Source organism: Pseudomonas sp. 273, assembly GCF_029201425.1.
GTDB lineage: Bacteria > Pseudomonadota > Gammaproteobacteria > Pseudomonadales > Pseudomonadaceae > Pseudomonas > Pseudomonas delhiensis.
Genome location: NZ_CP116775.1, coordinates 3,255,352 through 3,486,037 on the forward strand (window position 1 = coordinate 3,255,352; position 230,686 = coordinate 3,486,037).

Annotated in this window: 154 protein-coding genes and 12 pseudogenes (2 of these 166 running past the window's edge); 66 read left to right on the forward strand and 100 right to left on the reverse strand. The window is 69.4% G+C overall.

Going from position 1 to position 230,686, the window contains the following annotated elements:
* Nucleotides 1–665 carry the 3' portion of a 1,4-alpha-glucan branching protein GlgB gene (glgB, locus tag PKO50_RS15260; RefSeq protein ID WP_275630205.1) on the forward strand. Its footprint begins 1,528 nt before the window's first position, so only the last 665 of its 2,193 coding nucleotides appear in the window; its start codon lies off the left edge, out of view; the stop codon is at nucleotides 663–665.
* Nucleotides 666–985: 320 nt separating this feature from the next.
* On the opposite strand, the pseudogene PKO50_RS15265 reads toward glgB, so the two are convergent.
* From PKO50_RS15265 to PKO50_RS34125, 13 genes and pseudogenes are all read right to left on the reverse strand, one after another.
* Nucleotides 986–1,977, reverse strand: a pseudogene (locus tag PKO50_RS15265) (lysylphosphatidylglycerol synthase domain-containing protein).
* Nucleotides 1,974–3,182 carry a cardiolipin synthase ClsB gene (gene clsB / locus PKO50_RS15270; RefSeq protein WP_275630206.1) on the reverse strand — a complete coding sequence of 403 codons (1,209 nt, stop codon included), beginning with the start codon at nucleotides 3,180–3,182 and terminating at the stop codon, nucleotides 1,974–1,976. The pseudogene PKO50_RS15265 and the gene clsB overlap by 4 nt, the downstream one beginning before the upstream one ends.
* Nucleotides 3,179–3,958, reverse strand: coding sequence for an endonuclease/exonuclease/phosphatase family protein (locus tag PKO50_RS15275; RefSeq protein ID WP_109936042.1), 780 nt, complete (start codon nucleotides 3,956–3,958; stop codon nucleotides 3,179–3,181). The genes clsB and PKO50_RS15275 overlap by 4 nt, the downstream gene beginning before the upstream one ends.
* Nucleotides 3,955–4,878 (reverse strand): DUF72 domain-containing protein, encoded by a 924-nt coding sequence (locus PKO50_RS15280; RefSeq protein ID WP_109936041.1) that lies wholly within the window; start codon nucleotides 4,876–4,878, stop codon nucleotides 3,955–3,957. Before PKO50_RS15280 ends, PKO50_RS15275 begins: the two co-directional genes overlap by 4 nt.
* Nucleotides 4,879–4,882: 4 nt before the next feature.
* Entirely contained in the window at nucleotides 4,883–6,103 is a 1,221-nt protein-coding gene (locus PKO50_RS15285) for a zinc-dependent alcohol dehydrogenase (protein WP_275630207.1), read from the reverse strand.
* Nucleotides 6,104–6,162: 59 nt separating this feature from the next.
* Nucleotides 6,163–6,576 carry a CBS domain-containing protein gene (locus PKO50_RS15290; protein ID WP_275630208.1) on the reverse strand — a complete coding sequence of 138 codons (414 nt, stop codon included), beginning with the start codon at nucleotides 6,574–6,576 and terminating at the stop codon, nucleotides 6,163–6,165.
* Nucleotides 6,577–6,845: 269 nt separating this feature from the next.
* Nucleotides 6,846–8,984 carry a glycogen debranching protein GlgX gene (gene glgX / locus PKO50_RS15295; RefSeq protein ID WP_109936039.1) on the reverse strand — a complete coding sequence of 713 codons (2,139 nt, stop codon included), beginning with the start codon at nucleotides 8,982–8,984 and terminating at the stop codon, nucleotides 6,846–6,848.
* A gap of 44 nt (nucleotides 8,985–9,028) precedes the next feature.
* On the reverse strand, nucleotides 9,029–9,274 hold the full coding sequence (locus PKO50_RS15300) for a DUF2934 domain-containing protein (RefSeq protein WP_089393176.1): 246 nt from the start codon (nucleotides 9,272–9,274) through the stop codon (nucleotides 9,029–9,031).
* Nucleotides 9,271–12,021 (reverse strand): malto-oligosyltrehalose synthase, encoded by a 2,751-nt coding sequence (gene treY / locus PKO50_RS15305; protein WP_275630209.1) that lies wholly within the window; start codon nucleotides 12,019–12,021, stop codon nucleotides 9,271–9,273. The genes PKO50_RS15300 and treY overlap by 4 nt, the downstream gene beginning before the upstream one ends.
* The gene (gene malQ, locus PKO50_RS15310; protein WP_275630210.1) at nucleotides 12,018–14,054 is read right to left on the reverse strand and encodes a 4-alpha-glucanotransferase; all 2,037 of its coding nucleotides are present in this window, start codon (nucleotides 14,052–14,054) and stop codon (nucleotides 12,018–12,020) included. The genes treY and malQ overlap by 4 nt, the downstream gene beginning before the upstream one ends.
* Nucleotides 14,051–15,784 carry a malto-oligosyltrehalose trehalohydrolase gene (gene treZ / locus PKO50_RS15315; RefSeq protein ID WP_275630211.1) on the reverse strand — a complete coding sequence of 578 codons (1,734 nt, stop codon included), beginning with the start codon at nucleotides 15,782–15,784 and terminating at the stop codon, nucleotides 14,051–14,053. The genes malQ and treZ overlap by 4 nt, the downstream gene beginning before the upstream one ends.
* Nucleotides 15,781–17,313: a glycogen synthase GlgA gene (gene glgA / locus PKO50_RS15320; RefSeq protein ID WP_109936035.1), complete on the reverse strand. Its 1,533-nt coding sequence runs from the start codon at nucleotides 17,311–17,313 to the stop codon at nucleotides 15,781–15,783. Before glgA ends, treZ begins: the two co-directional genes overlap by 4 nt.
* Nucleotides 17,314–17,887: 574 nt before the next feature.
* Nucleotides 17,888–17,992: pseudogene (locus PKO50_RS34125) on the reverse strand (DUF2934 domain-containing protein); the annotation flags it as partial.
* Nucleotides 17,993–18,081: 89 nt separating this feature from the next.
* On the opposite strand from PKO50_RS34125, the gene PKO50_RS15330 reads away from it, so the two are divergent.
* Nucleotides 18,082–19,182 (forward strand): DUF3182 family protein, encoded by a 1,101-nt coding sequence (locus PKO50_RS15330; RefSeq protein ID WP_275630212.1) that lies wholly within the window; start codon nucleotides 18,082–18,084, stop codon nucleotides 19,180–19,182.
* The gene (locus tag PKO50_RS15335) at nucleotides 19,179–19,934 is read left to right on the forward strand and encodes an alpha/beta fold hydrolase (protein ID WP_275630213.1); all 756 of its coding nucleotides are present in this window, start codon (nucleotides 19,179–19,181) and stop codon (nucleotides 19,932–19,934) included. The genes PKO50_RS15330 and PKO50_RS15335 overlap by 4 nt, the downstream gene beginning before the upstream one ends.
* 35 nt (nucleotides 19,935–19,969) lie before the next feature.
* Here PKO50_RS15335 and PKO50_RS15340 read toward each other — a convergent pair whose 3' ends face one another.
* Nucleotides 19,970–20,488, reverse strand: coding sequence for a DUF4142 domain-containing protein (locus PKO50_RS15340; RefSeq protein WP_109933587.1), 519 nt, complete (start codon nucleotides 20,486–20,488; stop codon nucleotides 19,970–19,972).
* 169 nt (nucleotides 20,489–20,657) lie between these two features.
* Here PKO50_RS15340 and PKO50_RS15345 point away from each other — a divergent pair, with 169 nt between their 5' ends.
* Nucleotides 20,658–22,625 carry a PAS domain-containing sensor histidine kinase gene (locus PKO50_RS15345; RefSeq protein ID WP_109935374.1) on the forward strand — a complete coding sequence of 656 codons (1,968 nt, stop codon included), beginning with the start codon at nucleotides 20,658–20,660 and terminating at the stop codon, nucleotides 22,623–22,625.
* A gap of 194 nt (nucleotides 22,626–22,819) precedes the next feature.
* Here the strand turns inward: PKO50_RS15345 and PKO50_RS15350 are convergent, their stop codons facing one another.
* Nucleotides 22,820–23,428 (reverse strand): Yip1 family protein, encoded by a 609-nt coding sequence (locus PKO50_RS15350; RefSeq protein WP_089393167.1) that lies wholly within the window; start codon nucleotides 23,426–23,428, stop codon nucleotides 22,820–22,822.
* Nucleotides 23,429–23,458: 30 nt separating this feature from the next.
* Nucleotides 23,459–23,797: a hypothetical protein gene (locus PKO50_RS15355; RefSeq protein WP_089393166.1), complete on the reverse strand. Its 339-nt coding sequence runs from the start codon at nucleotides 23,795–23,797 to the stop codon at nucleotides 23,459–23,461.
* Between the two features lie 192 nt (nucleotides 23,798–23,989).
* Here PKO50_RS15355 and PKO50_RS15360 point away from each other — a divergent pair, with 192 nt between their 5' ends.
* A complete protein-coding gene (locus PKO50_RS15360) occupies nucleotides 23,990–24,214 on the forward strand; it encodes a PLD nuclease N-terminal domain-containing protein (protein WP_089393165.1) in 225 nt (74 codons plus the stop codon).
* Nucleotides 24,215–24,229: 15 nt separating this feature from the next.
* On the opposite strand, the gene PKO50_RS15365 is transcribed toward PKO50_RS15360, so the two are convergent.
* Nucleotides 24,230–24,502: a hypothetical protein gene (locus tag PKO50_RS15365; RefSeq protein WP_109935372.1), complete on the reverse strand. Its 273-nt coding sequence runs from the start codon at nucleotides 24,500–24,502 to the stop codon at nucleotides 24,230–24,232.
* 598 nt (nucleotides 24,503–25,100) lie between these two features.
* The gene (locus PKO50_RS15370; protein ID WP_109935371.1) at nucleotides 25,101–25,661 is read right to left on the reverse strand and encodes a type 1 glutamine amidotransferase domain-containing protein; all 561 of its coding nucleotides are present in this window, start codon (nucleotides 25,659–25,661) and stop codon (nucleotides 25,101–25,103) included.
* Between the two features lie 231 nt (nucleotides 25,662–25,892).
* Between PKO50_RS15370 and PKO50_RS15375 the strand changes: the two genes are divergently transcribed.
* A complete protein-coding gene (locus PKO50_RS15375) occupies nucleotides 25,893–26,312 on the forward strand; it encodes a transcriptional regulator (protein WP_275630214.1) in 420 nt (139 codons plus the stop codon).
* A 135-nt stretch (nucleotides 26,313–26,447) separates the two neighbouring features.
* Here the strand turns inward: PKO50_RS15375 and PKO50_RS15380 are convergent.
* Nucleotides 26,448–26,760 (reverse strand): annotated as a pseudogene (locus PKO50_RS15380) (hypothetical protein); the annotation flags it as partial.
* Between the two features lie 537 nt (nucleotides 26,761–27,297).
* Between PKO50_RS15380 and PKO50_RS15385 the strand changes: the two are divergent.
* The gene (locus PKO50_RS15385; RefSeq protein WP_275630215.1) at nucleotides 27,298–27,672 is read left to right on the forward strand and encodes a histone-like nucleoid-structuring protein, MvaT/MvaU family; all 375 of its coding nucleotides are present in this window, start codon (nucleotides 27,298–27,300) and stop codon (nucleotides 27,670–27,672) included.
* Nucleotides 27,673–27,886: 214 nt separating this feature from the next.
* Entirely contained in the window at nucleotides 27,887–28,681 is a 795-nt protein-coding gene (locus PKO50_RS15390; protein ID WP_275630216.1) for a GGDEF domain-containing protein, read from the forward strand.
* Nucleotides 28,682–28,724: 43 nt separating this feature from the next.
* Here PKO50_RS15390 and cydB (PKO50_RS15395) read toward each other — a convergent pair whose 3' ends face one another.
* Nucleotides 28,725–29,735, reverse strand: a complete 1,011-nt coding sequence (gene cydB, locus PKO50_RS15395; protein ID WP_109935367.1) for a cytochrome d ubiquinol oxidase subunit II — start codon at nucleotides 29,733–29,735, stop codon at nucleotides 28,725–28,727.
* Between the two features lie 34 nt (nucleotides 29,736–29,769).
* Nucleotides 29,770–31,176, reverse strand: coding sequence for a cytochrome ubiquinol oxidase subunit I (locus PKO50_RS15400; protein ID WP_109935366.1), 1,407 nt, complete (start codon nucleotides 31,174–31,176; stop codon nucleotides 29,770–29,772).
* Nucleotides 31,177–31,578: 402 nt separating this feature from the next.
* Here PKO50_RS15400 and PKO50_RS15405 point away from each other — a divergent pair, with 402 nt between their 5' ends.
* From PKO50_RS15405 to PKO50_RS15415, 3 genes are all read left to right on the forward strand, one after another.
* A complete protein-coding gene (locus tag PKO50_RS15405) occupies nucleotides 31,579–33,852 on the forward strand; it encodes an FdhF/YdeP family oxidoreductase (RefSeq protein ID WP_275630217.1) in 2,274 nt (757 codons plus the stop codon).
* Between the two features lie 154 nt (nucleotides 33,853–34,006).
* A complete protein-coding gene (locus PKO50_RS15410) occupies nucleotides 34,007–34,945 on the forward strand; it encodes a Dyp-type peroxidase (protein WP_275630218.1) in 939 nt (312 codons plus the stop codon).
* Between the two features lie 430 nt (nucleotides 34,946–35,375).
* On the forward strand, nucleotides 35,376–38,120 hold the full coding sequence (locus PKO50_RS15415) for an AAA family ATPase (RefSeq protein ID WP_109935363.1): 2,745 nt from the start codon (nucleotides 35,376–35,378) through the stop codon (nucleotides 38,118–38,120).
* Between the two features lie 52 nt (nucleotides 38,121–38,172).
* On the opposite strand, the gene PKO50_RS15420 is transcribed toward PKO50_RS15415, so the two are convergent.
* Genes PKO50_RS15420 through fdhD form a run of 3 tightly spaced genes read right to left on the reverse strand, consistent with a single transcriptional unit; the run spans nucleotide 38,173 to nucleotide 39,776 of the window.
* On the reverse strand, nucleotides 38,173–38,424 hold the full coding sequence (locus PKO50_RS15420; RefSeq protein WP_109935362.1) for a MoaD/ThiS family protein: 252 nt from the start codon (nucleotides 38,422–38,424) through the stop codon (nucleotides 38,173–38,175).
* Nucleotides 38,421–38,924 carry a cyclic pyranopterin monophosphate synthase MoaC gene (moaC, locus tag PKO50_RS15425; protein WP_109935361.1) on the reverse strand — a complete coding sequence of 168 codons (504 nt, stop codon included), beginning with the start codon at nucleotides 38,922–38,924 and terminating at the stop codon, nucleotides 38,421–38,423. The genes PKO50_RS15420 and moaC overlap by 4 nt, the downstream gene beginning before the upstream one ends.
* A 21-nt stretch (nucleotides 38,925–38,945) precedes the next feature.
* On the reverse strand, nucleotides 38,946–39,776 hold the full coding sequence (gene fdhD, locus PKO50_RS15430; protein ID WP_109935360.1) for a formate dehydrogenase accessory sulfurtransferase FdhD: 831 nt from the start codon (nucleotides 39,774–39,776) through the stop codon (nucleotides 38,946–38,948).
* Between the two features lie 255 nt (nucleotides 39,777–40,031).
* Between fdhD and moaB the strand changes: the two genes are divergently transcribed.
* From moaB to modA, 4 genes are all read left to right on the forward strand, one after another.
* Entirely contained in the window at nucleotides 40,032–40,571 is a 540-nt protein-coding gene (gene moaB / locus PKO50_RS15435; protein WP_109935359.1) for a molybdenum cofactor biosynthesis protein B, read from the forward strand.
* Entirely contained in the window at nucleotides 40,568–41,791 is a 1,224-nt protein-coding gene (gene glp / locus PKO50_RS15440) for a gephyrin-like molybdotransferase Glp (protein WP_275630219.1), read from the forward strand. The genes moaB and glp overlap by 4 nt, the downstream gene beginning before the upstream one ends.
* Nucleotides 41,778–42,236, forward strand: a complete 459-nt coding sequence (locus PKO50_RS15445) for an NAD-binding protein (protein WP_109935357.1) — start codon at nucleotides 41,778–41,780, stop codon at nucleotides 42,234–42,236. The genes glp and PKO50_RS15445 overlap by 14 nt, the downstream gene beginning before the upstream one ends.
* Before the next feature lie 153 nt (nucleotides 42,237–42,389).
* On the forward strand, nucleotides 42,390–43,145 hold the full coding sequence (gene modA, locus PKO50_RS15450) for a molybdate ABC transporter substrate-binding protein (protein ID WP_275630220.1): 756 nt from the start codon (nucleotides 42,390–42,392) through the stop codon (nucleotides 43,143–43,145).
* 503 nt (nucleotides 43,146–43,648) lie between these two features.
* Here the strand turns inward: modA and PKO50_RS15455 are convergent.
* The 3 genes from PKO50_RS15455 to PKO50_RS15465 form a co-directional block, all read right to left on the reverse strand.
* On the reverse strand, nucleotides 43,649–45,025 hold the full coding sequence (locus PKO50_RS15455; protein WP_275630481.1) for an OprD family porin: 1,377 nt from the start codon (nucleotides 45,023–45,025) through the stop codon (nucleotides 43,649–43,651).
* Nucleotides 45,026–45,492: 467 nt separating this feature from the next.
* Nucleotides 45,493–46,674, reverse strand: a complete 1,182-nt coding sequence (locus PKO50_RS15460) for an alkane 1-monooxygenase (protein WP_275630221.1) — start codon at nucleotides 46,672–46,674, stop codon at nucleotides 45,493–45,495.
* 31 nt (nucleotides 46,675–46,705) lie between these two features.
* Entirely contained in the window at nucleotides 46,706–47,749 is a 1,044-nt protein-coding gene (locus PKO50_RS15465) for a 2Fe-2S iron-sulfur cluster binding domain-containing protein (protein WP_275630222.1), read from the reverse strand.
* Nucleotides 47,750–47,910: 161 nt separating this feature from the next.
* Between PKO50_RS15465 and PKO50_RS15470 the strand changes: the two genes are divergently transcribed.
* Nucleotides 47,911–48,909 (forward strand): AraC family transcriptional regulator, encoded by a 999-nt coding sequence (locus tag PKO50_RS15470; protein WP_109936647.1) that lies wholly within the window; start codon nucleotides 47,911–47,913, stop codon nucleotides 48,907–48,909.
* Here the strand turns inward: PKO50_RS15470 and PKO50_RS15475 are convergent.
* Both PKO50_RS15475 and moaA read right to left on the reverse strand, forming a co-directional pair.
* A complete protein-coding gene (locus PKO50_RS15475) occupies nucleotides 48,902–49,801 on the reverse strand; it encodes a bestrophin family protein (RefSeq protein WP_109936648.1) in 900 nt (299 codons plus the stop codon). The genes PKO50_RS15470 and PKO50_RS15475 overlap by 8 nt on opposite strands.
* 20 nt (nucleotides 49,802–49,821) lie before the next feature.
* The gene (gene moaA, locus PKO50_RS15480; protein WP_109936649.1) at nucleotides 49,822–50,826 is read right to left on the reverse strand and encodes a GTP 3',8-cyclase MoaA; all 1,005 of its coding nucleotides are present in this window, start codon (nucleotides 50,824–50,826) and stop codon (nucleotides 49,822–49,824) included.
* Nucleotides 50,827–51,299: 473 nt separating this feature from the next.
* Between moaA and PKO50_RS15485 the strand changes: the two are divergent.
* The 4 genes and pseudogenes from PKO50_RS15485 to PKO50_RS15500 all read left to right on the forward strand — a co-directional run bounded on the left by PKO50_RS15485 (nucleotide 51,300) and on the right by PKO50_RS15500 (nucleotide 56,587).
* A pseudogene (locus PKO50_RS15485) lies at nucleotides 51,300–53,622 on the forward strand (FdhF/YdeP family oxidoreductase).
* A 69-nt stretch (nucleotides 53,623–53,691) separates the two neighbouring features.
* On the forward strand, nucleotides 53,692–55,086 hold the full coding sequence (locus PKO50_RS15490; RefSeq protein ID WP_109936651.1) for a cytochrome ubiquinol oxidase subunit I: 1,395 nt from the start codon (nucleotides 53,692–53,694) through the stop codon (nucleotides 55,084–55,086).
* Between the two features lie 14 nt (nucleotides 55,087–55,100).
* Nucleotides 55,101–56,117 (forward strand): cytochrome d ubiquinol oxidase subunit II, encoded by a 1,017-nt coding sequence (gene cydB, locus PKO50_RS15495; protein ID WP_109936652.1) that lies wholly within the window; start codon nucleotides 55,101–55,103, stop codon nucleotides 56,115–56,117.
* Nucleotides 56,118–56,251: 134 nt separating this feature from the next.
* Complete coding sequence (locus PKO50_RS15500) at nucleotides 56,252–56,587, forward strand: histone-like nucleoid-structuring protein, MvaT/MvaU family (protein WP_109936653.1); 336 nt, start codon at nucleotides 56,252–56,254, stop codon at nucleotides 56,585–56,587.
* A 331-nt stretch (nucleotides 56,588–56,918) separates the two neighbouring features.
* Here PKO50_RS15500 and PKO50_RS15505 read toward each other — a convergent pair whose 3' ends face one another.
* Genes PKO50_RS15505 through PKO50_RS15515 form a run of 3 tightly spaced genes read right to left on the reverse strand, consistent with a single transcriptional unit; the run spans nucleotide 56,919 to nucleotide 59,936 of the window.
* Entirely contained in the window at nucleotides 56,919–57,725 is an 807-nt protein-coding gene (locus PKO50_RS15505; RefSeq protein ID WP_109936654.1) for a family 1 encapsulin nanocompartment shell protein, read from the reverse strand.
* On the reverse strand, nucleotides 57,718–58,779 hold the full coding sequence (locus tag PKO50_RS15510) for a Dyp-type peroxidase (RefSeq protein ID WP_275630223.1): 1,062 nt from the start codon (nucleotides 58,777–58,779) through the stop codon (nucleotides 57,718–57,720). The genes PKO50_RS15505 and PKO50_RS15510 overlap by 8 nt, the downstream gene beginning before the upstream one ends.
* Entirely contained in the window at nucleotides 58,776–59,936 is a 1,161-nt protein-coding gene (locus tag PKO50_RS15515; RefSeq protein ID WP_109935479.1) for an NAD-dependent formate dehydrogenase, read from the reverse strand. Before PKO50_RS15515 ends, PKO50_RS15510 begins: the two co-directional genes overlap by 4 nt.
* A 487-nt stretch (nucleotides 59,937–60,423) precedes the next feature.
* On the opposite strand from PKO50_RS15515, the gene PKO50_RS15520 reads away from it, so the two are divergent.
* On the forward strand, nucleotides 60,424–60,870 hold the full coding sequence (locus PKO50_RS15520; RefSeq protein WP_109935480.1) for a MerR family transcriptional regulator: 447 nt from the start codon (nucleotides 60,424–60,426) through the stop codon (nucleotides 60,868–60,870).
* Nucleotides 60,871–60,900: 30 nt separating this feature from the next.
* Here the strand turns inward: PKO50_RS15520 and PKO50_RS15525 are convergent.
* Nucleotides 60,901–61,704 (reverse strand): annotated as a pseudogene (locus PKO50_RS15525) (acetoacetate decarboxylase (ADC)); the annotation flags it as partial.
* A 321-nt stretch (nucleotides 61,705–62,025) separates the two neighbouring features.
* Here PKO50_RS15525 and PKO50_RS15530 point away from each other — a divergent pair.
* Nucleotides 62,026–63,258, forward strand: coding sequence for an NADH:flavin oxidoreductase/NADH oxidase family protein (locus PKO50_RS15530; RefSeq protein WP_275630224.1), 1,233 nt, complete (start codon nucleotides 62,026–62,028; stop codon nucleotides 63,256–63,258).
* A 43-nt stretch (nucleotides 63,259–63,301) separates the two neighbouring features.
* On the opposite strand, the gene PKO50_RS15535 is transcribed toward PKO50_RS15530, so the two are convergent.
* Both PKO50_RS15535 and PKO50_RS15540 read right to left on the reverse strand, forming a co-directional pair.
* Nucleotides 63,302–64,432 (reverse strand): MFS transporter, encoded by a 1,131-nt coding sequence (locus tag PKO50_RS15535; RefSeq protein ID WP_275630482.1) that lies wholly within the window; start codon nucleotides 64,430–64,432, stop codon nucleotides 63,302–63,304.
* 262 nt (nucleotides 64,433–64,694) lie between these two features.
* Nucleotides 64,695–65,600, reverse strand: a complete 906-nt coding sequence (locus PKO50_RS15540) for a LysR family transcriptional regulator (protein ID WP_109935483.1) — start codon at nucleotides 65,598–65,600, stop codon at nucleotides 64,695–64,697.
* Nucleotides 65,601–65,764: 164 nt separating this feature from the next.
* On the opposite strand from PKO50_RS15540, the gene PKO50_RS15545 reads away from it, so the two are divergent.
* The 3 genes from PKO50_RS15545 to PKO50_RS15555 all read left to right on the forward strand — a co-directional run bounded on the left by PKO50_RS15545 (nucleotide 65,765) and on the right by PKO50_RS15555 (nucleotide 69,036).
* Nucleotides 65,765–66,793 (forward strand): alpha/beta hydrolase, encoded by a 1,029-nt coding sequence (locus tag PKO50_RS15545; protein ID WP_275630225.1) that lies wholly within the window; start codon nucleotides 65,765–65,767, stop codon nucleotides 66,791–66,793.
* 111 nt (nucleotides 66,794–66,904) lie between these two features.
* Nucleotides 66,905–67,954, forward strand: a complete 1,050-nt coding sequence (locus PKO50_RS15550) for an NAD(P)-dependent alcohol dehydrogenase (RefSeq protein WP_275630226.1) — start codon at nucleotides 66,905–66,907, stop codon at nucleotides 67,952–67,954.
* Between the two features lie 17 nt (nucleotides 67,955–67,971).
* Entirely contained in the window at nucleotides 67,972–69,036 is a 1,065-nt protein-coding gene (locus tag PKO50_RS15555) for an XdhC family protein (RefSeq protein WP_275630227.1), read from the forward strand.
* Nucleotides 69,037–69,764: 728 nt separating this feature from the next.
* Here PKO50_RS15555 and PKO50_RS15560 read toward each other — a convergent pair.
* Nucleotides 69,765–70,175 (reverse strand): cupin domain-containing protein, encoded by a 411-nt coding sequence (locus tag PKO50_RS15560; protein WP_089393151.1) that lies wholly within the window; start codon nucleotides 70,173–70,175, stop codon nucleotides 69,765–69,767.
* Nucleotides 70,176–70,301: 126 nt separating this feature from the next.
* Here PKO50_RS15560 and PKO50_RS15565 point away from each other — a divergent pair, with 126 nt between their 5' ends.
* From PKO50_RS15565 to PKO50_RS15600, 8 genes and pseudogenes are all read left to right on the forward strand, one after another.
* Nucleotides 70,302–71,192, forward strand: coding sequence for a LysR family transcriptional regulator (locus tag PKO50_RS15565; RefSeq protein ID WP_275630228.1), 891 nt, complete (start codon nucleotides 70,302–70,304; stop codon nucleotides 71,190–71,192).
* A gap of 276 nt (nucleotides 71,193–71,468) precedes the next feature.
* Complete coding sequence (locus tag PKO50_RS15570; protein ID WP_109931985.1) at nucleotides 71,469–71,765, forward strand: helix-turn-helix transcriptional regulator; 297 nt, start codon at nucleotides 71,469–71,471, stop codon at nucleotides 71,763–71,765.
* The gene (locus tag PKO50_RS15575; RefSeq protein ID WP_275630229.1) at nucleotides 71,762–71,893 is read left to right on the forward strand and encodes a HipA N-terminal domain-containing protein; all 132 of its coding nucleotides are present in this window, start codon (nucleotides 71,762–71,764) and stop codon (nucleotides 71,891–71,893) included. Before PKO50_RS15570 ends, PKO50_RS15575 begins: the two co-directional genes overlap by 4 nt.
* A gap of 2 nt (nucleotides 71,894–71,895) precedes the next feature.
* On the forward strand, nucleotides 71,896–73,002 hold the full coding sequence (locus tag PKO50_RS15580; protein ID WP_275630230.1) for a type II toxin-antitoxin system HipA family toxin: 1,107 nt from the start codon (nucleotides 71,896–71,898) through the stop codon (nucleotides 73,000–73,002).
* 1,414 nt (nucleotides 73,003–74,416) lie between these two features.
* The gene (locus tag PKO50_RS15585; protein ID WP_177412009.1) at nucleotides 74,417–75,709 is read left to right on the forward strand and encodes a site-specific integrase; all 1,293 of its coding nucleotides are present in this window, start codon (nucleotides 74,417–74,419) and stop codon (nucleotides 75,707–75,709) included.
* A 155-nt stretch (nucleotides 75,710–75,864) separates the two neighbouring features.
* Nucleotides 75,865–76,353, forward strand: a complete 489-nt coding sequence (locus tag PKO50_RS15590; protein ID WP_275630231.1) for a sigma-70 family RNA polymerase sigma factor — start codon at nucleotides 75,865–75,867, stop codon at nucleotides 76,351–76,353.
* A 3-nt stretch (nucleotides 76,354–76,356) separates the two neighbouring features.
* Nucleotides 76,357–77,297, forward strand: a pseudogene (locus PKO50_RS15595) (FecR domain-containing protein).
* Between the two features lie 118 nt (nucleotides 77,298–77,415).
* Nucleotides 77,416–79,875: a TonB-dependent siderophore receptor gene (locus tag PKO50_RS15600; RefSeq protein ID WP_275630232.1), complete on the forward strand. Its 2,460-nt coding sequence runs from the start codon at nucleotides 77,416–77,418 to the stop codon at nucleotides 79,873–79,875.
* A gap of 114 nt (nucleotides 79,876–79,989) precedes the next feature.
* On the opposite strand, the gene PKO50_RS15605 is transcribed toward PKO50_RS15600, so the two are convergent.
* From PKO50_RS15605 to PKO50_RS15615, 3 genes are all read right to left on the reverse strand, one after another.
* Nucleotides 79,990–81,321, reverse strand: a complete 1,332-nt coding sequence (locus PKO50_RS15605; protein ID WP_275630233.1) for a SidA/IucD/PvdA family monooxygenase — start codon at nucleotides 81,319–81,321, stop codon at nucleotides 79,990–79,992.
* Between the two features lie 200 nt (nucleotides 81,322–81,521).
* Nucleotides 81,522–81,824: a transcriptional repressor gene (locus tag PKO50_RS15610; RefSeq protein WP_275630234.1), complete on the reverse strand. Its 303-nt coding sequence runs from the start codon at nucleotides 81,822–81,824 to the stop codon at nucleotides 81,522–81,524.
* A 132-nt stretch (nucleotides 81,825–81,956) separates the two neighbouring features.
* Nucleotides 81,957–84,239 carry an acylase gene (locus tag PKO50_RS15615; RefSeq protein ID WP_275630235.1) on the reverse strand — a complete coding sequence of 761 codons (2,283 nt, stop codon included), beginning with the start codon at nucleotides 84,237–84,239 and terminating at the stop codon, nucleotides 81,957–81,959.
* Between the two features lie 298 nt (nucleotides 84,240–84,537).
* On the opposite strand from PKO50_RS15615, the gene PKO50_RS15620 reads away from it, so the two are divergent.
* The 4 genes and pseudogenes from PKO50_RS15620 to PKO50_RS15635 all read left to right on the forward strand — a co-directional run bounded on the left by PKO50_RS15620 (nucleotide 84,538) and on the right by PKO50_RS15635 (nucleotide 90,258).
* Nucleotides 84,538–85,551 carry a FecR family protein gene (locus tag PKO50_RS15620; RefSeq protein ID WP_275630236.1) on the forward strand — a complete coding sequence of 338 codons (1,014 nt, stop codon included), beginning with the start codon at nucleotides 84,538–84,540 and terminating at the stop codon, nucleotides 85,549–85,551.
* Between the two features lie 131 nt (nucleotides 85,552–85,682).
* Nucleotides 85,683–86,851, forward strand: a pseudogene (locus PKO50_RS15625) (efflux RND transporter periplasmic adaptor subunit).
* The gene (locus PKO50_RS15630; RefSeq protein ID WP_275630237.1) at nucleotides 86,852–88,831 is read left to right on the forward strand and encodes a MacB family efflux pump subunit; all 1,980 of its coding nucleotides are present in this window, start codon (nucleotides 86,852–86,854) and stop codon (nucleotides 88,829–88,831) included.
* Nucleotides 88,832–88,842: 11 nt separating this feature from the next.
* The gene (locus PKO50_RS15635) at nucleotides 88,843–90,258 is read left to right on the forward strand and encodes an efflux transporter outer membrane subunit (RefSeq protein WP_275630238.1); all 1,416 of its coding nucleotides are present in this window, start codon (nucleotides 88,843–88,845) and stop codon (nucleotides 90,256–90,258) included.
* 311 nt (nucleotides 90,259–90,569) lie between these two features.
* Here the strand turns inward: PKO50_RS15635 and PKO50_RS15640 are convergent, their stop codons facing one another.
* Nucleotides 90,570–92,198: a twin-arginine translocation signal domain-containing protein gene (locus PKO50_RS15640; RefSeq protein ID WP_275630239.1), complete on the reverse strand. Its 1,629-nt coding sequence runs from the start codon at nucleotides 92,196–92,198 to the stop codon at nucleotides 90,570–90,572.
* Between the two features lie 172 nt (nucleotides 92,199–92,370).
* Here PKO50_RS15640 and pvdM point away from each other — a divergent pair, with 172 nt between their 5' ends.
* From pvdM to PKO50_RS15655, 3 genes are read left to right on the forward strand one after another with little or no spacing between them, the layout of a single operon-like run.
* Nucleotides 92,371–93,717 (forward strand): pyoverdine-tailoring dipeptidase-like protein PvdM, encoded by a 1,347-nt coding sequence (gene pvdM, locus PKO50_RS15645; protein ID WP_089394675.1) that lies wholly within the window; start codon nucleotides 92,371–92,373, stop codon nucleotides 93,715–93,717.
* Between the two features lie 19 nt (nucleotides 93,718–93,736).
* Nucleotides 93,737–95,017, forward strand: coding sequence for a pyoverdine-tailoring periplasmic protein PvdN (gene pvdN, locus PKO50_RS15650; RefSeq protein ID WP_275630240.1), 1,281 nt, complete (start codon nucleotides 93,737–93,739; stop codon nucleotides 95,015–95,017).
* 28 nt (nucleotides 95,018–95,045) lie between these two features.
* Nucleotides 95,046–95,900 (forward strand): formylglycine-generating enzyme family protein, encoded by an 855-nt coding sequence (locus PKO50_RS15655; protein WP_275630241.1) that lies wholly within the window; start codon nucleotides 95,046–95,048, stop codon nucleotides 95,898–95,900.
* A 53-nt stretch (nucleotides 95,901–95,953) separates the two neighbouring features.
* Here PKO50_RS15655 and PKO50_RS15660 read toward each other — a convergent pair whose 3' ends face one another.
* Entirely contained in the window at nucleotides 95,954–96,787 is an 834-nt protein-coding gene (locus PKO50_RS15660) for a N(5)-hydroxyornithine transformylase PvdF (RefSeq protein WP_275630242.1), read from the reverse strand.
* A gap of 307 nt (nucleotides 96,788–97,094) precedes the next feature.
* Between PKO50_RS15660 and PKO50_RS15665 the strand changes: the two genes are divergently transcribed.
* On the forward strand, nucleotides 97,095–98,753 hold the full coding sequence (locus PKO50_RS15665) for a cyclic peptide export ABC transporter (protein WP_275630243.1): 1,659 nt from the start codon (nucleotides 97,095–97,097) through the stop codon (nucleotides 98,751–98,753).
* A 129-nt stretch (nucleotides 98,754–98,882) separates the two neighbouring features.
* Nucleotides 98,883–101,300: a ferric-rhodotorulic acid/ferric-coprogen receptor FhuE gene (gene fhuE, locus PKO50_RS15670; protein ID WP_275630244.1), complete on the forward strand. Its 2,418-nt coding sequence runs from the start codon at nucleotides 98,883–98,885 to the stop codon at nucleotides 101,298–101,300.
* A gap of 598 nt (nucleotides 101,301–101,898) precedes the next feature.
* Here fhuE and PKO50_RS15675 read toward each other — a convergent pair.
* The 8 genes and pseudogenes from PKO50_RS15675 to PKO50_RS15710 all read right to left on the reverse strand — a co-directional run bounded on the left by PKO50_RS15675 (nucleotide 101,899) and on the right by PKO50_RS15710 (nucleotide 136,310).
* A complete protein-coding gene (locus PKO50_RS15675) occupies nucleotides 101,899–107,679 on the reverse strand; it encodes an amino acid adenylation domain-containing protein (protein ID WP_346770517.1) in 5,781 nt (1,926 codons plus the stop codon).
* 105 nt (nucleotides 107,680–107,784) lie between these two features.
* Nucleotides 107,785–109,061 (reverse strand): annotated as a pseudogene (locus PKO50_RS34130) (condensation domain-containing protein); the annotation flags it as partial.
* A complete protein-coding gene (locus PKO50_RS15685; protein WP_275630246.1) occupies nucleotides 108,947–112,276 on the reverse strand; it encodes an amino acid adenylation domain-containing protein in 3,330 nt (1,109 codons plus the stop codon). The pseudogene PKO50_RS34130 and the gene PKO50_RS15685, both read right to left, overlap by 115 nt.
* Before the next feature lie 84 nt (nucleotides 112,277–112,360).
* Nucleotides 112,361–120,183: pseudogene (locus PKO50_RS15690) on the reverse strand (amino acid adenylation domain-containing protein).
* A 211-nt stretch (nucleotides 120,184–120,394) separates the two neighbouring features.
* Entirely contained in the window at nucleotides 120,395–121,147 is a 753-nt protein-coding gene (locus tag PKO50_RS15695; protein WP_275630247.1) for an alpha/beta fold hydrolase, read from the reverse strand.
* Nucleotides 121,148–121,366: an MbtH family protein gene (locus PKO50_RS15700; protein WP_089392195.1), complete on the reverse strand. Its 219-nt coding sequence runs from the start codon at nucleotides 121,364–121,366 to the stop codon at nucleotides 121,148–121,150.
* A gap of 326 nt (nucleotides 121,367–121,692) precedes the next feature.
* Nucleotides 121,693–123,111 (reverse strand): aspartate aminotransferase family protein, encoded by a 1,419-nt coding sequence (locus PKO50_RS15705; RefSeq protein WP_275630248.1) that lies wholly within the window; start codon nucleotides 123,109–123,111, stop codon nucleotides 121,693–121,695.
* Between the two features lie 231 nt (nucleotides 123,112–123,342).
* A pseudogene (locus PKO50_RS15710) lies at nucleotides 123,343–136,310 on the reverse strand (non-ribosomal peptide synthase/polyketide synthase).
* 301 nt (nucleotides 136,311–136,611) lie between these two features.
* Here PKO50_RS15710 and PKO50_RS15715 point away from each other — a divergent pair.
* From PKO50_RS15715 to PKO50_RS15725, 3 genes are all read left to right on the forward strand, one after another.
* A complete protein-coding gene (locus tag PKO50_RS15715; protein ID WP_109933914.1) occupies nucleotides 136,612–137,163 on the forward strand; it encodes an RNA polymerase factor sigma-70 in 552 nt (183 codons plus the stop codon).
* A gap of 296 nt (nucleotides 137,164–137,459) precedes the next feature.
* A complete protein-coding gene (locus tag PKO50_RS15720; RefSeq protein WP_275630249.1) occupies nucleotides 137,460–139,043 on the forward strand; it encodes a sensor domain-containing diguanylate cyclase in 1,584 nt (527 codons plus the stop codon).
* A gap of 600 nt (nucleotides 139,044–139,643) precedes the next feature.
* Nucleotides 139,644–140,816, forward strand: coding sequence for an IS4 family transposase (locus tag PKO50_RS15725; RefSeq protein ID WP_275627213.1), 1,173 nt, complete (start codon nucleotides 139,644–139,646; stop codon nucleotides 140,814–140,816).
* Between the two features lie 156 nt (nucleotides 140,817–140,972).
* Here PKO50_RS15725 and PKO50_RS15730 read toward each other — a convergent pair whose 3' ends face one another.
* Nucleotides 140,973–141,479 (reverse strand): DUF3015 domain-containing protein, encoded by a 507-nt coding sequence (locus tag PKO50_RS15730; RefSeq protein ID WP_109933566.1) that lies wholly within the window; start codon nucleotides 141,477–141,479, stop codon nucleotides 140,973–140,975.
* 293 nt (nucleotides 141,480–141,772) lie between these two features.
* On the opposite strand from PKO50_RS15730, the gene PKO50_RS15735 reads away from it, so the two are divergent.
* Nucleotides 141,773–142,117: a cupin domain-containing protein gene (locus PKO50_RS15735; RefSeq protein ID WP_009622067.1), complete on the forward strand. Its 345-nt coding sequence runs from the start codon at nucleotides 141,773–141,775 to the stop codon at nucleotides 142,115–142,117.
* 216 nt (nucleotides 142,118–142,333) lie between these two features.
* Here the strand turns inward: PKO50_RS15735 and PKO50_RS15740 are convergent, their stop codons facing one another.
* From PKO50_RS15740 to PKO50_RS15760, 5 genes are all read right to left on the reverse strand, one after another.
* Complete coding sequence (locus PKO50_RS15740) at nucleotides 142,334–143,152, reverse strand: CoA ester lyase (protein ID WP_275630250.1); 819 nt, start codon at nucleotides 143,150–143,152, stop codon at nucleotides 142,334–142,336.
* Between the two features lie 23 nt (nucleotides 143,153–143,175).
* Entirely contained in the window at nucleotides 143,176–144,366 is a 1,191-nt protein-coding gene (locus PKO50_RS15745; RefSeq protein ID WP_275630251.1) for a CaiB/BaiF CoA-transferase family protein, read from the reverse strand.
* A gap of 138 nt (nucleotides 144,367–144,504) precedes the next feature.
* Nucleotides 144,505–145,854 carry an MmgE/PrpD family protein gene (locus PKO50_RS15750; RefSeq protein ID WP_275630252.1) on the reverse strand — a complete coding sequence of 450 codons (1,350 nt, stop codon included), beginning with the start codon at nucleotides 145,852–145,854 and terminating at the stop codon, nucleotides 144,505–144,507.
* Between the two features lie 23 nt (nucleotides 145,855–145,877).
* The gene (locus PKO50_RS15755) at nucleotides 145,878–147,038 is read right to left on the reverse strand and encodes an acyl-CoA dehydrogenase family protein (protein ID WP_275630253.1); all 1,161 of its coding nucleotides are present in this window, start codon (nucleotides 147,036–147,038) and stop codon (nucleotides 145,878–145,880) included.
* 19 nt (nucleotides 147,039–147,057) lie between these two features.
* Nucleotides 147,058–147,885 carry a MaoC family dehydratase N-terminal domain-containing protein gene (locus PKO50_RS15760; RefSeq protein WP_275630254.1) on the reverse strand — a complete coding sequence of 276 codons (828 nt, stop codon included), beginning with the start codon at nucleotides 147,883–147,885 and terminating at the stop codon, nucleotides 147,058–147,060.
* A gap of 118 nt (nucleotides 147,886–148,003) precedes the next feature.
* Here PKO50_RS15760 and PKO50_RS15765 point away from each other — a divergent pair, with 118 nt between their 5' ends.
* Nucleotides 148,004–148,930: a LysR substrate-binding domain-containing protein gene (locus PKO50_RS15765; protein WP_275630255.1), complete on the forward strand. Its 927-nt coding sequence runs from the start codon at nucleotides 148,004–148,006 to the stop codon at nucleotides 148,928–148,930.
* Nucleotides 148,931–149,231: 301 nt separating this feature from the next.
* Here PKO50_RS15765 and ycaC read toward each other — a convergent pair whose 3' ends face one another.
* The 3 genes from ycaC to PKO50_RS15780 all read right to left on the reverse strand — a co-directional run bounded on the left by ycaC (nucleotide 149,232) and on the right by PKO50_RS15780 (nucleotide 151,566).
* Nucleotides 149,232–149,858, reverse strand: coding sequence for an isochorismate family cysteine hydrolase YcaC (gene ycaC / locus PKO50_RS15770; RefSeq protein ID WP_275630256.1), 627 nt, complete (start codon nucleotides 149,856–149,858; stop codon nucleotides 149,232–149,234).
* Nucleotides 149,859–149,912: 54 nt separating this feature from the next.
* Complete coding sequence (locus tag PKO50_RS15775) at nucleotides 149,913–150,599, reverse strand: hydrolase (RefSeq protein ID WP_275630257.1); 687 nt, start codon at nucleotides 150,597–150,599, stop codon at nucleotides 149,913–149,915.
* A gap of 100 nt (nucleotides 150,600–150,699) precedes the next feature.
* A complete protein-coding gene (locus PKO50_RS15780) occupies nucleotides 150,700–151,566 on the reverse strand; it encodes a pirin family protein (protein ID WP_275630258.1) in 867 nt (288 codons plus the stop codon).
* A gap of 100 nt (nucleotides 151,567–151,666) precedes the next feature.
* Between PKO50_RS15780 and PKO50_RS15785 the strand changes: the two genes are divergently transcribed.
* A complete protein-coding gene (locus PKO50_RS15785) occupies nucleotides 151,667–152,572 on the forward strand; it encodes a LysR family transcriptional regulator (RefSeq protein ID WP_109934102.1) in 906 nt (301 codons plus the stop codon).
* Nucleotides 152,573–152,621: 49 nt separating this feature from the next.
* On the opposite strand, the gene PKO50_RS15790 is transcribed toward PKO50_RS15785, so the two are convergent.
* From PKO50_RS15790 to PKO50_RS15815, 6 genes are all read right to left on the reverse strand, one after another.
* The gene (locus tag PKO50_RS15790; RefSeq protein ID WP_109934103.1) at nucleotides 152,622–153,089 is read right to left on the reverse strand and encodes a YbaK/EbsC family protein; all 468 of its coding nucleotides are present in this window, start codon (nucleotides 153,087–153,089) and stop codon (nucleotides 152,622–152,624) included.
* Between the two features lie 137 nt (nucleotides 153,090–153,226).
* Entirely contained in the window at nucleotides 153,227–154,471 is a 1,245-nt protein-coding gene (locus tag PKO50_RS15795; protein ID WP_275630483.1) for an OprD family porin, read from the reverse strand.
* A 119-nt stretch (nucleotides 154,472–154,590) separates the two neighbouring features.
* The gene (locus tag PKO50_RS15800; RefSeq protein WP_275630259.1) at nucleotides 154,591–155,973 is read right to left on the reverse strand and encodes a tripartite tricarboxylate transporter permease; all 1,383 of its coding nucleotides are present in this window, start codon (nucleotides 155,971–155,973) and stop codon (nucleotides 154,591–154,593) included.
* A complete protein-coding gene (locus tag PKO50_RS15805; RefSeq protein WP_109934105.1) occupies nucleotides 155,973–156,464 on the reverse strand; it encodes a hypothetical protein in 492 nt (163 codons plus the stop codon). Before PKO50_RS15805 ends, PKO50_RS15800 begins: the two co-directional genes overlap by 1 nt.
* Before the next feature lie 53 nt (nucleotides 156,465–156,517).
* Nucleotides 156,518–157,429 (reverse strand): hydroxymethylglutaryl-CoA lyase, encoded by a 912-nt coding sequence (locus PKO50_RS15810; protein WP_109934106.1) that lies wholly within the window; start codon nucleotides 157,427–157,429, stop codon nucleotides 156,518–156,520.
* Nucleotides 157,426–158,706, reverse strand: a complete 1,281-nt coding sequence (locus tag PKO50_RS15815) for a hydroxymethylglutaryl-CoA reductase, degradative (RefSeq protein ID WP_275630260.1) — start codon at nucleotides 158,704–158,706, stop codon at nucleotides 157,426–157,428. The genes PKO50_RS15810 and PKO50_RS15815 overlap by 4 nt, the downstream gene beginning before the upstream one ends.
* 146 nt (nucleotides 158,707–158,852) lie before the next feature.
* Here PKO50_RS15815 and PKO50_RS15820 point away from each other — a divergent pair, with 146 nt between their 5' ends.
* On the forward strand, nucleotides 158,853–160,241 hold the full coding sequence (locus PKO50_RS15820; RefSeq protein WP_275630261.1) for a PLP-dependent aminotransferase family protein: 1,389 nt from the start codon (nucleotides 158,853–158,855) through the stop codon (nucleotides 160,239–160,241).
* Here the strand turns inward: PKO50_RS15820 and PKO50_RS15825 are convergent.
* On the reverse strand, nucleotides 160,217–160,774 hold the full coding sequence (locus PKO50_RS15825) for a GNAT family protein (protein ID WP_109934109.1): 558 nt from the start codon (nucleotides 160,772–160,774) through the stop codon (nucleotides 160,217–160,219). The two genes, PKO50_RS15820 and PKO50_RS15825, sit on opposite strands and share 25 nt — an antisense overlap.
* A 150-nt stretch (nucleotides 160,775–160,924) precedes the next feature.
* On the opposite strand from PKO50_RS15825, the gene PKO50_RS15830 reads away from it, so the two are divergent.
* Together PKO50_RS15830 and PKO50_RS15835 are read left to right on the forward strand one after the other, a co-directional pair.
* Entirely contained in the window at nucleotides 160,925–163,633 is a 2,709-nt protein-coding gene (locus PKO50_RS15830; RefSeq protein WP_275630262.1) for a hypothetical protein, read from the forward strand.
* 55 nt (nucleotides 163,634–163,688) lie between these two features.
* A complete protein-coding gene (locus PKO50_RS15835) occupies nucleotides 163,689–164,075 on the forward strand; it encodes a hypothetical protein (RefSeq protein ID WP_275630263.1) in 387 nt (128 codons plus the stop codon).
* A gap of 807 nt (nucleotides 164,076–164,882) precedes the next feature.
* Here PKO50_RS15835 and PKO50_RS15840 read toward each other — a convergent pair.
* The 3 genes from PKO50_RS15840 to PKO50_RS15850 all read right to left on the reverse strand — a co-directional run bounded on the left by PKO50_RS15840 (nucleotide 164,883) and on the right by PKO50_RS15850 (nucleotide 168,933).
* Nucleotides 164,883–167,291, reverse strand: a complete 2,409-nt coding sequence (locus PKO50_RS15840) for a TonB-dependent siderophore receptor (RefSeq protein ID WP_275630484.1) — start codon at nucleotides 167,289–167,291, stop codon at nucleotides 164,883–164,885.
* Between the two features lie 119 nt (nucleotides 167,292–167,410).
* Nucleotides 167,411–168,373 (reverse strand): FecR family protein, encoded by a 963-nt coding sequence (locus tag PKO50_RS15845; RefSeq protein WP_275630264.1) that lies wholly within the window; start codon nucleotides 168,371–168,373, stop codon nucleotides 167,411–167,413.
* Between the two features lie 62 nt (nucleotides 168,374–168,435).
* Nucleotides 168,436–168,933, reverse strand: coding sequence for a sigma-70 family RNA polymerase sigma factor (locus PKO50_RS15850; RefSeq protein ID WP_109934114.1), 498 nt, complete (start codon nucleotides 168,931–168,933; stop codon nucleotides 168,436–168,438).
* Between the two features lie 164 nt (nucleotides 168,934–169,097).
* Here PKO50_RS15850 and PKO50_RS15855 point away from each other — a divergent pair, with 164 nt between their 5' ends.
* The 8 genes from PKO50_RS15855 to PKO50_RS15890 all read left to right on the forward strand — a co-directional run bounded on the left by PKO50_RS15855 (nucleotide 169,098) and on the right by PKO50_RS15890 (nucleotide 179,153).
* Complete coding sequence (locus PKO50_RS15855) at nucleotides 169,098–169,607, forward strand: DUF4142 domain-containing protein (RefSeq protein ID WP_275630265.1); 510 nt, start codon at nucleotides 169,098–169,100, stop codon at nucleotides 169,605–169,607.
* Between the two features lie 157 nt (nucleotides 169,608–169,764).
* A complete protein-coding gene (locus PKO50_RS15860) occupies nucleotides 169,765–170,079 on the forward strand; it encodes a hypothetical protein (RefSeq protein ID WP_109934116.1) in 315 nt (104 codons plus the stop codon).
* Nucleotides 170,080–170,234: 155 nt separating this feature from the next.
* Nucleotides 170,235–171,200, forward strand: a complete 966-nt coding sequence (locus tag PKO50_RS15865) for a DNA-binding protein (RefSeq protein ID WP_275630266.1) — start codon at nucleotides 170,235–170,237, stop codon at nucleotides 171,198–171,200.
* Nucleotides 171,201–171,449: 249 nt separating this feature from the next.
* Entirely contained in the window at nucleotides 171,450–174,122 is a 2,673-nt protein-coding gene (gene aceE / locus PKO50_RS15870) for a pyruvate dehydrogenase (acetyl-transferring), homodimeric type (RefSeq protein WP_275630267.1), read from the forward strand.
* On the forward strand, nucleotides 174,076–175,704 hold the full coding sequence (aceF, locus tag PKO50_RS15875) for a dihydrolipoyllysine-residue acetyltransferase (RefSeq protein ID WP_275630268.1): 1,629 nt from the start codon (nucleotides 174,076–174,078) through the stop codon (nucleotides 175,702–175,704). Before aceE ends, aceF begins: the two co-directional genes overlap by 47 nt.
* Before the next feature lie 370 nt (nucleotides 175,705–176,074).
* Nucleotides 176,075–178,072, forward strand: coding sequence for an FUSC family protein (locus tag PKO50_RS15880; protein WP_275630269.1), 1,998 nt, complete (start codon nucleotides 176,075–176,077; stop codon nucleotides 178,070–178,072).
* On the forward strand, nucleotides 178,059–178,271 hold the full coding sequence (locus PKO50_RS15885) for a DUF1656 domain-containing protein (protein WP_109934897.1): 213 nt from the start codon (nucleotides 178,059–178,061) through the stop codon (nucleotides 178,269–178,271). The genes PKO50_RS15880 and PKO50_RS15885 overlap by 14 nt, the downstream gene beginning before the upstream one ends.
* Before the next feature lie 15 nt (nucleotides 178,272–178,286).
* On the forward strand, nucleotides 178,287–179,153 hold the full coding sequence (locus PKO50_RS15890; protein WP_275630270.1) for an HlyD family secretion protein: 867 nt from the start codon (nucleotides 178,287–178,289) through the stop codon (nucleotides 179,151–179,153).
* 6 nt (nucleotides 179,154–179,159) lie between these two features.
* On the opposite strand, the gene PKO50_RS15895 is transcribed toward PKO50_RS15890, so the two are convergent.
* The 8 genes and pseudogenes from PKO50_RS15895 to PKO50_RS15930 form a co-directional block, all read right to left on the reverse strand.
* Nucleotides 179,160–180,431, reverse strand: coding sequence for an OprD family porin (locus tag PKO50_RS15895; protein WP_275630271.1), 1,272 nt, complete (start codon nucleotides 180,429–180,431; stop codon nucleotides 179,160–179,162).
* A gap of 70 nt (nucleotides 180,432–180,501) precedes the next feature.
* Entirely contained in the window at nucleotides 180,502–181,707 is a 1,206-nt protein-coding gene (gene mhpT / locus PKO50_RS15900) for a 3-(3-hydroxy-phenyl)propionate transporter MhpT (RefSeq protein WP_275630272.1), read from the reverse strand.
* A gap of 530 nt (nucleotides 181,708–182,237) precedes the next feature.
* Nucleotides 182,238–183,251: a 4-hydroxy-2-oxovalerate aldolase gene (gene mhpE / locus PKO50_RS15905; protein ID WP_275630273.1), complete on the reverse strand. Its 1,014-nt coding sequence runs from the start codon at nucleotides 183,249–183,251 to the stop codon at nucleotides 182,238–182,240.
* Nucleotides 183,252–183,261: 10 nt separating this feature from the next.
* Nucleotides 183,262–184,176: pseudogene (locus PKO50_RS15910) on the reverse strand (acetaldehyde dehydrogenase (acetylating)); the annotation flags it as partial.
* 14 nt (nucleotides 184,177–184,190) lie between these two features.
* A complete protein-coding gene (mhpD, locus tag PKO50_RS15915; RefSeq protein ID WP_275630274.1) occupies nucleotides 184,191–184,985 on the reverse strand; it encodes a 2-keto-4-pentenoate hydratase in 795 nt (264 codons plus the stop codon).
* Nucleotides 184,986–184,999: 14 nt separating this feature from the next.
* Nucleotides 185,000–185,860: an alpha/beta fold hydrolase gene (locus tag PKO50_RS15920; protein WP_275630275.1), complete on the reverse strand. Its 861-nt coding sequence runs from the start codon at nucleotides 185,858–185,860 to the stop codon at nucleotides 185,000–185,002.
* A gap of 16 nt (nucleotides 185,861–185,876) precedes the next feature.
* Nucleotides 185,877–186,821, reverse strand: coding sequence for a 3-carboxyethylcatechol 2,3-dioxygenase (gene mhpB / locus PKO50_RS15925; protein ID WP_275630276.1), 945 nt, complete (start codon nucleotides 186,819–186,821; stop codon nucleotides 185,877–185,879).
* Nucleotide 186,822: 1 nt separating this feature from the next.
* Nucleotides 186,823–188,487, reverse strand: a complete 1,665-nt coding sequence (locus PKO50_RS15930; RefSeq protein ID WP_275630277.1) for a bifunctional 3-(3-hydroxy-phenyl)propionate/3-hydroxycinnamic acid hydroxylase — start codon at nucleotides 188,485–188,487, stop codon at nucleotides 186,823–186,825.
* 385 nt (nucleotides 188,488–188,872) lie between these two features.
* Between PKO50_RS15930 and PKO50_RS15935 the strand changes: the two genes are divergently transcribed.
* Entirely contained in the window at nucleotides 188,873–189,694 is an 822-nt protein-coding gene (locus tag PKO50_RS15935; protein ID WP_275630278.1) for a DNA-binding transcriptional regulator, read from the forward strand.
* A 603-nt stretch (nucleotides 189,695–190,297) separates the two neighbouring features.
* On the opposite strand, the gene PKO50_RS15940 is transcribed toward PKO50_RS15935, so the two are convergent.
* The 14 genes from PKO50_RS15940 to PKO50_RS16005 all read right to left on the reverse strand — a co-directional run bounded on the left by PKO50_RS15940 (nucleotide 190,298) and on the right by PKO50_RS16005 (nucleotide 205,800).
* Nucleotides 190,298–191,428 (reverse strand): MFS transporter, encoded by a 1,131-nt coding sequence (locus PKO50_RS15940; protein ID WP_275630279.1) that lies wholly within the window; start codon nucleotides 191,426–191,428, stop codon nucleotides 190,298–190,300.
* 75 nt (nucleotides 191,429–191,503) lie between these two features.
* Entirely contained in the window at nucleotides 191,504–193,060 is a 1,557-nt protein-coding gene (locus PKO50_RS15945) for an amino acid ABC transporter permease/ATP-binding protein (RefSeq protein WP_275630280.1), read from the reverse strand.
* A gap of 58 nt (nucleotides 193,061–193,118) precedes the next feature.
* Nucleotides 193,119–193,922, reverse strand: a complete 804-nt coding sequence (locus PKO50_RS15950) for an ABC transporter substrate-binding protein (RefSeq protein ID WP_109937008.1) — start codon at nucleotides 193,920–193,922, stop codon at nucleotides 193,119–193,121.
* Nucleotides 193,923–193,956: 34 nt separating this feature from the next.
* The gene (locus PKO50_RS15955) at nucleotides 193,957–195,000 is read right to left on the reverse strand and encodes a 2-oxoglutarate and iron-dependent oxygenase domain-containing protein (RefSeq protein WP_275630281.1); all 1,044 of its coding nucleotides are present in this window, start codon (nucleotides 194,998–195,000) and stop codon (nucleotides 193,957–193,959) included.
* Nucleotides 195,001–195,015: 15 nt separating this feature from the next.
* Nucleotides 195,016–195,858 (reverse strand): TIM barrel protein, encoded by an 843-nt coding sequence (locus PKO50_RS15960; protein ID WP_275630282.1) that lies wholly within the window; start codon nucleotides 195,856–195,858, stop codon nucleotides 195,016–195,018.
* A gap of 437 nt (nucleotides 195,859–196,295) precedes the next feature.
* Nucleotides 196,296–198,677 (reverse strand): TonB-dependent siderophore receptor, encoded by a 2,382-nt coding sequence (locus tag PKO50_RS15965; RefSeq protein ID WP_275630283.1) that lies wholly within the window; start codon nucleotides 198,675–198,677, stop codon nucleotides 196,296–196,298.
* A 110-nt stretch (nucleotides 198,678–198,787) separates the two neighbouring features.
* Nucleotides 198,788–199,738, reverse strand: a complete 951-nt coding sequence (locus PKO50_RS15970) for a FecR domain-containing protein (protein WP_275630284.1) — start codon at nucleotides 199,736–199,738, stop codon at nucleotides 198,788–198,790.
* Nucleotides 199,738–200,259: a sigma-70 family RNA polymerase sigma factor gene (locus tag PKO50_RS15975; protein WP_275630285.1), complete on the reverse strand. Its 522-nt coding sequence runs from the start codon at nucleotides 200,257–200,259 to the stop codon at nucleotides 199,738–199,740. The genes PKO50_RS15970 and PKO50_RS15975 overlap by 1 nt, the downstream gene beginning before the upstream one ends.
* A gap of 112 nt (nucleotides 200,260–200,371) precedes the next feature.
* A complete protein-coding gene (gene panE, locus PKO50_RS15980; RefSeq protein ID WP_275630286.1) occupies nucleotides 200,372–201,289 on the reverse strand; it encodes a 2-dehydropantoate 2-reductase in 918 nt (305 codons plus the stop codon).
* An 81-nt stretch (nucleotides 201,290–201,370) separates the two neighbouring features.
* Entirely contained in the window at nucleotides 201,371–202,117 is a 747-nt protein-coding gene (locus tag PKO50_RS15985; protein WP_275630485.1) for an ABC transporter permease, read from the reverse strand.
* A gap of 11 nt (nucleotides 202,118–202,128) precedes the next feature.
* Nucleotides 202,129–203,328 carry an ABC transporter substrate-binding protein gene (locus PKO50_RS15990; RefSeq protein WP_275630287.1) on the reverse strand — a complete coding sequence of 400 codons (1,200 nt, stop codon included), beginning with the start codon at nucleotides 203,326–203,328 and terminating at the stop codon, nucleotides 202,129–202,131.
* Nucleotides 203,294–204,130, reverse strand: coding sequence for an ABC transporter ATP-binding protein (locus tag PKO50_RS15995; protein ID WP_089393673.1), 837 nt, complete (start codon nucleotides 204,128–204,130; stop codon nucleotides 203,294–203,296). The genes PKO50_RS15990 and PKO50_RS15995 overlap by 35 nt, the downstream gene beginning before the upstream one ends.
* Nucleotides 204,127–205,191 (reverse strand): acyl-CoA dehydrogenase family protein, encoded by a 1,065-nt coding sequence (locus PKO50_RS16000; protein WP_275630288.1) that lies wholly within the window; start codon nucleotides 205,189–205,191, stop codon nucleotides 204,127–204,129. The genes PKO50_RS15995 and PKO50_RS16000 overlap by 4 nt, the downstream gene beginning before the upstream one ends.
* Nucleotides 205,192–205,245: 54 nt before the next feature.
* The gene (locus PKO50_RS16005) at nucleotides 205,246–205,800 is read right to left on the reverse strand and encodes a carboxymuconolactone decarboxylase family protein (RefSeq protein WP_275630289.1); all 555 of its coding nucleotides are present in this window, start codon (nucleotides 205,798–205,800) and stop codon (nucleotides 205,246–205,248) included.
* Nucleotides 205,801–205,904: 104 nt separating this feature from the next.
* Here PKO50_RS16005 and PKO50_RS16010 point away from each other — a divergent pair, with 104 nt between their 5' ends.
* The gene (locus PKO50_RS16010) at nucleotides 205,905–206,822 is read left to right on the forward strand and encodes an AraC family transcriptional regulator (RefSeq protein WP_109937016.1); all 918 of its coding nucleotides are present in this window, start codon (nucleotides 205,905–205,907) and stop codon (nucleotides 206,820–206,822) included.
* Here PKO50_RS16010 and PKO50_RS16015 read toward each other — a convergent pair.
* The 10 genes and pseudogenes from PKO50_RS16015 to PKO50_RS16060 all read right to left on the reverse strand — a co-directional run bounded on the left by PKO50_RS16015 (nucleotide 206,804) and on the right by PKO50_RS16060 (nucleotide 224,456).
* A complete protein-coding gene (locus tag PKO50_RS16015; RefSeq protein WP_275630486.1) occupies nucleotides 206,804–207,265 on the reverse strand; it encodes a chorismate-binding protein in 462 nt (153 codons plus the stop codon). The genes PKO50_RS16010 and PKO50_RS16015 overlap by 19 nt on opposite strands.
* Nucleotides 207,208–208,218: pseudogene (locus tag PKO50_RS16020) on the reverse strand (chorismate-binding protein); the annotation flags it as partial. The pseudogene PKO50_RS16020 and the gene PKO50_RS16015, both read right to left, overlap by 58 nt.
* Complete coding sequence (locus PKO50_RS16025; protein ID WP_089393678.1) at nucleotides 208,215–208,535, reverse strand: isochorismate lyase; 321 nt, start codon at nucleotides 208,533–208,535, stop codon at nucleotides 208,215–208,217. The pseudogene PKO50_RS16020 and the gene PKO50_RS16025, both read right to left, overlap by 4 nt.
* Nucleotides 208,536–208,558: 23 nt before the next feature.
* Nucleotides 208,559–209,332 (reverse strand): alpha/beta fold hydrolase, encoded by a 774-nt coding sequence (locus PKO50_RS16030; RefSeq protein WP_275630290.1) that lies wholly within the window; start codon nucleotides 209,330–209,332, stop codon nucleotides 208,559–208,561.
* A complete protein-coding gene (locus PKO50_RS16035; RefSeq protein WP_275630291.1) occupies nucleotides 209,329–210,444 on the reverse strand; it encodes a saccharopine dehydrogenase NADP-binding domain-containing protein in 1,116 nt (371 codons plus the stop codon). The genes PKO50_RS16030 and PKO50_RS16035 overlap by 4 nt, the downstream gene beginning before the upstream one ends.
* Nucleotides 210,441–215,855 (reverse strand): non-ribosomal peptide synthetase, encoded by a 5,415-nt coding sequence (locus PKO50_RS16040; protein ID WP_275630292.1) that lies wholly within the window; start codon nucleotides 215,853–215,855, stop codon nucleotides 210,441–210,443. Before PKO50_RS16040 ends, PKO50_RS16035 begins: the two co-directional genes overlap by 4 nt.
* Nucleotides 215,852–219,343 carry an amino acid adenylation domain-containing protein gene (locus PKO50_RS16045; RefSeq protein ID WP_275630293.1) on the reverse strand — a complete coding sequence of 1,164 codons (3,492 nt, stop codon included), beginning with the start codon at nucleotides 219,341–219,343 and terminating at the stop codon, nucleotides 215,852–215,854. The genes PKO50_RS16040 and PKO50_RS16045 overlap by 4 nt, the downstream gene beginning before the upstream one ends.
* Entirely contained in the window at nucleotides 219,333–221,093 is a 1,761-nt protein-coding gene (locus PKO50_RS16050; protein WP_275630294.1) for an ABC transporter ATP-binding protein, read from the reverse strand. Before PKO50_RS16050 ends, PKO50_RS16045 begins: the two co-directional genes overlap by 11 nt.
* A complete protein-coding gene (locus PKO50_RS16055; RefSeq protein ID WP_275630295.1) occupies nucleotides 221,090–222,820 on the reverse strand; it encodes an ABC transporter ATP-binding protein in 1,731 nt (576 codons plus the stop codon). The genes PKO50_RS16050 and PKO50_RS16055 overlap by 4 nt, the downstream gene beginning before the upstream one ends.
* Nucleotides 222,813–224,456: an AMP-binding protein gene (locus tag PKO50_RS16060; protein WP_275630296.1), complete on the reverse strand. Its 1,644-nt coding sequence runs from the start codon at nucleotides 224,454–224,456 to the stop codon at nucleotides 222,813–222,815. Before PKO50_RS16060 ends, PKO50_RS16055 begins: the two co-directional genes overlap by 8 nt.
* A 382-nt stretch (nucleotides 224,457–224,838) precedes the next feature.
* Between PKO50_RS16060 and PKO50_RS16065 the strand changes: the two genes are divergently transcribed.
* The 5 genes from PKO50_RS16065 to PKO50_RS16085 form a co-directional block, all read left to right on the forward strand.
* Nucleotides 224,839–225,738 carry an AraC family transcriptional regulator gene (locus PKO50_RS16065; protein WP_109937025.1) on the forward strand — a complete coding sequence of 300 codons (900 nt, stop codon included), beginning with the start codon at nucleotides 224,839–224,841 and terminating at the stop codon, nucleotides 225,736–225,738.
* Between the two features lie 145 nt (nucleotides 225,739–225,883).
* Nucleotides 225,884–228,106 carry a TonB-dependent siderophore receptor gene (locus PKO50_RS16070; protein WP_275630297.1) on the forward strand — a complete coding sequence of 741 codons (2,223 nt, stop codon included), beginning with the start codon at nucleotides 225,884–225,886 and terminating at the stop codon, nucleotides 228,104–228,106.
* Between the two features lie 7 nt (nucleotides 228,107–228,113).
* Nucleotides 228,114–229,007: a PepSY-associated TM helix domain-containing protein gene (locus PKO50_RS16075; RefSeq protein WP_275630298.1), complete on the forward strand. Its 894-nt coding sequence runs from the start codon at nucleotides 228,114–228,116 to the stop codon at nucleotides 229,005–229,007.
* On the forward strand, nucleotides 229,000–230,118 hold the full coding sequence (locus tag PKO50_RS16080) for an ABC transporter substrate-binding protein (protein ID WP_275630299.1): 1,119 nt from the start codon (nucleotides 229,000–229,002) through the stop codon (nucleotides 230,116–230,118). Before PKO50_RS16075 ends, PKO50_RS16080 begins: the two co-directional genes overlap by 8 nt.
* Nucleotides 230,115–230,686 carry the 5' portion of an iron ABC transporter permease gene (locus tag PKO50_RS16085; protein WP_275630300.1) on the forward strand. 487 nt of this gene lie beyond the right edge of the window, so only the first 572 of its 1,059 coding nucleotides appear in the window; its start codon is at nucleotides 230,115–230,117; its stop codon lies off the right edge, out of view. Before PKO50_RS16080 ends, PKO50_RS16085 begins: the two co-directional genes overlap by 4 nt.

A 230,686-nucleotide genomic window follows, 5' to 3' on the forward strand; every position in this document is an offset into this window, starting at 1 on the left:
TCGGCCTGCTGTACGCCTTCACCGAGCGCTTCATCCTGCCCATCTCCCACGACGAGGTGGTGCACGGCAAGGGCTCGCTGCTGGCCAAGATGCCCGGCGACCGCTGGCGCCAGTTCGCCAACCTGCGCCTGTACCTGAGCCTGATGTGGACGCACCCGGGGCGCAAGCTGCTGTTCATGGGTTGCGAGTTCGGCCAGTGGCGCGAATGGGACCACGACGACCAGCTGGACTGGTACCTGCTGCGCTACGCCGAGCACCTGGGGGTGCAGGCGCTGGTGCGCGACCTCAACGGCCTGTACCGCGGGCTGCCGGCGCTGCACCAGCTGGACGACGGCCCCGAGGGCTTCCACTGGCTGATCGGCGACGACCAGCGCAACAGCGTCTACGCTTGGCTGCGCCTGGACCGCGAGCGTTCGCCGCTGCTGGTGGTGCACAACTTCACCCCCCAGCCGCGCGAGGGCTACCGGGTGGGGGTGCCGCTGCAGGGCGCCTGGCGCGTGCGCCTGAACTCCGACGGCGCCGCCTACGCCGGCTCCGACGCCGGCAGCCGCGAGCGCTGCGAGACGCTCCCGGAACCCTCCCATGGCCAGCCGTATTCGCTGCTGCTGGACCTGCCGCCGCTGGGCAGCCTGATCCTGGAACCGGCTCCCGATGCGGGGCTGTAGCCACGGGAGCGCGGGCCAACGGCGGATAACCGCGAACGGTTATTCGTCCTACAGGCCAGGGAGGCATGGATTCATCTGCGATTTCGCAACGGGGCTCGGCCTATCGCGGACGGAGTCCGCTCCTACGATTCCAGGAAGCATGGATGTAGGAGCGTGCCCTGCCCGCGATTCGCGCGCAGGGCACGCTCCTACAGGGGAATGGCATGGCTCGGGCGTAGGAGCGGACTCCGTCCGCGATTGGACTCGCCGGCCATGCCGGACGCCCCGGTGGCACGGATGACGGCGGATAACCATAACCGGTCCGAAGCACGACCCCCATCCTACGGCGCATTCTCCGCCGCCCGCGCCAGGCGTCGCTGGCGGCGGCGCAGGCGGCGGGCCCGGCGTTCCAGCCAGAGGTAGACCAGGCAGGCGAGAAACAGCGGCACCAGGAAGTACAGCACCCGGTAGCCGATCAGCGCCGCCAGCAGGGGGCCGCGGCCCAGGTGGTCGTGGAGGATGGCGATGAACACCGCCTCCAGCACCCCCAGCCCGGCGGGCACGTGCAGCACCACCCCGGCGATGCTGCTGATCAGCAGGGTCGCCAGCACTTCCGTGTAGCTGGCCCTGTCCGGCAGCAGCACGCTCACCAGCAGCGCCATCAGCGACCAGTTGGCCGCCCCATGGCGCCCTGCAGCAGCGCCAGGCGCCAGCTCGGCAGGGCCAGGCTGTACTGCCGCCAGCCCCAGGCGCGGCGCCGGGCGAAGCGGCAGGCCAGGGGGTAGGCCACGCCCAGGGCCAGCAGCAGAGCGCCGATCAGCCGCAGGCCGTTGCGGCCCACCGACCAGTCGTCCGGCAGGTCGGGGTAGCCGGTGACGAACAGCGCGCCGGCCAGCAGCAGGTAGCCGTACCAGTTGGTCACCAGGCTGAAGCTGAGGATGCGGGTGATGTCCGCCGCGCTCATGCCCAGGCGGCCGTACAGGCGGTAGCGCAGGGCCACGCCGCCGACCCAGGAGCTGAGGTTGAGGTTGAAGGCGTTGCACACGAAGGCCACGGTGAACACCCGCCGCACCGGCAGCGGGTGGCCGATGTAGTAGCGGCTGAGCACGTCGAAGCTGCTGAACACCGCGTAGCTGGCCAGGCTGATGGCCAGCCCCAGGAGCAGGGTGGTGGCGCGGTACTCGCGCAGCAGGTGGAACACCTCCTGCCAGTCGGTGGCGCGGATCAGCAGGAACAGCAGCACCGGCAGCAGCACCAGCAGGGCGATGGAGAACCCGCGCCGGGCCAGCTTCCAGGCCTGCTTGTGCCGCTCCCGCGGCGCGGCGGCGTTCATGGCCGCACCCGCGGGGCGTCCGCCGCCGGCTCGCCGTCCAGCCCCCGTGGCGAGCGCAGCTTCTGCCGGTGCGCCGGCAACTGCCCGGCGATGGCCGGGAAATGGCGCAGGAAGTGGAAGCTCAGGAACACCAGGGGCGCGCGCCACCAGTAGCCGCGGCGCGCCACCTTGCGGCTGATGCGCCGGCAGTTGTCGCGGGCCAGGGCGTCCAGGTGCGCTTCCAGCGCCTGGGCGAAACCTGCGTCGTCGATCATCAGGTTGCCCTCCAGGTTCAGCGACAGGCTCAGCGGGTCCAGGTTGCTCGAACCCACCGTGGCCCAGCGGCCGTCGGCCACCGCCACCTTGCCGTGCAGCGGGCGGTCGCAGTACTCGTAGATCCGTACGCCATCGCGCAGCAGGGTGTCGTAGAGCAGCTTGCTGCACAGGCGCACCAGCGGCATGTCCGGCAGGCCCTGGAGGATCAGGCGCACCTCCACTCCGCGCTGCGCGGCCTGGCGCAGCGCCCGCAGCAGGCGGTAGCCGGGGAAGAAATAGGCATTGGCGATGGTCAGCCGCCGGCGCGCGCGCTGGATCGCCGCCAGGTAGTGCCGCTCGATGGCCGTGCTGCGCGGGCCGTTGTCGCGCAGCACCAGGCAGGCGCGGGTCTCGCCGGCCAGGCTCGGCAGGCCGGGCGGCAGCCGCTCGGGGGTGCTGCCGTACTCCTCCAGCAGGGCCAGGCTGGCCTGGCGGATATCCTGGGCCACCGGGCCCTGCACCAGCACCGCGTAGTCCTGCTTGGCCATGGTGCCGAAGTCGGCCAGGTGGTCGGCGCTGAAGTTGATGCCGCCGACGAAGGCGGTGCTGCCGTCCACCACCAGCAGCTTGCGGTGCAGGCGGCGGAACAGGTTGGTGCGCAGGCCCAGCAGCCGCGGGCGCGGGTCGAACAGGTGCAGGCGCACCCCGGCCTCCAGCAGGCTGCCGATGTAGTCCGTGCCCAGGTCGGCGGTGCCGTAGCCGTCGACGATCAGCTCGACCCGCACGCCGCGCCGGGCCGCCGCCAGCAGTGCCTTGCGCAAGGCCAGGCCGACCTTGTCCTCGTAGATGATGAAGGTCTCCAGCAGCACCTCGCGGCGGGCCCTGGCGATGGCCTCGAACACCCGCGGGTAGAAGGCCTCGCCGTTGACCAGCAGTTCGACACGGTTGCCCGCGTGCCAGCGCTCGTTCATGGGCTCACCTCGGCGAGCAGGGGAAGATGGTCGGACAGGTGCGGCCAGGGCCGGCCGCCCAGCACCTGGCTGGCGTGCACCCGCAGGTTGCGCAGGTAGATGCGGTCCAGGCGCAGCAGCGGCCAGCGCGCCGGGAAGCTGCGCGGGGCGCCCGCCTTGTGGGCGAAGGCCGGCGCCAGGCCGCAGCCGGCGAGCAGGGCGCCGGCCTGGCAGCGCCAGTCGTTGAAGTCGCCGGCGACGATCAGCGGCGCCTGGGCGGGGAGGCTTTCCACCAGGCGGCAGAGCAGCGCCAGTTGCTGCCGCCGCTGCGCCTCGCGCAGCCCCAGGTGCACGCACACGGCATGCAGCGGGGCGCTGCCGGGCAGGTCGATGCAGGCGTGCAGCAGGCCGCGCTGCTCGTTGCCGGCGATGGAGATGTCGTGGTTGTCGTGGCTGAGGATCGGGTAGCGCGAGAGCAGGGCGTTGCCGTGGTGGCCCTCGGGGTAGACGGCGTTGCGGCCGTAGGCGAAGGCCGGCCACATGCTGTCGGCGAGGAACTCGTAGTGCGGCGTGGCCGGCCAGCCGGGGTGGCGCCCGGCGTGCAGCTGGTGCTCGCCGTGCACTTCCTGGAGGAACACCAGGTCCGCCGCGGTGGCGCGCACCGCCTCGCGCAGCTCGTGGAGGATGAAGCGGCGGTTGAAGGCGTTGAAGCCCTTGTGGGTGTTCACCGTCAGTACCCGCAGCGAAAGGCCGCTGGCCATCGCCTGGCCGGCGCCGGTGCGGGCCGGCTGGTTCATGCCCAGCCCTCCACCGCGGCGCCCGGCACCTGCTGCTGCGGCAGGTGGACGTCGAGCAGCTGCATCAGGCGGAAGGCATCGAAGGGCGCGCGCACCTTGATGTCGTTGTCGAAGTAGCAGTACAGCTCGCGGTGCCGGCGGTCGCCGCGCCTGTCCGCGTCGATCAGCTCGGCATCCGCGGGCTGCAGGCCGTTGCGCCACAGGCGGATGCGCTCGCACCAGCGGCGCAGGGCCTTCTCGCCGTAGCCGCTGGCATAGAGTTCCTCGGCGCCGTGCAGGCGCAGGTAGGTGAAGTCCGGGGCGGTGAGGTCCTCGGCGTAGGGCCACTTCGACGGCGCGTCGGCCATTACCAGGGCCACGCCGTGCCGGCGCAGCTGGTCGGTGAAGCCGGGGGTGCAGAAGCTCTTGTGGCGCACCTCCAGGGCATGGCGCAAAGGGAAGCGCCTGCCCGGCGGGCGCTGCCCGTGGCGCAGGCGCTCGTCCGCGGAGCCCGCCAGTTCGGCCGCCGCATGGCTGTCGCGTGGCAGCAGGGCGAGGAACTCCTCCAGCAGTTCGCCGCTGTAGGCCAGGCTGGGCGGCAGCTGCCAGAGGAAGGCGCCGAGCTTCTCGTCCAGCTCCAGGGGGCCGGAGGCGAAGAAGTTGGCCAGGCCCTGTTCCGGCTCGCGCAGGCGCCGCAGGTGGGTGACGAAGCGCGGGCCCTTGACGCTGAAGCGGAAGCCCTCGGGGGTCTGCGCCTTCCATTGACGGTAGCGCTCGGGCGTCTGCAGGCCGTAGAAGGAACCGTTCAGCTCGATGCTGGCGAAGGCATGGGAGGCATAGCGCAGCTCCTCGCGCTGGGGCAGGCCCTTGGGGTAGAACTCGCCGCGCCAGGGGGCGTAGCGCCAGCCGGAAATGCCGATGTGCAGGCCGTCCGTTCCCATGGCGTCACTCCGTGGCGGGCGGCGCCGGCTGGCGGACGCGTTCCTCGTCGCCCGCGGCGGCGTGCCGGCGCTGCGGTTGCAGTTCCACCTTCACCCAGCCGGTCTGGCGCTGGTCGAACGCCTCGAAGGCGGCGATGGCGTCGCTGATGGGCTTGACCTGGGTGAGCACCTTGGCCGGGTCGATGCGCCCGCTCAGCACCAGTTCGATCAGCCGCGGGATGTACTTGCGGTGGTGGCAGTTGCCCATCTTCAGCGTCAGGTTGCGGTTCATCGCGATGCCGATGGGGAAGGTCCGCGAGTCCGGCCCGTACACGCCGATGATGCCGAGGGTGCCGGCCTTGGCCAGGCCGGCCACCGCCCAGTCGAGCACCTGGGCCGGCGCGTTGCCCGGCGTCCAGGGCGACTCGTGGCCTTCACTGGGCGCCGGGGTGACCTCGCCGTGGCTGCGCTCGGCATCCACCCCGACGGCGTCGATGGCGCGGTCCACGCCGATGCCGTCGGTAAGCCAGAGCAGCGCCTGCAGCGGGTCCTCGCGCTCGAAGTCGATCACCTCCGCGCCCTGCTGGCGGGCCATGTGCAGGCGGTCGGGGTGGCGGTCGATGGCGAACACCCGCGAGGCGCCCTTCAGCAGCGCGCTGGCGACGGCGAACTGGCCCACCGGGCCGCAACCGAACACCGCCACCGTGTCGCCGCTGCCCACCTCGGCCAGCTCGGCGCCGAACCAGCCGGTGGGGAAGATGTCGGACAGCAGGATCGCCTGGTCGTCGCTGATCTGCGAGGGCAGGCGGATGAGCCCGATGTTGGCGTAGGGGATGCGCGCCTTCTCGGCCTGCAGCCCGTGGAACGCGCCGTTGGCCTCGGGCCCGCCGAAGAAGGCGGTGCCGGCGCGCTGGCCGCCGGGGTTGGCGACGTCGCACTGGGCGTAGTAGCCGGCGCGGCAGTACACGCAGTTGCCGCAGGCGATGGTGGAGGGGACCACCACCCGGTCGCCCACCTGCAGGTTGCGCACCTCGTCGCCCAGTTCCTCGACTATGCCCACGCCTTCGTGGCCGAGGATGGTGCCGGGCTTCATGCCGCCCACGCTGCCGCGCACGAAGTGCAGGTCGGTGCCGCAGATCGCCGAGGCGGTGAGGCGCACGATGGCGTCGTTGGGCTGGCGCAGCGTCGGCTCCGGGACCTCGTCCAGGCGGATGTCGCCGACGTCGTGGAATACCACAGCTTTCATGTCGTTCTCCCGCTGTGCGGCCGGCCACGGCCCGGGCGGCGCCGTGGCCAGGGGGCTGGTCAGTGGGCCTGGGCCACGCCGCGCAGCACGGTGTCGCTGGCCTGGGCGTCGCGGCAGGCGGCGATGTTGCCGAGGGAGACCACGCCCACCAGGCGCTTCTCGCGGGTCAGCACCGGCAGCCGGCGCATCTTCACCTGCGCCATGTTGCGGGCCACGTGCTGCACTTCTTCGTCCTCGAAGCAGTAGTGGATGTCGCCGCTCATCACCCGCGACACCGGGGTATCCACCCCCAGCCCGGCGGCCACCGCGCGGACGACGATGTCGCGGTCGGTGACCATGCCCACCAGGCGGTCGCCGTCGTTGACCAGCAAGGCGCCACTGTCGATCCGTGCCATGGCCGCGGCGGCCTCTTGCAGCGAGGTGTCGGGGGCGGTGGTCTGGACGTTGCGCGTCATGACTTCGCTGATTTTCATGCTGTCCTCCATAGCGGTTGCGGTTGGGGACGCCTTCGCGGGCGCCTATAGCTTCCGACTGGGCGCCGGGGGCACCGTTCAGGCGGATTTCATCCGATTGTCCGGGGGAGGGTGTGCTGGCGCCGAACGCGGATAACACAGCGTCAGCCGGCAGGTTCGTAGGGCGAATAACCGTTCGCGGTTATCCGCCGTCGTTCCATGCACCCGGGCCCGACGCAAACGGCGGATAACGCCGTAGGCGTTATGCGCCCTACGGGAAACCACGCCCGTCACCCATCCCCCTCCTTGCGCAACACGAACAACGCCAGCGCCCGCGGGCCCAGTTCGAAGGCGGCGTCGAAGCCGTGCACCAGGCCGTCGTCCAGGGCCGGCGGCTCGGCCATGGTGTCCAGCAGGCATTGCCAGTCGCGGCCCTGGGCCACGCCGGGGAGCTGGAACTGCAGCGGCTCGTGGTGAGCATTGAGCAACAGCAGCAGGGTGGCGTCGGCGCCGCTGCGGCGGATGCCGGTGGGTTGCGCGCGGCCGTCCAGGAGCATTCCCAGGCAGCGGGCCTGGGGCGTTTCCCAGTCTTCCTGGGTCATCTCGCGGCCGTCGGGGGCCAGCCAGGTCACGTCCTTCACCCCCAGCTCGGCGTTGTACTCGCCGACCAGGAAGCGCCCGCGGCGCAGGATCGGGTAGCGCCGCCGCAGGCGGATCAGGTAGCGGGTGAAGGCCTGCAGCTGGCGGCCCTCGTCGTCGAGGTTCCAGTCGATCCAGCCCAGTTCGTTGTCCTGGCAGTAGACGTTGTTGTTGCCCTGCTGGGTGCGGCTGAACTCGTCGCCGGCCAGCAGCATGGGGGTGCCCTGGGCCAGCAGCAGGGTGGCCATCAGGTTGCACATCTGCCGCAGGCGCAGCTGGCGGATCGCCGGGTCGCCCGTGGGGCCTTCCTCGCCGTGGTTCCAGGAGCGGTTGTCGTCGTGGCCGTCGCGGTTGTCCTCGCCGTTGGCCTCGTTGTGCTTGTGGTCGTAGGACACCACGTCGCGCAGGGTGAAGCCGTCGTGGGCGGTGATGAAGTTGACCGAGGCGTAGGGCCGGCGGCCGCGATGGTTGTACAGGTCGCCGGAGGCGGTGAGGCGCCGCGCCAGGTCCGGCAGCTGGCCCTCGTCGCCGCGCCAGTAGCTGCGCAGGGTGTCGCGGAAGCGGTCGTTCCATTCCACCCAGCCGGGCGGGAAGCGGCCCACCTGGTAGCCGCCGGGGCCGCAGTCCCAGGGTTCGGCGATCAGCTTGCGGTGGCTGAGCAGCGGGTCCTGGCGGCAGGCCACCAGGAAGCTGTGGCGCTCGTCGAAGCCTTCGGCGTAGCGGCCGAGGATGGAGGCGAGGTCGAAGCGGAAGCCGTCCACGCGCATCTCGGTGGCCCAGTAGCGCAGCGAGTCGGTGACCATCTGCAGCACGCAGGGGTGGCTGAGGTCCAGGGTGTTGCCGGTGCCGGAGTCGTTCACGTAGTAGCGCCGGTCGTCGGCCTGCAGGCGGTAGTAGGAGACGTTGTCGATGCCGCGCATGCTCAGCGTCGGGCCCAGCTCGTTGCCCTCGGCGGTGTGGTTGTAGACCACGTCGAGGATCAGCTCGATGCCGGCGTCGTGCAGGTGCGCCACCATTTCCTTGAACTCGTTGACCTGGCCGCTGGCCAGGTAGCGGGCGTGGGGGGCGAAGAAGGCGATGCTGTTGTAGCCCCAGTAGTTGCTCATGCCCTTTTCCAGCAGGTGCTTGTCGTCGACGAAGCCGTGCACCGGCAGCAGCTCCAGGCTGGTGATGCCCAGGTGGCGCAGGTGCTTGATCAGCTCGGCGTTCATCAACCCCGCGCAGGTGCCGCGCAGGCGCTCGGGCACCGTCGGGTGGCGCATGCTGATGCCGCGCAGGTGCGCCTCGTAGAGCAGCGTCTCGTCCCAGGGGATGCGGGTGAACTGCTGCTCGCCCCAGGTGAAGGCCGGGTCGATGACCTTGCACCTGGGCACGAAAGGCGCGCTGTCGCGCGTGTCGAAGCTCAGGTCCGCGTCGGGCGAGCCGATGGTGTAGCCGAACAGCGCCTCGGACCAGCGCAGCTGGCCCACCAGCTGGCGGGCGTAGGGGTCGATCAGCAGCTTGTTGGGGTTGAAGCGGTGCCCGGCGTCCGGCTCGAAGGGGCCGTGCACGCGGTAGCCGTAGATCTGCCCGGGGTGGGCGTCGGGCAGGTAGCCGTGCCAGATCTCGTCGCTGTATTCGGGCAGCTCGATGCGTTCCAGCTCGCGCTTGCCGCTGGCGTCGAACAGGCATAGTTCGACGCGGGTGGCGTGGGCCGAGAACAGCGCGAAGTTGACGCCCAGGCCGTCCCAGGTGGCACCCAGGGGGAAGGGGCGGCCTTCGGTGACTCGCGAGTGCGAGCGTTTGCTCATGAGGGGGTCCTCTGCTTGCCGATGGGGCGGGGAAGGCGCCGGGCTCAGCCCTCGTCAGGGCGCTCGGGGTCGGCGGCGGGCAGCTTGCCCTTGCGCCGCGGCGGTTTCTGCAGCAGGGCCGGCTTCTCCGGCGCCTCGCCGGGGGCCTCGCGCTGGGCGATCTGTTCCTGCTCGGCCTCGGCCAGGCTGCGGGCCATCCGCCAGTGGCGTTCGGCCTGGCCCTCGGGGCGGCCTTCGGATTCCCAGATCTGGTGGGCCAGTTCGCGTACCCGGCGTTCGTCGATGTTCATGGGCTTGCCTCCTCGTCGGCGCAGGTCAGCAGGTTGGCCGGCAACTCGCCCAGCAGGGCGGCCACCGCCAGTTCGGCGTCGTCGTCGCGGTGCCCGCCGGCCAGGCCCTGCCAGTGGCGGCCGGCCAGCCCGGCCGGCAGGCGCACGCGGGTGTCGCCCCAGCGCTCGGCGCCCACCCGCGGCAGCGGCGTGTCTTCCAGCAGGCCCGCGCACAGCCGCGGCACCAGCACCAGCAGGTGCCGGCCGGCATGGCTGCGCAGGAAGGCGAGCAGGCAGCCGGCGTGCTCGCCGTGCAGGTCGAGGGGCTGGTAGCCGCCGTGCTCGAAGAGTTGCGGCCAGCGCCGGCGCAGCTGCAGCGCCTGGTGCAGCAGGGCCTGCTTGATGCGCCCGTCGCGCCAGTGCTCCAGCAGCTGCGGCCAGTCGGGGTTCGCTTGCAGGGTGGCCTGGCGCCGGGCGTAGTCCGGGGTGCGGCGGTTGTCCGGGTCCACCAGGCTGAAGTCCCAGAACTCGCAGCCCTGGTACAGGTCCGGCACCCCGGGGGCGGTGCAGCGCAGCAGGCACTGGGCCAGGCCGTTGAGGGCGCCGGCGGGCATCAGAGCCCGGGCCGCCGCGGCCACGGCGCCGCGCAGTTCCCGGCCGGCGGGTTGCAGGAGCAGGGCGTCGAGGAAGTCCGCGCAGGCATTTTCATAGGCCTGCACGGGGGCGCTCCAGTCGGTTTCCAGCTTGGCTTCGCGCAGCGCCTTGAGCTGCCACCGGGCAATGCGCCGGTGGTAGGCGCGCAGCCCTTCGGCGTCGTCTTCGCCCAGCTCGTGGGGCCAGCTGGCCAGCAGGCACTGGTAGAGGATCAGCTCGTCGCCGCCGCTGGGCGCATGGGGCGTCCCGGGGTGGCGCAGGGCCGCGGCCAGGGGGCGCCACTGCGCGACCTGCTCGGCGAACCAGGGGGCGCGTTCGCTCAACGCGGCCAGGCGGGCGCGGCAGTCCTCGCCGCGCTTGTGGTCGTGGGTGGCGGTGGCCAGCAGGGCGCGGGGGAATTCGGCCAGGCGCGCCTGGCAGGCGGCGTGGAATTCCGCGGGTGGCGCCGCCAGGCGCTGCGGGTCGAAGCCCACGTCGTTGCGTCCCAGGGCGGCGGCGTGGCGGTAGCAGGCGGTGTCTTCCAGGGCCTTGGCGGCGATGGGCGGAGTCAGTTGCTGGAAGCGCGCCAGCACCTGCCGGCGCTTCTGCCGCAGCGGCCCGGGCGGCACAGCGCGCAGGGGCTCGCCGCCCAGCACCCGGCCGAGCCAGGCCAGGGTGCGCCGGTCATGCTCGTCCAGGCGTTCCTCCGCGGCGCCGCGGGCCTGTTCGAAATAGCGCCGGTCCTGGGCCGAACGGCCGCAGGCGCCGGCGTAGGTGCGGTACACCGGGAAGGCCCGCAGCAGCTGGAACAGCGCGCGGCGGATGGAGCCCAGGGGCAGGTCGCGGCTGGCCAGGTCGGTGCGCGCCAGTTGCCAGAGCTCCTGGGCCATGCCTTCCAGGTCGCCGGCGAAGGCGCCGCCCAGCACCCATTCGCGGGCCGCCAGGCGTTCGTCATCGAAGCCCTGGCGGCGGCCGCTGGTCTGCTCCCAAAGTGCCCGCAGGGGGATTTCGCCGCGCGGGTCGTGCTGCAGCAGCGACACCTGGTTCATGAAGTCGTAGCCGCTGCTGCCGTCCACCCGCCAGTCGGCCGGCAGCCGTTCGCCGACGGCGAGGATCTTCTCCACGTACAGTGGCGCCGTCCCGTCGCGGAACGCCCGGCGCAGGCGCCGGCAGTAGCCGCGCGGGTCGGCCAGGCCGTCGACGTGGTCGATGCGCAGGCCGTCCACCAGGCCTTCCTGCATCAGTTGCAGGAGGTAGGCGTGGCAGGCGCCGAACACATCCGGCAGCTCCACGCGCAGGCCGACCAGTTCGTTGATGTCGAAGAAGCGCCGCCAGTTGATGTCGTCGGCCGCCACCCGCCAGTTGGCCAGGCGGTAGTGCTGGTTCTCCAGCAGGCGGTGCAGGGGCCGCCAGTCCCGGCCCTCGGCCACCTGGTAGAAGCCCAGCAGGCGTTCGCACAGCGCTCCGTCGCCCAGCCGCGCCGCCAGGCGCCGGCACAGGGCGGTGGCCAGCACGCGGGCCTGGGGGTGGCCGCGCAGTTCGGCGAAACGCGGCGCCAGTTCGTACAGCGGGCCTTCGCCGGCGTGCACCAGGATCATCCCGTAGGTGGCCGGGCACACCGGGAAGCACTGCTCGCCGTAGTGCAGCTGGAAGCAGCCGGCGTGCTCGGCGAAGCCCAGGCGGATGCGCCCGGCCCGCAGTTCGTCGAAGTAGTCGCCGCCCAGGCAGGGCAGCAGCACCTGGCGGTCCAGCAGCGGGTCGTCGCTGCGCCAGTGGATGTCGAAGAAGTGCGCGTAGGGGCTGGCCAGGCCCCAGCGCAGCACGTCCTGCCACCAGGGGTTGGCCTGGCCGATGCGCATGTGGTTGGCCACGGTGTCGACGATCAGCCCCATGCCGCGCGGGCGCAGGCCGCCGACCAGCCGGCGCAGGGCCGCCTCGCCGCCCAGCTCGGGGTTGATGCGGGTGGGGTCGACCACGTCGTAGCCGTGGCCGGAGCCGGGCTGGGCGGTGAGCAGCGGCGAGGCGTAGAGGTGGCTGATGCCCAGTTCGGCGAAGTAGTCCAGCCAGGGCAGGGCGTCGTCCAGGGTGAAGTCGCGGTTGAACTGCAGGCGCAGGGTGGCGCGGATGGCGTTCATGAGTCGTGCCCCCGGCGCGCCTGGTCCAGGCGTTCCAGGCGCGCGTTCACCGCGGGGATGTCGAGCATCTGAGCGGCCCGGGCCGGGTAGCGCCGGCGCCAGTTCGGGTGTTCGTCGCCGGGGCCGGGCAGATTGGGCTGCTCGACGCTGCCCAGGGCGTCTTCCAGGGGCAGCAGCACCAGCGGCGCCGGGGTGCGGCCGACGAACTCGATGGCGCCGTCCAGCGGTTCGCGGGCGATGCCGTTCCCGGCCAGCGCCCGGGCCAGGCTCTGGACGTCCCGCTGGCGTTCCTCGCGGTCGTGCCGTGCCTGTTCCTCGCTACGCTGGCCCAGGCGCTCGCGCCAGTCGATGTCGTGGCCCTGGCGCCAGCCCTCCAGGCTCGGCAGGTCGTGGGTGGTGGTGGTGGCCAGGGCCGCGTCCGGCCAGTGCGCCAGGGCGTGGAAGTGGCCGCCGGCCTGCTCGAACAGCAGCACCCGCATGCCCAGGATGCCGTGCTCGGCGAGCCGCTCGCGCAGGCCCCCGGGGATGGTGCCGAGGTCTTCGCCGATGATCAGCGCCCGGGCTCGCCGCGCCTCCAGGCAGATGAGCCGGAGCAGGTCGTCCAGCGGGTATTCCAGGTAGGCGCCGGTTTCCGGCGGCGCGCCCTCGGGGATCACCCACAGGCGGCGCAGCCCCAGCACATGGTCGATGCGCAGGCCGCCGGGGTAGCGCAGGTTGGCCCGCAGCATCTCGATGAAGGCACGGTAGCCGTGCAGGCGCAGGCCGTGGGGCGAGAAGGCGCAGATGCCCCAGTTCTGCCCGGCGCGGTTGAGCACGTCGGGCGGGGCGCCGACGCTGACCCCGGCCAGCAGTTCGTCCTGCCGCATCCAGGCCTGGCTGCCGCGCGGGTCGGCGCCCACCGCGAGGTCGGCGATCAGGCCGATGCCCATGCCGGCGTCGCGCGCCGCCTGCTGGGTGTGTTGCAGGCAGCGCGCCAGCAGCCATTGGCAGAACTGCTGGAAGTCGATTTCCTCCGGCTGTTCGAGCATGAACTGGCGCACGCCTTCGGCCTCCGGGCGGAGGAAGGCCGCCGGCCAGTGGCGCCAGTCCAGGCCGTCGCCGGCCTCGCCGCGGCGGCGTTGCAGGGCCTGGAAGCAGCAGTGCTGCAGCAGGGCCTCGCCACCCTCGTGGCGGAAGCGCTGGAAGTCACGCTGCAGGCCGGCGTCGGCCCGGGCGAAGCCGCCATGCAGTTGCCGCAGCAGGCGCTCGCGGGCCCGGGCGCTGCCTGGCCAGTCCACCAGGGGCAGGCTTTCCAGCTCGTGCAGTTCCTCGCCCAGCCCGGCCTCGGCGATGGCCCGCTCCACCGCGGCCTGGCCGAAGACCTGGCGCGGCGCGGCGTGCAGTTCGTTGAAGAACAGCCGGCTGGAGGGCGAGTAGGGGCTGTAGGCCTGGCGGGCGGCGGCGAACATGGCATGCAGCGGGCTGATGGCCAGGGCGTCGGCGCCCTTGGCGGCGGCGCTGCGGGCCAGGGCCTCCAGCGCCGCCAGGTCGCCCAGGCCACCGTCGCCGGGCTCGCGCAGGGCATACAGCTGCGCCGCCAGGCCCCAGGCGTGGCGGCGCCCGTCGCAGAGTTCCGGCACCTGGGGGCAGCGAGGCGGGGCGACGGCCAGGCTCAGCTCCCGCTCGGCCAGTTGCAGGCGGTAGTAGCCGCATTGGGCCACGGGGGGCAGGGCGCTGGCCTCGTCCAGGCGCCCCTCGATGTCCTCGCCGTGCTCGGGGACCAGCCGGAACGACTCGTTGGGCCTGGCCAGGGGGCCCAGTTGCAGCGGCCGGCCCTGGTCCAGGGTCAGTAGCGAGGGCGGCGCGGCGCGCTCCTGGCGCACCTGGCCGAGGCTCTGGCGTAGCTGCCCGGGACTCTGCGCCGGCAACCCCAGGGCCTCCAGCACCTGGCGCAACACCTCGGGGCTGGCCTGCTGCGGGCGGTTGTCGGCATCCACCCAGTCGAGCTTCAGGCCCGCCTCGCCGGCCAGTTCGCGCAGCAGCGCATCGCTCATGGGCTGTCCTCCAGGCTCAGGGCCAGGCTGCCGGGGGCGAGCCGGCCGGCGCGGTAGTCGGCGACTTCCTGGCCTTCGCAGAAGAGGATCTGCGTCTGCGCCGCCGGCGCCTCGACGAAGACTTCCTCGCTGCCCAGGTTGAGCTCGATGCGCCACAGACTGCCATCGCCCAGGCGCCAGCGCGCGCTCACCGCCGCCTCGCCCAGGGGCACCGCGCCCAGGGCGCGGGTGCCGTCCAGGCGTGGGATGAGCCAGGCATGGCGCAGCTCCAGCAGGCGCCGGTAATGGGCGCGCCAGGCGCTGTCGGCGTGTTCCGGGCGCGGCCGCGAGGCGACGAAGGTCTCGTAGTCGTTGGGCTCGGGGAGGGCGCCGGAGAAGCGGCCGAAGGCGGCGAACTCCTGGCTCCGCCCGTCGCTGACCGCCTTGGCCAGGTCGCCCTGGTAGTCGGTGAAATAGAGGAAGGGGTTGCGCTCGCCCCATTCCTCGCCCATGAACAGCATCGGCACCATGGGCGCCAGCAGCACCAGGGCCACCGCCACGCGCAGGCGCTCGGGACGGCTCAGGGCGATCAGGCGCTCGCCCAGGGCGCGGTTGCCGACCTGGTCGTGGTTCTGCAGGAAGGCCACGAAGGCCAGCGGCGACAGCTCGGCGCTGGGTTCGCCGCGCACCCGCCCGCGGTAGTCGCGCTGGCCCTGGAAGACCAAGCCCTCGGCCAGGCAGGCGCACAGCTTGGCGGTGGTGGCCCCGGCGTAGTCGGCGTAGTAGCCCTCGCGCTCGCCGGTCAGCAGGTGGTGCAGCACGTGGTGCAGGTCGTCGTTCCACTGCGCGTCGAAGCCCTGGCGCAGCAGGCTCGCCTGGTTGTCCTCGTTCTCCAGCACCAGGTGCAGGTGGCGGCCCTGGGCGGCGCTGCGGGCGCGCCCGGCCAACTCGACCAGGAAGGCCTTGTCGGCGATGGCGTGCACGGCGTCCAGGCGCAGGCCGTCGACGCGGTAGTCGCGCACCCACATCTCGGCGTTGCCGATGAAGAACTCGCGCACCGCCGGGCGGGCGAAGTCGATGGCGTGGCCCCAGGGCGTGGGCTGCTCGCCGAAGAAGCCCGAGGCGTATTCGCCCAGGTAGTTGCCCTGGGGGCCGAAGTGGTTGTAGACCACGTCGACGAAGACCATCAGGCCCAGCAGGTGGGCCTGGTCGATCAGCCGCCTGAGGTTCTCCGGGGTGCCATAGGCCGAGGCGGGGGCGTAGGGCAGCACGCCGTCGTAGCCCCAGTTGCGGCGCCCGGGGAAGGCGTTGAGCGGCATCAGCTCGATGGCGGTGACGCCCAGTTCGACCAGCCCCGGGAGGAAGTCGAGCAGGGCGCCGAAGCCGTCGAACAGGCCCACGTGCAGTTCGTAGAGCACCGTCTCGTGCCAGGGCCGGCCGCGCCACTCGCGGCTCTGCCAGGCGTAGGCGGTGGGGTCCTGCACCAGGCTGTCGGCCTCCACGCCGCCGGCCTGGGCCCGCGAGGCCGGGTCGGCCACCGACAGCCGGTCGTCGATGCAGAAGCGGTAGGCGCTGCCGGCCGCGCAGGGGATTTCCAGGCTGTACCAGCCGTCGTCCAGGGCCTGCATGGGCAGGCGGCTGCCGTCGCCCAGCTGCAGGTCCACCCGCCGCGCGTCCGGCGCCCAGATGGCGAAGCGCGTCAGCCCGTCGGGCTGCGGCAGGGCTCCGGCCCGGGGCAGCTGGCGGCTCATCGGCGCACGCTCACGGGCAGTTCCGCGAGCAGGTCGCGGTACAGCCGGGTATAGGGGCGCACCGCCTTGCTCCAGTACGGTGGGGCTTCCATGGCCTTGCAGCGCATGGCGTTGAGCAGCTCGGGGTAGCGGTGGATGTTCAGCGCGCGCTGCACCGCTTCGAAGTAGCTGTCCGGGTCGCCCTCGCGGAACAGCAGGCCGGTGACGCCGTCGACGATGGTGTCGGCCAGGCCGCCGGTGCAGCGGGCGATGGGCAGCGAGCCGAGGCGCTGGGCGTACATCTGGCTCAGCCCGCAGGGTTCGTAGCGCGAGGGCATCAGCAGGAAGTCGCTGGCGGCGTAGATGCGCCGCGCCTCGGTCTCGTCGAAGCCGATGCGCACGCCGACGCGCCCCGGGTAGCGCTCGGCCAGTTGCGCCATGGCCCGCTCCAGCGGCGGCTCGCCGCGGCCGATCGCCACCAGGCGGCCGCCGGCCTCGACCATGCGGTCGGCGATGGCCAGGGTCAGGTCGATGCCTTTCTGCTGCACCAGGCGCGAGACCACGGCGAACAGCGGGCCGCGCCCGGGCAGCAGGCCGAAGCTGCGCTCCACGTACTCGGCATTGCGCCGCTTGCCTTGCAGGCGGCGGGCGTCGAAGCGCGCCACCAGGTGCGGGTCGCTGCGCGCGTCCCAGCTGGCGTCGATGCCATGGGTGATGCCGCTTAGGCGGCCTTCCCGGCGGCGCTGCGCGAGCACGCCCTGCAGGCCGCAGCCGAAGGCCTCGCCGGTGATCTCGCGGGCGTAGGTCTCGCTGACGGTGGTGATGTGGCTGGCATGGTTGATGCCCGCCTTGAGGAACGACAGCTTGCCGTAGAACTCCATGCTCTCCGGCAGCCCGGCGTGCTCGGGCAGGCCCAGCTCGGCGCAGCTGCCCAGGGGGCAGGCGCCCTGGTAGCCGAGGTTGTGGATGGTTAGCACGCTGGGCGTGGCCTGCCCGCGCCAGGCCATGTAGGCCGGGGCCAGGGCGCTGGGCCAGTCGTTGACGTGGAGCAGGTCGGGGCACCAGCCGGGGGTGGCCAGGCCGGCGGCCATGTCGGCGGCGGCCAGGCTCAGGCGGGCGAAGCGGATGTGGTTGTCCGGCCATTCGTTGCCGGCGTCGTCGCCATAGGGCGTACCCTCGCGGTCGTAGAGTTCGGGGCAGATGACCACGTAGACGCGCAGGCCGTCGGCCAGTTGCAGCTCGCCGATGTCGCAGGGCGGCAGCGCGGCCAGGCCCGGCAGGTGGCCGACCACCCGGCAGGCGACCGCGCCCTTGAGCACCTGGCGGTAGCCGGGCAGCAGCACGCGGATGTCGTGCTCGGCCAGCAGCGCCCGCGGTAGGGCGGCGGAGACGTCGCCCAGGCCGCCGGCCTTGACGAAGTCGGTGAGCTCCGATGTGACGAAGAGGATCCGCCTGCGCCGCACGGGGGTGACTTCCGCCGTCAGGGAAAACGGCGGCAGCGTGGGTGGGCAGGGGTCTTCCAGGCGGGCATCGGCCAGCAGGTTTCGCATCTTCCACTTCCTCTTTGCAGTGGGCCGGACAATCCTGCCGGCCTTCGTTGGGAGTCTCCGCTTCGCCGGCGACCTCTTCAGGGGGACCGGGCCGCGCGGTGCGAAGTTTCGATTTTCTGCCGGGCCGGGCCGGCGTTTGCCGCTGCGGAACGCACTGCGGGGCAGGCGCCCCGGGCTCAGTACGCAAAGCAGGCTCCGTACCAGGCGGTGCGCTTGTTTCAGGCCGTTGATTCAGAAGGGGAAATGGTGAGTCTGATGGCGTTGTGATGCGGGCGCGTTGCACGACCGGGATGGAGGTGCCGCGCATTTTGCAGGGGTGGGTGGGGAGGCGAGGTGGGGGCGAATATCCGTGGTTTTGCCTGATGATTCGTGCGGCCGCTGGGCCATCGCGGACTCCGTCCGTGATTGGATTCACCGGCCGCGCCGGACACCCTGGTGGCACGAATGACGGCGGATAACCGCAAACGGTCATTCGGCGCCGACGGCATCACCCGCCCCGGCGATGCTTCCGCGCCTTGCCCGCCGGGGGCGCGTCGCGGGCGGCTTCCACCGGGAGGATTTCGCCCAGGTGTTCCCGGGCCATTCGCCAGTGGCGTTCGGCCTGGCCGCTGGGGCGGCCTTCGGCTTCCCAGATTTCGTGGGCCTTCTGGCGTATCTGCGCCTCGCGGTCCTGGTCCATCGTCCTGTCCTCGCTTCATCGACTCCGTAGAACCACTGACTGCGGGCACAGTCGAGTGTTCATACGCCACGCACGAAGGGAGCGGCCGCATGATCCACGCCGAGAATCGACGTATCGTCATCGCCACCTCGCCGCAGGCCGACCCTGCGCCCGAGGACGCCTGCAGCAACCGCGAGCTGGCCCGCTGGCTGGCGGAAATCCAGGGGCTGGAGTTCTTCGACGGCCCGCCCGCGGCACGGGACCCGCAGCGACACTACTACTGGGTGCCCAGCGACACCCTGGTGGGCCGCGAGCAGGCCCGCCGGCTGGGTGTGCAGGGGCCGCTGGACCTGTTCGGCGGCTATGTCGAGCAGGCCCACCAGGCCGGCAAGGCGATCGTCCACCCGCTGATCGAGCACGCCGCGCTCACCCCGCGGGGCTGGACGGCCGGCTTCGCCGAGCGGGTGGCGTCGGTGGTGCTGGATGGCCACAGCGCGTTCTGCCGCCAGGACGCCTGGCGCTGCGCCAGCGCGCGCCTGCCGCGTGGCCCGCAGCGGCTCAAGCCGGCGGGCGCGCGCGGCGGCCTGGGGCAGCGGGTGGTAGTCGACGTGGACGAACTGGAGGCGGCGCTGGCCGGCTACGACGAGGCGGACTTCCTGGCCGGCCTGGCCATCGAGGACGACCTCGCCGAGGTGCGCACCCTCAGCGTCGGCCAGGCCCAGGTCAGCGGCGTGCTGCTGTCCTACCATGGCTTCCAGCAGCAGAACCGCAACGCCCGCGGCGAGCTGGTCTACGGCGGCTCCGACCTGCTGGTGGTACGCGGCGACTTCGACGCCCTGCTGGGGCTGGACCTGGCCGCCGAGGTTCGCCTGGCGATCCAGCAGGGCCGGGCCTTCGACCGCGCCGCCAGCCAGTGCCTGCCGCACTTCTTCGCCTCGCGGCGCAACTACGACATCGCCCAGGGCGTGGATGCCCGGGGCCGGCAGCGCAGCGGCGTGCTGGAGCAGTCCTGGCGCGTGGGCGGTGCCACCGGCGCCGAGCTGGCCGCCCTGCAGGCCTTGGTGGCGGACCCGGCGCTGCAGGCGGTGCGCGCCTCGTCCTTCGAGATCTTCGAGGACAAGGCGCTGCCGGCCAACGCCCGGGTGATCTACCGCGGCCCCGACCGGCGTGGCGACTTCCTGCTGAAATACGCAATGGTGGAGGACCTATGACGCCTTATGACGAGCGCATCGACATCAACGTCGACTCCCTGCGCCTGCAGGGCAACTTCCTCAGCCCGCGTACCCATGTGCCCGGCGTGCTCTTCGTGCACGGCTGGGGCGGCAGCCAGCAGCGCGACCTCAGGCGCGCCCGCGGCATCGCCGGCCTGGGCTGCGTGTGCCTGACCTTCGACCTGCGCGGGCACGGCGCCGAGGAGCGCCAGCGCGAGTGGATCACCCGCGAGCACAACCTGCGCGACCTGCTGGCCGCCTACGACCGCCTGGCCGCGCACCCGCAGATCGACCCCGGGGCCATCGCCGTGGTCGGCACCAGCTATGGCGGCTACCTCGCCTGCATCCTCAGCGAGCTGCGCAAGATCCGCTGGCTGGCCCTGCGCGTGCCGGCACTGTACCGCGACGAGGACTGGGACCGGCCCAAGCGCGAGCTGCCGCGGGACGACCTGATGGCCTACCGCTCCAGCCGCGTGCCGGCGGCGAGCAACCGCGCCCTGCGCGCCTGCGCCGCCTTCACCGGCGACGTGCTGCTGGTGCAGTCGGAGCACGACGACTTCATCCCCCGCGCGACCATCCTCAGCTACCGGGCCGCCTTCCAGCAGACCCACTCGCTGACGCACCGGATCATCGACGAGGCCGATCATGCGCTGAGCACCGAGCTGGCCCAGGACGCCTATACCGACATCCTGGTGCGCTGGATCACCGAGATGGTGGTGGGCGAGCGCGCCAACCGCCTGGTGCTGGGCTGACGCGGGCCGGGGCGGGGCCGCCCCGGCGGCCGCCGTCACCTGGAGGGATGCGCCTTGGCCAGGTCCTGGGCCATCTGCAGGTGCTGCTTGAGCACCGGCAGGGTCACCCGGGCGAACTGCTGCAGGTCGGGATCGCTGGCGCTGTCGGCCGCTTCGGTGAACAGTTGCACGGCCTTCTCGTGGGCCGCGACCTGGTTGTCGGCGTAGGCGGCGTCGAAGGACTCGTCGCGCATGTCCAGCGCCTTCGCCTTGGCCCTGTCGGCCATGCCCGGCTGGTCGGACAGCTCGAGGTGCTTCCGGGTGGCCAGGGCCTGCAGTTCGGTGTTGGCCTTGGTGTGGTCGTCGATGATGTGCTGGGCGAAGGTCTTCACGTCGGCCGCCTGGCTCTTCTGCAGGGCCAGCTTGGCCGCGTCGATCTCGGCCTGGCCGGCGGCGGAGGCCTCGCTGGCGAAGGCCTGGTCGCGGGCGGCGGGCTCCGCGGCGAAGAGGGGTGCGGCGGCGCCCAGCAGGGTGGCCGACAACAGGGTGCCGCGCAGTAGGGCGGGGATGTTCATGGCAGTTCTCCATCGGTCTGTGGGATGGCCCCGGGGCATGGGGCCCACAGGGTTGACGGGGCCTGGCGGGGCGGGTTCAGACTTTCCACCCGGCGGGCCCCTTTTGGCGGCCGATGAGGTACGCCCTGCGAAGCTGTGCTTTGCTGAAGCGATTCGGTGGAGGAACGCCATGTCAGGAACGATCGCCAGCAACGCGCAACTGGTGGAGGACGCCCGCTATCGGTTGCTGATGGAGGCGGTGACGGACTACGCCATCTACATGCTCGACCCCAACGGCCTGGTCGGTAGCTGGAGTTCCGGGGCACAACGGCTCAAGGGCTACGAGGCCCGCGAGATCATCGGCCGGCATTTCTCCTGTTTCTACCCGCCCGCCGACCGCAAGGCGGGGCTGCCCGAGCGGGCGCTGGCCACCGCGGCGCGCGAGGGGCGCTACGAAAGCGAGGGCTGGCGGCTGCACCGCGATGGCTCGACCTTCTGGGCCCACGTGGTGATGGACGCGGTGCGCGACGACAGCGGCGAGCTGCTGGGCTACGTGAAGATCACCCGTGACCGCACCGCCCAGCACGAGACCGAGCAGGCGCTGCGCCGCAGCGAGGAACAGTTCCGCCTGCTGGTCAACGGCGTGTCCGACTACGCGCTGTACATGCTTGAACCGGACGGCCGGGTGGCCAGCTGGAACTCCGGGGCGCAGCGGATCAAGGGCTACCGTCCGGAGGAGATCATCGGCCGGCATTTCTCCTGCTTCTACACCGCCGAGGATTGCAACGACGGCGTACCCGAGCGCAGCCTGAACATCGCCCTGGCCGAGGGACGCTACGAGGAGGAAGGGCTGCAGGTGCGCAAGGACGGCAGCCGCTTCTGGGCCAACCTGGTGATCGACCCGGTCCACGACGACGCCGGTACCCTGCTGGGCTTCGCCAAGATCACCCGCGACATCACCGACAAGCGCTATGCCCAGGAGGAGCTGGAGCGGGCGCGCAACGAGCTGATCCAGTCGCAGAAGATGGAGTCCCTGGGGCAGCTCACCGGCGGCGTCGCCCACGACTTCAACAACCTGCTCACGGTGATCATCGGCGGCCTGCAACTGCTGCACCGGCACCTGCCGGCCGACGCCGAGCGCGTCCAGGACATCTGGCGCAACGCCCTGGAGGCCACCCGCCGTGGCGCCCAGCTGACGCAGCGGATGCTCGCCTTCGCCCGCAAGCAACGGCTGTTCCCGCAGCCGATCGAGCTGCCGACGCTGCTGCAGGACATGAGCGAGCTGCTGCTCAGTTCGCTGGGGCCGACCATCACCATCGAGACGCGTTTCCCCCTGCACCTGAACCGGATGATGAGCGACCAGAACCAGCTGGAGCTGTCGATCATCAACCTGGCGACCAACGCCCGCGACGCCATGCCCCAGGGCGGAGCCATCACCATCTCGGCGCGCAACGAGACGCTGCTGGACGGCCAGCGCACCAACCTGGCCGGCGGCGACTACGTGTGCCTGGCGATCTCCGACACGGGGCAGGGCATGGATGCCGAGACCCTGCGCCGGGCGGCGGAGCCCTTCTACACCACCAAGGCCACTGGCAAGGGCACCGGCCTGGGCTTGTCCATCGTCCATGGCATAGCCCAGCAGCAGGGCGGCGCGCTGATGCTGCACAGCGCGCCGGGGCAGGGCACCACCGCGGAAATCTGGCTGCCGGCGGTGCTCCCCGCGGCGGACGGCGAAGAGGACGCCCAGGAAACTGCGGCCCAGGCGGCTATGCCGGAAAGGGTGGAACTGAGCGTGCTCATCGTCGACGACGACCCGCTGGTGCTGACCGGCACCGCGGCCCTGCTGCTGGAGCTGGGCTGCGAAGTGCGCCGCGCCGACTCCTCGCAGCATGCGCTGGAGCTGCTGGCGAAGGAGGGAGAGGCGTTCGACCTGCTGCTGACCGACTACGCGATGCCCGACCTGGACGGCATGCAGTTGATCCAGCGCGCCCGGCAGGCGCTCCCGACGCTGTGCTGCGTGCTGATGACCGGCTACCCGGCACGCCTGGAAGGCTGCCCCGCGTCACTGCGGCGCCTGGCCAAGCCCTTCGACCGCGAGCAGTTGCTGGCGCTGCTGGTGGAGGTGCAGGCCGAGGCCGGAAAAACCGAACCAAACTGACGCGGCGCGTCCAAAGCAAGGGTGACAGCCACCCTTGCCCAAGGAGGTACGCCATGGTCCCTTTCATACAGCTCCAGCGGCCCCAGCCCGAGCAGCCGCCGACGTTTCCCGACCGGGAAAGCCAGGTGCCCGAGGAGTTCCCCGAGGAAGTGCCCATGCAGCAACCCCCGGAGGAGCCGCTGCCGCCGCCGCACTCACTGCTCCAGGTATTCGCCGCTGCCGGCCATGCTCTGCCCCCAGAGTTCCAGGAAGGCGAAGGCCGTGGTCAGTAGCGCCAGGAAGCCGAAGCCGAGGATGCACGAAGCGTAGAACACCGCCGAGCGTCGACGCAGGTGCATGAACACCGGCAGCCCGCTGAACAGCAGGAAGGCCGAGCAGGCCGTGGCCAGCGCCGCGGCGAGCAGCATCACCCAGCGGTAGGGCACCAGCGCCACCACCCCGGCCAGCATCAGCGGCACGGCGATGGTGGTGGTGAAGGCCATGCTGCGGCCGATGTCCGGCCGGCTCTCGGTGCGGAACAGCACCCAGCGCACCAGGTAGGCCATGATCACCACCCCGCAGAGAAAGCCCAGGTAGCACCACAGCGCCAGTAGCGCCCCGCTGCTGGCGCTCAGGTATTGCACCTGGTCGTTGCCCGGCAGTTGCCAGCCCACCTGGGTGGTGCCGATGAACAGGCAGACCGCCGGGATCAGCGGCAGGGCCAGCCACAGCGGCACGAAGGCCCGCGGGTGGCGGTCGACGCTGGCGCTGAGGTCGCCCCAGGCATGTTTCGGTTGGGTCAGCAGGGTCGTGAACGGGATCATCGATGAGCCTCCTTCCGTTGCGGCGGGCCGTCAGCGGGAATGTTTGGTGGGGTCGTCCGGCCGTTCGCTTTCCAGCAGCGAGCCGGGGTCCTCGTTGCCCGGGTCGTTGATGCCGCCGGCGGGCGGCGGCGTGGTTTCCTGCAGGGGGATGTCCATCGGCAGGACGGTGGCCCCGGACACCTCCTTGAGCCGCGGCAGCAGCTCGTCGCGGAAGCGTTGCTGCTGCTCCTCGGACAGCGCGGCGAAACCGTGTTCGAGGATGTAGCGGGCGAGTATCTCCTCGCGGCTGTCCGGCTCCAGGCTGCCCTGGGCGAACAGCTGCCGCAGCGCAGCCGTGAACGCGGCGTCCCGATGGTCGTTCCAACCCATGTGCCAGTCCTCCTGTCGGTCGGTGGATGCCCGCGGGCATGCGGCCGGCGGTCTCTCGGAGGACTGGGGGGCGGTGGCCACGTTCAGCCACCGGGACGAACGGTAGGTCGCCGCGGCGCCGGTCCAGGCGATGGAACCTTGGCCGCGCGGGCCGGCCCACCGCAGACATCGAACGAGCCGAGGAGGTGCGCCATGACCACGTTCGTATCCCTGATGCTGATCGCCGCCGCGGTGATCATCGTGCTGCTGGACCTGTGGGCCATCGTCAGCGTGTTCCGCAGCGACAAGGGCGTGAATGCCAAGGCCCTGTGGGCTCTGCTGATCGCCATTTTCCCGGTGCTGGGCCTGGCCATCTGGGGCATCGCCGGGCCCCGCGGCCTGGCCCAGCCGCCCGGCTCGACGGAACAGGGCGAGTGAGCGGGAGCGGCCGGTTCAGTCGGGCAGTAGCGGGTTGTGCGAAGTCTTCAGGCGCTCTATCTGCTCGGCCGGTGTGCCGATCAGCAGGTGGGCGAACAGCCAGGGCTCCATGCCCATGCAGCGGGCGTGGATGCACAGCTCGGCCCAGCCCTTGCGCAGGCGGTAGGCCTGTTCGTCCTCGTTTTCCTCGAGGCGGGAGCGCTTGATCTCCCGCGCCAGGGCGGGAACGCGGAGAAGAAACTCCGCCACCGCAGCCTGCTGCTGCGCGGGACTCAATAGGGTTCGCATGGAGGGGGGAACAACCTGACAGGAGGGAAGGCCCCGAAGACAGCCGGGGAAGAGTGCTGCGGAAGAACTGGAAAAGTAATCCTCTGACCACGATGACTCAAGCGAAAAAAGGAATCGGTTGAAATTATGAATACGAGGCAGAGCAGGGAAATCGGGGGATTATCCGTAGGCCGCGTATTCAGCGGGTTTCGGGATGAGTGGCATTACCTTGATATCAGCATGATGCGGCCTGCCGCTGCGCCTTCTTCATGCAATATGCAGGAATCGACTTTATAGGCTCGATATTTCGAACATGGCTTGCGCAGCCCCTGGCGCTCTGCCTGAATGATTCGGGCGAACTCCCCTTACTTATGGCCCCAGGGACGGGGCGCTTCTTTTTGTCCTTTTGCATCGCCTGCCCGCGCATTTCGCCGCATTCTTCCTTCCCATGGGGCACCTGCAACGAGGGCCGCGCGCAGTCGCCGGCGCGGCACGGCCGCCGCGACGGAAACCGTTGCGCACGCCGGCCAGGCCCAGGGCCACCGAGAACAGCCGCTCCCAGCGGCCCAGGTTCTGTGTACTCATCTGCTGTCCCTCCGTCTGCTTCGGTGAATGGGCGTCAGGCCGCCTGCAGGGCCTTGCCGATGGCCTCGTCGAAGGCCGGCAGGTCGTTGGGGTTGCGCGAGGTGACCAGGGTCCAGCCCTGGGCCGGGCAGACCATGGCCTCGGCGTCCACCCAGTCGGCCCCGGCGTTGACCAGGTCGGTGCGCACGCTGGAATAGGAGGTCAGCGTCTTGCCGGAAACCACGCCGGCGTCGATCAGCAGCCAGGGCCCATGGCAGATGGCCGCGACCGTCTTGCCGGCTTCGGAGAACTCGCGGACCAGGCGCTGCGCATCGGCATCCTGGCGCAGGGTGTCGGCGTTCACCGTGCCGCCGGGAATCACCAGGGCATCGTAGTCCGCGGCGCTCAGGCCCTGGAGACGGGCATCGGAGGTCACCTTCAGGTCCTTCTCGCTGTCCTTGAGCCAGGTCTGGGCCTCGCCGCCCTTGACGCTGCCATGGGTGACGCTGGCGCCTTGCTCCTTCAGGGCCTGCAATGGGCGCAGCAGTTCGTCGCGCTCGATGCCGGCGTTGGCGGTGATGATCAGGACCTTCTTGCCTTGCAGGTTCGTACTCATGGTCGGGCTCCTTCGCGGAAGCGCCACGCGGGCGCGGTGGCTGGCCACGCTTCGCGGCGCGGCACTCACCAGGGTTTGGAACCCCTGGCGGCGACGAGTTCGAAAGAATTGCCCAACGGAAAAGGCGCGCCGTTGCTCGGTGCGTTCGAACTCCCGGCCGGCCCGGCAGTCGCAACAGGCAGGACCGGCGGCGAACGCCGGCAAGCCATCGACCCACGCGGGAGACACGCCATGAGCTACGACTGGGACCTGATCGAACAATTGCTGCTGCACGCCCAGCAATGCGCCGACGAACCCTACAAGGCCCGCGAGTACGGCGAGGAAGTGGCCGAGGAACGCATCGCCCGGGGCGAGCCCCTGGAAGGCAGCGTCGACCACGTCAAGCGCGTGGCGGGCGACCTGGAAGGCGTGCTGTTCGATGGCGGCTTCATCCAGGACCGGCCGCGCGACCACGGCGGCACCGGCAACAACTTCGAGCTGACCGACCGCGGCCTGCGCCTGCTGACGCTGATCGGCCGCAGCTTCCCGGAGCACCTGGTGTTCCGCCGGCTGCTCGACGAGCAGGGCGAGGAGGCACTGACGGCGGGCACCTTCGACGCCCTGGCCGCCCGCGCCTCCCGGGACCGCGTCGACGACAAGCCGATGGCGTGAGGCGAGGGCAGGGCGGCGCTGCCCGGTCAGACCGCGGGTAGCTGTGCGCTCACCCGACCTCCCGCTTGTTGCAGGTCAGCCATTGCGCCATGGACGAGTCTTCCAGGGCGTATTCACCCCGGCTGGCCTTCCACTCTTCTCGATGCCGGCCTTGCGGACCGCCTTGGTGAAGGTATTTTCGTGCTCGGCCAGCACCTTGGCGATGGCACCCGCTATCAGGTCGGCGGGGTCACTCTCGCGGTCCACCCACAGGTCGACGTAGATGGGTTGCCAGCCCGACGCTCACACGCGGGCACGAGGTCGTTGCGCAGGAAGTGCTCTTGCCGGTGCGCCGCGGAGCGGCCAGGAACATGCCGGAGCCATAGTCGGCCAGGGATTCGCCGGCCAGGTCGCGGACAAGGTTCTCGGCCAGGGCCTGGCGGCTGAAGATCGGTAGCGTCGGACTCACGCTCCAATTATCTCAATAGCTACAGATTATAGTTGCCAGGTATAGATTGACTATACAGCTTGGCGGCCAGCCGAGCGAACGACCGCCAGCCACAGGGGAAACGGGCATCGCATGGAACCGGCAGGTCAGGGTGGGGGATGGCTGCGGATCGTTCCATGTTGCAACGCAACCGTGAACATTCCGGTCGATAGCCGGATAGAACTTGCTTCAAGTATTCCGCTTATACCTGACACTACGAAAATGCAGTTTCCACCCGCTTGCAGAGAACAAGATCGTATCGGCAGGTATGTTCACAAGGCCCCAGGCCAGGGACGCGTAGTTTGAGCCGGATGGGGCTGCCAGCGGATATGCGATATCGCCGTATCGAATGAGCGTGCCTGGAATGAAGATTGAAAACGAGGTGATTTCCCTGTAGGCCTGCCTTATGGTTCGGCAGGCATATCCGAATGTATGGTTTCAGCACTTCAGGTGTTTGGATTCGCAGAGTTTGTCCGGTATATTCTTCGATTGGAAAAACTTTTGTTGAAGAGGTTTCCCATGTCCAAGCTGGCAGAATTTCGCGCTGTAGAGAAAGCGCTCGCTGAACAGATCGCCCATCTGGAGTCGCTGAAGAACGATGTCAATCTTCAGAAGGAAATCGAGTTCGAGCGGAAACTGAATGAACTGATGGCGGCATATGGCAAGTCGCTGTACGACGTGACCGCCATCCTCGACCCACAGGCGCTCGGCGAAGCGGGCCCGCGCGGCGGCCGGGGCGCGCGGCCCAAGCGTCGCGCCCGGGCGGTCAAGGTCTACCGGAACCCGCACAGCGGGGAAGTCGTGGAGACCAAGGGTGGCAACCATAAAGTTCTGAAGGCCTGGAAGGCGGAATATGGCGGCGATGTCGTCGACGGCTGGCTGCAGAAGAAGTAACCGCTTTGCGGGGAATTAGCCAAAGAGCCTTGCTCGACCTCTGGATTCAGTGGCCCCACTGAGTCTTCGCACGCTTTTCTTCCAGGGCTTTCGTAGATGTTTCGTCGCCATGCGGATAGTGCGCGGGCCATGTGCCGCCGTTCGTCCGCATGATTCAAGTATTTCAATTGGTTGACGATCAATTGCGCTAGAGATTCTTACCAGGGGTTGTGTCTTGCAGGTTAGTCAGGAAAGTCTGGTCCGCCATCTTCGTCATCAGTTCAATGCACTTCTGGGGGTGTCGCTGTTCTCCTGGGCGACCATGGCCGGGCTTCTGATATTCATCTGGCTACATGGCCAGGCCCTGGGCATCAAGTCCTTTGCATGTTTTGTTCTGGGCGCCTGCCTGAGTTCGCTTCAGTTGTTCTTTCTGGTGCTGGTCGCCGTGCGCATGCACCGCACCATGAAGACCCGTTCGAAGTTGTTGTCGAGCCTTGAATACGCGTCCGGCCACGACGTGCTGACCGGGCTGCTCAACCGGCGCGGTTTCGACCTGTCGCTGCGCGAGGCGCTGTCGGCGGCGGGGCACCAGAAGAAGTCGCTGACCCTGCTCTACCTGGACCTGGACGGCTTCAAGCAGGTGAACGACCTGCACAGCCACGCCGTGGGTGACCGCCTGTTGCAGGGGGTCGCCAACCGATGGAGCCGGACGGTGAGGAACGGGGACCTTCTCGCGCGGCTGGGCGGGGATGAGTTCGCGCTGATCACCGGCGCCACGGGCACGGAAGTCGAAGCGCTGTGCGAACGGCTGCTGGGGGTGGCGAAAACCAGCCTGCTGGAGGAGTTCCCGGACCTGCAGATCGGCGTCAGCATCGGTGTCGCCGAATTCCCCCGCGATGGCCAGCAGGCCGACGGGCTGGTCCTGGCCGCGGATTCGGCCATGCTGGTGGCGAAGGCCCTGGGCAAATCGTGCTTCCAGTGGGCGCTGCCGTCCACGGGGCAGGGGGCGGGGGCCCGCGCACGGGCCTAGCCTGGGCCGGCAGCGAGTGGCTGCCGGCGCCGGGCCCGGGGCATCAGTGGTGGTAGCCCTCGCCGACCTTCACCTTGCCCCGGAACACGTAGTAGCTCCAGGACGTGTACATCAGGATGAAGGGCAGGATGAACAGGGCGCCGATCAGGGCGAACAGTTGGCTCTGCACCGGCGACGCCGCCTGCCAGATGGAGACCGCCGGCGGGATGATGTTCGGCCAGACGCTGATGCCCAGCCCGCTGTAGCCCAGGAAGATGACCAGCAGCGTGAGCATGAAGGGCGTCACCGTCGCCCGGTGGGCGAGGGTGATCAGGGTGGCGAAGAAGCTGAAGAGCAGCAGCGCCGGCACCGGCAGGAAGTAGATCAGGTTCGGCAGGCTGAACCAGCGCTGGGCGATCTGCGGGTGCGACAGGGGCGTCCAGACGCTGATGATGGCGATGGCGAACAGCAGTATCCAGATGAAGTAGGACGAGTAGCGGTACATCTCCGCCTGCAGCTGCCCCTCGGTCTTCATGATCAGCCAGGTGCTGCCCAGCTGCGCGTAGGCGACCAGCAAGGCGAAGCCGCAGAAGATCGGGAAGGGCGCCAGCCAGTCCAGGCTGCCGCCGGCGTAGGCGTTGTCGGCCACCGGTATGCCGTCGATGAAGGCGCCCAGGGCCACGCCCTGGGCGAAGGTGGCCACGATGGAGCCGCCGATGAACGCCTTGTCCCACCAGTGGCGGTTCCGGTCGCTGGCCTTGAAGCGGAACTCGAAGGCCACGCCGCGGAATATCAACCCCAGCAACATGAGCACCAGGGGAAGATAGAGCGCGCTGAGCAATACCGAGTAGGCCAATGGGAAGGCACCGAACAAGCCCGCGCCGCCCAATACCAGCCATGTTTCGTTGCCGTCCCATACGGGGGCGACGGTATTCATCATGACGTCGCGTTCTTCCTTGTTCTTTATCGCCAGGAAGAGAATGCCGATGCCCAGGTCGAAACCGTCCATGATGACGTACATCATGATGCCGAAGATGATGATCAATGCCCAGATCAGTGTGAGATCGACGCCCATGTTATTCGCTCCTCAAGTTTGAAATGCTTGCGGGTCAACGGTCGTCGGATGCCGACAATGGACGTGCAGGCGTACGCATCTGGCCCGCACCGCCTTCGATGGGATGTTCCGCATCGTGGGGCTGCGGCCCTTTATGTACGAGTTTCAGCATATAGGCGATGCCGGTGCCGAACAGCACGAAATAGATGAGCACGAAAAGTACCAGGCTGATGGTCATTTGCGCGGTGGTTTGCGCCGAGGCGGCATCGACGGTGCGCATGTAGCCGTAGACCACCCAGGGTTGGCGGCCCATTTCGGTAGTTACCCAGCCGGCCAGCAGCGCGATCAGTCCCGAGGGGCCCATGCAGAGCACGAACTTCAGGAACAGCGGGGAATCGTAGAGTTTCCCGCGCCATCTCAAATACAAACTCCAGAACCCTGTAAGTATCATCAGAAGTCCCATGGCGACCATTATCCGGAAGGTCCAGAAAATGACCGTGGAATTGGGTCTGTCTTCCGGTGGGAATGATTTCAATGCGGGAATCTGGCGATCGAGACTGTGGGTGAGAATAAGGCTGCCGAGCATTGGAACTTCTATGGCGAAGTGGGTCTTTTCCGCCTTCATGTCGGGCCAGCCGGCCAATATCAGGGGCGAGGGCTCGCCGGGAACGTTCTCCCAGTGGCCCTCGATCGCCGCGATCTTCGCCGGCTGGTGTTCGAGGGTATTGAGCCCGTGGGCATCGCCGACCACCGCCTGGATGGGCGCGACCAGCAACGCCATCCAGGCCGCCATGGAGAGCATGGTGCGGGCGGCCGGGTCGGTGCTGCGGCGCAGCAGGTGCCAGGCCCCGGAGGCCCCGACGAAGAAGGCGGTGGCGAGGAACGCGGCAATGGCCATGTGCGCGAGCCGGAAGGGGAACGAGGGGTTGAAGATGACCGCCAGCCAGTCGACCGGCACCGCCCGCCCATCGACGATCTCGAAACCCTGCGGCGTATGCATCCAACTGTTGGAGGACAATATCCAGAAGGTGGAAATCAATGTGCCCAGCGCGACCATGGCGGTGGCGAAGAAGTGCAGGCCGCGGCCGACGCGCTCCCAGCCGAAGAGCATCACGCCGAGAAAGCCCGCTTCGAGAAAGAAGGCGGTCAGAACTTCATAAGTCAGCAATGGCCCGGTAATACCGCCGGCGAAATATGAAAAGCGACTCCAGTTGGTGCCGAACTGATAGGCCATCACCAATCCGGAAACGACGCCCATGCCGAAGTTGATCGCGAAGATCTTTACCCAAAAGCTGTAAAGATCCCGGTAGACATCTCTTCCGGTTCTAAGCCAAAGCCCTTCGAGTACTGTCAGGAAACTGGCGAGGCCAATGGTGATGGCCGGGAAGACGATATGGACGCCAACGGTGAAGGCAAACTGCAGACGGGCCAGATCAATTGCGGTCGAACTGTATGTGTCCATGCTTTCTCTGCCTCGCGGAGTGGAGGGAAAGTTCGACGAAGAGTGTCGGGCACAAAGCAAGCTAACTAAGTGCCCGCCTGCGCCTGTGCAACTCTCGTTGTTTGCCTTGACATCTCGGAAGTGCGCCGCTTAGATTCTAGAGCACGATCCCGCGGCATGGGCAAGCTATTTTTTCTCGCAACTTCTTGTTGATCCCGCTCGGCAAGTCATGTAACAGGCGCCAGTTTTTCGTTGACTGGCGGCGATGGTTTCTTCTTGAAAGAAAGAAGTTTTGTTTTCTCGGGAGGGTAGCGCGCAAGGCAATATCGCTATAGCGCGGAAAGATAATCGCTATAGCGGCTGAACATATACAACCATCGATCCATGCCCAACTACCGGCATGCTCGTATATATGGAGCGATCATGACTATTCGACGCAAGGTACCTGGTGTTCGTAAATACGATGGTCCCGCTGGTGGTTGGGGCGCTCTCAAGGCGACGGCCACGGCCGTCCGGGAACAGATGGATACCCTCAAGGCGCCCATCACCCTGATGCGCACCAACCAGCCCGCCGGGTTCGACTGCCCCGGCTGCGCCTGGCCGGACAAGGAACACCGGTCCACCTTCCAGTTCTGCGAGAACGGCGCCAAGGCGGTGACCTGGGAGGCCACCAGCAAGCGCGTCACCCCCGAGTTCTTCGCCAACCACCCGGTCGCTTCCCTGCTGCACCGCACCGACTACGAACTGGAGGACCTCGGGCGCATCACCCACCCACTGGTGTACGACCGGGCCTCGGACACCTACCGGCCCATCGAATGGGAAACCGCCTTCGCCCGCATCGGCGAGATACTCCGCGGGCTGCAGCCCGACGAAGTCGAGTTCTACACCTCGGGCAGGGCCTCCAACGAGGCGGCCTATCTCTACCAGCTGTTCGCCCGGGAATACGGCACGAACAACTTCCCGGATTGCTCGAACATGTGCCACGAGCCGACCAGCGTCGGCCTGCCGCGCTCGATCGGCATCGGCAAGGGCACCGTTTCGCTGGATGACTTCGACACCTGCGAACTCATCATCTCCATCGGCCACAACCCCGGGACCAACCACCCGCGGATGATGGGCACGCTGCACGAGGCGTCGCGGCGCAAGGTGCCGATCATGGTCTTCAACCCGCTGCGCGAGCGCGCGCTGGAGCGGTTCGCCGACCCGCAGGACATGATCGAGATGGCCACCTACGGCTCCACGCGCATCGCGTCCTCCTACTTCATGGTCAAGGCGGGGGGCGATGCGGCGGCGATCAAGGGGATCATGAAGGCGCTGCTGGAGATCGAGGAGAACCTGGGCGGCGCGCTCGACCATGAATTCATCAAGGACCACACCGTCGGCTTCGACGCGCTGGTGGCCGACCTGCACGCGACCCAGTGGCCGGACATCGAAGCCGCCAGCGGCCTGAAGAAGTCCGACCTGGAAATGGTCGCGGCGGCCTACGCCAAGTCCAACGCCACTATCGTGACCTACGGGATGGGGATCACCCAGCACAACGAAGGCACCGCCAACGTCAGGCTCATCTGCGACCTGCTGATGCTGCGCGGCAACTTCGGCAAGCCCGGGGCCGGCATCTGCCCGCTGCGCGGCCACTCCAACGTCCAGGGCAACCGCACGGTGGGCATCACCGAGAAGCCATCGGGCGCCTTCCTGGGCAGGATCGAGCAGGTGCTGGGCTTCAAGCCGCCGGCGGAGCACGGCCACGATGCCGTGCAGGCGATGCAGGCGATGATCGACGGCAGCGCCAAGGCCCTCATCTGCCTGGGCGGCAACTTCGCGGTGGCGCTGCCCGACCCCGGGCAGTGCTTCCCGGCCATGGGCAAGCTGGAGCTGAGCGTGCACATCGGCACCAAGCTGAACCGCACGCACCTGCTGGTGGGCAAGCACAGCTTCCTGTTCCCCTGCCTGGGGCGGACCGAACTCGACGTGCAGGAGGGCGGGCCGCAATCGGTGACCGTGGAAGACTCCATGTCGATGGTCCACGCCTCGGCCGGCAAGCTCAAGCCCGCCTCCGACGTGCTGCGCTCCGAGCCGGCCATCGTCGCCGGCATGGCCAACGCCACGCTGCCGGACAGCAAGGTGCCCTGGCTGGAGCTGGTCGCCGACTACGACCGGATCCGCGAGCTGATCGAGAAGACCGTGCCCGGCTTCGACGACTACAACGCCCGCATACGCATCCCGGGCGGTTTCCGCATGCCGCTGCCGCCGACCGAGCGCAAGTGGGATACGCCCTCGGGCAAGGCCGAGTTCTTCGTCTTCCCCGGCCTGCACGAAGACAAGGTGGTGGAGGGCGAGGACGTGTTGCGCCTGGTGACCATCCGCAGCCACGACCAGTACAACACCACCATCTATGCGATGGACGATCGCTACCGCGGCGTCTTCGGGCGGCGCGACGTGCTCTTCATGAACCCGGACGACCTGGCGGCCAGGGGGCTGGAACATGGCGACCTGGTGGATATAGAAACCATCACCGCGGGGCGCAAACTTCGTTACGAGAAGATTACCGCCATCGAGTACAAGATCGCCGCCGGCTCGGTCGCCGCGTACTATCCCGAAGCCAATAGACTGGTGCCGCTGGACTACATCGACGTGGACAGCGGAACACCTTCCTATAAATCCGTTCCGGTGCGGGTGATGCGCTCCGAAGTCAACTGAGACAGTTGGCCAACAGATACTCGGGGGTGCGGACGGCACCCCCTTTCTTTGTTCCCGGGTGAAATCAATTCGACACTTCGATGGCGCATTATCATGCGCCCGGTAATATCTGGTAGTCTCGATCGCCCAACCGTGATGGTAGTTGCCAAGCAAAATGACAGAAGAACTCCCCATTCCCCAGGCAGTCGATAGTCCAATCACCAGTAGTGCGATCTTTCTCGTGGCGACACTGGTTTCCGGCGAGGAAAACCATGCTGCCGTGCGCGCCTTGTGCGGGGATATCGCCGCCCTGGTGCGCTCGGTTGGAAAGCGGGCGCCGGCGGGCAATCTTTCCTGCGTCATGGGCTTTGGTTCCGACGCCTGGGACAGGCTGTTCGGCGCGCCCCGCCCGGCGGCGCTGCACAGCTTCCGCGCAATAGGCTCCGGCGAGCGCGTCGCCGTCTCGACGCCGGGCGACATCCTGCTGCATATCCGCGCGGACCAGATGGATCTGTGCTTCGAGCTGGCGACGCAGATGGCCACGCGCCTGGGCGGGGCGGTGGAGGTGGTCGACGAAGTCCAGGGCTTCCGCTATTTCGACATGCGCAGCATGGTCGGCTTCGTCGACGGCACCGAGAACCCGGCGGGCCGCGAGGCGGCCCACTTCACCCTGATCGGCGACGAGGACCCCGGCTTCGCCGGCGGCAGCTACGTCCTGGTGCAGAAGTACCTGCATGACATGGCCGGCTGGAACCAGCTGTCCGTCGAGGCCCAGGAGCGCATCATCGGGCGCACCAAGCTGTCCGACATCGAGCTGGACGAGGCGGTCAAGCCGAGCTGCTCGCACAGCTCCCTCACCACCCTGGTCAAGGACGGCAAGGAAGTGAAGATCCTGCGCGACAACATGCCCTTCGGCCGGCCGGGGGCAGGGGAGTTCGGCACCTATTTCATCGGCTATGCCCGCTCGCCCGAGCCCATCGAGGAAATGCTGCAGAACATGTTCGTCGGTCGCCCGGCGGGCAACTACGACCGCCTGCTGGATTACAGCCGCGCAGTGACCGGCAGCCTGTTCTTCGTGCCCTCCGCGGACCTGCTGGAGTCACTCGCCGAATAACTTCCGTATTCGCGCGGTTTTTCCAGTAACTTTCCCGAACCATTGCGGCGAGTCACTTCGCCGTAATGGTTCTCGCCTGTCGCGGTGCAGTTTTTCATTCATCGACAGGCACTGTGAAAGTTATGTTCGTCATCTTTTCCGGATAGTTCCGCGTTACTTCGCCGTTTCGTCACTATGGCGCGGCTTCTTATCATCTTTCGTTGTTTGGCTATCGTCGATTTCGTCTGGCGCCCTCCCACTTCCCGGACTATGGTGAACGGACGGTGTAATAGCCGTTACTGCTTTTCGAGTTTTCCTGTCTCTTTCGTTTCGAAAAAACAGCGTATGCCAGGACTTGGGGTTCGTTATTGAACTCATTCATGGCTATTCGCTGCTGGAGATGCGGCCGCTCGATTACAAGCGCCCACTTGTTCCGTGGAGAGAGTTCATCATGGCGAATCTCTGTGAAATCTGTAATGCGAGACCCGCTGTCGCCCGCGTGACCGTCGTACAGAATGGCGAGCGCAAGTCGATGTCGATCTGCGACCACGACTACCGCCAGCTGATGCGGCACCAGAGCATGCTGAATCCGTTCGACTCGCTGCTGGGGGGCGGCGGGCTTTCGCGTTTCTTCGACCGCTTCGGCGGTGGCGCGGGCGACGAGGGCGAGGGGTTCGGCATGGCCGCCGAGGTGCCCCGCGAGTCGGTCGACGCCACCGACGCCTTCAGCGCCCAGACCCTGGAGATACTCCAGCGCGCCGCGGAAAAGGCCCACGAGCTCCGGCGCAACGAGCTGGATACCGAGCACCTGCTGTACGTGCTGGCCGATACCGACGTGGTGTCCGCCCTGCTCAAGGAGCTGAAGCTGTCGCCGCAGGACATCAAGGGCTACATCGACCAGCATGCGCAGACCGGCAACGCCTCGCCCGATGCGCCGGTCGACCGCATGACCATCTCGCCGCGCCTGAAGAAGGCCTTCCAGCTGGCCTTCCAGGCCTCGCGGGACCTGGGGCATTCCTACGTCGGCCCGGAGCACCTGCTGATCGGCCTGGCCTCGGTGCCCGAGAGCCTGGCCGGCACGCTGCTGAAGAAATACGGCGTGACCCCGGAGACGCTGCGCCAGAAGGTGGTCAAGATAGTCGGCAAGGGCGCCGAGGACGGCCGGGTGGATACGCCCAGCGGCACGCCGACGCTGGACAAGTTCGGCCGTGACCTCACCCAGCTGGCGCGCCAGGGCAAGCTGGACCCGGTGCTGGGGCGGGCCCAGGAGATCGAGAACGCCATCGAGGTGCTGGCCCGGCGCAAGAAGAACAACCCCGTGCTGATCGGCGAGCCCGGCGTCGGCAAGACGGCCATCGTCGAGGGGCTGGCCCAGCGCATCGTCAACGGCGACGTGCCGGAAGTGCTGCGCGGCAAGCGCCTGGTCGAGGTGAACCTGAACTCGATGGTCGCCGGCGCCAAGTACCGTGGCGAGTTCGAGGAGCGGGCCAAGCAGCTGATCGACGAGGTCACGGCCAAGCATGACGAGCTGGTGCTGTTCATCGACGAGCTGCACACCATAGTCGGCGCCGGGCAGGGCGGCGAGGAGGGCGGGCTCGACATCGCCAACGTGCTCAAGCCGGCCCTGGCCCGCGGCGAGCTGAGCCTGATCGGCGCCACCACGCTCAACGAGTACCAGAAGTACATCGAGAAGGACGCCGCGCTGGAACGCCGCTTCCAGCCGGTGTTCGTCCCCGAGCCCACGGTGGAGCAGACCATCGTCATCCTCAGGGGCCTGCGCGACAAGCTCGAGGCCCACCACCAGGTGACCTTCGCCGACGACGCCTTCGTCGCCGCCGCGGAGCTCGCCGACCGCTACATCACCAACCGCTTCCTGCCGGACAAGGCCATCGACCTGATCGACCAGGCCGCCGCCCGCGTGCGCATCGGCGCCACCTCGCGGCCGGCGGACATCCAGGAGCTGGAGGCGGAGATCGCCCAGCTCAAGCGCGAGCAGGACTACGCGACCTCGCGCAAGCGCTTCGACGAGGCCAAGAGCTTCGAGGAACTGATCGGCGAGAAGCAGGCGCAGCTGGATGAACGCTCCGAGGCCTGGGAGCGCAAGACCGGCTCCGAGACACTGGAGGTGACCACGTCGTCCATCGCCGAGGTGGTCTCGCGGCTTACCGGCATCCCGGTGGCGGAGCTGACCCAGGAAGAGCGCCAGAAGCTGCTGAAGATGGAAGAAACGCTGCGCCAGCGCCTGATCGGCCAGGAGCACGCGGTGGTGGCGGTCAGCGACGCCGTGCGCCTGTCGCGCGCGGGGCTGGGCCAGGCCCACCGTCCCATCGCCACCTTCCTGTTCCTCGGCCCGACCGGGGTGGGCAAGACCGAGCTGGCCAAGGCGCTGGCGGAGAGCGTGTTCGGCGACGAGCAGGCGATCATCCGCATCGACATGTCCGAGTACATGGAGCGCCACGCCGTGGCCCGGCTGATCGGCGCGCCGCCGGGGTACGTCGGCTACGACGAGGGTGGCCAGCTGACCGAGCGCGTGCGCCGGCGGCCGTACAGCGTGATCCTGCTGGACGAGATCGAGAAGGCCCACCCCGACGTCAACAACGTACTGCTGCAGGTCTTCGACGACGGCCGGCTCACCGACGGCAAGGGGCGGGTGGTGGACTTCAGCAACACCATCATCATCGCCACCAGCAACCTCGGCGCCTCGATCATCATGGACAACCTCGAGCGCCCCGAGGCCGAGCGCATGGACGACAAGGCGCTGCGCGACGAGCTGATGGGCGTGCTCAAGGGGCACTTCCGTCCGGAGTTCCTCAACCGCGTCGACGACATCATCGTGTTCCATGCGCTGTCCCGCGACGACATCCGCGCCATCGTCCGCATCCAGCTGCAGCGGGTGGTGCGCACGGCGGCGGCGCAGGACATCACCCTGACGGTCGACGATGCCCTGGTCGACCACCTGGTCGAGGTGGGCTACCAGCCCGAGTTCGGCGCCCGCGAGCTGAAGCGGCAGATACGCCAGGAAGTGGAGACGCGGCTGGCGCGGGAAATCCTCGGCGACAAGGTGGTGTCCGGGGACAGCGTCGCGCTGGGCTACGACAAGGAGGCCGGCAAGGTGACGCTGGAGAAGGGCGGTGCCAAGCCCGAGGCGGCCGAACCGCCGGCGCCGCCCGCGGGGGCGGAGGAAACCGGGACCTGAGGACGCAGGGACGGGCGGCGCCGGCGCGCTGCCCGTCCACTCGGCCGGCTATTCAGCCACCCGTCACGGTCGGGAAGAACGCCACCTCGTCGCCGTCGGCGACCGGCTCGTCCAGGGCGCACAGTTCCTGGTTGCGCGCACACATCATATTGGCCTGGGTGAATACCTCGGCCCAGGCGCCGCCGCGGTTCGCCAGGAGTTCGCGGATGTCCTCCAGCGTGGCCAGGGCGCCTTGCCAGGGCAGGGCCTCGCCCTCGCTGCCGAGCAGTTCCCGGTAGCGGGCGAAGTACTGCAGCCGGATCATCGCGCATCCTCCACCTGGTACAGGCCCGAGCGGCCGCCGGCCTTGCGCAGCAGGCGCACCCAGTCGATCTGCATGCCGCGGTCGATGGCCTTGCACATGTCGTAGAGCGTCAGGGCCGCGACGCTGGCCGCCGTCAGGGCCTCCATCTCCACTCCCGTGGCGCCTTTCAGGCGGCAGGTCGCGACAATGCGCACCGAGTCCGGCCGCACCGGCTTGAGCTCGACGCCGACCGCGCTGAGCAGCAGCGGGTGGCACAGCGGGATGAGTTCGTGGGTGCGCTTGGCCGCCATGATCCCGGCGATCCGCGCGGTGGCGAAGACGTCGCCCTTGGGGTGGCCCTGCTCGAGGATCAGCTCGAGGGTCTCGGGTTTCATCCTGATCCAGGCTTCGGCCACGGCTTCGCGCTGGCTGTCGGGCTTGGCGGTGACATCGACCATGCGGGCATGGCCACGGTTGTCCAGGTGGGTCAGCGTCGCCGCCGACTCATGGGGTTGGTTCATCGAGACTCCGGGGCGCGCCTGTCAGGGCGCCGGGCTGTAGAGCCTGGGCAGGCTGCGGTGGGGGACGTGAATGAGGTTGAGCTGGTTGCGGCGCGCCCATTCCACGGTCAGCGCGGTGGGCGCCGAGAGGCTGACCAGGGTGCCGATGCGGGCGCGCACCGCCTTGTGGACGAGCTCCAGGCCGCAGCGGCTGGTGACGACGACGAAGCCCTCGGCGGGGTCGACGCGCGCCTGGGCCATGGCGCCTATCAGCTTGTCCAGGGCGTTGTGCCGGCCGATGTCCTCGCGGCACAGGCGTACCTCGCCCTGCCCGTCGAGGTACAGGGCGGCGTGCAGGGCGCCGCTGCCGCGGGCGGCCGTCTGGGCGACGCCGATCCGCTCGCGCAGGCCTTCCAGCAGGCTCGCCTCCGGCAGCGGCGCGAAGCGCAGCGGGGTCAGCGCCGGCAGCGCCTGGTCCAGCGCCTCGACGCCGCAGATGCCGCAACCGCTGGTGCCAGCCAACTGCCGGCGGCGGCCCTTCAGCGCCCAGAAGGCGCGGTTGGCCAGTTCGACCTGCGCCAGGTACGCCTCGCCGGAACGGCTGACTTTTATATCGTGGATTTCATCCAGGGAAGTGACGATTTCATTGGTCAGGCTGAAGCCCCTGACGAAATCTTCCATATTGCCGGGCGATACCATCATCACGGCCTGACTGATGCCGTTGTAACTGATGGCCAGGGCGGTTTCCCGGGCAAGTACGGCCTCGCCGATTATCCAGTTCTCGCCCAACTCAACATAACTGTAGGCTTGCGCGGGGTCGGGCGGCGCATTGATGTCGGATATATCGGTTCGAGTTTCGTCGATCAGCACCATCACGGCACCCTTGGATTCTGTTGCCTGTTTTTCAGGTTACGCACGTGGCCAAATAGCGTCCAATCGCTTCTTCCGATCCGTCGATAAGACGCCTCTATGACGGAAACGACGCATTGCATGGGGGTTTAAAACGGCTTCAGGGCCGCGCTCCATTTGCCGATAGAGGCCCCCGATCATGGGGTTTGCCATATCGATTGGACGGCCTGGTCGTTCATCTCTAGTTTGGCGCGGAAACTTCCAACTGGAGCGACGGGCGTGAACGTCAAGCCGAATACGGAATTCATTCCACTCAATATCGCGGTATTGACCGTCAGCGATACGCGAACTTTCGAAACCGATACTTCCGGCGAGTTGCTGGCGAGCCGCTGCGTCGAGATCGGCCATCGCCTGGTGGCGCGCGTGCTGCTCAAGGACGACCTCTACCGGATACGGGCCCAGGTCGCCGCCTGGATCGCCGAGGAAGCGGTGCAGGTGGTGCTGATCACCGGCGGCACCGGCTTCACCGGCCGCGACAGCACCCCGGAGGCGGTCGCCTGCCTGCTGGACAAGCAGGTCGAAGGCTTCGGCGAACTGTTCCGCGCCTTGTCGATCCTCGATATCGGCACCTCCACCGTGCAGAGCCGCGCCCTGGCCGGCCTGGCCAACGGCACCCTGGTGTGCTGCCTGCCGGGCTCCACCGGCGCCTGCCGCACCGCCTGGGAAGGCATCCTCGTCGAGCAGCTCGATTCGCGGCACCGCCCCTGCAACTTCGTCGCCCACCTCAAGCCCGGCAATGCCTGCGGGCCGCGCCCATGAAAGCCAAGGGGTTGATGCCGGTCGACGAAGCCCTGGGCCGGTTGCTGGACCTGGCGGAGGCTTCGCCCATCGCCGACATCGAGGAACTGGAGCTGGCCCGGGCCGATGGGCGCGTGCTGGGGCGCGACCTGTTCGCCCGGATCGACTCGCCGCCCTGGGCCAACAGCGCCATGGATGGCTATGCCTTCAGGCTTGCCGACCTGGACGGACGGGCGCTGCGGGTCTCCCAGACGATCTTCGCCGGCCAGGCGCCGGCGCCGCTGGAGCCCGGCACCTGCGCGCGCATCTACACCGGCGCGCCGTTGCCGGCAGGGGCCGACTGCGTGCAGATCCAGGAGAACTGCACGCGCCTGGACGACCAGCACGTACGGGTCGAAGGCCAGCCGCGGGCCGGCGCCAACGTCCGGCCGCAGGCGGACGAGATCGCCGCCGGCGAACCGCTGCTGAACGCCGGCCGGGTACTGGGCCCCGTGTCCCTGGGGGTTCTGGCCTCCCAGGGCTACGCGAGCGTGCCGGTGGTGCGGCGGCCGAGGGTCGCGCTGCTTTCCACCGGCGACGAGCTGGTCCCCCCGGGCCAGGCGCTCGCGCCCGGGCAGATCCATGACAGCAACCGCCCGGTGCTGCGCGCGCTGCTCCAGCGCCTGGGCTGCGAGGTCGTGGAGCTGGGCCGCGTCGGGGACGACCCGCAGGCGATCCGCACGGCCCTCGCCGCAGGCAGCGCGAGCGACCTGATCCTCAGCTCCGGCGGCGTCTCGGTGGGCGAGGCGGACTTCATCGGCAAGCTCCTGCGCGAGCAGGGCGAGGTGATGCTCTGGAAGCTGGCCATCAAGCCGGGCAAGCCTTTCACCTTCGGCAAGCTGGAGGCGACGCCTTTCATCGGGCTGCCGGGGAACCCCGGCTCGTCCCTGGTGACCTTCCTGCTGCTGGTGCGGCCCTACCTGCTGCACCGGATGGGCGTGGCCGCGGTCCAGCCCAGGCGCCAGCCGCTGCCGGTGGGCTTCGACTGGCCCAAGGCGGGCACCCGCCAGGAATACCTGCGCGTGCGTATCGAAGACGGTATCGCCCGCCTGCTGCCGGGGCAGAGCTCCGGCACCCTGCTGAGCGCGACGCTGGCCAACGGCCTGCTCGAAATCCCGGCGGGAAGGACCTTCGAGGCGGGGGAGTGGCTGAACTTCCTGCCGTTCGACGGCCTCTGGGGCGCGGCGAATGACGCGCGCTGAACATTACATCGTCATCGGCGACGGCGCCCTGGCCCTCAACGCCTGGCGGGAACTGACCGCAAGGGGCCAGGCGGCGGTCCGCCTGCTGCCCGCGCGGGCGTCGGCGGAAGGCCCGGACAGCTTGCGGGGCGACCCCGGGGACGCGGAAGTGCTGCGGCGGGCGGGCGCGGAGCGGGCGGTGGCCGTGCTGGCGATGCTCGATGACGATGCGCACAACCTGTCCGTGCTGCGCGCCTTGCGGACGCTCGCCAGCCCCGCGCTCACCGTGGTGACGGTGAATGACTCGCGGAACCTTCCGCGCATCCGCCAGCTGCGCCCTGGCGCCGTCATCGCGCCGCTGCTGGAGGATGGGGTGCTGGCCGCCCGTATCGTCCATGGCGAACAGATACCCTCGGACCTGCTGCCACACTGCGTGCTCCAGCAGGGGGAGGTCGAACCCGCCTAGTCGCGGAGCCGCAGGGAATGGATAGGCGGGCCGTATTTCGGCCTGGCGACAGGCCCGGTTACGCGCCTCGCTATATAGTTTTGAACACAGCGATGCGGGGGCTCATCGCCTGCCAGCAGACATAGAACGACAACCCACCACTGGAGCACATCGATGAAACACGCATTCACCCGTCTTTCCCTGGCCCTGGCCGCCTGCCTGGCCGCCCACGCGGCGCTGGCCGACGAGGTGCAGGTCGCCGTCGCGGCCAACTTCACCGCGCCCATCCAGGCCATCGCCAAGGACTTCGAGAAGGACACCGGGCACAAGCTGGTGGCCTCCTTCGGCGCCACCGGGCAGTTCTACGCGCAGATCAAGAACGGCGCGCCCTTCGAGGTGTTCCTCGCCGCCGACGACACCACCCCGGCCAAGCTGGAGCAGGAGAAGGCCACCGTGCCCGGCTCGCGCTTCACCTACGCCATCGGCAAGCTGGCGCTGTGGTCGGCGAAGGACGGCTACGTCGACGCCAAGGGCGCGGTGCTGAAGCAGGGCGGCTTCCAGCACCTGTCCATCGCCAACCCGAAGACCGCGCCCTACGGCCTGGCCGCCACCCAGGTGCTGGACAAGCTCGGCCTGAAGGACAAGCTGGCCGGCAAGCTCGTCGAGGGCCAGAACATCGGCCAGGCCTACCAGTTCGTGTCCAGCGGCAATGCCGAGCTGGGCTTCGTGGCGTTGTCGCAGATCTACAAGGATGGCAAGGTGAACGGCGGTTCGGCCTGGATAGTCCCGGCCGACCTCTACGAACCGATCCGCCAGGACGCGGTGATCCTCGAGAAGGGCAAGGACAACTCCGCGGCCAAGGCCCTGGTGGACTACCTGAAGGGGCCGAAGGCGGCGGTGGTGATCAAGGCCTACGGGTACGAACTCTGATCCCCATCCCTCTCCTGCAAGGGGAGAGGGGTGTGTGAACACCGTCGTCCGGTCCTGCGTGGCCGGTGAATCCAATCGCGGACGAAGTCCGCTCCTACGCCCGTGCTTCCTGGAACCGTAGGAGCGGACTCTGTCCGCGATCATGGCGGATAACGCCGTAGGCGTTATGCGCCCTACGGGGAGCCCGGGAGCCTCGTGGTTTCGCATCGCGCCGGACGGTTCCCTCTCCCGCTTGCGGGGGAGGGTTAGGGAGGGGGTGCGGAGTCAGGGTTTGGCAGAGGTGCGTGGGCGAAATCCGTCCCCTCTCCCCAACCCTCTCCCTGAAGGGAGAGGGGGCTTGTCCGTGCCGAGAAAGGATTTGGTGTCAGTCGGGCACTCGGTACAAGCCGGCTAACACAGAAATACCAGCGCACTCCGAACGGTCCCCTCTCCCTTCAGGGAGAGGGTTAGGGAGAGGGCTCTTGGCTCTGTTGCTCTTAACACCCCCCCTCCAGACCCAAGACCTAGAACAACGGCAACGTATAACTCACGATCAACCGGTTCTCGTCCTGGTCCCGCTGCGTCGCCGTGCCCGAGCCGCTGACCGGCAGGCCGCTGCGCATGGTGGCGTTCTTCCAGGCCAGGCCCAGGCCCTTGAAGGTGCCTTCGGGGACCACGTAGCCCACGGCGATGTCGCGTTCCCACTCGCCCTGGTCGCCGCGGCCGGTCTTGATGTCGTCGGCGTTGAGGTAGAGCACGCTGAAGGTCAGGCCCGGCACGCCGAGCTTGGCGAAGTCGTAGGCGTAGCGGCCGATCCAGGTGCGCTCGCCGGCGTGGTTGAACTTCAGCAGCTGGGCGTCGGTGTGCAGGTAGGTGCTGGTGCCTTCGCCGTCGCCGCGGTTCAGGTAGGGGAAGTCGCTGTCGCCGGTGAGTACCTGGTAGCCGGCGCCGAGGCTGTGGCCGCCGAGGCTGTAGGTGAGCAGGCCGCTGTAGACGTTGTTGTCCACCTCGCCCTTGGTCACGCCGCTGCCGTAGTAGCCGCTGCTGACGTAGCCGTCCTTGCGCCCGGCGGTGCTGCCGTTCTTGCCGTCGGAATCGCTGATGAACACCCGCAGGTCGGTCTTCAGGGTGCCCGGGCCGATCGCCCAGTTGTGCGTCAGGCCAAGGAAGTGCTGCTGGTAGAAGTCGGTCAGCTGGCCGTAGTAGTACTGCAGCGTCAGGTCCTTGGTGGCCTTGTAGTCGCCGCCGGCGAAGTAGAACTTGTTGCTGTCGCGGGAGCTGGCGGTGCTGCCGTTGGCGCCGGCGATGGACATGCTGCGCCAGTCGGTGGAGTTGCGGCCCTTGGTGTGGCTGAGCTGGCCGCCGATCAGGGTCAGGTCCTTGAACTCGTTGGAGGTGACCTGGCCGCCCTCGTAGGTCATCGGCAGCAGGCGCGCGTCGTTGTAGACCACCACCGGCAGCTTGGGCTGCAGGGTGCCGTAGCGGAACTCGGTCCTGGAGACCTTGGCCTTGGCGGTCAGGCCCAGGCTGCTGAACTCGTCCACCGCGCTGCCGTCGCTCTCCAGCGGGAAGATGGTGCCCGGCTGGCGGTCGATGCCGCTCTTGCCGGACTTGCCGCCGCCGTCCAGGCGCAGGCCGAGCAGGCCCAGGGCGTCGACGCCGAAGCCGACGGTGCCCTCGGTGAAGCCGGAGGCGTAGTTGAGCATGAAGCCCTGGCCCCATTCCTCCTGCTTGCTCGGCGAGGCGGGGCCGTTGCGGTTGTCGGTGTTGATGTAGAAGTTGCGCAGGCCGAGGCTGGCCTTGCTGTCCTCGATGAATCCGCCGGCGCTGGCCTGCTGGGCGAGGGCCGCCGTGGCGATGGCCAGGGCGAGGGTGGATCGCTTCATGTGAATGCTCCTAATAACGGCTTGAGTGTTGTGCCTGACTCCGAGCAGAAAGTGCTTTATTACGTTATTTACTTTTTTATATAGCGAAACTTGTAAAAAAACGCCATGAATATGGCGTGTATGAAAACAGGTGCGCTTCTTCTTGCTACGTAAGGCGGGTGACATGACGCCAAACTGCAGCAAAAGTGTCAAGCGATATTTCACTTTTGTGAGGAGCAAAACGCGAAGTGCATTAGCGGATACTCGAAACTGATCTTGCCAGGTATGAATTTTCCTGGTTGAACAAGCGAAAGGTTATTGCTTTTCGAAAAGAGCCGAAGTCAATGGAAGTTTCAAACATGCATTTCAGAAATGCCCAAACGCCGAGGGGGCGGGCGTCAACCGCCCCTCGGCGAAGAGTGGAATGCAAGTTACAGGCGAATATTCCGGGAGTGTTCTCTTTCATTTCCAGGCGGAACATCCGAACTTGCCCGTAACTGCCATCAGGAACGGGATGGATAGCTCGAATACTTCACCAACCCCGGAATACCACTGCGGGCATTGGCGGCGGCGGCCAACTGGCGTTCCTCGGCACTGGCATGTTCGCGGTCCCAGGCCAGCACCTTGGGCGTCATCAGCTTGTGCCAGAGCGGCGGCAGCATGGCGACGATGATGGTCGTCAGGTAGCCGCCGATCATCATGGGCGCGTCGGGGAAGGGTTTCAGGTCCTGGTAGGGGACTTCGCCCTGGGCGTGGTGATGGGAGTGGCGGGTCAGGTTGAACATGGTCCAGGAGCTGATGCGCCTGTTGGTGTTCCAGGAATGCCGCGGCTGCACGGGGGTGGCCGGGTTGCGCACCATGCCGTAGTGCTCCATGTAGTTGACGATTTCCAGCAGGGCCTTGCCCCACAGCCCGCAGGCGATGAAGAAGAGCGCGGCGGGCCACTGGCCGATGGCATAGGCGGCGGCCACCAGCAGCAGGCTCATCCCGTGGCCGCGCAGGACCGCGTTGCGCCAGCCGAGCAGCCAGTAGCCCTTGCGCGCCAGGCGCTGCTTCTCGATGTGCCAGGCGCTGAGGTTGCCCCTGAGGGTCGAGATCAGCACGTGGGCGTAGACGTTGCGGCCGCGGGGCGCGGTGGCGGGGTCCTCGGTGGTGGAGACGTAGCGGTGGTGGCCGTAGACGTGCTCGATGGCGAAGAGGGTGTCGAAGCTGAACGCCAGCAGCCAGCGGCCGATGAGCATGGAGACCGGGTCCCAGGTGCGGTGCGTCAGCTCGTGGGCGGTGATGGTGCCGATGATGCCGATCATCAGGCCGGTGAGGATCCACGCCGTGACGTGCTGGCCGATGCCGGTGGCGGCCCGGGCGCCGAGCAGGTCGTAGCCCGTCGCCTGGCCCAGGGCGGCGCCGAAGCCGAGGAAGTCGCCGTCGCTGACGCCCCAGAGCGCCGCGAAGACGATGAAGCACAGCAGCGGCAATGCCAGCCATAGCTGGAAGGTGAGGATGCCCGGGTGTTTGAACTCGGGCGTGGTGGTGTCGTCACCGCAGACCAGGTCGCCGATCACGTAGAGGGTCAGCACGGCGACCAGGCCGTAGGTGATCCAGGGGCCGCCGGCGAGCAGGGCGGCGGCCGAGAACAGGCCGACGGCGTGGAAGAGGAAGTACTTGAGGTAGTGCAGCGCGTTCATGGTCGTCTCTCTTGTTATGGGATGGCACTTTTTACTGGATGGCACTTTCCGTGGTTGCGCACGGAGCCTGTTGCAGCGTGAAGCGGTCGGCATGGATGTTTTCGCGGGCGACGCCGTGCCGTTCCAGCAGGGCGCTGGCGCTGTCGATCATCCCCGGCGGCCCGCACAGGTAGGCGTGGCTGCCGGCCTGCAGCAGCACCGGGATCTGCTCGGTGACCAGGCCCCGCGCGCCGTCCCAGGGGGCCTGGCGGTCCACTTCGGACAGCACCGGGACGAAGTGGAAGGGCCCGGGCCACTGGCGGGCCAGGGCATGGATGTCCTCCAGGGCGTAGAGGTCGTGCGCCTGCCGGGCGCCGAACAGCAGGGTGACCGGGCGCCGCACGCCACTGGCGAGCGCGTCCTGCAGGATGGCCAGCAGCGGCGCCAGGCCGCTGCCGCCGGCCACCAGCAGCAGCGGGGCCTCGGCCGGGCGCAGGTGGAACTGGCCCAGCGGGCCCTTGAGGCTCGCGCCCTGGCCGAGCAGCGGGCGGCTGTCGACCAGCCCGGTGAGCTGGCCGCCGGGCACCTTGCGGATGAAGAAGCTGACCTTGGCGTCGGCCTGGGGCGGGGAGGCGAAGGAGAAGCTCCGGGCATGGCCGGGCAGGCAGTCCAGGCTGAGCTCGGCGTACTGCCCGGCCTTGTAGGGCAGGCTCGCTTCGAGCTGGAGGGTCAGGCGGGTGATGTCGTGGGTCAGCCTGTCCTGCGCCACCACCTTGCCGCGGACCTGGCGGGTATCCTGCTGCGCGCCGTCGAACTCGATGCTCACGTCGCCGCGCGGCACGCTCTGGCAGGCCAGGATGTAGCCCTGGTCGAGCTCCTGGGCGGAGAGGATGTAGCCGGTCTCGGTCAGTTCCCTGACCTTGCCCTGCACCAGCCGGCACTTGCAGGTGGCGCAACCGCCGACGCGGCAGCTGTGGGGGAAATCGATGCCCTGGCGCAAGGCGGCCTGCAGCAGGGTCTCGCCAGGCTCGACGCGGATGCTGGCGCCGTTGATCGAGGCGTTCGCCGCACGGTTTCGGCTCAGAAAGGCAAACATGCGTCCTCCGTTCTAATCGTTGTGGGTTGGGACGCTTCGATGCTAGGGGCGGCGGCGGACGGCGGAGAGGTTCCCGATTGACATTCCAGGGGTCATTTGTTGACATCTTCGCGCCCCTGGAACCCTGTGAGGTCGAGCCCTTGTCGGACTTCGTGTTGCCAATGCCCTACCTGCGGCAGATCGCCGAGCAGCTGCGGGCCATGCAGAAGGACCCGCAGGCGTGGTTCGCCCGCAGCGGCCTGAGCGAGCGCCAGCTCGACGAGGCGGGCTTCCAGCTCGGCTTCCCGCAGTTCCAGCAGCTGCTGCGCGACGCCATCGCGCTGACGGCCGAACCGGCGCTGGGGCTGCTGATCGGCGAGCGCCTGGTGGCCAACACCCACGGCATACTGGGCTACGCGGCGATGCAGAGCGGCACGCTGCGCCAGGCCCTGGAGCTGCTGCAGCGCTACCTGGCCCTGCGCACCACGCTGGTCAGCCTGAGCTACGAGTGCGATGAACAGGCCGGGCAGGTGCATGTCCGCTTCCTGCCCGGCTACGCCCTCGGCGACATCGAGCGCACGGTGCTGGAGGCGGTGATGCTGGCGGTCAGCAACATCTTCGAGGCGATGACCCTGGGCAGTTGCCCGCTACGCCAGGTCCGGCTGCCTTTCGCGGTGCAGCCCTACGCCGCGCTGGCCGAGGAGCTGTTCCGCTGCCCGGTGGCCTATGGGCAGCGCTGGGCGGGCTTCAGCCTGGACCTGGCGGCCATCGACCAGCCGCTGAAGCTGGCCGACCCCGCGGCCTTCCGCGAGGCCGAGGCGATATGCCGGCGGGAGCTGGCGAGGCTGGGCGAGACCGCGACCATGGGCGCCCGGGTGCGGCGGACGATGCTGGAGAAGCAGAACGGCTTCCCCAGCCTGAAGGTCACCGCGCGCCTGTTCCACATGACCCCGCGCACCCTGCACCGGCACCTGCTGGAAGAGGGCACTTCGTTCAGGCTGATCCTCGAGGACGTGCGCCGCACCCTGGCCATCGAGCACCTGAAGGCCGGCCACCTGAGCATCGAGGAGATCGCCTACACCCTGGGCTACACCGACCTGGCCAACTTCCGCCGCGCCTTCAAGCGCTGGGAGGGCATGCCGCCCTCGGCGTACCGCGCCCGGCTCGGCGCGCTCAACTGAGGACGTAGTCGACCGGCTGCAGGGGCGGCGGCAGGTCCCGGTAGCCCAGGGCACCGAGGACGTCGCGCTCGATGATGCGGACCATGGCGTCGGTGGGCAGGTCGTTCTCCTCGCGGCCGAAGGGGTCTTCCAGCTCGTTGCTGATGGCGTCCAGGCCGAAGAAGGTGTAGCTGACGATGGTGGTGAAGATGGGCGCCATCCAGCCCAGCGGCTCGGCCATGGCGAAGGGCAGCAGGATGCAGAAGATGTAGATGGTGCGGTGCAGCAGCAGCGTGTAGGGGAAGGGGATCGGCGTCGCCTTGATGCGCTCGCAGATGCCCTGGGCATCGGTGAAGGCGCCCAGGCGCTGCTCCAGGGTCAGGTAGCGCCATTCGCTGATGCGCTTCTCCTCGGCCAGCTGCGAGCAGACGCTGCCGACGTGCTGCAGGATGCCGTCGGTGACGTTGTGCGCGGTGATGGGCGTGTCGCTGGCGAGCCAGGGGCGGGCGGCCTTCAGCTCGTCCTCGTTGCGCAGCCGTGCATTGAGCGCGTGGGCGTAGCCGCAGAGCGCGCGCAGCAGCTTCTCGCGCAGCGCCTGGTCCGTGATGACGACGCTCTCGCGGATGAACGAGCGCATCTCGATGACGATCGAGCCCCAGGTCTTGCGGCCCTCCCACCAGCGGTCGTAGCAGGCGTTGTTGCGGAAGCTCATGAAGATCGACAGCGACAGCCCCAGCAGGGTGAAGGGCGTGGCGTTGACCCGGGCGAAGAACGCCGGGTGGTGTTCCTCCACCAGCACGATCAGCGCCGCCAGGAGGGTGACCATCAGGCTGCGGAAGGCGATGCGCTTGGCGATGGAGCCCTTGAGCGTGAACAGCACGCGCAGCATGTCGGGTTGCGGTTGGACGATCATGGGGGTTCCCGCGGGGGCGGCTAGCCGCCGGTCATGTTCATGAAGCGGAGGATCTGCACCTCGCCGCCGACCTCGAAGTGGTGGCGCTGGGGCTTCAGGCGCATGGCCTGGCGGATCGCCCGGTCCAGCCGCTCGGCGTCGCCGGGGTGGCCGCGCAGCACCTGCTTGAGGTCGGCCGAATGTTCGTTGCCCAGGCACAGCAGCAGGCGGCCCTCGACGGTCAGGCGCACGCGGTTGCAGCTGCCGCAGAAGTTGTGGCTGTGCGGCGAGATGAAGCCGATGCGGATGTCCGGCGCCTCGGCCAGGCGGCAGTAGCGGGACGGGCCCTGGGTGGACTCGGCGGATTCGATGAGGCTGAACTTCTCGCCGATGCGTTCGCGCACCTCGTCGCTGGAGCAATAGGACTCGCCGCGCTGGTGCTCGCTGATGACGCCCAGGGGCATTTCCTCGATGAAGGAAATGTCCAGCTGGCGGTCGATGGCGAAACGCACCAGGTCGACCACCTCGTGGTCGTTGCGGCCCTTGAGCACCACGCAGTTGAGCTTGGTGTGGCGAAAGCCCGCGCGGCGCGCGGCGTCGATGCCGGCGATCACCTGGTCGAGGTCGCCGGTGCGGGTGAGCGCCTTGAAGCGCTGCGCATCCAGGCTGTCGAGGCTGATGTTCAGCCGTGCAAGGCCGGCGTCGTGCAGCGGTTGCGCCAGGCGCTGCAGCTGCGAGCCGTTGCTGGTCATACACAGCTCGCGCAGGCCGGGGAGGGCAGCGATGCGCGCGCACAGCTCGACGATGCCCTGGCGCACCAGGGGCTCGCCGCCGGTGAGGCGGATCTTGCGCGTGCCCAGGGCGACGAAGCGCTCCGCCACGCGGTACAGCTCGTCGAGGGTGAGGATGCGCTGGCGGGGCAGGAACTGCATGTTCTCGGCCATGCAGTACACGCAGCGGAAGTCGCAGCGGTCGGTCACCGACATGCGCAAGTAATCGATCTTGCGATTGAAACCGTCGATGAGTTCGCCAGTGGTGTTGTTCAATTCAGAGTTGCCTCTCGAGTTGATCGCTCATTGCTCTTTGCACGCATGCATTGATGTTTCAATCAATAACCTGGCGATCTTCGGAATGAGGCTAGCCAGCCACTATTGGAGCGTCAAATTGCTTTTGATTACCGGTTGATAAGAACGCTCTATCAAGTGGCTCCATTATTCTGGAAAGCGCTCTGGATCGGGAGCGGGAGGACTGATAGACGGTTCTGATCAGGGCGTAATTTATTTCGATTGGACGCAATGCTTGGTTCTCAATAGCCTGAGATCACAAGGCGAGCCAATGTCTCTCCGGTTTCCAGGCCAAGGCTTTGGAAGATGAACCCGAATGCAACTTCAATTCGCGGCGAAGAAGAAGTTTCGCCCGCAGTAGTTGCTCGTCCGGAGTTCGATATCGGTACGCCCGTAGTGTCGCCTTTTTCTGCCTGAGAACTTTCATTCTCTGCGTGTAATCGAGGAATGCCTGAATGAGCCAAGACGAACACATAAGGAGCTATACCGCGCCGGCCGCCGGCTGGGGCGCGCTCAAGAGCGTGACCAAGAGTTGGCTGGGCAGCGAGAACGCCGTCAAGAACCTGCGGGCGATGCTCAAGACCAACCAGAACAGCGGCTTCGACTGCCCCGGTTGCGCCTGGGGCGAGTCCCCGAGAACGGCCTGGTGAAGTTCTGCGAGAACGGCGCCAAGGCGGTCAACTGGGAGTCCACCGGGCGCTCCGTCGACCCCGACTTCTTCGCCAAGTACAGCGTCAGCGCGCTGGCCGGGCAGAGCGACTACTGGCTCGAATACCAGGGCCGGCTCACCCACCCCATGCGCTACGACGCGGCCACCGACCACTACGTGGAAACCACCTGGGAGGAGGCCTTCGCCCTGGTCGCCAGGCACCTGAAGGCGCTGAAGTCGCCGGACGAAGCGGAGTTCTACACCTCCGGCCGGGCCAGCAACGAGGCGGCCTTCCTCTACCAGCTGTTCGTCCGCGCCTTCGGCACCAACAACTTCCCCGACTGCTCGAACATGTGCCACGAGGCCAGCGGCCTGGGCATGGCGGAAACCCTCGGGTGGGCAAGGGCACCGTGGTCTTCGACGACCTGGAGAAGGCCGATGCCATCTTCGTCATCGGCCAGAACCCCGGCACCAACCACCCGCGCATGCTCGAACCGCTGCGCGAGGCCGTGCACCGCGGCGCCCAGGTGATCTGCATCAACCCGCTGAAGGAGCGCGGCCTGGAACGCTTCCAGCACCCGCAGCACCCCCTGGAGATGCTGAGCAACGGCTCGGAGCCGACCAACACCGCCTACTTCCGCCCGGCCCTGGGCGGCGACATGGCGATGTTCCGCGGCATGGCCAAGTTCCTCCTGCAGTGGGAACGCGAGGCCCAGGCCAACGGCGAGCCGCCGGTGTTCGACCATGCCTTCATCCGCGAGCACACCAGCGGCCTGGACGCCTACCTGGCGGCGGTGGACGCCACCCCCTGGGAGCACATCGTCGGCCAATCCGGCCTGAGCATGGCCGAGCTGGAGCTGGCGGCGCGCATGTACCGCCGCGCCGAGCGGGTGATCATGTGCTGGGCCATGGGCCTGACGCAGCACCGCCACTCGGTGCCGACCATCCAGGAGGTGGTCAACCTGCAACTGCTGCGCGGCAACGTCGGCAAGCCCGGCGCCGGCCTGTCGCCGGTGCGTGGCCACAGCAACGTGCAGGGCGACCGCACCATGGGCATCGACGAGAAGCCGCCGACCTGGCTGCTGGACGCCCTGGAGAAACGCTTCAAGTTCAAGGTGCCGCGTGGCCACGGCGACAACGCCGTGCTGGCCATCCAGGCCATGGAAGCCAGGCGCGCCAAGGTGTTCCTGGCCCTGGGCGGCAACTTCGCCCAGGCCACCCCGGACACCCCGCGCACCCACGCCGCGCTGCGCAACTGCGAGCTGACCGTGCACATCGCCACCAAGCTCAACCGTTCGCACCTGGTCACCGGCCGCGACGCGCTGATCCTGCCGTGCCTGGGCCGCACCGAGGTCGACCTGCAGGCCGACGGGCCCCAGGGCGTCACCGTGGAAGACACCTTCAGCATGGTGCACATCTCCCACGGCCAGCTGAAGCCGCGCTCGCCGCACCTGCGCTCGGAGCCGGCGATCATCGCCGGCATCGCCAAGGCCACCCTGGGCAACCAGCCGATCGACTGGGACTGGGCCATCGCCGACTACGGGCACATCCGCGACCTGATCGCCGACGTCATCCCCGGCTTCGCCGACTTCAACGCCCGGCTGCAGCACCCCGGCGGCTTCCACCTGGGCAACGACGCGGCCGAGCGGGTCTGGAAGACCACCAGCGGCAAGGCCCGCTTCACCCCCAGCGAACTGCCGCAGGAGCTGGTCAACCAGGCGGTGCTGGCGCGCGGCGAGCGGCCCGACCTGATCCTCCAGACGCTGCGTTCCCACGACCAGTACAACACCACCCTGTACGGCCTGGACGACCGCTACCGCGGGGTGTTCGGCCTGCGCGAGGTGGTCTTCGCCAACGAGCGGGACATCCGCCGCCTGGGCTTCGCCCCGGGCGACAAGGTCGACCTGGTATCGCTGTGGGAAGACGGCATCGAGCGTCGCGTCAGCGGCTTCCAGCTGGTGGCCTACGACCTGCCGGCGGGGCAGGCGGCGGCCTATTACCCGGAAACCAATCCGCTGGTACCGCTGGAAAGCTATGGCGACCGCACCTTCACGCCGACTTCCAAGTTCATCGCGATCAGGATCGAGAAAGCCCGGGAAGACAGCCTGATCCATTCGACTGTCGCCTGAGACGGACTCCCATACGGCAGGCGATTGGGGCCTGCCGTCACTCAATGAGCGATCAATAAGGGTTTCGCCATGTTGAACATACAGGCGTTGGACCTGGCGCGGATTCAATTCGCGTTCACGGTCTCTTTCCATATCATCTTCCCGGCCATCACCATTGGCCTGGCGAGTTTCCTGGCCGTGCTCGAAGGGCTCTGGCTGAAGTCCGGCAACCCGGTCTACAAGGACCTCTACAAGTTCTGGTCGAAGATATTCGCGGTGAACTTCGGCATGGGCGTGGTCTCCGGCCTGGTCATGGCCTACCAGTTCGGTACCAACTGGGCGCGCTTTTCCGACTACGCCGGCAGCATCACCGGGCCGCTGCTGACCTATGAGGTACTGACGGCGTTCTTCCTGGAGGCCGGCTTCCTCGGCGTGATGCTGTTCGGCTGGGATAGGGTGGGGCGCCGCCTGCACTTCTTCGCCACGGTGATGGTGGCCATCGGCACCATGATCTCGATGTTCTGGATCCTCTCGTCCAACAGCTGGATGCAGACGCCCCAGGGCATCGACATCGTCGACGGGCGCATCGTGCCGCTGGACTGGCTGAAGATCGTCTTCAACCCGTCCTTCCCCTACCGCCTGGTGCACATGGCGCTGGCCGCCTACCTGTCCACCGCCTTCTTCGTCGGCGCCTCGGCCGCCTGGCACCTGCTGCGCGGGCGCGACAACCCGGCCACGCGGACCATGCTGTCGATGGCCATGTGGATGGTCCTGGGCGTGGCGCCGCTGCAGGTGCTGGTGGGCGACGCCCACGGCCTGAACACCCTGGAGCACCAGCCGGCGAAGATCGCCGCCATCGAGGGGCACTGGGAGAACAGGCCGGGCGAGCCGACGCCGCTGATCCTCTTCGGCATCCCGGACATGCAGGCCGAGCGGACCCGCTACAGCCTGGAGGTGCCGTACCTGGGCAGCCTGATCCTGACCCACAGCCTGGACAAGCAGATCCCGGCGCTGAAGAGCTTCGCCCCGCAGGACCGGCCGAACTCCGCGGTGATCTTCTGGAGCTTCCGCCTGATGGCCGGGCTGGGGATGCTGATGATCCTCTGCGCCCTGGCCGCCCTGGTGCTGCGCCGCGGTGGCGCGCTGTACCGCAACCGCGCCTTCCTGAGCCTGGTGCTGGCGATGGGTCCCTCGGGGCTGATCGCGCTGCTGGCCGGCTGGTTCACCACCGAGATGGGCCGCCAGCCCTGGGTGGTCTACGGGATGCTGCGCACCAGCCAGGCGGTGTCCAACCACAACGTCGCGCAGATGAGCCTGACCCTGGCGCTGTTCGTGGTCATCTACTTCTCGGTGTTCACCGTCGGCCTGGGCTACATGATGCGCCTGGTGCGCAAGGGCCCGGGCCTGCACCACGACAACGATCCGCTGGTGAGCGAGCCCGCCGGGCACTCCAGCGTCCGCAGACCTATGTCGGTTGCCGGCTGAGGGGAGGTTGAAACATGGGTATTCAAGGCATCGACCTGTCGGTCATCTGGGGCGTGATCATCGCCTTCGGGCTGATGATGTACGTGATCATGGACGGCTTCGACCTGGGGCTGGGGATTCTCTTCCCGCTGGTGTCCGACTCCAGTGAACGCGACGTGATGATGAACACCGTCGCCCCGGTGTGGGACGGCAACGAGACCTGGGCCGTGCTGGGCGCCGCCGCGCTCTACGGCGCCTTCCCGCTGGCCTATTCGGTGATCCTGGAGGCGCTGTACCTGCCGCTGGTGCTGGTGCTGGCCGGGCTGATCTTCCGTGGCGTGGCCTTCGAGTTCCGCTTCAAGGCCAAGCCGCAGAAGCGCCACATCTGGGACAAGGCGTTCATCGCCGGCTCCTTCCTGGCGACCTTCTTCCAGGGCGTGGCCATCGGCACCTACATCGACGGCATCCCGGTGGTGGACCGGCAGTTCGCCGGCAGCCCGCTGGACTGGCTGTCGCCGTTCCCGCTGTTCTGCGGGGTGGGCCTGGTGCTGGCCTACGCGCTGCTGGGCAGCACCTGGCTGCTGGTGAAGACCGAGGGCATGCTGGAGTCGCGCATGCGCCACTACAGTCGGCCGCTGACCTACCTGCTGGCGGCGGTGATCGTGGTGATCTGCGCCTGGACCGCCTGGCTGCACCCGAACATCGCCCAGCTGTGGTTCTCCGGGCGCCACTGGGTGCTCTTCGCGGTGATCGCTGCCCTGGCGGTGGCGTCGATGTGCCTGATCCAGTCGAACCTGCGCAAGCGCCATTCGCACCTGCCGTTCATCAGCGTGCTGGTACTGATGTTCCTCGGCTACCTCGCCCTGGCGGTGAGCATCTGGCCGAAGATCATCCCGCCGGCCATCGATCTCTGGCAGGCCGCTTCGCCACCGTCCAGCCAGCTGTTCGCCCTGATCGGCGCGCTGTTCATCATCCCGATCATCCTCATGTACACCTTCTGGAGCTACCACGTGTTCCGCGGCAAGGTCACCGCCGCAGACGCCTACCACTAACTCCCTACGAGCCATACGACAGCTGGCGGTGGCCGCGCCCGAGCGCGGCCACCCCCGGCGCGGGGACGCTTTTTTCCGAATTCCAGCGGGCCGCCCATGCCGGCCCGGACAGATACCGATAACGGAGCCTTGCGATGAAAGACGACAAAGATGCCATCCGTGACGACGACGCCCACGAGCAGGATGCCGACCACGCCGACCAGGCGTTCGTGGAATCGCTCCGCGAGCTGATGGGCGAGTACGACAAGAGCCTGGAGGACGTCATCGAGATCCTCGAGACCGACGTCGACTGGATCGCCAACGGCCACCAGGCCAAGGGCGCGAAATACCAGAAGATCCGCGCCCGCAAGGTGTACCGCAACCCGCATACCGGCGAGACGGTGCGGACCAACAACCGCGACCACAAGACGCTGCTGGGCTGGAAGGACGCCTACGGCGAGGACGTGGTGGAGTCCTGGATCCTCAGCTAGCCGGGGAGGGCAACGGCGGATAACGCCGTAGGCGTTATGCGCCCTACGGGTCCCGGAAGGCACGTAGGGCGCATAACCGTTCGCGGTTATCCGCCGCCGGCCGGAACACCGACACCTGAGGATTCGCGCGGCTGGGGGCAATCGCGGACGGAGTCCGCTCCTACGGGTTGCCCAGGCGCCGTACCCTTGTAGGAGCGCGCCTTGCGCGCGAATCGCGGGCAGGGCCCGCTCCTACAGTTGAGGCCGGAGGTGGGCATGGGGTTGTCCATTGGGCTCCCGCGTTCGCGGGAACCCGCAGGAGGACTCCGTCCGCGATCAGCCATCGGCCGGATCATTTCTTGCCGGGCGTCAGCACCACGCTGGCCTCGGTGGTGAGCACGCGGAAGGTGAAGGTCTCCAGGAAGTACAGCTCCACGCTCGTCGCGGTGTGGCTGGCATAGCCGATGGAGATGTCCTGGCCGATATCCAGCTCGAAGTCCCCGCCGCGCGTGCTGAGCACGAACCCGCCTTCCAGGGCGGGGGCCCAGATGATACCGCCGTCAAGTTGCTGCTCCATGTGGTGGAAGACCGGGTAGCCCTCGTCGCTGCCGCCGCTCGCCGCCGTATAGGCGTCCGCGCCCAGCACCAGGGCGTAGGGGCCGTTGACGCCGGCCAGGCGCAGCTGGCTCAGCGCCTGCGCCACGGCGCCGGGGTAGCCGCGCACGTTGGCCGGCAGCACCACGCCGGCGTTGCTGCTGGCCTCGCGGATGCCCTGGATGCCGGCCGCGGCGTAGCCATCGAAGACCGCGCGGTCCTCGGCGAAGGCGAGCTTGCGGGCGGCCGCCTTCAGCGGGTCCCAGTCCGAATCGTCCGAGCCGCGCTCCACGTCGTCGATGGCCTGGCGGCTCAGCTCGAAGGGCACGCGCAGCTCGACGATCGCCCGGGCATCGCGCTGGGCGGCCTGGATGCCGTCGCCGGGCGCCTGCAGCGAATGCAGGTGGCCGGTGCCCACCGCGGACAGGGCCAGGCCGCCCGGCGGCGGCACGTCGACCACGCGCCGGGCCGCGAGGTGGCGCTTGAGGGTGCGCGTGGCCTCTTCGTCGATCTGGGCCCAGGCCTTGTCGGAGATGGGGGCGAGTTCACGGTGGAGGTTATTCATTGCCTGCTTCCTTTAGTGAGCCAATGCCGAGGGAGCCATCGCGGGGGCCGTCCGGGGGCCCGCCATCCCGTGCGGGGAGGGCGGGGAAGGCGGGCGCGGCATCCGGGGTTACCTGTTCGAGAAAACTGGCCGAAGGCACGAAGAACAGGCTGCCGGTCACCGCGCGGCTGAAGTCCAGCAGCCGGTCGTAGTTGCCCGGGGGCTGGCCGATGAACATGTTCTCGAGCATCCGTTCGATGCGCCGGGGCGAGCGGGCGTAGCCGATGAAGTAGGTGCCGAACTCGCCCTTGGCGATATCGCCGAAGGGCATGTTGTCGCGCAGGATCTCCAGCTGCTCGCCGTCTTCGATGATGGTGGTCAGGGCGTTGTGGGCGTTGCTCGGCTTGACAGCGTCGTCCAGCTCGATGTCGGAGAGCTTGTGCCGGCCGATGATCCGTTCCTGCTCGGCCACCGGCAGCGCGTTCCACTGGGCCAGGTCGTGCAGGTACTTCTGCACGATGACATAGCTGCCGGCGACGAAGGGCTCGTCCTCGCCGGCGACGAGGGTGGCGTCCGTCGCGGCCTGGCCGGCCGGGTTCTCCGTCCCGTCGACGAAGCCCAGCAGGTCGCGGGCATCGAAATAGCTGAAGCCGTGTACCTCGTCCGCGGTGCGGACGGCGGCGCCGAGCCGGGCCATGATCTGCGTCTCCAGCTCGAAGCACAGGTCCATGCGCTCGGCGCGGATGTGGAAGAGCAGGTCGCCCGGGGTGGACACCGCGTGGTGCGCGCCCTGGATTTCGCGGAAGGGGTGCAGGTCCCGCGGCCTGGGCAGGCCGAACAGGCGGTCCCAGGCCGCCGAGCCGAAGCCCAGGTTGCAGGACAGTTGCCCCTGCGGGGCGCGGAAGCCGATGGCCCGCAGCAGGCCCGCCAGGTCGGCGCACAGGGCGCGCACCGCGGTTTCGCCGGCCTGGCCGGGGTCGATCGTCAGCACCAGGAAGATGGCGGCCCGGCTGAGCGGGGCGGTGACCGACTGGGGAACGGCTCTGGACACGCGTGGTTCCTCTTGCAGGCTCATTTCAACTGGTAGGATTGGGCGCCGGTGCCGGCGAGCGCGCCGCCGTCGACGATCAGGTATTCCTCGCGGATGGGCCTGCCGGCGAAGTGGCTCTGGAGGATTTCCAGGGTCCCCGCGGCATAGCGGGCCTGGGCGGAAAGCGAGGTGCCGGACATGTGCGGCGTCATGCCGTTGAACGGCATGCTGCGCCAGGGGTGGTCCGCCGGCGCGGGCTGGGGGAACCAGACGTCGCCGGCATAGCCGGCGAGCTGCCCGGAGGCCAGCGCCCGCACCACGGCGTCGCGCTCCACCAGCTTGCCGCGCGCGCAGTCGATCAGGTAGGAACCGCGCTTCATCCGGGCGAGCATGGCGTCGTCCAGCAGCCCCTCGGTGGAAGGGTAGAGCGGCACCTGCAGGTTGACGATGTCGACCGCCGCCACCAGCGAGGCGACGTCGCCGTGGTAGGTCAGCCCCAGCTCCTGCTCGATGGCCGGGGCCAGCCGGTGGCGCTGGGTGTAGTGCAGGTGCAGGTCGAAGGGCTTCAGCCGGCGCAGCACGGCCAGGCCGATGCGCCCCGCGCCTATGGCGCCGAAATGCATGCCCTCCACGTCGTAGCTGCGGGCCACGCAGTCGGCGATGTTCCAGCCGCCGTCGTGGGCGACCTGGTGGGCGGGCAGGTAGTTGCGCACCAGGGACAGCACCATCATCACCACGTGCTCGGCGACGCTGACGCAGTTCGAGCCGGTGACCTCGGCGACGGTGACGTGGGCCGCCGCCGCGGCAGCCAGGTCCACGTGGTCGGAGCCTATGCCGGCGGTGACGGCGAGCTTCAGCCGGCGTGCCTTGGCGATCCGCTCGGCGCTCAGGTAGGCGGGCCAGAACGGCTGGGAAATGACCACCTCGGCGTCGGGCAGGTGGCGCTCGAACACCGAGTCCGGGCCGTCCTTGTCGCTGGTCACGACCAGCTCGTGCCCGGCCTGCTCCAGGTAGGCGCGCAGGCCCAGCTCGCCGGACACGCAGCCCACCAGTTCACCGGGCGTGAAGCCCAGCGGCGGTTGCGGCGACGGCGCCGTCTGGCCGTTGGCATAGACGCCGATGTGCGGAATGTCGCTGCGGGCGTAGCGGGGAGGGTAGCCGGCCAGTGGATCGGGGTAGAGAACGCACAACACCTTTGCCATGGACGGAACCTCCTCTCATCCGGCACCTGCGCGCATGCAGGCAGCCACACTTCCCGCAGGCCAACTATCGGCCCGAGGAAGATGGTTCAGTAAAGTTCAACTTCCTTTTGCACGCCAATGTTGCAGACAGGAAAAGACGGTTTTCTCCGAAAGCGTTCAGCCGATGTCAGTTACTGGCGTCCTTCCGTTATTCAGGAACTCTTCCAGTTTCGGCTTCGACATATCATCGAGAGTGTTTTGTGAACGGGAGGTTGATTCAGGAGAGTCAAGGGTTGGATATATACGATCAGCCATGCCCGGCTCTTTGCCAATGGCAGAGGATATTAAGTTCTTCAACTTCGGAAGCATCGATCCGGGACTCTTCGTCCCATGCAAAGCCGAGAGCAGGCGAGTACGCGAACGGCTCGGGCCGTTTCATCGCCTGGCCGTCCGATCACTGTAGGATTGAAGTAAGCTTCAAGGTCAACGCTTTCCCCGAGGGTGCTGCATGAGAATTGGAGAACTGGCGAAGCTCAGTGGGCTGGCGCCTTCGCGCATTCGCTTCTACGAGGCGAGCGGCCTGATCAACTCGGTCGAGCGCAAGGCCAACGGCTACCGCGACTACGCGCCGGAGACGCTGGTGATCCTGGAGATCATCACCGGCGCCCAGAGCGCGGGCTTCTCGTTGGAGGAGATTCGCCCCTTGCTGCCACTCAACGCCAGTGGCTGGAAGCACGACGAGTTGCTGGAGGGGCTCAAGCGCAAGGTGGGCGAGATCGAGGTGCTGCAGAAGCGCCTGGCGCAGAGCAAGGCGCAGTTGCTCGTGGCCATCGAGAGCATCGAGAACAAGCCCGAAGGGATGCAATGTGCCGACAACACCCAGCGGGTGCTGGACCGTCTGCGCCAGGAAATGGATGTGGCGGCGGAAAAGAAAAGTCAGGCCATGCGGGCCTGACTTCGAGTACCTGCAACTGACGCCGCGGCGTCAGTTCTTGCCGACGAGGGTGTTCAGCGGCCTGGGCGCATAGAGCGCGCTCTGGAACTGCGGAACGTATTCGTACTTCATCATCTTTCCAAGCTTCAACGCCTTGATGTAGGCGGAAAGTTCCCCCTCGCCGAGGATCAGCCGCGCCGAATCCCCGTCAGTGCTGGCTGCATGGCTGAGCTGGCGCGAAACCGCATAGCCATAGGTCAGTTCACCCTTCGGGTCGGTATTGGTGAAACTGTTGGTGACCCACTCTTCATCCTTCGAGAGGGCGGCCAGTTTGTCGGCCTTGAACACGACATCCACTTTTCCGGTCCGGCTATCGACTATGTCGTAGGACACACTGCGCTCGTCTTCCCTGACATCGATGCCTGTGAGCCATTTCGGCAAGTTGTAACCCACTACGCCGCGGACTCTTGCCAATTCGGTATTCACCGGAAGTTTGAGCACATAGCCCCAATAGTCCCTGGACAGCGACTGGCCGATCAGCGTGATGGGGCCGAGGTTGGACTTGCCGGGCTTGTTGGTGATGATGGAAAGCGCGACTTCGTTATAACTGTCGTTGTCGCAGTAATGGTAGGAATAAGCGGTAAACGCCACCAGGCCCCGCCCGGGCCATACCTGCAGCGGCTGCACCTGTTCCAGCACCCTGGCCGGCATCAGTTCCTTCAACTTCGCCAGGTCCGCCGTATAGACGGCGGTGACCCTGCTGTTCCTGTAGTAGAAGTTCGGCGAGTAGGATTCGAAGCCTATGTCCACCTTCGTCTTGGCAAGCCCCTTGAACCAGCTCAGGTCGACATTAGGGTGGTCTCCGGCTGGCTGTTCGTCGCTGTAGCGTCAGCCCAGGCAGAGGCTGTGACGAAAAGTCCGGCTATTGCGGCAACACTTCCGAGTTTCACTGTCGAGGGTCTCCAGGGGTGGGCATGAGGCTTGGGGCATGCTGTCCAGCAGCTTGCGGAAGGCACCCTAACCTTCAACTGAACTTCAAGGTCAAGAGATGGACCTGGGGCTTTTTCCCTGGCGATGCGTGGGGGAGGGGTGGCCATCAAGGCGGTGGAAAAGCCTCTTGACCTTGAAGTTGACTTCAAGGTTACGGTAGCGCAGTCGCCAAACCTGGAGCCCGTGATGACCCCCTTCACTGCGTTGACCCTGCCCAATGGGGCAGTCATTCCCAACCGCTTGGCCAAGGCCGCCATGGAAGAGAACATGGCGGACAGGGACCATGCCCCCTCGGCGGCGCTGATCCACCTCTATCGCACCTGGGCTGAGGGCGGGGTAGGCCTGATGATCACCGGCAACGTCATGGTCGATCACCGCGCCATGACCGGGCCGGGCGGGGTGGTGCTGGAGTCCGGGCGCTTCGGCGAGCGCTTCGGCGCATGGGCGCAGGCCGCGCGCTCCCACGGTGCCCAGGTGTGGATGCAGATCAACCACCCGGGCCGCCAGATGCCCGCGGCCTTGAAGCAGGACACCATCGCCCCCTCGGAGGTGCCCATGGACCTGGGCAACTTCTCCAGGCAGTTCATCCCGCCACGGGCGATGACGGAGAAGGATATCGCCGAAGTCCAGGCACGCTTCGTCAGGACGGCCGTGCTCGCCGAACGCTTCGGCTTCACCGGCGTGCAGGTCCATGCCGCGCACGGCTACCTGCTCAGCCAGTTCCTGTCGCCGATCACCAACAAGCGCACGGACCAGTGGGGTGGCTCGCTGGAGAACCGCGCCCGGCTGCTGCTCGACGTGGTCAGGGAAATCCGCGCGGCCGTGGGCGCCAGCTTCGCCGTGGCGGTGAAGCTCAACTCGGCCGACTTCCAGCGCGGCGGGTTCAGCACGGACGACGCGAAGAAGGTCATCGCGCTGCTCAACCCCCTGGGGGTGGACCTGATCGAGCTGTCCGGCGGCAGCTACGAAGCGCCGGCCATGCACGGCCAGGCCCGCGACGGCCGCACCCTGGCCCGGGAAGCCTATTTCCTGGAGTTCGCCAAGGACATCTCGTCCGTCGCGCGGATGCCGGTCATGGTCACCGGCGGCGTGCGCCGGCTACCGGTGGCGGAGCAGGTGCTGGACAGCGGCATCGACATGGTGGGCATGGGCACCGCGCTGGCCATCGACCCCAACCTGCCGAAGGACTGGCGGGCAGGGCTCGGCAACGCGCCCGTGCTCAGGCCCATCACCTGGAAGAACAAGGTGCTGGCCTCGGTCGGCTACATGGCGATGGTGAAGCACCAGCTGCGCCGCCTAAGCCTCGGCAAGCTGGCCAACCCGGATGTCGCGCCGGCGCTGGCGCTGCTGGAGCAGCAGCTGGATACCCAGGTCCGCAGCTGGCGCTATCGGCGCTGGGTGAGAAGCCTCGGCGCCTGATCCGGGCCCTGGCCGATGCGGCCTCGCGCGCGTCGGCCAGGGCTCAGGCGCCCCGGGGCGCTTGCGCGCGCGAGGTGAGCAAGCCCAGCAGGGCGGCGAGCAGCAGCACCGCCGCACTCGCCACGAAGGTGGCGCGGTAGCCGCTGCCATCGAACAGCAGGCCGCCCAGGGTGGAGCCCAGGGCGATGGACAGCTGGATCACCGCCACCATCAGCCCGCCGCCGGCCTCGGCGTTGCCGGGCAGGGCCCGGGCGATCCAGCTCCACCAGCCGACCGGGGCTGCGGTGGCCAGCAGGCCCCACAGGCCCAGCAGGGCCGCGACGGCGAAGGCCCAGGCGCCGAAGGGGATCAGCGCCAGGGCGATCGCCGCCATCAGCGCCGGCAGGACGATCAGCGGCCCGAACAGGCTCCGCTTCAGCAGCGTGCCGATCAGCAGGGTGCCGATGAAGCCGGCCACGCCGATGACCAGCAGGATCAGCGAGAGCGTGGAAACCTCCACCCGCGTCACCGTTTCGAGGAAGGGCCGCACGTAGGTGAACAGGGCGAACTGCCCCATGAAGAAGGCCCCGCAGGCGCCCATGCCCAGCGCCACGGCGCGGTTGCCCAGCAGCCTGAAGGGGTTGCCGGCGCCCGGCGAGCGCTCCCCGGCTGGCATGGACGGCAGGCTGGCCCACTGCCAGGCGAGGGCCAGCGCCGCCACCGGCACCAGGCAGAAGAAGGCGCCGCGCCAGCCGATGACCGCGCCCAGGTAGCTGCCCAGGGGCGCCGCCACCACGGTGGCCAGGGCGTTGCCGCCATTGAAGATGGCCAGCGCCCGCGGCACCTGCCGGGCGGGCACCAGGCGCATGGCGGTGGCCGCCGACAGCGACCAGAAGCCGCCGATGACCACGCCGATGAGCGCGCGGCCGAACATGTAGGCCGGGTAGTTCGGCGCCAGCGCGACCACGGCGCCGGACAGCGCCATCACCCCGGTCAGCGCCAGCAGCAGCGTCTTGCGGTTGAGGGTGCCGGCCAGCGCGGAGATCGACAGGCTGGTCAGCACCGCGAAGGCGCCGGAGATGGCGATGCCTTGCCCGGCCATGCCTTCGCTGACGCCCAGGTCGGCGGCCATGGGCGTGAGCAGGCTGACGGGCATGAACTCGGAGGCGATCAGCGCGAAGACGCACAGCGACATGGCGAAGACGCCGCTCCAGTAGGCCGGTTGCGTCTGTTGCGGGGTGGCGGCGGTGCCCGTGGGGGCATCGAGGGTGTGGGCTTTCATGGACTTCTTCTGGGGCTGTGGGCGCGCCGGCAATGAAGGGCGTGGCCTTCGCCAGCGGCGGGTGACTTTTTAGTGGATGAATGCTCCCGTAGAAGGGCGGCCATGACTAGCTAATCAATGCTTAAAGCGGCTATAAGCCCACCTAATCAATGCTTCGATCCGTTCGCCAGGTGCGCTAGCGCCTTTGCCGGCGCTCCATCCGCAGCGCGTCGAGCACCAGGGAAAAGGCAGGGGAGGGCTGGCGCCGGCTCGGGTAGTAGAGGTGGTAGCCGGAGAAGGCCGGGCACCAGTCCTCCAGCACCCGCTGCAGGCGCCCTTCGGCGAGGTGGGGGGCGAACTCCTCCTCCGGCAGGTAGGCGATGCCCACGCCGGCGAGCGCGGCGTCGGCCACGTGCACGGTGGTGTTGAACACCAGTTGGCTGTCCACGTGCACTTTCAGCTTCTTGCCCCGCCGCTCGAACTCCCAGGCATCCACGCCGCCATAGGTGGGAAAGCGGATGTTGATGCAGCGGTGCCCCACCAGGTCGCTGGGTGTCCTGGGGATGGGGTTGTCGGCGAAGTAGGACGGCGCCGCCACCACGGCCATGCGCAGGTCGGGGCCGATGGGCACGGCGATCATGTCCCGGTCGAGGGTTTCGCCGAAGCGCACGCCCGCGTCGAAGCGGTCGGCGACTATGTCGCGGAAGCCGTAGTTGATGTCGAACTCGAGGCGGACGTCGGGGTATTCCCGCAGCAGCGGCATCAGCCTGGGCAGCAGCGTCGTCTTCAGGACGTGGTCGCCGCAGGTGATGCGCACCGTGCCGCCCGGCTTGTCGCGCAGCTCGGTCAGGGCGTCCAGCTCGGACTCGATTTCGTCGAAGCGGTGGCCGATCGCCTGCAGCAGGCGCTCGCCGGCGGCGGTCAGCGAGACGCTGCGGGTGGTGCGCGTCAGCAGGCGGATCTCCAGCCGCGCCTCCAGCCCGGAGACGACCTGGCTGACGGCGGACTGGGTCACCCCCAGGTGCGCCGCCGCCCGGGTGAAGCTGCCTTCCCGGGCCACCACCACGAAGGCCATGAGGTCGTTGAAGTTGTGCCTGGCCATGCCGCGCTCCGCTGAATCAACTGATTAGCCCAGTTTATAACCGCATTAAGCATTCATTACCTAATCAATGGCTCGCGCTTGCGCGAGAATGCCCCCATCCCCTCGCCAGAGGGGTTCTTCAACCAGGGGCGCGCGCCGCCCGCCAACCGAATAGAGAGGGTCCGGTGAAAAGACTCATCGTGTTGCTTGGACTGCTGCTCGCTTCGTTCACCGCCATGGGGGCCGATATGTCCAAGGGTGCAGACAACTTCTACAAGAGCGACAAGGTGACGGTGCAGCCGGTCGTCTTCAGGAACCAGTACCAGCTGAACGTGGCGGGCAACCTCTTCCTGCCCAAGGGCCTGGGGGAGGGCGCCAGGGCCCCCGCCATCGTCGTCGGCCACCCCATGGGCGCGGTGAAGGAGCAGAGCGCCAACCTGTACGCGCAGAAGCTGGCCGAGCAGGGCTTCGTGACCCTGTCCCTGGACCTGTCCTTCTGGGGCGGCAGCGAGGGCCAGCCACGCAATGCCGTGCTGCCCGACCTGTACGCCGAGGACTTCAGCGCCGCGGTGGACTTCCTGGGCACCCGGCCCTTCGTCGACCGCGAGCGGATCGGCGCGCTGGGCATCTGCGGCAGCGGCAGCTTCGTCATCAGCGCGGCGAAGATCGACCCGCGCATGAAGGCGATCGCCACCGTCAGCATGTACGACATGGGCGCGGCCAACCGCAACGGGCTCAGGCACGGGCAGACGCTGGAGCAGCGCAAGCAGGTGATAGCCGCGGCGGCGCAGCAGCGCTACGTGGAGTTCAGCGGCGGCAAGACGCTGTACACCAGCGGGACCGTGCACGAACTCAGCCCCGACACGCCCGCCATCCAGCGCGAGTTCTACGACTTCTACCGCACCCCGCGCGGCGAGTTCACCCCGGCGGGCGCCTCGCCGGAGCTGACCACCCACCCGACCTTGAGCAGCAACGCCAAGTTCATGAACTTCTACCCGTTCAACGACATCGAGACCATCTCGCCGCGCCCCATGCTGTTCATCACCGGGGCAGAGGCGCACTCCCGGGAGTTCAGCGAAGAGGCCTACCGCCTGGCCGGCGAACCCAAGGAGCTCTACATCGTCCCCGGCGCGGGCCACGTCGACCTCTACGACCGCGTGGAGCTGATCCCCTTCGACAAGCTGGGCCGCTTCTTCCGCGACAACCTGAAGTAGCCGCCGGGAGGAGGCCTTGGAGGATCAGGCAAGAAAACCAGCGGAATGGTCTACAGCTTCGGCCTGTCCCACCGGGAAAATGAACCTCACGCAATGCAGGAGGATTCTTCAATGCAAGTCAGAGCCTATGGTGCCCGCGCGGGCAACCTGCCCCTGGAGCCGCTGAGCATCACCCGGCGCCTGCCCGGCGCCCACGACGTCCGGATCGACATCGCCTTCTGCGGCATCTGCCACTCGGACCTGCACCAGGTGCGCTCCGAATGGGAGGGGACGCACTATCCCTGCGTGCCCGGCCACGAGATCGTCGGCCGGGTGGCGGCGGTCGGCGCGCAGGTCACCGCTTTCAGGTCCGGCGAGCTGGTCGGCGTGGGCTGCATCGTCGACAGCTGCAAGCACTGCGAGGACTGCGACGCCGGCCTGGAGAACTACTGCGACGGCATGGTCGGCACCTACAACTTCCCGACGCCGGACGCCCCCGGCTGGACCCAGGGGGGCTACTCCCAGGCGATAGTCGTGCATGAGCGCTACGTGCTGCGCATCCGCCATCCCGAGGCGCAACTGGCGGCGGTCGCGCCGCTGCTGTGCGCGGGCATCACCACCTACTCGCCGCTGCGCCACTGGGGCGCCGGGCCGGGCAAGAAGGTCGGCGTGGTCGGCATCGGTGGCCTGGGGCACATGGGGATCAAGCTGGCCCATGCGATGGGTGCCCACGTCGTAGCCTTCACCACCTCCCAGGGCAAACGCGAGGCGGCGCTGCAGCTCGGCGCGGACGAGGTCGTGGTATCGCGCGACGCGCAGGCGATGGCGGCCCACGCCAAGAGCTTCGACTTCATCCTCAACACGGTGGCGGCGCCCCATGACCTGGACGCCTTCCTGGTGCTGCTCAAGCGCGACGGCGCCATGACGCTGGTCGGCGCGCCGGCCTCGCCGCATACCTCACCCAACGTCTTCAACCTGATCATGAAGCGCCGCACGCTCGCCGGCTCGATGATCGGCGGCATCCCGCAGACCCAGGAGATGCTCGACTTCTGCGCCGAGCACGGCATCGTCGCGGACATCGAGCTGGTGCGCGTCGAGCAGGTCAACGAAGCCTACGAGCGCATGCTCCGCGGCGAGGTCAAGTACCGCTTCGTGATCGACAACGCCACCCTGGACGGCTGACTTTTCCCGGAGGCCCCATGGAAAGCATCGATCTGCTGGTCCTGCGTACCGCCCGCGACTGGCTTGCCGCCGGCGAACGGGTGCTGCTGGTGACGGTGGCGCGCACCTGGGGCTCGTCGCCACGGCCGGTGGGCTCGATGATGGCGCTGCGCAACGATGGCCGGGTGGCCGGCAGCGTTTCCGGCGGCTGTATCGAGGACGACCTGATCCATCGCCATACCACCGCCTATGGTGGCGACGGCCTGCCGGAAGCCTTGCCAGCCCTCGTGCAGTACGGCATCAGCGCCGATGAAGCCCATCGTTTCGGCTTGCCTTGCGGCGGCACGCTGGAGCTGGTGCTCGAGTTCATGCCGTCCCTGTCGTCGCTGGAACGGTTGCTCGCACGGCTCGACGCGGGCAGCCTGGCGCGGCGCATCCTGAACCTGAATAGCGGGCAGGTGACCGTCGAAGGCACCTCGACGCCGGAGCAGTTCCTCTTCAACGGCAGGCGCATGGTCAACACCCTGGGGCCCGGCTACCGCATGCTGCTGATCGGGGCGGGCGCGCTGGCCGAGTACGTCGCCACCATGGCGCTGTTCAATGGCTTCAAGGTGACCATCTGCGACCCCAGGGCCCAGTACCTGGACGCCTGGAGCGTGGAGGGGGTGGAGCGGGCCAGGGGCATGCCCGATGACGTGGTCAGGGCGTTCTCGCCCGACCTGCGCACCTGCATCATCGCGCTCAGCCACGACCCCAAGCTCGACGACCTGGCCTTGCTGGAGGCCCTGCAGAGCCCGGCCTTCTACATCGGCGCCATCGGCTCGCGGCGCAACAGCCAGAGCCGGAGAGAGCGGCTGATCGAGCATTTCGGCGAGACGGAGGCGTCGCTGCGCCGCTTGCGCGGGCCGATCGGCATCTACATCGGCAGCAAGACGCCGCCCGAAATAGCGGTCAGCGTCATGGCCGAGGTCCTCGCCGCCAAGAACGACGTGTCGTTGCCCGACGAGCTTTCCGTGTCCCGGGCGAAGCACGCCAGGGATCCGTTGCGGTTCACCCCGGCCCTCTCCCGGAGGGAGAGGGGGCCGTTCGGTGTGAACGGATAACGCAGCATCAGCCGGCAAACTCGTAGGGCGGATAACCGTTCGCGGTTATCCGCCGCTGGCCCGGGTACCTATGCCAGACGATTGGCGCGGCCGGAGGCCAATCGCGGACGGAGTCCGCTCCTACGTCCGTGCTTCCTGGAACCGTAGGAGCGGACTCTGTCCGCGATCATGGCGGATAACGCCGTAGGCGTTATGCGCCCTACGGGGAGCCCGGGAGCTTCGTGGTTTCGCCTCGCGCCGAACGGTCCCCTCTCCCGCTTGCGGGGGAGGGTTAGGGAGGGGGTGCGGCGTCAGGGTTGGCAGAGGTGCGTGAGCGAAGTCCGTCCCCTCTCCCCAGCCCTCTCCCTGAAGGGAGAGGGGGCTGTCCCGAGCTGTCGGATAACGCAGCATCAGCCGGCAAGCTCGTAGGGCGAATAACCGTTCGCGGTTATCCGCCGCTGGCCGTGCTACCGGGGCGTCCGGCGTAGCCGGTGAATCCAATCGCGGACAAAGTCCGCTCCTACGACCGTGCTTCCTGGAATCGTAGGAGCGGACTCTGTCCGCGATTCGGCGGATAACGCCGTAGGCGTTATGCGCCCTACGGGTTTCCAGTGAAACAACCGAGCGCATCGGAACGCCCCTTCAGAAGGCCGAGCGAAACCGGCGCTCAGGAGGTCATGCGACATGGATGTCGCTAGAGCCCCAATGGGCTGCAGGTACGTACCCTAGTGAACAGCATTACACCAGGCTCAGGCCGCGCCAGGCCCGGCGAAGTACTGCTCGTCGCTGACGTGCTCCATCCACTCGACGTTCTTGCCGTCCAGGGCCTCCTGGATGGCGATGTGGGTCATCGCCGTGGTCGCCGACGCGCCGTGCCAATGGCGGTGGCCGGGCGGGCACCAGATGACGTCGCCGGCGCGGATCTCGACGATGGGTTCGCCTTCGCATTGCGTCCAGCCGCAGCCTGCCGTCACCACTAGCGTCTGGCCCAGCGGGTGGCTGTGCCAGGCCGTGCGGGCACCGGGCTCGAAGGTGACGCTCGCGCAGGAAACCCGGGAGGGTGCCGGCGGGGCGTTGAGAGGGTCGATGCGAACGGTCCCGGTGAACCATTCCGCCGGGCCTTTGATGGAGGGCTGGGAGCCTGCGCGCTTGAGTTGCATGTGAATCACCATGGCTGAAAGAGGAGGGCACTGGCAGGGAATGCCAGGAAGGCTTTCAGTCTGGAACGAAGTCGATTAGCTTTGTAGATGGCAAATTCAGGATGCTTTGGTGCAGCAGATTCACCTATGGCTCGCGATAACCTCAACGATCTGCAAGCCTTCGTCCTGGTGGCGAGGGAGCGCAGCTTCACGAAAGCGGCCGCCCAGCTCGGCATGTCCCGCTCGGCGCTGAGCCACGCCATCCTCGGGCTGGAGGAGCGCCTGGGCGTGCGCCTGCTCACCCGTACGACCCGCAGCGTATCGCCGACCGAGGCGGGCAGCCGGCTGCTGGAGACCGTGGCGGCGCGCCTGGACGAGATCGAGCAGGAACTGAACTCGCTCGGCGCATGGCGCGAGAAGCCGGCGGGAAAGGTACGCATCACCGCGCATGACCACGCGATCGCGACCGTGCTCTGGCCACGGCTCCTGCCATTGCTCGAGCAGTACCCCGACATCGAGGTCGAACTGTGCACCGACTACGCCCTGGTCGACATCGCGGCACAGGGCTTCGATGCCGGCGTGCGGGTAGGCGACCTGGTCGACAAGGACATGATCGCCGTCCGCCTCACCCCCGAACTGCGCATGGCGGTCGCCGGCTCGCCGGCGTACCTGCAGGCCGCCGGCACCCCGGGCACGCCGCAGGACCTGGCCCGGCACCACTGCATCAACCTCCGGCTGCCCACCCATGGGGGCCTGTACGCCTGGGATTTCGAGAAGGACGGGCAGGGCGTCAAGGTCCGGGTACGTGGGCAGGCAGTGTTCAACAACACCTACCACATGCTGCAAGCCGCGATCGATGGCGTCGGCCTGGCCTACGTGCCCCATGACCTTCTGGCGCCTCACATCGAGGCGAAGCGGCTGGTCCCGGTCCTGGAGGACTGGTGCCCGGTGTTTCCCGGCTATCACCTGTACTACGCCAGTCGCCGGCATGTTTCGCCGGCGCTGGGCCTGGTGATCCAGGCGCTCAGGCGGGACTGAGGGTACAAGGCGGAAAGGATTTGGTTGGCTGGGCCTGGCGGCCAAGTCCTCGGCTTGCCGGCTGGAAGCGGTGAAGCCAGGAAAGCGAGGAGGGGAGCCAACGGTGGCACCGCAGCTTCATGGGGCGGCTTAGGTGCAGCCTTGCGAATCCCTGAAGGTGCAACAAAGCATGGGCGTGACTCTGGAGTACACATTTTTAACTATCCATATATGAACCAATATTGCGGATTAATGCCTATAATAATCCATATGTGACCCGTTAAATGAGAGGCTGCCGTGGCCCTGACCCATTCCCTGCTTGCCCCCGGCGAGCTAGCCCAGAAAATCGGTGCCAACGCTCGGGAGGCACGACTGGCACAGAACCTCTCCCGCAAGTCCCTGGCGTTGAGGGCAGGTGTTTCCGAGTCCACCATCAAGCGGTTCGAGTCCAGCGGGCAGATCACCCTCGACGCCCTGGTGCTCATCGCCACTGCGCTTGGCGCTACCCGTCAATTCGCGGAACTGTTCAAGCATGAGCGTCCAGTATCGCTCGAAGAAATCAAACAGGCAGGACGCACTCGGGGGCGCCAATGAAGCCGATCAACACCGTGGAGATACTGCTGGCTGGCGAACCTGTCGGGGAACTGGTCGCCAGCCGACAGGGCATCTACTTCGCCTATCACCCCAAGTGGGTGACACAAGGCTTCAACCTGTCCCCCTGAACATGGACTTCACCACCCAACCACAGAAAGCTGCGGACCCAGTCCTTTTCGCTGGTCTACCAGGCGCACTGGCCGACTCCCTCCCGGACGGCTGGGGCATGCTGCTCATGGACCGTTATTTCCTTGCCAGGCATGGCAAGGACCGAAGGGACATTTCCCCTCTAGATCGACTGGCTTATATGGCCGACAGGGGCATGGGCGCATTGGAGTATCGCCCAGTCATCGAGCGCACCACCGACGAAGACAATATTGACCTGGCCCAGCTCTACCAGGAGTCCCAGGCTGTCTACGAAGGAGAAACCTCGGCCACTCTCGATACTCTGCGCTTGGCAGGTGGCTCCCCTGCAGGAGCCCGCCCCAAGGTGGTCGTTGCACTATCCCAGGACGGAAGGCGGTGCAGTACGTCTTTCAAGCACCTTCCGGCCGGCTACCAGCACTGGCTGGTGAAATTCAGGACACCAACCGAGCATCGTGATACCGGAGCGATCGAGTTCGCCTACTCACGGCTGGCAGAACGTGCCGGGGTGAAGATGGCCGCGAGCAATCTGCTCACAGTCCAGTCATCGACCGGGACCGAGCGCTTCTTTTCTGCCCATCGCTTCGACCGGAACGGCGATAGCAAAATCCACATGATGACCGCTAGCGGTATTCTCTATGCCGATTACCGTGCGCCATCGCTGGATTATTCGGATTTACTCAGAGCCACCAATGCCATCACCAACCATGCGGCAGAGGTCGAGCGCATGGCGAGGCTAATGGTATTCAACGCCCTGACCCACAACCATGACGACCACGCCAAGAACTTCGCGTTCCTGCACGACCAGGGGCGGTGGACACTGGCCCCAGCTTATGACCTGACCTATGCCCCGGTCCGTGGTTATGCGGATGAGCACACAACCTCTTTCAACGGTGCCGGCCTGGCCACTCGCAAGCAGCTGAAGCAGGTTTGCGCTCCCTTCAGCTACCTGAAGCCGGACCTCTACATCGAGCAGACTCTCGACGCCCTTTCCGGGTGGCAGCCCTTATGCCGTGAACTCGAGATCGACCCAGAGCAACAGAGGGTGATTCAGCGGGCCTTCGATGAGATCCGCAAACGCCTCGGCCGATAGCGAGAAGCCTTTGCTGGCACGTACTCGCAAGACCAGATTGAGCATGCCAGACAGGTTATCCCAAGTGTCTGAGCAAGAGCCGGCAGAGGGGAGGGGCGATAACGATGTCCCATAGCATCTCTGCAGCGTCTTCCTGGGAAAGCTTTTGGTCTCGCCGACCGTAAGCCGCCATTCCCTGTGGCGTCAGGTAGAGCGCCTGGTCGTCAGCGTCGACTGATAAAGACTCATTGTACGAATTGCTCTCCATCGACTGGCCTTGGAGATAGTGAATGCCTGATCCGAAGCCGCTTCCGATGAACACGGTCGCCCGGACCACGTCCTTGCCATCTTTGTAGATGGTGGCAAAGAAGCGGTTTGCATCGACGCGTCGAAAAATAGAGCCGAGGGAGGTGAGAAGCGATTTTGTCCAGAAACCTCGACGGTCACAACTCAACTTCGAGCAGCAGTGGTAAAGCTGTGTCTGCGTTCGATATCCTGGCAAATACTTAATTTAACATAATATACATTATGCGAACTCATGGATAAGCGCAGGTGCAGATGGCCCCTGCAGAATTCACCAGGGAAAACCGCTTGTTTGCCGGCTTCGACACCGTCCCCCTGATCGACCAGCTCTTGCGGTCCAGCTTGCCGTTGGGCGTCAGTTGCTTCGTCTCCGCTCAGTCGCCATTGCTGCTTGCCCGTTGCCCGTTGCCCGTTGCCCGTTTCTCTTTCTGCCTTCCTGTCGAACCAGCTTCGTATTGTCGATCCATCGTGGCCTTCGGTTTCTCGCTCACAAGCTCAGTGCTCAGTACTCAGTGCTCAGTGCTCAGTGCTCAGTGCTCAGTGCTCAGTGCTCAGTGCTCAGTGCTCAGTGCTCGATCATTCCAGATTCCCCGAGCGAATCCGCCGGCATCCGTTCAAGCCCTGGTCCAACACCAATGCAGCGCGACGCTACGTGAAATCTGCAAGCCTCGTGGCCATTCCCCGTCACGCTTTTCACGCAGGCACATCAGCCGTTCGTGCAGTTCGCCTGTCACAGCGACACGCAACCGACCTCAGGCTGCATTGGCGCTGATCCGCGTTCTATGGGTTGGCGGGATTCATCGACGCAGCCCCAACCCGAGCCAGAGCTGCAACCAGTCATCCAGGCCCGGTTGATCGCGGCGAGACATTCAGAGCGCCTGTCCCAACCGGCCTCCAGCGGCCATGGACGTTGCAATGCCTGCCTTGCCGCGACATGTGAAAATCGCCTCACAACCCCTCGACCTGCAGGGATCAAGCTGTCTAGAATGCAGGTTACAGGCTTTCCTGCCTGTCGCTTCCCGCCCCGCCAGGTCTATTCGTTAGCGCGCAAGCAATATCCGATAACAGCCAGACCTGGATATTGCACGCTACCCCGGTGCGACCACCGTTTTTCCCATTCCCAGCCTTGACGATGCCGCAATCGCCACAACCGCTCTTCGAGACCTTCGCCCGTTTCCATGAACTGAACTTCATGCAGCTGAGCGAAGAATTGCCCGTGGTGCGCGGCTACCTGCAGGCGTTCGATGAAGACGTGCGGGCCATCGAGGGCTACTTCGCCGTGCGTGGCTTCCTCAAGTCCTATGGCGGCAACGAGGCCACCTATACCTCCTATCGCACCCACGTCGAGCGCCTGCTGCTATGGGCCCTGCTGGTGGCCGGCAAGCCGCTGCTCGACCTGCGCCGCCGCGACGCCGAGGCCTTCATGGAGTTCTGCCTCAACCCGCCCGCCGACTGGGTCGGCCCGGTCATCAAGTCGCGTTTCATGCGCATGGGCGGCCGCAAGAAGCTGGAGTCCGACAGCCATGTGCCGAACCCCGCCTGGCGCCCCTTCAGCACCACCCTGGCCAAGCGCGAGCGCAAGCTCGCCAGCGAGGCCATGAGCCCCCTGCCCTTGCGCCCGTACCGCATGTCCCAGGGTTCGGTGGCGCAGGTCTTCGCCGTGTGCGGCAGCTTCTTCCAGCACGCCATGGACGAGGGCTTGACCGAGGTGAACCCGTTCCGCGCGGTGAAGCAGAAGTCCATCTACAAGCAGCGCAACACCCTGAACGTGGCCTCGCGCTCGCTGACGCAACTGCAGTGGAGCTATGTCATCGAGACGGCCGAGTTGATGGCTGCCGAGGACGCCAGCCACGAGCGCACACTGTTCATCGTGGCCACGCTGTTCGCCATGTACCTGCGCATCTCCGACCTGATCGGCCGCGACAACTGGACGCCGGGCATGGGCGACTTCCGCCGCGATAGCACCGGCAACTGGTGGTTCCACGTGGTCGGCAAGGGCAACAAGGCCGCCCGCATCAGCGTGCGCGACGACTACATCCACGGTTACCTGGCCCGCTACCGCCGCCACCTGGGCCTGCCTCCCCTGCCCTCGCCCCAGGAACGGACGCCGCTGATCGGCACGCTCAAGGGCCGCGCCGGCTTATCCGACCGCCATGTGCGGCTGCTCCTGCAGGCGCTGTTCGACCGCGCGCTGCAGCGCATGGCGGCCGAGGGCTGGAGCGACGACGAGGTGGACCAGCTGCGCTCGGTCTCGCTGCACTGGCTGCGCCACACCTCGGCCACCTTCGATGCGCCGCTGCGCGACATGAAGGACCTGCAGGCCGACCTGCGCCACAACAGCCTGAGCACGACGCAGAACACCTACTACAACTCGCTGGACGAACAGCGCGCGCATTCGGTGAAGGGGCTGAAGCTCAAGCCCTAGGACAATGGCAGCCTTGCCGGACACCCGACGAAAACCAAAGGCCGGCTACGCCGCCCTGCGCCATATCCCCAAGGGCATACGCTGCCGCTATGCTTGTGCAATGGACTGGAGAAATAGAGAATGCGATTCATTCACATCAAATGCATTCGCCTACCATGTCTTCCTCCCTGCAGAGGCTCTATACAGAACACAACGGATGGCTCAGGCAATGGCTGCGGCAACGCCTGGGCAATGCCCATGATGCGGCGGACCTGGCGCAGGACACGTTCATGCGCGTGCTCGCCTCGCGCGATTGCGAAACCATCCGTGAGCCGCGCAGCTACCTGAGCGCCATTGCCCGCGCGCTGATGATCGACGGCTTTCGCCGCCGCGCCATCGAACAGGCCTACCTGGAAAGCCTGGCTGCGCGGGCGGAACCACTGGACATCTCGCCGGAGATGCGGCTGTCGATCCTCGAGACGCTGACTGCCATCGACGCCGTGCTCGACGGCCTGGGCGAACGCACCCGGCGGATCTTCCTGGCGGTGCAGCTCGAAGGGCTCAGCTACCCCGCCGTCGGCGAACGCCTGGGCGTTTCGGTAACCACGGTGAAGAAGCACATGATCCGGGCCATGACCCATTGTCTGCTGCTCTGCGAGGATTGATGCATGGCCCTGGACATAAAGGTACTGGAGGCCGCTGCGACCTGGTTCGTGCAATTCGCCGCCAGCCCGCCGGGAGACGCCGAGCGCCAGGCCTGGCGCCAGTGGCTGGAGTCCGATCCGGCCCACCGCCTGGCCTGGGAGCGCATAGAGCGCCTGCAAGGCCAATGGAATTCGTTACCCCGGACATCTCCCTGAATACCCTGGCCGGAGCCCGCACCCGCCGCCGTGCGGTACTCAAGACACTCGCATTGCTGATAGGCGCCGGCGGCACGGGCTGGCTGGCAAGGGAACACGTGCCCTACCCGGCCCTGCTGGCCGGGGAACGCACCGGCGTTGGCGAACGCCGCCAGTTGCGGCTGACCGACGGCACCCGGGTGGTTCTGAACACCGATACCGCACTGGACGTGGCCTACGGGGAACATCTACGCCAGCTGTACCTGCGCCAGGGCGAGATTCTGGTGGAAACCACGCCCGACCCGACCGGCCGCCCCTTCCTCGTGCATACCCCGCAGGGCAGCATCCGCGCGCTGGGCACACGCTTCACGGTACGTTGCCAGGCGCGGAACACCCGCGTGTGCGTGCTCGAGCACGCCGTGGAGCTGCGCCCGCTGGATGCGCCACAACATCCGTTACGCCTGGCCGCCGGACAACAGGCCAGCTTCGACGATACCCGGGTATCCACGCCCACGCCCCTACGCGACGGCGACGGTACCTGGGCGCAGGGCATACTCACGGTGGTGGATTGGCCCCTGGGCGAGTTCATCGCCGAGTTGGACCGCTACCGCCACGGCGTACTGCGTTGCGCCAATGAAGTCGCCGGCCTGCGCCTGTCCGGCGCGTACCGCCTCGATCAGATCGACATCATCCTGCAGAACCTGGGGAAATCCCTACCGGTACGGGTGCGCTATCTGACGCGCTACTGGGTCACTGTAGAAGCTACCTAAGGCGTGAATGAGAAAAATTTCTCGCCAAGGGGTTGCCGATTTTCATTCTCGTTCGGCCAACAACTGAAGCAGCCGTCCGTGCTGCCGCTGCGTACCTGCCAACGAAAAGGAAAATCGAATGTCGCACTTCCCTCTGCACGCCCTCGGGCCCTTGCCCCGCGCCATGCGCCTGGCGCTGCTCAGCCTTGGCGTGGGCTGCGTGCCGGTTCTCGGCATGCTGCCGGGCACCGCCCTGGCGCAAAGCCAGGCCATGCTGTTCCATATCCCGCCCGGCGACCTGGGCCAGGTCCTGAGCCTGTTCGCCACCACAGCCAACATCACCCTGTCGTTCAGCGCCGAGCAGACCCGTAACCGCAACAGTGCCGGGCTGCAAGGCAGCTACAGCGTCGAGGCGGGTCTGTCCCGGCTACTGGCGGGTACCGGCTTGAAGGCCCAGCGCGAGGCCAACGGCGGCTATATCCTGGTTCACGATGAAGCCCCGCTGGAGATGGGCTCGACCACCGTGCTCAGCAATCAGTTGGGGACCATCACCGAAGGCAGCGGCTCCTATACGCCCGGCACCATCGCTTCCGCCACGCGCCTGGTACTGACGCCGCGCGAGACACCGCAGACGGTGAACGTGATGACCCGCCAGCAGATGGACGACTTCGCCCTCAACAGCATCGACGACGTCATGAAGCGTACCCCCGGCGTCACTGTGCAGAAGCTCGACAGCGAGCGCAGTGCCTACTGGGCGCGTGGCTCGCAGATCACCAACTTCCAGTACGACGGCATCCCCTCCTACCTGGATACCGCCTACGCCGACGGCAAGACCCTCAGCGACATGGCCATCTACGACCGCATCGAAGTGATCAAGGGGGCCACCGGCCTGCTCACCGGCAGCGGCCAGCCCGGTGCTGCCCTGAGCCTGATCCGCAAGCGCCCGACCCACAGCTTCGCCGGTCACCTGTCCCTGGGAGCCGGCTCCTGGGACAACTACCGCGGCGAGCTGGACGTCGGCGGCCCGCTGACCGACGAAGGCAACATCCGCGGACGCTTCGTCACGGCCTACCAGGACAAGAACGCCTACATGGACCGCTACGAGCAGAAGAACTCCACCTATTACGGCATCCTGGAGGCCGACCTGACGCCGAGCACCCTGTTCAGCATCGGCATGGATTACCAGGACACAACGCCCACAGCCTCCAGCTGGGCCGGGGTGCCGCTGTTCTACTCCGACGGTTCCAAGACCGACTTCCCGCGCTCGTTCAACCCCGGCACCAACTGGAGCTCCTGGGAGCAGTACAACCGCACGGTCTTCGCCACCCTCGAGCACACGCTGGAGAACGACTGGACCCTCAAGCTGCACCTGAACCACCAGGAAAGCGGCTACCATGCCCCACTGGGCTCCGCCGGCGGCGGCTACCCGGACCCGGTCACCGGTGAAGGCGGCATCCTCTTCCATGGCAAGTACACCGGCGATACTCGCCGCGATTCGGTGGACATGTACGCCTCCGGCCCGTTCGAACTGTTCGGCCGGGAACATGACGCGGTGTTCGGCTACAACGTCACGCGCTCGGTAACCAAGGGCAACGGCTACTGGGACTACCCTACGCCCTATGACCCCAACATCCCGAACATCTTCACCTGGAACGGCAAGTTCCCCGAGCCGGACTGGGGCTCCAAGGCCAACCTGAAGAACTACTCGCAGCTGCACCAGTCCGGCTACTACGGCACCGTGCGCCTGAAGCCGACCGACGACCTGGCGCTGATCGCCGGCGCCCGCGTGGCCGACTACCACGACAGCGCCGAGCAGATCTCCGACAGCCAGTACGGCTACTCCGTCACCCCGCAGAGCACCCGCAAGAGCGGCGTCGTGGTGCCCTACCTCGGCGTGGTGTACGACCTGAACGACAGCTACTCGGTGTATGCCAGCTACACGGATATCTTCCAGCCACAGCAACTGCGTGACATCAACGACAAGCCGCTGGCCCCGGAAGAAGGCAAGAGCTACGAGCTGGGCGTGAAGGGTGAGTTCTACGAAGGTCGGCTCAACGCCAGCCTCGCGGTGTTCGAGTCGCAGCAGGACAACCTCGCGGTCGAAACCAGCAATGCCACGCCCTCCGGCGGCATCGCCTACGACAGCGTCAACGGCACCAGGACCCGCGGCTTCGAGCTGGACGTCGCCGGCGAGATACTGCCGGGCTGGCAACTGCAGGGTGGCTATACCCATGCGGTCACCCGCGACAAGGACGGCAGCCGTATCCGCACCCTGAACCCGGACCAGCTGTTCCGCCTGTACACCACCTACCAGCTGCCGGGTGAGCTGAACCAGTTCACCGTCGGCGGCGGCGCCAGCTACCAGAGCAAGTTCTGGACGAACGTCAGCGACCAGAACTACGAAACGGTGAAATACACCCAGGGCAGCTACTGGCTGGTGGACCTGATGACCCGCTACCAGGTCACCGAGCACCTGTCCGCCACGGTCAACGTCAACAACCTGTTCGACAAGAAGTACTTCAGCAACCTGGGTTTCTACAACACCGGCTACTACGGGGAACCGCGCAACCTGATGTTCACCACGCGCTACGACTTCTGAGGCTGATCTCCGGGCCGCCAGTGCAGGCGGCCCGGCATTCGTTGTCTAGTCCATGTGCAGTTGCCGCGATCCATCCGCCGTAAGACGATGTCCACCCAGCAGATAGATCCAGCCTCAGGCCGTCTCGGCGGCGTGCGCGGAGACCGTGCGCCCGGTCGGTTGCGGCTGCAGGTGCTGGAACAGCGAGGCGGAAATCTCCTCCGCCCGCGCCGGCAGGACCGACAGCAGGGTGTCGCTGAGGCCATGGCTGGCCTGGCTGAAGCCCTGCAGGTAGATGGGGGCGCGCAGTTGCGCGTCGGTCTGCAGGCGGTAGTCGCGGCCGACGCGAAAGTCGCCCAGGTGCGCCTGCAGCGGCGCCAGCAGTTCGCGGTGCGAATTGCGCTCGTAGCCGGTGGCCAGGATCACCGCATCGTACTGCTTCTGCTCCACCTCGCCGGTGGCGCTGTCGCGCAGGCTCAGGTGCACGCCGGCGTTGTCTGCGCGCACGCCTTCGACGTGACGGCGGCAGAGGAAGCCGTGGCGGGCCTGCCCGGAAACCTTCTGGCGATAGAAGATGGCGTAGATGCGCTCGATCAGGTCGAGGTCGACCACCGAGTAGTTGGTGTTGTGGTACTCGGCGATCAGCTTCTCGCGTTCGCTCTCCGGCTCCTGGAACACCAGGTCGGTGTAGTTGGGCGCGAAGATCTCGTTGACGAAGGGGCTGTCGTCGGCCGGCTTGAGCACGGCGGCGCGCAGGATCATGTCGACCTGCACCGAAGGGTAGCTGTCGTTGAGGTCGATGAAGGCCTCGGCGGCGCTCTGCCCGCCGCCGACCACGGCGATGCGCATCGGCTCGTGGCGCACGCAGGGCTGCTCGGCCATGCGCTCCAGGTAGCGCGCGTGGTGGAACACCCGCGCATCGCCGCGCAGGCTGGCGAAGGCCTGCGGAATGCGCGGCGTGCCGCCGGTGCTGAGGACGATGGAGCGCGCCAGGCGGAAGTTCTCGTGGCCCTCGGCATCGCGCGAGACCACCTTGAGCAGGTCGATGCCGTGGGCGCCGGCGACCGGCTCCACGCGCTGCACTTCCTCGCCGTAGCGGGCCTGCTCGGCGAACTGCCGGGCGACCCAGCGCAGGTAGTCGTTGAACTCCATGCGGCACGGGTAGAAGGTGCCCAGGTTGATGAAGTCCGCCAGGCGCCCCTGGTGGTGCAGGTAGTTGACGAAGCTGTAGGGGCTGGTGGGGTTGCGCAGGCTCACCAGGTCCTTGAGGAAGGAGATCTGCAGTTCGCTCTGCGCCACCAGGGTGTTGCCGTGCCAGCGGTAGTCGCCCTGCTTGTCGAGGAACAGCGCGTGGTAGTCGAGGCCCTCGCGTTGCGCCTGCTCCTGCAGCGCGATTGCCAGCGCCAGGTTGGAAGGCCCGAAACCGATGCCGAGAACGTCGTAGGTGGGGGTGATCATCTGGGTCATGCTGCCAATATCCTTAGCCCGTTTGCCAGGAGGCGCGGCGGGTGTCCGCCGGCCAATTGGGGGCGCCGCATCGGCGCCTTGTTTCAGAAAGACGAGGTCGCTTTACGGAAATTTAGAATGCGTCCCATTAGTGTTTTCTGTAGGAGTTCCCAGCCGCGAGGAAGCGCACCGCCCCTTCCCCGCCGGCCGCGCGGGACGCATCACTGCAGACGGCGAGCCTCGCCCTCTTCGTCCAGCGCCATCGAGAACGAGGGCGCCAGGCGGTAGCGGCGCTGCGCATCACGCACCAGCACGCCGCTGCGCCCCAGGCTGCGCAAGGTGCTCTGAACGCACGCCTGGGTGATGGAGTTGGTCGGTTCGCGCAGCCGCTGGTACAGCTCTTCCACCGTGTAGGCGTCCTGCTCGTGGAAGGCGCTCAGCACCACCAGCCGCGGCAGGCTGGTGCGCAGGCCGGCATGGGCCAGAATCCGCCGCGCGGGCTCGCTGGCTCTGGATTGGGTCATCCGCTTCTCCTTGTCCCCCTGGGCCGGGCGCAGCCAGTGTTGCGGGTGCGCCGCCCTCCTCTTGCATGGTCGAATCCGTTCCGCAGGTGCCAGAAGCTCGCTGGAAATCATGGCAAACGCCTCCTCTTGTCGTTATTGCGCCAGGCGCACCACCTTGAGGGTGGGGTCCGCGTCGATCTGCACCTCGGTGAAGGGCAGCGGCGACCAGGCCTGGCGCGAGAACAGCCGGGTCTGGTCGGCATGGTGCGGCGAACGCGGCTCGCTGGCCTGGGAGAACGCCAGCAGCCCCTTGGCCTGCGGGCCCTCGGCGGTGAAGCTGACCAACTGGATGTAGCTGCTGCCGCTCACCACCTCCAGGTGGTCGCCGTGGGGCACGCTCTGCATGGCGTTGTAGATGCCCAGGTGGCCGTCGCCGCCGGGGATCGGGATGGGCGGCTGGGCCGCGCTGCTGACCTGCAGCTCGCCCCAGCGCTTGCCCACCCCCTGCTTGTTCACTTCCTCGCTGGCGGCCAGCAGCGCTTCGCCCACCTGCTTCACCACTTCGGGCTTGTCCAGGGCGATGCCGCTGGGCGTCTGCAGCGGCCGCGCGGGGTCGAACGGCACCTTCCAGGCGCCCTCCAGCGCGTCGAAGCGGGCCATGAAGCGCTGGAAGTAGACCAGGCCCGGGCCGGCATCGAGGTTGGCGCTGCGGTCCCACTTGGCGAGGCTGCCACAGGCCGGCGACAGTGCGGCGTCCTGCAACCGGCGGCACAGCTCCAGCAGGTCGGGCAGCACCAGGTCGGCGGCGTAGACGTGGTTGCCGGTGACCAGGTGCTGCAGCAGGGGCTCGTCGATGCTGCCCTTGCCCTGCAGAGCCTGCAGCGCGAAGCGGGCACGCAGGCCGAGCGGCTGGTCCTGGCGGCTGGCCAGCGGCGAGAAGCCCTCCAGCGGCGCCGCCGGGTTGGTCATCCAGGCGCTGTCGTTGGAGTTCTGCACGAAGTCGCGGCGCACCAGCGCCGGCAACTGCGTGGCCGGCTGGATGCCGGGTTGCGCTGCGGCGGGGTCGCGGCTCCAGCCACAGCGCCCGAGGTTGCCCTGCAGCGCCGGCAGGCCCTCGGCCACCAGCGCCGGGATGGCGCAGGCCTGCAGCTGCCCCGGGGTCAGGTTGGGCACCACGGACTGGTTCAGGTAGAGCACGTCGCCGTGCTCGTCGGCGGCCAGGGTGTTCACCCAGGGAATGCCCTGCAGGGACTCCACGCGGTGGCGCAGGTCCGCCACGTCGCGCGCCTGGTTGATCGAGTACCACTGCTGCAGCACCCGGGTGTTGTCCAGGTTGGCGTCGCGCAGGGCATAGGCTTCGCCGGCGCTCCAGTCGAGCTTGCCGGGCCAGACCAGCACCGGGCCGTAGACCGATTCGTAGAGCGTGTGCTCGACCGTCTGCAACTGGCCGTCGGCGCCGCGCACCTGCACCTTCACCACGCGCTTCTCCAGCGGCTGCCAGCGCCCGTCCAGGCGGTAGTGCAGCGGGTTCTGCGGGTCCAGCTCCAGGCGGTAGAGGGTGAAGTGGCTGGAGGTGTCCACCGTGTGGGTCCAGGCCAGGTGCCGGTTGAAACCGATGTTCACCATCGGCAGCCCGGGCAGCGCTGCGCCCATGACGTCCAGCTTGCCGGGGATGCTCAGGTGCAGCTGGTAGAAGCGCATGGCGCCCTGCCAGGGGAAATGCGGGTTGGCCAGCAACAGGGCGTGGCCGCTGGCCGAGCGCTCCGCACCGACGGCGACGGCGTTGCTGCCGCGCTCCAGGCGGAAGCGCTCGCGGCGCTGCTCGGCCAGGCGGAAGCCTTCCGCACCGGTCAGGGCCGCATTGGCAGCCCCTGGCGGCGCCGCGGCCACCACGGCCTGGGCGAACTGGCCGACGCCGCCCTCCACCAGCAGGCGGCGGGTCAGGCGCACCAGGTCGGCGCTGTCGATCGGCTTCAGCCAGGGCTGGCCCAGGCAACTGGTGGTGTCGGCGCTGGCCTCGCGCAGGAAGCGGTTGAACCCCGCCGCGTAGCCTTCCAGCAACTGCGTCACTTCCGTGGACTGGACCTTGCGGAAGGCCTTCACGGACTCCGGGCGGTTGAGCCAGGTGAAGAAGACGTCCGAGGCGAGGTTGCCGACCTGCGCCGAGGACTCGCCCTCGGCGCCGAAGTAGCGCGAGCGCTCGCCACGGGCGGTGACGATCTCGTCGGCCAGCAGGCAGGCGTTGTCGCGGGCGTAGGCATAGCCGATGCCGAAGCCCAGGCCACGTTCGTCCGTGGCGCGGATGTGCGGCACGCCGTAGGCGGTCCAGCGGATGTCGGCGGCCAGGGCGGCCGGGCGGGCGCTGTCGGCCTGGGCCTGGGGCAGCAGGCCGAGCAAGGCGCCGGCGAGGCCGGCCAGGAGGATACGCTTGGGCATCGATTCTTCTCTGTACGAGCGCGCCGCGGCCCGGTGGGATGCGGATGGCGCAGGACGACTGGGAACCATGGCGTTCGGGGCATGGATGTTCCGCCCCGGACGCCGGCATTCAGGGGAACGAAGCGCACCCGGGAAACTTTACCGGCGCCCTCCGTGCGCGCCCCGCCGGGCCGGATTCGGGTGGCTGGCGCCCGGGCGCGGCTTTCCGTAGGATGCGAGCTCTCCTATAATTGCGCCCATCCTTCCTACGCCATCGCGGCGCCGGACACAGGCGCGGCAAGGTTCAACCGGCCCCTTCATGACTACCCCTCCTTCCCCTTCGAGCGATCCCGTGGCGCAAGCCGCCGCGCACTGGTGCATGCGCCTGCACGAGCCGGACTGCAGCGACGCCGAGCGCGCGGAGTTCCAGCAGTGGCTGGAAAGCGACCCGCGCCATGCGGCCAAGTACGCCGAAGTGGAGAATATCTGGACGCTCAGCGCGCACCTGCTGGAAGCCCGGCCCACCCCGCGCACCAGCGGTCGCCGGCCACCGCTGCCCCGCCCGCCGGCACAGGCGGTGCGCCGCCGGCGCTCCTGGCGCAAGCAGCTGCGCGCCGCCGCCCTCGCCCTGCTGGTACTGCCGCCCGCCGGCTACCTGGGATGGCTGCAGGGCTGGGTGCCGGACAGCTACCACCGCTACCAGGCCGACGCCACCTTGCGCAAAGTGGTCCTGCCCGACGGCAGCGAGGTCGAACTGAACCTCAATACCCACCTGACCTATGCCAACTTCCGCGACGTGCGCCAGGTGGTGCTGGACCAGGGCGAGGCCTACTTCCACGTCAGCCACGACGCCAGCCACCCCTTCGTGGTGCGCGCCGCAAAGGGCACCATCACCGTCACCGGCACGCGTTTCGACGTATGGAAGTACCAGGACCAGGTCACCGTGACCGTCACCGAAGGCTCGGTGCGGGTGCGCAGCGGGAAGGACGGCAACGACAGCAGCCTCACCCCCGGCATGCAGGCCAGCTACCGCGCCGGCATGCTGCAGCCGCTGGTGGCCAGCGCCGACCCGGCCCAGGTACTGGCCTGGCGCGACGGCCGCCTGGTGCTCGACGACCTGTCGCTGGCCGCCGCCCTGCCGCTGATCAACCGCTACCTGGACGCCCCGCTGGTGCTGGCCGACCAGGCGGTCGCCAGCCTGCGCATCGGCGGCACCTACCGCACGCGCAACCTGCAGGAACTGGTCAACGCCCTGCCCCGGGTGCTGCCGGTCGAGCTGCAGCGCCAGGACAACGGCAGCATCCGCATCAGCAGCCGCTACGCGCAGTTGTAACAGCGTGCGGATAAAGCTCCGCCACCCCTATCGGCGCTAAATTTCCCCGGGCATCATTCGTCTTCCCGAAAGTGCATGCCTGGCCGCAACCCCGCGGCGGCAGGCCTCCCAAGCCCTGGCCGGAACCCTGAATGAAACGCCCCCGCCGTACTGGTCGCGCGCTGCTGGTCGCAGCCTTCCTCACCTCCCTGCTCGCCGTCGCCGCCTGGCAGTTCCTCCCCGGCACCGACGGCCTGGTCACCGCCCCGGTCGCCCGCGGCGACATCGAAAGCAGCGTCACCGCGCTGGGCACCCTGCAGCCGCGGCGCTACGTGGACGTCGGCGCCCAGGCCTCGGGGCAGATCCTCAAGCTGCACGTGGAACCCGGCGACGAGGTCAAGGAAGGCCAACTGCTGGTGGAGATAGACCCCTCCACCCAGCAGGCGCGGGTCGACGCCGGCCGCTACTCCATCGAAGTGCTCAAGGCGCAGTTGGCCGAGCAGCGCGCCCAACACCTGCTGGCGCGCCAGCAGTACCAGCGCCAGCAGCGCCTGGCCTCCGCCAGCGCCACCCGCGAGGAAGACGTGCAGACCGCCTACACGCAGGTGCAGGCGACCCAGGCGCGCATAGACATGTACCAGGCGCAGATCCACCAGGCCAAGGCCACCCTGCGCAGCGACGAGGCCGAGCTGGGCTACACGCGCATCTATGCGCCCATGTCCGGCACCGTGGTGGCGGTAGACGCCCGCGAGGGCCAGACGCTCAATGCCCAGCAGCAGACGCCGCTGATCCTGCGCATCGCCAAGCTGTCGCCGATGACCGTCTGGGCCCAGGTCTCCGAGGCCGACATCGGCCGCGTCAAGCCGGGCATGCCGGCCTACTTCACCACCCTCGCCGGCGAGCAGCGGCGCTGGAGCGGCACGGTGCGGCAGATCCTCCCGGTGCCGCCCAAGCCGCTGGACCCGAACAACCAGGAAAGCACCAGCAGCGGCTCCGCCAGCGGTTCCAGCGGCAGCGGCCGGGTGGTGCTGTACACGGTGCTGGTGGACGTGGACAACAGCGACCACCAGCTGATGGCGGAGATGACCGCCCAGGTGTTCTTCGTCGCCGCCACTGCGCAGGGCACCCTCACCGCCCCGTGGCCGCGCTGCACGACGACGGCAACGGCGGCCGCCACGTCTGGGTGGTGGGGCGCAACGGCAAGCCGGAGAGCCGCAAGGTCGAGACCGGCATCAGCGACCGCCTGCATGTCCAGGTGCTGTCCGGCCTGCAGGAAGGCGAACGCCTGCTGATGGCCGCCCCGGACAATGGCGAGGGCTGAATGAACGAAACCCTCCAGGACGTCCCGCTGATCGAACTGCGCGACGTACGCAAGCGCTACGGCGGCAACGGCAGCCCCGAGGTCGAGGTGCTACGCGGCATCTCCCTGAGCATCCACCCCGGCGAGTTCGTCGCCATCGTCGGCGCCTCCGGCTCCGGCAAGTCGACGCTGATGAACATCCTCGGCTGCCTCGACCGCCCCAGCAGCGGCCGCTACCTGTTTGCCGGGCGCGACGTCGCCGAGCTGGACAGCGACGAGCAGGCCTGGCTGCGCCGCGAAGCCTTCGGCTTCGTGTTCCAGGGCTACCACCTGATTCCCTCGGCCTCGGCCCAGGAGAACGTCGAGATGCCGGCCATCTACGCCGGCACCCCGGCCCTGCAGCGCCATGGCCGCGCGCGCCAGTTGCTGGAGCGCCTGGGCCTGGGCGAACGCACCGGCAACCGCCCGCAGCAGCTTTCCGGCGGCCAGCAGCAGCGGGTGTCCATCGCCCGCGCATTGATGAACGGCGGCCACATCATCCTCGCCGACGAGCCCACCGGCGCCCTCGACAGCCACAGCGGCGCCGAGGTCATGGCGCTGCTGGACGAGCTGGCCGCCCTGGGCCACGTGGTGATCCTGATCACCCACGACCGCGACGTCGCCGCCCGCGCCAAGCGCGTCATCGAGGTGCTGGACGGCGAGATCGTCAGCGACAGCGCCAATGGCGCGCCGGCGCACCCGGCCACCCCCGGCTTGCGCGCCGAGGAACTGCGCGAGCGCCTGCTGCAGGGCAGCGCCGAACCCGCCGGGGCCTGGCGCGCCGAGCTGCTGGAGGCGATCCGCGCGGCCTGGCGGGTGATGTGGCTGAACCGCTTCCGCACCGCCCTCACCCTGCTGGGCATCGTCATCGGCGTGGCCTCGGTGGTGGTGATGCTCGCCGTGGGCGAAGGCAGCAAGCGCCAGGTGATGGCGCAGATGGGCGCCTTCGGCTCCAACATCATCTACCTCAGCGGCTACTCGCCGAACCCGCGCACGCCCATGGGCGTCGTCAGCCTGGACGACGTCGCGGCCATCGCCACCCTGCCCCAGGTGAAGAAGGCCATGCCGGTGAACGGCGGCGAGCTGGTGGTGCGCCACGGCAGCCTCGACTACCACGCCTATGTCGGCGGCAACAACACCGACTTCCCGGCGATCCTCAACTGGCCGGTGAGCGAAGGCAGCTACTTCACCGAGCGCGACGAGGCCAACGCCGCCACGGTCGCGGTGATCGGCGCCAAGGTGCGCGAGAAGCTGTTCGGCCCCGCCAGCCCGATCGGCCGCTACATCCTCATCGAGAACGTGCCCTTCCAGGTGGTGGGCGTGCTGCAGGCCAAGGGCTCCAGCTCCGGCGACCAGGACGCCGACAACCGCATCGCCGTCCCCTACTCCGCCGCCAGCATCCGCCTGTTCGGCACGCGCAACCCGGAGTACGTGATCATCGCCGCCGCCGACGCGCGCCGCGTGCACGAGACGGAAAAGGCCATCGACCGCCTGATGCAGCGCCTGCACCGTGGCCAGCGCGACTACGAGCTGACCAACAACGCCGCGCTGATCCAGGCCGAGGCGCATACCCAGAACACCCTGTCGCTGATGCTCGGCTCCATCGCCGCCATCTCCCTGCTGGTGGGCGGCATCGGGGTGATGAACGTGATGCTGATGACCGTGCGCGAGCGTACCCGCGAGATCGGCATCCGCATGGCCACCGGCGCGCGGCAGAGCGACATCCTGCGCCAGTTCCTCACCGAGGCCACGCTGCTCTCGGTGGTCGGCGGCCTGGCCGGCGTCGGCATCGCCCTGGGCATCGGCGGCGCGCTGCTGCTGGCCAAGGTGGCGGTGGCCTTCTCCCCGGCGGCCATCCTCGGCGCCTTCGCCTGCGCCCTGGCCACCGGCCTGGTGTTCGGCTTCATGCCGGCGCGCAAGGCCGCCCGCCTCGACCCGGTGGCCGCCCTGGCCAGCCAATGACGGATTTCCCGATGAAAGCCCTGAGCCTATTGCCCGCCTGCCTGCTGCTGGGCGCCTGCGCCGGCGCCCCGCAGCCCCTCGACAGCGGCATCGCCACCCCGCCCGCCTGGCAGTACGGCGCCAGCGACGCCCGCCGTGGCGAGCTGCAACGCTGGTGGACGCGCTTCGGCGCCCCCGAGCTGGACGGCCTGGTCGCCCGCGCCCTGGCCAACAGCCAGGACCTGGCCGCGGCCATCGCCCGCGTCGACCAGGCCCGCGCCAGCGCGGTGATCGCCGGCGCGCCGCTGCTGCCGGAGGTCAACGCGCAACTGGGCGCCACGCGCGAGAAGCTGCTGCACGGCGCCGGCTACAGCGGCATCGACGCCAGCGAGGACAACGAGGCGGTGGACACCTTCACCGCCAGCCTCAGCGCCAGCTACGAGGTGGACTTCTGGGGCGGCCGCCGCGCCGCCTACCGCAGCGCGCTGCAGAGCCTCAAGGCCAGCGAGTACGACCGCGCCACCGTGGAGCTGACGCTGGTGGCCGGGGTCGCCGACGCCTACCTGCAGGTGCTGGCCCTGCGCGAGCAGCAGCGCATCGCCCGGCTCAACCTGGAGAACGCCGAGCAGGTCCTGCGCCTGGTGCGCAGCCGCCGCGAAGCCGGTTCCGCCACCGAGCTGGAAGTCGCCCAGCAGAGCGGCCTGGTGGCTGCTCAGCAGCGCCAGCTGCCACTGCTGCAGCAGCAGGAGCGCGATGCCCAGGTCACCCTGGCCACCCTGCTCGGCGAACCGCTGCCGGCCCTGAAACTAGGCGGCCAGCCGTTCGACAGCGTGCGCTGGCCGCAGATCGGCGCCGGCCTGCCCAGCGAGCTGCTCACCCGCCGCCCGGACATCGCCCGCGCCGAGGCGCAACTGGCGGCGGCCCAGGCCGACGTGCAGGTGGCACGCGCCGCCATGCTGCCCAGCCTGACGCTGACGGCCAACCTGTCCTCCGGCGCCAACCATGCCTCCGACCTGTTGCGCACCTCCTACTACGACCTGGGCGCCAACCTGCTCGCGCCCATCTTCAACCACGGCCGCCTGGGCGCCGAGCGCGACCGCCGCCTGGCGCTGCAGCGCGAGCTGCTGGAGAACTACCGCAAGGCCATCCTCGGCGCCTTCGCCGACACCGAGCGCTCGCTCAACGGCATCGACGGCATCGACCGCCAACTGCACTGGCAGCAACAGGAGCTGGAACAGGCGCAGCGCGCCTTCGAGCTCTCCGACAGCCGCTACCAGGCCGGCGCGGAAACCCTGCTCACGGTGCTGGACACCCAGCGCACCCTCTACCAGGCGCAGGACGCCGCGGTGCAACTGCGCCTGGCGCGCCTGCAAGCAGCGGTGGGGCTGTTCAAGGCCCTGGGGGGCGGCTGGGACGCCGCCTCGCCCCTGGCGCGCAACGACCCCTGATCCGGCCTTCGAATCGCGGACAGAGTCCGCTCCTACGACCATGCTCGACCGTAGGGCGAATAACCGTTCGCGGTTATCCGCCGTTAGCCCAAACACCGATGCCCGACGACGATGGCGGATAACGCCGTAGGCGTTATGCGCCCTACGGGTTGCAAGGGGGCGACGTAGGATGGGTTGACCTGCGAAACCCATGCAGTGGCGGTGATGGGTTTCGTTTCGCTCAACACCATCCTACGGGTGTTTCCCTTGCAGCCCCGTAGGAGCGGACTCTGTCCGCGATTTGGACTCACCGGCCACGCCGGACGCCCCGCTCAGCGCTGCGCCAGCTTCAGGTTGCGCGCATACCACGGCCGCCGCGGCGCGCGTTCTAGCCAGCCCTTGCGCTCGTCGTCCTCGGTGAGGATGACGCGCAGCGCCAGCTTCATGGTCTCCACGTCCAGGGCCACGTCGCTGCTGCTCGCCTGCAGGTCGGAGAGGCCGCAGCCATGGGTGGCCGGGCCCAGCCAGGGGTCGTCGATCTCCACCCAGCGGCCACGGGCGAACCAGGGGGTGCCCTGGACCTCGGCGCGGCGCACTTCGCCGGGGTGGAAGCGTTCGTGGGCGCGGAACCAGTCGTCGATGCGGTCGTCGATCCAGCCGTGGAAGCACCAGAACACCGGGTTCACGTGGGACGAGAAGGGGTCGCCGAGGAAATCGTTCTCGCGCAGGAACCAGCGCGGCGCGAAGTCGGCGTAGTTGCGGTCGGTCATCAGCGGCGCGCCGTTGGACGGGTCGCGCGTCACGCTGGCCCAGCGCATGTGCAGCCAGTCGTGCATGCCCAGCTCCAGCTCCGAGCCGAACTGGCCCAGGGTCAGCTTCGCCAGGTAGGCCGGGTCCTGGTACTGCGACTCCCATACCTGGAAGTTGCCGTGGTAGGCGTCGGCGCTCTTCAGGCCGTGCAGCCACTGGCTGTATTCGTCATCGTCGGGCGCCACCCAGGCCGGCGGCACCGAGCAGCCGTCGGCGTTCTCGAAGTAGCGGATGAAACCGGCGCGGTCGTATTCCAGGGGCACGGCCGGCGGCGGCAGGCGCGTCCAGGACGGCAGGTCCTGTAGCGAGCGAGCCTTGGCCAGCATGCGGCGGTGCATGAACAGGAAGTCGACGCCGGAGGCGTTGCGGTCCTTGTGCCGGCCGCGGGCGTCGCGCTCGGCGTCCAGCGGCCCGGGCTGCCAGCCCACGCCGCGCAGGGCGTTGCGCTGGGCCTCGTCGAGGTGGTGCCACTTGTCCCGCGAGGCGTGCCACAGCTGGTGGAACAGCCGGTGCTGGGGAGAGACCAGCCAGGCCAGCAGCGCTTCGTTGAGCGGCAGGCGCTCGCGGGCCAGGGGAAAGGGGCGCTTGCGGGCGACGAAGCGGCAGTCCTGCTGCGGCAGGGCCAGGTCGCGGTCCAGGCGCTGGAGGCGGCCGCTGAGGGTGCCGTCGCCGGCGTTGGCGAAGTTGTCCCACACCTCGTCGAACACGGTGCTGCATTCATGGCTGGGTGTGGCGCCCTCGCCCAGCAGGCGCCAGCGGATGTTCGCCGAGCTGGCGCCGACCAGGTCGCCGAGCACCCGGTAGCGCGGCTGTTCGGTACCGCGCAGGCGCTCGGGGGTGTCCAGCCAGCCGATCAGCCCGCGCCCGCGGGGGCCGCAGTCGAGGATCAGCTGCAGGCCTTCGGCGGGCAGGCCCGGCAGCCCGAGCCCGGCATCGAGCAGGCGCAGGTCCCAGATGCCGCGCAGGCGGTCGGCCAGGCGCAGCTCGGCGCCGGCGGTGGTTTCCAGGCTGGCCTCGCCCGGCGTCTCCGGCTCCCGCGCGTCCAGCTCGCGGCGCTGCAGTTCGCGGTAGCCGAAGTAGGCCGCCGTCGGCAACGCCGCCGCCCCCGTCACTGCCAGGGCCGCCATGAAACCGCGTCGAGAAACCGTCATCGTCCGTCCTGTGTCCGTCGCCAAGCAGGCTGTACCGAGGCTAGAACGGTCGGCCAGGCGACAAATTTAGCGCCGCGGCCGCGCTAAATTTCCGCCCGCACGCCTCGTCCTCCCCCACAGGCGATGCCCTGCCCCGGGCCGCCATCCGACTCCGACGCTGACTGGGACGGCAATGACTAGCACCCGCACGAAAAAGATCCTCTGGCTCACCCTGCCCCTGCTCGCACTGGTCCTCGTGGCGGGCGCCGCGGCCTGGCTGCTGCTGGCCCGCGCCCAACCCTACCCGCGCGAGGTGATGGCCCACGCCGAGGCGCTGCACGAGCGCATCCTGTCCTTCGACAGCCGCGTGACCGTGCCCCTGGACTTCGGCACCGAAGGCCACGAGGCCGACCGCGACGGCCCCTCGCAGCTGGACCTGGTCAAGGCCGCGCGCGGCCGCCTGTCCGGAGCGGCCCTGGCGATCTTCGGCTGGCCGGAGATGTGGAGCGGCCCCGACGCCCCGCACAAGCCCACGCCGGGTTTCGTCGACGAGGCGCGGCACCAGCAGGAGATTCGCTACAAGATTCTCACCGGCATGGTCCGCGACTTCCCCGAGCGGGTGGGCATCGCCTACACGCCCGAGGACTTCCGCCGCCTGGCCATGGAGGGCAAGTTCGCCATCGTCATGAGCATGCTCAACGCCTACCCGCTGGGCGACGACCTGTCCCAGCTGGACCTGTGGGCGGCCCGCGGCGTGCGCATGTTCGGCTTCAACTACGTGGGCAACAACAGCTGGTCCGACTCCTCCCGCCCGCTGCCCTTCTTCAACGATTCGGCCGACGCCCTCGGCGGCCTCTCGCCCCTGGGCAAGCAGGCGGTGCAGCGGCTCAACGACCTGGGGGTGGTCATCGACGTCTCGCAGATGTCGACCAGGGCCCTGGAGCAGGTCGCCGCCCTCAGCCGCGCGCCCATCGTCGCCTCGCACTCGGCGCCGCGCGCCCTGGTGGACATCCGCCGCAACCTCAGCGACCACGAGATGCAGCTGATCAAGGACAGCGGCGGGGTCATCCAGGTGGTCGGCTTCCCGGCCTACCTGCGCCCGCTGAGCAAGCCCACCCTGGAGAAGCTCGACGCCCTGCGCGCGCGCTTCGACCTGCCGCCGCTGGCCGGCCTGGACTACGCCCTGATGCCCGGCGACCCGGTGATCGCCATCTGGCCGGAGAAGAAGTTCGGCGAGTACGCCAGCAGCCTCTACGGCATCCTCGACGAGGAGCCCAAGGCCGGCCTGGCGGACTTCGTCAACGCCATCGACTACACGGTGAAGAAGGTCGGCATCGACCACGTCGGCATCAGCTCCGACTTCAACGACGGCGGCGGCCTGGACGGCTGGAAGGACGAGAGCGAGATCCGCAACGTCACCGCCGAGCTGATCACCCGCGGCTACTCCGACGCCGACATCGCCAAACTCTGGGGCGGCAACTTCCTGCGCGCATGGGGCGAGGTGCAGAAACGCGCCAAGCCGCCCGTCGCCAGCCGCTGACCCACGCCAAGGACATTCCATGAACGACCGCCGTACCTTCCTCAAGCAGGCCGGGCTGCTCGCCGCCAGCCTGCCCCTGCTGCAGGCTTCCGACCTGGCCCTGGCTGCTACCGAAACGGCCGGCAACGACAAGTGGCAGGCCCTGCGCCGGCAATTCGACCTCGCCCCGGACTACCTGCACTTCGCCAGCTTCCTGCTGGCCTCGCACCCGCGCCCGGTGCAGCAGGCCATAGACGCGCTGCGCGCGCGCTTCAACGCCAACCCCGGCGAGGCGGTGGACTGGGACCGCGAGGAGGTCTGGAAATACGAGGACGAGGTGCGCGCCCAAGCCGGCCGCTACTTCGGCGTCAAGCCGGCGCAGGTGGCCCTCACCGGCAGCACCACCGACGGCCTCGCCGCCATCTACGGCGGCCTGCTGGTGGCGCCGGGCAAGGAAATCCTCACCACCGTCCACGAGCACTATTCCACCTACACCACCCTGGAATACCGCCAGCAGCGCATGGGCACCCAGGTGCGCAAGGTTCCCCTGTTCAAGGACCCGCACCGGGCCTCGGCCGACGAGATCCTCGCCAGCATCCGCAGCAACATCCGTCCTGAGACGCGGGTGCTGGGCATGACCTGGGTGCAGTCGGGCAGCGGCGTGAAGCTGCCGGTGCGCGAGATCGGCCAACTGGTGGCCGAGGTCAACCGCAATCGCGACGCCGCCGAGCGGATCATCTACGTGGTCGACGGCGTGCACGGCTTCGGCGTGGAGGACGCGACCTTCGCCGACTTCGGCTGCGACTACTTCATCGCCGGCACCCACAAGTGGCTGTTCGGCCCGCGCGGCACCGGCGTCATCATCGCCCGCGAGGAACAGTTGCAGGACCACCTGGTGCCGAGCATTCCCACCTTCACCCGCGCCGACAGCTTCGGCACCTTGATGACCCCCGGCGGCTACCACGCCTTCGAGCACCGCCTGGCCCTGGGCAAGGCCTTCGAGCTGCACCTGCAGCTGGGCAAGGCCGACGTCCAGGCGCGCATCCACCAGCTCAACGGCTACCTCAAGCAGCGTCTGGCGGAGCACGCGAAAGTGCGCCTGGTCACGCCGGCCAGCCCCGAACTCTCCGCCGGCTTCACCTTCTTCCGCGTCGACGGCCGCGACTGCGACGCCGTGGCCCGGCACCTGATGGCGCACAAGGTGATCGGCGACGCCGTGGACCGCGACGTCGGCCCGGTGGTGCGCCTGGCGCCCAGCCTGCTCAACGACGAGGCGCAGATCGACCGGGTGATGGACATCCTCGCCCCGCAGCTCGCCTGACCCGACTTCCCACTTCACGAGAACCGCCATGCACGCATTACCGCCCCTGGCCCTGGCCGCCCTGCTCCTGGCCGCCCCCGCCGCCTTCGCCACCGAAGCTCACAAGCCGGGCGCCGTGTTCAAGGATTGCAAGGACTGCCCCGAGATGGTGGTGCTGCCCGCCGGCAGCTTCACCATGGGCACCCCGGAGGACGAGACCGGTCGCCAGCCGGACGAAGGCCCGCTGCACACCGTGACCTTCGCCCGGCCCTTCGCCATCAGCCGCTACCAGGTCACCGCCGCCGAACTGGACGCCTACCTGAAGGCCACCGGGGTGCGCCTGGCCAACGGCGACACCCGCCCCGGCCGCGAATGCATCGCCGGCAAGCCGCGCTACAAGCAGGGCCCGCGCCAGCCGGCGGTGTGCGTCGATTATGAGGACGTGAATCGCTACGCCGCCTGGCTGTCGAAGAAGACCGGCCAGCATTACCGGATGATCAGCGAAGCCGAACGCGAATATGCCGCCCGCGCCGGCAGCGCCGGGCCCTTCCCGTTCCCCTTCGACGAGGGCAAGGAGTACAGCATCGCCAAGCATGCCAATACCTACGGCGCCGCGGATGGCTACAACTTCACCTCGCCGGCGGGCAGCTTCCCGCCCAACGCCTTCGGCGTGTACGACATGCACGGCAACGTCTACGAGTGGGTCGCCGATTGCTGGCACGACAACTACAACGGCGCCCCCAGCGACGGCAGCGCCTGGATCGACAGCGACTGCAAGCTGGTGCAGATCCGCGGCAACGACTGGGGCGAGGCGCCGATCTTCTCCCGCTCGGGCAACCGCAACAATGCCTACAAGAGCGACCGCGGCGACTGGATAGGCTTCCGCGTCGCCCGCGAGCTCTAAACGACAGGGCCGGCACGACTATCGCCGTGCCGGCCCCGGCAATCCCTCGCCCGTCAGTTACCCTGCTTTTCCGCCAGCAGCGCCAGCCCTTCGTGCAGGGCCGGGAACAGGCTGTTGTTGAAGTTGTTCCAGCGCAGCTCGAGGATGTTGTCCTCGGGGGATATCTGCGTCTTCAGCACGTCATGGAAGACTTCGCCGGAGTCGATGCCGTTGTCCACGTAGTGGAACGAGGCCCCGGTCCAGTACAGCGGCTCCACCGCGACCTTTTCCAGGGTCGTCCAGTTCACCACCTTCTCGCCACGCGCGCCGTGCAACGCATCGAGGGTCGCGTAGGCGCCACGGCGCTCGTAGGGCGAGTCCTCGCGGGTAACGCCGGGGTGGATGTTCATGATCCGCCGGGCGAAAGGCGCGCCCGGGCGCACCAGCTCGTCGAGGATCACCAGCAGCCCGTCCAGCACCGCGACATCGGTCCCCAGCTCCACCAGGGTGTCATGCAGGCGCCGTTCGAAGTCCTGTTTGCCGGCGATGTGCTCGGGCGTGCCGCGCGGGTGCCGGCGATAGGTCGAGGGCACGCTGAGCAGCAGGTCGTTCAGGCGCTTGCCCTGGACCTCGAGATCGGCCGGGTAGAACCACTGCCGGCCCGGCTGGTAGGCGAAGCCGTAGTCGCGGATCTTCTCCTGGTCGCGCGGCGACTGCGGATCGTCGTCGTAGATCACGCCGACCAGCTCGTAGTGGTCGCCCAGCGACGTCTGGTTCAGCGATTCGACGAGAAACTCCAGCACCGACTTCATGTAGCGCTCTTCCCCCTTGTAGGGGACGTACTGGCCGGCCTTGTCCGCGGCTGCATTACGCAGCGACCAGATATAGGCGAGTTTGCGTTTCTTCATGGTGGTTTCTTTCCTGGGCATGGCTCGGCTTGGCGCGCGCGGGCGCGCGCCGTGGATACGGCGGGCCGGGGCATCGAGCCCCGCCACCCGCTCTTCACTAAGGGCAACGAACGACCCCGGGGCGAATTTATCCGGGCGCCGCGGCCTCCTCCGCCGGCCCCGGCCCGGCGCGCCCTGCGCAGCGGCGCACAGTCCGCTAAATCGGACGGCCCGCGCTTCGTCTTTGCACTAAATCGGGCGGGCCGTTCATCGTCTCTCTAGTTCGACGCGCCATGCCATTGACCTTCCGCAGGCATCCGAGAAGCCCATGCCCCGCACAGCCGAAAGCCTCACCCATGAAACCCTGACACTCCTCAAGCCCTTCTGGCCCCAGCTGCTGCTCTCCGTGCTGCTGGGAATCGCCGGCGGCCTCAGCATCACGGCGCTGCTGGCCACCATCAATACCGCGATGAACATCGAGGGCGGCCCGAACCTGCGCATCGCGCTGGTGTTCGCGCTGTTCTGCGTGACGACCCTGGCCTGCTCCACGCTCTCCAAGCTGCTGACCAACTACATAGGCCAGCGCGTGGTCGCCACCCTGCGCCGCGACCTCGCCGCGCGGATCCTCTGCGCGCCCATCGAGCAGCTGGAGCGCTACCGCGCCCACCGCCTGATACCGGTACTGCTCAAGGACGTCAGCTCGCTGAGCATCTTCGCCCTGAGCGTGGCGCCCATGCTGATCGCGCTCAGCGTGACCCTCGGCTGCCTGGGCTACCTGGCCCTGCTGTCCTGGCAGATCCTCGCGGTCACGGTGCTCACGGTGGTGGTCGGCAGCGGCGCGCAGTACCTGGCGCACCACTTCGGCACCCACAGCCTGCAGGCGGCCCGCGACGGCGAGGACGACCTGCAGAAGCACTACCAGGCGATCTCCGCCGGGGCCAAGGAGCTGCGCATCCAGCGCGAGCGCCGCCTGGACCTGCTGGACCGGCAGATCCACGACAGCACCGAACGCATCTGCAAGGCCAACATCCGCGCCGCCGCGATCTTCATCAGCGCGGAAAGCTTCGGCTCCATGCTGTTCTTCGCGGTCATCGGCATGGCCATCGCCTTCCTGGCCATCTGGCCCGCCACGGAAAAGACCGTGCTCGGCGGCTTCGTGCTGGTGATGCTCTACATGAAGGCGCCACTGGAGCAGCTGGTCACCAGCATTCCCGGCCTCAGCCAGGCCAAGGTCGCGCTCATGCGCATCAACGAGCTGTCGCGCCGCTTCTCGACCGCCGAGCCGCAACTGCTGGCCAGGGCGGGCGGCGCCCCGGCGAACCTGGCCCCGAAGCTGATCGAGCTGCACCAGGTGCGCTACGACTACCCGCAGGCCAGCGCCGGCCAGTCCTTCCACCTGGGCCCCGTCGACCTGAGCATCCGCCAGGGCGAGATCGTCTTCATCGTCGGCGAGAACGGCTGCGGCAAGACCACACTGATCAAGCTGCTGCTGGGGCTGTACAACCCGCACCAGGGCGAGATACGCCTGAACGGCCAGGCCATCGGCGACGGCGAGAGGGACGACTACCGGCAGCTGTTCGCCACCGTGTTCACCGACTACTACCTGTTCGACGAACTGCTCAGGGGCCGCACGGAGATTCCGGAGCAGGCGATCAGGTACCTGGAGCGCCTGGACATCGCCCACAAGGTGGGGATCCGCGACGGCAGCTTCACCACCACCGACCTGTCCACCGGGCAGCGCAAGCGCCTGGCGCTGATCAACGCCTGGCTCGACGACCGCCCGGTGCTGGTGTTCGACGAATGGGCGGCCGACCAGGACCCGGCCTTCCGGCGGGTGTTCTACACCGAGCTGCTCCCCGAACTCAAACAGCAGGGCAAGACCATCATCGTGATCTCCCACGACGATCGCTATTTCCACACCGCCGACCAGCTGGTCCGCCTGGCGGCGGGAAAAGTCATCCATGAACGGGAGGCAGCCGAAGTGTAAGTTCCGACCTTTGCCGACCAGGCCCACGACCCGAAACGACAGGGAATGCTCCGGGCCATTCGCCTTTTCACCTCTGCCAAAACACTAGAAGAGCAATTATCCATGCCAGCACATTACGCTTTATCACCCTTGAGCAAGGCCGTCCTGATCCGGCGCTACCTCGGCAGCAGGCTCGCACCGCACTCCCTGGCCGTGGCCATGAGCCTGCCGCTGGCCGGCTACGTCCAGGCCCAGGAAGTCAACTTCGACATTCCCGCGCAGTCCCTGGGCAGCGCGCTGCAGACCTTCGGCAAACAGGCCAACCTGCAGGTGCTCTACCGCCCCGAGGACGTCAGCGGCAAGCGAAGCAACGCGCTCAGGGGTAAGCGCGAACCGTCCCAGGCGCTCTCCGAGCTGCTGCAGGGCACCGGGGCCGCCCAGCACATCGAGGGGGACACGGCCACTGTCAGCTTCGGGGGTGACAACGGCAGCCTGGAAATGGGCGCCACCACCATCGTCAGCAACCGCCTGGCCACCACCACCGAAGGCACCGGCTCCTACACCACCGGCGCCACCGCCGCCGCCACCGGCCTGCCGCTGTCGACGCGCGAGACGCCGCAGTCGGTCAGCGTCATCACCCGCCAGCGGATGGACGACCAGAACATGACCACCCTCGGCGACGTGCTGGCCAACGCGCCGGGCATCTCCGCGCCGCAACTGGATAGCGAGCGCACCGTCTTCGCCTCGCGCGGCTTCTTCATCAACGACCTGCAGTACGACGGCATTTCCAGCTACTACAAGAGCAACTACGCCGCGGGCGAGTCCGAGCTGGACGCCATCATCTACGACCGCATCGAGATCGTCCGCGGCGCCACCGGCCTGCTCACCGGCGCCGGCGAGCCCTCGGCCTCGGTCAACCTGGTGCGCAAGCGCGCCGACAGCAAGGAATTCCGCGGCGAGGCCCAGGTCAGCGCCGGCTCCTGGGACAACTACCGCAGCACCCTGGACCTGTCCGGCCCGCTGACGCCCACCGGCAACGTGCGCGGCCGCCTGGTGGGCGCCTACCAGGACAAGAAGAACTTCTTCGACCGCTATTCCCGCGAGGGCCACGTGATCTACGGCGTGGTCGACGTGGACCTGACCGACGCCACCACCCTGAGCCTGGGCGCCAGCTACCAGAAGTCCGACGCCGACGGCCTGACCTACGGCGGCGTGCCGCTGTGGAACAGCGACGGCTCGAAGACCCACTACAGCCGTTCGTTCAGCATCGCGCCGAAGTGGAACACCGAGGAAGTCGAGGTCAAGAACTTCTTCGCCAACCTCGAGCACCGCTTCGATAACGACTGGCAGGCGCAGTTCCGCGTCATGCACAACCGCAACGAGGTGGACAACGCACGCATCTTCAACTGGGGCTTTCCCGACCCCGAGACCGGCCTGATCGACGCCGAACCCTCGCAGTCGCGCTTCCCCGGCGAGCGCAAGCAGCAGAGCACCGACCTGCGCCTGTCCGGCCCCTTCGAGCTGTTCGGGCGCACCCACGAGGCCGTGGTCGGCGCCACCTACTTCGACCACAAGTACTCATTCGACTGGATCGGCAACAAGACGCCCTGGCAATCCCCGGTCAGCGTGTACGACTTCGGCCACGTGGCGGAGCCGGAGTGGGATTACGAGAACCGCGAACTCTCCGAGCGCAACCACACCAAGCAGAAGGCCGGCTACGCCGCCCTGCGCCTGTCCCTGGCCGACCCGCTGAAGCTGATCCTCGGCGGCCGCTTCACCCAGTACGACCGCGAGGGCGCCGGCTGGGCCTCCTCGGGCGAGTACGACTACAGCGACCACAAGTTCATCCCCTATGCCGGCCTGGTCTACGACCTGAACCAGACCTACTCGCTGTACGCCAGCTACACCAGCATCTTCAACTTCCAGGACTACCGCGACCGCAACGGCGCCTGGCTCGACCCGGTCACCGGCGACGCCTACGAGGCCGGCATCAAGGGCGAATTCCTCGACGGCAGGCTGAACGCCTCGCTGGCCGCCTTCCGCATCGTCCAGGACAACCTCGGCCAGCAGGACGTCGGCTACTCCGTGCCCGGCAACCCCGACAGCCCGGCCTACTACGCCACCGACGGCGCCACCTCCAAGGGCGTGGAGTTCGAGCTGTCCGGCGCGCTCACCGAGAACTGGAACGCCTTCTTCTTCGCCACCCACTACAGCGCCAAGGACTCCGACGACAACGACGTGAACACCCAGCTGCCGCGCACCATGGCACGCCTGTTCACCACCTACCGCCTGCCGGGGCAATGGAAGCAGCTGACGGTGGGCGGCGGCGCCAACTGGCAGAGCCGCATCTACTACGACGGCGTGGGCCCCCAGGGCCAGCGCCAGGAGCAGTCCGACTACCTGGTCGCCAACCTGATGGCCCGCTACGACATCACGCCCCAGGTCTCGGCGCAGCTGAACGTCAACAACCTGTTCGACGAGAAGTACCAGACCGCGGTGAACTGGTACGGCCAGGGCATCTGGGGCGCCCCCAGGAACCTGATGGGCACCCTCAGCTACAAGTTCTAAGCGTCACGCGGCAAAAACGACGGGGGCCTGGCCCCCGTCGTCATTTCCACTCCCCTCCCCGACTAATCGTAGGGCGGATAACGCCTACGGCGTTATCCGCCGCCGTCGCCAGGCACCCACTCATCGGCCAGCTGCGCCGCGCCGCTCTTCGTAGGATGGGTTGAACTTGCGAAACCCATGCGGTCGTGGCGATGGGTATCGCTTCGCTCAACACCATCCTACAGAGCCACAACCCCGCGTTCGCGATAGTTCGTAGGGCGCATAACGCCTACGGCGTTATCCGCCATGATCACGCACAGAGTCCTACGACCGTTCCTCATAGGAATTGTAGGAGCGGGCCCTGCCCGCGAATCGCGCGCAGGGCGCGCTCCTACAGGGGAACGGCATGGGTGGGGCAGCGTAGGAGCGGACTCCGTCCGCGATTGGATTCATCGGCCACTCCGGACGCCCCGGTAGCACGGATGGCGGCGGATAACCGCGAACGGTTATCCGCCCTACGAACCTGCCGGCTGACGCTGCGTTACCCGGGCACCCAATGAAAACGCCCCCGGCGCAGCGTTGCTGCGTCTGGGGCGTGGTTCGCCAGGCTGCGGCGGGCTCAGGCGGTTTCGCCCTCCAGTTCGCCCAGCCGCGTCGAGGGAACCGCCGCCACCAGGCAGGCGAGCAGCCGTTGCAGCTCCGCGCCCAGCGACTCGACCACTGCCGCCTGGAAGCGATCGAGGCGGTAGTCGAAGTGGAACCCCCAGACCTCGTCCAGCTCGACGTACAGCGTCAGCGGCGTGCTGGTCTGCTCATGGTGCCGCATGCCGAGGAACTGCAGCGCCTGGCTGCCCTCCTCCGCCTGGGACAGCTCTCCCGGATAGTTCTCGAACACGATGACCGTATCGAAGAGTTCCGAGCCATGCCATTGCTGCAGCTCGGCCAGCGACGCGTAGCCGTGTTCGCGCATGCGCAGGTTGAACGCCTGGATCTCCTGCAGCCACTGGGCGATGCTCAGTTCCGCCGCAAGCTCGGCCACCAGCGGCACGTCGTTGATGTACAGCCCCAGCTGCCGCTCGATGCCGGGCAGCTCCGCCGGCCGCCCGGACAGCGTCACCCCGCAGGCCACCGTCGTCCGCTGCAGCCGGCGCCCCAGCAACAGCAGCCAGGCGGCCTGCACCAGGGTATTGACCGTGACCCGCTGCTGCCGGGCGAACTCGCCCAGGGCCGCGCTGCGTTCGGGCGTGAGGGCGAAGAACAGGTGTCCGTGCCCGCAGGCCCCCTCGCTCGCCGCCGGCGCCAGCAGGCTGGGCGCGTCCAGGCGCGCCAGCGCCTGCTGCCAGAAGCGCCGGTCGCCCTCGTGGTCCACACCCTGCAGCCAGGCCAGGTAGTCGCGGAAGCTCCCCGCCACGGGTGCCGGGGCGCCAGCCAGGTAGGCCCGCAGGATGTCCTCGTACAGGCGCGAGGCGCTCCAGCCGTCCAACAGGATGTGGTGGCTGGTCAGGGCCACGCGGTATTCGTCGTCGGCGAGCCGCACCAGCGTCAGGCGCAGCAAGGGCGCCTTCGCCATGTCGAAGGGCGTGAGGCGGTCTTCGAGCAGGCGCTCCTCCACCTCCAGGGGCGTCAGTCCGTGCCCGTCGACCAGCGTGAAAGGCGCCTCCACCGCCCGGTACACCACCTGCAACGGCTGGCGCTGCGCCGTCGCCGCGACGAAGCCGGTGCGCAGCATGCCGTGGGCGTCCAGGGTGGCCTGCCAGGCCCGGCGGAAGCGCTCGGGGTCCAGCCCGCGCACGCCGAGGGTGTGCTGGCAGATGAAGTCGCCCTGCTCGTGCACCGCCTCGGGCAGCATCCCGAGCTGCATGGGCGTCAGCGGGTAGATGTCCTCGACCCGCGCCGCCTCCAGGCCCAGCGCATCCAGTTGCGCCTGGGTCAGGCCGGCCAGGGGCACGTCGGCGGGCGTCAGCGCCCCCACGCCCGGCTGGCAGCAATGCTCGATCAGCCCTTCCAGTTCACGGCGATAGTCCTCGGCGAGCCGTTCGATGCCCTCGCCCTGGAAGACCTCGCGACTGAAGGTCCAGGTCAGGCTCAGCTCGCCGTCGTACACCTGGCCGTTGATGCTCAGCCAGTTGCCCAGCGGGGCCTGCTCGCTCAGGTCGGCGCCGGCACGCTCGGTGGAGAAGCGGTGCCCCGGCTCGCCTTCGGCGGCTCCCGGGCCCTCGAACTGCCCCAGGTAGTTGAAGGTGATGCGCGGCTCCGGCAACTCCCTCAGCGCTTGCTGGCTAGCGTCGTCGCCGAGGTAGCGCAGCAGGCCGAAACCGATGCCCCTGCCCGGTACCGCCCGCAGGTGTTCCTTGATGCGCATGAGGGAACGGCCGGCATCCCGCTCCGGTACCAGGCGCAACGGGTAGACGCTGGTGAACCAGCCCACCGTGCGCGAAAGGTCGATGTCCTCGAACAGGTCCTCGCGGCCGTGGCCTTCCAACTGGATCAGCGCATGGTCCTGGCCGGTCCAGCGGCAGACCGAGCGGGCCAGGGCGGTGAGCAGCAGGTCGTTGACCTGGGTGCGGTAGGCCGCCGGCGCGACCTGGAGCAGCTTGCGCGTCATCCCGGCGTCGAGGCGCAGCTGTACATGCTCCGCATCGCACAGCCGGCGGGAGCCTTCGGGATTGTCGCAGGGCAGCGTCGGGTCGGCGCCCTGCAGCTCCGCTCGCCAGTAGCCCAGCTCCTGCCGCAGCGCGCTGCTGCCGGCATGTTCGAGCAGGCGCGAGGCCCAGGCCTGCAGCGAACTGGTTCTGGCCGGCAGGCGCGGCGGCTGGCCGGCGGCGAGTTGGCGATAGGCGCTCTCCAGGTCCTCCAGCAGGATCCGCCAGGACACCCCGTCCACCACCAGGTGGTGGATCACCAGCAGCAGGCGCTGGCTACCATCGGCCAACGTGGCCAGTACCGCCCGCAGCAGCGGGCCGCCGGCGAGGTCCAGACTGCGTTGTGCCTCCTCGCCCAGGGCCTCCAGCGCTTCCGGGCCATCCAGCTCGGCTTGCCAGAGGATGCCCGCCTGTTCCCAGGCAGACTGCACCTCGGCCACTTCCTTGTAGCGCGCCGAGCCGGCGTCGAAGGCCAGGCGCAAGGCGTCGTGGTGGATCACCAGTTCCCTCAGCGCCCGCTCCAGCACCTCGCCGTCCCAGGCTTTGCCCGGTGCCGCGAGCAGCACCGACTGGTTCCAGTGGTGGCGCTGGGGAATGTCCTGTTCGAAGAACCAGCGCTGGATCGGCGTCAGCGGCAGCGTACCGCTGGCCGGCCCCTGGTCGACGGCGGCCTCTTCCGCGCGTCGGGCCACCCGTGCCAGTTCCTGCACGGTCTGGTGCTGGAACAGCTCCTTCGGCGTGAAGCGAATCCCCGCCTGGCGGGCCCTGCTCACCAGTTGCAGGGAAATGATCGAGTCACCGCCCAGTTCGAAGAAGTTGTCGTTCAGCCCCACCTGCGGCAGCTTCAGCACCTCTTGCCAGATGTCCGCCAGTTGCCGCTCCAGCTCGCTGCGCGGCGCTACGTAGTCCTGCTGCAGCTCGCTGATGTCCGGCTGCGGCAGGGCCTTGCGGTCCAGCTTGCCGTTGGGCGTCAGCGGCAGCGTTTCCAGGAACAGCAACTGCGCCGGCACCATGTATTCCGGCAGGCAGGCCTTCAGTGCCGCTTTCAGCTCATCGCGCAGGGCGTGTCGCTGCTCAGCCGCCAATTCTTCAGTCGGCACCACATAGCCCACCAGTTGCTTGCCACTGGCGCCGTCGCGGGCCAGCACCACCGCCTCGCGCACCGAATCCTGCTCCAGCAGCCGCGCCTCGATTTCGCCCAGTTCGATGCGGAAGCCGCGGATCTTCACCTGGTGGTCCACCCGGCCCAGGTAGTCCACCACCCCATCTGGCCGGGCGCGGGTCAGGTCGCCACTGCGGTAGACACGTTCGCCGTTGCCGAACGGGTCCGGTACGAAGCGTTCGGCGGTCAGCGCCGGGCGTTCCAGATACCCTCGCGCTACGCCCTCGCCACCCAGGTACAGCTCACCAGCCAGGCCCACGGGCAGCAGGTTCAGCTCGGCGTCCAATACATAGCCGCGGCGTTTGCCCAGCAGTGTGCCGATGGGGGCATAGGCCGCCCCGCACGGGTCTTCCTTGCGGGCCTTCCACAGCAAGGGCGTTACCACCGTCTCGGTGGGGCCGTAACCGTTGAACAGGTACTGCGGGCGCAGTGCCCGCCAGGCCAGGTCATAGCTCGCCTGCGGTACTGCATCACCGCCGAAGCAGTAGACGCGGGTCGGCGGCGGGTTGCCGTCACGCTCGGCATGTTCGGCCAGTTGCTGCAGGTAGACCGGCGGGAAGACCGCCAGGGTGACGCGGTGGCGATGCATCTGCGCGTAGGTCTGTTCCGGCAGCCACAGGCTGTCGTCGCGGATCAGCACGCGCGCACCGTTGATCAGCGGATGCATCCAACCTTCATGGGCGCCGTCGAAGGCAAAGGACATGAAGTGCAGTTCGCAGTCGTCGGCATTCGTCTCGTAGCGCTCGCCGGTAGCGCGGATGTGCGACACCAGCGGTCCGTGGGACACCGCCACGCCCTTGGGCAAACCGGTGGAGCCGGAGGTGTAGATCACGTAGGCCAGGTTATCGCCGTGCAGCGATACCTGGGGCGCGCTGGCCGGGCGGTCCTGCCACTCTTCAGCGCGGTCCACGGCCAGGGTCGGCAGCCCCTCCGGCAGCGGCAGTTGGCTTTCCAGATCGCCCTGGGTCAGCACCAGCGCTGCCGCGCAGTCCTGCATCATGTACAGCAGGCGCTCGCTCGGGTAGGCCACGTCCAGCGGCACGTAGGCACCGCCCGCCTTCAGCACGGCGAGGAAGGCCACCATGGTCTCGGCCGAACGGCGCATGGCAATGGCCACCCGCACTTCCGGCCCCACGCCCAGTTCGATCAGACGGTACGCCAGGCGGTTGGCCCGGGTGTCCAGCTCGCCATAGGTCAGCGGCTGGTCGGCAAAGATCACCGCCACCGCATCCGGCGTCTCCGCTGCACGATCCGCCACCAGTTGGTGGATATAGCGGTCGCTCGCGTAGTGATCCGCAGTGTGATCCCAGCGCTGCAGTATCTGCGCCCTCTCCGCCTCACCAAGCATTTCCAGCTCGGCCAGGCGCGCCTGTGGGCGCTCGCACAGCGCCACCAGCAGGTTACCGAAGTGCCCGGCCACCTGGCCGAGCGTTCCCTCGTCGAAGTGCTGGCGGTCGTAGCTGTAGTGCACCTCCAGCCGCTCGCCCAGCAGCACGGCCAGGGCCAGCGGGTAGTTGGTCTGCTCGTGGTTGCCCACCTCGCCGAAGCGCAGCCCGGCTGGAGTACCCTGTTGCAGGGCCTCGGAAACCGGGTAGTTCTCGAACACCAACAGGCTGTCGAACAGCGCTTCGTTGCCCAGCCGCGCCCAGCGTTGCACCTCGTATAGCGGGGTGTGCTCGAACTCGCGCAGGGCCAGGCTGCGCGCCTGCACCTGGGCGATCCACTCGGCCGCCGTCTGCTCCGCGCGCGGGCTGCCGATCACCGGCAGGGTGTTGATGAACAGGCCGACCTGTTCCTCGATGCCGGCCAGCTCCGCCGGACGCCCCGCCACGGTGGCGCCGAAGCACACCGTGTCCTGCCCGGTGTAGCGCCGCAGCAACAGCAGCCAGGCGGCCTGCACCAGGGTATTCAGCGTCACCCGCAGGCTGCGGGCGAACTCACCCAGTTGGCGGGTACGTTCCTCATCCAGCACCTGGCTGTACAAACCGTGGCCGGCCTGGCCCGCCAGGGCCGGGCGCAGCGCGTGGGTCAGCCGCGTCGGCGCGTCGAGTTCCACCAGCTGGGTTTTCCAGAACGCCTCGCTGGCCTGCGGGTCCTGCCGCTGCAGCCAGTCGATGTAGTCGCGATAGTTCCCCGCGGATCGGCCGGTGGGGTGTCCGGCATAGCGTTGCAGCACCTCGCCCAGCAGCCGCGAGTTGCTCCAGCCGTCCAGCAGGATGTGGTGGCAGGTGTAGATCAGGTGGTGGCTGCGCTCGCCGGTGCGGATCACCGTCAGGCGCAGCAGCGGTTCCTCCGCCAGGTCGAAGCTGCGTTCGCGGTCGGCCTTCGCCCAGGCATCCAGGCGCGCGCCGAGGTCCGCCTGGCCCTGCCAGTCCAGCACCGCGAACGGCACCGGCATCTGCCGGCGGATGACCTGCAGGGGTTGCGCCAGGTCGCTGATGAACGCGGCACGCAGCACGTCGTGGGCATCCACGGCCGCCTGCCAGGCGCGCCGGAAGCCCTCGACCTCCAGGCCCTCCACGTCCACGCGCATCTGGTTGACGTAGTCGCCGCCCTCCCGCTCGTACAGGCTGTGGAACAGCATGCCCTGCTGCATGGGCGAGAGCGGGTAGATGTCGGCTATCTGCGCCGCCGGCAGCGGCAGGCTGTCCAGCTGGCCCTGGCTCAGGCGCGCCAGGGGAACGTCCGAAGGCGTCAGGCCGCGGTTGGCCGTATCGCTGCAATGCCCGATCAGTTCGCGCAGCTCATCGGCGTACTCGCTGGCCAGGCGCTGGATGGTCCGCTCGTCGAACAGCTCGCGGCTGAAGCCCCAGTCCAGGCTCAGCTCGCCGTCGTACACCCGCCCGTTCAGGTTGAGCAGGCCGTCCAGGGGCGCGTTCTCGTCCAGGCCGGCGCCGCTGCTTTCCTTGGCGGGGACGAACAGGCCGTCTTCGGCGTCGAAGCTCTGGTCGAACTGCCCCAGGTAGTTGAAGACGATCGCCCCGCTCGGCAGGCTTTCCAGCGCCCGCCTCGCCTCGTCGGAGCCCAGGTGGCGCAGCAGGCCGTAGCCGAGCCCCTTGCCGGGCACTGCCCGCAACTGCTCCTTGATGGTCTTGATGGAATCCGCCAGGCCCGCCCGGGGCTGAGGCGCACCGGGTACATGCTGGTGAACCAGCCGACGGTGCGCGTCAGGTCGATATCCGCGAACAGCTCTTCCCGGCCATGGCCTTCCAGGCGCACCAGGGTTTCCGGTTGCCCGCTCCAGCGGCAGATCACCCGCGCCAGGGCGGTCAGCAGCAGGTCGTTGACCTGGGTGCGGTAGGCCGCCGGCGCTTCCTGCAGCAGGCGGCGGGTCCAGTCGCGGTCCAGGCGGGTGCTGGCATAGGCGACGTGCTTCTGTTGCCGCCCGCCGGCCGGGTTGGCGCAGGGCAACTCGTCGCTCACGCCGACCAGCTGGGCCTGCCAGTAGGCCAGTTCCGCTGCGGCGGCCGCGCCCTGGGCATGGGCGGCCAGGCGCTCGGCCCAGGCCTGGAACGAACTGGTCTTGGCCGGCAGCTCCGCCGGCTGCCCGGCAACGGCCCGGGCATAGGCTTGTTGCAGGTCGTCCAGCAGCACGCGCCAGGACACCCCATCCACCACCAGGTGGTGGATCACCAGCAGCAGGCGCTGCTCGCCGCCGGGCAGCTCCGCCAGCACCGCCCGCAGCAGCGGCCCCGCCGCCAGGTTCAGGCTGCGCTGCGCCTGGTTGGCGACATCTTCCAGCGCCTCCGGCGTGGCCAGGCGGCGGCTCCACAATACGTCCGCGTCCGCTTGCGGCGCGCTGAATTCGGCGCGCCAGGCGCCATCATGCCGCTCGAAGCGCAGGCGCAGGGCGTCGTGGTGCGTCAGCAGGGCTTGCAGCGCGGCCTGCAGGGGCTGGGCCTGCAGGGGGTGGCGCGGCGCCAGCAGCAGCGACTGGTTCCAGTGCTGGCGGTTGGGATGTCCTGCCCGAAGAGCCAGTGCTGGATCGGCGTCAGCGACAAGGCGCCGGTGACCGGCCCCTGCGCCACCTGCAGGCCCTCGGCGCGCCGGGCCACGCTGGCCAGCCCCTGCACCGTCTGGTGCTGGAACAGGTCCCTGGGGGTGAACTGGATGCCCGCCTGGCGCGCCCGGCTCACCACCTGCAGCGAGACGATGGAGTCGCCGCCCAGTTCGAAGAAGTTGTCGGTCGCGCCCACCTGCGGGCGCTTCAGCACGTCCTGCCAGATGGCTGCCAGTTGCCGCTCCAGTTCGCTGCGCGGCGCCACGTAGTCCTGCTGCAGCTCGCTCGCGTCCGGCTGCGGCAGGGCCTTGCGGTCCAGCTTGCCGTTGGGCGTCAGCGGCAGCGCTTCGAGGAACAGCAGCTGCGCCGGCACCATGTAGTCCGGCAGGTTCGCCTTCAACGCCGTCCTCAGGGCCTCGCGCAGTTCGCGCTGGCCCCCGTTCGCCACGCTTTCAGCCGGCACCACGTAACCCACCAGCTGCTTGCCGCTGACCCCGTCCTGGGCCAGCACCACCGCCTCGCGCACCGCGTCCTGCTCCAGCAGCCGCGCCTCGATCTCGCCCAGCTCGATGCGGAAGCCGCGGATCTTCACCTGGTGGTCGATGCGCCCCAGGTACTCGATCACCCCGTCGGGCCGGTAGCGCGCCAGGTCGCCGGTGCGGTAGAGCCGGCCGCCACCCTGCCCGGCGAAGGGGTCGGGAAGGAACTTCTCCGCCGTCAACGCCGGCCGGTTCAGGTAGCCACGGGCCAGGCCCGCCCCGACCATGCACAATTCGCCGCCCTTGCCGATGCCGGCCGGCTCGCCGGTGGCGTCGATGAGATGCACGCCGCTGTTGGCCAGCGGGCGGCCGATGTTGGCGCTGCCGCCCAGTGTCCTCAGGGTGTAGGTGGAATAGGTGGTGTCCTCGGAAGGGCCGTAGAGGTCGTAGACCCGCTCGATGTGGCTGAGCCCGTAGAGGTTGTCCACCACCGCCTGGGCGAGCGGCTCGCCCGCCAGGTTGACGATGCGCACCGAGTCGGGAACCTGCCCCGCCTCGCAGAGCATGCGGATGGCCGAGGGCACCGTGTTGACCAGGCGCACCCGCTGCCGGGCCGGCAGCTCCGGCAGTGCCAGGGCGTTGTCGGCCAGCACCACGAAGCCGCCGCTGGCCAGGGTGACGAAGAACTCCCACACCGAGAGGTCGAAGCAGATCGAGGTGGAGGCCAGCACGCCCTGCAGGTCTTCCCGGCTGTAGACCGTGCCGGCCCAGCCGACCAGGGCCGCCGCGTTGCGGTGCTCGATCATCACGCCCTTGGGCTTGCCGGTGGAGCCGGAGGTGTAGATGCAGTACGCCAGGTTCTCCGGGCCGGCCAGGTGGCAGGGGTCGTCCTGCGGATACGCCTCCAGGGCCAGGTCGTCGACCGCCAGCACCTGCGCCGCGCCCCCCTGCGGCAGTTGGGCGAGCAAGGCGCGCTGGGTCAGCAGCAGGCGCGCCTGGCTGTCCTCCAGCATGTAGGCCTGGCGCTCCTTCGGGTACTCCGGGTCCAGCGGCACGTAGGCGCCGCCGGCCTTGAGGATCGCCAGCAGCCCCACCAGCATCTCCAGGCGCCGCTGCATGGCGATCCCGACCAGCACCTCCGGTCCCACGCCCAGCTCGCGCAGCTTGTGGGCCAGGCGGTTGGCCCGCTGGTTCAGCTCGCGGTAGCTGTACTCCTGCTCGCCGTCGATCAGCGCCAGGGCTTCCGGCGTGCGCGCCACCTGCTCCTCGAAGAGTTCGTGCAGGCAGGCCTGGCGATAGGGCGCGGCGGTGTCGTTCCATGCGTGCACCACCTGGTGCCGCTCGGCGGCGCCGAGGATGGGCAGTTCGGCGATGCGCCGCTGCGGGTCGGCGCAGACCGCTTCCAGCAGGTTCCGCCAGTGGTCCGCCAGGCGCTCCACGGTGGGCCGCTCGAAGAGGTCGGTCGCATAGGTCAGCGAGGCCCGCAGCCCGCGCTCGGACTCGAAGGTGTCCAGGGTCAGGTCGAACTGCGCGGTGCTGACTTCCCGCGGCAGGCTCTCGACGATGAGGCCGGGCAGTTCCCGCGCCTTGCCCCGGCTCTCGTTCTGGTGGTTGTACATCACCTGGAACAGCGGGCTGTGGCTCAGGTCGCGCTCGGGCTGCAGCGCCTCCACCAGTTGCTCGAAGGGCAGCTCCTGGTAGGCCTGGGCCTCCAGCGCGCGCTGCTTCACCTGGCCCAGCAGGTCGTCGAAGGTGGTGTGCAGCTCGAACTCCGCCTTCAGCACCTGGGTGTTGACGAAGAAGCCGATCAGCCCTTCGGTTTCCACCCGGGTGCGGTTGGCGATGGGCACGCCCACGCGGATGTCGGCCTGCCCCGAATGGCGGTTCAGCAGGCTCTGGAAGGAGGCCAGCAGCAGCATGAACAGGGTCACGCCGCGGCGCTGGGCCAGTTCGCGCAGCTTGCGGGCCAGCTCGTCGGCCAGCGGGATCTCCACCTCGCCGCCGCGGTAGCTCTGCACCGCCGGCCGCGAACGGTCGCTGGGCAACTCCAGGGGCGGCTGCCCGCCGCCCAGCCGTTCGCGCCAATAGCCCAGCTGGCGCTCGCGCTCCCCGGCCTCCATGCAACTGCGCTGCCACAGGGCATAGTCGGCATACTGGATCGGCAAGTCCGCCAGGGCGGCCTCGCGCCCCTCGCTGTACGCCGCGTACAGGCGCACCAGTTCGTCGACCATCAGCGCCATGGACCAGCCGTCGGCGATGATGTGGTGCAGGGTCAGCACCAGTACATGCTCGTCCGCCGCCAGGCGTAGCAGCTTCACCCGCAGCAGCGGGCCGTGCTGCAGGTCGAACAGCGTCCGGATTTCCGCCTCGATGCGCGCCTGCAGGGCCTCCTCGCTGCGCGAGGCCAGCGCCTCGTAGCCCAGCTCGAACGGCAGCTCGGGGTGGACCACCTGGACGGCCTGGTCCTGTTCCTGGCGGAAGTGGGTGCGCAGCGTCTCGTGGCGCGCGATCAGCGCCTCGAAGCTGCGCCGCAGGGCCCCCAGGTCCAGCCGGCCGCGCAGCCTCAGCACCGCCGGGATGTGGTAGGCCGCGCTCTCCGGCGCCATCTGCCAGAGGAACCACTGGCGCTGCTGCGCATAGGACAGCGGCCGCGTCCCGGCCTCGTGGCGGGTGACGGGGATCGGCAACTGCGACAGGCCGATGTTCTTCGACACCAGCTTCTGGAAGAACAGCCGGCGTTGCTCGAGGGGAGGCGAACGAAGCGATGGGCCAGGTCCAGGTTCTTGTCGGGTTGCATGTCACACTGCCTCGAGTTCGGTCATGAAGTCGCGGAGATCGTCGAAGTCCGCGTCGCTGCTGGGGGCGTACTGCGCCGCCGAGGCCGCATAGGCCTCCAGGGTTTCGCTCTGGAACATCAGCGCCAGGGGCAGGTTCACGCCCAGTTCGTCCTGCGCCCGCGCGGTGGCTTGAGTGGCCAGCAGCGAGTGGCCGCCCAGGTCGAAGAAGTTGTCCTTCAGCCCCACCTGCGGCAGTTTCAGCACTTCCTGCCAGATCGCCGCCAGTTGCCGTTCCAGCTCGCTGCGCGGCGCCACGTAGTCCTGTTGCAGTTCGCTGATGTCCGGTTGCGGCAGGGCCTTGCGGTCCAGCTTGCCGTTGGGCGTCAGCGGGAGGGTTTCGAGGAACAGCAGCTGTGCCGGCACCATGTATTCCGGCAGATTGGCCTTCAGCGCCGCTTTCAGCGCATCGCGCAGGGTGTGCCGCTGCTCGGCCGAGATCGGTTCGGCCGGCACCACATAGCCCACCAGTTGCTTGCCACTGGCGCCGTCGCGGGCCAGTACCACTGCTTCGCGCACCGCGTCCTGCTCCAGCAGCCGTGCCTCGATTTCGCCCAGCTCGATGCGGAAACCGCGGATCTTCACCTGGTGGTCCACCCGGCCCAGGTAGTCCACCACGCCGCCCGGCCTGGCGCGGGTCAGGTCGCCGCTGCGGTACACGCGCTCGCCGTTGCCGAACGGGTCCGGCACGAAGCGCTCGGCGGTCAGCGCCGGGCGTTCCAGATACCCTCGCGCTACGCCCTCGCCACCCAGGTACAGCTCACCAGCCAGGCCCACGGGCAGCAGGTTCAGCTCGGCGTCCAATACATAGCCGCGGCGTTTGCCCAGCAGTGTGCCGATTGGGGCGTACGCCGCCCCGCACGGGTCTTCCTTGCGGGCCTTCCACAGCAGCGGCGTTACCACTGTCTCGGTGGGGCCGTAGCCGTTGAACAGGTACTGCGGGCGCAGCGCCCGCCAGGCCAGGTCGTAGCTCGCCTGCGGTACCGCATCGCCACCGAAGCAGTACACGCGGGTCGGCGGCGGGTTGCCATCACGTTCGGCGTGTTCGGCCAGTTGTTGCAGGTACACCGGTGGGAATACCGCCAGGGTGACGCGGTGGCGATGCATCTGCGCGTAGGTCTGTTCCGGCAGCCACAGGCTGTCGTCGCGGATCAGCACACGGGCGCCATTGATCAGCGGGTGCATCCAACCTTCATGGGCGCCGTCGAAGGCAAAGGACATGAAGTGCAGTTCGCAGTCGTCGGCATTGGTTTCGTAGCGCTCGCCGGTGGCGCGGATGTGCGAGACCAGCGGCCCGTGGGAGACCGCCACGCCCTTGGGCAGGCCGGTGGAGCCGGAGGTGTAGATCACATAGGCGAGGTTGTCGCCATGCAGCGCCACGGCCGGCGCGCTGGCGGGTTGGTCCTGCCATTCCTCGGCGCGGTCCACCGCCAGGGTCGGCAGCCCCTCCGGCAATGGCAGTTGGCTCTCCAGGTCGCTCTGGGTCAGCACCAGCGCTGCCGCGCAATCCTGCATCATGTACAGCAGGCGTTCGCGCGGATAGGCCACGTCCAGCGGCACATAGGCGCCGCCAGCCTTCAGCACGGCGAGGAAGGCCACCATGGTCTCCGCCGAACGACGCATGGCGATGGCCACCCGTACTTCGGGGCCGACGCCCAGTTCGACCAGGCGGTGGGCCAGGCGGTTGGCCTGGCTATCCAGCTCGCCGTAGGTCAGCCCCTGGTCGGCGAAGATCACCGCCACCGCATCCGGTTTCTCCGCGGCACGGTCCGCCACCAGTTGGTGGATGTGGCGGTCGCTCGGGTAGTGATCCGCGGTGTGGTCCCAGCGCTGCAGTATCTGCGTGCGTTCCGTCCCACCAAGCATTTCCAGCTCGGCCAGGCGCGCCTGCGGGCGCTCGCACAGCGCCACCAGCAGGTTGACGAAATGCTCGGCCAGGCGGGCAACCACGGGCGAGGGCAAAGCCCGGGCGTCATGGTTGAAATGCAGCGCCAGGGTGCTGCCCAGGTGCACACCCAGGGTCAGCGGGTAGTTGGTCTGCTCGCGGCTGTCCACCTCGCCGAAGCGCAGCCCGGCCGGGGCTCCCTGCTGCAGGGCCTCGGCCACCGGGTAGTTCTCGAATACCAGCAGGCTGTCGAACAACGCCTCGCCGCCGCGCCCGGCCCAGCTCTGCACCTCGTACAGCGGGGTGTGCTCGAAGTCGCGCAGGGCCAGGCTGCGCGCCTGGACCTGGGCCACCCACTCGGCCACCGTCTGTTCCGCCTGCGGGCTGCCGACCACCGGCAGGGTGTTGATGAACAGGCCGACCTGCTCCTCGATGCCGGCCAGCTCCGCCGGGCGGCCCGCCACGGTGGCGCCGAAACACACCGTCTCCTGCCCGGTGTAACGGCGCAGCAACAGCAGCCAGGCGGCCTGCACCAGGGTGTTGACGGTCACCTTCTGGCGCTGGGCGAAGGCCCTCAGGCGCTCGCTGGCCGGCCGCTCCAGGTCCCTGCGCAGCAGGCCGTGGCCGCTCTCCCCGTCGTTACCGGCAGACAACGAGAGGGCCAGCCGCGTCGGCGCCTCCAGTTCGGCCAGCTGCTCCTTCCAGAAGGCCTCTTCGGCCTGAACATCGCGCCGCTGCAGCCAGTCGATGTAGTCGCGGAAGGTGCCCGCCGGCACCGCGGGCGCCTGCCCGGCATAGTGCTGGAGCACCTCGCCCAACAACCGCGAGTTGCTCCAGCCGTCCAGCAGGATGTGGTGGTGGGTGTGGATCAGGTGATGGCTGTGCTCCCCGGTGCGGACCAGTGTCAGGCGCAGCAGGGCCTCCCCGGCCAGGTCGAAGCCACGGCGGCGCTCGGCCAGGGCCAGGCGCTGCAGTTCCTCCTGCAGATCCCCCGGCCACGCAGGTCGACCACCGCGAAGGGCACCTCCATTTGCTTACGGAGCCACTGCAGCGGGCGTTCCAGCGTACCGAGGAAGCCGGCCCGCAGCACGTCGTGGCGGGCCACCACGGCCTGCCAGGCGTTGCGGAAACGCTCGACGTCCAGCCCCTCCACGTCCACCCGCAGCTGGTTGACGTAGTCACCCTCCTCCCGCGCGTAGAGGCTATGGAACAGCATGCCCTGCTGCATGGGCGACAGCGGGTAGATGTCCTGTACCGCGGCCAGTTCCAGCGGCAGCGCGTCCAGCTGCGCCTGGTCCAGGCCGGCCAGGGGGAAGTCCGAGGGCGTCGCCCCGGCGTGGCGCGGGTCGCGGCAGTGGTCGATGAGCGCCTGCAGCTCGCGCGCGTAGTCGTCCACCAGGCGCTGCACGCTGGCCGCCTCGAACATTTCCTGGCTGAACGCCCAGCTCAGGTTCAGCTCGCCGCCGTAGACCTGGCCTTCGATGCTCAGCCAGTTGGCCAGCGGCGCGCGCGGGTCCTGGGCCTGGCCGGCGCTTTCCGCGGCCGGCAGCAGCAAGGCGGCTGCGTCGAACTGGCGGTCGAACTGGCCCAGGTAGTTGAAGGTGATGCGCGGCTGCGGCAGCGCCGCCAGGGCCTGCGCCGCCTCGTCGCCGGCCAGGTAGCGCAGCAGGCCGTAGCCGACGCCCTTGTCCGGCACGCCGCGCAGTTGTTCCTTGACCGCCTTGATCGAGGCGTCGATATCGGCGGCCGGCGTCAGGCGCAGCGGGAACAGGCTGGTGAACCAGCCGACGCTGCGGCTCAGGTCCAGCCCGCCGCCCAGGTCCTCGCGGCCGTGGCCTTCCAGTTGCACCAGCAGGCTGGCGTCGCCGGTCCAGCGGCACACCACCCGGGCCAGGGCGGTCAGCAGCAGGTCGTTGACCTGGGTGCGGTAGGCCGCCGGCGCCTCCTGCAGCAACTGGCGGGTGCGCTCGGCGTCGAGGGTCAGGGTGAGCTTGCGTTCGTGGCGGTTCTCCAGCGCGCCTTGCGGGTTGTCGCAAGGCAGGCTGCGCGGGGCGTCGGCCAGTTGCGCCTGCCAGTAGGCCAGTTCGCCCAGGCGCTGCGGCGCCTGTTCGTGCAGCTGGCGCGTCCAGGCCTGGTAGGCGCTGCTGCGCGGCGGCAGGCCGGCGTCCGGCTGTTCGTACAAGTGCTGCAGGTCCTCCAGCAGGATGCGCCAGGACACCCCGTCCACCACCAGGTGGTGGATCACCAGCAGCAGGCGCTGACCACCGTCGGCCAGGTCCACCAGCAGCGCGCGCAGCAGCGGGCCGTTTTCCAGGTCAAGGCTGCGCTGGGCCTCTTCGCAGAGCGCAGCCAGCGCCTCGGGCGAATCGGCCTGGCGCCGCCACAGCGGGCTTTCGGTCTGCTCGGCGTAGGCCTGGTGCCAGGCGCCGTCCGCCTGGCGGAAACGCAGGCGCAGGGCGTCGTGATACGCCAGCAGGCGGGCCAGCGCGCGCTCCAGGCGCTCGCCGTCCAGGCGCTGGCGGGCTTCCAGCAGCAGCGACTGGTTCCAGTGCTGGCGGTTGGGAATGGCCTGCCCGAAGAACCAGTGCTGCACCGGCGCCAGGGCCGCCTCGCCATGGGCCGGGCCCTGTTCCACCGCGGCGGCCGTCAGGGGCTTGGCCACCTGGGCCAGGCCGCGCACGCTCTGGTGCTGGAACAGGTCACGCGGGCTCAGCTGCAGCCCGGCCTGGCGCGCCCGGCTGACCACCTGGATGGCGATGATGGAATCGCCGCCCAGGGCGAAGAAGTTGTCGTCCAGGCCGACCTGGGGAAGGCCCAGCAGGTCCTGCCAGATGGCCGCCAGGCACTGCTCCACCTCGTTGCGCGGTGCCACGTAGTCGGCCTGGGCCACCGCCGCGTCGGGCTTGGGCAGGGCCTTGCGGTCCAGCTTGCCGTTGGGGCTCAGGGGCATCTGCTCCAGGGCCAGCCACTGCGCCGGGACCATGTATTCCGGCAGGCTGGTGGCCAGATGCGCGGCCAGGGTTTCACGCCAGTCATCCTGCTCGGCATCGAGCACGACGTAGCCGACCAGTTGCTTGCCGTCCACGGCCAGCACCGCCGCTTCGCGCACCGATTCGTGTTCCAGCAACCGCGCCTCGATCTCACCCAGCTCGATACGCAGGCCGCGCAGCTTCACCTGGTGGTCGATACGCCCGGCATATTCGATCACGCCGTCGGCGCGGTAGCGGGCCAGGTCGCCGGTGCGGTACATGCGCTCGCCGGCCACGAAGGAGCTGGCGACGAAGCGTTCGGCGGTCAGCGCCGGGCGTTGGTGGTAACCACGGGCCAGGCCTTCGCCGGCCAGGTACAGTTCGCCCAGCACGCCTGCCGGCACCGGCTCCAGGTTGTCGTCGAGGATGTGGCAGCCCAGGTTGGCGATGGGCTGGCCAATGGGGACGGCATCCTTGCCCTCCTCCACGCAGGTCCAGTGGGTGACGTCGATGGCGGCCTCGGTCGGGCCGTAGAGGTTGTACAGGCCGGCCTGCGGTAGCTTGGCGAAGACCTGCTGCTGGGCGTCCACCGGCAAGGCCTCGCCGCTGCAGACGATGCGCTTGAGGCTGGTGCAACTATCGACTGCGGCGTCCTGCAGGAAGGCCTGCAGCATCGAGGGCACGAAGTGCAGCGTGGTCACGCCTTCGCGATTGATCAGTTCCACCAGCTTCGCCGGGTCGCGGTGATCGCCCGGTGCCGCAACGACCAGGCGGGCACCGGTCATCAGCGGCCAGAAGAATTCCCAGACCGAGACGTCGAAGCTGAAGGGGGTCTTCTGCAAGACGGTATCGCCGGCATCCAGGCCATAGGCCTGCTGCATCCAGCACAGGCGGTTGGTCAGCGCGCGATGGCGGTTTCCGGCGCCCTTGGGCTTGCCCGTGGAGCCGGAGGTGTAGATCACATAGGCGAGGTTCTCGCCGTCCACGAGCGCAGCGGGATTGGCGTCGCTGTAGCCTTCCAGCCAATCGCTCTCCTGGTCCAGGTCGATGCGCTGCACCCCCTCGGCCGGGGGCAGGTCAAGGTGCGACTGGCTCAGCAGCAGTTTCACGCCGCTGTCTTCCAGCATGTAGGCCAGGCGTTCGGCCGGGTACTCCGGGTCCAGCGGCACGTAGGCGCCGCCGGCTTTCAGAATCGCCATCAAACCAACGACCATCTCGATGGAACGTTCCACCGCAATGCCCACCAGGCTGTCCGGCCCCACGCCGCGCTCGATCAGGGCATGGGCCAGGCGGTTGGCGCGCTGGTTCAATTCCGTATAGCTCAGGCGCTGCTCGCCGAAGGCCAGCGCCGGTGCATTCGGGTGACGTTCGACCTGCTCTTCGAACAGCTGGTGTACGCCGCGTTGCAGCGGGTATTCGGTAGCCGTGGCATTCCACTGTTTCAGGACCAGCTCGCGCTCACCGGCGTCCAGCATCGGCAGTTCGCCGACCGCCTGTTGCGGGTTCTCGATCATCGCCCGCAGCAGGTTCTGCCAGTGCCGCGCCATGCGTTCGATGGTCGCCGGCTCGAACAGGTCGGTGGCGTAGGTCAGCGCGGCGTACAGGCGGCCGCCCTTCTCGTAGGTGTCCAGGGAAAGGTCGAACTGGGTGGTGCGGCTCTGCCAGTCCAGGCGGCTCAGGCGCAGGCCGGCCACGTCGTCCAGGGCCTCGATGTCGGCCACCTGCGGCTGGTGGTTGTACATCACCTGGAACAGCGGGCTGTGGCTGAGGCTGCGCTCCACCTGGAAGGCGTCCAGCAGGCGCTCGAACGGCAGGTCCTGGTGGGCCTGGGCGCCCAGCACGCTGTCGCGCACCTGGGCCAGCAGGCGCTCCACCGGCGTCTGCCCGTCGAATACCGCGCGCAGCACCTGGGTGTTGACGAACAGGCCGATCAGTCCTTCCACCTCGGCGCGGTTGCGGTTGGCGATGGGTACGCCGACGCGCAGGTCGCCCTCGCCGCTGTAGCGTTGCAGCAACACGTCGAAGCCGCCCAGCAGCAGCATGAACAGGGTCAGCCCCTGGCGCCGCGCGGCGGCGCGCAGCGCTTCGGCCAGTGCCGGCTCCACGGCGAATTCGTAGCGGGCGCCGCGGTAGCTGGCCTGGGCCGGGCGCGGGTGGTCGCCGGCCAGCTCCAGCACCGGGTGCTGCTCGCCGAGCTGCTTGCGCCAGTAGTCCAGTTGGCGTTCCTGCTCGCCGGCCTCCAGCCAGCTGCGCTGCCACAGGGCGTAGTCGGCGTACTGCACCGGCAGTGCCTGCAGCTGCGCCTCGCCGCCCTGGGCGTAGGCGCTGTAGAAGCGGCCGAATTCCTCGATCAGCAGGTTCATCGACCAGCCATCGGAGACGATGTGGTGCAGCGTCAGCAGCAGCACGTGCTCCCGTTCGCCCAGGCGGATCAGGCGCACCCGCAGCAGCGGGCCATTGCCCAGGTCGAAGGGCTGCAGCGACTCGCGCTGGGCCTCCTCGCGCACCCGCGCTTCCCGCTCGTCCGCCGCCAGGGCGCTGAAATCCTCGTACACCACCTGCAGCTCGCCGGGCATGGGCGCCAGCCGCGGGGTGCCGTCCGCACCGGGGACGAACACCGTGCGCAGCGTCTCGTGACGCTCGACCAGGCTGGCGAAGGCGCGCTCCAGGGCCCGGCGGTCCAGCGCCCCGTCCAGGCGCACGGCGCCGGGCAGGTTGTAGGCGCCGCTGTGCGGGTCCAGCTGCCAGAGCAGCCACATGCGTTGCTGGGCGTAGGACGGCCGGTCGCGCTCGGCGCCCGGCACCCCGGCCGGAATCGGGAACAGCGAGAAGTCGACGCCTTCCGCGCTCAGGCTCGCCAGGAACATCCGGCGTTTTTCCAGGGGCAGCTCCAGGAAGCGGCGGGCGAGTTTCAGGGACTGTTCTGCGTTCATCTGTCTTCTTCCGTGCACGTGGGCAACGAGCGCCAGGGCTCGAGTGGGCTCATGGGGAACGGACAGGAACGCCGGAAAATTAGCTTCGCGGCACAGCCGGGGACGGCCGGTCGAAGCGGACTTTCAAAGTGATATCAACTACTTGGCAGCGAGCAACGACGAAAGCCGGGTGCCCTCGCCTGCACCCGGCCCGATCTTCACGCGGCGGACTTCAGAAGGTCGCGGCGGCGGCCGCCGGTGCCAGCGAACCCTCGCCGGCGCGCCAGCGTTGCAGGCGCTGCTCGATGCAGCCCAGCACGGCGGCCTCGTGCTCGTGGATGAAGAAGTGCCCGCCGTCGAACAGTTGCAGCCCGGAACCGGCGCAGGTCTCCTCGCCCCAGGCCCGCAGCTGTTCCTCGCTGGCCTTGTCGGCACGGCCGCCGAGCACCTGGATCGGGCAGGCCAGGGGCGCGCGGCGCTGGTAGCGGTAGCCGCCGCAGAGCAGGAAGTCGGCGCGCAGGATGGGCAGCGTCAGGCTCATCAGCTCCTGGCTGGCCAGCACTTCCTCGGGGGTGCCCTGCAGGTCGCGCAGGTCGGCGATCAGCTCGGCGTCGCTCTTGGGTTCGGCGAAGCCACGGTCGTATTCCGCGCGCCGCGAAGGCGCCGCGGTGCCCGAGGCGAACAGCCCCAGGGGCGTCGGGCTGCCCAGCTCGCGCAGGGCGTAGAGCAGCTCGCAGGCGAGCAGCGCGCCCAGGCTGTGGCCGAGCACCGCGTAGGGGCCCTGGCGCACTTCGTCGTGCAGCTCACGGGCCAGTTGCCGGGCCAGGCCGGCCAGTTCGGTCTGCAGCGGCTCGGCCATGCGCGCGCCACGGCCCGGCAGCTCCACCGGGCGCAGTTGCAGCCAGGCCGGCAGCTTGCGCCGCCAGCGCCCGTAGACCATGGCGCTGGCGCCGGAGTACGGCAGGCAGAAGAGTCGCAGCGCCACTCAGCCGGCCGCCTTTTCCATGTGCTGGCGCAGGCTCAGCGGGCGCATGTCGGTCCAGACTTCCTCGATGTAGGCCAGGCAGTCCTTCTTCAGCCCGCTCTTGCCCACGGCGCGCCAGCCGGCGGGGATTTCCTTGTACTGCGGCCAGATGGAGTACTGCTCCTCGTGGTTCACCACCACTTCGAACTGGATGTCTTCGCGGTCGAATACGGACGTCATTGCACTTTCCTCAACTGGATGGACAGGCCGCCCCGTGGGTGGCCGCTATGGGTTAACGAAGTTGGCGGGGAGAAAATTAGGTGATCTTCGTAGGAGCGAGCTTGCTCGCGAACGGTGCCAGCCGGTGGCTCAGGTGTTTGGGGTTGACGCCGTCCCCTCTCCCCAACCCTCTCCCTGAAGGGAGAGGGGGCCGTTCGGCGTGGGCGGGACGTTCGGCGTCAACCTGTAGGAAGATCGCGGACGGAGTCCGCTCCTACGCTTCCCCCCACACGCTATTCCCCTGTAGGAGCGCGCCCTGCGCGCGATTTCGCGGGCAGGGCCCGCTCCTACGGTTTGCCAGCAGGCACCGCCGCAGCCAGGGCGCGGGCGAAGCGGCGGGCCACCTCGTCGACCTGTTCGGCGCTGATCACCAGCGGCGGCAGGAAGCGCACCACCGCGCCGTGGCGGCCGCCCAGTTCGAGGATCAGCCCGCGGCGCAGGCATTCGCGCTGGATGCGCGAGGCCAGCGCGGGGTTGGCCGGCGGGTGGCCGAGGCTGTCGGCGGCGCCCTCGGGGTCGACCACCTCCACCCCGAGCATCAGCCCGTGGCCGCGGATGTCGCCCAGCTGCGGGTAGCTGCGCTGGAGGATGCGCAGGTGCTCGGCCAGGCGTTCGCCCATGGCCGCGGCGTGGGCCGGGATGTCGTGTTCCTTCAGGTAGCGCATCACCGCGGAGCCCGCGGCCATGGCCATCTGGTTGCCGCGGAAGGTGCCGGCGTGGGCGCCGGGCTGCCAGGTGTCCAGCCAGTCGCGGTAGACCACCACCGCCAGCGGCAGGCTGCCGCCGATGGCCTTGGACAGCAGCACCACGTCGGGGACGATGCCGGCGTGCTCGAAGGCGAACATCCGCCCGGTGCGGCCGAAGCCGGTCTGGATCTCGTCGACCACCAGCGCCACCCCGGCCTTCTCGGTGATGCGCCGCAGGCCGCGCAGCCACTCCAGGTCTGCCGGGACCACGCCGCCCTCGCCCTGGACCACCTCGACCACCACCGCCGCCGGCAGCGGCACGCCGCTCTCAGGGTCGTTCAACACGCTTTCCAGGTAGTGCAGGTTGGCTTTCACCCCGGCCTCGCCGCCGAGGCCGAAGGGGCAGCGGTAGTCGTAGGGGTACGGCAGGAACTGCACGCCGTTGCCCAGCACCGCGCCCAGGGCCTTCTTCGGCCCGAGGTTGCCCATCAGCCCCAGGGCGCCCTGGGTCATGCCATGGTAGCCGCCCTGGAACGACAGCACGGTGCTGCGCCCGGTGGCGGTGCGCACCAGCTTGAGCGCGGCCTCGGCGGCGTCGGCGCCGGTGGGCCCGCAGAACTGGATCTTCGCCTCGCGCGCCAGTTGCGCCGGCAGCAGGCCGAACAGGTCCTGGACGAAGGCGTCCTTGACCGGGGTGGTCAGGTCCAGGGTGTGCAGCGGCAGTTCGTCGGCCAGCACCTGCCGGATCGCCTCGATCACCACCGGGTGGTTGTGGCCCAGGGCCAGGGTGCCGGCGCCGGCCAGGCAGTCGATGAAGCGGCGCCCCTCGACGTCCTCCACGAACAGCCCGCTGGCCTTCTTCAGGGCCAGGGGGATGCGCCGCGGGTAGCTGCGCGCGTTGGATTCCTGGTGGCGCTGGCGCGCCAGCAGCGGCGACTCGGCGAATTCGTAGAGGGTTTCGCCCGCGGCCGGTTCGGCATGGGCAGGCTGGTCATCGATGACGCTGGTAGCGACTTGCATGTCTTCAACCTCGAGACGTGGTGGTGTGCCACGGTTGACGGGTGCCCCGCGATGGCGGAGCGGCTGTAGGGAATAACGCAGCGCGGCGCTCGGGATTTACTGCCGGCCGCGCCCTGCCCCGGCGCCCTTTTCACGGGCGCGGGGCGGCCCGTGCGCGGCAGGCCGCGCAGGGGTTGCAAGTGTTTGGCGATGGGCCCGCGGGGCCTCGGTGGCCCCGCGGGAAGCGCCGTTCTAGAGCATTTCCAGCTGCGACATCAGGTCGTCCAGGCGCGCCGCCTTGTGCTCGTCGATGGCGCTGGCCGCCTGTGCCTCGATGTAGCTGGCCAGCTCCTCCACCGTGCTGCACTCGAACATGGCCCGCAGCGGCACGTTGCGTTGCAGGGCCTTCTGCACGCGCGAGGCGATCTGCGTGGCCAGCAGCGAATGCCCGCCCAGCTCGAAGAAGTTGTCGAACACCCCGACGCGCTCGACCTTGAGCACCTCGGCCCAGATCTGCGCCAGGGTGCCTTCCAGCTCCGTGCGCGGCGCCTGGTAGGCGTGGGCCAGGGCCTGGCCGATATCCAGCGCCGGCAGGGCCTTGCGGTCGAGCTTGCCGTTGGCGTTGAGCGGCATGCGCTCCAGCACCTGCCAGTGCAGCGGCACCATGTAGTCCGGCAGGTCGGCGCGCAGGTGCTGGCGTACCTGTTCCAGCCAGGCGCCCTCCTCGACTGGCGTCGCGGCGGGCACCAGGTAGCCGACCAGGTACTTGCCGGTGGCGCTTTCCTGCACCGCCACGGCCGCCTCGCGCACGTCCGGCAGCTCGTGCAGGCGCGCCTCGATCTCGCCCAGCTCGATGCGGAAGCCGCGGATCTTCACCTGGTGGTCGACGCGCCCGACGTACTCCAGCACGCCGTCGGCGCGGCGCCGCGCCAGGTCGCCGGTGCGGTACAGGCGCTCCCCCGGCGCCCCGAACGGGTGCGGCACGAAGGCCTGGGCGGTGCGCAGCGGGTCGCCGACGTAGCCGCGGCCAACGCCGGTGCCGGCCACGCACAGCTCGCCGACCGCGCCCAGGGGCACCAGGTCGAAGTCGCCCTCGGCATCCAGCAGGTACAGCTGGTTGTTGTCGGTGGGGCTGCCGATGGGCAGGTAGGTAGCTTCGGTGGAGGCCGCATCGACGCGGAAGAAGGCCACGTCGTCCGAGCATTCCGCCGGGCCGTAGGCGTTCACCAGGCCCACCTGCGGGTAGCGCTGCAGCCACTGCCGCGCCAGTTCCGGCGGCATGGCTTCGCCGGTGGGCAGCATCCAGCGCAGGCCGGGCAGCGCCCCGTGCTCCTCGGCGAGCATGCCCTGGATCAGCGAGGGCACGCTTTCCAGCACGCTCACGCCCTGCTCCACCACATGTTCCAGCAACGCCTGCGGGTCCTGGGCGATGGCGTTCGGCACTATGGCCACGCGGCCGCCGAACAGCGGCGCGGCGAGGAATTGCCAGACCGAGATGTCGAAGCTCTGCGAGGCGGTCTGGGCAATCACGTCGCCCTCGCCGAGGGCCAGGTAGGGCACCTTGCTCAGTTGGTTGTTGAGCATGCCGGCCTGCTCCACCATCACGCCCTTGGGCAGCCCGGTGGAGCCGGAGGTGTAGATCACGTAGGCCAGGTTGCCCGGCCCGCTGTAGCGCTGCGGGTCGTGCTCGGCGGCCGCGCCGTGCTGCACCTCGTCCCACACCAGCAGGCGCGGGCGGCTGCCGCAGCCCAGTTCGGCGAGCAGCGCCAGGGCCTGCTCGTGGCAGGCGGCGCTGCACACCAGCACCGGCGTGCGGCTGAGCTCGAGGATGCGCGTCAGGCGCTGCGTCGGGTGCGCCGGGTCCAGCGGCAGGTAGCCGGCGCCGGCCTTGAAGCTGCCGACGATCATGCCCAGCAGGTCCAGGCCGCGTTCGCCCAGCAGCGCCACCGGCTGGTCGAAGCCCACGCCGGCGGCCAGCAGCGCATGGCCCAGGCGGTTGGCCCGGCGGTTCAGCTCGGCGTAGCTCCACTGCTGGCCGAGGCAACTGGCGGCGATGCGCTGCGGGTGCGCCGCCACCCGCGCCTCGAACAGGCGCACGTAGCCCTGCTCCAGCGGGTAGGCGTGCTCGCTGCGGTTGCAGTCCTCCAGCAGGAAGCGCCGCTCCTGCGCGCCCAGCAGCGGCAACTCGGCCACCTCGCCATGGAAGCCGTCGGCCAGGGCCAGCAGCAGGCGCTTGAACTCGCCGAGCAGCCGTTCGATGGTCGCGGCCTCGAAGTAGCGCTGGTCGTAGGACAGGTGCAGGCCCAGGTCGTCGCCGGGGTAGCAGACCACGGTGAGCGGGAAGTTGGTGTGGGTGCGCCCGGAGTCGGAGCTGGCCTTCAGGCTCTGCGCGCGGTCCAGCACCGAGACTTCCACCGGGGCGTTCTCGAACACGAAGAGGCTGTCGAACAGCGGCTGGCCCTTGGGCAGCTCGCTGCTTTCCTGGATGGCCACCAGCGGCAGGTGCTCGTGCTCGCGCAGCTCCAGGTTGCGTTCGAACAGCCCGGTCAGCCAGTCGCGCACCGTCTGCCGCTCGCCGGGCGCCGGCAGTCGCACGCGCAGCGGGATGCTGTTGATGAACAGCCCCACGGTGCGCTGCATCTGCGGCATGCCCACCGGGCGGCCGGCCACGGTGACGCCGAACAGCAGGTCGCGCTCGCCACTGAAGCGGCGCAGCACCAGGGCCCAGGCCGCCTGGGCGAAGGTGTTGACGGTCAGTTGGTAGCGCTGCGCCAGTTCGCGCAGGCGCGCGCCATCGGCGGCGTCCAGGCGGGTGTAGCGGTCGCCCACCATCATCCCGCCGCTTTCCCCGGCGCGCTCGTGGACGATCGGCCGGTCGCTGGGGACGTAGGTGGCGCGCTCGAAGCCGCGCAGGTTGTCGCGCCACCAGCGGCGCGAGTGGTCCAGGTCCTGGCGCTGCAGCCAGGCGATGTAGTCGCGGTAGCGCGGCGGCGTCGGCAGCTCGGCCGCGCGGCCCTCGCCCAGGGCGCTGTAGATCTCGAAGAAGTCGCTCATCAGCAGGCCGCGGCACCAGGCGTCGATGAGGATGTGGTGGTTGCTCATCATGAACCAGTAGCACGCCGCGCCCAGGCGGATCAGGCGCAGGTGGAAGGGCGGCGCGTTGAGCAGGTCGAAGCCGGCCTCGCGTTCCTGCTTGTGCAGCGCCTGCAGGCGTTCCTCGTGGCCTTCCTCGGGCAGCTCGCTCCAGTCGAGGTAGTCCAGCGCCACCGGGCCGGGCTTGTGGATCACCTGCAGCATGGCCTCGCCGGCGTTCCACGAGAAGGACGCGCGCAGCGCCTCGTGGCGCGCCACCACGGCCTGCCAGGCGGCGGCGAAGCGCTCGCGGTCCAGCTCGCTGTCGATGCGGTAGCGGTCCTGCATGTAGTAGATGCCGGTGCCCGGCTCCAGCAGGGTGTGCAGCAGCAGGCCCTCCTGCATCGGCGTCAGCGGGTAGACGTCGTCGATCTGCGCCGCCGGCACCGCCAGGGCGTCCAGCTGCACCTGGCTCAGGCGCGCCAGGGGAAGTCCGAGGGCGTCAGGCCGCCGGCCTTGTCGTCCAGGCAGTGGGCGACCAGGGCCTGCAGCTCGTCGAGGTAGGCGTTGGCCAGGTCGGCGATGGTCCGCTCTTCATAACGCTCGGCGCTGTAGGTCCAGCGCAGCACCAGCTCGCCGCCGTACACCTGGCCGTCCACGCTCAGCTCGTTGGGCAGCGGCGCGGCGGCATCGTGGATGGCCCCGGTGGGCTCGTCCAGCGGGTGGAACAGGGCGTCCTCGGTGAAGCTCTGGTCGAACTGGCCCAGGTAGTTGAAGGTGATGCGCGGCTGCGGCAGCGCGGCCAGGGCGCGGCGCCCCGCCTCGTCGCCCAGGTGGCGCAGCACGCCATGGCCCAGGCCCTTGTGCGGCACGGCGCGCAGCTGTTCCTTGATCGCCTTGATCGAGGCCGCAAGCCCGGCCTCGCCCGCCTCGGTGGCGGGCGCCAGGCGCAGCGGGAAGGCGCTGGTGAACCAGCCCACCGTGCGGCTGAGGTCGATGTCGTCGAACAGCGCCTCGCGGCCGTGGCCTTCCAGCTGCACCAGCACCGAAGCCTCGCCGGTAGCGCGGCAGAGCACCCGGGCCAGGGCGGTCAGCAGCAGGTCGTTGACCTGGGTGCGGTAGGCCGCCGGCGCCTGCTGCAGCAGCTGGCGGGTGCGCTCGCGGTCCAGGCGCAGGCTCAGGCTGCGGGCCAGGGCCTCGTCGTTGCGCCCCTGGGGGTTGTCGCAGAGCCAGGTGCCGGGGGCGCCGTCCAGCTGGCCGTGCCACCAGTGCAGCTCCTCGCGCAGCGGTTCGCTGCCGGCATAGGCCTGCAGGCGCGCGGTCCAGTCGCGGAAGGCGCTGGTCTTGGCCGGCAGTTGCACGGCCTCGCCGGCGGCGAGCTGGCGGTAGGCCTGCTGCAGGTCTTCCAGCAGCACGCGCCAGGACACGCCGTCCACCACCAGGTGGTGGATGGCCAGCAGCAGGCGCTGGGCGCCGGGGCCGTCCACCAGCACCGCGCGCAGCAGCGGGCCGTCCAGGGCCAGGCTGCGCTGGGCGCGCTCGAACACCTCGGCGCAGTCGGCGAAGCTCGCCACCTGCGCCTGCCACACCAGCCAGGCGCCGTCGTCCGGCGCCCGGTGCTCGGCCTGCCAGCGGCCGTCTTCCTGGCGGAACGCCAGGCGCAGCGCGTCGTGGTGCCTGGTCAGCTGCAGCAGGGCCTGGCGCAGCAGGTCGGCGTCCAGCGCCTGGCGCGGCTCCAGCAGCAGCGACTGGTTCCAGTGCGCGCGGTTTTCCAGGGGCAGTTCGAAGAACCAGTGCTGGATCGGCGTCAGCGCGCTACCGCCCTGCACTTCGCCCTGCTCCGCCAGGCTGGCGCCGACGCTGCGGGCGACGCCGGCCAGGCTGCGCACGCTCTGGTGCTGGAACAGGTCGCGCGGGCTGAACTGGATGCCCTGCTGGCGGGCGCGGCTGACCACCTGGATGGACAGGATGGAGTCGCCGCCCAGCTCGAAGAAGTTGTCGTCCAGGCCGACCTGGGCGACGTTCAGCACCTCGCCCCAGATCGCCGCCAGCTGGCGTTCCAGCTCGCTGCGCGGGGCCTCGTAGGCGCGCTCGCCAAGGCCGGCGTCCGGCGCCGGCAGCCCGCGGCGGTCGAGCTTGCCGTTGGCGGTCAGCGGCAGGCACTCCAGCAGCACCAGGTGCGCCGGCACCATGTAGTCCGGCAGTTGCTGCTTGAGGTGGGCCTTGAGCGCCTCGCGCAGTTCGGCCTGGGCAGCGGCGTCGGCGGTTGCCAGGGCGGTGCCGACATAGCCCACCAGTTGCTTGCCGCTGGGCCCGTCCACCGCCAGCACGGCGGTTTCGCGAACCTGCGGGTGTTCCTGCAGGCGCGCCTCGATCTCGCCCAGTTCGATGCGGAAGCCGCGGATCTTCACCTGCTGGTCGATGCGCCCGAGGTATTCCACCTGGCCATCGGTGTGCTGGCGCACGCGGTCGCCGGTGCGGTACAGGCGGCCGCCGGGGGCGCCGAAGGGGTCGGGCACGAAGCGCTCGGCGGTCAGCGCCGGGCGCTCGTGGTAGCCGCGGGCCAGGCCGGCGCCGCCGACGTACAGTTCGCCGCCGGCGCCCTGGGGCACCAGGGCCAGGTCGGCGTCGAGGATGCAGGCGCTGCGTTCGCCCACCAGGCTGCCGATGGGCACACCGGCGCCGGCTTCCACCTGCTCCGGGGCCAGGGCCGCCAGGGGCATGACCACGGTTTCCGTCGGGCCGTAGGCGTTGAAGAAGTAGCGCGGCGCGAAGGCCTGGCGGATGCGCTGCAGATGCTCGGCGGTCAGCGCCTCGCCGCCGGTGATGCACAGGCGCACCGGCAGTTGCCGATCCTGCGTCTGCAGCCACTGGGCCAGCTGGCTGCCGTAGCTGGGGGTGAAGCCGAGGATGCTCACGCGGTGCTCGGCGATCAGTTGGCAGATGTCCTCGGCGCCCCATTGGCCCTGGGCCCGCAGCACCACGTGGGCGCCGCACAGCAGCGGCGTCAGCAGGCGCTCGCTGGCAGCGTCGAAGTTGATGGAATAGAAGTGCAGCTCGCAATCGTCGGCGCGCATGCCGAAGCGCTCGATCACCGCCCGGCAGTGCATGGCGATCTCGCCGTGGGACACCACCACGCCCTTGGGCTTGCCGGTGGAGCCGGAGGTATAGATCAGGTAGGCCTGGTGCTGCGCCTGGCTGGACGACGGCAGCGGGCCGTCGTCCAGCGCCGCCAGGGCCGCGCCCTCCTCCGCTGGGCAGCAGCGGCCGACGCCGGCGGGCAGCTCGCCCAGGGCCTCGAACAGCGCCGGCTGGCCGAGCAGCAGGCGCACGCCGCTGTCCTCGATCATGTAGTGCAGGCGTTCCAGCGGGTATTCCGGGTCCAGCGGCACGTAGGCGCCGCCGGCCTTGAGGATGGCCAGCAGGCCGACGACCATCTCCAACGAGCGCTCCAGGGCCAGGCCGACGCGCACTTCGGCGCCCACGCCGCGTTCGCGCAGCAGGCGCGCCAGGCGGTTGGCGCGCTCGTCCAGCTCGGCGTAGCTCAGCGTCCGGCCGGCGAAGGTCAGCGCCGGCGCCCGTGGCGTGGCCGCGGCCTGGGCGGCGAACAGGCCGTGCAGGGTGTCGCTGAGTTGCGGCCCGCTGCAATGCAGCAGCGCATCGCGCTCGCCGGCCTCGAGCATCGGCAGCTCGCCCAGGCGCTGCTGCGGGTCGGCGATCATCGCCTCCAGCAGGTTCTGCCAGTGGCGCGCCATGCGGGCGATGCGCGGCTCGTCGAAGAGGTCGCGGCTGTAGGTCAGGCAGCAGCCCAGGCGCTGGTCGAGGTCGGTGACTTCCAGGTTGAGGTCGAACTTGGTGGCGCGGGCGTCGTTGACCAGGTATTCCACGGTCATCCCGGCCAGCTCGCGGGTCTGCTGGAACTCCCAGCGCTGGACGTTGCACATCACCTGGAACAGCGGGTTGTAGGCGGCGCTGCGCGGCGGCTGCAGGGCGTCCACCAGGTGGTCGAAGGGCAGGTCCTGGTGCGACTGGCCGTCGATCACCGTCTGCCGCACCTGTTCCAGCAGCTGGGCCACGCTCATCTGCCCGTCGAGGCGGCAGCGCAGCACCTGGGTGTTGAGGAAGGCGCCGATCAGGCCCTCGCTCTCCGGGCGGATGCGGTTGGCCACCGGCGCGCCGATGCGCAGGTCCTGCTGGCCGCTGTAGCGGTACAGCAGCACGGCCAGGGCGGCGGTCATGGTCATGAACTGCGTCAGGCCGTTGCCGGCGTTGAAGCGGCGCACGCGCTCGGCCAGCCGCGGCGCCAGGTCGAAGCGGTAGAGGTCGCCGCGGTGGCTTTGCAGCGGCGGCCGCGGGCGGTCGCCGGGCAGTTCCAGCACCGGGTGCTCGTCGCCCAGCTGGGCGCACCAGTAGTCCAGCTGGCGCTGGCGTTCGCCGGCCTCCAGCCACTGCCGCTGCCATAGGCTGTAGTCCAGGTACTGCACCGGCAACGGCGCCAGGGGCGATTCGCGGCCTTCCAGGAAGGCCTCGTAGAGCGCGCCCAGCTCGCGGGCGAAGATGTCCATGGCCCAGCCTTCGGTGACGATGTGGTGCAGGGTCACCACCAGGTAGTGCTCGGCCTCGGCGAAGCGGACCATGTACACCCGCAGCAGCGGGCCCTTCTCGAGGTCGAAGGGCTTGTGCGCCTCGTCGTCGGCCAGTTGCTGCAGGGCCTGCTGGCGGCCCTCGGCGCCGAGGTGGGAGAAGTCCAGGCGCTGCATGCGCAGGTCGCTGTTCTCCTGCACCTGCTGATGGGGCACGCCGTCCACGCTGGGGAAGCAGGTGCGCAGCGTCTCGTGGCGCCGCACCAGGGCCTGCAGGGCGCGTTCGAAGCAGTCCAGGTCCAGCGCGCCGCGCAGCCGCGCCATGCCGCCGACGTTGTAGGCCGGGCTGTCCGGCTCCAGTTGCCAGAGGAACCACATGCGCTGCTGCGAGTAGGACAGCGGCACCGGCCGGCTGCGGTCCGCCGGATGGATGGCACCCTGGCTGTCTGCGCTGCCGGCGGCGCGCAGCTGGCGCACCCGCTCGGCGAAGGCACCCAGGGTGCTGGCCTCGAACAGCTCGCGCAGCGGCAGCTCGATGGCGAAGGCCTGGCGGGCGCGGGAGACGATGCGGGTAGCCAGCAGCGAGTGGCCGCCCAGCTCGAAGAAGTCATCGTCCAGGCCCACCTGCGGCAGGCCCAGCACTTCGTTCCAGATGGCGGCCAGGCGCTGCTCCAGCTCGTCGCGCGGGGCGACGTGCTCGCGCTGCCGACAGGCCGGTTCCGGCAGGGCCTTGAGGTCCAGCTTGCCGCTGGGGCCCAGGGGCATTTCCTCCAGACGCATCAATTGCGCCGGCACCATGTACTCCGGCAGCGCTGCCTGCAGCGCGGCGCGCAGGGCCTGGCCATGCTCGGCCTCGGCCGGCGCCGCGGGGCTGGCGGTGTAGTAGCCCACCAGTTGGCTGCCCAGGTTGCCGGCCTGGCGGATCACCAGCACCGCCTGGGCCACGCCCGATTGCGCCAGCAGGCGCGCGCGGATTTCGTCCAGTTCGATGCGGAAGCCGCGCAGTTTCACCTGGCCGTCCTGGCGGCCGAGGTATTCCAGCACGCCCTGCTCGCTCCAGCGCGCTCGGTCGCCGGTGCGGTACAGGCGCGCGCCGGGCACGCCCAGCGGGTCGGCGACGAAGCGTTCGGCGCTCAGCCCCGGGCGGCCCAGGTAGCCGCGGGCCAGGCCGGCGCCGCCGATGCACAGCTCGCCGGCGGCGCCCGGCGGCAGCGGGTTCAGCTCGCTGTCGAGGACGCGGCAGATGACGTTGCCCAGCGGCCGGCCGATGGGCGAGCGCGCGCCGTCTTCCACCGAGCACTGCCAGTGGGTGACGTTGATCGCGGTTTCCGTGGGGCCGTAGCGGTTGTGCAGGGCCACGCCCGGCAGGCGTTGCAGCACGCGGTCGCGCAGCTGCGCCGGCAGCGCCTCGCCGCCGGAGAACAGGCGGCGCAGGCTGGTGCAGGCGTCCACGCCGGGCTCGTCGATGAACAGTTGCAGCAGCGGCGGCACGAAGTGCAGCGTGGTCACGCCGAACTGCCGCACCAGCTGGGCGATGCGCGCCGGGTCGCGGTGCTCGCCGGGGCCGGCCAGCACCAGGCGGCAGCCCGCCAGCAACGGCCAGAAGCATTCCCACACCGAGACGTCGAAGCTCACCGGCGCCTTCTGCATCAGCACGTCGTCGGCCTGCAGCGCATAGGTGGCCTGCATCCATTGCAGGCGCTCGGCCAGGGCGGCGTGGGTGTTGCCCACGCCCTTGGGCTGGCCGGTGGAGCCGGAGGTGTAGATGACGTAGGCCAGGTTGTCGCCATGCAGGTGCAGGCCCGGCGCGCTGGCGGGCCAGCCGTCCAGCTTGAGGCCGTCGAAGCACAGGGTGGCGACGCCTTCCTGGCTGGGCAGGCGGTCCAGCAGGTGGGCCTGGGTCAGCAGCAGCGTGGCGCCGCAGTCGGCCAGCATGTAGGCCAGGCGCTCGGCGGGGTAGTCCGGGTCCAGCGGCACGTAGGCGCCGCCGGCCTTGAGGATGGCCAGCAGGCCCACCAGCAGCTGCGGCGAGCGTTCGGCGCAGATGGCCACCGGCACGTCGGGGCCCACGCCCTTGTCGCGCAGGTAGTGGGCCAGGCGGTTGGCCTGGGCGTGCAGCTCGGCGTGGCTGAGTTCGCCGCCATCCCATTGCAGCGCCACGCGTTCGGCGTATTCCGCCTGCGTGCGTTCCAGCTGCTCCGGCAGCCAGCTTCGCGCCGGCTCGCAGGGCGCGCTGCCCCACTGTTCCAGGCGCGCCAGCTCGGCGTCACCGACCAGGGTGATGTCGCCCAGGCTCAGCTGCGGCTGCGCCACCACCTGGCGCAGCAGGGCCACGTACTGGTCGGCCAGGCGCTGGATGCTCGCCGCGTCGAACAGGTCGGCGGCGTAGTCGAAGTTCAGGCGCAGGCGGCCGCGGCCATCTTCCTCGGTCTGCAGCTGCAGGTCGAACTTGGCCTCGCGGCTGTGCCAGGGCAGTTCCTCGGCGAGCAGGCCGGGCAGCCGGCGTAGGGCCGAGAGGTCGCGCTGCTGGTGGTTGAACAGCACCTGGAACGGCTGGCCGCCGTGGCCCGGCAGGGCTTCCAGCAGGCGGTCGAAGGGCAGGTCCTGGTGTTCCTGGGCGCCGAGGGTGGCCTCGCGCACCTGGGCCAGCAGTTGGCCGAAGGCCTGCCGCGGGTTGGGGGTGGCGCGCAGCACCAGGGTGTTGATGAAGAAACCCACCAGCCCCTGCACTTCCAGGCGCTGGCGGTTGGCGCTGGGCACGCCGACGCGGATGTCGGCCTGCCCGCTGTGGCGGTGCAGCAGGGCCTGGAAGGCCGCCAGCAGCCACATGAACACGCTGGCCTGGTTGGCCCGGGCCGCCTCGCCCAGGGCCTGGCCGAGCTTGTCGTCCAGGCGCAGGCTCAGGCGTGCCGCCGGCGAGGCGGCGTTGCCGCGCGGGTGGTCGGTGGGCAGTTCCAGGCGCGGCGCTTCCTCGCCCAGTTGCGCCTGCCAGTAGGCCAACTGGCGGGCGCCCTCGCCCGCCTCCAGCCACTGCTGCTGCCAGCTGGCGAACTCGGCGTAGCCGATGGGCAGCGGTGCCAGGTTGGCGCTCTGGCCGCCCTGGCTCTCGGCGTACAGGCGGGCGAACTCGTCCAGCAGCAGGTTCAGCGACCAGCCGTCGGCCACGATGTGGTGCAGGGTCACCCACAGCTGGTGCAGGTCGTCGCCCAGGCGCACCAGGCTCACCCGCAGCAGCGGGCCCTGTTGCAGGTCGAACGGCTCGCGGGCCTCGGCTTCGCGGCGCTGTGCGGCTTCGGCGGCGTCCAGTTCCAGCACCTGCCAGTGGAACTCGCCCCTGGGCTCGATGCGCTGCAGGGTCTGGCCGTCGCGTTCGAGGAAGCGCGTGCGCAGCGCTTCGTGGCGCTGCACCAGGCGGGCGAAGGCGTCGTACACCGCGTCCTCGTCCAGTTCGCCGCGCAGTTGCAGGCCGCCGGGGATGTTGTAGGCACAGCCCCGGGGTTCGATCTGCCAGTTCAGCCACAGCCGGCGCTGGGCCGCGGACTGCGGCAGGTCGCCGCCGCGCGGCAGGCTGGCGATGGCCGCCTGGGGCGTGGCGCCGGCGGCCAGGCGGGCGGCCACGGCGGCGCTGAAATCGGCCAGGCGCGGCGCCTCGAACAGCAGGCGCAGGTTGAGCTCGGCGCCCAGGCCGTCGCGCAGCGCGGCCATGGCCTGGGCAGCGGCGATGGAATTGCCGCCGAGCAGGAAGAAGTTGTCGTCCGCGCCCACGCGCTCGACACCCAGGTGCTCGCGCCAGACCTGGGCGATACGCGCCTGCAGGGCATCATCGGCCTCGACGGCGGGCGCGGCGGCTGCCTGAACGCCGGGGTAGACGGCGTAGGCATCCAGGCTGCCGTCGGCCAGGTGCGTGCGGCAGGCCGAGCGTTGCAGCTTGCCGCTGGAGGTGCGCGGCAGCGCGCCAGGGTTGAGCAGCGCCACGACCTTGGGCGCTTCCTGGCAGGCTTCGGCCACCGCCTGGCGGATCCTGTCGATCAACTCGGCGGCCGGGATGCGTTTCTGCAGTGCGCGGCCGACCTCGGCGGCGATGCCGATGCCCTCCTCGCCGTCGACCTCCACGGCGAAGGCCGCCACCCGGCCCTTGCGCACCGCGTCCACCTCGGTTTCCACGGCGCGCTCGATGTCCTGCGGGTAGAGGTTGTGGCCGCGGATGATGAGCATGTCCTTCAGGCGCCCGGTGACGTACAGCTCGCCGTCGCGCAGGCAGCCCAGGTCGCCGGTGCGCAGCCAGGTGCGGCCGTCGCGCTCGACGAAGGCCCTGGCGCTGGCCTCGGGGTTGCGCCAGTAGCCGTGGGCGATGCTCGGCCCGGCGGCCCAGACCTCGCCCACCCGGTTCTCGCCCAGGCTGGCGCCGCTGTGCGGTTCGACGATCATCACCGCGTGCTCCGGCTGGCTGCGGCCGCAGCACATGAGCACGCTGCCGCTGCCCGCCTCGATGCGGTTCTGCGCCAGGGCCGCCTCGTCCACGCCCAGGGCGGCGATGCCCTGGCCGCGCCGGCCGCCGGTGACGAACAGGGTGGCCTCGGCCAGGCCGTAGCAGGCGAAGAAGCTGGAGGCCTCGAAGCGGCTGGCGGCGAACCTGGCGGCGAAGCCGTCCAGGCTGTCCTGGCGGATCGGCTCGGAGCCGGAGAAGGCCACGCGCCAGCGGCTCAGGTCCAGCCCGGCCAGGGCCGACTCGCTGACGCGCTCGGTGCACAGGCGGTAGGCGAAGTCCGGCCCGCCGCTGACGGTGCCGCCGTGCTGGCTGATGGCTTCCAGCCAGCGCAGCGGGCGTTCGAGGAAGTAGCGCGGCGACATCAGCACGCAGGGCACGCCGCTGTAGACCGGCTGCAGCAGGCCGCCGATCAGGCCCATGTCGTGGTACAGCGGCAGCCAGCTGACGATCACGTCGTCGGCGCCGATGCCGAAGCCGCCGCGGATCAGCCGTTCGTTGGCCACCAGGTTGCCGTGGCTGACCTGCACGCCCTTGGGCAGCGCGGTGGAGCCGGAGGTGTACTGCAAGAAGGCGATGTGCTCGGGGCGGATGTCCACTTCCCGCCAGGCCTCGGCGCCGGCCGGGTCCAGTTCGTCCACGCACAGCAACTGCGGCGCGGCGGCGCCGGACAGCGCCGGGCAGCCTTCCAGCAGGGCCCCGCGCAGCTCGGCCTGGGTCAGCACCAGGCGCGGCGCGCAATCGTCGATGATCGACAGCAGGCGCTCCTGGTGGTGGCGGCGCGCCGATTCCGGCGGGTAGGCGGGCACCGCGACCATGCCGGCGTACAGGCAGCCAAAGAAGGCGGCGACGTAGTCCGGGCCGCTGGGGAACAGCAGCACCGCGCGCTCGCCCTGCCCCGCACGGGCCTGCAGCGCGGCGGCGATGCAGCGGGCGCGACGGTCCAGCTCGGCATAGCTGAGCACCACGTCGCCCGCGCCGTCCTCGGCCAGGAAGCGCAGGGCCAGCCGGTCGGGTTGGGCGCCGGCGCGCATGCGCAGGGCCTGGGCCATGGAGAGGGGATGTTCGAACGCGTCCATTGTGTGTTTCCTGCTGAGTGCACCGCGACTGGTCAATCGACCGGCAAAGGCCTACTCGGGCCTACAGCCGGTTCTCTCAGAGGTGTACGGACGGTCATTCGAAATAATTAGTAATCTCAACTGGCCAAAGGCGCTGGCGGAGATGGCACAAAGCCAGTCTGCATGGGGCTTTCCGGCCTGGAAGAACATTCATTTACAATTGTTGACAATGATTCTCATTTCAAATACTTTCCGGCTCGGCTCGCTGGATGCGTACCTCCACTAGCGAATTGCCCACCCACACTGCCGCTAGGTGATTCTCATGCTGGATGAACTGCCCACCTCCCGTTATGCCTCGCCGTTGGTCGCGACCTTCATCGAGAATCGCTCCATCCTGGTCAAGTTCGCCTCGCGCTTCCTCGGTTGTCGCGCCCATGCCGAGGACGTGGTGCAGGACACCTTCTTCCGCCTGCAGAACGCCTCCGGCGCCTCCATTCCGCTGAAGGCGCAGATGAGCTACCTGTTCCAGGTGGTGCGCAACCTGGCCATCGACCACTACCGCAAGCAGGCGCTGGAGCAGCGCCACACCGGCGCGCCCCAGGAGCTGATGGAGGCCGAGGCGGCCTACGGCGCCACGCCGGAAACCCTGCACATCAACTTCGATACCCTCGAGCAGATCGACGAGGCCCTGAGCCAGCTGCCCGAGCGCACCCGCTACGCCTTCGAGATGTACCGCCTGCACGGCGTGCAGCAGAAGGAGATCGCCCGCGAGCTGGGGGTTTCCCCGACCCTGGTCAACTTCATGATCCGCGATGCCCTGCTGCACTGCTGCGCCAGCGTGGCCAAGGACGAACAGCCGGCCCGCCGCGCCTGAAGCCCCTTGCGCCCCGCTGCCGGAACCAGGCACGCCGGGGCAAGGGGCGGCCGCCCCTGCTCGCCCCCCCGCTCGTCCTATAGCTCCGACGGAACATTCCCGCTTTCCAGGCCCTACCTCTGAATCTCCGCCGATACCCCCGGCGCGGCGCCCGGCCTTGTCCATAATGGCGCCCTAGCGTCCGCGATCCCCCTCGTCCGGCCACGGCGTCGAGTGCCTCGAAAGCCCGCTCGCGCCGGGCATGTCCGGCCAGGGTGGATGGCGAGGCGATATCCATAGCATCGACGGAATTCGCCATGTCCTTGGGGCCCATGCCCAGGCTCAACCTGCGCACCTTGATCCTCCTGTTCGCCTCGCTGGCGGCCATCGCGACCCTGGCCAACGACCTGTTCACCACCTACCGCATCCAGCGGGAGGCGCTGGTCCTCAGTGCGCTGGAGCACAACCGCGCCTATGCGGCCAAGGTGGCGCTGAGCATCAGCCAGAGCCTGGCCTCGTCCCTGGACCGCCTGGCCTACAGCGCGACCCTGCTCGGGCAGGATTTCGCCGATGCGGCGGTCCGCGACGCCGAGGTGGAACGCCTGGCCCGCCAGGACGGCAGCTTCAACACCGTGGTCATCGCCGACGCCTCGGGGCGGATTCTCACCGCCGTTCCCCGCTGGCTCGGCGCCAACGGCCGCAAGATACTGTCCCGGCGCCCCCTGGAAGAGCGCCAGGCGATGATCAGCCCGGCCTTCCACTCGCAGTCCGGCGAACGGGTGGTGTTCGTCTCCCAGCCGGTGTGGAACGCCCGCGGCGACTACCTGGGCCTGGTCGGCGGCACCATCTACCTGAACCGTACCAACTCGCTGAACCACATCGTCAGCCGGCACTTCCAGGAGGACACCTCCTTCGTCTACCTGGTGGACGAACAGCGCCAGTTGCTCTACCACCCCCAGCGCGAGCGCATCGGCCAGACGGTCGGGCCCAACACCGCGGTGGACGCCGCGCTGCGCGGCGAAAGCGGCGCCCTGCAGATCATCAACACCCTTGGCCTGGAGGTGCTCGCCGGCTACGCGGCGGTGCCGGACAGCGGCTGGGGCGTGGTCTCGCAGCAGCCGCTGAGCGTCACCCTCGGCGCCGTGCGCACGCTGATGCTGCAGGTGCTGGCGGGAATCGTGCCGATGATCCTGCTCGGCTTCCCGCTGCTGTGGTGGATAGCCGCGCGGATCAGCCACCCCCTGCGCCGGCTGGCCGACTACGCGGCGCAACTGGACAACACCGAGCGTATCGAGGAGGTGCGTGCCTGGTACTTCGAGGCCTGGCGCATCCGCCGGGCGCTGATCATCGGCGGGCGGATGACCCAGGAGCGCATCGGCCAGCTCAACCGCCAGGCCCAGAGCGACCCGCTGACCGGCCTGGCGAACCGCCGGGCGCTGGAGGCCACCCTGGCGAGCTGGGTGGCGCGCGGCGAGCCCTTCGCCGTCATCAGCATGGACATCGACCACTTCAAGCAGGTCAACGACAGCTTCGGCCACGCCGCCGGCGACCAGGTGCTGCAGGCCTTCGCCGAGGTGCTGCGGTGCAACTCGCGCAGCGGCGACCTGCCGTGCCGCGCCGGCGGCGAGGAATTCATCCTGCTGCTGCCGGGCACCTCGCTCGGCGTGGCGGCGGAAGTCGCCGAGCGCATCCGCCTGTCGACGGAGCAGACGGCGTTCCCCCGGGTGGGCCGGGTGACCCTGTCGCTGGGCGTGGCCTTCAGCAGCGAGGGGCGGACGGATGCCGACGCGGTGCTGGCGGCGGCGGATACCCTGCTCTACCAGGCCAAGCAGGCCGGCCGCAACCGCGTCGTGGTGGCGGACGAACGCCCGGCCGGCGTGGCGCAGCCTCATCCTTCCTGAGGGGCGGTGAGTCCAATCGCGGACGGAGCCCGCGCGCTTCCCTGGAACCGTAGGAGCGGACTCCGTCCGCGATTTTCCGTCGCTGAAAACCCGGCATGTTGCCAGGGAGCTTCGCGATTGCGCTTCGCGCCGAACGGTCCCCTCTTCCGCTTGCGGGGGAGGGTTTAGGGAGGGGGAACGGAGTCAGGGTTGGCAGAGGTGTGTGAGTGGAGTCCGTAACCCTCTCCCCAGCCCTCGCCTACGCGGCCCGCCCTGAAGGGAGAGGGAGCCGTTCGGCGTGCACGGATAACACAGCGTCAGCCGGCAAACTCGTAGGGCGAATAACCGTTCGTGGTTATCCGCCGTTGGCCGATGCGCCGATACACGACGCAAACGGCGGATAACGCCGTAGGCGTTATGCGCCCTACGGGTTTCCAGAGGAATATCCGCGCGCACCAGAACGCCCCTTCAGAAGGCCGAGCGAAACCGGCGCTCAGGAGGTTCCCGCGTTCGCGCACTGCTGTCCGGAATAAATTTTGCGAGGAAAAGCCTGGAGGGCTTGCGGGGGCTGAAGGCACGGATTAAACCGTTGAGCGCCAACTCAACCCCAGCCCCCGCAAGATGTTCAGAATAAGCCGTTTTCACGATGTTCTAAAAGCTCTGCCCCGCGGAGTCTTCGATCGACTGGTCGCCGAACAGGGCGCCGACAAGCACAGCAAGCGCTTTGGCAGCTGGCATCACCTGGTCGCCATGGTGTATGCCCATCTGGCCAGCGTAAGCAGCCTGCGTGCGTTGGAAACCAGCTTCAACAGCCAGTCCAATCATCACTATCACCTCGGTGCGGGCCCGATCCGGCGCTCGACCCTGGCCGACGCCAACGAGCGCCGTAATGCCCAGGTCTTCGCCCTGGCGGCGCAATACCTGATGACCGGCGCCTGCCGCCAACTGCGCCGCGACGGGAAAGAATTGCTGTACCTGCTGGACTCCACGTCGATCACCCTCAAGGGCCCAGGCTTCGACGAGTGGACGTTGAGCAACCGAACCCGCACCCAGGGGCTGAAAGTCCATGTGCTGTATGCCGAGCAGGCCGCCGCGCCGGTGCATTGCAGTTTCACTGCCGCCAACGTCAATGATGTCGACGAAGGCAAGACGCTGAGCATCGAGCCGCGGGCCACCTACGTGTTCGACAAGGGCTATTACGACTTCAATTGGTGGGCGAGCCTGGATGCCCAGCAGGCCCGCTTCGTCACGCGTTTCAAGTCCAATGTGGCGCTCAAGGTCCTGGCCCAGCGCGAAGTGCCCGTGCAGGACCGGGAAACGATCCTGCAGGACGCCGAGGTGCGTTTTTCCAATCGTTCCCCCGGTGGCAGACGGCGCAATCACTACACCAAGCCGCTGCGACGAATCCTGGTGAATCGCCCGGGCGGTGAGCCTCCGCTGAGCCTGGCGACTAATGACCTGACCAGCCCAGCGACCGAGATTGCGGAGCGCTACCGGGATCGCTGGCGAATCGAACTGTTTTTCAAATGGATCAAGCAGCACCTGAAGATCAAGCGCTTCCTGGGGCGCAGCGAGAATGCCGTGCGCATCCAGATTCTCTGTGCGTTGATCAGCTACCTGCTGCTGAGTCTTTACCAACGTCGGACCGGAGCCCGGCAAAGCCTGTGGATGCTGATGGTGGAGGTACAGGCGACGCTGTTTCAGCGCCCTGGCCTGGAGGCCGAACGCTCCCGACGACGACGGGAGCGACTACAGGAGATTAACCAACGGCAAGGGCAGCTGTTAATAGCATGAAGAGTGCCGGACAGCAGTGCGCGTTCGCGGGATTGAGTGCAAGGGCTCGCAAACGAAACCATAACCCCACCCCATATGAAAAATGCCGTTTCTCCCATGAAGAGAAACGGCATTCTTCCTTAAGTGAACAGCAAGGACATTCTCGTTACGCGAACCTCAGGCAGGCTGCTTGGCATAGCGCGCCAGCGTCGGATCACGCTGCATCACCGCCAGGGTGTTGGCGTAGACCTGCTCCCCAGTCGCATCCTTACTGGCAAAAATCTCACCAAAATGCCGCTGAGTAACCTGCGCGAAATGCGCACGATCCTGAGCCTGCACCCCCAGCAGGGTGGCATAGGCATCCAACGCATCCCCATGCCCCTTGGCCATGTCCTCGGCAATGTTGTCGAGCATGCCGTTCATGGCGAAGATCGAACGGCCGCCATACCCCAGGCGCGCATCGGAGTTGCAGCCGTTGGTGCCGGAAGTCAGGCCGAAGGTGGCGTTGCCCGAGGTGCCGTTGGTGGTGGTCGCCAACAGGTGCGGGAACAGCCCACGCTGCCCTTCGAACACCATGTTGCCCCAGCCGCAGCCGTTGCCGCCGGCCTGGTCCGCCTGGGCCAGCAGGCTGGCGGCGCTGAGAACCGCGAAGATCGCACTCTTGCTGAGCAGTTTGCTTGTCATGGATGTCGTTCCTTGGTCGTTAGACATGGTTGGCGTGCCCTACCCCTTCGCTGCCCAGCACGGCTGGAACAGCCTGGCTCGACTTTAGGTTTAGGCAAGGAATGGCCAGGTTTCAAACCCGGCGGCGCCAGGATTCGCAGAATGAATACAAAAGGGCAGGCGTATGGCACGGAATTGTCGAGCGGCGAGGCCCGTGGCAGCGCTTCCAGGCACATCGGCGTCGAATCCAGGCAATTCCTCTTCGGGCAATGCCCCTATGGTGACGGGCCATACCCCACCGACCTGGAGCTGACATGTCCGACTTCATCACCGTGCTGCGCGAAACCTGCCCCACTCCCGTGCTGGATGCCACCAAGTGGAAGCGCATCGGCGGCGACCCGCACACCGTCAACCTCAACGCCTACACCTCGGCGGACGGCAGCAAGATCATGGGCACCTGGATCTGCACCCCCGGCAAGTTCGAGGTGAACTACGAGAAGTGGGAGTACTGCCACTTCCTCGACGGCTACTGCATCATCACCCCCGAGGGCGAGCAGCCGGTGCACCTGAAGGCCGGCGACGTGTTCGTCATCGAACCGGGGCTGAAAGGCACCTGGGAAGTGGTGGAGACAGTGCGCAAGTACTTCGTGTTCGCCTAACGCCTATGGCGTTATCCACCAATCGCGGACGGAGTCCGCTCCTACGGTTCCAGGGAAGCACGGACGTAGGAGTCCGCGCCGGGGTGCTCTTTGTAGGAGCGGGCCCTGCCCGCGATTTCGCGCGCAGGGCGCGCTCCTACAGGGGAATGGCACGACTCGGGCTGCGTAGGAGCGGACTCCGTCCGCGATTGCCCTCGGCAACGCCAGTGCTCCACCCTACGGCTCGCCCGCATTGGCCAGCAGGCGGCGGGCGCGGGCCAGGACCGGGGCGTCGACCATCTGGCCGTCCACCTGGAAGGCCGCCGCGCCGCTTTCGGCCGCTTCCACCACCCGGAGTGCCCAGGCCAGCTCCTCGGTACTGGGGGCCAGGGCCGCGTGGAGCACGGCGACCTGTTTCGGGTGGATGCACAGGGCGCCCACCAGGCCCAGGTCGCGGCCATGGCGAAGGGTCGCGGCGAAGCCTTCGGCATCGTCGAAGGCCGGGTAGACGGTGTCCAGCGGCGGTTGCAGGCCGTTGACCCGCGAGTGCAGCAGCAGGCCCAGGCGCACCTGGTCGTAGACGGTCTCCGCCGCCGCGGTGCCGCTGCTCATGCCGATGTCCAGGGCCAGGTCGAGGCCGCCGAAGGTCAGGCGCTCGATGCCCGCGCAGGCGGCGATCTCCCCCACCGCCAGCAGCCCGCGGGCGCTTTCGATCAGGGGCCACACCGGCTTGCCGCAGGCTGCCGCGGCGCGCACCTGGTCGGCGCACTCGGCCTTGGGCAGGAGGATGCCGGCGATGCCCGGCAGGCGCCGGCACAGTTCCAGGTCCGCGGCGTGCTCGGGGTGCCCGGCGGCGTTCACCCGCACCCGCACGCGGGCTTGCGGGCTGGCTGCGAGGAAGGCCGCCAGGTCGTCGCGGGCGCGGGCCTTGAGCGATGCCTCGACGGCATCCTCCAGGTCGACGATCACGGCGTCGGCGCCGGCGGCCAGGGCCTTGGCGAAGCGCTCCGGGCGGCTGCCGGGGACGAACAGGGCGGAACGGACGATGGCGGTCATGGCGGTCCTTGGTCGGGTTCGGCTCACACCGCGCCCTGCTCGTGCAGGCGCTGGATGTCGGCGGCGGTATAGCCCAGCTCGGCGAGCAGGCCGTCGGTATGCTCGCCCAGGCCCGGCACGGCGTCCATGCGCGGCGCATAGGCGTTGCTGCGGGCCGGCGGCAGCAGCGCCGGCAGGCGGCCCACCGGGCTGTCGATCTCGCGCCAGGCGTCGCGAGCCTGCAGTTGCGGATGCTGCCACAGGCCCTGCATGTCGTTGACGTGGGCGTTGGCGATCTGCGCCTGCTCCAGGCGCGCCACCACCTCCGCCGCGCTCAGGTCGGCGAAGGCTTCGACGATCAGCGCGCGCAGGGCCTCGCGGTTGACCACCCGCAGGCTGGTGGCGGTGAAGCGCGGGTCGGTCGCCAGTTCCGGGCGCCGCAATACCACCTCGCAGAAGACCTTCCACTCGCGCTCGTTCTGCACGCCGAGCATCACGTTCCTGCCGTCGCCGGCGGGGAAAGGCCCGTAGGGGTAGATGGTGGCGTGGGCGGCGCCGGCGCGCGGCGGTTGCGCCTGGCCTTCGAAGGCGTAGTACATGGGGAAGCCCATCCACTCGGCCATGCCTTCGAGCATGGAGACCTCCACCCGGCTGCCCTCCCCCGTGCGCTCGCGCAGCAGCAGCGCCGAGAGGATGCCGCTGTAGGCGTACATGCCGGCGGAGATATCGGCGATGGAGCAGCCGGCCTTGGCCATTTCGTCCGGGCCGGGGCCGCCGGTCACCGAGAGGAAGCCGCTCTCGCTCTGGATCAGCAGGTCGTAGGCCTTCTTCTGCTCGTAGGGGCCGCCTTCGCCATAGCCGGAGATGTCGCAGACGATCAGCCGCGGGAAGCGTTCGTGCAGCGCCTCGAACGACAGCCCCAGGCGCGCGGCGGCGCCGGGCGCGAGGTTCTGCACCAGCACGTCGGCCTGGCCCAGCAGCTGGTCCAGCACGGCGTGGGCCTCGGCCTGCTTGAGGTCCAGGGCCAGGCTTTGCTTGGAGCGGTTGGTCCAGACGAAATGCGAGGCCATGCCGCGCACGCGCTCGTCGTAGCCGCGGGCGAAGTCGCCGACGCCGGGGCGCTCGACCTTGATGACGCGGGCGCCGAGGTCGGCCAGCTGGCGGGTGCAGAACGGCGCGGCGATGGCGTGTTCCAGGCTGATGACGGTGATGCCGTCGAGGGGACGCGGGTTCATGGGTGCTCCAGGTGTCTCGTGCGCCGCCGCCATGGACGGCGCGGCGCTGTCGGTGTGTATCCACGGTCCGGGCGGGCGGCGCACCGCGCTCTGTGAACCCCCGGGTTCCGGAGGCCGCCCGCCCGGGCCGCGGGCTACTCAGGCGAAGGCTTCCAGGCTTTGCAGGGCATGCAGGCGCCAGCTGGCGTCGATCAGCCGCGCGGCTTCGGCCTCGCCACGCTCGCCGGCGAAGGCCAGCAGGCGGCGAAACTTGTCTTCCAGTTCGGCGCGGCTGAGGCTGTTGCCCGGGTCGCCCTTGGGCTCGTCTATGCCGCCGTGCAGCTGGCGACCGTCGATGGTGAGCACCTCTACGCGGCCCAGCCAGCGCTGCGGGTAGGCGCCGTCCACCTCGGCATCCAGCTGCATGCCCACCTTGTCGCGGAAGGCCGCCACGCGCGGGTCCTGCAGGGCGAAGCGTTCGAACTCCACCAGCCCGGCCTTGCCGTGCACGGCGATCAGGCCCAGCACCGTGCCCATGGAGAACTTCGCCTGGTGCACCGTCTGCGGCACGACCACGCGGCCGAGCACGTCGATGGCGCCCTGGTGCACGCGGGTGGTGACGCGGGCGATGTCCTCGGCCTGCAGGCCCTCGCGCTGCATCAGCGCCAGCAGGGCGTCCGCCGCCGGGTGGGTGTGGCGGCAGGAGGCGTGGAACTTGAACGAGGTCTCCACCAGCGCCCAGCGGCTGCCCAGGCCGTCCGCCAGCCAGCGCGGCTCGGCGTCGCTGGACATGCCGGCGGCCATGCCCTGCTCGCCCTCGAGGATGTTCTGCGCGCCGGTCAGGCCGTCCGCGGTCAGGTACGCGGCCAGCAGGCCGTCGGCGGCGGCCTTGGCGGTGTGCAGCTGTTTGGAGTCGGCGGCGTCGCGGAGGAACTCCCAGAGCCCGGCGGCCTGGGTCCCGGCGCTGCCCAGGCAGTGCACGAACTGGCGGGCGTCCAGGCCGAGCAGCTTGCCGACGGCCACGGCCGCGGCCAGGGTGCCGACGGTGGCGGTGGTGTGGAAGATGCGGTAGTGCGAGCGGCCGAGGAACTCGCCGATGCGGATGCCCGCCTCGTAGCCGGCGACCGCCGCGAGGATCAGGTCGCGGCCGGACCTGCCCAGGTCCTGGGCGGCGGCCAGGGCCGCCGGGAACACCACCGTGGCCGGGTGCAGCACCGAGCTGTTGTGCAGGTCGTCCTGCTCCACCAGGTGCGAGCTGGCGCCGTTGACCAGGGCGGCGAAGTACGCCGAGGTGGCGCTGCCGTCCACCAGCACGCGGCTGCGGCCGTCGGCCGGGCCCATTCTGCGGGCGTAGCGCTGGAACAGCGGGATGGGGTGGCGGCCCTGGCTGGCCAGGGCCGAGCCCAGCCAGTCGAGGAACAGGTCTTCGGTGCGCGCGACCACCGCTTCGGGCAGGTCTTCGTAGCGCAGGCCGGCGAGGAATTCGGCCAGGGCGTGGGTATTGTTCATCGCTTGTCGTCCTTGGGCGCGGCTCAGAAGGAACGCGGCAGTTCGAGCAGGTGCTCGGCCACGTAGGAGAGGATCAGGTTGGTGGAGATCGGCGCCACCTGGTACAGCCGCGTCTCGCGGAACTTGCGCTCCACGTCGTATTCGCAGGCGAAGCCGAAGCCGCCGTGGGTCTGCAGGCAGGCGTTGGCCGCCTCCCAGCTGGCCTTGGCCGCCAGGTACTTGGCCATGTTCGCCGCCGCGCCGGCGTTGCGCCCGGCGTCGTATTCCGCGCAGGCCTTCCAGCGCATCAGGTCGGCCGCTTCCACCTCGATGTGCGCCTCGGCGATGGGGAACTGCACGCCCTGGTTCTGCCCGATGGGGCGGCCGAACACCACGCGGTCGCGGGCATATTGGCTGGCTTTCTCGATGAACCAGCGGCCGTCGCCGATGCATTCGGCGGCGATCAGCGTGCGCTCGGCGTTGAGGCCGTCGAGGATGTAGCGGAAGCCCTTGCCCTCCTCGCCGATCAGGCTGCTGGCGGGGATTTCCAGGTTGTCGAAGAACAGCTCGTTGGTCTCGTGGTTGACCATGTTGGCGATGGGCTGCACGGTCAGGCCGTTGCCGATGGCCTCGCGCAGGTCGACCAGGAAGATCGACATGCCCTCGGCCTTTTTCTTCACCTCGGCCAGCGGCGTGGTGCGGGCCAGCAGGATCATCAGGTCGGAGTGCTGCACCCGCGAGATCCACACCTTCTGGCCGTTGATGACGTACTTGTCGCCGCGGCGCACGGCGGTGGTCTTGATCTTGGTGGTGTCGGTGCCGGTGGTCGGCTCGGTGACGCCCATGGACTGCAGGCGCAGCTCGCCGCTGGCGAGCTTGGGCAGGTAGTAGCGCTTCTGCTCCTCGCTGCCGTTACGCAGCAGGGTGAACATGTTGTACATCTGCCCGTGGATGGTCCCGGAGTTGCCGCCGCAGCGGTTGACCTCCTCGAGGATCACCGAGGCCTCGGCCAGGCCCAGGCCGGAACCGCCGTACTCCTCGGGGATCATCGCCGACAGCCAGCCGGCCTCGGTCATGGCCTTGACGAAGGCTTCGGGGAAGCCCTTGCGCTCGTCGATCTCGCGCCAGTAGGCGCTGCCGTATTCCGCGCACAGGGCGCGCACGCCTTCACGGATGGCCTGCAGTTCTTCCGGGGTGCTGCTCATGGGGTTCCTCGATGGGGGTTCAGTCGAATTCCACTTCGCCGCGCTGGGCGATGCCGGCGCCGTTGCCGGCCCAGACCTCGGCCTTGCCGGGGCCGCTGGGGCGGCCGCCCAGCTCGAAAGGCTCGGGGCAGATCAGCGGGCGCAGGCCGCGGTAGGCGAAGCGGCGCAGGCGCGCCTGCGGGTTGGCGCGGCAGAAGGCGCGCAGGCTCAGGGTGGCGATCAGCGGGCCGTGCACCACCAGGCCCGGGTAACCCTCGGCCTCGGTGACGTAGGGCCAGTCGTAGTGGATGCGGTGGCCGTTGAAGGTCACCGCGGAATAGCGGAACAGCAGCACCGGGCTGGGTTCCACCGCCTCGCGCCAGGCGCCTTCGGGCAGCGCCTCGGTGCCGCCGAGCCTGGGCGGGCTGGGTTCGCGGTAGACGATGTCCTGCTCCTCGCGCAGGGCCAGGTGGCCGTCCTGCAGGTAGTCGTGGCGCAGGGTGACGAACAGCAGCGCGCCGGTGCGGCCGTGCTTTTCCTCGACGTTCAGGATGCGGGTCACCCGGCTGGCCTCGCGGCCGACGCGCAGCGGCGCGTGGAACTCCAGGCGGCCGCCGGCCCACATGCGGTTGCGCCCGTCCGCCGGCGGCAGGAAGCCGCCGCGCGCCGGGTGGCCGTCGGCGCCCAGGCCGGCCTCGGCCACGGCGTCCTGGAAGAATGCCCAGTGCCACAGCGGCGGCAGCGCCTCGCCGGCGGCCGGGGCCTGCTCGCCGAGGGTGGCGGCCAGGCGGCTGACCAGCAGCGTGCTCAGCTCGTCGCGGCTTTCCTGGCTGCGGCCTATCCAGGCCTTGTAGGAAGATTCGCTCATGCTCAGTGTCTCTGACCGGGAAATTTCCGAACAGCATGCAAGTTGGCTTGCGTTCCGTGAATCCGCATTTCCATAATCCAGCGTTAACCGAAACCGAACGCCATCCGGACGCCCCGCCATGCATTTCGACCTGGCCGACCTGCGCCTTTTCGTGCACATCGCCGAATCCCCCAGCCTGACCCAGGGCGCCCGCCGCGCGCACCTCTCGGCGGCCGCCGCCAGCGCCCGCATCAAGGCCCTGGAAAGCCAGCTCGACAGCCGCCTGCTGTACCGCGACAACCGCGGCGTCGAGCTGACCCCCAGCGGCCAGCGCCTGCTGCAGCACGCGCGGCTGATCCTGCGCCAGGTGGAGCGGCTCAAGGACGACTTCGGCGAACAGGGCGGCGACCAGGCCGGGCACATCCGCATCTTCGCCAACACCACGGCGGTCACCGAGTTCCTCCCGGAGGTGCTGGCCGGCTTCCTCGCCGCGCGCCCCGCGGTCACCGTGGACCTGCAGGAACGCCTGAACCGCGACATCGTCCGGGCCATCCTCGACGGCTCGGCGGACCTGGGCATAGTCGCCGGCCCGGTGCGCGCCGAGAGCCTGGAGATCCTCCACTTCAGCACCGACCACCTGGTGCTGGCGGTGCCGCCCGGCCATGCCCTGGAACGCCTGGGCCGCCCGCCCACCCTGGCCGACACCCTCGGCTATTTCCACGTCGGCCTGCACGAGGGCAGCACCCTGCAGAGCTTCCTGCGCGAACAGGTGGAGCGCCTGGGCGGCACCCTCAACCTGCGCATCCAGGTGGCCAGCTTCGAGGCGGCTTGCCGGATGATCGAGGCCGGGGTGGGCATCGGCGTGCTCCCGGAAACCGCCGCGCGCCGCCACCAGCGCAGCATGGGGCTGAGCATCCTGCAGCTGGACGAGCCCTGGGTGGTGCGCGAACGCAGCGTGCTGGTGCGCGAGCGCGAGGCACTGCCGGGTTGCGCACGGACGCTGGTGGAACTGCTGCGCCAGGTGGGAGATGGGGGTAGCGTGGGGGCGGTTGCGGATGGGGTTTAAGATCGCCCTCTCCCCAGCCCTCGGCTGCGCGTTCGTAGGGCGCATAACGCCTACGGCGTTATCCGCCGAATCGCGGACAGAGTCCGCTCCTACGGTTACAGGGAAGCACGGGCGTAGGAGCGGACTTTGTCCGCGATTGGACTCACCGGCCACGCCGGACGTCCCGGTGGCACGAACGGCCCCTCAGGAAGCGGGCTACGGACTTTGCCCTCGAAGCTCAGCCAAAAAAAACCGCCAACCGAGCGTCCCCGGTTGGCGGTCCGTTGGGCCGTGCGCACCGCTGCACCGGTGCGCGCCGGGCTCACTTGGCGGCGGTCAGCGTGCTGTAGCTGGTGATCAGGTTGCGGTAGTCCGGGATGTGCGCGGAGAACAGCGCGGCCAGGCCCTCGATGTCGTTGCGCCAGTCGCGGTGCAGTTCGCAGGCCACGCCGAACCAGGTCATCAGCTGCGCGCCGGCGGCTTCCATGCGGCGCCAGGCGGCGTCGCGGGTGACTTCGTTGAAGGTGCCGGAGGCATCGGCGACCACGAAGACGTCGAAGCCTTCCTCCAGGGCCGACAGCGCCGGGAAGGCCACGCACACCTCGGTGACCACGCCGGCGATGATCAGTTGCTTCTTGCCGGTGGCCTTGACCGCCTTGACGAAGTCCTCGTTGTCCCAGGCGTTGATGTTGCCCGGACGAGCGATGTACGGAGCATCCGGGAACATTTCCTTGAGCTCCGGCACCAGCGGGCCGTTGGGGCCGCTCTCGAAGCTGGTGGTGAGGATGGTCGGCAGCTTGAAGTACTTGGCCAGGTCGGCCAGGGCCAGCACGTTGTTCTTGAACTTGTCCGGCTCGATGTCGCGCACCAGGGACAGCAACCCGGCCTGGTGGTCGACCAGCAACACGGCGGCCTGGGACTTGTCGAGACGGACGTAGGGCTTGCTCATTGCGCTTTCCTCTTGCGGTGGGAAGGCCCGGCTTGTAGCGGGCGCGGTCGGGATTCAGCGTTGCGAGTCCAGCACCTCGTGGTTGTTCACCACTTCCTGGGCCTTGGTGTAGCTTTCGATCAGCAGGCGGTAGTGCGGGAAGATGTGGCTGTAGGCCTCGGCCCACTCGGCGGCGTCGGGGCGGTTCCAGGTGCGCTGGATTTCCGAGCACACCGCGGCGGTGTCCATGGGCACCACGCCGGCCTGCACCACGCGGGCCAGGGTGATTTCCTGGGCGGCCTTGGAGTAGGTGCCGGAAGCGTCGATCACCGCGAATACCCGGTAGCCGGCGTTGACCGCGGCGATCGCCGGGAAGGCCATGCACACGCTGGTGATGGTGCCGGCGATGACCAGGGTCTTCTTGCCGGTCTTCTCCACCGCGGCGACGAACTCGGGGTTGTCCCAGGCGTTGATCTCGCCCTTGCGCGCCACGTACTGGGCATGGGGCGCGGCTTCGTGGATCTCGGGGATCAGCGGGCCGTTGGGGCCCTGGGGCACCGAGGCGGTGGTGATCACCGGGATCTTCGCCAGGCTGGCGATCCTGGCCAGGGTGATGGCGTTGGCGCGCAGTTCGGTCATGGGCATGTCCTTGACCGTCTGGAACAGCCCGCTCTGGTGGTCGATCAGCAGCATGGCGGTGTCGTCGGGATCGATCACCGGGCGCTGGCCGTTGAAGTTGGCGATATTGCCGAAGTTGCTCATCTTCGTTTCCTCGCAAGTGGGCCTCCCGCCCGGATGCCCCACGCCTCCCTGCGCGGGCGTTCAACCAGACTAGGCGCTGGCCGAGTCCGGCATGTGACGATCAGCCGGCCATCTGTCCGAAACGCCCGCGGCGGAAATCGTCGAGGGCCTGCTCGATCTGTTCGCGGGTGTTCATGACGAAGGGGCCGTAGCCAACGATGGGCTCGTCCAGCGGTTCGCCGCTGAGCAGCAGCACCAGGGCGTCGCTCTCGGCCTCCAGGTGGATGGCGTCGCCGCGTCGCTCGAATAGCACCAGTTGGCCCTCGTCCGCCCGCTCCTCGCCGTTCAGCCGCAGGCTGCCGCGCAGCACCACCAGCGCCGTGTTGCGGCCCGGTTCGACGCGCAGCTCGAAGGCCTTGCCGGGGTTCAGCCGCAGGTCCCAGACATCCAGCGGGCTGAAGGTGTGGGCCGGGCCGCGGTGGCCGCGGTAGTCGCCGGCGATCACCCGCAGCTGGCCGGCGCCGCCGGGCAGTTCGACGCGGGGGATGCTGGTGTCCAGCAGGGTCTGGTAGGCCGGCGCGGTGAGCTTGTCCCGGGCCGGCAGGTTCACCCACAGCTGCGCCATGTGCAGGGTGCCGCCGCTGCGGGCGAAGGCCGGGGCGTGGTACTCCTCGTGGAGGATGCCGCCGCCGGCGGTCATCCATTGCACGTCGCCGGGACCGATGCGCCCGCCGGCGCCGCTGGAGTCGCGGTGCTCCAGCTCGCCCTGGTAGACGAGGGTCACGGTCTCGAAGCCGCGGTGCGGGTGCTGGCCGACGCCACGGCGCGCGCCGTCGCCGGGGAAGTCGTGCGGCCCGGCATGGTCGAGCAGCAGGAAGGGGCTGAGCTGGTCGCCCAGGCGGTCGTAGGAGAACAGCGAGCGGACCGGGAAGCCGTCGCCGACCCAGTGCGGGCGCGGGGCGCTGTAGATACCGAGGATGTCTTTCATGGGGGTGCCTCCTGAGTGCATGGAGACACCTTAGAATCGCAACGCTACAGTCGGTAGACTGCGAAAATCATCTTCAGCGTTCCATTTGGAGAACACCGTTGTGGAAGACCTCAACGACCTCTACTACTTCGCCCAGGTGGTCGAGCACGGTGGCTTCGCCCCGGCCGGGCGGGCCCTGGGCGAACCCAAGTCGAAGCTCAGCCGGCGCATCGCCGCCCTCGAGGAACGCCTGGGCGTGCGCCTGATCCAGCGTTCCACCCGGCACTTCTCGGTGACCGAGATCGGCCAGGAATACTATCGCCACTGCCTGGCCATGCTGGTGGAGGCCGAGGGCGCCGCCGAGGTCATCGAGCGCCACCGTGCCGAACCCCAGGGCCGGGTGCGGCTGAGCTGCCCCACGGCGCTGCTGAACTTCTGGGTCGGCCCGATGCTGGCCGAGTTCATGCTGCGCTACCCGCTGGTGGAGCTGCAGGTGGAGGCCACCAACCGCCAGGTGGACCTGATCCAGGAAGGCTTCGACATCGCCCTGCGCGTGCGCTTCCCGCCGCTGGAAGGCAGCGAACTGGTGATGAAGGTGCTGGGCGAGAGCCGGCAGTTGGTGGTGGGCGCGCCGGCCCTACGCCAGCGCCTGAGCGAGCGCCCCTCGCCCACCGAGGTGGCGGCGCTGCCGACGCTGCACTGGGGCTCGCCGCAGCGCGACTACCAGTGGCAGCTGGACGGCCCCGACGGCGCCCGCGCCCAGGCCCGCTACCAGCCGCGGCTGGTCACCGACGACCTGCTAGCCCTGCGCCAGGCGGCGGTGGCCGGGGTGGGCGCCGTGCACCTGCCGTCGGTGGTGGTGCGCGAGGCGCTGGCCGACGGCAGCCTGGTCAACCTGCTGCCGGACTGGGCGCCGCGTACCGGCATCGTGCACGCCGTCTACCCTTCCCGGCGCGGCCTGCTGCCGTCGGTGCGCGGCTTGCTGGACTTCCTCGGCCAGGGCTTCGCCCACAGCGACATGGCCTGAGCCCGCCGGTCGCTAGCGGCGCAGGATCGGAAAAGGTTCGAGGCCCGCACTATTCGCAGAAGCGCCCCTGCCGTGCCTCGGGCATCAGCTCCAGGTACTGGCGGCCGCTCATGTGCACCACGGCGTTGTGGTCGCCGGCCTCGAAGTAGATGTCCGATTGCTCGCCCAGGGATTCGTCGATCAGCGTCTCCAGGCCGAACAGGCTGCCCACCGCCGGGATGGCGCCGGGCGCGCAGTCCTCGAAGCGCGCGGAGAAATCGCCCTCGTGGGCCAGGCGCCAGTTGCGCCGGGTGAGCTTGTGCACCTTGTGCAGGTCGACCTGGCGGCTGGCCGGCACCACGGCCATCAGCCAGTGGCCCTGAAAGTCGTCGAGGATCACCGGCTTGGCCATCTGCTGCGGCGGCACGCCGGCGCGGCGGGCGGCCTCGCGGGTGGTCATGGACGTGGCGTGGGGCAGCAGATCGTAGCGACTCTGGTGCTGCGACAGGCAGCTCTGCAAACGACTGGACATGCTCATGGCACACCTCCGGGAAAGCGGCGCCGCCCCACTGCCCCGTGGCGCCGGCGCGGCCGGCTGCGGGGGAGCCTCCCGCTCCCCGTTTGCTCCAGTCTAGCGCCGCCGCCCCGGCACGGGCGGCGGGCCGACCAGGGGCGTCAGAACAGCGGGAGCGGGTAGTTGAGGATCAGCCGGTACTCGTCGAAGGCGTTGCTGCTGAAGTCGCGGCGGATGCTGGCGTTGCGCAGGCGCAGGTTCAGGCGCTTGAACGGCCCGCTCTGCACCACGTAGCCCAGTTCCGTCTCGCGCCCGCGCTCGCGGCCGTCGGCGGTATCGCGGGTATGCACGTTGCTGCCGCGGATGTAGCGCGTCATGAACGTCAGCCCCGGCACCCCGGCGGCGGCGAAGTCGTAGTCGTAGCGCAGTTGCCAGGAGCGCTCGCGGGCCTGGTCGTAGCTGGAGTTGAAGCTGTCGTTGGCCAGGCTGCCGCCGGCGCTGCCGTTCACCCGCATCCAGCCACTGTCGCCGGACAGCCGCTGCAGGCCCAGGTAGAAGGTGTGCCCCCCCTGCCCCGCCGAAAGCAGCAGCGACAGGGTGCGGTTGTCCAGCTCGCCGGCGCGGGCGGCGCCATCCTCGCGGCCGACGAAGTAGCCGAGGTCGGCGCCCAGGCGCCAGTCGCCCAGCCCCTGGCCGTGGCGCAGGTTGACGTACTGCTGGCGGTAGATGTCCTCCAGCCGCGCGTGCCACAGGCCCAGCTGCGTGGCCTGGCCGTTGAAGCGGTACTCGGCGCCGGCGAAGTCGAAGCGGTCGGAGGTGGCGTCCGGGCGCCCGGCCATGGACAGGTCGTCCTGGCTGGCGTCGTTGCGCGGGCTGTTGCTGCGGAACTGCCCGGCGTACAGGCCCAGGCCGTCGATCTCCCGCACGCTGAGCTGGGCGCCGCGCAGGGTCTGCGGCAGCGAGCGGCCGTCGTCGGCGCGCAGCACCGGCAGGCTGGGCATCCACTCGCCGACCTTCAGCTCGCTGTTGGCCAGCCGCGCCTTGGCCGCTACCGCCAGGCGCCCGAAGTCGTCCGCCGGGCGGCCGTCGTCGTGCAGCGGCAGCAACTGGGTGTCGGCGGTGCCCTTGCCACCGTCCAGCTTCAGCGAGTACAGGCCCAGCACGTCGACGCCCAGGCCCAGGACGCCTGGCGTATAGCCGGAGCGGGCGTCGAGGATGAAGCTCTGCGTCCATTCCTCGGCCTTGGCGCGGGGGAAGTCGGCGTCGACGAAATTGCGGTTGATGTAGAAGTTGCGCAGGTTCAGCGAGGCCTGCGCATCCTCGGCGAAGCCCCCGGCCAGGCTCTCGCCGCTGGCCAGCAGGCAGGCGGAGGTGAGGCCGAACAGGCGACGGCCGGGGGTGGACAGCGGGTTGGCAAGGATTGTCATTGTTGTTGTTTCCTTTTCTCGGGACGAAGGCCGCCGCACCGCTGCGGGGCAACGGCGGGACGCGGCCGGGGATGGAGGCGCGGCGGCCTCCGGATGGCTCAGCCGGCCAGCGCGAGCAGTACCGGCACGCTGAGGACGGCGGTGTAGTAGCCCATGAACTGCACGCCGATGTTGAAGCCGAGGAAGCGGCCGAGCAGGCCGCCGAGCAGGCCCACGCTGAGGATCACCAGCAGGCCCAGCACCCCGCCCTCCCACAGGCCGATCACCAGGATCAGGCCGACGAAGGTGGCGATCACCGCCTCGTGGCTGACCCGCCGCGAGACGAACGAGGCCGCGCGGTGGGCGAAGTTCATCGCGAAGGGATAGGCGATCAGCACCGCCACCAGCACCGCCAGCAGGCCGAACACCAGGAATTCCCAGGGTTCCATCAGGCTGTGCAGGTTGTGCACCTGGCCGCTGGCGGCATCCACGTAGAAGCGTGGCGGCGCGTTGAACAGCGGCGCCGCGGGGCCCGCCGCCACCGGGCTGAGCGGCAGGCCGAAGGCGATCAGCGGGATCAGCGCCTCGGCGATGTAGGTGGACTCGGTCACCCCGTTGCGCGCCGCCAGCACCGAGGTCAGGCGGTGGTAGGCATGGCGGATGCGCGAGCCGACGATCTCGCCGAGGATCACCGTCATGGCCACCGGGCTGAACACGAAGGTGGCGCTGGAGACGGCGGCGGTGCCGAGGGTCCAGCCGGTCTGGCGGCGGTCGAGCACCTTCAGCGGGTTGGGGAAGTAGCCGTCCCAGCCCTTCACGTCCGGCGCCAGGGCGAAGGTGCGCGGCTCGCTGCGGCGCATGCGCTGGCGTTCGGCCGGCGCCAGCAGGGCGAACAGCGAGACGATCAGCGGCCCCACGGCGATGCCGAGGAAGTAGCTGACCGCCAGCTTCACCCCGTGCTGGGCGGTCAGCGCCTGCAGCGCCACGATCAGCAGCACGAAGGGCCCCAGGGCCAGCAGCGCGGCCCAGCGCCCGGCGGAGAACCAGGCGATGGCCAGGGCCGCGCAGAGGAACACCCAGGGCGCCGCCTGCTTGATGGCCTCGCCGAAGGGGGCCAGCAGCACCGCGAAGAGCACCGCCAGGGGCACCGCGATGAACGCCGCCAGCACCGCGCCGGAGATCATCTTGCGCAGGGCGATGTGCGGCACGCCGAGGTTGCGCAGGAAGTTCGCCTCGCGCATCAGCGGCGTGGCCATGGTGTCGCCGGGGATGCCCAGCAGCGCCGTGGGCACCGCGTGGGTCATGTGCTTGGCCACCGCGCCGGCGAGGAAGAAGGCGAACACCCCGGCCGGGGCCACGCCCAGCAGCACCACCAGCAGGGTCAGCGGCGCCAGGGTGGTGGTTTCGTCGCTGCCGGAGACCAGGCCGATGGCGGCGAAGGCCACGGCGCCGATCACCGCCATCAGCAGCGCGACGGGCAGTTGGTCGAGGAACAGCTCCATCAGGCCGCCCCTCCCATCACCGGCGCCGCGGCAGGCACGCGTTTCTCCGCGGCCCCGTGGGCCTGGGCGAACAGGTCGTACAGCTGGACCTCCTTCAGCTCCGCCAGCACTTCCGGCGGCAGGTCGCGCAGCTCGCCGAGGCCGCCGTACTCGGCCTCCAGCTCGCGCAGGGCCTGCTCGCGCCAGGCCGCGTCGGCCACATGCTCGACCACCAGGCGCTTGGGCTTGAACAGCATGGCGCTGATCGCCCCGCCGGCCAGGCAGCCGAGGATGCCCACCAGCATGGCGTAGGCGCGGGCCATCTGGCTGGAGTCGACGAGGCCGAGGAACAGCCGCTCGGCGAGCAGGAAGGCGCCCAGGCTGACCGCGGCGCCTATGGCGATGGCGCCAGCCAGGTGGCGGCTGTCGATGGTGTCGCCCCAGACCTCGTAGAGCCGGGCTTCGGGATGGGGACCAGGCGCCGTCGACGGCGCCGTTTCGTGGGTGTTCATGGTAAGGCTCCTGCCCTGCTGGGCTCTTGTTGTTATGTTGCGGTTGCGCTGTTTCAGGGGTGCCGCTCACCGCCTGCGGCGGCCAGGGCGCGGCCGGCGCGCGAGGCGTTGGGCCGGCCCAGCCGCTGGCTGATGGCCGTGCCCAGGCGGGCCACGGCCGGCAGGTCGACGCCGGTGGCGTAGCCCATGCCGTGCAGCAGGTGCAGCACGTCCTCGGTGGCGACGTTGCCGCTGGCGCCCGGCGAATAGGGGCAGCCACCGAGGCCGGCCAGCGAGCTGTCGAAGGTGCGCACGCCGGCCTGCAAGGCCGCGTGCACGTTGGCAACGGCCATGCCGAAGGTGTCGTGGAAGTGCCCGGCGAGGGCTGCCAGCGGCAGGCGTTCGGCGCAGTGCTCCACCAGCCGCGCAGTGGCATCCGGGGTGCCCTTGCCGAGGGTGTCGCCCAGGCTGATCTCGTAGCAGCCCAGCTCGTACAGGCGCTGCGCCACCTCGCCGGCCCGTTGCGGCGCCACCGGGCCGCCGTAGGGGCAATCGAGCACGCAGGACACGTAGCCGCGCACCCGCACGCCGCGCTCGCGGGCCAGCGCCAGCACCGGCTCGAAGCGGCGCAGGCTGTCGGCGATGGAGCAGTTGATGTTGCGCTGGGAGAAGGCCTCGGAGGCGGCGGCGAACACCGCCACCTCCTCGCAGCCCGCCGCCAGCGCCGCCTCCAGGCCCTGCTGGTTGGGCACCAGGGCGCTGAAGCGCACCCCGGGCCTGCGCCCGAGGCGGCGCAGCACCTCGCCGCTGTCGGCCATCTGCGGCACCCAGCGCGGCGAGACGAAGGCGCCGGCCTCGATGTGCCGCAGCCCGGTGTCGGCCAGTTGCTCGACCAGTTCGACGCGCGCCGCCACCGGCAGCGCCTGGGGCTCGTTCTGCAGGCCGTCGCGCGGGCCGACCTCGACGATTTTCACCCGGCCGCTCATGCGCCACGCCTTTCGCGCAGCAGTTCCACCGCGCGGTCGGCGCGCACGTCGCCGGCTTCCACCAGGCGCCGCGCCAGCCAGTCCACTTCCTCGCCGCGGGCGCCGGCCACCAGGGCGATGTTGCGCGCGTGCAAGGCCATGTGGCCGCGCTGGATGCCTTCGCAGGCCAGGGCGCGCAGGGCCCCGAGGTTCTGCGCCAGGCCCACGGCCACGGCGATTTCCGCCAGTTCCTGGGCGCTCTGCACGGCGAGGATGCGCAACGACAGCTGGGCCAGCGGGTGGGTGCGCGTGGCGCCGCCGACCAGGCCCACCGGCATGGGCATCTCGATGCTGCCCACCAGGTGCCCTTCGGCGTCCTTCTCCCAGGTGGTCAGCGAGCCGTAGTGGCCGCTGCGGCAGGCGTAGGCATGGGCGCCCGCCTCCACGGCGCGCCAGTCGTTGCCGGTGGCGACGATCAGGGGGTCGATGCCGTTCATGATGCCCTTGTTGTGGGTGGCCGCGCGGTAGGGGTCGACGGCGGCGAAGCAGTAGGCGTCGAGGATGCCCTCGATCACCGCCTCGCCGCTGTAGTCCCGCGACTGCAGCTGTTGTGGGGCGATGCGCACCTGGGCCCGGGCCAGGCGCAGGTCGGCCAGGTTGGAGAGGATGCGCAGGCGCGCCTGGCCGCCGGTGATGCGCTCCATCAGCGGGGCCACCGCCTCGGCCATGGTGTTCACCGTGTTGGCGCCCATGGCGTCGCGCACGTCGACGATCAGGTGCGCCACCAGCATCGGCCCGCGCGGGCTGTCGGCGAAGCAGTGCACCTCCAGGTCGCGGCAGCCGCCGCCCAGGCTGTTGAGCAGCTGGTCCTTGCGGTTGGCCAGCTCGAGTATCTCTTCCTTGTGCCGCAGCAGCGCCAGGCGCGCGTTGAACGGGTCGCCCAGGCCCACCAGCTGGACCTGGGCACGCATCAGCGGCGCGCTGCTGGAGGTGCGGAAACCGCCGCCGGCGCGGGCCAGCTTGGCCATGTAGGAAGCCGCGGCGACGATCGAGGGTTCCTCCACCACCATCGGCACCAGCAGCTCGCGGCCGTTGACCACGAAGTTGCTGGCTACCGCATAGGGCAGCTCGAAGGTGCCGAGCACGTTCTCGATCATGCCGTTGGCCACCTCCAGCGGCAGCGCACCGGGTTCGGCCAGGCGCTGCAGCTCGGGCAGCTGCAGCAGGGCCGCGAGCTGGTCGAGGCGCTGGCGAGGCGACAGGTTGCGGAATTCGGGAAGGCGGGAATCGATGGGCATCGTGGGCGTCCGTTGTGGTTCTTGTGGGATGCGGGCGGCGCCGGGGCCGCCCGAGGCCCTAAGGTGCTATGACTGGTCCCGTCGATGAAGGTACAGTTGGCTGCAACAGTACCCACACTGTACCCATGACACTCCCGGAGAGCGCCGTGCCCCGCCAGACCCTCGCCGAGCAGGTCGCCCAGTCCCTCGCCCGGCAGATCCGCGAAGGCGCGCTGCAGCGCGGCGACCGCCTGCCCTCGCTGCGCGAGTACATGCGCCTGCACGGCCACTCGAAGAACACCGTGATCACCGCCTACGAGCTGCTGGCCGCCCAGGGCCTGGTGGAGGCGCGCCACGGCAAGGGCTTCTTCGTCCGCACCAGCGTCCCGCGCGGCAGCGAGGCCGAGGAGCCGCTGCCCTACACCCGCGCCCTGGACACCATCTGGATGATGCGCCAGCAGTTCGTCCGCGAGCCGGCCCGGGCGCCACTGGGCGAAGGCTTCCCGCCGGTGGCCTGGCTGCAGGACATGCGCCTGGACCGCTTCACCCGTCAGGTGCTGCGCACCGACGCCAATTCGCTGTTCCGCTACGGCAACCGCCTGGGCAACCCGGCGCTGCGCCAGAGCCTGGTGCGCCGCCTGGCCGGCTACGCCATCGACGGCAACCCGCGGCAGCTCCTCACCACCCACGGCGCCAACCATGCGCTGGACCTGATCGTCCGGCGCTTCGTCGCCCCCGGCGACGCGGTGCTGGTGGAGAACCCCGGCTACTACCCGCTGTTCGGCAAGCTGCAGCTGCAGGGCGCGCGCATGCTCAGCGTGCCGCGCCTGGCCGACGGGCCGGACCTGCAGGTGCTGGAGCAGTTGCTGCGCCACGAACGGCCGAAGCTGTTCTTCCTGCAATCGGTGGGGCACAACCCCACCGGCTCGGACATTTCGCCGGTGAAGGCGCACCAGTTGCTGAAGCTGGCCGACGAGCACGACCTGCTGCTGGTGGAGGACGACGCCCTGGCCGACTTCAAGCCCAGTTCGGCGATCAAGGTCGCCACCCTCGACCAGCTGCGCCGCACGCTCTACGTCGGCAGCTTCTCCAAGTCGATCTCGGCCTCGCTGCGGGTCGGCTTCATCGCCGGCAGCCGCGAGCGCATCGAGGAACTGGCGGACCTGAAGATGCTGCTGCACACCAGTTGCTCGGAGCTGTGCGAGCGCACCGTGGACGTGGCGCTGGGCGAAGGCTACTTCCTGCGCCACCTCACCCGCCTGCAGGCCCAGGTCGCCGAGGCCACCCGCGCCGCGCTGGCGGTGCTGGACGAGTTGGGCGCCGAGGTGCTATGCCGCCCGCAACAGAGCCTGTACCTCTGGGCGCGCTTCCCGCACATCGACGACGCCGAGGCCTTCACCCGCACCACGCTGCCCCAGGGCCTGGCCCTGGTGCCGGGCGCCATCTTCAGCACCGATCGCGGCCAGGCCAACCCCTGGATGCGCCTGAACGTCGCCTACCTGCAGGACCCGCTGTTCGCCGCCTGCGTGCGTCAGGCCCGGGGCGCGCGGCGGTAGACCAGGGTGTCCTGGGTGCCATGCCAGGCATCGTTGCGCGCCCCGCGCAGGGTGCGCACCAGGCAGAAGCCGGCGGCCTCGGCCAGGCGCTGGCTGCGCGGGTTGGCCGAGGACGTGGTGAGGTAAAGCCTGGCCCTCGGCAGTTGCGCGCAGACCTCGCGCAGGGCCGCGCTCAGGTAGCCCTGGCCGGCGAAGCGCGAACTGGCCCAGTAGCCGATCACGTAGCTGTCGCCCCTGCCCCGGGGTTGCAGGCCGATGCAGCCGATCACTTCGGCGCGGTCGGCGGAGAGCAGGAACAGGCGCTTCTCCGCCAGGGGCGCGGCGTAGTTGGCGATGGCGCCCTTGAGCGAGCGCAGCACCTGCTCGGCGCTCACCTGCGGCGTCACCCAGTCGAGGAAGGGCGCGTGCTCCGCGTAGCTGTCCTGCAGGGCCCGGCGCAAGGGTTCGCAGAGCGCCAGGCTGGGGCGTACCAGCACGGCGTCGCGGGTGGTCAGGCGGTACTCCACGGGTGGCGTCTCTTCAGGTGGCGGCATTCGGCCAGACTACCTCAGCCCGGCGCCGCCGGCACCTCCCGGCTGCGTCGGGCGGCGGCGGGACGGGCGGTCGCTGGCGGGGTTCCCGGCGCCTGCTTTACTTCGATTAGCCCGGCCGATTGGCAGCGTGCCACGCCAAGGAGGACGCCCATGCCCCGCGTGCAAAAGGACCCGCTGGAGCCCCAGCTGGAGAACGAACGGGAGCGCATCGCCTTCCGCCGCGAAAGCCTCGGCCTGAACGCCGATGCGTACAAGTGGGGGCTGGGGCTGTCCGGCGGCGGCATCCGCAGCGCCACCTTCTGCCTGGGCGTGCTGCAGGCCCTGGCCCGGGCACCGTCGCCGCGCCGCGGCGAGCAGGCGCAGGGCGAGGCGCCGCCGCTGCTGGCGGACTTCGACTACCTGTCCACGGTCAGCGGTGGCGGCTACGTCGGCAGCTTCCTCTACAGCCTGTTCCTGCCCGGGCGCCTGCGCGAACTGCCGCCGCGCCACCCGCCGGCGCCGGCCAGCGATGCACGCCAGGCCGCCCTGGACGCCTATGGCGTGTTGCGCCACGAACCGCCGGGGCGCATCAGCACCAGCACCGACTACCAGGGCGCCAACATCCTCGGGGCGCCCGGCGCCTGGCTGCGAGAGAACGGCCGCTACCTCACCCCCACCGGGGCCGGCGACATGTTCTATGCCCTGGCGATGACCTGGCGCAACTGGCTGTCGCTGCACCTGGTGATCGGCATGCCGCTGCTGCTGGCCTTCGCCCTGCTGTACCTGTTCCGCCTGGCGCTGACCGCCAACCTGCTGCTGGTGCCCGCCGCGCTGTTCGTCTTCGCCGTGCTGCCGCTGGTGATCGCCTACTGGCAGGTCATCCCGCGCAACGACCTGGACGAACGGCCGAGCCTGTTCAACTGGGCCGCCGGCGCCACGCTGGCGATGTTCATCGCGCTGGCCATCGGCTGCGTGCTGTGCCTGCTGCTGGGCTACGGGCCGCTGGCCGCCTGGCACCTGGTGGCCGCGGTGGTGGTGGCGCTGGCCATGCTCGCCGCCGCCCTGCTGGTCCGCCGCATGGCGCCGAAGCGACCGCGCCCCGGTGGCGGCAGCGGCCCGCGGGCGCGCCTGGGTGCCGCCATCGAGCGCCTGGCGGGCACCCTGCAAGGCACCGGCGTGCTGCGCGGGGTGGCCCGCAACTGGCTGCTGCAGTTCGCCGCCTGGGTGCGGCCGGGGCCGCGCGACGAGCTTGGCCCCGACTCGGTCCGCAACTACCGGGTGCTGGTGACCCGCTGCCTCAGCCAGGCGCTGATCCTCACCGCCGCCCTGCTCTACCTGGCCCTGCTCGGCCTCCTCGCCGAGGAGCTCTACGAGAAGCTGCACGGCCCCTGGGCCGCCGGCGTGGGCGGGGTGCTGCCGCTGCTGATCTGGCTGGTGCGCAAGCTGGCGGTGTTCAAGGACGAGAAGGCCATCCCCGGCTGGCTGGCGAAGCTGCCGCTGGACGTGCTAGGGCTGATCGCCGGTGTGCTGTTGCTGTCCGTGGTGTGCCTGGCCTGGGCGCTGTTCGCCCTCTGGGTGGGCGCCGACGGCGCCGTCCGCCTCGACCAGGACGGCGCCCTGCTGCGGCTGTTCCTGCTCGGCCTCTCGGCGCTGCTGGTGGCCTTGCTGAACAGCCAGTTCGTCGGCTTCCTCAATACCTCGACGCTGCAGCCCTACTACGCCGCGCGGCTGACCCGCGCCTACCTGGGCGCCTCGAACGGCGAACGCTTCGCGGAAACCGACAGCGCCACCCGCAAGCGCCAGATGAGCGTCGCCGAGCCCCAGCGCGGCGACGACCTCGCCGTGGAGCACTACTACGGCCCGCCCACCGCCGGCCCGCTGCACCTGCTCAACGTCACCCTGAACCTGACCGTCGACCCCGCCGAGCAACTGGTCCAGCGCGACCGCAAGGGCAAACCGCTGTGCCTGGCGCCCGGCGGCCGGCACATCAGCGAGCCGGCCTTCATCTACGACGGCACGCCGCAGCGCCGCGGCCCGGCCACGGGCCTGGCCTCGGAAATCGGCATGCCGCTGAGCATCGGCCAGTGGGTGGGCATCTCCGGCGCCGCGGTCAGCACCGGCCTGGGCCGCGCCACCAGCCTGGGCTATTCGCTGGTGCTGGGCCTGGCCAACGTGCGCCTGGGCGTCTGGTGGCCGAGCCGCTTCGAGGCCGTGCACGACCAGGCCCCGGGCTTCGCCAGCCTGCTGCCGACGCAGACCTACCTGCTCTACGAGCTGACCGCGCACTTCCACGGCCACCGCCGCGAGTACCAGTACCTGTCCGACGGCGGCCATTTCGAGAACACCGCCGGCTACGAACTGCTGCGCCCGGGGCGTGACATCGAGCTGACGCTGGTGTGCGACTGCGGCTGCGACGCCGACTACCGCTTCGACGACCTGGCCAACCTGGTGCGCCTGGCGCGCATCGACCACCACCTGGAAGTGCGCGAGGACAGTGGCGTGCTGCGCAACCCGGTGCTGGCCAAGGTGTTCGGCAGCCTGGAGGAGTTCCGCCAGCCGCCGGCAACGAACGCCAGCAAGTGCGCGCTGCTGTTCGAGGTGAGCGACTGCGCCGATGGCGAGGCGCGCCCGCCCCGCCCGGAGGCGCCGCCGCGCCGCTGGCTGCTGGTGCTCAAGCCGCGGCGGATCGCCGGCATGTCCGCGGATGTGCTCAACTACGCCCGCGAAAACCCCGAGTTCCCCAACCAGACCACCGCCGACCAGTTCTTCGACGAGGCGCAGTTCGAGAGCTACCGCCAGCTCGGCCTGGACATAGGCCGCCTGCTGTTCGGCGACGGCCAGGTCGCGCGGGAACTGTGGGATTACCTGGACATCCATTGAGGCAGGGGCGCCGCTCCCCTGCCAGGAGAACGCCTGTAGTGACGGGAACCAAGCCATGATCGACCTGGAACTGACCAAGCGCCTGCTGGAGGGCGCCCGCCGCGCCGACGGCGGTCCCTTCCCGGCGGAGGCCATCGCCCGCCACTACCACGCCGAACTGCACCGCCGCCTGGGCGCGGAGGCGCCGGATGCCGACGTGGTCATCGCCAACGCGCTGATCCTCACCGACCTGATGCGCCGCCTGGGCCTGCTGGAAGGCCTCTACCACGGCAACGAGGTCGGCACCCCCAGCGACGGCGAACGCCTGACCGGGGACGGCGAGCGCTTCCTCGTGCTGCTGGACGATCCGCGATTCGTCGAGTACCTGGGCAGCCAGCCGCTGCGCGGCGACCGCGATACGGTGCTGGAGGCTATTCGTCGATTCAGTCCGGCGGGTGGATGAGCCTGGCATATGGGGCTTGCGTAGGATGGGTGTCGTACCAGCCGGCAATGCCGGCGTTTCCGGCTGGCGCCGGACTTCCCACTCACAACGAACGGTCCCCTCTCCCTTCAGGGGAGGGTTAGGGAGGGGCTTGGTGTCAGGGGAAACGCCATCACTGGGATCGAGCTCCGTCCCCTCTCCCCAGCCCTCTCCCTGAAGGGAGAGGGGGCTGTCCCGAGCAAACGGATAACGCAGCGTCAGCCGGCAAGTCCGTAGGGCGAATAACCGTTCGCGGTTATCCGCCGCCATTTCGTGCCGCCGGTGAGTCCAATCGCGGACGGAGTCCGCTCCTACGACCGTGCTTCCTGGAACCGTAGGAGCGGACTCTGTCCGCGATCATGGCGTTATCCGAATACCTCACCCCGAATCGAGCTCCGCACCCTCTCCCCAGCCCTCTCCCTGAAGGGAGAGGGGGCTATCCGTGCCCAGCGTGAGTGTCGTGCCAGCCGGTGATACCCGGTGTTTCCGGCTGACGCAGAACTTCCCGTTCACGCCGGACGGTGCCCTATCCCCAATCCTCGCCTACGCGATCCGCGTTGAAGGGAGAGGGGGCTGTCCCGAGCAAACGGATAACGCAGCGTCAGCCGGCAAGTCCGTAGGGCGAATAACCGTTCGCGGTTATCCGCCGCCATTTCGTGCCGCCGGTGAGTCCAATCGCGGACGGAGTCCGCTCCTACGACCGTGCTTCCTGGAACCGTAGGACTCTGTCCGCGATCATGGCGTTATCCGAATACCTCACCCCGGATCGAGCTCCGCACCCTCTCCCGCTCAGAACCCCACGCTCGCCTGCACGAAGAACGTCCGCGGCTGGCCGGCGTAGATGCCGGCGTTGTTGTCGCTGGAGCGGGTGAAGCTCTCCTTGTCGAAGATGTTCTTCACCCCCGCGCCGAGCTTGAGGTTGGACAGCTGCGGGCCGAAGTCGTAGCCCACCCGGGCGTTCCACAGGGCGTAGCCGGGGATGTCGCCGTACTGGCCGTCGGCGGTCGGCTCGGTGATGTAGTTGTGGGTGAAGCTGCCGTCGGCGTTGGTGCTCGGGCCGGGGGAGCGCTGTTTCGACTGGGCGAAGGCGTCGACGTTGTAGGTCCAGCGGTCGCGCACGTAGCGCAGGCCCAGGGTGACCACCTGGCGCGAGTAGAACGGCAGGTCGCGGCCCTTGAAGCCGGGGATCTCGCCTTCGTAGGTGGCGCGGGTGTAGGTCAGGGTGCCGTAGGCGGACAGGCCTTCCAGGCGCGGGTCCAGCGCCGCCAGGTCGTAGTGCAGCGAGGTCTCGATGCCCTGGTGCTTGGTGGCGCCCAGGTTGGTCCAGCCCACGTCGTTGCTGATGTACTGCAGCTCGTCGTCGAAGTCGATGTAGAACAGCGTCACCTCGCCGCCCCAGGCGCCGTCGTCGTAGCGCGTGCCGAGCTCGTAGGTGCGCGCCTTCTCCGGTTCCAGGCCGTCGGCGGTCTGGTCGCCGCGGCCGCCCTGGCCGAGCTGGAAGTACTGCAGGCTGCCGAAGGAGGTCTCGTAGTTGGCGAACAGCTTCCAGGCGTCGGAGACGTGGTACATCACGCTCAGCGCCGGCAGCGGCTCGTTGTAGTCCTTGCTGCGGTTCTTCGCCTGCACCGGCTTGCCCTTGTTGTCCAGCACCGGGCGGTCCTGCCAGTCGGTGGAGATGCGCTCGAAGCGGATGCCGGGGGTCACCGTCCAGTTGCCGACGTCGATCTTGTCGTCGATGTACAGCGAGTTGGCCTCGGTGCCGCCGGTGCGGTCCTGGTAGACGTGGCCGTCGGCGCCGGGTTGCGGCGTGGGCACGTTGTTCACCAGGGCTACCTGGGAGGCGCGCTCTTCCATGTCTTCCTTCAGGTAGCGGTAGCCGACGCTGGCTTCCTGGGTGGTCGGGCCGAGGAAGAAGATCCGCGACAGGCGCGGCTCGAAGCCGAAGGTGTGGTAGTCGCGCGGGTAGGACGCGAGGGTCTTGAGGTCGCGGTTGGCGATGTCGCTGCCGCGGAAGCTGTCGCTGTAGTAGGTCAGCACTTCCAGCTGGGTCAGGTCGTCGATCTTGCGCGTCCACTTGAACGAGCCGTCGCCGCGGCGCCCGCGGAAGTTGTCGTAGTCGCGCACCGACTGGTAGGGGTCGTGGTCGTACTGCGCCTGGGTCAGGCCGCCGGGCATGTCGGCGGTGCCGTCGTAGTAGTGCAGGTTCAGCGCGAAATCGTCGGCGTCGGTGGGCGCCCAGTGGGTCTTCAGGGTAACGTCGTCGATGTCGTTGTGGTTGTTGCTGTCGCGGTAGCCGTCGCCCTTCACCCCGGAATACAGCAGGGCCATGCCGATGCCGTTGTCGGCGGTGCCGCCGATGAAGGCGTTCTGCATCTGCTTCCAGCCGCCATGGCCGGCGTGCTCGACGGTGGTGCCCACCTCGCCGGAGAACTTCTCGGGGATGGCCCGGGTGACGAAGTTGATCACCCCGCCGACGTTCTGCGGGCCGTAGCGCACGGAACCGGCGCCGCGCACCACGTCGATGCTGTCGTAGCTGCCGGCCACGCCGGGGAACATCGACAGCTGCGGCTGGCCGTAGGGCGCCACGGCGGCCGGCACGCCGTCGATGAGGATGGTGGAGCGCGGCGACAGGCGCGAGGTCAGGCCGCGCACGCCGACGTTGAGGGAGACGTCGCTGCCGCCGGTGCCGTTGTTGTCCTGCACCTGCACGCCGGGGATGCCGCGCAGCGCCTCGCGCACGCTGACCACGCCCTTCTCCTGCATGGCCTCGCGGCGCACCACGGTGCGCGCGCCGGGGTGGTTCTGCACGTCGCGTTCCTGGGCGTCGGCCAGCCAGTCGCCGACCACCTTCACCTCGGAGGACTCCATCTGCAGCGGCTCGTCGGCGCCGGCCGCGCGCTTGCGCAGGACGATGCCGTTGCCGACCACCTCGTAGTCCAGGCCGCTGCCCTGCAGCAGGCGCTCCAGGGCCTGCTCCGGGGTCAGCTCGCCGCTGACCGCCGGGGTCTGCTTGCCGTCCACCAGGTCGGGGGTGAAGAACAGCTGCAGCGACGTCTGCTGGCCCAGTTGCTTGAGCGCGTCGTTCAGCGGCATCGGGCGGATGTCCACCTGGGCGGCCTGGGCCTGGCCGATGGCGGCGGCGATGGCCAGGCTCAGGGCCAGTGGCAGCAGGCGCCGGCCGGCGCGGGGGGAAGGCATGCGAAGCGAAGGGTTGGTCACGATGTTCCTGTTCCTTGAGGTCCCAATGGCGGCTCGCAGGAAAGGGGCCTGGCGAGCCTTTGCCGGGGAAGACGAAACAGGGCGATGAAAACCTGAATCTAACGGAGAATTATTTCGCTCGAGCCGTCGGGCAAGGCCCGCACCCTGACCGGCAGCAGGTGCGGCAGCGCCATCAGCAGGGCGTCGGTGTCGTCCACGCGGAACACGCTGGTCAGGCGCATCTTCGCCACTTCCGGCCCTGCGACACGCAGCGGCTGGGCACGGTAGCGGGAAACCTCGCGGGCCACTTCGGCCAGGCTCGCGCCGTTGAACACCAGGCGCCCGTCGCGCCAGGCGGTCTGTGCGGCGACGTCGGTGGCCGCAGCCGGCGCCACCCGCCCCCGGGCGTCGATGCGCGTGCCCAGCCCCGCGGTCAGCAACTGCTCGGCGGCGGCCGCTTCGCGCCCGGCCACCCGTACCTTGCCCTCCTCCACCGCTACCCGCACTTCCCCGGCGTCGCGGCGCACGTCGAAGCGCGTGCCGGTGACGGTCACCGCGCCCAGCCCGGCGTCGACCACGAAGGGCCGGTCGGCGGCATGGGCGACGCTGAACATGGCCTCGCCGCGCTCCAGGGTCACGTCGCGGCGCAGGTCTCGGAAGCGCACCTGCAGGCGGGTGTTGCCGTTGAGTTCCAGCTGGCTGCCGTCGGGCAGCTCCACCTGGCGGCGTTCGCCCAGGGCGGTGTGGAACTCGGCGCTGTAGTCGCGGCCCCAGCCGCCGAACAGCACGACGCCGGCGGCCAGCCCGGCCACGCAGGCCGCCGCGGCGAACGCCGGCCAGCGCCGCCGCGTGCCGCGCGGGCGCAGGGCGATGGGCTCGTCGGCGGCCAGCTGGCGCAGGCGCTGCGCCGGGATCAGGTCGGCGGCGCGCCACAGGCGCTGCAGCTGCTCGAATTCGTGGCGGTGCGCCGGCGTCGCCAGCCAGGCCTCGAAGGCGGCCTGCCCGGCGGCGTCCAGCGCGCCGTCCTGGAGGCGCGCGAACCAGCGGGCGGCGGCGTCGCGCGGCGGCTCGGTCAGCGCCACGGGCGTTTCCCCGGCACGGTCCTGAGGGTGGGTTTCACTGGCTGGTCCTTCATCACGGTGAATCACGGTGCATCGCCCAGGCGGTCCCTGAGGTGGCGCAGGGTACGGATCATATATTTTTCCACCATGTTCTTGCTCAAGCCCAGGCGCTCGGCGATTTCCGCCTGGGACAGCCCCTCCAGCTTCTGCCAGACGAACACCTTGCGGCAATTGGCCGGCAGTTCGGCCAGGGCGCGTTCGATGGAACCGGCCAGCTGCACCGCGTGCATGGTGGTCTCCGGGTCGCCGTCGGGGGCTTCGTGCCCGTCCAGGTGCTCGATGCCCACCGGCGGGTGCGCCTGCTCGCGGCGGAAGGCGTCGATGGCCAGGTTGCGCGCCGTGCGATGCAGGTAGGCACGCGGCTGCGCCACCGCGGCCTGCGGGGTTTCCAGCAGGCGCAGGTAGGTGTCGTGGGCCAGGTCCTCCGCATCGACGCGGTTGCGCAGGCGGCGGGTCCAGGCTCCGATGAGCTCCTCGTAGTGTTCGAAGAGGCCAGGCTTGCGCGGTGGTTTGGCGGGCATGGGGGGAATAAACGCGAAGAATGAGCAAATGGTAATGCTTCCTGTTTTCCGCTGGCAATCTCCGCCCGGCAACTTCCCGCGGCATTTCCACCGGCAAGCCGCCGGAACCCCGGGCCGCCTGTGCCCGTCAATCCAGTAGACGCAACGAGGAAGGAGCATCGAACATGAAAGGCATTGGCATCCTCCGCGGCGCCCTGCTCTGGGGCGCCCTGCTGGTATCCGCACCGCTGCTGGCGGCGGACGCCGGGGTGCAGGACTTCGTCAGCCGGGCCTCGGCCGCCGGCCTGGCCAACATAGACGCGGCCAAGATGGCGCTGAGCAAGAGCCGCTCGGCGGACGTGAAGACCTTCGCCGTCCACCTCATCGACGACAACACCAAGACCAACGTCCAGCTCAAGACCCTGGCCGAAAGCCGCCGCCTGCAACTGGCCGAAGGGCCCGACGAGGCCGGCCGCGCCAGGCTGCAGGAGCTGCAGGCGCGCCAGGACGACTTCGACGCGGCCTTCGCCGACAGCCAGGTGCGCGCCCAGGAAGAGGCGCTGCAGTTGTTCAGCGAGGCGGCGGAACAGGCCGGCGACGAGGATGTGCGGCAATTCGCCCAGAACAACCTGGCGGTGCTGCGCCTGCACCTGCAGATGGCCCGCCAGCTGGCCGAGGCCCATGGCGCCGGCTGAGCCGCTGGCCAGCCATCCGAAACCCCGAACCCTGGCCCTGCCCCGGCCTCTGCCGAATGAAACCGGCTAAACCTACTGAGGACGATCAACGAAGGACGGTTCCGGGCAGCGCAGGATTCCCGGACGAAGCCTCACCCAGACACCACAGGAGAACCCCATGACTCCGCATCGATGGTTTCCCTCCCGCCGGCACGACGGCGTGGCCGAACTGCAGACCCTGGTCGACGAACTGGGGGCGCTGCTCGAAGGCAGCCACGACCTGGCCGCCAAGGACATCCCCGCGTTCAAGGCGCGCCTGCGCCACCTGACGGATGACTGCCATGCCATCGGCGACCGCCTGGCCTACCAGGGCCGGCGCGCACTGCGCCGCGGTGGCGACTACGCCAGCGAGCATCCCTGGCAGGTCGCGCTCATCCTCGCTGCCACCTGCGGAGCGCTGGTCGCCGCCTGCCTGATCAACCGCCGGCGCTGAACCCGTACCGCCGCCTCCCGGGCGCCAGCCCCGCACCTCGTACGCAAACCGCGCCACGGATTGGGCGCGTGCTGGCCTTCGAGCGCTTCCCCATTGTGTATTTTTAGTATGTAATTACATGCTACGTAGTACATTACGAAATCACGGGAGCGGCCATGGCACGGGGCGGAATCAACAAGGCGCTGGTACAGAAGGCACGCATGGCCATACTGGCCCGCGGGGAAAACCCGAGCATCGACGCCCTGCGCGTGGAGCTGGGCAACACCGGCTCCAAGACCACCATCCACCGCTACCTGAAGGAGCTGGAAGCCGAGGCCGGCGGCAGCGCCGGGCGTCCCCTCGCCTTCAGCGAGGAGCTGGGCAACCTGGTGGCGCAGCTGGCCGAGCGCCTGCAGCAGGAGGCCCGCGACTCGGTGGCCGAGGACCGCGCCAGGCTGTCCCGCGAGCGGCTGGACTACCAGCAGCAGGTGCGCACCGCCCAGCAGCGCATCGAGCAGTTGCAGGCCCAGAACCAGGCGCTGGAGACGCAGCTGCGGGAAACCCGCGAGCAGCTGGAGCAGACCCGCCAGCAGAAGCACCAGGGCGAGCTGGCCAGCGCCCGCCTGCGCCAGGCCGCCGGCGACCTGGAGACCCGCCTGCGCGAACGTGACGCGCAGATCGCCGCGCTGGAGGAAAAGCACAACCACGCCCGCCTCGCCCTGGAACACTACCGCCAGGCCGCGAAGCAGGAACGCGAACAGCAACAGCGCCAGCACGAAGCCCAGCTGCAGCAGCTGGCGGGCGAACTGCGCCAGGCGCAGCAGGGCCTGGCCGCGCGCCAGGACGAGCTGACACGGCTGAACCGCGACAACGAGCGCCTGCTCACCGAGGCGCGCCTGCTGCGCGACCAGCAGCAGGAGCAACAGCAGCAGCTGGCCCGCCACGCCCTGGCGATAGAAGCCCTGCGCCAGGAACGGGCCCAGGCCGAAGGCGCCCGCTCGGTGCTGGAGCAGCGCAACCTGGCCCAGGGCGAGGAACTGGCGCGCCTGGAGCAGCACGGCCGCGAGCAGTCCCGGCAGTTGCAGGCCCTGCAGCAGCGCCTGCAGGAGCTGAGCCTGGCGCTGCGCGACGAAGCGCCCTGAAGCGCCTTCTGCGACTTATTGCCGGTGGCGCCCCGCGTCTCGCCAGCTAGGCTATAGCGACCACCCGGGTTTCTTTCGCAGCGACCAGCGACCTCCCGCAAGCCGGGACGTCGGCCCTGCCGGCGATTGGTCCAGCGGCTTTCCGGCCCTTCGGCCGGGGGATTGCCCGGGGCGCTGAACAAGCGTGGACCTATCGCAACCGGCAAGGTATTCCGCAATGCACGATATCGACCCCGTTGAAACCCAGGAGTGGCTGGACGCACTGGAATCGGTGCTCGACCGCGAAGGCGAAGAGCGCGCCCACTACCTGATGACGCGCATGGGCGAGCTGGCCAGCCGCACCGGCACCCAGTTGCCCTACGCCATCACCACCCCTACCGCAACAGCATCCCGGTGGGCCACGAGGCGCGAATGCCGGGGGACCTGTTCATGGAGCGGCGCATCCGCTCGCTGGTGCGCTGGAACGCCCTGGCCATGGTGATGCGCGCCAACCACAAGGACCCGTCCCTGGGCGGCCACATCTCCACCTTCGCCTCCTCGGCGACGCTCTACGACATCGGCTTCAACTACTTCTTCCGCGCCCCCACCGAGGAACATGGCGGCGACCTCATCTACTTCCAGGGCCACGCCTCCCCCGGCATCTACGCCCGCGCCTTCATCGAAGGGCGCCTGAGCGAGGAGCAGCTGGAGAACTTCCGCCAGGAGGTGGACGGCCACGGCCTGTCCTCCTACCCGCACCCCTGGCTGATGCCGGACTTCTGGCAGTTCCCCACCGTATCCATGGGCCTGGGGCCGATCCAGGCCATCTACCAGGCGCGCTTCATGAAGTACCTGGAAAGCCGCGGCTTCATTCCCCCGGGCCAGCAGCGCGTGTGGTGCTTCCTCGGCGACGGCGAGACCGACGAGCCCGAATCCCTCGGCGCCATCTCCCTGGCCGGGCGCGAGAAGCTGGACAACCTGATCTTCGTGGTCAACTGCAACCTGCAGCGCCTGGACGGCCCGGTGCGCGGCAACGGCAAGATCATCCAGGAGCTGGAAGGCGTGTTCCGCGGCGCCAGCTGGAACGTCATCAAGGTCATCTGGGGCCGCTTCTGGGACCCGCTGTTCGCCAAGGACACCGCCGGCCTGCTGCAGGCGCGCATGGACGAGGCGGTGGACGGCGACTACCAGAACTACAAGGCCAAGGACGGCGCCTACGTGCGCGAGCACTTCTTCGGCACCCGCCCGGAACTGCTGGAGATGGTCAAGGACCTCTCCGACGACGAGATCTGGAAGCTCAACCGCGGCGGCCACGACCCCTACAAGGTCTACGCGGCCTACCACGCGGCGGTGAACCACAAGGGCCAGCCGAGCGTGATCCTGGCCAAGACCATCAAGGGCTACGGCACCGGCACCGGCGAGGCGAAGAACATCGCCCACAACATCCACGAGATCGACGTGGCCAGCCTGCGCGCCTTCCGCGACCGCTTCGACATCCCGATCCGCGACGCCGACCTGGAGAAGGTGCCCTTCTACAAGCCCGAGCCGGGCAGCGCCGAGGCCAAGTACCTGGCCGAGCGCCGCGCCGAGCTGGGCGGCTCGGTGCCGCACCGCCCGGGCAACGCCTTCAGCGTGCCGGTGCCGCCGCTGGAGACCCTCAAGGCCATGCTCGACAGCACCGGCGACCGCGAGATCTCCACCACCATGGCCTTCGTGCGGATCATCTCGCAGCTGATCAAGGACAAGGAGATGGGCCCGCGCATCGTCCCCATCATCCCCGACGAGGCGCGCACCTTCGGCATGGAGGGCATGTTCCGCCAGCTGGGCATCTATTCCTCGGTCGGCCAGCTGTACGAGCCGGTCGACAAGGAACAGCTGATGTTCTACCGCGAGGACAAGAAGGGCCAGATACTGGAGGAAGGCATCACCGAGGCCGGCGCCATGTCCTCGTTCATCGCCGCCGGCAGCGCCTACAGCAACTACCGCCAGCCGATGCTGCCGTTCTACATCTTCTACTCGATGTTCGGCTTCCAGCGCATCGGCGACCTGGCCTGGGCCGCCGGCGACGCCATGGTCCGCGGCTTCCTGCTCGGCGGCACCGCCGGGCGCACCACCCTCAACGGCGAAGGCCTGCAGCACGAGGACGGCCAGAGCCACGTGCTCGCCTCGGTGATCCCCAACTGCCGCACCTACGACCCCACCTACGCCTACGAGCTGGCGGTGATCATCCACGACGGCGCGCGGCGCATGCTGCAGGAACAGCAGAACATCTTCTACTACATCACCGTGATGAACGAGAACTACCCGCACCCAGCCATGCCCGCCGGCGCGGAGGAAGGCATCATCCGCGGCATGTACCTGCTGGAGGAGGACAAAAAGGACGCCGCCCACCACGTGCAGCTGCTGGGCTCGGGCACCATCCTGCGCGAAGTGGAGGCCGCGGCGAAGATACTGCGCGAGGACTTCGGCATCGGCGCCGACGTCTGGTCGGTGCCCAGCTTCAACGAGCTGCGCCGCGACGGCCTGGCCGTGGAGCGCTGGAACCGCCTGCACCCGGAGCAGAAGCCGGCGAAGAGCTACGTCGAGCAGTGCCTGGAAGGCCGCAAGGGCCCGGTCATCGCCTCCACCGACTACATGAAGCTGTACGCCGAGCAGATCCGCCAGTGGGTGCCGGGCAAGGAATACAAGGTCCTGGGCACCGACGGCTTCGGCCGCAGCGACAGCCGCCGCAAGCTGCGCGACTTCTTCGAGGTGGACCGCCGCTGGATCGTCCTGGCGGCGCTGGAATCCCTGGCCGACCGCGGCGACATCGAGCCCAAGGTGGTGGCCGAGACCATCGTCAAGCTCGGCCTCGACCCGAACAAGCGCAACCCCTGGACTGCTGAGGAGACGCATCGTGAGCGAGCTGATCCGCGTACCCGACATCGGCAACGGCCAGGGTGAAGTCATCGAACTGCTGGTCAAGGTCGGCGACAAGGTCGAGGCCGAGCAGAGCCTGCTGACTCTGGAATCCGACAAGGCCAGCATGGAAATCCCCTCGCCCAAGGCCGGCGTGGTGAAGAGCATCAAGGTCAAGGTCGGCGACACCCTGAAGGAGGGCGACGAAATCCTCGAACTGGAGGCCGAGGGCGCCGCCGCCGAGGCACCCGGGGCAGAAGCTCCCACCCCGGCTGCCGAAGCGCCTGAGGCGGCGCCTGCCGAGGCACCAGCGCCAGCACCGGCACCGCGGGCAAGTGGCGGCGGCGTACAGACGGTGCGGGTGCCGGACATCGGCAACGGCCAGGGCGAGATCATCGAGCTGATGGTCAAGGTCGGCGAGCGCATCGAGGCCGACCAGAGCCTGCTGACCCTGGAGTCCGACAAGGCCAGCATGGAAATCCCCTCGCCCGCCGCCGGCGTGGTCAAGGCCCTCAAGGTGAAGCTCGGCGACACCTTGAAGGAAGGCGACGAAATCCTCGAACTGGAAGCCGAGGGCGAGGCAGCCCCGGCTGCAGCCTCTGCGGCGGCGGCACCGGCAGCGGCGCCGGAAGCCACCCCCAGCGCCCCGGCGCCCGTCGCCGCGCCGGCCAAGGCCGAGGCGCCCCCGCCGGTGGGCGCGCCCAGCCGCGACGGCACCAAGGTCCACGCCGGCCCGGCCGTGCGCATGCTGGCCCGCGAGTTCGGCGTCGAGCTGGCGGAAGTGAAGGCCACCGGGCCCAAGGGCCGCATCCTCAAGGAAGACGTGCAACTGTTCGTCAAGGAGCAGCTGCAACGGCCCAAGGGCGCGGCGGCGGGAGCCGGCGGCGGCGCGGGCATTCCGCCGATCCCGGAAGTGGACTTCAGCAAGTTCGGCGAAGTGGAAGAAGTGGCCATGACCCGCCTGATGCAGGTCGGCGCCGCCAACCTGCACCGCAGCTGGCTGAACGTGCCCCACGTGACCCAGTTCGAGTCGGCCGACATCACCGAGGTGGAAGCCTTCCGCGTGGCGCAGAAGGCGGTGGCGGAAAAGGCCGGCACCAAGCTGACCATCCTGCCGATCCTGCTCAAGGCCTGCGCCCACCTGCTCAGGGAGCTGCCGGACTTCAACAGCTCCCTGGCCCCCAGCGGCAAGGCGCTGATCCGCAAGAAGTACGTGCACCTCGGCTTCGCCGTGGACACCCCGGACGGCCTGCTGGTGCCGGTGATCCGCGACGTCGACCAGAAGAGCCTGCTGCAGCTGGCCGCCGAGGCCGCGGAACTGGCGGAGAAGGCGCGCACCAAGAAACTCCCGGCCGACGCCATGCAGGGCGCCTGCTTCACCATCTCCAGCCTCGGCCACATCGGCGGCACCGGCTTCACGCCGATCGTCAACGCGCCGGAAGTGGCGATCCTGGGGGTGAGCAAGGCGACCATCCAGCCGGTGTGGGACGGCAAGGCCTTCCAGCCACGGCTGATGCTGCCGCTGTCGCTGTCCTACGATCACCGGGTGATCAACGGCGCCGCCGCCGCGCGCTTCACCAAACGCCTGGGGGAACTGCTGGCAGATATCCGAACGTTGTTGCTGTGATCCGCCATGATCGCGGACAGAGTCCGCTCCTACGGTTCCAGGTAGGCGCGGACTCACCGACAATGCCCTACACGAATCCCGTAGGGCGCATAACGCCTACGGCGTTATCCGCCGCCACCCCAGGCACCGACGTTCCGGCCAACGCGGATAACCGCGACGGATGGGCACCGGTGCCACGACGCAGGATGGGTTGAGCGAAGCGATCCCCATCACCACGGCAACATGGGTTTCGCCCAGGCCCACCCCATCCTGCAAAAGGCACGAGCCCATGCCCCTCCCCGTCATCAGCTATGCTGAAACCACGGGTTCGCAAGCACCCCCTGCCGCCACCTGGGCGGGCCGCAAGCCTCAGCCGGAGCCTGTCGACACCGTGTTAGCCAGCCCTGCCCTGACCGCCTTCATCGCCCCCAGCGGCCCCGCCCTGCGCTTCGCCGGCAAGACCCTGCTGGCCGGCGGCATCGCCCTGTGGCTGTCGTTCCGACTGGACCTGGAACAGCCGCAGTGGGCGCTGATGACGGTGTTCATCGTGTCCCAGCCGCTGTCCGGGATGGTCGTCGCCAAGGGCCTGTTCCGCCTGCTCGGCACCCTGGTCGGGACCACCATGGCGGTGGTCATCATGGCGCTGTTCGCCCAGACGCCCTGGCTGTTCCTGCTGGTGGTGGCGCTGTGGATGGGCCTGTGCACCGCGGCCTCGACCCTGCTGCGCAACCATGTGTCCTATGCCTTCGTGCTGTCCGGCTACACGGTGGCGATCATCGCCCTGCCGGCGATCAACGTGCCGCTGCAGGTGTTCGACCAGGCCGTGGCGCGCTGCACGGAAATCTGCCTGGGCATCGTCTGCGCCTCGGTGGTCAGCGCCACCCTGTGGCCGCAACGGGTCGAGGAGAACCTCGCGCGGGTCGCCCGCGAAACCCTGGACGCGGCCCTGCAGGCGGCGACCAATGCGGTGCGCGGCCAGGCACGCGAGCCGGAGGGCATCCTGCAGTTGCTCGGCCGCATCGTCGCCGCCGACGCCCAGCGCGACCACGCCTGGTTCGAAGGGCACCAGGGCCGGCGCCGGGCGCTGGCGCTGCGCACCCTGTCGCGCGACGTGCTGAGCCTGCTGCGCAGCGCCCGCGGGGTGTCGCGCCAGCGGCAGTTGCTCACGCCCGAAGCGGAAGCGCAGCTGCGCCCCTGGGCCGACGAGTTGCTGGCGCTGCTGCCGAGCCATTCCCTCGAGCGGCTGCACGACCTGCGCGACCGCCTGCTGCAGGCCAGCGCCGACGAGGCCCTGGACAACGACCTGCGCTACTGCCTGGCGCGCTGCGCGTTGCTGCTGGTCAAGGCCGAGGCCGCCGAAACGGCCGCCGCCGGGGTGGCCAGCGGCGAGTTCAGCGGCGACGCCAGCAGCGGCCTGTCCTGGCACCGCGACTGGCAGATGGCGCTGTTCTATGGCCTGCGCAGCGCCCTGGCGCTGCTGGGCATCGCCGCCTTCTGGCTGGCCAGCGCCTGGCCGGCGGCGGTGGGCGGCATGCTCATGGCCGGCATCCTCTGCAGCCTGTTCGCCAACCGCGACAACGCCGTGGAGCTGAGCATGAGCTTCCTGCGCGGCATCCTCTACGCGCTGCTGGCAGCCATAGTGGTCGACCAGTGGCTGCTGCCGCAGTGGAACGGCTTCCCGCTGCTGTGCATGGCCCTGGGCGTGCCGCTGTTCTTCGCCGCCCTGGGCATGGCCGGGCCGCCTGTGCTGATCGGCACCGCCACCACCTTCGCCATCCAGTTCATCACCTTCATCGCGCCGCGCAACGACATGCACTACGACTTCGCCAGCCTGCTCAACTCGGCCCAGGCCACGGTCATCGGCGTGGGCTTCGCCGCCATGGTGTTCCGCCTGCTGGCGCTGCCGCCGGACTGGGTGATCCGCCGCCAGGGCCAGGCCATGGCGCTGGACCTGGGGCGCCTCACCCGCTACCCGCTGGCCCAGGCGGAAAGCTGGTTCGGCGGGCGCATGGCCGACCGCCTGATGCGCCTGGCGCGGCACTACGCGCTGCTGCCCCAGGCCCTGCAGCGGCGCTGGCTCGACGGCCTGCTGGCGCTGGACATGGGCAGCGAGCTGCTGCACCTGCGCCACTGCCTGGCCGGCGCCCGGGGCGTGCTGCGCAAGCGCCGGCAGGCCTTCCTCGACCAGCTGGGCGACCTGCTCCAGGCCGGCCCGGCGCCGGGGCGCGAGGCGCGCCTGGACGAACTCTGCGACGCACTGGACGCCGCCCTGCGCAACGACGCCAGCCACCTGGACGAGGACAACCGCCTGGCCCGCGCCGCCCTGCGCCAGCTGAGCCATACCTGGCGCGCCTGGTGCCGCCTGGAGGACGGCCATGAACCTGGTTGAGCTGCCCCTGGGTGGCGTCTACGTCAGCCCGATGTTCCTCTACGCGCTGGTCGCCCTGGCCCTGACCATCGTCCTGCGCAAGCTGCTGCAGGCCACGCCGGCGGGGCGCTGGATCTGGCACGAGGCGCTGTTCGACTGCGCGCTGTTCACCCTGCTGCTGGCCGCCGTCGCCTGGTGCGCCGGCATCGCCAACGGATAACGAGGAGCGCCCGACGTGCGAGCTTTCCTGCGAGTCCTGACCACCCTGCTGGTGGTCGCCGCCGCCGTGCTGGCCGGGCTCTGGCTGTGGCGCTACTACATGCTCTCGCCCTGGACGCGGGACGCCCGGGTGCGCGCCGACGTGGTGGTGATCGCCCCGGACGTGTCCGGCTGGGTCACCGAGCTGCCCATCGTCGACAACCAGAAGGTCAAGGCCGGCGACCTGTTGATGCGCATCGACCGCGACCGCTACCAGGCCAACCTCGACCAGGCCCGTGCCCTGGCCGAGACACGCAAGCAGGAATACCTGCTGCGGCAGAGCGAGGCCGACCGCCGCAGGCGCCTGACCAGCGCGGCGATCAGCGCCGAGGACCGCGAGACCGCGCAGCTCAACGCCAACATCGCCAACAGCCAGTACCAGGAGGCCCTGGCCGCGGCGCGCCTGGCCGAGATCAACCTGCAGCGCAGCGAGGTGCGCGCCCCGCGCGACGGCCAGGTGACCAACCTGCGCCTGGCCCAGGGCAACTACGCGCAGACCGGCCAGGCGGCGATGGCCCTGGTGGACCAGGGCTCGTTCTACGTCACCGCCTACTTCGAGGAAACCAAGCTGCCCGGCATCCACGTCGGCCAGCGCGCGCGGGTGACGCTGATGAGCGGCGAGCGCGTGCTCGAGGGCCGGGTGCAGAGCATCAGCAGCGGCATCACCGACCGCAACGCCCTGCCCGACACCCAGCTGCTGGCCAACGTCGAGCCGACCTTCAACTGGGTGCGCCTGGCCCAGCGCATCCCGGTGCGCATCGAGCTGCGGGAGGTGCCCGGGGACATCCACCTCAGCGCCGGCATGACCGCCACGGTCAACATCGAAGCGGATGCCGCGCGCTGATGGCGCTCACCAGAGCGCCAGCGTGTAGTCGACGTTCAGCCGCAGCTCGTTGTCGTCGCGGTGGGTGGCGCCGGGGGCGAAGTCGTTGCGGTACCAGGCGTGGCGCACACGGAAGGCCACGCCCTTGAAGCTGCCGCTCTGCACCGTATAGGACAGCTCGACGTCCTTCTCGCTCTCGGTCAGGCCGCTGCCGCCGAATTTCGCCAGCTCGACGTTGTCGCCGCGCACGTAGCGCAGCATCCCCTTGAGCCCCGGCAACCCGGCGCCGGCGAAGTCCTGGTCGAACTTCACCTGCCAGCTGCGCTCCTTCGGGTTGATGAACTCGGAGCTCAGGGTGCCCTCGGTGATCACCAGCGGCTCGGTGCCGAACAGGTAGGGCATGGCCGTGTCGCCGTCCAGGCGCATGTAGCCCACGCCCAGGCTGTGGCTGGCCCAGGCGTAGGTGAGCATCAGCGCGCTGTTGCGGTTGTCCACCTTGCCGGCCTTGGCGGCGCCGTCCTCGCCGGTGACGAACAGGCGGAAGTCGCTCTTCAGCCTGCCCGGGCCCAGCGCGCGCTCGTCGACGAAGCCGAAGTAGTCCTTGCGGTACAGCTGGTCCAGCTCGGCGTGGTAGTACTTCAGCGTCAGCTGTTTCGACCAGGCGTAGTCGCCGCCGAGGAAGGTGAACCTGTCCGAGGTGGCGGCGCCGTTGAAGCGGCCGTTGGGCGCGCCGACGCTCATCTTCTGGTAGTCGGTGGAGTCGCGCAGGTTGATGCGGTCGAGCCAGCCGGCGTGCAGCGTCAGGCCGTCGATGTCCTGCGAGCGCAGGTAGGTGCCGCGGAAGGTCTGCGGCAACAGGCGCGTGGGGCTGGCGAAGGCGATCGGCAGGAAGGTGCTGATGGTGCCGGCCTGCAGCTCGCTCTTCGACACGCGCATCTTGGCGGTCAGGCCCAGCTCGGAGTAGTCGTCGGCCGGCTCGCGGGTGACCGGGTCGTAGGGCAGCAGCCCGGTGCCGGCGCGGTCTGCCGAGGAGTCCAGCTTCAGCCCGAGCATGCCCTGGGCATCCAGGCCGAAGCCCACCGGGCCCTCGGTGAAGCCCGACCTGAAGTTGAGGATGAAGCCCTGGGCCCATTCGCGGGCGGCGGCCTGGGGCGTCTCGCCCAGGTAGTTGCGGTCGAAGTAGTAGTTGCGCAGGACCAGGTCGGCGTAGCTGTCGTCGACGAAGCCGGCGGCGCCGGCCGCGGTGGCGGACAGCAGGGCGATGGCGGCGGCCAGGGTGTTCAGGGGTGCCTTGTGCATGGTGCTCTTCACTTTCTTGTAGTTGTACGAAGCCCTGCCGCGCGGGGCGGCATGGGCAGGCGAGGTCGGATCAGTCGGGCAGTTGCGCGGGGCGCCGGGCGGCCAGGCGGAACAGCGCCAGGGCGGCGACCACGATGCCCGGCGCCGAGGCCAGCAGCACGCCGGCGCTGCCGGTGCCCAGGGCGAGCATCTGCCCGGCCACCAGGGGCCCGCTCATGGCGCCCAGGCGGCCCACCGCGACGGCGGCGCCCACCCCGGTGGCGCGCACCCGCGCCGGGTAGAACCAGGGCGCCAGGGCATAGAGCACGCCCTGCCCGCCGGTGGCGAAGAAGCCGGCGACGAAACCGGCCAGCAGCATGCTGCGCAGCTCGGCGGCCAGGCCCAGGCCGGCCAGCGCGGCGAGGATGCCCAGGTACACCAGGGCCGCCGTGGCCCAGGCCGGCAGGCGCTCCATCAGCACGCCGAGGGTCAGGGTGCCGATGGCCGCGCCTATCTGCAGGGCGAACATCACCCAGCTGGCCTGGCTGGGGCTGAAGCCCTGGCCCACCAGCAGGCTGGGCAGCCAGTTGATGAGGATGTAGACCACCATCAGGGTGAAGAAGTAGCTGAGCCAGAGCAGCCAGGTGGCGCCCTGGCCGAGCAGGTCGCGGCGCAGGCTGGCGGGGCTCCCGGACTCCGCGGCGGCGTGGAACCCGCCGGATTCCGGCAGGTACAGCGCCAGCAGCGGCAGGATCAGCAGCGGCACCACGCCGCCGACATGGAACACCAGTTGCCAGTTGCCGGCATAACCGGCGATGCCGATGCCGGCGGCCAGCGCCGCGCCCAGGGGCACGCCACAGTACATCAGGCTTACCGCGCTGCCACGCAGGCGCGCGCCGGCGGCCTCGGAACTCAGGGCGATCAGGTTGGGCAGCGCGGCCCCCAGGCCAACGCCGGTAAGCAGGCGCGCCGCCAGCAGGCTGTGCAGGTCCCAGGCGTGGGCGGTGGCCAGGGAGAACACGCCGAACAACGCCACCGAACCGATCAGCACGCGCTTGCGCCCGACGCGGTCGGCCAGCCAGCCGCCGGCGAAGGCGCCGGGCAGCAGGCCGAGGATGCCGGCGCTGAATACCCAGCCCATCTGCAGCTTGTCCAGCGAGAAGGCCCTGGCCATGCCCGGCCCGGCGATGCCGGCGGCCTGCAGGTCCAGGCCCTCCAGCAGCGCGACCAGGAAGCACAGGCCGAGGGTGGCGAGCAGGCGTGGCTGCTCGCGAAGAATCGCGGTGGAAGGTGTCATGCCGCGGCCCTCCCCTGGCGGGAATACGGGGCGTAGCGGTGGTGCAGCGAAAGGCGATTGCTCATGGGATTTCACCCGTCTTGTTCTTGTAATGGGTGGCGCCGGCCCTCGCGGGGCAGGTGCCGTTCTTTCAACGCCAGCCCAACTCGGCGGCGTGTTTTTGTAGGAGCGCGCCCTGCGCGCGAATCGCAGGCAGGGCCTGCTCCTACAGTCGAGGTGGGGCCCACCGTAGGAGCGGACCTTGTCCGCGATAGCCGGGGGTTCCGGCGCGATTCGCGGATGAGATCCGCTCCTACGGGTTGCCCCTGCACCGTGCCTTTGTAGGAGCGTGCCCTGCGCGCGAATCGCAGGCAGTACCTGCTCCTACAGTTGAGGTGGGGCCCACCGTAGGAGCGGACCTTGTCCGCGATAGCCGGGGGTTCCGGCGCGATTCGCGGATGAGATCCGCTCCTACGGGTTGCCCCGACACCGTGCCTTTGTAGGAGCGCGCCCTGCGCGCGAATCGCAGGCAGGGCCTGCTCCTACAGGGGCTAGGTCGGTGCGTTGAGCAGGTCCAGGGCGACGTCGACGATCATGTCTTCCTGGCCGCCGACCATGCGCCGCTTGCCCAGCTCGACGAGGATGTCCACGGCCTTGATCCCGTACTTCGCCGAAGCCACCTCGGCGTGGCGCAGGAAGCTGGAATAGACGCCGGCGTAGCCCAGGGCCAGGGTTTCGCGATCGACGCGCACCGGGCGGTCCTGCAGCGGGCGCACCAGGTCGTCGGCGGCATCCATCAGCGCGTAGAGGTCGGTGCCGTGGTGCCAGCCGAGCTTGTCGGCGGCGGCGATGAAGACTTCCAGCGGCGCGTTGCCGGCGCCGGCGCCCATGCCGGCCAGGCTGGCGTCGATGCGGTTGCAGCCCTCCTCCACCGCGGCGATGGAGTTGGCCACGCCGAGGCTGAGGTTGTGGTGGGCGTGGATGCCGGTTTCGGTCTCGGGCTTGAGCACGGCCTTCACCGCACGGAAGCGCGCGCGGATGTCATCCATGTTCATGGCGCCGCCGGAGTCGACCACGTAGATACAGGTGGCACCGTAGCTCTCCATCAGCTTGGCCTGTTGCGCGAGGCCTTCCGGGGTCTGCATGTGGCTCATCATCAGGAAACCCACGGTGTCCATGCCCAGCTCGCGGGCGTACTCGATGTGTTGCCTGGAGACATCCGCTTCGGTGCAATGGGTCGCGACACGGACGACGCGGGCGCCAGCGTTGTAGGCAGCCTTCAGGTCGTGGATGGTGCCGATGCCCGGCAGCAGCAAGGTGGCAATCTTTGCGTGCTTCACCGCGTCCGCCGCGGCTTCGATCCATTCCAGATCGGTGTGGGCGCCGAAGCCGTAGTTGAACGACGAACCTTGCAGGCCATCGCCGTGGGCGACTTCGATGGAATCCACCTTCGCCATATCCAGCGCAGCAGCGATGGCGCGCACATCCTCCAGCGAGTACTGGTGGCGGATGGCATGCATGCCGTCGCGCAGGGTCACGTCGGAGATATAGAGTTTCTGGCTCATGCCGAGGCCCCATTGCTTGCGCCATGCGCTCGGCAGTGGCCAACGCGGCGGAGGTCATGATGTCGAGGTTGCCGGCGTAGGCCGGCAGGTAGTGGGCGGCGCCTTCGACTTCGAGGAACACCGAGGTCTTCAGGCCGCTGAAACGGCCGTGACCGGGGATGTTCAGGTCGCGGACCTCGTCGAACTGCACCTTCTGCTTCAGCCGGTAACCGGGGACGTAGGCCTGCACGGCAGCCGCCATTTCCTCGATGGAAGCTTCGACCTTCGCCTGATCCACGGCTTCGGACAGGACGTAGACGGTGTCACGCATGATCAACGGCGGCTCGGCCGGGTTCATGATGATGATCGCCTTGCCCTTGGCCGCCCCGCCGATCACTTCGATGGCCTTGCTGGTGGTCTCGGTGAACTCGTCGATGTTGGCGCGGGTGCCGGGGCCGGCGGATTTGCTCGCGATCGAGGCGATGATTTCCGCGTAATGCACCTTGGCGACACGCGAAACCGCGGCCACCATCGGAATGGTCGCCTGCCCACCACAGGTCACCATGTTCACGTTCAGTGCCTGCAGGTGCTGCTCCAGGTTGACCACCGGCACGCAATACGGACCGATTGCGGCCGGGGTCAGGTCGATCACGCGAAGACCGGGCTTGTGGCCCCGCAGCAAGGCGTCGTTCTTCACATGGGCGCCGGCGCTGGTGGCATCGAAGACGAAGTCGATCTCGTCGAAGATCGGCAGGCGGGTCAGGCCTTCCACGCCTTCGTGGGTGGTGGCGACGCCCATTCGTGATGCGCGGGCCAGACCGTCGGAGGCCGGGTCGATACCGACCATGGCGGCCATTTCCAGGTGCTGCGCGTGGCGCAGGAGCTTGATCATCAGGTCGGTGCCGATGTTGCCGGAGCCGATGATGGCGACTTTGCGTTTGCTCATGGTTTTCTCTCTGCTCATTCGGCGCTGAAGGTCACGCCGACGCGGCCCAGGCCGTCGATCTCGGCGTCGAAGCGGTCGCCCGGGGCCACCGCCACCATGGGCCCGAGGGCACCGGTGAGGACGATGTCGCCGGCCTTCAGCGGGTCGCCCAGGCGGGCCAGGGTGCGCGCCAGCCACACCGCCGCGTTGAGCGGATGGCCCAGGCATTCGGCGCCGCTGCCGGCGGAAGCGTCCTCGCCGTTGCGGCTCATGCGCATGGCCGCGCCGCGCAGGTCCAGGCCGTCGAGGCGGCGGGCCGGGCCGCCGAGCACGAAGCAGCCGCTGGAGGCGTTGTCGGCCACGGTGTCGGCGAAGCGGATGTTCCAGTTGGCGATGCGGCTGCCGACGATTTCCAGGGCCGGCAACACCCAGCCGGTGGCATTGATAACGTCGGCGAAAGTGGTGTCGGTGCCGGGCAGGTCGCGTTCCAGCACCAGGGCGATCTCCGCCTCGATCTTCGGTTGCAGCACGCGGCCGAACGGCACCACTTCGTTGTCGCCGTAGGCCATGTCGGCGAACAGCCCGCCGAAGTCCGGCTGGTCCACGCCCAGCTGGGCCTGCACCTTGGGGTTGGTCAGGCCGATCTTGCGGCCGACCAGGCGCCGGCCGGCGGCCAGGGCGTGGGCGACGTTGAGGCGCTGGATGGCGTAGGCGGCCTCGCCGTTCTCCTCGCCGAGGGTGTCACGCAACGGGGCAATGGCCTCGCCCTGCGTTTCCGCGCGGCGCAGGTCGGCGGCCAGGCGTTCGAGGGTCTCTTGGCTGATGGTCATGGGGCACCTCGGGTTCAGTGCTGGAGGAAGTCCAGCACCAGGCGGTTGAAGGGTTCGGCGTGTTCCCACTGGGCCCAGTGGCCGCAGTTGTTGAACACGTGCAGCGTGGCGTCGGGGATGCCGGCGAGCAGGCGCAGACCGGCGTCCATGGGCACGAAGCGGTCGTTGCGGCCCCAGACGATCAGGGTTTTCGCCCGGATCTCGGGCAGGCGCGGGCCGAAGTCGGGGAACTGTTTGGGGTTGGCGGCGAGGCTTTCGACGAAGTTGTCCAGGTGCTCGCGGCGGCTGAGCATGTTGTCCAGGCGCGTCTGGAACAGTTCCTCGGTGAGGTCGCTGGGGTCGAAGACGAAGACGTTCATCATCCGCTTCAGGTTGTCGATGGTCGGCTCGCGGTACAGGCCGTTGAGCAGCTTGATGCCCTCGGTGGGCATCGGCACGAAGGGGCTGGCGCCGCCGGTGCCGCCGCCCATGAGCACCAGCTTGCCGACGCGCTGCGGGTTGGCCAGGGCGAAGGCCACGGCGCTGTGGGCGCCCATGGAGTTGCCGAGCAGGTGCACGCGCTCCAGCCCCAGCACGTCGAGCAGGCCCTTGAGCACCGTGGCGTTGAGGTCCGAGCGCGAGCCGCGGCAGACGATGGGGTCGCTCCGGCTCCAGCCGGGGCAGTCCATCAGCACCACGCGGTAGCCGGCGGCCAGCAGCGGTTCGAGGTTGCGGCTGAAGTTGGCCCAGCCGCTGGCGCCGGGGCCGGAGCCGTGGAGCATCACCACGGTCTCGGCGCCCTCGCCCAGGTCGTTGTAGTGCAGCTGCAGGTCCAGGTCGCCTTCGCGGATGCGGGCGAAGCGGCTGCTGGCGGCTTCGCTGATGTCGATGGTCATGGGCAGGTCCTCTGGGTCAGGTAAGGGAGTGGGCGGACAGCGAGCCGAAGCCGGCGATCCATTCGGGGATCGGCCGGTAGTAGCGCTCGCGGGCCTGGTAGGGGCCGAAGGCGGACAGGGCGGCGAAGGCGGCCACCCAGGTCTTCACCTCGTGGGTGGACTTGCCGGCCAGGGCCGACAGCTCGGCGTTACCCAGGCCGTCCAGCTCGGCGAAGCGCCGCTGTTCCAGCAGGTCGAGGAAGTGGTTGTCCCACTCGGGGTTCAGTGGGTGCAGCGAGTTCGGGTCGGCGACGAAGCCTTCGGCGGCGCTGATCACCCGCTGCTGGCGGGCCTGGCGCTCGTCCGCCGGCAGGTCGCGGCCGCTGCCCATCAGGCGGTCGGCCATGCGCGCGTCGACCCTGGCCAGCTCCGGCACCGGCGGCTGGTGCGACAACCCGCCGGAGCCGAGGAACAGCACGCGCTTGCCGGTGGAACGGGCGAAGCGGCCAATGGCCTCGCCCAGCAGCCGGGCGCGCTGGAAGCCCGGCAGCGGCACCGCCACGCCGTTGATGAACACCGGGATCACCGGCTTCTCGGCGAGGCCGCCGAGCAACAGTTCCAGCGGCTGGGCGAAGCCGTGGTCGACCTGCATGCGGTAGGACACCGCGGCATCCACCCCCGCCTCCAGCACCGCCGCGGCGCAGGCCTCGGCGGTTGCGCGGGGCACGTCCAGCGGCCCGGCCAGGCTGTGGAAGTCGCCGATGGCGTGGGCGGCCATGCCGATGCAGAAGGACGGCATCACGTCATAGAAGAAGCCGTTGTAGTGGTCCGGGGCGAACAGGAACACCAGCTGCGGGTCGAAGGCGGCGATGCGCGCGCGGGCGGCGGCGACCACCTCGTCCACCTCGGCCAGCACCTCGGTGGCCGGGTCGACGTAGCCCACCAACGGAGTGTGCGACAGGCAATGCAGGTAGGCGCTCATCTCAGGCCACCCTGGACGCCAGCGGCGCCTGCTGCCGGGCCTGGGGGATGGCGGCCAGCGCGCGCAGCAGCTGGTCGCCGACCTGGCCGAGGGTCTGCGGGATGGCCACCCCGGCGACGAAGCGGTCCGGGCGCAGCAGCACGATGGAGGCCGGGTAGCGGCCGAACCACTCCTTCAGACGGCCACTGCTGTCGCCAACGCGGATCACGCCCTCGGGCACCTTGCATCCGGCCTTGAGCTGCACCTCCGGCAGTACCTGGATGAAGCGCGTGCCCAGCGCACGCCAGGCCTCGACCTGGGCGCTGGAGAGCCCCCAGAGCGGGTCGCTGCCCCAGGCGATGATGGCGAAGTTGCTGCCGATCACATCGTCCAGCAGCACAGTGTCGCCGGCCTCGGTACGCACCTTCGGCTGGATGAACATGCGCCCCACCGGCGAGGCCTTGCCGCCCTGCTCCGCCACCAGCGCGCCCTTGGCGTACCGCGGCATCGGCTTGAAGCGCATCTCCAGGAAGTAGCGCTTCACCGGCGGCAGGTAGTTGAGCAGCCAGGAGATGCCGTCGCGCAGCGCGCCCTGCCAGCGCCTGGGCGGCGCCAGCACATGGCCGGCCAGCACCGAGAGGTCGATCATCGCCTTGGCGTGGTCGCGGCGCTCCTGCTCGTAGGTATCCAGCAGCGCCTCGCCGGCCAGGCCCTCGACCACCAGGGCCAGCTTCCAGGCCAGGTTGCTGGCGTCGCGCATGCCGCTGTTGTAACCCTGGCCCTGCCATACCGGCATGATGTGCGCGGCGTCGCCGGCGAGCAGCACGCGCTTGACGCGGAACTGCCCGGCCAGGCGCGCATTGTGGGTGTAGACGCGCTTGCGGATCAGCTCGACGCGGTCCGGGTCGGGCAGCACCTTGGCCAGCAGCTGGCGCAGGTTTTCCGGCTTGCCCAGTTCCGCCTCAGTCTCGCCGGGCATCACCATGAACTCGAAGCGGCGCACGCCGTGGGGCAGCGCGGCGGAGACGTAGGGCCGCACCGGGTCGCAGCAGAGGTAGACGTTGGGGGTGCCCAGTGGGTCGTTGGCGACGTCGATGACGATCCACTGGTTGGGTGCGGTCTTGCCTTCGAAGGACACGCCCAGGGCGCGCCGCACCAGGCTGTTGCCGCCGTCGCAGGCTACCAGGTAGCGGGCGCGCACGGTTTCCACGCGGCCCTCCGGGGCGTTCAGGCGCAGGCTGACGCCCTCCTCGTCCTGCTGGAACTCCACCAGATCGCGGGAGAACAGCGTCTTCACGTTGGCGAAGCGCGCCAGGCCGCGATGGAGCACGGCGTCCACCTGCGGCTGGATGAAGGCGTTGCGCCGCGACCAGCCGAACTCGTCGGTCATCGGCTGGATGTCGGCGAAGCAGCGGCCCCCGGGGGTCAGGAAGCGCATGGCGTGCCAGGGCGTGGTGTGCGGCAGCACCTCGTCGACCAGGCCGATGGCCTGCACGGTGCGCAGCGATTCGTCGTCGATGCCGATGGCGCGCGGGTAGTCGATCAGCTGGTCGAGCTTCTCGAGCTGCAGCACCTGCACCCCGACCTGGCCGAGGTAGTTGGCGATGGCCAGGCCCACGGGGCCGGCGCCGAGCACCACCACGTCGGCGGTGTAGTCGGGGCTGTGAACGGGACTATTGGTGGTCATTGTCGTGTCCTCGGCACTGCCCGGCGACCGGCCCCGGAAGAATCTCGGGCAAGCCGGGGCCGTCCCCACGCACGAGGCGCAAGGTGGTCGCTGGGGGCTGTTCGGGTGGTTAGGTTCTAGCGGATGCTCGCCACGCTTCTGGACGAAGACGCGGGGGCGGACGGGAAGGACGCCACCGGCGGGAGGCTCGGCGAGGTCCGGAAGGCGGCCGTCAGGCGCGGCCGCTCGGAAGCGGATGCAGGCAGGTACGCATGGCTCATGGCTCTATCCCCTGGAAGGGCGTTTATCGTTGTTGCGGCGAGTATAGGAACGGCCAATTCTGTCCTACAATGAAAAACAGCCTCCCTGTGCACCTGGTGCACATCATTGTTTTAAAAGAATTTTAATGAATAAAGACCGGGATTCGGACTACAAGACGGTGCGCGGCCTGAGCCGCGGCCTGGCCCTGCTCAATGCCCTGAACCGCCTCGACGGCGGCGCCAGCCCGACGCGCCTGGCCGAACTCACCGGCCTGCACCGCACCACCGTGCGGCGCCTGCTGGAAACCCTGCAGGACGAGGGCTACGTGCGCCGCAGCGAGTCCGACGACAGCTTCCGCCTGAGCATGAAGGTGCGCGAGCTGAGCGAGGGCTTCCGCGACGAGCAGTGGATCTCCGCCCTCGCCGCACCGCTGCTGGCGGACCTGCTGCAGGAGGTGGTGTGGCCGACCGACATCTGCACCCTGGACGTGGACGCCATGGTGGTGCGCGAGACCACCCACCGCTTCAGCCGCCTATCCTTCCACCGCTCCATGGTCGGCCGCCGCCTGCCGCTGCTGCAGACCGCCACCGGCCTGGCCTACCTGGCCTTCTGCGAAGACGCCGAGCGCGAGCAGATCCTCGCCCTGCTGGCCCGCCGCGAAGAGCCGGAGTACCGCCTGGCGCGCGATCCGCTGGCGCTGGACAACCTGCTGCGCAAGGTGCGCCACCGCGGCTATGGCGAGAACTTCATGGCCTGGAACCAGGAAGAGAAGATCGCCTCCATCGCCATCCCGCTGCATGCCGGCGAGCGCCTGATCGGCTGCCTGAACCTGGTCTACGTGGCCAAGGCGATGAGCATCGAGCAGGCGGCGGAGCGGTATCTGCCGGCATTGCGACGCACGGCGGCGAGGATCAGCGAGCGGATGCTGGAGGGTTGCGAAACCAGGAAGCTCCCGGGCTCCCCGTAGGGCGCATAACGCCTACGGCGTTATCCGCCGAATCGCGGACAGAGTCCGCTCCTACGGTTCCAGGCAGCACGTGCGTAGGAGCGGACTCCGTCCGCGATTGGATTCACCGGCCACGCCGGACGCCCCGATGGCGCGGCCAACGGCGGATAACCGCGAACGGTTATCCGCCCTACGAGTTTGCCGGCTGACGCTGCGTTATCCGTGCACGCCGAACGGCTCCCTCTCCCTTCAGGGAGAGGGCTGGGGAGAGGGGACGGACTTCGCTCTGACACCTCTGCCAAACCTTGACTCCGTACCCCCTCCCTAACCCTCCCCCGCAAGCGGGAGAGGGGACCGTTCGGTGTGATGCAAAACCACGAAGCTCCCGGATTCCCATGTAGGGCGCATAACGCCTACGGCGTTATCCGCCGAATCGCGGACAGAGTCCGCTCCTACGGTTCCAGGCAGCACGTGCGTAGGAGCGGACTCCGTCCGCGATTGGGTTCACCGACCACGCCGGACTCCCCGGTGGCACGGCCGACGGCGGATAACCGCGAACGGTTATTCGCCCTACGGCTGGGCGCGTGCGTAGGAGCGGACTCCGTCCGCGATTGCCGGGACCGCTCAGCGCCGCCAGGCACACCCCAGCGCGCTCAGCGCCAGCACCGCCGCGGCCCCGGCGTAGGCCCAGAACGCCGGCACCACCGGCAGCAGCACGCCGGCCAGCATGGGCCCCAGGCCCGCGCCTATGTCGCGCCAGACGGCGTTGCCGGCCAGGGCCTGGATGCGGTTCTGCGGGTTGCGCTGGGCCACCAGGGTCATCACCAGTGGCAGCTGCAGGGCGCGCAGCAGCAGGACCAGGAAGGCGCCGACGAACAGCCAGTGGCTGCCGAAGATCAGCAGCGCCACCGAGGTCGCCAGGGACAGCGTCACCAGCATGCGCAGCGCGCCGAAGTGGTCGGCCAGGCGCCCGCCGAAGGGGCTGAAGAGCATCTCGCTGAGGTAGCGCACCGCCATCAGGATGCCCGCCACCAGCACGCCGGTGCCGCCCAGGTGGCTTTCCGCGTAGAGCGACAGGCCGAAGATGAACAAGCCGTCGAGGGTCACGCCCTCGATGAAGGACCAGGTGGCGATGCTGTCCGGCAGGCGCAGGCGGCGCCCGGTCGGGGTCGGCAGGTCGTGGCCCTGGTTCGGCAGCGAGCGGGCGCGCCACAGGCCCAGCAGCGCGCTGGCGAAGAGCACGAAGAACACGCTGCGCGGCCCCCAGGCCTGGGCCATCAGCGCCGCCAGCGGCAAGGCCAGCATCGGCCCGATGGAGATGGTCGCCCGCGAGCGCCCGGCACGGCGCGCGGCGCCCTGGGCCTCGGCGGTGGCCAGGGTCTGGGTGCTGAGGTTGAAGCTGGCGTAGCTCAGGCCCCACATCAGGCGCAGCACCAGCAACGCGGCGACGCCGGAGAGCGTTGCATAACCCAGCGCGCACAGCGCCGAGGCCAGCGCCGCCAGGCTGCAGGTGGCGCGGTCGCCGTGGCGGGCGTAGAAGCGCACCACCCAGCCGTAGCCGACGATGCGCACCAGGCGGTTGGCCGCCAGCAGGATGCCCGCCTGGGCCAGGCTGACGCCGAAGTCGGCGGCGTACATCGGCAGCAGCAGGTAGAGCACCACGTCGCCGGGCAGGCACAGGCCCAGGACCTGCGCGGCGCGGCGGGAAGCGTTATCGGCGCGGCGCAGGCGTGGCTGCGCCAGGTCTGATGACATGGTCCCTCCCGGACGACAAGGCAAGCGCGCACCTTACCCGATGCGCACCCGCCTGCCGAGCGGGAAGTGCCAGGCTCAGCCGGCGGCGGTCGCCTGGGGTTGGCCCTGGGCTGCGGTTGCCGGGCGCTCCAGGCCGATGAAGCGCATCACCCGCTCGCCGCATTCGCCGTTGCGGATGGCCGCCGGCGCCGCGTCCACCTGCACCTGGCCGTTCTCCATGAAGATCACCCGGTCGGAGATCGACAGGGCGAAATCCATCTCGTGGGTGACGATAACCATGGTCATGCCCTCCTTCGCCAGGTCGCGGATGACGTTGAGCACGTCGCCCACCAGCTCCGGGTCCAGCGCCGAAGTCGGTTCGTCGAACAGCATGATGTCCGGCTCCATGGCCAGCGCGCGGGCGATGGCCACGCGCTGCTGCTGGCCGCCGGAGAGCTGGTGCGGGTACTTGTGCGCGTGGGCCAGCAGGCCGACCTTGTCGAGCAGCGCCAGGGCCCGCTGCTCGCAGAGCTCGCGGCCGTCCAGGCCGTGGAAGCGCGGCGCCAGGGTGACGTTGTCGAGGATGGTGCGGTGCGGGAACAGGTTGAAGCCCTGGAACACCATGCCGATGTGCCGCACGCCGCGGCGCAGGCGCAGCGGGTCGGGCTGGCCGGCCTTGATGTAGGACTCGCCGAACAGCACGATCTCGCCGCCGTCGATGCCCTCCAGGCCGTTCACCGTGCGGATCAGCGAAGTCTTGCCGGAGCCCGAGGGGCCGATGATCGACACCACCTCGCCGCCGGCCACCTGGAGGAACACGCCCTTGAGCACCTGGTGGCTGCCGTAGCTCTTGCGGATGTCGCGCAGGTGCAGCGCCGGCGGCGTGCCCGGCGCGGGGGCCTCGCGGCGCGCCACCGAGGGTTCCGGCAGGCTCTGGCGCAGGCTGTCGAGGCTGGCGTCGGCGAGGGTTTCCGGCTTGCGCGCGTTGAGGTCCAGGCGGTGCTCCAGGTACTGCAGCAGCCAGCCGAACAGGGTGACGATCAGCACGTAGTAGATGGCCACCGCCGAGAGGGTTTCCATCACCAGGAAGTTCTGCGCGTAGAGGCGCTGGCCGACCATCAGCAGCTCGGTGAGGGAAATCACCGAGACCAGCGAGGTCAGCTTGACCACGGTGACGTATTCGTTGATCAGCGTCGGCAGGGCGATGCGGAACGCCTGCGGGATCACCACCAGGCGCTGGATGCCGAAGGCGCCGATGGCCAGCGCGCGGCCGGCCTCCTTCTGCCCCTTGCTCACCGAGAGCAGGCCGCCGCGGTGGATCTCGGCCATGTACGCGGCCTCGGTCAGCACCAGGGCCAGCAGCCCGGAGATGAACGGGTTGGACAGCAGCGCGCCGCTGGCCGGGAACAGTTGCGGCAGGTTGTAGACGAACACCACCAGCACCAGCAGCGGCACGCTGCGGAAGAACCAGATGTACAGCCCCGCCGGCACCCGCAGCCAGCGCGATTCGGAGAGCTTGGCGCTGGCCAGGAGGAAGCCCAGGAACATGCCGATCAGCCAGGCCAGGGCGCTCAGCTCGACCACAGTGACGCAGGCCTTCCAGAAATCCGGCAGGGAGAACAGCGAGAAGAAATAGGACCAGTCGAACTGCATGGGCACCTCGGCGGACGGGCCTGGCGCCAGGCCCGTCTCTCATGTTGCGTTGAAACGGTTACTCGGCCGCGGCTTCTTCCAGGGCGTACTTCTTCAGGATGGCGGCGAACTCGCCGCTGTCCTTGGTCTTCTGGAAGGCCACCTTCAGCGCGTCGTACAGTTCCTGGTTGCCCTTCTTCACGTACATGCCCAGGGTCTGCTTGTAGATCAGCTCCTTGGAGGTGACCACCACGCGGCCCTTGGAGCGCTCGGCGATCATGTGCGCGGCCCCGGAAATCTCCACCTGGGCCTGCACGTGCCTGGACAGCAGGGCCTGGGTCACTTCCGGCGCGGACGGGTACTCGCTGACGCTGATGGCGCCCTTGCCGTTGGGCTCGCAGTAGCTCTTCGACAGTTCGGCGAACTTGGCCACCCAGGTGGTGCCCTGCTCCAGGCCGACCTTCAGCCCGCAGAGGTCCTCGGGTTTCTCTGGCTTCAGCTCGCTGCCGGCCGGCACCATGATCGCCGCGCCGGTCTGCGCGTAAGGGATGGCCAAGGCCTGGGCGGTGCGCTCGGGGGTGATGTACATGCCCGAGATCACCGCGTCGAAGTGCCCGGCGTTGAGGCCGAGGATCAGCCCGGAGAACTTGGTGTTCAGGTAGCTGGGCTGCAGGTCCATGTGCCGCGCCAGGGCCGCGGCCAGCTCGGGGTCGGAACCCACCACCTTGTCGCCGTCGTAGGACTCGAACGGCGGGTAGGTGATTTCCATGCCGATCTTCAACTGGCCCGGGGTGGCGGTGACGGCGGCGGCGTTCTGCGCGCCGCCCAGCAGGGCCGCGCCGAGAACGCCGGCGGCCAGGAGAGTGCGGGTGGTCTTGTGCATCGTGATTGCTCCAGGTCGAGAGTGAACGCGCAGTTCAGGAAGGCTGCGTCTGTTTTTTCAGGTGGCCGAAGCTGGACGGCTTGCGCGCCCGCTCCGGCAGTTTCAGTTCGCCGTCGGCGACCTTGCGCCGCAGGTAGCTGTAGGTCTGCAGCGCCTGGCTCCACATGTGCTCGCCGATGGCGATGGTCTCGTAGGCCTGGCCGCCGTCGTCGAACTGCGGCAGCGGGCGGATCTGCGTGTGGTAGTCGCAGGCGTAGAACAGCGGGAAGGAGTAGCGCTCCTCGCGCACGGTACGCACGCGGTGGGCGGTGGCGACGAAGGCGCCGTTGGTCATCACCTCCAGCATGTCGCCGATGTTCACCACGAAGGCGCCCGGCACCGGCGGCGCGTCGATCCACTCGCCGTCCTCGTTCAGCACTTCCAGGCCCGGTTCGGTGGCGTGGAGGATGGTGAAGCACTCGTAGTCGGTGTGCGCGCCTATGCCCGGGGCATCCTGGGCCTCGCCGTCGAACGGGTAGTGGATCAGCCGCAGCTTGGACGGCGGGCGGCTCACCAGCGGGTCGAAGTAGCCTTCCTCCAGGCCCAGGGCCAGGGCGAAGCCGTCGAACAGCTTGCGGCCGAGGGCGAACACCGCCTGGTAGTAGGCGCGCACCCGGGCCTCGAAACCCGGTACCTCGGGCCAGCGGTTGGGCCCCAGCAGCGGCGTGCCGGCCAGCACCAGGGGATCGTCGGCGGCCACCTCGTAGCCGACGTCGAAGGCTTCCTTGTGGTCGGGCTTGCCCTTGGAATACACCTCCTCTCCTTCAGGGACGAAGCCCTTGTGGCTTTCCGAGGCGCCGATGTAGTGGCGCATCTTGGCCGCCAGCGGCTGGGCGAAGTAGTCCCGCGCCGCCGCCTGCAGGCCCTCGATCAGCGCCGGGTCCAGGCCGTGGTTGCGGATGTACAGGAAGCCCACCTCGCGGGCCGCCTTGCCCAGCTCGGCGGCGACCGCCAGGCGGTCTTCCAGGCGCGCGCTGAACAGCCCGCCGATGTCGACCACGGGGATGGAAGTGAAGGCCTTGCTTGCATGCTCCTGCATGGGTCGTGCTCCGGCTCAGGTTTCGAGGAAGGTCTGGAAATGCCGGCGTTCTTCCGTGGCCATCCAGCGGTTGAGGTCCCACAGGTCGGCGACTGGCGCAGCGGTGAAGGGAAGCCGATGCAAATACCCGTCCGGGCCGAACTCCGGGGTCAGGGTGGTCACGGCCTGGCCACGCGCCTGCTGGGCGCGCCACACCGCTTCCCAGTGGCGCTGGTGGAAGGCCAGCGCGGCGGCGTATTCCGGCGCGCCCGGGTGCGGCACCTGCGGGCCCTGGTCGTAGCCCACGCGTGCCTGGATGTGGTGCACGCGCTCGACGAAGGGGCCCAGGTCGTCGGCGGCGTCGTCCAGCAGGCGCTCGCAGACCACCACCCAGTGGCTGATGTCGCTGGTGAAACGCAGCTCGGGCAGTTGGCGGATCAGCTCCAGGGTCACCCAGGGGCTGTACAGCGAGCGGGCGCGGTGGGTCTCGAAGCAGCAGGTCAGGTCCTGGGTAGCGGCCAGTTCCAGGGCGCGGCCGAAAAAGTCCACCTGCGCCGCCAGCGGCCAGCGGTCGTTGCCGCCGAGCACGTTGACGAAACGCGGCGCCAGCTCCGCGGCCAGGCCCAGCTTGCGCTGCAGGTCGTCGAGGTGGACCTGCGGGCTGGCGGCCTGGTCGGGCAGCACGTCGTGGGCGGTGAACAGGGTGCAGATGTAGGGCACGCCCTCCTCCACCAGCAGCCGCGCGTACTCGGCGCGGGTGGCGGGGTCCAGGGGCAACCGTGCCTCCAGGCCGTCGAAACCGGCCTCGCGCAGTTCGGCGATGGCCTGCGGCCAGCCATGGGCGTAGCCCCACAGGGTGCGGAAGATCTCGAGTCGCATGGACGAACTCCGGGCAGGATGAACCGCGCCGTCGGGCACGGCGAAAGTCACGGCGCGGCTCAGCGCGGCATGGCGGGAATCGGCGGAATGGCGGCGGGCGTCCGGCCGCGGCTGGGCGGGGACGAGGGGAAACGGGGGATGAGCGCAAGCATGGACACGATGGTATTCCTCTGACAGACCGGCAGCATTGACGGGCTGATACCCGCCGATTGTTGTTTTGCGCCTGGCGTGGCGCCGGGCGTGCTTGGGCAGTAAGGAACAGCGTGGCGCGCGGATGTTGTGGGGGCTCCGCTGCACCGGCGCCAGGGCTGGTGTGGCCTGGCGCCGGTGCAGTTGTCGCAGGTAGGCGGCGGGGGAAAAATAGCCGGCGGCAAATAATCAGTTCAGGAATTCCTGAACTATCCCTCCGCCGGCGGATGCGCGGCGGCGGGCCTTGCTCAGTAGCTGTAGGTCAGCGTCAGCATCAGGTTGCGCGGTTCGCCGTAGATACCGTAGTAGGACGAGGGCACGCGGGCGAAGTAGTGGCGGTCGAAGGCATTGTTCAGCGCCAGGCTGGTGTCCAGGTGGCTGTTCACCTGGTAGCCCAGCAGCGCGTCGTAGACCGCATAGCCGCCCTGCGCCTCGGCGCCGCGGTCGGTCGGGCTGTACGCCCGCAGGCCGCCGCCGACGCGCCAGTCGGCCAGGGTGCCGCCCTGGAAGCGATAGGTGTTCCACAGCTTGAGGCTGTGCTTGGGTTCCTCGCTGTCGTAGACCTTGCCTTCGTTGTCCGGGTCGGACAGGTAGCGGTTGAGCAGGAAGGTGTAGCCGGCGTAGAGGTCCCAACCCGGCAGCGGGCTGCCGCTGATCTCGGCTTCCCAGCCGCGGCTCTCGATCTTCCCGGCGTTGACGTAGAAGCCGGCGTTGTCCGGGTCGGCCACCGCGCGGTTCTCGTCGCGCAGCAGGAAGGCCGCCAGGTTGGCGTTCAGCGCGCCGTTCAGGTAGCTGCCCTTCAGCCCCACCTCGTACTGCTTGCTCTTGCGCGGGTCGAGCAGCTTGCCGCTGGCGCTGTTCTGCGTCTGCGGGATGAAGCCGCTGCTGTAGCTGACATAGCTGGACAGCTCCGGGGTCAGTTCGTAGATCAACCCGGCGTAGGGCGTGTACTTGTGGTTGACGCTGGGCGAGCGCACCCAGGGGCCGGACTCCGGCAGCACGTCGCTCTGCTCGGTGCCGTACCAGCTCAGCCGCGAGCCGAGCACCAGGGTCAGCGGGTCGAGCAGCTTCAGCCGCGTCTGGCCGTAGACGCCGCCCTGGGTCTGGCGGGTGTCGTGGCCCGAGTCGAAGGCCAGGTCCGGCTTGGGCAGCACCGGGGCGAACACGTCCTGGTTGCCGACGTCCTCCCAGGCCGACAGCGAGCGGTCCTTGAACAGCGCGTAGTTGGCGCCCAGCAGCAACTGGTGGGTGCGGCCGAAGGCGTCGAAATCGCCGTTGAGGTTGCTGTCCAGGCTGTACCAGTCGTAGTCGTCGTGCTGGCGCTGGTTGGTGAAGTCGCCCTGGTTGGTCGCCGGGTCGACGCCGCCGCCGAGGTAGGCGTACAGCGAGCTGCTGTCCAGGCCGCGGTAGTTGAAGGTGGTCTTCGAGGTCCAGGCGTTGGCGAAGGCGTGGCTCAGCTCGGCGTGGAACTCCTTCATGTACAGGTAGCTCTGGTTCCACCTGGCGCCGTAGAACTGCGAGCGCGGCGCCTTGAGGAAGCTGCCGTCGTAGTACACCGACTGGCCGTAGTCGAAGGGCCCGATGTCGGTCTTCTGGTAGCTGGCCGACAGGCTCAGCAAGGTGTCCGGGTCCAGGTCGAGGTCGAGTGCGCCATAGACCATGCCCAGCCCGGAGTGGCCCTGGTCGTAGAAGTAGTCGCGGTCCTGGGCGGCCACCACCAGGCGGCCGCGCATGTGCTTCTGCTCGTCCAGCGGCCCGGTGACGTCGATGTCGCCGTGGTAGTTGTCCCAGGTGCCGGCGCGCAGGTGGCCGGTCAGGGCGAACGCGTCGCGCGGGCGCTTGCGCAGCAGGTCGACGCTGCCGCCCGGCTCGCCGGAGCCCTGCAGCAGGCCGCTGGGGCCACGCATCACTTCCACCCGGTCGTACATCGCCAGGTCGAACTGCTGCTGGTACTGCAGGCTGCTGTCCGAGGGCACGCCGTCGTACATGACCGCCGCCGGAAAGCCGCGCGACTGGAAGTAGGCGGTGCCGTCGCCGTAGTCGATGGCGGTGATGCCGGTGGTGTCGCGCAGGGCGTCGGCCACCGTGAGCATGTTCTGGTCGTCCATGCGCTTGCGGGTGACCACGCTGACCGACTGCGGGATGTCCTTCTGGCTCAGCTGGCCCTTGCCGATGGTCAGCAGCGGCGTGGTGTAGGAGTCGCGGTCGTCGGTGTCCGGGCTCAGGCTGTTGCCGGTGACGGTCGTCGAGTCCAGCGAATAGACGTCGTCGTTCACCAGCGCGTAGTGCCCGGGCGACACCTCGCTGGCCTTGAGCCCGCTGCCGGCGAGCAGCGCGGCGAAGCCCTGGTCGACCGCGTAGCGGCCGCGCAACCCGGCGCTGCGCTTGCCGACCGTGCGCGCGGCGTCGAACGACAGCACCACGCCGGACTCGGCGGCGAAGCGCGCCAGCACCTCGCCCAGCGGCCCGCCACCCAGGGCGTACTCGTGCAGGGCCGCCTGCCCTGCCGGCGCGGCCAGCGCCGGCAGCGCGCCCAGGCTCATGCCCAGGGCCAGCGCCAGGGCGCTCAGGCCGCCGCCCAGCGCCTTGCCCCGCCCTGCCCGGGCCTGTTCGTTGATCCGCTTGTTCATCTCTGGACTCCCCCGATGGTGAGCGGCAAATGCCGCGAATTCGGGTAGGAGTCGGATGAGCGAATGAGAATCGACAATGCTCGCCGAAAAAATTTTCACCGGGCGTCGCCTCAGGCCGGCAGCACCCGCACCCAGTAGTCGGTGAAGCGCCGCAGGCGCACCGGCAGCGCCCGCGCCACCGCCTGCAATGCCTGCTCCGGCTCGTCCAGCGGGTAAGCCCCGGACAGGCGCAGGCCGGCCACCGCCGGGTCGCAGCTGAGCACCCCGGGGCGGTAGCGGCCGAGCTCGGCGAGCAAGGCGTCCAGGCGCCAGGCATCCGCCACCAGCCAGCCGTCGGCCCAACTGGCGGCGCCCGCCACGGCCCTTTCCGTCTGCCCCAGGTGCGCGGCGCCGAAGCGCAGTTGCTGGCCGGCCTGGACGATGCGCTGCTGCCCCGGCAAGGCGAACGGCTGCACCGCCACCGCATCCTGCAGCACCGTCAGGCGCGTGCAGCCCGCCTCCTGGCGCACGCAGAAGCGCGTCCCCAAGGCATGCAGGCGGCCCTCGGCGCTGTCCAGCAGGAACGGCCGGCTGTCGTGGGCGGTTTCGATCAGCACTGCGCCCTTGCGCAGCAACACCAGCCGTTGACCGGCATCGAAGCGCAGGTCGACGGCGCTGGCGGTGTCGAGGGTCAGGCGGCTGCCATCGGCCAGGCGGACCTTGCGCCGCTCGCCGATGCCGGTGCGGTAGTCGGCGAGCCAGGCGGCCTGGTTGCCGTAGCGATAACCTCCGCCGGCCAGCGCCGCGCTGCCGGCGAGCAGCAGCGCGCCCTTGAGCAGGCTGCGCCGCGGCAGGCCGCGCGGCTGGCTGAGGGTGTCGTAGGCAAGGTTGCCGGAAACCCCGCGCAACTGCGCCTGCAGCGCCTCGACGCGCTGCCAGGCCCAACGGTGCCCGGGGCTCTGCGCGCACCAGCGCTGCCAGGCCTGGTGCTGGCTGTCGCCGGCATCCTCGGCGCACAGCCGGGCATGCCAGCGCGCCGCCTCGCCGAGCAGCGCGCGCTGTTGCCGCGGGTCGGCGGGCATCACAGGCCGGCGTCCAGGGCGAACAGCAGGCAGGCTTCGGTGGCGCTGGCCACGTACTTGGTCACCGAGCTGACCGAGACGCCCAGGCGCTCGGCGATCTCGACGTACTTCAGGCCCTGCAGCTGCGACAGCAGGAACGCCTGCTTGGCCCGCTGGCCCAGGCCATCGAGCATGGCGTCCAGCGCCAGCAGGGTTTCCAGCATGATCTGCCGCTCCTCGGGCGACAGCTCCCCGGCCTCCGGGCGCTGCGCCAGGCCTTCGAGGAAGGCGCGCTCCAGGCTCTGCCGGCGGAAGTGGTCGACCATCACCCGCTTGGCCACGGTCACCAGGTAGTGGCGCGGCTCGCGCAGTTGTTCCATGGGCTGCGGGCGCGCCGCGCACAGCAACCGCAGGAAGGTGTCCTGGGCCATGTCCGCGGCCTGCTGCGAGCAGCCCAGGCGGCGGCGCAGCCAGCCGTTCAGCCAGCCGTGATGGGCGAGGTACAGACCGTGGACGCTGTCGGCGGAGGGGCTGGCGGGCATGCGGGGGAATCATTGCCAAATGTTAATAATTCCCATTCTATGGATGCGCCGCGGCGCCGGCAAGCCGTGCCGGGTGCCGCGGGCTCGGGCGACACCTATCCGCAGGACGCGCTCAGCCCATCCCCTGCTCGTACACCGCCAGGTGCACGAAGGCCGCTTGCAGCAGCGGCAGGTCCAGCCCGGCCGCCTGGCCGCGGCCCAGCAGGTCGCCGATGATCTGCTCGGCCTCCACCGGGCGGCCGCCGACCAGGTCGCGGTACATGGACGAGGTCTGCGGCGAGCCATGCAGGGTGAGTTGCCGGCGCGCCTCGGCGAGGAAGGCTTCGCGCGGTTCCAGGCCCACCGCGCGGACCACCGCCACCACCTCGTCCAGCAGGCGGTTGACGAAGGCCTCGCCCTGGGGCGCGGCGACCACCGAGCCGATGTTGCCGCGCATCAGGCAGGTGATGCCGCCCAGGGACGCCAGCAGCACCCATTTCTCCCACATCTCGCGGTGGATGTCGGCGCTCAGGCGGGCGTCGAAGCCGGCGTCCTGCAGCAGCGCGTCCAGGCGCAGGATGCGCTCGCTGCGGGCGCCGTCCATCTCGCCGTAGGACAGTTCGTTGAGGGTGCCGTACTGGACGATGCGGCCGCGCTCGTCCAGGGTGCTGGCGATCTTGCAGACGCCGCCCAGCAGCGGCCCGCGGCCGAAGTGCTCGACGATGGCGTCGACCTGGTGCATGCCGTTGAGCACCGGCAGGATCATGCTGCCCGGCTCCACCGCCGGGGCGATGTCGCGCAGCGCCGCTTCCAGGGCGTAGGCCTTCACCGTCAGCAGGATGAGGTCGTAGGGCCCGTCCAGCTGCTCGGCACTGACCAGTTGCGGCGTCAGCGCGAAGTCGCCGTGGGGGCTGAGCACCTGCAGGCCTTCCTGCTGCAGCTGGTGCGCCCGCCCGGCGCGCACAAGGAAGGTCACGTCGCGCCCGGCCCGGGCCAGGCACGCCCCGAAGAAACCGCCCGTGGAACCCGCCCCGACTACCAGAATACGCATGGCCCGCCCTCCTCGGCTGCCCGGCGCACTGGCGCCGGCCCATTGCCTGTATATAGACGCAGCGCCGGCAAAATGCACTGGCTAGCCCAGGCGCCGGCGGTACAGGCTGCGCGCCAGGGCGTCGAGGGCGAAGCCCAGGGCGCCGATCAGCAGGACCATGGCCATCAGCTCCGAGTAGGCCAGGCGGTCGCGGGTGTCGAGGATGTAGTAGCCCAGCCCGGCGCTGACGCCGAGCATCTCGCAGGGCACCAGGACGATCCAGAGGATGCCGATGGCCAGGCGCACGCCGGTCAGCACGTGGCCGAGCACGCCGGGCAGGATCACCTTGCGCAGGGTCTCCCAGGGCGTGGCGCTGAGGCTGCGCGACAGCTGCAGCCAGCGCGGGTCGAGCTGGCGCACGCCGGCGGCGGTGTTGAGCAGGATCGGCCAGACCGCGGCGAAGGCCAGCAGGAAGTAGATCGGCTGGTCGCCCACGCCCATCAGCATCACCGCGATGGGCATCCACGACAGCGGCGAGATCATCCGCAGGAACTGGAAGGCCGGCGTGGTCGCCGCCTCCAGGTGCCGCGAGGCGCCCACCAGCAGGCCCAGGGGCACGCCCACCGCCAGCGCCAGGAGTAGCCCTAGCAGTACGCGCCTGAGGCTGACCAGCACGTGCTCGTACAGCTCGGGGCGGCCGAGCAGTTCGCCCAGGCTGGCGAAGGTGGCCCCGGGCGCGAACAGCTGCCCCAGGCCGTCGCCGCCGAACAGGCGCACGCCGGCCCACCACAGGCCGAGCAGCGCCAGCAGCCCGGCCAGGCCCAGCAGCCAGTGGCGGCGGCCGGACAGTACGGCAGGGCTCACGTGGTGATCTCCTCGCTGCGCTCGAAGCTGTCGGGAATGCCGAAGGCGGCCAGGCCGCCGACCTGGGCCAGGGCGTTGCGCACGAAGCGATCGTCCACCAGGTCCCTGGCGGTCTGCGCCGGGTCCAGCGCGGCGAGGAAGCCCTTGTCGCCCTGGATCAGGGTGTCCTTCAGGCGTTTCACCAGTTCCTCGGTGTAGCTGGGGAAGGGATACGGCTGGAAGTCGATGCGCTCCTCGTGCCAGTCGGCATGGCGGATGGCGCCGTCGGCCAGGTATTTCTCACGTTCGCTCGGCGCCGGGGCCAGCACCCGGCCGAGCACTTCCGGCGCGTGCGGGGTGTAGCGGTTGGCGCCGTCCCTGGACAGTAGCTTGGCCGCCTCGGCGCGGTTGTCGCGGGTCCACAGCTGGGCCTTGACGATGGCGTTGACCACCTTCTGCGACCACTCCGGGCGGCCGTTCAGGTCGTGCTCGTGCATGAACACCACGCAGCAGGCGTGGTTGCGCCAGACGTCGCCGGTGAAGCGCTGGATGCGCCCGACCTTGAGGTTCTCGGCCAGGGCGTTGAACGGCTCGGCGACTATGTAGCCGGCGATGCGCTTGCTGGCCAGGGCCGGCGGCATGTCCGAGGGCGGCAGCACCACCAGGTTGACCTCGTTGGCGGCGAGCGGGGCGTTGGCCGGCCTGCTCACCGCCACCAGGCCGTTGTCGCGCAGCAGTTGCTGCAGCACCACGTTGTGGATCGAGTACCAGAACGGGATGGCCAGGCTGCGCCCGCCCAACTGCTTCACCTCGCCGATGTCCGGCGCCACGGTCAGGCCGGAGCCGCCGACGTGGTTCCAGGCCACCACCCTGGCCGGCACCTTGCTGCCGTAGCGGGCCCAGACGGTCATCGGCGAGAGCAGGTGGATGACGTTGACCTGGCCGGAGATGAAGGCCTCGATCACCTGCGCCCAGCTGCGCAGCAGCACCGGGCGCTCGGCCTTGATGCCCTCGGCCTCGAACAGGCCGTTGGCGTGGGCCACCAGCAGCGGCGTGGCGTCGGTGATCGGCAGGTAGCCGATGCGCACCGGGGCGTCCGGTTCGCTGGCGGCGCGGGCGCGCAGGCTGGTCAGCAGCGGCAGTGCGCCGGCCGCGGTGAGCAGCGCACTGAGTTTCAGAATGTCACGTCGAGAATGAGTGGGATCGTCCAGGCACATGGGCAGCCTCCGGCGCAGTCGTGGGGTTCGCGTGGGGTCGGCTCGCCCGCCGTAGGGTTCTGAGAATCTCGACCCGCAGCGCGCCCAGTTCCTCGACCAGCTCCGCACGCGGGTGCGGCAGGTCGATGCGCCACTCGCCCAACGTCCGCGCCGGGGTGTCGCCCAGTAGCAGGATGCGTTCGGAGAGCAGCAGGGCCTCGTCGATGTCGTGGGTGATCAGCACCGCGGCGGTGCGCCGCTCGCCGATCACCCGCAGCAGCAGTTGCTGCATGTCGGCGCGGGTCACTTCGTCCAGCGCGCCGAAGGGTTCGTCCAGCAGCAGCACCTGGGGCTGCCGCGCCAGGCAGCGGGCCAGCGCGGTGCGCTGCGCCATGCCGCCGGAAAGTTGCGCCGGCGCCAGGTGCCGCGCGTGCTGCAGGCCGACGTCGGCGATCGCCTGGTCGACGCGCTGGTGCAGGCTGGCCTTGTCCAGCTTCGGCTGGCGGGCGAAGTCGAGGCCGAAGGCCACGTTCTTCTCCAGGCTCAGCCAGGGCAGCAGGCTCGGGTCCTGGAAGGCCACGGCGACCCGCGGGTGCGGGCCGTCGATGGCCTCGCCGAGCAGGTGCACGCTGCCCGCCGCCGGCTTCTGCAGCCCGGCCAGCACCCGCAGCAGGCTGGACTTGCCGACGCCGCTGGGGCCGAGGATGGACACCACCTCCCCCGGCGCCAGGCTCAGCTCGAAGCCTTCCAGCACGCTGCGCCAGGCCTTGCCCTCGGGGTAGCCGAGGGCGACGCCGGCGGCCTGCAGCAACACCTCGCTCATGCCCGCGCCTCCTGGCGCTGCAGCTCGGCGCGCAGTTGCACCAGGCTGGGCGTGACGATGGGCACGAAGGCCGATTCACGCCAGCGGCGGGCGAAGGCCGCGCCGTGCTGGCTGAGGTAGGCCTTGCCGCCGCTGGCCTGCAGCTCCAGCTGCACCGCCGCCGCGGCGCCTTCGGCCAGGCCGATGCGGATGCGGAACAGGCGCGCCGGTTCGCTGCCGAACTCGCCGCTGGCAAGGCCGGCGCGCAGGCGCTCGACCAGGGCTTCCAGCTCGCCGCGCAGGCGTTCCTCCTCCTCGCGCAGCACCGAACGGCTGCCGCCCAGGTGCTCGCGCACCGCCTCCAGCGCGCGGCGCGTGAGGCCGATGGTCATGGCGCACTGCAGGCCGAGGAAGGCCGGGCGCACCTGCGGCAGGTAGCGCCGGGCGTCGTCGTGCAGCAGCCACTCGCGGGGCAGCTGCACCGCGCTGAAGTCCAGGGCGGCGGTGTTGCTCGACTGCAGGCCGAGCAGGCGCAGGTCGTCGGAGCGGCTCAGGCCGGCGCTGCCCGAGGGAATGGCCGCCACCAGCGGCGCCGCGCCCTCGCGCTCGATGGCCGCGGCCACCACGAAGTGGCCCTTGCGCAGGTTGGTCACCCAGGGCAGGCGGCCGTCCAGGCTCCAGCCATCATCGGCGGCGGGGCTGGCCTTCACCTGCAGGCTCTCGATGCCGGAAAGGAACTTCATCGCGTTGGACAGCCCGGTGGCCCCGGCCAGGCGGCCGTCCAGCAGCTCGCCGAGCAGGCGCTCGCCCAGCTCGCGGTTGGGGCTCTGCAGCAGGTATTCGATAAAGGCGCGCTGGCCCCAGAAGACGAAGGCGGCAGTCAGCGAATGGCCGGCCACCGCGGCGATGGCCTCCACCGCGTCGAGCAGGCTGCCGCCGGCGCCGCCGCGCGCCTCGGGCACGCCTATGCCGAACAGCCCGGCGCCGGCCAGTTGCGGCAGCACCGACTGCGGGTCGGCCTGGCCGAGGTCGAGGGCCTCGGCCTGGGCATCGAGCCAGCGGCTCAGGGTCGGATCGAGCATGGTCGCTCTCCTGTCGGCGGGCGGCGGCACGGCAGCCGCCCGGTCATGGGAAACTCAGGCCTTTTCCCAGCGGTACTTGCCCAGTTCGGGGTTGAGCGGCGTCTGCGCCAGCACGTTGGCGAAGTTGCACAGGGTCGCCAGGCTGATGCCCAGCAGCACCTCCAGGGCGTTGCCGTCGCTGAAGCCGGCGGCGCGGAAGGCCGCAAGGCCGGCGTCGCTGACCGCGCCGCGGGTGGCGATGGCCTCGCGGGCGAAGGCGGCCAGGGCCTCCAGGCGCGCGTCCGGCAGTTCGCGTTGTTCGCGCAGGGCGGCTATCACTTCCTCGGGGAGCCTGGCCTTGTTGGCCGCCACCGCGGTATGCCCGGCCACGCAGAAATCGCAGCCGTGGGTGGTGGCGGCGATCAGCTGGACCACCTCGCGCTCGGCCAGGCCCAGCTCGGCCTTGGCGTTGAGGCCGGAGACGGTCACGTAGGTCTCCAGCGCCGCCGGGGCGTTGGCCAGCACGCCGAGCAGGTTGGGAATGAAGCCGGAGTTCTTCAGCGCGTTCTCGAGGAACGGCCGGGCCGCTTCCGGGGCGCTGTCGAGGGTCTGGATGGGCAGGCGGGACATGGTTCGACTCCGTGTACGGTAGGTGTCGAAAAAGTCTGTTGGTAATAAGAAAACCGTTCAATATTCTAAAGTCGCTATCACTTGCTCCAGAGTCTTTTCGTTAGATGATTTCGTCGAGCCCCCTTGTCGATTGGTTATTAGACAGCCTGGAACTGGACGCCAGCCTGTTCCACGTGGGCCGCTACTGCGGCGGCTGGCACGCGTCCACCCAGGGCCTGGCCAGGGCCAGCTTCCACCTGGTGGTGCAGGGCCACTGCTGGCTGCACCTGGAGGGCGAGGCGCCGGTGCGCCTGGACGGCGGCGATGCCGTCTTCCTCCTGCGCGACCTGGCCTACCGGCTGTCCGACGCCGCCAGCGCCGAGGCCGCCGCCTGCCAGCCGCGCCAGGCCATGACCGCCCTGGAGCTGCAGGCCGAGGACGGCGTCGGGCTGGTCTGCGGCTTCTTCCATTTCCACTCGGGGCTCTCCGCGCTGATCATCGACGCCCTGCCCGCCTACCTGGTGCTGCGCGCCGACGAGCCCTCGCAACGCGCCGCGCGCAGCCTGTTCGAACTCATCCTGGAGGAATGCGCGCGCCAGCCGGCGCCCTCGCAGCAACTGCTGGAGCGCCTGAGCCACCTGCTGTTCCTCTACGTGCTGCGCCAGCAGGTGCTGGACAACCCCGGCCTCGGCGGCCTGGTGGCCCTGGCCCGGCAGCCGCAGTTCGCCGGCCTGCTGGAAAGGATGATCGAGCAGCCGCAGTTGCCCTGGACACTGGAGGACATGGCGGCCTGCGCCGGGCTGTCGCGCTCGGCCTTCTTCAAGCGCTTCAACGAAACCTGCGGGCAGTCCCCCGGCCAGGTGCTGCTGGCCCTGCGCATGGGCCAGGCCTGCCGCCTGCTCAAGGCCGACCAGAGCGTGGCCGAGGTGGCCGCGGCGGTCGGCTACCAGTCGGTGGCGGCCTTCACCCGCGCCTTCCACAAGAGCACCGGACAGCAGCCGGGGGCGTACCGGCGCAGCCGCGATCAGGGCAGCCGCCGCTGAGGGGCCTCCACTGGCGGGGCCAGGGCGTCCTGCATGGTACGCAGTTTCAGGCAGGTTTCCCGGTACTCGGCCTGCGGCTCCGAGGCGGCGACTATCCCGCAGCCCGCGAACAGGTGCGCCCTGTCGCCCCGCAGCAGGGCCGAGCGCAGTGCCACGCAGAACTCGGCGTCGCCCGCGGCATCCAGCCAGCCCACCGGCGCGGCGTACCAGCCACGGTCCATGCCCTCGTGGCGGCGGATGTAGTCCAGCGCCGCCTCGCGCGGCAGGCCGCCCACCGCCGGGGTGGGGTGCAGCGCCGCCACCAGGTCGAGGATATCCACCCCCGCACGCAGCCGCCCACGCACGGGGTCAGCAGGTGTTGCACCCGCGCCAGGCGATGCAGGCGCGGCAACGCCTCGATGTCCAGCCGTTCGCAGTAGGGCGCCAGGGCTTCGCGCAGGCACTCGACGACCAGTGCATGCTCGTGGCGGTCCTTGGCGCTGTTCAGCAGCGCGGTGCCCAGGCGCGCGTCTTCCTGGGGCGTTGCCCCGCGCGCCAGGGTGCCGGCCAGCGCCACGGTGTCCAGTTCGCCCCCGGCGACCCGCAGCAGGCGCTCCGGGGTCGCCCCGAGGAAGCAGGCGCCGCCACGGTCGAAGGCGAACAGGCAGGCCGTGGGGCCGGCCTGGGCCAGGCGCTCCAGCACCTGGCCACAGGGGAAGCCGCCCACCGCCTGCAGGCATACTTCGCGAGCCAGCACCACCTTGCGCAGCCCACCCTGGGCGATATGCGCCACTGCCGCCGCCACCCGCGCCTGCCAGTCACGGGCGTCCAGCGTCTCGCGCGCCACCGGGGCTTGCGCCAGGGCGGGACAGCGCGGCCGGTGGAGGTAGCGGGCGAGCAAGGTGCTCCATTCGGCGCGTAGCTCACGGACCGCGGCATCGACGTCGGCATCCGGCTCCAGCCAGCGGCTGAAGGACAGGAAGGAGCGCCCTGCCCGGCGCAGGTAGAGGATGCGCGGCAACACCAGCGAGGTGGCGGCGAAGGCGCGCCAGTGTGGCGCCGTCGGCGCCTGGGCGTCGAAGGCGAAGCCACCGCACAGGCGCGGCGGGCACGGCCCGCGCCAGGCCATGCGGGCCAACAGCTCGCGCCAGATGTCGGCGCTGGCGGCGAAGCGCCCGGCCGCCGGCGGGCTGACTTCCTGGGTACAACTGAAGCCGGCCATGGCTTCGGTGCCCTCTTCCGCCCGCCACAGCAGGCTCTGGCCGAATACCTGGCGGTTGGCGGCGAACAGCCGCATGGCGTCGAGTTCCGCACAGGCCGTGGTGCCGACCGCCAGTACCGGCCACCCCTGCTCGCGGGCCTGGCGCGCGGCCGCCGCGAAGGCCGCCCGCAGTTCGTCGAAGGTATCCGCGTTCATGCCTGCCCGTCCTCCTCCAGGCCGTTCCGACGGCGCCAGTGGCGTACCTGCTGGTCGATGTTCCACTGGATGATCTGGGCATACAGCGGGCCGACGAACGCCGGGTCCAGCCCGGCGGCGCGGGCCCAGGCGCGGCGTTCGGGCAGCATCGCGGCGACCCGCTGCGGCGCGGCTATGCTCGCCTCGTCCGGCTTGAAGCGGGCCGCCGCCTTGACGTAGGCCAGGCGCCGGCCGAGGGCGGCGATGATCTCGCGGTCGAGGCTGTCGATGCCCAGGCGCACGTCGTCGAGGCTGGCGCATTGTTCCGGGGTCTTCATTGCGTTCGCTCCTTGCGATGGGTTCAGGGCCACAGTTGCCAGGCCGGCTCGCGGTAGCTGGCAAGCCAGCCGCCTATGTGTTCGAGCACGGCGCGGCGCTGCGCGCGCAGGTAGGAATGGCCACCGGCGAAACGCCGCACGTCCAGCCCGCAACGGCTGGCGGCGGCCCAGGCCAGGGCCTCGTCGTCGTTCACTTCCCCGTCGTCCTCGCCCAGCAACAGCGAGACCGGGCAGTCCAGTGGCTCGACACGCTCGCGCCGGTAGCGCTCGATCAGCCGGTAGTCGGCCCGCAGCGCCGGCAGGAACAGCTCGCGCACGGCCGGATCGTCCAGCGCCGAGGGCGCGCCATCGGACTGTCGGCACACGTCCGCCAGCAACGCCGCGTCCGTCTGCAGGTGCAGGCTGCCGCCGCGCTGGCGATGGGGCGGCGGGTGGGCGGAGACGAACAGGTGCAGGGGCGCCCGACCGCGCGCCTGCAGGGCCAGGGCGATCTCGTACGCCAGGGCCGCGCCCATGCTGTGGCCGAACAGGGCCAGCGGGCGCTCGTCGAGGCCGGCGCAGGCATCGGCTATGCATGCGGCCATGGCCTCCAGGCTGGTTGCCATCGCCTCGCCGTGGCGCTCCTCGCGCCCCGGGTACCGGGCGGCCAGCAGCTCCACGTCCGGCTCCAGGTGCCTGCGCCAATCGCGGAAGAAGCTCGCGCCGCCGCCGGCATGGGGCAGGCACAGCAGGCGGAAGCCGGGGTTCGGCAGCCCGGGGAAACGGCGCAGCCAGGGACTTTCCGTTGCCTGTCTCATAGCGCGCCCTCCTCCACCGGGCAGGCATCCGCGGCGGCCTCGCCCTGGCCCAGTCGCAGTTCGGGCAGCCAGGCCCGCAGCCGTTCCAGGCACTCGCCCGGCGGCAGCACCTCGGCGGCGAAGTGCAGCCCCGCCGGCAAGCGCTCCAGGCACTCCACGGCAAAGGCTGCCGTCGCGGCCGTCAGGCGCGAGCCATCGCCACCGAGCAACCAGGCACTACGCTGCACGTCACCCTCGCCACTGCGCCCTCGCAGCTCCACGGCCAGCACCTGGTAGGGCGTGCGTCCGGCGGCATCCAGGCGGCTGGCGGCGACCAGCCCGGCGATCGCTCCGGCCCTGTCCTCCCCCGGCCCGCCGCGGCCCTGGATACGCCGCAGGCAGGCCAGCAGCTGGCCGTCCTCGAACAGGTTGAAGGCGCAGCCGCTGGCCACGCCCAGCGCGGCGAACAGCCGCCGGCCCTCCGCGCCCAGGTAGGGCATGGCCAGCAACTCCCGGTTGCCGAGCCAGGGTCGCCGCAGCGCCTCGGCGGGCGCGCCGTTCCAGGCGATCGCGCGGCCATCGCGCCAGGCCTGCCGGGCCCGGCCGAAGCCATGGGCGGGGTCGAGGCTGAGCAGGAAGTCTTCGGCAGCGCTGGCGGAAAACACCCCCAGGCCACCGGCATAGCAGCGCATCTCGTCGATCCGCTGCAGGCCGGCGGCCAGGTAGCGCGGCAGCAGCCCGGACAGCCCCGGCAGCATGCCGGCCGAGAGCAGCGCCCGGCGGCCTTCGGGAACCCGGCCAGCGAGGCGCTGCCAGAGCGGGTCGTCACCCCCGACGTCCAGGTAGTCGGCGCCTGCCGCCAGGGCCACCCGCGCCACCCGGTCGAGCACCCGGTAACTCGGGCCCGCGCAGTTGAGCACCAGGCGGCAGCCGTCGACGAAGCCACGCAGCGCGCCCTCGTCGTTCAGGTCCAGGGCATGCGCCTGCACATCGTCCTGTTCGGCGGCCAGGCGCTGCAACACCCGCAGGTCGCGCCCGCCGATGCGCAACGGGTGCCGCGACCGCAGCAGGCGAACGACTTCACGGCCGACGCTGCCGCTGGCGCCCAGCAGGCCTATGGGGTCGCCATTCATGCCAGTGCCTCCTGCCGTTGCTTGCAGGCCCGCGCCACCGCCTGGACGTGGGGCGCCTGCATGCAGCTGAAGTGGTCGCCGGGCACGTCGACCACCTGCAGGCGGCCCAGGCACAGCCCGCGCCAGTAGGCGCTCATGTCGCGGTGCATGCCCGGCAGCACCTGCACTTCGCCGGTCTGGCGGACGAACAGCATGTCGCCGTCGTAAGGCGTGGCCTGGTGCAACGCCACCGCCGCCAGGCTGTGGCGCAACACGCGCAGTTGCTCGCCGAGCCAGTCCAGGTCGCTGAACTGCGAGCCGGCATGGCGCATGGCGCGGGCGATGGCCTGCAGGCGCTGCTCGGGCGAACATGCCGCCAGCCTGCGCATGGCCGCCAGGGCGTCGCGGGTCTGCGGGCGCTCCTCCAGTTCCTGCCATACGCCCCGCGTCACCCGCCCCGGGGTACGCCGCAGGGCCTCGGCGATGGCCTGCTCCAGGCCGACCTCGTCCATCGGGTAGCCCAGCTCGCGGGGGTCGGCCTGCATGACCCGGGCGAACACGTATTCGGCCAACAGGTCGTCTTCGATCAGGAAAGGCACGCGGTAACTGCTGATCACCGTCAGCGCCTCGACCGCCACGCCCCGCGCCTTCAGGCAGGCCGCCAGCTCGCTGGCCAGCAGGCCGCCCAGGCAATAGCCGACGATGCTCAGGCTACGGTATCCGGCGGCTTCCAGGGTGGCGGCGTAGCTTTCGGCCAGGCGGCGGATGGCCTGCTCCGGCGCCAGCGCCAGGTAGGCGGCCACGTCGGCCAGCACCAGGCCGTCGGCGCCGCCTTCCAGGGCAGCGAACAGCGCACGGTAGGGCGCCAGGGTGCCGCTGCCATCGTGGACGAAGATGCGCTTGTGGCCTTCCCCCTGTTCGCGGATCGACACCAGGGGCGAACCCGGCCGCGCCGCATCGCTGGCGCGGACGAAGTCGGCCAGCGCCGCCACCGTCGGCTGGTTGATCAATTGGCGTAGCAACTGGTCCCACTGCACGCTGCGCAGCTGCGGCAGGCGCTCGCGCAGGCGGCCGACCACCTGGGCCACCAGCAGCGAGTCGCCGCCCAGTTCGAAGAAGCCCTGCTCGCGCCCCACCGCCGGCACCCGCAGGGTTTCCCGCCAGACCTCGGCGATGGCCCGCTCCAGTTCGTCCCGCGGCGGCTCGCCGGTGGCGGTCGAGCGCTCGGCGCCCTGGGCGCGCAGCGTGGCCAGGGCCTGCCGGTCGACCTTGCCGTTGGCGGTCAGGGGCAGCTCGTCGAGCACCAGCATTTCCGCCGGCAGCATGTACTCCGGCAGGCGCCGCGCCAGGTGGGTGCGCAGGGCGACGGGCTCCAGGCGCTGGCGGTCGGCCTTGAAGCGGGCGATGAACAGGTGCTGGCCGATGCAGGACATGGCCTCCCCGGCCTCCGGCAGGCATAGCGGCGCCTCGGCCCCGGCCTCGGCCAGCAGGGCCTGCCATTGCTCGCGGCGCAGGAAGGTGGTGTCCAGCTCGCGGCGCAGGTCCTCGAACTCGGTGAGGCCCTCCTTGAACTCCATGGACGCCATGATCTGGTAGGTGTCGCGGGTGGCCTCGATGAACACCAGCCAGCCACCGGGCGCCAGCATCCGCCGCAGGCGCGCCAGCACCCGGCCGGCATCGCGGGCGTTGTGCAGCACGTTGGCGCAGAGGATCACGTCCAGCGAGTTGTCGGCAACGCCCTGGCGCCAGGGCTCCTGGTTGAGGTCGAACAGGCCGTAGCGCACCCAGGGATAGTCGGCGAAGCGTTCGCGGGCCTCGTTGAGGAAATACTGCGAGAGGTCGGTGAACTGGTAGTCCACCGGCAGCCCCGCCAGCGCCGGGATCAGGTCGCAGCTGGTGCCGCCGACGCCGGCGCCTATCTCCAGAAGGCGCAGCGGCCGTTCGGCGTCGAAGTCGGCGGCGATGCGGCGCAGCGCGGCGCACACCGCTCGGTTCAGGTACTGGCTGATGAGATTGCGCCGGTAGGCGCCGTCGGCCACCTCGGTGCGCCCTTCGGGGAACAGCAGGTGCAGCGGGTCGAGACGGTCGCTCATCAGCTCGGGCAAGCGCTCCTGGCTCTCGCGCAGGTAGCGCAGCACCTCGGCGCCCCAGCCCACCCGGGGCTCCAGTTCGCCGATGCGCGCCCAGGCCTGGCGCAACCCGGCGTCCGGCGCCTGCAGCCCGTGGTAGCCGCCACGCGCCTCGTCGAAGGCCAGCAACCCCTCCTCCACCAGGGCTCGCAACCAACGCCGGATCAGCCGCTGGTTGCGCGGCGCCACTTCACAGGCCCGGTAGATGTCGTCCAGCGAATGCCCCCGTACGCTCTCGTCGAACAGCCCCGGCCGTTTCAGCGCGGCGGCCATGGCCAGCAGCGCGGCGCGCTCGACCTGCTCCGACATCTCGCGGATCTCGCACGGGTCCAGGCCGCCGCTGACGCCCTGCCCCGCCGCCCGCGCCTGCTCGGCCAGGCCCTCGGGCCAGGGCGCGGGCGCCGCGGGCTCCGCACGGAGGAAGGCCACCAGGCGCCGCTCCAGGGCATCCTCGCCCTGGGCCACGACCACCGCGGATTGCACGCCCGGGTGCTCGAGCAGTGCGCTCTCCACCTCGGCCAGTTCGATGCGGTGGCCGCGCACCTTCACCTGGAAGTCCTCGCGACCGAGGAACTCGATGCTGCCGTCCGCCAGGTAGCGCCCCAGGTCGCCGGTGCGGTATAGCCGCTCGCCGCTGACGGGGTGGCGGATGAAGCGCTCCGCGGTCTTCTGCGCATCGCCCAGGTAGCCCAGGGCCAGGCCGTCGCCGGCGATGTAGAGTTCGCCGGCCACGCCGTCCGGGCGGTCGCGCAGACGCTCGTCGAGCACATGGAAGCGCTGGTTGGCCAGCGGCCGGCCGTAGGGAACGCTGCGCCAGTGCGGCGGCACCTCGTCCAGTGGCTGGATGATCGACCAGATCGCCGCCTCGGTGGCGCCGCCCAGGCCCACCAGGCGCAGGCGCGGCAGCGACGCGGCGCTCTCCGCCGCCAGGTTGAGCGGAATCCAGTCGCCGGAGAGCAGCGCCAGGCGCAAGCGCTGCGGGGCCGCCCCGGGTTCCGAGCGCAGGTAGTGCAGGAGCATCTGCAGTTGCGCCGGCACCGAGTTCCACAGGGTCACGCCCTGCTCGCGGGCGCAGGCCGCCCAGTGGGAGGGGTCGTTGCGCCGCCGGGCATCCGGCAGCACCAGCGTGGCGCCGGCGGCCAGCGCGCCGAAGATGTCGTAGACCGACAGGTCGAAGCCCAGGCTGGCCAGGCCGAGGATGCGGTCGTCGGCATCGACCTGGAAGCGCTCGTTGATGTCCGCCAGGGTGTTCAGCGCCGCCCGGTGGCTGATCATCACCCCCTTGGGCGTGCCGGTGGAGCCGGAGGTGTAGATCACGTACGCCAGTTCGTCCGGCCCCGCCGCAGCGGCCGGCAATGGCGCACCGGCATACGGCTGCAGGCGGTCCACGGCGAGCGTCTGGACGATCCGCGCCGGCCAGGCCAGGTGCCCTTCCAGCGCCGAGTGGGTGGCCACCCGCCACACCCCGGCGTTCTCCAGGATCAGCTCGCGGCGCGCTTCGGGCTGGCTGGTGTCCAGCGGCAGGTAGGCGGCGCCGGCGCGCAGGATGCCGAGCACGGCGACCACCTGCTCGATGCCCTTGTCCATGCACACCGCGACCCGCTCGCCGGGCTGGCAGCCGGCGTCGAGCAAGGCGGCGGCCACCGCCTCGGCGCGCGCGACCAGCTCGGCGAAGTCCAGCCGCCGATCGCCCTGCACCAGCGCCGGGTGTCGGGGCGCCAGGCGCGCCCGGGCGAACACCGGCTCGTGCAACAGGCCCTCGGGCAGCGGCGCATCGGTCTGGTTGGCCAGCTCGCGGGCCAGGCGCTGGGTGGCGGGCAGCTCCAGGCAGTCGTCCAGCGCCCAGGCCGAGGGTTCGCGCGCCAGGCGCAGCAACAGGGCGCAGAAGGCATCGAACATGGCGCGCAGCACGGGTTCGGCAAAGGCGCCTTCGCGGTAGTCCCAGTTCACCCAGAGGCCGCCGTCGCGCTCGGAGACCTGGCAGTCGATCAGCACCTGGGGCGTCTGGCTGATGCCATGGACCAGCTCGGCTCCGGGCATGAAGGGGCCTCGGCCGGCCTCGCCGCCGGCGCCCAGGGTGCTGGTGAAGGCGTAGGGCAGCAGCGCGGCATCGCGGCCCCGGCGACGCGCCAGTTCGCGCAGTACCTCGATGCCGGAGAACAGCCGGTGGTCCATGTCCTCCCACAGGCGCGCCTGCAGTTGCGCGGCGCGCTCGGCGAAGCTGCCGCCCTGGCGGGTATCCACCTGCAGCACCTCCACCGAGCTGAAGTCCCCCACCAGGCGTTCCACCTGCGGGTGCAGCGCCAGGCGGTTGAGCAGCGTCAGGCTCAGGCAGAAGTCGCCGCGCCGGCTCCAGCGCCCCAGGGTTTCCGCATAGGCGGCGAGCACCGCGGCGGACACCCCGATGCCGGCGCCGGCGGCGTTGAGGCCGAGGGCCCGGTAGTCGCGCTCGTCCACCTGCAAAGCCAGGCGGCGGAAGCGGGCCCCCGGCTGCGCGTCGGCCATGGGCAGCTCGGGCGCGCCAGGCAAGCCGTCGATGCGGGCCAGCCAGTAGTCGCGGTCGCGGCCGTAGCGCGGCCCTTCGCGCAGGCGGCGCTCGGCCAGGACGTAGTCGCGGAAGCTGATCCGCGCAGGCTCCGCCAGGGAACCGCCGTGGTACAGCTGGTGCAGCTCGCCGAGCAGCAGGCGCACGCTCTGGTAGTCGCACACCAGCAGGTCCACCGACAGGTGCAGGCGGTCGCCGTCGGCGCCGCGGCTGACGCACAGTTCCACCAGCGGCCAGCACTCGGGGCCGGCGCGGCGCAGCTCCATGCGCTCGCGCAGCTCGGCCAACCGCTGGCCCTCGGCATCTCGCAGGTGCTCCTGCAGCCGGTAGTACGGCACCTCGGCCAGGATGCGCTGGTGGCCCTCGGCGCTGACCACCGCGCGGAGCATGGGATGGCGCTCGATCAGCTGGTTCCAGGCCCGCTCCAGGCGCGCCACCTCCAGGCCGGGGAAGGAGAACTCCAGGTAGCCGTGGCAGGCGACCCCGCCATGGGCGAAGGCGGTGCTGCGGCCGAGCAGATAGGCGGCCTGCACGTCGGTCAGTGGGAAGGGCTCCCCCTGCTCCGCCGGGTCGCCCTGCAGGGCCTGCTCGCGCTCCGTCGCCAACTTGCCCAGCAGTTCGTCGCGGGCCTCGCGCAGGCGTTGCAGCAGAGCCTCGTCCAGGGCCCCGGCCGGCGCCCGGTAGCGCAGCAGGCCGTTCTCTTCCCACAGCTCGACGCCCAGCGCGTCCAGTTCATTGCGCAGTTCATGGATGTTCATAGTGCCCCCTCCTGCAACGGGTTGACGGACGCCTGCCGCTGCGCCTGCCGGGCCGCCACCAGGGCGGCCTGGGTGGCGACGCTGGCGGCGCCGAAGAAGTCCTTGAGCGTCAGTTCCACGCCGAATCCGCTGGCCAGGCGCTCGATCAGCCGGGTGGCCAGCAGGCTGTTGCCACCGAGGGCGAAGAAGCCCTGGTGGCGGCCGACCCACGGCACCTCCAGGAGCGCGCGCCAGTGGCGGGCGACCTCGGCCTCCAGTTCGCCGAGCGGCTCCTCTTCCGCCGCCGGGGCGCTGCCCTGCAACTGCTCCTGCAGCAGCCAGGCCAGGGCCTTGCGGTCCACCTTGCCGTTGCCGCTCAGGGGCAGCCGCGGCAGCGCGAGGATGCGCTCGGGCAGCATGTGCGCAGGCAACCAGTCGCCGGCCCAGTCACGCAGCTGCGCTTCCTGCGGCGTCTCGCGGCCGCCAGCGGGCACCACCGCGGCGACCAGGCTGGCCCGTGCGCCGGGCAGCACCAGGGCCACGGCACGCGCCAGTGCCGGATGGCGTTCGAGGGCGGCCTCGACCTCGGCGAGTTCGACGCGGTGGCCGCGCAGCTTCACCTGCTGGTCGACGCGGCCGAGGAACTCCAGGGTGCCGTCGGGCCAGTAGCGGCCCAGGTCGCCGGTGCGGTACCAGCGTTCGCCGTCGTGCTCGACGAAGCGCTGGAGGGTCAGCGCCGGTTGCCCGCGATAGCCCAGGGCGACGCCGGCGCCGCCGATCCACAGCTCGCCGGCGACCCAGTCCGGGCAATCCCGGCCGAGGCCGTCGACCACCCGGTAGCGCTGATTGTCCAGTGGCCGCCCGTAAGGGATCGAACGCCACTGCGGCGGCACCTCCCCGACTTCCTGGAAATTCGACCAGACCGCCGCCTCGGTAGCCCCACCCAGGGCCACGAAGCGGCAGCCGGGGGCGACCTGGCGCAGGCGCGGCGGCAGGTCCAGGCCGATCCAGTCACCGGAGACCAGCGCCAGGCGCAGGCCGCCCAGCCCGAGGCCGCCACGGTTGCGCAGCAGCAGCATGTCGAGCAATGCCGGCACCGAGTTCCACAGGGTGACGCCGTGCCGGCGCAGCAGCTGCAGCCAGTGCGTGGGCTCCTTGCGCAGGGCCTCGTCCGGAAGCACCAGGGTGCCGCCGACGCCGAGCACGGCGAAGAGGTCGAACACCGAGAGGTCGAAGTCCAGGGCCGAGACGCCGAGCAGGCGGTCGCCGGCCGTCAGCCGGTAGCGCCGGCGCAGGGCATCCAGGGTGTTCAGCGCGGCGCCGTGGGCGACCTCGACGCCCTTGGGCTCGCCGCTGCTGCCGGAAGTGAAGATCACGTAGGCGGTGGCCGACGGCTCCACCGGCAGGGGCTTGGCCAGGGGTTCGAAGGCCTGGCTGTCGGCCAGCTCGCGCACCACCGTGACGGCCGGCCAGGTGCCCTGCCCGGCCCGCTCGGCGTCGGTCAGCACCAGGCGCACGCCGGCCTGGCGCAGGATGGCCGCGCGCCGCGCCGGCGGCTGTTCGATCCCCACCGGGACGTAGCACGCGCCGGCGGCAAGCACGCCCAGCACGGCGATCACCTGGCCCGCCCCCTTGGGCAGCGTGATGGCCACGCCGTCGCCGGCCGCCACGCCCCATTCGCGCAGCGCTGCGGCCAGGCGCAGGGCAGCTTCGGCCAGTTCGGCGTAGCTGTACTGGCGTTCCTGCTCGTCGTGGGCCACCAGGGCCAGGTTATGGGGGTTGTTCCGCGCCTGGGCGAAGAAGCCCTGGTGCAGCACGCCGGGCTCCAGGTCCGCGCGGGTGTCGTTGACCTGGTAGCGCACCTGCGCTTGCGCCGCAGGCAGTTCCAGCGATACGGGTTGGCCCCAGTCCTGCTCGGGCAAGCCCTCTATCAGGCGCTCATAGGCGGCGAACATGGCTTCCAGCAGGCCGTCGGGAAACAGCCCGTCGACCGCGTCCCAGTTCAGCAGCAGGCCCTCCTCCAGCGGGTAGGTCTGGTGGTCGAGCCAGACCTGGGGCGTCTGCGACAGCGCCCAGCCGGGACGGCCGAGGGTTTCGCGGCAACGCGCGTCCACCAGCGGCTCGCCCAGGTTGCAGGCGAACACCACGGGGGCGCCCAGGCCTTCGCCGTCCTGGCGCTGGGCCAGCTCGCGCAGCACCTCCATGCCCGACCAGGCCGCGTGGCCCAGGTCCCGGTGCAGTTGCGCCTGCAGGGCGGCGGCCTGCTCGGCGAAGCTGCCCGCGCGGGAAAGGTCCACCTCCAGCAGCACCAGGTTGGAGAAGTCCGCGACCATGTGCGCCACGCCGCTGTCCAGCGGCTGGCGGTCGAACAACGGCAGGTTGAGGACGAAGCGCTGGCTGGCGCTCCAGCGCGCCAGGACCTGGGCGTAGGCGCAGGCCAGCACGCTGGCGAGTGTCAGGCCATGTGCCCGGGCGCGGGCTTCCAGGAGCGCCAGGCGCGGCTTCTCGAGCAGCAGTTGGAGGCGGCGGAAGCGCGGCCGGCCAAGACGCTCCGGGGCCTCGGCCAGGGGGAGCTGCGGCGGGCCGGGCAGGCTGTCCAGGCGGGTGCGCCAGTAGTCGCGGGCGCTCGCCAGTTGCGGCAGGCGCAATTCGCGCTGGGCGGCCAGATAGGTCGGGAAATCCATGCCCAACGCCGGCAGCGTTCCGCCCTCGCCACGGTAGAAGGCCGCCAGGTCGCGCAGCAGGATGGCGAAGCTGAGCACGTCGGCGACCAGCAGGTCGAGGTTCAGGTGCAGCCGGCCGCGCCCATCCGGCAGCAGGCTCAGTTGCAGGTCGAAGACCTGCCCGGCGGCGACGTCCAGGCAGCGCTGCGACAGTGCCTCGCGCAGTTGCGCCAGGCGCGCTTCGCGTTCGGCCCCGGCGAGGCGGCGCAGGTCGTGCACGCGCAGGCCGGCCCAGGCCGGCTCGCTGCGGATGCGCTGGCGGCCGTCGGCCAGGAACTGCGCGCGCAGCATGGCGTGTCGCTGGCAGAGCGCGCGCACGGCGCTTTCCAGGCGCGGCGGGTCGAGTTCGCCGCCGTCCAGTTCCTGGTACAGCTGACAGGCCACCCCGCCGAGGCTGCGCTGCTCGTCGCGGCCCAGCCAGTATGCCTGCTGCAGGGGCGTCAGTTCGAAGCCGTCGCCGACCGCGGGCGTGGCCGGCTCCGCCGCGGCCACCGCGCCGGCGCACTCGGCGAACAGGCGCAGCCAGGCCTCCAGGGTCGGTCGCTCCATCAGCTCGGCGAAGCCGACCCGCACGCCATGGCGGGCCAGTAGCGTGGGCAGGCGCATGAGGTTGATGGAATCCAGGCCCTGGTCGATCAGCGACAGTTGCGCGTCGATGGCCGCGGCGTCGCAGCCCAGGGCCGGCGCGAGCCAGTCGCGCAGGCTGTGTGGATCGGTGCCGGCGAGGTCGTCGCCGGGGTGCGCCCGGGGTGAATGAGCGCATGCCAGTGCTGGGTTATCGTTCATGCTGGGCAGTCCTTGCGGAAGCGGGGTGGATGGGGCCACGCAGGCGCCAGCGGTTGACCGCTTCGCGCTCGTGGAACAGCTCTCGATAGCGGCCCGGCTGGGCCAGAAGCTGACGGTGGGTGCCGCGCTGCACCAGGCGGCCCTGGTCGAGCACGAGGATCTGTGCGGCCTGTTCGGCCAGGCTCGGCCGGTGGGTGGCCAGCAGCAGCGTGTGGCGGCCGGCGAGGCCGAGCAGCAGGCGGTTGATGCGCGCCTCGCTGGCCGGGTCCAGGGCTGCGGTGGGTTCGTCCAGCAGCAGCACGGGGGCGCCCTTGAGCAGCAGGCGGGCCAGGGCCAGGCGTTGCCGTTCGCCACCGGACAGGCCGTTCCCGGCCTCGCCCAGGGGGCTGCGCCAGCCTTCGGCCAGGCGCCTGGCGAGGCTTTCCAGGCCGCAGGCGCGGGCCATCGACAGCAGCGTCGCGTCGCTGGCCGCGGGGTCGCCCAGGCGCAGGTTGTCCAGCAGGCTGCCGGGCAACGGGGCGCAGTCCTGGGGCAGCAACGCCAGGCTGCGGTCGCGCTCGGCGGCAGCGATCTCGCGCAGGTCGACGCCCCCCAGCAGCACCTGGCCTTCGTCCGGGTCGGCACAGCGCGCCAGCAGACGCAGCAGGCTCGACTTGCCGGCCCCCGAGGCGCCCACCAGCAGGTTGAGCGAGCCGGGCGCCAGGTCGAACTCGATGCCGCAGAGCACCCGGCGACCCTGGCGCACCAGGCCCAGGCCGCGCGCCTGCAGGCGGTGGTCGGCCGGAAGCCGCGGCCGGGCGGGCTCGGGCAGCGGCGCCACCTGCAGTACCTGGCGTAGCTGGCGCAGGCCATGGCGGGTCTGGCGCAAGGTGGCGCCCAGGTTGACCAGGGTGCCCATGGGCTCCACCAGGCAGGTCGCCAGCAGCCCCAGGGCGAGGAACTCCGTGGCCGCCAGGTGCCCGCCGAGCACCGCATGCAGCCCGCCCAGCAGCAACAGTGTGTACAGCGCCTGCAGCGCGCCGGCCAGGCCCAGCGCCGCCGGGAAGGTGCGCCAGTGGGCTCGGCGCTGGGCGCGGCGCTGTTCGTCGAGGGCCCTTTCGAGCAGTTCGAAGCCGGCCTCGGTACGCCCGCTGACACGCAGCAGCGCCTGCTGGCGGACGAACTCCAGGACCCGCGCCGCGGCCTCGGTGCTCGCCCGCTCGCTGCCCTCCTCGGCCTCGCCGCCCCAGCGCACGCCCCAGCGGTAGAACAGCCACAGCGGCAATGCCGCCGCCAGCCCCGCCAGGGCCAGTTGCGGCATCTGCAAAGCCAGCACGGCCAGCAGCGCGAGCGGTGTCAGCAGCGCATTGAGCAGCGGCTGCAACAGGTGCGCCGGCACGCTCATCACCTGCAGCACGTTGTAGGTCACCAGGCGGTTGAGCTCGGCGCCGCGGCGCTCGACGAACCACTCCAGGGGGATCCGCGCCAGGTGCTGGCCAAGACGCCGGTTCAGCCCGCGGGCGGCTTGCGCGCCGGCGCGATAGCCAAGCAGCTGGGCATGGCGGCGCAGCCACAGGCAAGCCATGGCCAGCACGGCGAAGGCCAGCGGCCAGTGCCATGCCGGTGCGCCGCCGAACAGTTCGGCGAAGGCCAGCGGCAGCAGGCCCAGGGCAACCCCCTGGGCGCTGGCCGCGGCGGCCATGGCCAGCACCGCCAGGCGCAGGCGGCGAGCCTGGGCCGGCTCCAGGCAACGCAGCAGTTCGACGATCATGCGCCGCCCCCCTGCTCCGCCGCCCACAGCCGGGCGTAGGCGCCGCCCTGCTGCAACAGCGCTTCGTGGCGCCCCATTTCCAGCACCCGGCCACCGTCGAGCACGACGATCCGATCGGCATCGCGCAGGCTGGCCAGTCGGTGCGCGATCACCAGCACCGTGCGCCCGGCCGCCAGCACCGACAGGGCCTGCTGGATCGCCGCTTCGGACTCCGGGTCGGCCGCAGCGGTGGCTTCGTCCAGCACCAGGATGGGGGCATCGGCCAGCAGCGCACGGGCGATGGCCAGGCGCTGCCGCTCGCCGCCGGACAACGCCTGGCTGCCGTCCAGCACGGTGGCGTAGCCCTGGGGCAATTGTTCGATACGCGCATCGATCTGCGCGGCCCGCGCCGCGGCCCTGACTTCGTCGAGCGTGGCCTCGGGCCTCGCCAGGCGCAGGTTGTCCAGCACGCTGGCGCGCAGCAGGCGGACCTCCTGGAAGACGAAGGCGACCTGCCGGTACAGGGTGGCGTTGTCCATCTCGCGCAGGTCCACGCCGCCGATGCGGATGGCGCCGCTGCTGACGTCGGCGAAGCGCGGCAACAGGCTCGCCAGGGTCGACTTACCGGCGCCGGATTCGCCCACCAGGGCGGTCAGGGTGCCCGGCGCCAGCACCAGGTCGATGCCGTCCAGGGCCAGGCCACCATCGGCGTGCCTGAGGCTCACCGCTTCGAAGCGCACTTCGGCACCCTGCGGCTGGCGCGGTGATGCCGGCTGCGGCAGCGGCGCGGTGGCCAGCAGCTCGCCGATGCGCCGCGCGGCCTCGCGGCCCTGGACGATGGCGTCGCCGCCGTGCCCCAGCGCCGCTACGGGCGCAGCCAGGGCCGGGCCGAGCAAGGCGAAGGGCAGCAGTTGCACCGGCTGCAGCTCACCTGCGAGCACCAGGCCGCTGCCGGCCAGCAGCACCAGGGCGATCATCAGCAGCGGCGAGAGCAGCACCTCGACGCTAGCGCCCAGCCCGGCCCAGCGCCCGACCCAGGCGGCGAAGAAGCGGGCGAAGTCCTCCACAGCGACGAAGAAGGCGCCCTGCACCTGCCCGGAACGGCCGAAGGACTTGACCATTGCGATGCCCTGGACGAACCCCAGGGTCGCCTGGGACAGGCCGCCGATGGCGGCCCCCAGGGCCTGGCGGTCGGCGCGGTAGACAGCCGAGCGCAGCGCGGCGAGGCGCCACAGCGCCAGCAGCGGCGGCAGCAACACCACCAGGGTCATGCGCCAGTCCTTCAGCACCAGGTAGGCCAGGCAGGCAGCCGGCGCCACCAGCGCCGCGGCGAGGTTGTTGGGCAGGTGCGCCACCAGGTGATGCAGGGCGCCGACGTCGTCCACCAGCACCCGGTTCAGCCGCGCCAGGTTGCGCCCGGCATACCAGCCCAGGGGCAGGCGCCCGAGGTGGACGGCCAGGCGGCGGCGCAGGTGCAGCTGCAGGTCGCTGTCGGCCAGGTGGGTCATGTGCAGTGCGCAACTCAGGCCCAGCAGGCGCAGCAGCAGCGCGGCGGCGCCGGCCAGGGCCAGGAGCGGCGCCCGGGCGTCGTCGAGGCTGCCGGCCAGCAGCGCCGGCGCCAGTTCGGCCAGGGCGACGAAAGGCAGGATGCCGGCCAGAGCCGACAACGCCTGCAACGTCACCGCCAGCAGCAGGCGGCCGCGCACCGGGCGCAGCAGTACCGCCAGAGGGAAGCCCGCCTCAGCCACGCGCGCACGCCTCCCGCGGGGTGAAGTACTGTTGCTGGAGGGCCTCGCGCAGGTGCCGCCGGCTGACCTTGCCGACACCGGTCTGCGGGAAGGCCTCGATGAACTCGAAGCGGTCCGGCAGCTTGAACGCCGCCAGTCCGCAGCCGCGCAGGTAGGCCTTGAGTTCACCGGCGGCAGCCGGCGAGCGGCGGATCACGAACGCGCAACTGCGTTCGCCGAGGAAGCCGTCGGGCATCGCCACCAGCGCCGCATCCAGCACCGCGGGGTGGGCCAGCAGCAGGTTCTCCACCTCCTCCGCGGCGATCTTCTCGCCGCCGCGGTTGATCAGGTCCTTGTCGCGCCCTTCCACCACCAGGTAGCCGTCGGCAGTCAGCGCCACCCGGTCGCCGGAGCGGTAGAAGCCGTCGGCCGTGAAGCACTCGGCGTCCTGCCCGGGGTTCCGGTAGTAGCCGCGGATGGTGTAGGGCCCGCGGGTCAGCAGCAGGCCCACCTGCCCGGGCGGCAGGTCGTTGCCCTGCTCGTCCACCACCCGCACTTCGTCCGCCGGCGACAACGGCCGGCCCTGGGTGCGCAGCAGGTGCTCGGCGTCGTCGTCCGGGCGGGTGTAGCAGATCAGCCCCTCGGCCATGCCGAACACCTGCTGCAAGCGGCAGCCCAGTGTCGGCTCGACGCGCCGCGCCGCCGCCTCGCTCAGCCGCGCACCGCCCACCTGCAGCAGCAGGCCGGGCAGGCCGCGCCCGCGGACCTCGGCCGCCTCCATCCAGACCAGGGCCAGCGGCGGCACCAGGGCGGTATGGGTCACGCCCTCGGCCTCGACCAGCGGGAAGCAGCATTCCGGCGTCGGCTGCGCCGCGGTCACCACCCGCCCGCCGCTGTACAGGGTGCCCATGAAACCCGGGCAGCACATGGGGAAGTTGTGCGCCATGGGCAGCGCCGCCAGGTAGGTGCTGTCCGGCCCCAGGCCGCACAGCTCGGCGCTGGCACGCAGGTTGTAGAGGTACTCCCGGTGCCGCCGCGGAATCAGCTTGGGCACCCCGGTGGAGCCGCCGGAGAGCTGGAAGCAGGCCACCGCGTCCGGCGTCGGCCCGGGCAACGCCAGGGGCTCGGCCTGGTAGAGGTCGGCCAGGGCGACGAACTCCTGCGCCTCACCGGCCACCAGCACGTGGCGCAGTTGCTTCTGCTCCGCCTGGAGCCGCCGCGCCAGGGCGCGGAAGTCGAAGTCGCCGGCACGATCGGTGCAGATATAGGCGCGGGCCTCGGCGAAGCGGCAGAAGCTGGAAAGCTCCAACTCGCGGTGCGCCGGCAGAGCGAAGATCGGCCGCGCGCCAAGGCGGTACAGGGCGAAGCAGGCCTCGACGAAGGCGATGCCGTTGGGCAATTGCAGCAGCACGTTGTCGCCAGCGCGCAGGCCCAGGCCGTGCAGGCCGGCGGCCAGGCGCTCGACCCGCGCGTCCAGCTCGCGGTAGCTCAGGCGCCGCTCCCCTTCCACCAGTGCCTCGCGCTCGGCGAAGCGCCGGGCGGCTTGGCGCAGCAGGCCGGAGAAGGTTTCCTCGCGCCAGTAGCCGGCGTCCTGGTAGCGCCGGGCGAATGCCTCGGGCCAGTCGGGGCAATCGGTGCGGTCGTCGCCAATGGTCATCTTGCTTCCTCGCTTTTTGCGGACATGAGCGGGCCTGGGACCTTGCCGGGAAGGCCGTGCAGGACGTCGGTGGGGTCTGGACGGCGGCAAGGCTGCCGCCTCTGAAGTGCCCGGGCGTGGGCGGTACGCAGTGGAGTTCCCTCTCCCTGTTGTTGCGAGTCATTATCAATATCCCGCTAATCCGACAGCGGCAAGGACGGTCGCCTTCGATCCCGCGCCTTTTTCTTTGGATCGTGGAACCGCTGCCGGCCGGCGCGGCGCCTTCGCGCCCGATGGGCCGCGGCATGGCGCCTGGTACCGGCACAAACAATAATAATTCTCATTAACGGGAGGGTTTTCCCATGCTAGCCTGGGGCTCCATCCGCCAAGCAAGGAGAGAAGGATGTCCAGCAGCAAGGCTACGCTGCGCAGCGTGCCCAACGACTTCACCCTCAGCGTGCCCGGTTGCGGCGCTGCCCTGGCGGGCGGGGCGGCGGACATCACCCTGTCCGCCGGCACCGTGGTGATGCAGAGCCAGGCCTGGATGCAGGAGCCGCTATGGAAGGGCCTGAAGCTGATCCTGGTGCTCAGCGGCCGCCTCGACTGCCGCGTCGAGGGCCAGCCCCCGGTGGAGATCCGCGGCCCCACCCTGTGCGCGGTGGCCAACCAGGGCGAGTTCTGCGGCGACCACCTGTTCGCCAGCGGCGTGCCGGTACGCTATGCCACGGTGCAACTGGACTTCCCGGCGATCCGCAGCGTCGGCCTGGAGCCCGACCGCCTGTTCCGGCAGCGCCACGACGGCGGCCCGGTGCTGTTCTGCCGGCCTGCCTCGCGCTCGCTGCTGGCCCTGGCGCGGCAGATCGTCACCTGCCCGCTGCACGGGCCGTCGCGGGCCTTCTACCTGGGCGGCAAGGCGCTGGAACTGACCGCCCTGGGCCTGGAGGACCTGCTGGCCGACCAGGGGCCGGCCAACGCCGGGATGCGCCTGAACTCCGCCGACCTGGAGCGGGTGCAGGCCGCCCGCGAACTGCTGTGCCGCGACCTGCAGCATTCCCCATCGCTGGCCGCACTGGCGCGCCAGGTGGGGCTCAACGCACGCAAGCTCACCGAGGGCTTCCGCCAGTTGTTCGGCAGCAGCGTCTACGCCTACCTGCAGGAGGTCCGCCTGAGCGAGGCCTATCGCCTGCTGGCCAGCGGCGAGAGCAACGTGTCCAGCGCCGCCTACCGCGTCGGCTACAGCCCGGCGCATTTCTCCATCGCCTTCCGCAAGCGCTTCGGGGTATCGCCCCGCGAGCTGCGCTGAGCGCTCCAGGCGGCAGGGGTTCCGCCGTTTTTTCCCAATCGAAAGAAATGGTCGCGCAATCCAATGTTTTCCCCCGGCGCCACGAATGCTTGTTGAGATAAGTTCGCATTCGCATTTTTGAACCCCTCTCAGCATGGAGCGAATCATGGCAACCGGCCCCCGGCAGTTCGGCCCCCGAAACCTACCCTCCCACCTCCTCCCCCGCGGCCTGCGCCTGGCCGGGGCGATCCACGCCCTGGCCCTGGGCGTCGGCCTGGCGAGCCTGCCGGGCCAGGCCCTGGCCGAGGGCGACGAGCGCCCGGAACAGGACGTGCTCTCGCTGGACAGCAGCACCGTCCTTGGCAGCGGCGAGAACCCCGTGGGCCCGGTGCCCGGCGTGGTGGCCCGGCGCAGCCTCAGCGGCACCAAGACCGATACGCCGATCCGCGAGGTGCCGCAGGCGCTGTCGGTGGTCACGCGCAAGGAGATGGACGAACAGAAGGCGCAGTCGGTGGCCGAGGCGCTGCGCTACACCGCCGGCGTGCAGGACACCACCGGCGCCGCCTCGCAGCGCTTCGACTCGATCAAGATCCGCGGCTTCGACGTTTCCAGCACCGGCATGCTGCGCGACGGCCTGCGCGGCACCACCAGCCAGGCCTGGCCGAAGGTCGAGCCCTACGGCCTGGAGCGCGTCGAGGTGCTCAAGGGCCCGGCCTCGGTGCTCTACGGGCAGAACGCCCCGGGCGGGGTGGTCAACCAGGTGAGCAAGCGCCCGCTGGACCAGCCTTTCCATGAGGTGGAGGTGATCGGCGGCAACCACGACCGGCGCCAGGGCCAGTTCGATTTCAGCGGCCCGCTGGACGACGAGGGCAAGTTCCTCTACCGCCTCACCGGGCTGGGCCGCGACAGCGACACCCAGACCGACCACATCGTCGACCGCAAGACCTTCGTCGCCCCGGCCTTCACCTGGCGCCCCGACGAGGACACCGACCTGACCGTGCTGGCCGAGTACGCCGAGGACGAGTTCGGCGCCCCGCGGGTGTTCGTGCCGCTGCGCGGCAGCCTGCTGCCCAACCCCAACGGCAAGATCAAGCACAACCAGTTCCTCGACGAGCCGGGGCTGGACAACCACCGCACCCAGTACGCCCTCGGCTACCTGCTGGACCACCGCCTGAACGACGTCTGGAGCCTGCACTCCAGCGCCCGCTACAGCCACGTCAACCTGCTCACCAACACCGCCAGCGGCATGGGCCTGGCCGCCGACCAGCGCACCCTGATGCGCAGCGCCTACCGCTTCCGCATCATCGGCGACGTCTACGCCCTGGACAACAACGCCCAGGCACGCTGGAACATCGGCGACACCCAGATGACCTCGCTGCTGGGCCTGGACTACCGGCGCACCCGCGAGGACTACTACCTGCGCGCCGGCAAGGCTGCGTCCATCGACATCTTCAACCCGGTGTACGGCCAGGGTTTCGGCCCCGCCGACCAGCCCATGGCGCAGACCCAGCAACGCGCCGACCAGGTCGGCGTCTACGCCCAGCAGCAGTTCACCTTCGACGACCGCTGGGTACTCAGCCTCGGCGGCCGCCAGGACAGCTCCAGCGCGCGCACCGACAACCGCCTGGCGGACAGCGGCAGCAAGCAGCGCGACGAGAAGTTCACCTACCGCGCCGGCCTGGTCTACCTGGCCGATAACGGCCTGGCGCCCTACGTCAGCTACTCCACCTCGTTCAACCCCTACCTGGGGACCGACTTCTACGGCAACGCCTACAAGCCGCTGACCGCCAAGCAGTCGGAAGTGGGCGTGAAGTACCAGCCCAAGGGCTACGACAGCTTCATCACCCTGGCGGCCTACGAACTGACCCAGGAGAACGTGCTGACCACCGACCCCGACAACAACCTCAACCAGGTGCAGACCGGCGAGGTGCGGGTGCGTGGCCTGGAACTGGAAGGCAAGGCCAGCCTGGCCCGCGGCCTGGACCTGGTCGGCAGCGCCACCTACAACGACGCCGAGGTGACCAGAAGCAACAACCCCGTGGAAAAGGGCCACCGGCCGACCAACACGCCGCGCAAGATGGCCTCGCTGTGGCTGGACTACACCCAGCCCGACGGCCCCCTGGCGGGCCTGGGCTTCGGCGCCGGGGTGCGCTACCTCGGGCGCACCGAGGCGGACGCGGCCAATACCATCACGGTGCCCTCCTACACGTTGCTCGACGCCGCGGTGCACTACGAACTGGGTCGGCTGTTCCGCGAGGCCGATGGGCTGCGCCTGTCGCTCAATGCCAGCAACCTCACCGACAAGCACTACTACAACGGCTGCAGTACGAGCAGTTGCACCGTCGGCGAGGACCGCAGCCTGATCGCCAGCCTGAGCTACCGCTGGTAGGCCGCCGATGGCAGATCCGCTGGTATCGACCAGGGCCGGCCGGCGGCGTGCCTGGCTGGCCCTGCACCGCTGGCTGGCGCTGCTGTTCGGCCTGCCGCTGGCGCTGCTCGGCGCCAGCGGTGCGCTGCTGGAGCTGCGCGGCCCCATCCTGCGCTGGGAGCTGGGCGCGGCCGCGCTCAGCGCCAAGCCCCACGCCGCCAGCGCTACCGCCCTTGACGACGCGGCATTGCGCGAGCGGGCGCGGCGGGCCTACCCGCGCTTCGCCCGCGTGCTGGGCAGCGCGGCGCCGCGCCAGGGTTTCCTGACCAGCGACAACGCCCTGGTCTTCGGCACCCTGGTCGACCGCCCGGGCACCGCGGTGGCCATGCTCGACCCTTACGACGGCGAGCCGCGGGCCTTCTTCGTCTTCGACGACCTGTGGCTGGCCAAGGTGGTCGCGCTGCACCGCAGCCTGTTGCTGCCGCCGCCACTCGGCTTGCCATTGCTGGTGGCGTGTGGCGCGGCGCTCTGCCTGTCGCTATTCAGCGGCCTCTACCTGTGGTGGCCGGGCCGCCGCAACTGGTGGGCCGCGGCCAGCCTGCGGCGCGGCAGCCAGGGCACGCGACGGCTGCGGGAATGGCACAACCTGTGCGCCAGCTGGCTGTACCTGCCGCTGCTGCTGATCGCCCTGACCGGCACCTGGCTGGCGCTGCCGCCTGGGCTCGCCGGCGCTGCGCCAGCCAAGCCGCTGCTCTCGGCCCTGCACGGGCGACTGGGCCTCGGCACCGCGGGCATGGCCATCGCCTTCCTCGCCGGGCTCGCCCTGCCCGTGCTGTACCTCACCGGCCTGCTGCTGTGGTGGCGCCGCCGCCCGGCGCGCCAGGCCCTTCCCTCCACGCAAGGAAACCCATCCCATGATTAGCCTCCTGAAACAGGCCTGCCGTGGCCTGCTGCTGTTGCTCCTGTGCACGCCGGCCCTGGCGGCCACCCTCACCGACCTCGCCGGACGCAAGGTCGAGGTGCCGGCCCAGGTCAAGCGCGTGCTGCTCGGCGAAGGCCGCATGATCTACTCGCTGTCGCTGCTCGAAGGCGCCGATCCCTTCGCCCGGGTCGCCGGCTGGCAGGGTGACTTCCGCGGCCTCGACGTGCAGGGCTACGCGGCCTACCGCGCGCGCTTCCCGCAGGCGGACCAGGTGCCGCTGGTGGGCGGCACCTCGGCCGATACCTTCAGCGTCGAGAAGGCCCTGGCCGTGCACCCGGACCTGGTGCTGCTGGCGCTCAGCGGCGGCCACGGCCCGGGCCCCGGCAGCGAGGCCGTGGGCCAACTCGAGGCGGCCGGGGTGGCGGTGCTGTTCGTCGACTTCAGCGAGCATCCGCTGCTCAACACCGTGCCGAGCATCCGCCTGCTCGGCGAGGCCCTGGGCCGGCAGCAGCGCGCCGAGGCGTTCATCGCCTTCTACCAGCAGGCCATCGACGCCGTGCGCCAGCCCCTGGCCGCGGCCGAGGCGCGCGGCGAACTCGAGCGCCCGAAGCTGTTCATCGACATGCTCGCCGGCCTGCAGGACTGCTGCGGCTCGCCCGGACGCGGCAACTTCGGCGAACTGATCGAGCTGGCCGGCGGGCAGAACATCGGCGCCGGGCGCATCCCCGGCGCCATCGGCACCCTCAACCCAGAATACATTCTCGCCAGCGACCCCGAGCAGTACGTGGCCACCGGGGTATTCGGCGCCGGCCGCGGCGGCGTCACCCTCGGCTATACCGCCACCCCCGAGCAGGCCCGCGACAGCCTGGCGCAGATCGCCAGGCGCCCGCCGCTGAACGAGTTGCGCGCGGTGCGCGAGGGCCACGTGCACGCCATGTGGCACATCTTCTACGACTCGCCGGAACACCTGGTCGCCGCCCAGGCCCTGGCCAAGTGGCTGCACCCGGCGCTGTTCGCCGACCTCGACCCCGAGCGCACCCGCGAGGAGCTGTACCGGCGCTTCATGCCGATCCCGCCCGGCGGCGTGTTCACCGTCAGCCTGCAGCCATGAGCCTGTCGCTTTCCCACGAAGGCGCCGCGGCCGGCTACCGGCGGCGCTTCGCCCACCGCCGCCTGGCGCTGCTGGGCCTGGGCCTGGCGTTGCTCGCCAGCCTGGCTCTGGACGTCGCCAGCGGCCCCTCGGCGCTGGAGTTGTCGCGCCTGCTGCAGATTCTCTGGGACCCCGACGCGGTGCCCAGGGTGGAAGCGGTGATCGTCTGGTCGGTGCGCCTGCCCTATGCGCTCATGGCGGTACTGGTCGGCGCCGGCCTGGCGCTGGCCGGCGCGGAGATGCAGACGGTGCTCGACAACCCGCTGGCCAGTCCCTTCACCCTCGGCGTGTCGGCGGCGGCCTCGTTCGGCGCGGCCCTGGCCATCGTGCTGCAACTGGGCATTCCGGGCGTGCCGGCGCAGTACCTGATCTCGGCCAACGCCTTCGTCTTCGCCCTCGCCTCGGTGGCGCTGCTCTATGCCCTGGCGCGCTGGCGCGGGTTCGGCGTGGAGAGCCTGGTGCTGTTCGGCATCGCCCTGGTGTTCGCCTTCAATGCCCTGGTGGCGCTGCTGCAGTTCGTCGCCAGCCA

Bases quoted from the DNA above. Each gene is read 5' to 3' on its own strand.
- clsB (WP_275630206.1), bottom strand. From the start codon at position 3,182: ATGAACGAGCGCTGGCACGCGGGCAACCGTGTCGAACTGCTGGTCAAC.
- PKO50_RS15275 (WP_109936042.1), bottom strand. From the start codon at position 3,958: ATGAACCAGCCGGCCCGCACCGGCGCCGGCCAGGCGATGGCCAGCGGC.
- PKO50_RS15280 (WP_109936041.1), bottom strand. From the start codon at position 4,878: ATGGGAACGGACGGCCTGCACATCGGCATTTCCGGCTGGCGCTACGCC.
- PKO50_RS15285 (WP_275630207.1), bottom strand. From the start codon at position 6,103: ATGAAAGCTGTGGTATTCCACGACGTCGGCGACATCCGCCTGGACGAG.
- PKO50_RS15290 (WP_275630208.1), bottom strand. From the start codon at position 6,576: ATGAAAATCAGCGAAGTCATGACGCGCAACGTCCAGACCACCGCCCCC.
- glgX (WP_109936039.1), bottom strand. From the start codon at position 8,984: ATGAGCAAACGCTCGCACTCGCGAGTCACCGAAGGCCGCCCCTTCCCC.
- PKO50_RS15300 (WP_089393176.1), bottom strand. From the start codon at position 9,274: ATGAACATCGACGAACGCCGGGTACGCGAACTGGCCCACCAGATCTGG.
- treY (WP_275630209.1), bottom strand. From the start codon at position 12,021: ATGAACGCCATCCGCGCCACCCTGCGCCTGCAGTTCAACCGCGACTTC.
- malQ (WP_275630210.1), bottom strand. From the start codon at position 14,054: ATGAGCGATGCGCTGCTGCGCGAACTGGCCGGCGAGGCGGGCCTGAAG.
- treZ (WP_275630211.1), bottom strand. From the start codon at position 15,784: ATGAGCCGCCAGCTGCCCCGGGCCGGAGCCCTGCCGCAGCCCGACGGG.
- glgA (WP_109936035.1), bottom strand. From the start codon at position 17,313: ATGCGAAACCTGCTGGCCGATGCCCGCCTGGAAGACCCCTGCCCACCC.
- PKO50_RS15330 (WP_275630212.1), top strand. From the start codon at position 18,082: ATGATCCACGCCGAGAATCGACGTATCGTCATCGCCACCTCGCCGCAG.
- PKO50_RS15335 (WP_275630213.1), top strand. From the start codon at position 19,179: ATGACGCCTTATGACGAGCGCATCGACATCAACGTCGACTCCCTGCGC.
- PKO50_RS15340 (WP_109933587.1), bottom strand. From the start codon at position 20,488: ATGAACATCCCCGCCCTACTGCGCGGCACCCTGTTGTCGGCCACCCTG.
- PKO50_RS15345 (WP_109935374.1), top strand. From the start codon at position 20,658: ATGTCAGGAACGATCGCCAGCAACGCGCAACTGGTGGAGGACGCCCGC.
- PKO50_RS15350 (WP_089393167.1), bottom strand. From the start codon at position 23,428: ATGATCCCGTTCACGACCCTGCTGACCCAACCGAAACATGCCTGGGGC.
- PKO50_RS15355 (WP_089393166.1), bottom strand. From the start codon at position 23,797: ATGGGTTGGAACGACCATCGGGACGCCGCGTTCACGGCTGCGCTGCGG.
- PKO50_RS15360 (WP_089393165.1), top strand. From the start codon at position 23,990: ATGACCACGTTCGTATCCCTGATGCTGATCGCCGCCGCGGTGATCATC.
- PKO50_RS15365 (WP_109935372.1), bottom strand. From the start codon at position 24,502: ATGCGAACCCTATTGAGTCCCGCGCAGCAGCAGGCTGCGGTGGCGGAG.
- PKO50_RS15370 (WP_109935371.1), bottom strand. From the start codon at position 25,661: ATGAGTACGAACCTGCAAGGCAAGAAGGTCCTGATCATCACCGCCAAC.
- PKO50_RS15375 (WP_275630214.1), top strand. From the start codon at position 25,893: ATGAGCTACGACTGGGACCTGATCGAACAATTGCTGCTGCACGCCCAG.
- PKO50_RS15385 (WP_275630215.1), top strand. From the start codon at position 27,298: ATGTCCAAGCTGGCAGAATTTCGCGCTGTAGAGAAAGCGCTCGCTGAA.
- cydB (WP_109935367.1), bottom strand. From the start codon at position 29,735: ATGGGCGTCGATCTCACACTGATCTGGGCATTGATCATCATCTTCGGC.
- PKO50_RS15400 (WP_109935366.1), bottom strand. From the start codon at position 31,176: ATGGACACATACAGTTCGACCGCAATTGATCTGGCCCGTCTGCAGTTT.
- PKO50_RS15405 (WP_275630217.1), top strand. From the start codon at position 31,579: ATGACTATTCGACGCAAGGTACCTGGTGTTCGTAAATACGATGGTCCC.
- PKO50_RS15410 (WP_275630218.1), top strand. From the start codon at position 34,007: ATGACAGAAGAACTCCCCATTCCCCAGGCAGTCGATAGTCCAATCACC.
- PKO50_RS15415 (WP_109935363.1), top strand. From the start codon at position 35,376: ATGGCGAATCTCTGTGAAATCTGTAATGCGAGACCCGCTGTCGCCCGC.
- PKO50_RS15420 (WP_109935362.1), bottom strand. From the start codon at position 38,424: ATGATCCGGCTGCAGTACTTCGCCCGCTACCGGGAACTGCTCGGCAGC.
- moaC (WP_109935361.1), bottom strand. From the start codon at position 38,924: ATGAACCAACCCCATGAGTCGGCGGCGACGCTGACCCACCTGGACAAC.
- fdhD (WP_109935360.1), bottom strand. From the start codon at position 39,776: ATGGTGCTGATCGACGAAACTCGAACCGATATATCCGACATCAATGCG.
- glp (WP_275630219.1), top strand. From the start codon at position 40,568: ATGAAAGCCAAGGGGTTGATGCCGGTCGACGAAGCCCTGGGCCGGTTG.
- PKO50_RS15445 (WP_109935357.1), top strand. From the start codon at position 41,778: ATGACGCGCGCTGAACATTACATCGTCATCGGCGACGGCGCCCTGGCC.
- modA (WP_275630220.1), top strand. From the start codon at position 42,390: ATGAAACACGCATTCACCCGTCTTTCCCTGGCCCTGGCCGCCTGCCTG.
- PKO50_RS15460 (WP_275630221.1), bottom strand. From the start codon at position 46,674: ATGAACGCGCTGCACTACCTCAAGTACTTCCTCTTCCACGCCGTCGGC.
- PKO50_RS15465 (WP_275630222.1), bottom strand. From the start codon at position 47,749: ATGTTTGCCTTTCTGAGCCGAAACCGTGCGGCGAACGCCTCGATCAAC.
- PKO50_RS15470 (WP_109936647.1), top strand. From the start codon at position 47,911: ATGCCCTACCTGCGGCAGATCGCCGAGCAGCTGCGGGCCATGCAGAAG.
- PKO50_RS15475 (WP_109936648.1), bottom strand. From the start codon at position 49,801: ATGATCGTCCAACCGCAACCCGACATGCTGCGCGTGCTGTTCACGCTC.
- PKO50_RS15490 (WP_109936651.1), top strand. From the start codon at position 53,692: ATGTTGAACATACAGGCGTTGGACCTGGCGCGGATTCAATTCGCGTTC.
- cydB (WP_109936652.1), top strand. From the start codon at position 55,101: ATGGGTATTCAAGGCATCGACCTGTCGGTCATCTGGGGCGTGATCATC.
- PKO50_RS15500 (WP_109936653.1), top strand. From the start codon at position 56,252: ATGAAAGACGACAAAGATGCCATCCGTGACGACGACGCCCACGAGCAG.
- PKO50_RS15505 (WP_109936654.1), bottom strand. From the start codon at position 57,725: ATGAATAACCTCCACCGTGAACTCGCCCCCATCTCCGACAAGGCCTGG.
- PKO50_RS15510 (WP_275630223.1), bottom strand. From the start codon at position 58,779: ATGAGCCTGCAAGAGGAACCACGCGTGTCCAGAGCCGTTCCCCAGTCG.
- PKO50_RS15515 (WP_109935479.1), bottom strand. From the start codon at position 59,936: ATGGCAAAGGTGTTGTGCGTTCTCTACCCCGATCCACTGGCCGGCTAC.
- PKO50_RS15520 (WP_109935480.1), top strand. From the start codon at position 60,424: ATGAGAATTGGAGAACTGGCGAAGCTCAGTGGGCTGGCGCCTTCGCGC.
- PKO50_RS15530 (WP_275630224.1), top strand. From the start codon at position 62,026: ATGACCCCCTTCACTGCGTTGACCCTGCCCAATGGGGCAGTCATTCCC.
- PKO50_RS15535 (WP_275630482.1), bottom strand. From the start codon at position 64,432: ATGTCGCTGTGCGTCTTCGCGCTGATCGCCTCCGAGTTCATGCCCGTC.
- PKO50_RS15540 (WP_109935483.1), bottom strand. From the start codon at position 65,600: ATGGCCAGGCACAACTTCAACGACCTCATGGCCTTCGTGGTGGTGGCC.
- PKO50_RS15550 (WP_275630226.1), top strand. From the start codon at position 66,905: ATGCAAGTCAGAGCCTATGGTGCCCGCGCGGGCAACCTGCCCCTGGAG.
- PKO50_RS15555 (WP_275630227.1), top strand. From the start codon at position 67,972: ATGGAAAGCATCGATCTGCTGGTCCTGCGTACCGCCCGCGACTGGCTT.
- PKO50_RS15560 (WP_089393151.1), bottom strand. From the start codon at position 70,175: ATGCAACTCAAGCGCGCAGGCTCCCAGCCCTCCATCAAAGGCCCGGCG.
- PKO50_RS15565 (WP_275630228.1), top strand. From the start codon at position 70,302: ATGGCTCGCGATAACCTCAACGATCTGCAAGCCTTCGTCCTGGTGGCG.
- PKO50_RS15575 (WP_275630229.1), top strand. From the start codon at position 71,762: ATGAAGCCGATCAACACCGTGGAGATACTGCTGGCTGGCGAACCTGTC.
- PKO50_RS15580 (WP_275630230.1), top strand. From the start codon at position 71,896: ATGGACTTCACCACCCAACCACAGAAAGCTGCGGACCCAGTCCTTTTC.
- PKO50_RS15585 (WP_177412009.1), top strand. From the start codon at position 74,417: ATGCCGCAATCGCCACAACCGCTCTTCGAGACCTTCGCCCGTTTCCAT.
- PKO50_RS15590 (WP_275630231.1), top strand. From the start codon at position 75,865: ATGTCTTCCTCCCTGCAGAGGCTCTATACAGAACACAACGGATGGCTC.
- PKO50_RS15600 (WP_275630232.1), top strand. From the start codon at position 77,416: ATGTCGCACTTCCCTCTGCACGCCCTCGGGCCCTTGCCCCGCGCCATG.
- PKO50_RS15605 (WP_275630233.1), bottom strand. From the start codon at position 81,321: ATGACCCAGATGATCACCCCCACCTACGACGTTCTCGGCATCGGTTTC.
- PKO50_RS15610 (WP_275630234.1), bottom strand. From the start codon at position 81,824: ATGACCCAATCCAGAGCCAGCGAGCCCGCGCGGCGGATTCTGGCCCAT.
- PKO50_RS15615 (WP_275630235.1), bottom strand. From the start codon at position 84,239: ATGCCCAAGCGTATCCTCCTGGCCGGCCTCGCCGGCGCCTTGCTCGGC.
- PKO50_RS15620 (WP_275630236.1), top strand. From the start codon at position 84,538: ATGACTACCCCTCCTTCCCCTTCGAGCGATCCCGTGGCGCAAGCCGCC.
- PKO50_RS15630 (WP_275630237.1), top strand. From the start codon at position 86,852: ATGAACGAAACCCTCCAGGACGTCCCGCTGATCGAACTGCGCGACGTA.
- PKO50_RS15635 (WP_275630238.1), top strand. From the start codon at position 88,843: ATGAAAGCCCTGAGCCTATTGCCCGCCTGCCTGCTGCTGGGCGCCTGC.
- PKO50_RS15640 (WP_275630239.1), bottom strand. From the start codon at position 92,198: ATGACGGTTTCTCGACGCGGTTTCATGGCGGCCCTGGCAGTGACGGGG.
- pvdM (WP_089394675.1), top strand. From the start codon at position 92,371: ATGACTAGCACCCGCACGAAAAAGATCCTCTGGCTCACCCTGCCCCTG.
- pvdN (WP_275630240.1), top strand. From the start codon at position 93,737: ATGAACGACCGCCGTACCTTCCTCAAGCAGGCCGGGCTGCTCGCCGCC.
- PKO50_RS15655 (WP_275630241.1), top strand. From the start codon at position 95,046: ATGCACGCATTACCGCCCCTGGCCCTGGCCGCCCTGCTCCTGGCCGCC.
- PKO50_RS15660 (WP_275630242.1), bottom strand. From the start codon at position 96,787: ATGAAGAAACGCAAACTCGCCTATATCTGGTCGCTGCGTAATGCAGCC.
- PKO50_RS15665 (WP_275630243.1), top strand. From the start codon at position 97,095: ATGCCCCGCACAGCCGAAAGCCTCACCCATGAAACCCTGACACTCCTC.
- PKO50_RS15675 (WP_346770517.1), bottom strand. From the start codon at position 107,679: ATGCAGCAGGGCATGCTGTTCCACAGCCTGTACGAGCGGGAGGGCGGC.
- PKO50_RS15700 (WP_089392195.1), bottom strand. From the start codon at position 121,366: ATGACGTCCGTATTCGACCGCGAAGACATCCAGTTCGAAGTGGTGGTG.
- PKO50_RS15705 (WP_275630248.1), bottom strand. From the start codon at position 123,111: ATGCAAGTCGCTACCAGCGTCATCGATGACCAGCCTGCCCATGCCGAA.
- PKO50_RS15715 (WP_109933914.1), top strand. From the start codon at position 136,612: ATGCTGGATGAACTGCCCACCTCCCGTTATGCCTCGCCGTTGGTCGCG.
- PKO50_RS15720 (WP_275630249.1), top strand. From the start codon at position 137,460: ATGTCCTTGGGGCCCATGCCCAGGCTCAACCTGCGCACCTTGATCCTC.
- PKO50_RS15725 (WP_275627213.1), top strand. From the start codon at position 139,644: ATGTTCAGAATAAGCCGTTTTCACGATGTTCTAAAAGCTCTGCCCCGC.
- PKO50_RS15730 (WP_109933566.1), bottom strand. From the start codon at position 141,479: ATGACAAGCAAACTGCTCAGCAAGAGTGCGATCTTCGCGGTTCTCAGC.
- PKO50_RS15735 (WP_009622067.1), top strand. From the start codon at position 141,773: ATGTCCGACTTCATCACCGTGCTGCGCGAAACCTGCCCCACTCCCGTG.
- PKO50_RS15740 (WP_275630250.1), bottom strand. From the start codon at position 143,152: ATGACCGCCATCGTCCGTTCCGCCCTGTTCGTCCCCGGCAGCCGCCCG.
- PKO50_RS15745 (WP_275630251.1), bottom strand. From the start codon at position 144,366: ATGAACCCGCGTCCCCTCGACGGCATCACCGTCATCAGCCTGGAACAC.
- PKO50_RS15750 (WP_275630252.1), bottom strand. From the start codon at position 145,854: ATGAACAATACCCACGCCCTGGCCGAATTCCTCGCCGGCCTGCGCTAC.
- PKO50_RS15755 (WP_275630253.1), bottom strand. From the start codon at position 147,038: ATGAGCAGCACCCCGGAAGAACTGCAGGCCATCCGTGAAGGCGTGCGC.
- PKO50_RS15760 (WP_275630254.1), bottom strand. From the start codon at position 147,885: ATGAGCGAATCTTCCTACAAGGCCTGGATAGGCCGCAGCCAGGAAAGC.
- PKO50_RS15765 (WP_275630255.1), top strand. From the start codon at position 148,004: ATGCATTTCGACCTGGCCGACCTGCGCCTTTTCGTGCACATCGCCGAA.
- ycaC (WP_275630256.1), bottom strand. From the start codon at position 149,858: ATGAGCAAGCCCTACGTCCGTCTCGACAAGTCCCAGGCCGCCGTGTTG.
- PKO50_RS15775 (WP_275630257.1), bottom strand. From the start codon at position 150,599: ATGAGCAACTTCGGCAATATCGCCAACTTCAACGGCCAGCGCCCGGTG.
- PKO50_RS15780 (WP_275630258.1), bottom strand. From the start codon at position 151,566: ATGAAAGACATCCTCGGTATCTACAGCGCCCCGCGCCCGCACTGGGTC.
- PKO50_RS15790 (WP_109934103.1), bottom strand. From the start codon at position 153,089: ATGAGCATGTCCAGTCGTTTGCAGAGCTGCCTGTCGCAGCACCAGAGT.
- PKO50_RS15800 (WP_275630259.1), bottom strand. From the start codon at position 155,973: ATGGAGCTGTTCCTCGACCAACTGCCCGTCGCGCTGCTGATGGCGGTG.
- PKO50_RS15805 (WP_109934105.1), bottom strand. From the start codon at position 156,464: ATGAACACCCACGAAACGGCGCCGTCGACGGCGCCTGGTCCCCATCCC.
- PKO50_RS15810 (WP_109934106.1), bottom strand. From the start codon at position 157,429: ATGAGCGGCCGGGTGAAAATCGTCGAGGTCGGCCCGCGCGACGGCCTG.
- PKO50_RS15815 (WP_275630260.1), bottom strand. From the start codon at position 158,706: ATGCCCATCGATTCCCGCCTTCCCGAATTCCGCAACCTGTCGCCTCGC.
- PKO50_RS15825 (WP_109934109.1), bottom strand. From the start codon at position 160,774: ATGCCGCCACCTGAAGAGACGCCACCCGTGGAGTACCGCCTGACCACC.
- PKO50_RS15830 (WP_275630262.1), top strand. From the start codon at position 160,925: ATGCCCCGCGTGCAAAAGGACCCGCTGGAGCCCCAGCTGGAGAACGAA.
- PKO50_RS15835 (WP_275630263.1), top strand. From the start codon at position 163,689: ATGATCGACCTGGAACTGACCAAGCGCCTGCTGGAGGGCGCCCGCCGC.
- PKO50_RS15840 (WP_275630484.1), bottom strand. From the start codon at position 167,291: ATGCCTTCCCCCCGCGCCGGCCGGCGCCTGCTGCCACTGGCCCTGAGC.
- PKO50_RS15850 (WP_109934114.1), bottom strand. From the start codon at position 168,933: ATGCCCGCCAAACCACCGCGCAAGCCTGGCCTCTTCGAACACTACGAG.
- PKO50_RS15855 (WP_275630265.1), top strand. From the start codon at position 169,098: ATGAAAGGCATTGGCATCCTCCGCGGCGCCCTGCTCTGGGGCGCCCTG.
- PKO50_RS15860 (WP_109934116.1), top strand. From the start codon at position 169,765: ATGACTCCGCATCGATGGTTTCCCTCCCGCCGGCACGACGGCGTGGCC.
- PKO50_RS15865 (WP_275630266.1), top strand. From the start codon at position 170,235: ATGGCACGGGGCGGAATCAACAAGGCGCTGGTACAGAAGGCACGCATG.
- PKO50_RS15885 (WP_109934897.1), top strand. From the start codon at position 178,059: ATGAACCTGGTTGAGCTGCCCCTGGGTGGCGTCTACGTCAGCCCGATG.
- PKO50_RS15895 (WP_275630271.1), bottom strand. From the start codon at position 180,431: ATGCACAAGGCACCCCTGAACACCCTGGCCGCCGCCATCGCCCTGCTG.
- mhpT (WP_275630272.1), bottom strand. From the start codon at position 181,707: ATGACACCTTCCACCGCGATTCTTCGCGAGCAGCCACGCCTGCTCGCC.
- mhpE (WP_275630273.1), bottom strand. From the start codon at position 183,251: ATGAGCCAGAAACTCTATATCTCCGACGTGACCCTGCGCGACGGCATG.
- mhpD (WP_275630274.1), bottom strand. From the start codon at position 184,985: ATGACCATCAGCCAAGAGACCCTCGAACGCCTGGCCGCCGACCTGCGC.
- PKO50_RS15920 (WP_275630275.1), bottom strand. From the start codon at position 185,860: ATGACCATCGACATCAGCGAAGCCGCCAGCAGCCGCTTCGCCCGCATC.
- mhpB (WP_275630276.1), bottom strand. From the start codon at position 186,821: ATGAGCGCCTACCTGCATTGCCTGTCGCACACTCCGTTGGTGGGCTAC.
- PKO50_RS15930 (WP_275630277.1), bottom strand. From the start codon at position 188,487: ATGACCACCAATAGTCCCGTTCACAGCCCCGACTACACCGCCGACGTG.
- PKO50_RS15935 (WP_275630278.1), top strand. From the start codon at position 188,873: ATGAATAAAGACCGGGATTCGGACTACAAGACGGTGCGCGGCCTGAGC.
- PKO50_RS15940 (WP_275630279.1), bottom strand. From the start codon at position 191,428: ATGTCATCAGACCTGGCGCAGCCACGCCTGCGCCGCGCCGATAACGCT.
- PKO50_RS15945 (WP_275630280.1), bottom strand. From the start codon at position 193,060: ATGCAGTTCGACTGGTCCTATTTCTTCTCGCTGTTCTCCCTGCCGGAT.
- PKO50_RS15950 (WP_109937008.1), bottom strand. From the start codon at position 193,922: ATGCACAAGACCACCCGCACTCTCCTGGCCGCCGGCGTTCTCGGCGCG.
- PKO50_RS15955 (WP_275630281.1), bottom strand. From the start codon at position 195,000: ATGCAGGAGCATGCAAGCAAGGCCTTCACTTCCATCCCCGTGGTCGAC.
- PKO50_RS15960 (WP_275630282.1), bottom strand. From the start codon at position 195,858: ATGCGACTCGAGATCTTCCGCACCCTGTGGGGCTACGCCCATGGCTGG.
- PKO50_RS15965 (WP_275630283.1), bottom strand. From the start codon at position 198,677: ATGAACAAGCGGATCAACGAACAGGCCCGGGCAGGGCGGGGCAAGGCG.
- PKO50_RS15970 (WP_275630284.1), bottom strand. From the start codon at position 199,738: ATGCCCGCCGACCCGCGGCAACAGCGCGCGCTGCTCGGCGAGGCGGCG.
- PKO50_RS15975 (WP_275630285.1), bottom strand. From the start codon at position 200,259: ATGCCCGCCAGCCCCTCCGCCGACAGCGTCCACGGTCTGTACCTCGCC.
- panE (WP_275630286.1), bottom strand. From the start codon at position 201,289: ATGCGTATTCTGGTAGTCGGGGCGGGTTCCACGGGCGGTTTCTTCGGG.
- PKO50_RS15990 (WP_275630287.1), bottom strand. From the start codon at position 203,328: ATGTGCCTGGACGATCCCACTCATTCTCGACGTGACATTCTGAAACTC.
- PKO50_RS15995 (WP_089393673.1), bottom strand. From the start codon at position 204,130: ATGAGCGAGGTGTTGCTGCAGGCCGCCGGCGTCGCCCTCGGCTACCCC.
- PKO50_RS16000 (WP_275630288.1), bottom strand. From the start codon at position 205,191: ATGCTCGATCCGACCCTGAGCCGCTGGCTCGATGCCCAGGCCGAGGCC.
- PKO50_RS16005 (WP_275630289.1), bottom strand. From the start codon at position 205,800: ATGTCCCGCCTGCCCATCCAGACCCTCGACAGCGCCCCGGAAGCGGCC.
- PKO50_RS16010 (WP_109937016.1), top strand. From the start codon at position 205,905: ATGATTTCGTCGAGCCCCCTTGTCGATTGGTTATTAGACAGCCTGGAA.
- PKO50_RS16025 (WP_089393678.1), bottom strand. From the start codon at position 208,535: ATGAAGACCCCGGAACAATGCGCCAGCCTCGACGACGTGCGCCTGGGC.
- PKO50_RS16030 (WP_275630290.1), bottom strand. From the start codon at position 209,332: ATGAGACAGGCAACGGAAAGTCCCTGGCTGCGCCGTTTCCCCGGGCTG.
- PKO50_RS16035 (WP_275630291.1), bottom strand. From the start codon at position 210,444: ATGAATGGCGACCCCATAGGCCTGCTGGGCGCCAGCGGCAGCGTCGGC.
- PKO50_RS16040 (WP_275630292.1), bottom strand. From the start codon at position 215,855: ATGAACATCCATGAACTGCGCAATGAACTGGACGCGCTGGGCGTCGAG.
- PKO50_RS16045 (WP_275630293.1), bottom strand. From the start codon at position 219,343: ATGAACGATAACCCAGCACTGGCATGCGCTCATTCACCCCGGGCGCAC.
- PKO50_RS16050 (WP_275630294.1), bottom strand. From the start codon at position 221,093: ATGATCGTCGAACTGCTGCGTTGCCTGGAGCCGGCCCAGGCTCGCCGC.
- PKO50_RS16060 (WP_275630296.1), bottom strand. From the start codon at position 224,456: ATGACCATTGGCGACGACCGCACCGATTGCCCCGACTGGCCCGAGGCA.
- PKO50_RS16065 (WP_109937025.1), top strand. From the start codon at position 224,839: ATGTCCAGCAGCAAGGCTACGCTGCGCAGCGTGCCCAACGACTTCACC.
- PKO50_RS16070 (WP_275630297.1), top strand. From the start codon at position 225,884: ATGGCAACCGGCCCCCGGCAGTTCGGCCCCCGAAACCTACCCTCCCAC.
- PKO50_RS16075 (WP_275630298.1), top strand. From the start codon at position 228,114: ATGGCAGATCCGCTGGTATCGACCAGGGCCGGCCGGCGGCGTGCCTGG.
- PKO50_RS16080 (WP_275630299.1), top strand. From the start codon at position 229,000: ATGATTAGCCTCCTGAAACAGGCCTGCCGTGGCCTGCTGCTGTTGCTC.